The following is a 230127-nucleotide window of genomic DNA, read 5'->3' as shown; positions in this document are numbered from 1 at the left end:
CGCTGGCTCCAGCTGGTTGATGCAACGCAGCAAGGTGCTCTTACCCGAGCCACTGGGGCCGATAATCGCCACCACCTCGCCTTGGGCCATTTCGAAACACACGTCGTGCAACACCGGGTAAGGACCGAACTGCTTGTGAATCGCCTCCAGGCGCAGAAAGGGTTCGGCGCCAGATGGCGGGCGCGGCGCCAGGGCGGCGGCGCTGTCGATCACGGTCATGCTGCTCATGGTTTTTCTCCGGACAGGGTAGATGCCATGCCTGCAAGAATCAGGCAACAACCGCTGTTATCGATCGTCGTCGACTAACGGGGTACGGGAAAGCTTGAGCGCTCCAGTGGCGCTGACCAGCACCTGCTCTTCGAGCTTCACGCCTTCATGGCCGCCCTGCTCGCCGATGTAACTCTCCACCGAGAGCACCATGTTTTCCTCGAAGTGACCGTCATAGCCCCACTCGGCAAAGTCCACCGCGTAGGCCACGCTGGGGTACTCGTCCACCAAGCCGACGCCATGCAGCATCATCATGTAGCGGTTGTGCTCGAACTGTTTGGGCACCGGCCAGCAGCGCTCGGCAAACTCGCGGAACGACAGCCCCGGGCGCAGCAGGTCGAGGTTGAAGCTGATTTGCTGCGAGGCGATCTCCAGCAGGTCGCGCTGGGCCGCCGTCGGCGCCTTGCCGGGGCAGATGAAGCTGCGGGAAATGTCCGAGAGATAGCCCCCCGGCCCGACCATGTCGGTGTCGAAGCAGACCATCTCGCCGGCCTCGATGACCTTGTCCGAAGCGTCCTGGAACCAGGGGTTGGTGCGCGGGCCGGAGTTGAGCAACCGGCTCTCGGCCCACTCCCCGCCCTGGGCCACGTTGGTCCCGTGCAGGATGCTCCACAGCTGGTTCTCGGTGATGCCCGGCACCAGGCTGGCGCGCATGCGGGCAATCGCCAGGTCGCACACATCCATCGACACCCGGTGGCTGGCGACCTCCTCTGGCGACTTGATCAGCCGCGCCTGCTCCATCAGCGGCTGGGCGTCGAACAGCTGGATGCCCTGGGCCTTGAGCTTTTCCGCGCCCCAGGGGTCGCAGCGGTCCACCGCCAGGCGTCGATTGCCGGCGCCATGGCGGGTCATCAGGTCGGCCACTTCCAGGGCCCAGCGCTGGGCTTTTTCCTCGACCCGCGGGCCGGCGAGGAAGTACAGCCAGGGGATCGCCGGACGAATTTCGTCGATGGTTTCGATGTGCTCGCTGTTGTGCCGGCTGCTGGTGAATTCGAACAGCACCACCGGGCCATCGGTGGCCACGAATACGTAGCGGCTGGGGGAATGCATCACCCACAGGCCGAGGTTGTTGGTATCGGTGGCGTAACGAATATTGATCGGGTCGACCAGCAGCACGCCAGCGTAATCCTGCGCCCGCAGTTGCTGGCGGATACGCTCCAGGCGGTACTGGCGCAGCGCCGGCCGGTCAATCGCGGCGTAGGCCGCCAGCAGGCCGTGATCGACCGGGGCCAGGGCATGCCCGGTGACGCTGGCATCACTGCGATAACGCAGCGGGCTTGGAGGGACGGCAGTGAACAGCTCGGTGAAATCGGTATCCGTGTGCATGCAACAACCTCCGTGGGGAAGAGTTTGACGTTAATCAAAACCAATCGGACCAACATTCGGGGCAGTGACTTAAAGACCTGGGAAACGGATGACGGCTGTCTTTCTTATGGTTCAGGGCACGGCAACGGGCAGTGGCTAGAGGTCCTTGACCAGGCGCAGGGCGTCGTAGATCGCCGCGTGGGTATTGCGCGATGACACCGCATCGCCGATTCGGAACAATTGGAACCGCCCTTGAGGGTTGGTCACCAGGTTTTGCGGGTGACCGGCAATCAGGTCCCGGTACTCCACGGCGCCTTGATTGCTGGCCTGGGGCTGGAGCTCGAAATACAGCTCGTCCAGCGGCCGGGTGCCATGGTTGACCACGATCTGGTCCACCCGCCGGGTTTTCTCAAGATCGCTGTAATCGCTGCCGATGGTCGCCAGCAGCTCTTCGCCCTGGCGTTCCACGGCCTTGAGCCGGTAGGTAACGGTAAAGGTGGTGTCCAGCCGTTGCAGCGAGCGCATGTAGGGCACCAGGTTCATGCCCATCACCTCCGGCGCGAACGAGCGGTCGGGGGTCATGATCTCGGTCCGGGCGCCGCTGCGGGCAATCACCTCGGCGGCCTGCAAACCTGCGTGATCGCCGGCATCGTCGTACACCAGCACATTGCGTCCCGGTTTGACGTCGCCGGAAATGATGTCCCAGCTCGACACCAGCCACTGGTTGCCGTGCTGCAGGACTTCGGTGTGGGGCAACCCGCCGGTGGCGACGATCACCACGTCGGGGTGTTCATCGAGGACCATCGCCGCATCGGCCCAGGTGTTGAAGCGAAACCTGACGCCCAGGCGCTCGCACTGCGCCATGCGCCAATCGATGATGCTGATCATCTCCTTGCGCCGCTCGGACTGCGCGGTCAGGCGAATCTGCCCGCCGGGCTGGTCGGCCACTTCCAGCACCAGCACCTCATGCCCGCGCTCGCCGGCCACCCGCGCCGCCTCCAGGCCGCCGGGACCGGCGCCGATGATCAGCACCTTGCGCTTGCGCGCAGCCTTGGGCACCTCATGCGGCATGCTGGTTTCACGGCCGGTGGCGGCGTTGTGAATACAGTAGGCGGCACCGGCGTTGTAGATCCGGTCCAGGCAATAGTTGGCGCCGACACAGGGGCGGATCTGGTCCTCACGACCTTCAATGATCTTGCGCACGATATGCGGGTCGGTCATGTGCGCGCGGGTCATGCCCACCATGTCCACCAGGCCCGAGGCAATCGCGTGGCGGGCGGTGGCGACGTCGGGAATCTTCGCCGCATGGAAGGTCGGGAAGCCGGTCAGGGCGCGGATCTCCCCGGCGAAGTCCAGGTGCGGCGCGTTGCGCATGCCCTGGATCGGAATGATGTAGGTCAGCCCGGCATCGGTGGCGATATTGCCGCGAATCACGTTGAGGAAGTCGACCATGCCGCTGTCTTTAAGCAGCTGCGAGATCTGCAGCCCCTCCTCCTTCTCCAGGCCGCCGGCCAGGACCTCGTCGCCGGTGTAGCGAATGCCGACGATGAACTCCGGGCCCACCCGCTGGCGGATGGCACTGAGCACCTCGAAGGTGAAACGCAGGCGGTTGTGCAGCGAACCGCCATAGGCGCCCTCCAGCTCGTTGGTCAGCGGCGACCAGAACTGGTCCATCAGGTGGCCGTAGGCTTGCAGCTCGATACCATCCAGGCCGGCGGCCTGCATGCGTTCGGCAGCGTCGGCGTAATCGCCGATGATGCGTTCGATGTCCCAGATTTCCAGCTTCTTGGGAAAGGCCCGGTGGGCCGGCTCCTGGTTGTGCGAAGGCGACACCACCGGCAGCCAGTCGCCCTTGTCCCAGCGGGTGCGGCGCCCCAGGTGGGTGAGCTGGATCATCACCGCCGCGCCATGTTCATGGCATTCGTCGGTGAGCTCCTTCATCCAGCCGACCACTTCGTCCTTGTACGCCAGGATGTTGTTGAACACCGGCGGGCTGTCACGGGAGATCGCCGCCGAGCCTGCGGTCATGGTCATGGCCACGCCGGCCTTGGCGCGCTCGACGTGATAGGCCCGATACAATTTCTTCGGCATGCCCTCTTCGGGGTACGCCGGCTCGTGGGAGGTGGTGATAATGCGGTTGCGAAGTGTCAGGTGCTTGAGGCGATAGGGCTGAAGAAGCGGATCGTTATTCATATCGGTCTCGCATACTGGTCATCAGGCAAGGCAGACGATAGACCTCAATGTACACCAGTGTCAATTACATGGACACTGGTGTACAGTCACCACCATACAGATCAAACGGACAAGGAAAAAACGCCCAATGAAAGCAACCAGCAACAGCGCGGAAGCCGCTGGCCGCGGCTCCCTGGAGAGCTGGCTCAACGCCGCCTACGAGAGCCTCAAGGAATCGGGGGTGGATGCCGTGCGAGTGATGCCGCTGGCGAAGAAACTCAACCTGTCGCGAACCAGCTTCTACTGGTATTTCCAGGACCGCGAAGCCCTGCTCGAAGCCCTGGTGAACCTGTGGAAGAACAAGAACACCTTGAGCCTGGTATCACAGTCCGAGGCTTATGCCGAATCCATCACCGAGGCGATTCTCAACGTCTTCGACTGCTGGCTGAACAGCGAATTGTTCGACTCGCAGTTCGAGTTCGCGATGCGCAGCTGGGCCCTGCAATCGCCCGAAGTGGCACAGGAAATCCGCCAGGCCGACGCTCAGCGCGTGCAGGCCCTGACACAGATGTTCGACCGTTTCGGTTTCGCCCACGACGCCGCGGTGACCCGTGCGCGCTCGATCTACCTGACGCAGATCGGCTACATCAGCATGAACACCCAGGAACCCATGGCGCAGCGCATGCGCTTCATTCCCGAGTACTTGAAGATCTTCACCGGCGTCGAGCCCCTGCCCCGGGAATTGGAGCGCTTCTTTCAGCGCAACGGTTTTTCAGCGGCCGAGCTTTAGGTCCGGGCCAGGCCGGAACACAGGGCTCCCGTTCGACATGTGCTGCAACTGCATCGCCTGGGGAGCCCTGGCCAATGGCCGTTTCGCGCACCACCGACAAGGCTTGCGGACCGCCCCGCAATCGGCGGCGTCGTTGATGCCAGCGTTCGCGGCTATCCAGCCTGCTGACGAGATCAGCCTTGCCGCTCCAGAGCCGGGCGGCTGATCAGCACCGTCTTGCTGCGGCGAAAGGCGTTCATCCCACACTGACTCAAATCGCCGCTGCCCCCCGCTATCGTCCATCCATCGAGCGCCCTCACCTCCCGGTCCATCAGCGGCTTGTTGACCCCGATCAGACCGGCTTCAAGCCGATCCACAGCCGCAATCGCTTCGTCCACATCATTGGAGAACAGCACCGCTGCTCGCATGCAGGGCGAGCCATTCGCCAGATCCAGGGCCTCCTCAAGGTGTCGAACACGACGCACGGCGGCCACGGGGCCAAAACACTGCTCATGGTGAATATCCATGTCGGTGCTGAGTCCGGTGAGCAGGGTTGGCTCATAAAACCAGCCGACGGGGTGATCGACGGGTATCCGTCCACCACAGACTCGGGTCGCGCCTTTGGTCAACGCATCCTCTACCAGACGCATCACTTGGTTGCGTGCTTCTTCACTCAGCAAAGGCCCAATCTCCGGGTAACCCCGACTGTAACCGACACGCAACGCACGAACGCCCGCCGCGAACCGCTCGACAAACTGATCGTGGATTTCATCCACAACATAAAATCGATTTGCCGAGATACCGATCTGTCCACTCAAACGAAACGCAGCTGCAACGGCATAGGCCGCTGCGACATCCAGTGAAGCGTGTCGTGAAACTATCGTTGCGGCCACGCCCCCGGTCTCGATCAAACAGGGTTTCATCAGCTCCGCGCAGGTCACTGCAACGGCGCTGCCAGCGGCGGCACCGCCGGTAAAGGCCACGACATGAGTCGCACAAGACTGCACCAGCCACTGCGCCGTTAAGCCATCGCCAGGAAGGCAGGCAACCAGCCCCGATGGCAACGCGCTGAAGTACTCCATGAACTTCAGAGTGCACAGCGTTGCCGTCTCAGCGGGCTTCACTATGCAGCTATTACCTGCTGCCAGTGCCGCCGCCACAGTGCGGCACATCAGCAGCAGGGGCTGGCTGCCACCGAGGATATGCACGCTGACGCCATAAGGCTCATAGTGCCTCCACGAACCGCAAACGCTGTCGCGGGCTTCCTCAGTAACCCGTTGGGCATAGTGTCGAAAAACTCGAGCACACGCGGCCAGTTCCTCCATAGCGTCTGAAAATGGCCTGCCGGTCTCCGCACTCATCAAGCGAGCGACCTGAAGGCTGTGCTCGGTCAACTGCCCGATCGTCTCGGCGACCTTATGTAGCCATTGGCCGCGTGCCTTGACGGTAGTCTTTCGCCAACCGCTGCACGCTGCCTGAGCTGCAGCGATTGCAGCATCGACGTCGGTTTTCTCGCACAAGGGGATGACCCCAACCCGCTCCAGTGTTGCTGGAGCGACGACTTCGAGGGTGCGACGACTAACGGAGGGCCAAAAGCCAGGATTGATGAAATACAGAACCGCATCACGGCAGGCAGAGTTCATCGAGACATCCTTGTTCAAGTCATTCGGGGCCTCTGCCAGCATTCAGAGGTGGCAGAGCCCTCCAGACATGTTTTCCATATGAACAGGCCGGCCAAAACCGGGCCCATCAGCAGGAACAGACGCTATCAAGCCGGAGGCAAGCATTCGATTTCACAGAGCTTACCTTCAGGTAACCAGACCATTGACCATGAACAAGAAGCTAGGTGGCAATGCTTGCCAAGGCTTGCAGGTAGTGCTCCAGCAACGGGTTCCCTGCTTGATCAGGACGCGTGATCACCGATAGCTGAGTGCAGTATCGATAGTGTTTCGGACACAACGCGCGCATGCGCTGAGCATCAACCCAGCGCTGAGCATAATGGCTGGGCAGATAGCCGATGTATTCACCGCTGAGGATCAGGAATGCGACGCCCTCTCGATCGCTGGAGGTCGCCATCACTTTAAGTTGCTTGGAGTACCTGATGACCTCCGGCTCCTGGGAGTGGGCGATGGTGACCGCGTCACACAAGGGCAAACGATCGAGGATCAGGCTCTCATCATCAATCTCGAACAGGGGGTGTTCGTGACTGCAATAGAGTTGCGACTCCTCGGCATACAAGGGTCGATAGTCCAGGCCATTCACTCTATGGGTGGTAGGTATCGCGCCAATGTGGAAATGACCATCGAAGACGCCTCGGGCCACGCTGCTTGGCGTCGTCATGTGCACATTGACCTGAATATCGGGCCCTTTGGCCCTGAGGATCTTCAGGGCCTTGGTCATGCGCATGTGAGGCGATGTCACCAGGTTATCGGTAATACCAATATTGAGCTCCCCCCGCAGTTGGGTGGTAGCGGCGTTCACCTGGGTGCGAAAATTGCCTATGGCCGCGAACAACTGGAGTGACGCGTCGTAGATGCTCTGCCCGGCAACCGTCAGGGCGAAACCACTGCGCCCGCGCTTGCAAAGACAAACACCCAGGCGGCTTTCCAGATTGGCCATGCTCAAACTGATAGCCGCACGACTGATATTCAGCTCGATCTCGGCAGCGGAAAATCCGCCGCATTCAACCACCGCGCGAAATACCCGCAGCAACCGAATATCGATGTCACTTACCTGACCCACTCTCACAAGAGACCTCCGCAGCCAAGCCACAAGGTTCAGAGCATCCAGCGAGCCGGCACTATAGAGGTGCCACCGCCCTTGTCGCCATGCTTGAGCAGCCAGATCAGAAACGGCTTAGATAGGTAAGCCTCTGGTTACCTGAAGGTAAGACGAGAGCCATTCTTTAATTCCACCGAGTTACGTAGCTTGATCCTCCTGATCCGGCCCATAAATGTCGGCTTGGATTGCGTATTGAATTCATACATCAAGCAAGGAGCATGACGATGAAATCGACGGCAGGAGCAACGGCTCTGGTAATGATCCTCAGTTCATCACTAGCGGCTTATGCCGATCAGGAGATCCGCATAGGTGTGGCCGGCCCCTTCACCGGCAGCTACTCCAGGCTGGGCGCGCAGGTCTGGAACGGCACCAACGCAGCGGCCAAACAGATAAACGCCGCAGGTGGCATTAACGGCAAATCGATTGTCCTGGTCAAAGGAGACGATGCCTGCGAGCCCAAGCAAGCGGTGGCGGTAGCCAACCGGATGATCGATACCGACCATGTGCAGGCCGTCATCGGCCACGTCTGTTCCTCCTCCACCCTCCCCGCCTCGCAGATCTATTCGGACGCCAACATCCTGATGATGACTCCGGCGTCTACTGCCAACGCCATCACTGAACGGGGCCTGGACACTGTGACCCGAATGGTCGGACGCGACAGCCAGCAAGGTGAGGTTGCTGCCAATTATCTACATGAACAACTCCAGGCCAAACGCATCGCCATCGTGCACGACAAGGACTCCTACGGCATGGGCGTAGCCCTGGCCGTACAGCAGCGCCTGGGAGAGATGGGGATCAAACCTGTCCTGTTCGAAGGCCTTACACGCGGCGAGAAGGATTTCAATGCCCTGGCCACCAAGATCAAGGGCTTGCACGCGGACGCGGTCTTTTATGGTGGTGTCGCCGTGGAGGCTGGCACCCTGGTCCGACAGATACGCGAGTCGGGGGTCGATGCTCCCTTTGTGGCTGGCGATGGCATCGCCTCCGATGACTTTCCGGTTGCGGCCGGCGGTGGGCAGTTCATCAAGGGGGTCTTGATGGTGTTCGGCCAAGACGCACGGCAAAACAGTGAAAGCCAGATGGCAGTAGCCGCGTTGCGCAAGGAAGGATTCGAACCTCTGGGATACACGCTGTATGCCTACGCGGCGCTTGAAGCCATTGCTCAGACCATGCAAGCCACCCAATCCCATGATGGCGCGGTACTGGGACGGTGGCTAAGGCACAACAGTGTAAAAACCGTTGCTGGCAATAAGCGCTGGGACGCCAAGGGAGACCTGGCGACGCCTGACTTCGTGATGTACCGCTGGGATGATCAGGGCGAGTACAGCGTCTTGCACTGAGCCCTTGTGTGGGGTGCCAAGACCAGGCACTCCACAATGAGGCAAGGACATTGCCCTGACGCAGAATACTGCGCAAACGATATCCATCAGACGGTTTCCCGGTGGCTGATCCGCAGTTCAGGCGCCAACGTGGACAAGCTGCTTGAGCCCTCCGGACCACAGAGCAGCGTATCGCCTGGCTTGATGCCGAAGTCCTGGTTATGCAGCGATGGATTTGGCTCGTTGGTGAACGACATGTTGGGCTTGAACACATGCTCGTCCATGGCGTTTTGAGTCGGAAAAGCCGTGCGCATGAAAATCCCCTCTGGAATTCAGTTCTCGGTCATGAGCGGTGCGCACCGTTTATGTTCGATGTGCGTATCCTCTGCCCGACACTTCAGCGCCGGGCAGCCTGCTTTAGCGCGCAGCCCAAGCGTTGAAGCGCTCTTCAAGCTCTGTCCCGTGATCAATCCAGAAGTCGCTATCAACCTTCAGGGCCTGCGCCATGTTCTGCTCAGAGGTCGGAAAACTGTTGCGCGTTTCGGCAGCGATCAGTTCCAGGGTCTGCTTATGAGTCGGACCGTTGAACATCTTTTCGGCGAATATCTTTTGCTGCTGCGGCAAGCTCGCAAACGCTATGAATTTCAGCGCTGCTTCCTGGTTCCGGCTGCCTTTGACTATGGCCCAGCTATCCATGTCATAGAGACTGCCATTCCACACCAACGGGAAGTCGTACCCCTCCTTTTGCGCACTGATTGCCCGGCTGATGTACACAGAGGTCATGCTGACATCTCCAGCCGCCAGCCATTGCATCGGCTGAGCGCCTGACTCCCACCACTGTATCTGTGTCTTGATCTGGTCCAGTTTGCGAAAGGCCCGGTCCACGCCACCAGGTTGTCGCAGCACCTGATAGACCTGATCGCGTGGCACGCCGTCGGCCATCAGGGCGATTTCCAGAGTCAGCTTCGCGCCTTTGCGCAGAGCCCGCTTGCCAGGAAAGCTCTCCAGATCCCAAAGGTCCGCCCATTCTTTTGGGGCTTTCGACAGCGCTTTAGGGTCATAAGCCAGAGCGGTAGACCAGATAAAAATACCGACCCCACATTCGCTTATCCCGTCTTCGACGAAGTCCTCCTTGCGCACTCCGGGAATCGCCGGCAAGCGCTCGAACAGCCCCTCCTCGCATCCGCGCTGCAACTCGGCATGGTCGACTTCAACCACATCCCAGGTAACGCTTCGGGTATCCACCTGAGCCTTGATCATGCCGATTTCGCCGTTGTATTGCGCTGCTCGCACGGCTACAGAATGCTGCATCTCAAAGGGGGTGTAGAACGCCTCCTGCTGAGATTGTTTATTTATTCCACCCACGGAAACGACCGTCAATGCATCGGCTTGGGCATAGGTGCAGAGGGTAGCCAAGGCCAAACTGGCTATCACGTTTTTAAACATGGCAGATCATCCTTTTTTCTTGTTTTAAAAGACCTCGAAGATGATGCTAACCAAGGTGACAAGCTGCTATCGGGAATAAAAGGCTCAAGCGGCGGGAATCTTTTTCCTCCGCTGCCGTGCGGGTAGAACGACTCAACTCACTCAGGGACCGTAAGACCGAAACCCGAACAGACCTTAAACAAGGCTGGAAAACCGAACCATCGTTCGAGCTCTGGTCGTCAGGAGGCCGTGAAGAATGAAGAGCTGCAACGACTATCGACTCCCTTCTCTCGATGCACTGCTGGCCTTTCAGACTGCCGCGCAGTTGAAGAGTTTTGAACGTGCAGCCCAAGCCCTGTCGCTGACCGCAAGCGCACTCCGAAAACGTATAGCGGGTCTTGAGCAACTGCTTGGTTTGGCGTTGTTTGATCGTCAAGGCGGCACCCTCGCGCTGACGGCCCAGGGGCAAATGTACCTGGAGCAACTCACCCCCGTACTGACTCAACTGGTCGCCATACCGGTGCATCAACGCCCGGCACAACGCAAGCAGCGCCTGACACTCAGTTGTCCACCGACGTTTGCTCGTCAGATCCTCATCCCCCGCCTTGAAGAACATAGCCAACAGTACCCGGACATCGATCTGGAAATTCAACTCAGCGCTCCCATGTCGGGTACAGAAACACCGCTGCGAGACATCCAGGTATCTGGAGACAGCGCCACCGTGGAGCCTCAACACAGGCTACTCGACGAGCTTTTGCAGCCCTTGGCTGCACCAGGACTGCTGAGCCGTTACCCAGGCATACGGCTACCGCAGGAGCTCGCCTGCCTGCCGCTGATGCGCTCACCGCTAGAGCCCTGGCAACCCTGGTTCCAACAAGCGCACCTGGCCTTGAGCGAGCCAGACCAGGGACCGTCCTTACTGGATCTGGGGATGATGCTAGAGGCTGCGGCCAACGCTCAGGGGGTCGTCCTCGCGCGCCCCTCGCTGGCTCGTGATTGGCTGGAAAGTGGGCGACTGGTCGCGGTCGGCAATGTTCGCAGTGCTCCTTCCTACCACTACCAACTGCACATGCATCAGCGATCGGAGGCCGCACAAGCCTTCAGTCACTGGTTGACACAGATATGCCATGAAGCCGTGGAGCAGGGGCAGCGTTACTTGAGTGATCCGCATCAGGGAAAATCCGGCTCGCCAGATGGGAAAAACTTTCCCCGCTGATGATGTATCAGGCGGTTAGGCTGACCCTGCATATCACTCAGGAGCCGTTCCATTGCCTATCGTTACTTGCATCGAAGACCTGCGCAAAATGGCGCAGCAGCGCGTCCCACGAATGTTTTATGACTACGTCGATGGGGGGTCCTGGACCGAAAGTACCTACCACGCCAACCAGGACGATTTCGCAAAGATCAAACTGCGTCAGCGCGTTGCTAGAAATCTCGAAAATCGCTCGCTTAAAGCCAATCGACTGGGCATCGATATGGCTATGCCATTGGCCATCGCACCTACCGGATTGGCCGGGATGATCCATGCAGATGGTGAAATCCTGGCGGCGCGTGCCGCGACGGCGGCGGGTATTCGCTACACGCTGTCAACGGTCAGCATCTGCTCGCTGGAAGACGTCGCCGACGCAATCGAAGCGCCGTTCTGGTTTCAACTCTATGTGATGCGCGATCGAGCGTTTGTGGGCCGCCTGATTGACCGGGCTAAAGCCGCAGGCTGCGACGCCCTGGTGTTGACTCTGGACCTGCAATTGAGCGGTCAACGGCATAAAGACCTGAAAAACGGACTGAGCACCCCACCACGCCTGACTCCCGCCAACCTCTTGAACATCCTGACCAAACCACGCTGGATCAAAGGCATGCTCAGCACTCGCCGCCACTACTTCGGCAACATCATGGGACACGTTGCCGGCGTGGATGACTTGCGTCAGCTGGCCGATTGGACCTACGAACAGTTCGACCCAACGCTGTGCTGGGACGATATCAAGTGGATCAAGGATCGCTGGGGCGGAACACTGATTCTCAAAGGCATTCTCGATGTTGAGGACGCACACCTGGCCGTTGCCAGCGGCGCCGATGCGCTGATCGTCAGCAACCACGGTGGGCGTCAGCTCGATGGCGCCCCTTCCAGCATCAACATGCTGCCGGCCATCGCTCAAGCCGTCGGCGGGCAGATTGACGTCTGGCTCGACAGTGGCATTCGCAGTGGCCAGGACGTGATCAAGTCAATGGCTTTGGGGGCTCAAGGCGTCATGCTTGGGCGTGCCCATCTCTATGGTCTGGGAGCAATGGGCGAAGCCGGAGTGGCGAAAGCGTTGGAAATCATTGCGACAGAAATGGACCTGACCCTCGCGCTTTGCGGATACACCGATGTGCAGCAAATTGATCACAACATCCTGTTACCAGCGAGCTATCCGAAGCCCTGACAAATCTGACCGGCACCGCACTTTATTTAAGCCATAGAGGCGTCTACAAAACACAGTTGCTGATGCCCCCCAGTGGTTTACGTCTAAGCGGAGCAACAACTCCAGGAGCTGCTGCGCGTTCGGATACCTCCACCCGGTCCTGAAAGACGTTGCTGCACATGCCAGAGCCTGTGGTTCCCGACCACTGCAACCAAGCCGGGAAGATCTCGCAGGACCGATGATTGAGGCCGCAATTGTCGCCCCCCATTGATCGCTTAGGTGCTTGCCGGCATCGGAGGCTCACTTACCGGAGGCCGATTGCCGCTTGTGAGTATGCTGAGGAAGCTGGCCAGGCCTATCTGCAAGTCCACTCCTTGCCGAGTAATGCAATGAAACGCGGAAGTGTAGGCGAGCCGATCCGGAAGTATGGCCCGCAGCCGCCCTTCTTCGACCCAGTTTTTTGCATAGTGGGAGGGTAAGTAGCCGATGTATGTCCCTGAGAAAACCAGCAGCGCGATGGCCTCCATCGAGAAGGCGCTGATCATGTTGTTGAAGCGCAGTTCATAAGGCCGGCGGTTTTCTGCGACGTAGCCGCGATCCACGTAGTCCGAAGCACTGATTTCTTCGATGGACAGTGTTTCATCTGCTCGATCAAAGAACGGATGATCACTGCTGCAGTAGAGGTTCTGCTCCTCGTTGAACAGCGACCTGTAGTCCAGACCTGAGAGCCGATGGTGAAAGGCTCCGATCGCCAGATGCAGGCGTTCTTCCAGGACTGCTTGCTCCAACTCATCGGGACGCATCACATGCAGTTGCAGGCGAATCCTTGGGTGTTCTTTGCGAAAGCGAGCAAGTGCAGGCGGCAGGGGGCTCTGCGGCATCGTAGCCAGGCTGTCTACGGTACCCAGTTGAAGGTGTTCCTGGCTTCGGCCGTTCATCTCCACTGTTTTTTGTCGAAAGCGTTCGATGTCGGCAAAGAGTTCCTGGGCAGCGCTGTAGGTGGCCAAACCTTCTTCTGTGAGCTGAAAGCCGGACTTGCCTCGCTTGCACAACGAATAGCCCACACGAATCTCTAGGTCGCGGATCACGACACTCAGCCGCGGCAGACTCATGTTCAAACGGGTCTGGGCTGCAGTGAACCCCCCAGCCTCAACAATCGTGCAGAACGTGCGGAGCATCCGCAGATCCACGTCATTCAGATTTCCAAGCATGAGCACCTCGAGTCGCGTGGGCTTTCTGAAGCCCTGCTACCGAGATAGCAGGGCTGAAGGGCTGGCCTTACCCGTTCATCACGCCGCCACCGTTCACGCCCAGCACCTGGCCTGTCGTGAAACTGGCTTTCTCGGAGCAAAGGAACACCACAGTATGAGCGATCTCGTCTGCCGTCCCGAGGCGCTGGAGTGGATACCGAGCCGCTTCTTCTTTCACGTAAGCCGGCCCAAGTCGCTCGACCATTGGCGTCAGTGTGCCACCTGGTGCCACCGCGTTTACCCTCACCGCATGAGGCGCGAGTTCTCTGGCCAGCGATTTGGTGAAAGCGATAATCCCACCTTTGGCGGCGGAGTAGTGACACAGATTGGCGCAGCCCAACTGACCAAGGTCAGAGGCAATGTTGATGATCGAGCCGCTGCCTTGTCGGGTCATGAGTCGAGCTGCTTCCTGGGCAAACAGGAAGGTGCCGTACAGATGCACGCGTATCATCAGATCCCATTGCTCGAATGCCATCCGAGTGATCGGCGCTTCGTTCAGGATGCCAGCATTGTTCACCAGCACATCCAGCCGTTCCAATCCGCTGAAGGCATGCCTCACCGTCTCCGGTGAGGCAACGTCACCCAGCGCAATACGAGCTGTGACACCTTTGGATTCCAGTTCCTGGACCAGAGATTCAAGCTCATGGCTGAAGTTCAAGTCATTCAGCACTGCCGTGTCGCCAGTTTCGCCCAAAGCGAGGGCAATAGCGCGGCCAATGCCATTGGCGGCGCCTGTCACAAGATAGGTTTTCATAGGGCGACTCCAGATCAGTAGGGATGATTTTCGAGCCAGCGTGCGTAGGTCACCAAACCATCAGTTAACAGAAACTCTGGGTGATAACCGAGTTGTTCACGTGCTGCGCAGATGTCGAATCGTGCGTTCTCATCGAGGACCTCAATCGTGCCTGGGCCGATGCTAATGTCCGCGGCCGGATACAGAGAACGCACGCGCTCGGCAACCGAGGAGTAGCTCTCTTGCTCGCCGGCGGTGACGTTGAACACACGCTGAGTTAATCGCCCATCCTCTACGGTTGCTGCCAGTAGGCAGGCCGCTGCGACGTCCGAAACGTGCACGTATTGCAGGCGGTAATCGCCACCAGCGGCTTCATCGAGCGGCTTTGCGTCGATGGCTGCACGCAGTAAGTCCTTGAGATAGCACTGCATGAATTGGCCTGGCCCGTAAATCCAGCCCGGGCGCAGTGAAACTGCGCTGACCTGGTAGAGGTCGGTGTAGACCTGGCCAAGCTTTTCGGTGAACACCTTGGTGCAGCCGTAGGGGGTGGTCGGTTGCAACGACGCCGACTCGTCGATCACGCCGAGTGCTTGGTTATTGCCGTAGGCACACTCAGAGCTGAGGTTCACCACTCGAGGTGTTCCGTTCAGGCGTGCTGCTTCCAGCACGTGAGTAGTGCCCAGCGCGTTGGTCAAAACGGTTTGAAGTGGAATGCGACGCGAATCAACGGGGTGGGAGATTGCTGCCGTGTGGATGACAGCATCAAACTTCTGGGTCTGAAAGGTTTCCAGCAGGCTGGCCAGGTCGATCAGATCGCCTTGTCGATACTGGTAGTCAGCAGCTTCGATGGCACAGGTCAGGCTGCGATCATAGCCAGTCACGCGGTGACCTTGCTTTAGAAGCTGACTCACGACTTCTTGTCCAAGAAATCCATTGGAGCCTGTCACGAGAACATTCATGGAGAACCCTCTCAGTAGGGATGAATGGGCAAATCCAGCGCGCCCTTGCGCACCTGTTCATACACGTCGTCAGGCGTGCACCACCAGGCATCGTCATTCTGTTGAATACGTTGAATCAGGCGCTCCAGCATCAGGAGCCTTGAGGGTCTGCCAATCAGCTGTGGATGCATGGTTAGAATGAAATGACCTCCATACTCGCGCATGCCTTCCATTTCTGCGGTCCACAGACTCAAGACCTTGTCAGGCGCCTCGATCACCCCCCCCATGGCAGGCTCCGCGGAGTAGGCAAATTGCTCCCAGTCATCCAGTGCCCAACTGACCGGCAACTCCAGAAGTTGCCCTGGTTCACCGCCTACCAGGTAAGGACGGTCATCCCCCATCAGACTGCTGTCAGATCTGAACCCGAGCTCGATCAGTGAACTGATGACATCCGGCGTGATCTCCCAAACCGGAGCACGATAGTGGTTGACTTCGCGCCCAATGGTCCGCTCTAGCACTGCTTTGCTGTCGCGCAGGATGCGCAGGTTCTGTTCCGGTGTGTGTTCGTCGACGCGTTCGTGGAAATAGCCATGACAGCCAATGCCATGACCGGCTTCTGCGATCCCGCGAACGACGTTCGGGTCCCTCTCGGCGATCAAGGCCGGGATGTAGAACTGCGCGCGGACGTCGTACTTCGCAAGTAGCTCAAGAATGCGGGGCACACCTACACGACGGCCATAGGCGCCCATCGAGAGCAAAGTCAGTCGGCGACCGTCCAGGCTGGACGATTCCCACGCAGTTTCAGCATCCAGGTCAAAGCTCAGGGTGACAGCGAAACGCTTTCGATCAGGCCACATAGTCATGGGGAAACAATCCTTTGCGTAGGCGCCTTGCGGCGCAGTCGGTTGTAAGTGAGCACGACTGCACCACTGGCGATGATGACGATGCCGCAGTACCAGACGTGATAGAGATAGGCAGGGTCCGCAGGTTGGGCACCTGCGGTGTAGGCAATGTAGGCGAGCGTCAGAAGCGCCAAGGCAGGCAAGCCAGACATTGCGAAGGCTTTATGAAGCGGCTGTTCGCGCAAGACCGCGAAAATGAAGCAGAGGATCATCGTGCTGTAGGAGATCATCATGGTGATCGACACAACATCGTAGTACCACTGCAAGTCACTCACTGGCTTAGCCCAGATCATCGCCAGTCCACAGACAGTGCCAATCACGGTCAGTCGAGCAGGAACTCGCCTGTGGTTCAGTTTCTCCAGCGCCGCTGGCAACTCGCCTTCGCGACTCATCCGATAGCCTGCACGAACCCCAGCATTCAGCGAGATGTTCAAGCAGTTGCAAGCTGACGTGATGATTACCAGGGGCGGTAACCAGAGCAGCCAGGAAGGCAGGTAAAGCTGTGCAATGCTGCCGATTGCTTGTGCACTGTCTGAGAACATGCCAGCGAGCGTGCTGGTAGGGACTGCCATTTTCCAGCCGATGGCTGCGATCGAGTAGATCACCAGCATTGCAGTCAGGGTCAGTAGGAATGACCGCTGGATGGTTCTTACGGGGGTTCTGGCCTCTTCAATGAAATTGATCGAAGAGTCGAACTGCGCGAGCATCCACATCCCAAACAACATGCCTGGACCAATGGCCGTCCAGAAACTGTCCAGTGACGAGGGCAGGTAGGAGCTCAGGACACCTGCACTGGGTACTTGTGGATCGATGATGCCTGCCAAGCCCAGGCCCAAGAGCACCGCGAGTTCGAGAGCCAGCAGGCAGATGGCGACTTTGGCAGTAGCCTCAACCCCCCTCAGGTTCAGCACCATGAATACGAGGAGCATCGTGCTGGCCACGACCTGCCCGGTATGAGTTGAGCCATCAAGGCCGAGGAGGCTTTGTGCGTATTGCGCCCCGACCAGCGCGCACATTGCGGTCACGCTGAAGCACATGATCACGTACGTCCAGCCAAGAATGGTGGCCGCTGCTGGTGTCAGATAACGCTTACTGAACACAAAAACGCCACCGGCCGCAGGAGCCCTGCGGACCAGGTACACAAGGCTGAAGGCAATCACCATCATTGGGAAGAAATACGCAGCGAGAATCGATAGCGGTGCGAGTTCTCCAGACAGGGTATAGAGCAGGGGCATCGACGATACCCCGACCCACGCGGGGCCATTGAAGGCCAGTGTATTGGCACAGACGTTGAGCGTACTCAGCCGTCCCTTGGAGAGGGTGGTGTTGATCTCTCGAACTTCACCCTTTCGGTCGTACCCGATGAAGTCACTGAAGCTCATGATGGCTTCTCCTCGACCTAGGCCTGTTCAGCCAGAGCATCCGCGAGGATGCAGAGCAGTTCGAACATCATCGTTGCGCCGACAAGCGCTGTGGCGCCTCCCAGGTCAAACGGGGGCGAAACCTCAACGACATCGGCACCGAGCAAGTTCAAACCGCGCAGGCCGCGGATCATTTGTTGGGCCTGCAGCGTGGTCATCCCGCCAATTTCTGGTGTGCCAGTTCCAGGAGCGAAAGCCGGGTCCAGCACATCGACGTCGAAGCTGATGTAGGTAGGGTCGTCGCCAATCACTCGGCGAATCTCTGCCAGGGTGCCTTCCACGCCAAGATCGCAGAACTCCTCCATGTGGATCACTCTGATCCCACACGCTTCGGCGAAGGCTTCATCTTCGGCTGAGTAGATGGAGCCGCGAATGCCGATCTGCACGGTGCGCCGCGGGTCCAGCAGACCTTCTTCAATCGCGCGACGGAAGGGCGTGCCATGGGTGTAGGGGTTGTTGCCGAAGTAGCGATCATTGGTGTCGGAGTGAGCATCGAAATGCACCATACCGATTGGGCGATGCCTGGCGAGAGCGCGAAAGATCGGCAGGGTGACCAGATGGTCGCCGCCTACAGACAAGGGGACGACGCCCGCCTGATGCAGTTTGCTGAAGAATCCTTCGATCTGCTTCAGCGAGTCCAGAAGGTCGATCGGATTGACCGGGGCATCACCTAGGTCGCCGACGCGGACCAGGTCATAGGGCGCAATGCGGCTCACGTGATGAACCTTGCGCATGAGGCTGGACATGTTCCGTACTTCACGCGGTCCGTGGCGTGCACCGGCGCGGTTGGTAGTGCCGCCATCCCAAGGTACACCTACCAAGCCAATGCGAACCTGAGACGGGTCTTCGAAGGCGGGCAGCCGCATGAACGTGGGGATGCCTGCGAAGCGTGGCACCAGGGCCGCGTCAATAGGCTGTGGATTCTTGTTAGCCATGAAGGTCTCCATGTCGACGTATATTGGTCGACTTTTTATATTTGTCATTAAGGAGCGAGTTACAGGTGAAACCGTTTGAGTAATAACAGCAGGCAAGGCAACAGCCCGGGAGGATGGGGCAATGAAGCATGCTTTTTTGTTGTTACTCTTTACCCAGGTCAGAGTATGAACAGCTTGCGTTCAAATAAATCGCCAATTACGAAAGCTGGCTTATTCAAAAGTGAAACTGTTCCATGCGGGCATAGTTATGTCGTTGACGGACTGAGTAATGCGCCAACAGGTACTAGCGGCCCGCTTTGGCATGCTGTTAATTGGTGGGGTGTGTTTGGACAGGCATGAACGAAGCGTTTCGTTTCGCAAAGATGTAATACAAAACGCCGGGAATGATAAGCCCAATGATCCAGGAGATATCTACTCCTCCCATTTTCTCGACAAAGGGGCCGGTGTACAGGCTGGTCGAAATAAAGGGCATCTGGATTAAAACGCCGAAGATGTAAGTGCCAATACCCACGCTGTTCCAGCGGCCATACTGTCCGTTGGGGTCGAATAAGGCGTTGAGATTATATTGCTCCTTGTTGATGAAGTAGAAGTCAACAAGGTTAATCGCGCTCCATGGGGTGAAGAAGGCAAGCAGGAACAAAATGAATGATTTGAAGGTTCCGATAAACGAATCCTCTCCGAGCAGTGCAACCGTCGTGGACGCGCCGACGATGCACAACACAAAGCAAATTCTTTGCGCCGCACTGATTGCCACATCGCCACGCAAACCACTGATGACCGTCGCGGCGCACATGAAGCTGCCGTAGGCGTTGAGTGTCGAGATCGTGAGTTTGCCGAATGCAATGCTGAAGTAGATCAGCGCTGCTGTCAGGCCCGTGCTACCGAGCCCCACAATGACGGATACCTCATGGCCGGCGAAGCTGGCTCCGGCCAGAGCGGCTGCGAACACTCCAAGTACCATAGAAACCTGCGCGCCAATCACCGAGCCCAGTCCAACAGCCAGGATGGTTTTGAGAGGTGAAGTTTTGCTCGGAAGGTAGCGAGAGTAGTCCGCGACGTATGGGCCATACGCGATTTGCCATGAAGCTGAAAGCGACACAGCGAGCAGGAAGCTAGCCCAGTCAAAGTGACGAATTGCCAAGAGCTGGCCGATATCTTTGGTCATCGTCAAGCGGACAAACAGATAGCAGAACGCGATGACACCCACCACGCTCGCTATGCGACCTGCGATGTGAATGAAGCGGTAGCCCATGATCGTCATGAGCATTGTCAGCCCGGCAAAAATCAGAATACCGCCACTGTTGCTGACCCCAGCCAATTGCGCCACGGCCTGGCCGGAGAGAATAGCGCCTGTGGCGTTGAAGCCCAGGTACATGAGGGCGACCAGGACGATAGGAATCGTTGCCCCGTACACGCCAAACTGGACACGACTTGAGATCATCTGGGGCAAGCCGAGCTTCGGCCCTTGAGCGGCATGCAGCGCCATGACGGTGCCGCCAAATATCTGGCCGACCAACAGTCCGATCAGTGACCAGAACACGTCACCACCCAGAACTGCGGCAAGGGAGCCGGTCAACAGTGCAGTAATTTGCAGGTTGCAGCCGAGCCATAGCGTGAACTGGCTATAGAGGCTGCCATGCCGTTCTGATTCTGGAATATGGTCGATAGAGCGTTTTTCGAGCAAGGCGGGTTGACGCAGTTCAACCGAAGAGCTGGGCATTTGCTATCTCCATGGGACATTTAATTGTCCTCGTAATTGTTGTTGGCGTAAGAGATGGGCAGTAGCAGACTTAGCGGAAAATACGTTGTACTTGTTTTTTGTGGATACCAGTCAAGACTACCTTCGTAAAAGACAGCGGTATACGCTCAGTTGGTTAAGTCAGCTTTATGGTTCCGTTAACTGAAGGGACAAATCGGAGGAAGACCGGCTACGCCATAGTTGGCCAGATTTTGTAGTTATCGCAAGGAGCTTGTGGTATTTGAGTTGCCGTGGACTTCGCTGACTTTGAAAACGGCGACTGGACTACGACCCGGCTATCCATGTCATATAGACTGCAACTCCACACTTGCGGGACTTTGTACTTTCTTCGACATTCAGCGACGGACTTGGCGATTGAGAGTTTGAGCATTAACCCAGCTTGCGTGGTCATCGATGATGTGCAGAGCACAGCCTGACTCAACCGCAGATCAACAAACTCCACGCGACCCTGGAGATCATCTTCAATAACAACCTGCCGGAAGACTGACGACCACTGAGAGCACAGACTTGCGGTGAAGGGCTATAAATCCGCGCGGAGCGGCTCAGTTTGGAAAGCCTCATGCTCGTCTCGTGCCTGGTTTGCTAGATAGATCCATCAAGCTGTGACGGTGTCCCCCCGACCGCCAGGAGCAGCTCAGGCAATACCTCACCAGCACTTCCTTTCAGCATTATCTCGTCCGCGCCAACCAAGCCAACCTCTTCAAGGTTGACATGGATCACCGCGGCCCCGGCTGCGAGCGCCATTTCCGGAATGCCAGCTGCCGGCATGACTACGCCGGAAGTCCCCACTGAAATCAGCACATCACAATCTCTCACGAGCCGTACTGCGGACCGCCAGGCGTCCTCGGGCAGCTTCTCCCTGAACCAGACCACCCCCGGCCGAAGCCTTTCGTTGCAATGCTCACACCGAGGAGGCTCGATCCACTGTCCTTCCTCAGAAACCCTCAGTTGGTCAGGTGTTAATTCGCCTGGCCGGTGACATGCAATGCATTTCGCCCCCATCAAGCTGCCGTGAACGTGAACCACGTCCAATGAACCTGCCCGCTCATGCAGGTCATCGATATTTTGGGTAATGACGGACACCTCCCAGCCGGCATGTTGAAACCGGGGAATGCACAGGTGGGCTGGGTTTGGCTTTGCCCCGCTGACCTGGTGCCGCCGCCACAAGTACCAGCCCCATACGAGAGCCGGGTTCTCCCGAAAGGCGTCCGCTGTTTCCAGGCGTTGAGGGTCGTGCTTGGCCCATAACCCGGTTAGTTTGTCGCGAAACGTCGGTATTCCGCTCTCGGCCGAGATGCCAGCGCCCGAGAAAAAAACGATTTTCTTGGACCTGCGTAGAACATCGGCAGCTCTTTGCATTTGGCTCACGAGACACCCCCCTCGGCTCTGCAGCGACGAATACTGTTCAGTAAACACGGGAAAGACCTATGACCCTAGCTTAGGCACTCGCGGCTGAGCGGAACATGAAACGATACGATCATCCTGGCGCAGCACAACCCTCTGGGTCGCTGCGCCCAGGCGATCGGGCCTGCGTGACGATGGCCGGATTCCCACGAATACGGCCACGGGCGGCATCAGGTTACGGACGAATCCAGGCGGGAGCTGCCGCTGGCGCCAGGCCGGTACGTGCGGTCTCGGCACAGGTCGCCAGCCCGGCATAGTGAATGCCCAAGCCGGAAATTCCCGGACCGTAATGCGCGTACTTGCCGGAGTTGGTCATCAGTGAACGGGCGTTGGGTTTGAGCAGCGGCTTTTCGATCATGCACCAGCAAGTGTCAGTGATGAACTCCACGCCGAAGGCTGTCAGGACATCGATCGCTCCCGCCGCCTCGGCCTGCTCGAATACCGTCCTGCCGCTGGTGACCATGATCGAAACCTGCGGGTGCTTGCGCTGGCCCGCGCACAGTTGTGCCAGGCGCTTGAATTCGTCGAGAGAAAAATGCGGATTGCCCAGGGAGATGATATCCACCTGTCGATCATCGGCCGTGTTCAGCTCCTGCCAACTGCGGTACAGGTCCTCGAGGCGGATCTTGACGACTTCCAAGGGCCTGGCAAGCCCTTCGAGTGCCGCCAGGGACTGCGCTTCCGGGGTGACCCCGGCAATGTGGAACATTGGCGCCGCAGAGGTGGTTGCAAAGGCCGCACCGAAGCCTTTCAGATCGTCCGCCGTGACACTGTGTCCGTCCAACCCCATCACCAGTGGTATGCGCTGCCCCGCGATCAGGCCCACATGGTAGCCGAGCAGCGGATACAGCGACTCGTCGAAATCCGCCAGCTGCGGCACCTCGATCACCACCGCCGCCTGGCGATTCTTGTCGATATGGCAGCCGCTCAAGGGCGCGCGCCCGGTCAGTGCAATGCAGATATCCAGGTAGTCCGGATACTTCATGGTGCGGGCACCCAATACGCTGTTGGCGTAAACCACGGCATTGGATTCAGCCCAGACAATCTGCTCGCCCAAGCTCGGCGCGGTGTCGAGCAAGTACGGCGCACAGGTGAAGGTCGGTCGACAACCCATGTTGACGTAGGCGTCCGCCAACGCACTGGCCGGCTCGCCCAGTTCGGACCTGACGCCCTGGCTGCGCCAGCGTCGCTGGTCCACCGATACCGAGTTGAGGCTGGTGGGCACCACGACCCTGGCGCCCCATTCACACAGCTGCCGGGCAAAACGCAGGCTGGCTGGACCGGTGTAGATGCAGCCATCGATATGCGCCTGGGTCACGTCGATGAGTTCACTCGCGCCTTGAATCCTGGCCATTTGCAGGATGATCTGCATGGCCACTTGGCAGGCCTTGCCGGACTGGCCATCGAGCATCGCCCGATCACTGGCAGAGAGCTGCACAACCCCGACCGCCGCCAGCGAGGCGTCGACGGGCTGCTCATCGCCGCCTCCATCAATCTCCACCAACGTGCCTGTTATTCGCACCGTCCGGGCATTGGCAAACCGCCCAAAGCCCTCCTCTGCGACGCTTACGACAGGAATCGACACCTGGAAGATTTCCTGGGCGACCAGGGCCCCCAAGGTGAGAATTTCTTCGTCTTCGGCAAACACCAAGGCCGCTGGCGCCTTGCCGTTCAACAACAGCTCCATGATCACCGCGCTGCCGGAACACGAACCACGCCCGCAGGGAATCACCAGCACCTTGCCGGCAAGATGCTCACCAGACAGCGGATGGTGCCGATCAATCACCTCACTGGTGTAAGGATCGACCCCTCCCCACAGGCTCAGGGGAACGCTGGAAAACAGCACCTCTCCCTGGGCAACCCCATGCACCAACGACTTTGCCTGCAGACGCGAACCGCTCATCTCATCTGACCCTCAAAAAATAAACCTGGAAACGGCTACTCAGTTGAGCGCGCGTTGCAAAAACTGCTGGGTTCGCTCTTGTTGCGGATAATTGATCACCTGCCTGGCCTCCCCGACTTCACAGATGTTGCCATCGTCAAAAAAGGCCACTCGATCAGCCGACTCTCGAGCGAAGGCAATGTCGTGAGTCACCATGACCAACGTCATGCCCGTTTCCTTGAGCTTGCGAATGGTGTCCAGCACCTCGCCCACCAATTCGGGATCGAGCGCCGAGGTGACTTCGTCGAACAGCATGTAACTGGGCTCCATGGCCAATGCCCGGGCGATGGCCAGGCGTTGCTGCTGACCACCCGACAGATTGCTGGGACGCCTACCAATCCAACCCGGCAAAGGGTTCTGAACGCCAAAGGCCCTGAGATATGAAACAGCTCCTGCCAATACGTCAAGCCCAGAGATCGACTGGCCTTGCGCAACTGCGGCCGAACCTATTGCAAACCGGACCGAACCTGCTCGGATGTCAGCACGCCCATGTAGATACTCAGTACCACCGCACCGACTGCCAGCGGCGGCATGGGATATCCGGCCATGGCAAAGAAGCTGTTCACCAGAATGAACTGAATGATCAGCGGTCTGCTTCTGACCACGTCCACCAATGGCCAGAACAGCGCCTTGGCGAACCGGGAGTTCTCCCTGGCCCAGCCGATCAGAACACCCAACAGTGTGCCGAACACCACGGTGATCAGGGTCAGCAGCAGGGTGTGGTAGATGCCCGTGAACAGGAACGGAACATCGCTCCACTGCAAACCCGAATAAGGAAGCTGGAATTGAGACTGGCAGATCTGATCATTTCCTTCGGCGATATACATCTGGAAGGACAACGCTTTGCCGCACTGAGCGACATCCATTATTTCCCGGTAGGTAGCCCTCGCCTGCTCAATGCCAAGGAGCACCTGCGCAAGCCACGAGATCTAATGCATCAGGTTCTACTGCATGAGGATGATGGCTCCGACTGGAGCCGCTACTTCTTGGCGGCTGGCATTCAGGGGCTACAGGTACGCCAGGATGGATTATTCGCATCAGGCGGTTTCGGCCATGCGACAACATCAAGATCCAAGGCTGGGTTCTGCTCGAGCCCCTGAACCTTAACCAATGCATATCGGAACAGCTGGCTAAACCAGGTACGACATTTTTCGGCAGTGGTCAGCGCCTTACGTCGCTCAATTCTGCCCAGCGCATCCAACAGATCATGACGGTTGATGTCGAAGATCGAGCACAACACGTCGTCGTTGCTTACGGTCTTCAAGGGGATTGACGCCATGGGCAACCAACGCACGTACCTCATCCGAGAGTGCCATCGTGAGCCCCTGAACAGAGTCAGGGGCCGGATGCTGATCGCGATGCTCGCACCGCTCCAGTAACAAACCGATTCAGCGCTTGCTCGGATTCAAGCCTTTTTAGAAGGACTCAATACTGGACTTAAAAGCACTGGAGGGTGCTGGATTCGAGTTGAAACCGCAGAAACGCAAAAAGGACCCGAAGGTCCTTTTTGCGACCGCTGCAGAATTCGTGGAACTCTACAGCGCTATGTTTGGAGCGGGAAACGAGACTCGAACTCGCGACCCCGACCTTGGCAAGGTCGTGCTCTACCAACTGAGCTATTCCCGCAACGTCTTGGTGTTGCGCATTCTATAGAAATCCGAATGCGCGTCAAGCCTTTGATTCAAAAAAACTTATTTTTTCTCGTTGTCCGTTTTCAGGTGCGGCCAGGCGGCCCGCAGGTACTGCAGCATGGACCACAAGGTCAGGCCCGCCGCCGCCAGCAGCAAGGCGTAGCCCACCAGCACCCAGAAGCTGAAATCCGAAGGGTTGGCCAGGAGAATCACCAACGCCAGCATCTGCGCCGCGGTTTTCCATTTGCCCATGTTAGATACCGCCACCTGCGCGCGGGCGCCGAGCTCGGCCATCCACTCGCGCAGCGCCGAGATGACGATTTCACGACCGATGATCACCGCGGCGGGCAAGGTCAGCCACAGGTTGTGATGCTCTTGCACCAGCAGCACCAGGGCCACCGCCACCATCAGCTTGTCGGCCACAGGGTCGAGGAACGCGCCAAACGGCGTGCTCTGCTGCAGGCGTCGCGCCAGGTACCCGTCCAGCCAGTCCGTGGCGGCCGCGAAGGCAAACACTGAACTGGCTGCCATGTAGCTCCAGCTATAGGGCAAATAGAACAGCAATATGAAAATCGGGATGAGCAGGACGCGTAGAACGGTGATCAGATTCGGGATATTCATCGGCACAACTGGCTACGAGGTGATTGGGCATTCTACTCGCTGTGCAGGTTTGCATAAATCAACTCTGCGAGCTTTTTACTGATTCCCGGTGCCTTGGCAATCTCGTCGATGCTGGCACGGGACAGTTCCTGCAATCCACCAAAATGTTTAAGGAGATCACGTCGACGCTTCGGCCCGACGCCCGCCACCCCTTCCAGGGTCGAGGTGCGTCGGGTCTTGCCGCGTCGGGCACGGTGACCGGTGATCGCGAAGCGGTGAGCCTCATCGCGGATTTGCTGGATCAGATGCAGAGCCGGGGAATCGCCCTTGAGGGTGAACTCGTGGGCCGCATCATTGAGGTACAAGGTTTCGAAACCGGCCTTGCGCGTGGTGCCCTTGGCGACGCCAAGGAGGATCAGGTCCGGCACCGCCAGTTCGTTGAGCACGTCACGGGCCATGGACAACTGGCCCTTGCCGCCATCCACCAGGAGGATGTCCGGCAGCTTGCCCTCGCCTTCCTTGAGCTTGCTGAAGCGTCGGGTCAGGGCCTGATGCATGGCCGCATAATCATCGCCAGCCGTGACACCTTCGATGTTGTAGCGCCGGTAATCGGATTTCAGCGGCCCTTCCGGACCGAACACCACGCAGGAGGCCACGGTGGCCTCGCCGCTGGAGTGACTGATGTCGTAGCACTCCAGGCGCTGCGGTGGCTCGTCCAGGTTCAGCACTTCGGCCAGGGCTTCGAATCGCGCCGCGACATGCTGACGGTTGGCCAGGCGGGCACTCAGGGCCTGTTCGGCATTGGTCACCGCCAGTTGCTGCCAGCGCGCCCGGGTGCCGCGGACCCGGTGACTGATGGTCAGCTCGCGACCGCGCAATTCATCAATGGCGGCGATCAGACTCGGGAAGTCTTCATGCACCACGTTGACGATCAGCTCGGAGGGCAGGTCGCGCTCCGGGCTGCTGACAAAATACTGGCCGAGGAAGGCCGACATGACTTGCGCCACGTCTTCCTCGATACCCACCTGGGGGAAGAAGTTCTTGCTGCCCAGCACCCGCCCGCCCCGCACGCTGATCAGGTGCACACAGGCGCCGCCCGGGTTGACGAACGCGGCCACCACATCCACATCGCCGGTGCCGCCTTCCATGCTCTGCTGGTCCTGGACCCGGCGCAGCAGGGAGATCTGGTCCCGCAGTTCGGCGGCCTTTTCAAAATCCAGGGTGCCGGCGGCCGCTTCCATGGCGCTGGAGAGTTCATCGGTCAGGGCATTGCTGCGCCCTTCCAGGAACATCACCGAGTGGCGCACATCCTCGGCATACACTTCAGGCTCCACGAGGCCGACACAAGGCCCCTTGCAACGCTTGATCTGGTACTGCAGGCAAGGCCGCGTGCGGTTCTTGTAGTAGCTGTCCTCGCACTGGCGAACCATGAAGGTCTTCTGCAACAGGCTGAGGCTTTCGCGGATGGCGCCGGCGCTGGGGTAAGGCCCGAAGTACTTGCCCTTCTGCTTCTTCGCCCCGCGATGGATGCTGAATCGCGGAAAATCACCGTCCGAAAGGAACACATAGGGATAGGACTTATCGTCGCGCAGCAGAATGTTGTAGGGCGGCCGCCATTCCTTGATCAGCGTCTGCTCCAGCAACAGCGCTTCTGTCTCGTTGGCGGTGATGGTGGTTTCGATCTGGGCGATACGCGCCACCAGGGCGGCGGTCTTCGGTGCCTGGCCGGTCTTGCGGAAGTAGCTGGACAGGCGGTTTTTCAGGTTCTTGGCTTTACCGACGTACAGCAAGCGTGCATCGCTGTCGAACATGCGATACACGCCAGGACGGCCACTGCAGGTAGAAAGAAAAGCGCTGGGATCAAACAGGTCGGTCATTTCAGAGGCTGGCATCGACCATGCCATGACGAACCGCCAGCAACGTCAGCTCGACATCGCTGCTGATCGAGAGCTTCTCGAAAATACGATAGCGATAGGTGTTCACGGTTTTCGGCGACAGACACAGCTTGTCGGAGATGATCTGCACTTTCTGGCAGCCGACAATCATCAACGCAATCTGAATCTCACGCTCGGACAGAGCGTCGAACGGCGAGTCGCTGGAAGGTTGAAACGATTTGAAGACCAGTTGCTGGGCAATCTGCGGGCTGATGTAACGCTGACCGGCAAATACCAGGCGAATCGCCTGGACCATTTCGTTGAGGCCCGCGCCCTTGGTGAGGTAGCCCGCTGCGCCGGCTTGCAGCAAGCGAGTCGGAAACGGGTCTTCCTCGCAGACAGTCACCGCCACGACCTTGATGTCCGGATGGCTGCGCAGCAGTTTGCGCGTGGCTTCAAGACCTCCGATCCCGGGCATCTTGACGTCCATCAGGACGACATCGGGCTTCAGCTCCCGCGCCTTGAGCAGGGATTCTTCCCCTGACTCCGCCTGCCCGACTACTTGCAGGCCATCGATGTCAGCCAACATTCGTGTAATGCCCGTACGAACGAGATCATGGTCATCGACTACTAGCACCCTAATCAAGCAGACACCTCGCGATTTGGTCTTTAAAGGTTGCCGGACACCTTAGCAAAAAAGCGCCGTACAAACCTAATCACAAGCGCTATATAAAATTCATCAGCGAGCGATAAAGCGCCGCCGCCTGCCACACAGCACACGGCGTTGCGGCTCAAGGCCCCGGCCGCCCGGGGTCATCTACCCAGGTCCGGGGCCTGCGACAGTTGGACGCTCCATACGCCAGAAACATTCCTCCTCCCCCACCACCGTCAATCCCATCCGTTCATAAAGACGCTGCGCCGGGTTGCCCTTGAACACGGTCAGGCGCAACAGACCAAGGTGCTCCTGGCGCGCCCGTTCCAGCAGCCGCGCCAGGGTCCAGGCGCCAGCCCCGCGCCCGCGCCAGGCCTGCAGCACGTGCAATTCACGAATATAAAGGGCCCGCAGGTCCCGACTCAGGCTGACATAGCCCAGCACCTCGCCTGCCTGGCAGATCAGCAGGTTCTCGCGACCGGCCCAGGCCACATCGAACGCCTCATCGAGCCACAGCAGGTCATTGCGAATGTAATAGCCGAGCATGGTCGAGCGGGTCAGGTCCCGGGCGAAGGTCAGGTCGGCCGCTGACGCCGGACGCAATTGCAGTGCATTCATCAGCCGGCCACCGGCAAAACCTGGGCCTGCCATTGCCCGGCAACGCAGCGGGCAATCAGCAGCGCTTCGCCAACCCCCTCCACGGCGCCCAGCAACTGGCCGTCACGGCCCCAGATCGCGCTACGCCCGGCACAGGCCCAGCCTCCGCTGGGACCGCCATGATTGGCCATCAGCAGCACAATGCCGTAGTCCCGGGCATAGCCTTGCAACAAGGCGCTGTCGGCGGCATAACCGCCCTCGCTGATCAGCACCCCGGCGGCATAGATGCCGGCACCGGCAGCCACCGCGGCCTGCACATGACTGGCCTGACAAAAATCCGCACACACCGCCAGAGCCAGCTTTTCCTCCCCCAGTTGCAGCGGCGCCCCGCCGCTGCCCGGGGCAAAAAAGCGCTCCTCCCCGGCATGCAGATGCTGCTTGCTGTACAGCGCCAACGAGCCATCGGCGGCCAATACCAGCGCCCCGATCATCACCGGCCCGTCCTCGACCAGGCGAATCGGCAAGCCCACCACCGCCGTCAGCTGCAGCTCCCGGGCCAGATCCCGCAACGGCTGCAGTTGCGGGGCATCCGGGGCCAGCGCCAGTTGCGCGGCCAACTGTGGCTCATAACCGGTCAGGGACAGCTCGGGAAACACCAGAACCTGCACTCCCTGCTGCGCCGCCAGCCGCATCAGATGCTGATGCCGGGCCAGATTCCCCAGCCAGTCACCAGCAATGGACACCGATTGGGCGGCAGCGAGGGTCAGCACGGTCATGGAGATTCCTGGGCGGGGCAACGAGGGGGAGCGGCGAGTGTGGCATAAATCCTGGCTGGGCTTAATCCATCGCCCGAGACAACAGCGTCCATAGAAATTACTGATTGAATCGCGGCCCTGGCCTCTAGTAAGCTCGCCCCACTTCACGGAGAAACCCCATGCTGTCCCAGACCCTTTTCCTGCATCGCCACACCGCCAGCGCACTGCGTTCGGTTGCGGCGGCCTGGGTCAACGGCACCCTGGCTCCGGTCAACTTTTATTTTGGGTATTGGTTTAGCCACTGGCGCGCCTGATACCCAACCGGCGCCCACTTTAACGGGTCGCCTACCAGAGAAATCTCAACCCCCGGTCGGCCTCCCGACCGGGGGTTTTGTTTTTTCAGGCTCGACGTTTTTTAACCACGACTTTTACGCAACACACCGAACTTACCGAGGATTGCCCCATGAACTACGCCACCTATTACCGCTACGACATGTTTTCCGCCTGGCGATTTAGCAGCCTCCGCTCGGGACAGCCTGCCGCCTCCGATCGGTCACCTACCGGTGGCAATTGCACACTGATGGCCAGTACGGCCAATTGTCGAACACCCCAGTAGGGCCGCGCGCGGGGCATATCCCGCCGCCCGCCCAGGAAGACCGCACATGAACTCGTCCGTATCCGCTCTGCCCCTGTCCGCCCAAGTCAGCGCCAATGAACCCCTGACCCGGCGCCTGCCCAGCTCCCTGGAGCTCAAGCAGCAACTGCCGTTGTCCCAGGCCTTGAGCCAGCAAGTTGCCAACCACCGCCTGGTGGTGCGCGCCATTCTCGAAGGTCGCGACCCACGCCTGCTGGTGGTCGTCGGTCCCTGCTCCATCCACGACCCGCAATCGGCCCTGGAATACGCCGCTAACCTGGCCCGCCTGGCCGAAGAGGTCAGCGAGCAGATGCTCCTGGTGATGCGCGCCTACGTGGAAAAGCCCCGCACCACCGTCGGCTGGAAAGGCCTGGCCTACGACCCGGACCTGGACGGCAGCGACGACATGGCCGGCGGCCTGACCCTGTCCCGGGAACTGATGCGCGAAATGCTGCGCCTGGGCCTGCCGATCGCCACCGAACTGCTGCAACCCATGGCCGCCGGCTACTTCGACGACCTGCTGAGCTGGGTCGCGATTGGCGCCCGCACCACCGAATCGCAGATCCACCGCGAAATGGCCAGCGGCCTGGAAATGCCCGTGGGCTTCAAGAACGGCACCGACGGCGGCGTCGCCATCGCCTGTGACGCCATGCGTTCGGCGGCGCACCCGCACCGTCACTTCGGCGTCGACAGCCAGGGCCACCCGGCGATCATCCAGACCTCGGGCAATCCCGACACCCACCTGGTGCTGCGCGGCGGCCACAGCGGCCCGAACTACGATCGCCAGAGCGTGGCCCAGGTCCAGCGCGACCTGCACAAGCTGAAGATCCCGGCGCGGATCATGGTCGATTGCAGCCACGCCAACAGCGGCAAGGACCCATTACGCCAGCCGGCAGTGTTCAACGACGTACTGGAGCAACGCCTGCAAGGCGATCGCTCGCTGATGGGGGTGATGCTGGAAAGCCACCTGTTCGAAGGCTGCCAACCCCTGAGCGGCCAGCTGCGCTACGGCGTGTCCGTGACCGACGGCTGCCTGGGCTGGGCCGCCACCGAGCAATTGCTGCGCACTGCCGCGCAACAACTGCAGCAGGCAGGCAAGGTCGCTGCCGTCCCCGCCTGAGCACCGCCCCACACCCGCCGCCCGCGCAAGCGCCGGGCGGCAACGCTTTGCAGGAACTTTGACAAGAAATAGCCACCTGAATCCGGTAGGCTCTCAACTTTCTTGAAAGGAGCAACATCCATGGCCAAAGCCACTGCCCGTCACATCCTGGTTGCCAGCGAAGCCAAGTGCAACGAACTCAAAGCCGAGATCGAAGCCGGCGCCGACTTCGCCGAAGTCGCGAAAAAGAACTCCACCTGCCCATCCAGCCGCGACGGCGGCAACCTGGGCTCCTTCGGCCCGGGCCAGATGGTCAAGGAATTCGACACCGTGGTGTTCAGCGCTCCGGTCAACGTCGTGCAAGGCCCGGTGAAGACCCAGTTCGGCTACCACCTGCTGGAAGTCACCAGCCGCCAGGACTGATCCCCTCGCGCTTGCGTCTGCTCAACGGCCCGCCTCCTGGTGGGCCGTTGCGCTTGTAAAAGCGGCTGGCCAGTCACAGGCCGCTAGCGTACAAATCGTGGTCATCGATCACCCGGCTCGTAAGGCTGACAATGCGACTGCTTTTCCCCACCGTACTTTTTACCGCCCTGTTGCTCGGCGCCGCGGGCGCCCAGGCAGCAGCGCAACACGCCATGACCGTCTACGGCGAACCGGCCAAGTACCCCCAGGGCTTCAGCCACTTCGACTACGTCAATCCCCAGGCCCCCAAGGGCGGAACCCTGCGCCGCTCGGCCATCGAGATCGGCCGTTTCGACCATGTGCTGCCTTATATAGACAAGGGCATCGGCGTGTCCCAGCTCGACGGCCTGGTCTATTCACCCCTGGCCCTGCGCTCCCTGGACGAGCCCTACACCGTCTACGGCCTGGTGGCCGAAAAGATGGAGCGCGCGGAAGACGGCCTGTGGCTGCGCTTCTACCTCAACCCCAAGGCACGCTTCGCCGATAACACGCCGATCACCGCCGAAGACGTGCGCTACAGCTACGACCTGCTGATGACCCAGGGCAGCATGCGCTACCGCACCCAGTTCGAGGACGTCAAAGGCGTCACCGTGGAATCGCCGCGGGTGGTGCGTTTCGACTTCAAGAGCAACGAAAACCGCACCCTGCCCCTGGATATCGCGACCCTGCCGGTGTTCCCCGAACACTGGTGGAAGAGTCGCGACTTCGCCAATGGCGGCGGCTATGAAGCGCCCCTGGGCAGCGGCCCCTACCGGGTGGCCAAGGTCGACTCGGGCAACAGCATCACCTTCGCCCGCAACCCCGACTGGTGGGGCAAGGACCTGCCGGTGAGCCGCGGCCTGTACAACTTCGATCATTTCAGCGTCGAGTACTTCGGCGACATCGACGTCGCCCGCCAGGTGCTGCGCGGCGGCGCCTACGACTACAACCGGGAATTCTCCGCCACCGGCTATTCCATCGGCTACGACAGCCCGGCCCTGAGCGACGGCCGCCTGCAAAAGGCCCACCTGGCCCAGTCGGCGCCGCAACCGGCCCAGGGCTACGTGTTCAACCTCGACCGGCCGATATTCCAGGACCGCCGGGTGCGCCAGGCCCTGGCCATGCTCTGGGATTTCGAGTGGAGCAACCGGCAGATGATGCGCAACCTGTACATCCGCCAGCAGAGCTTCTTCTCCAACACCCCGCTGGCGGCCCGCAGCCTGCCGGACGCCGAGGAGCTGAAGATCCTCGAACCGCTGCGCGGGCAGATCCCCGACGAAGTCTTCACCCAGGTCTTCGAAGCACCGAAAACCGACGGCAGCGGCGTGATCCGCGACAAGCAACTGCAAGCCCTGGCCCTGCTGGAACAGGCCGGCTGGAAAGCCGAGGGCGACAAGCTGGTGAATGCCGAAGGCGAGCCCTTGAGCTTTACCTTCCTCATCACCCAAGGCTCCATCGAACGCCTGCTGCTGCCCTACAAGCGCAACCTGGCGCAGATCGGCATCAGCCTGAACATCCGCCGCATCGACCCCTCGCAATACGTCAACCGCCTGATGGCCCGGGACTACGACATGATCGTCACCGGCTACCCGGTGACCACCTCGCCGGGCATGGAGCTGTACAACTACTTCGGCTCGGCGGCGGCCAACGATCCGGGCTCCAACAACTACATGGTGCTGAAGAACCCGGCGGTGGACAGCCTGCTCCGCGGCCTGGTGAAGGCCACCAGCCAGCCGGAGATGCTGCGCTACGCCCACGCCCTGGACCGGGTACTGCAGTGGAACTACTACTGGATCGCCAACTACTACCCGCCCGGCACCTCCACGGTGTGGTGGAACCGCTTCGGCATGCCCAAGGTGCCGGCAAGCAACGACGAAGCCATCGAAAGCTGGTGGGAAGTCAGCAGCACCGCGCTGACCAATGAACAAATGGCCGCCGAGCGGATCCGCCGCGGCCAACCCGGAGGGCGCCACTGATGCCGGCCTACATTCTGCGGCGCCTGCTGCTGATCATCCCGACTTTGCTGATCATCCTCCTGGTGAACTTCGTCATCGTCCAGGCCGCCCCCGGCGGCCCGGTGGAACAGGCCATCGCCCGCCTGCAAGGGATCGGCGGCGGTGCGGTCGGCGGCTCCGCCGATGCCATGAGCAGCAGCGGCTCGCGGGCCAGCCGCGGCCTGGACCCCAAACTGATCCAGGACATCGAGAAACAGTACGGCTTCGACAAGCCGGCCCATGAACGCCTGTGGCTGATGCTCACAAGCTACGCCCGGCTGGACTTCGGCAAGAGCTTCTTCCGTGGCGCCACGGTCACCGACCTGATCCTGGAAAAAATGCCGGTAACCATCTCCCTCGGCCTGTGGGCGACCCTGATCACCTACCTGGTGTCGATCCCCCTGGGGATTCGCAAGGCGGTGCACCACGGCAGCCATTTCGACATCTGGAGCAGCACCGCGATCATCATCGGCTACGCCATGCCGGCCTTTCTGTTCGCCATGTTCCTGATCGTGCTGTTCGCCGGCGGCACCTCGCTGAACTGGTTCCCTGTGCGCGGTCTGGTGTCGGACAACTTCGAACAGTTGAGCACCCTAGGCAAGATCGCCGACTACTTCTGGCACCTGGTGCTGCCGGTCAGCTCGCTGGTGATCGGCGGCTTCGCCACCCTGACCATCCTCACCAAGAACTCCTTCCTCAACGAGATCACCCGCCAGTACGTGGTCACCGCCCGGGCCAAGGGCCTGAGCGAACGCCGCGTGCTCTATGGCCACGTGTTCCGCAACGCCATGCTGCTGGTGGTGTCGGGGATTCCCCAGGCCTTTATCAGCGTGTTCTTCGCCGGTTCCTTGCTGATCGAGGTGATCTTCTCCCTCGACGGCCTGGGGCGCATGAGCTACGAGGCCGCGGTATCCCGGGACTACCCGGTGGTGTTCGGCTCGCTGTTCATCTTCACCCTGTTCGGCCTGTTGATAAAACTCATCGGCGACCTGTGCTACACCCTGGTCGACCCGCGCATCGACTTCGCCGCGAGGAACGCCTGATGCTCAAGCTTTCTCCCGTGGCCCGCCGACGCCTGGACCGCTTCAAGCAAAACCGCCGTGGCTGGTGGTCGTTGTGGCTGTTCATCGGCCTGTTCATCCTGACCCTGGGCGGCGAGCTGATCGCCAACGACAAACCGCTGGTGGTCAGCTACCAGGGCTCTTTGTACTTCCCGGTGTTCAAGCGCTACACCGAGCAGGAATTCGGCGGCCAGCTGCCGTTCCAGGCCGACTACCGCAGCGACTACGTGCAGCAACTGATCCGCAAGGACGGCGGCTGGCTGCTGTTCCCGCCGATCCCCTTCAGCGAAGACACGCCCAACTACGACCTGACCCAGCCGGCCCCCAGCCCGCCAAGCCAGGTCAACTGGCTGGGCACCGACGACCAGGCCCGGGACGTGGCCGCACGGGTGATCTACGGCGCCCGGGTGTCGATCCTGTTCGCCCTGGCCCTGACCGCCATCAGCGCCCTGATCGGCATCACCGCCGGCGCCCTGCAGGGCTACTACGGCGGCTGGGTCGACCTTTTGGGCCAGCGCCTGCTGGAAGTCTGGTCCGGGCTGCCGGTGCTCTACCTGCTGATCATTCTTTCGGGCTTTGTCGAGCCGAACTTCTGGTGGCTGCTGGGGATCATGGCGCTGTTCTCCTGGCTGGCCCTGGTGGACGTGGTGCGCGCCGAGTTCCTCCGTGGACGCAACCTGGAATACGTCAAGGCCGCCCGGGCCCTGGGCCTGAGCGACCGCAAGGTGATCCTGCGGCACATCCTGCCCAACGCGATGAACGCCACCCTGAGCTACCTACCGTTCATCCTCACCGGCGCCATCTCGACCCTCACCGCCCTGGACTTCCTCGGCTTCGGCATGCCCGCCGGCAGCGCTTCCCTGGGCGAGTTGATCGGCCAGGGCAAGCAGAATCTGCAGGCGCCGTGGCTGGGGCTGACGGCGTTTTTCACCCTGGCGCTGATCCTGTCGCTGCTGGTGTTTATCGGCGAGGCGCTGCGCGATGCCTTTGATCCACGATCTTGAAGCGGACTGTAGAAATGACTGACAACCTCATCGAAATCCGCCAGCTAAACGTCGCCTTCGGCGCCCAGACCGTGGTCCGCGACCTGAGCCTGGACATCCGCCCCGGCGAATGCCTGGCCCTGGTGGGCGAGTCCGGCTCGGGCAAATCGGTGACCGCCCACTCGATCCTGCAACTGCTGCCACAGACCGGCTGCAGCAGCTCCGGCAGCGTGCGCTACCGCGGCCAGGAACTGATGGGCTGCGATCCGGCGACCCTGCAAAAACTGCGCGGCAACCGCATCGCCATGATCTTCCAGGAGCCCATGACCTCCCTCAACCCGCTGCACAGCGTGGAGAAGCAGATTGGCGAAACCCTGCTCCTGCACCGGGGACTGGGGGGCAAGGAAGCCCAGGCGCGGATCCTCGAACTGCTGGAACTGGTGGGCATCCAGAAACCCCGGGAGCGACTCAAGGCCTACCCGCACCAACTCTCCGGCGGCCAGCGCCAGCGGGTGATGATCGCCATGGCCCTGGCCTGCGAGCCGGAGCTGCTGATTGCCGACGAACCCACCACCGCCCTGGACGTGACCGTGCAGCGCAAGATCCTGCTGCTGCTCAAATCCTTGCAACAGCGCCTGGGCATGTCCCTGCTGCTGATCAGCCACGACCTCAACCTGGTGCGGCGCATTGCCCAGCGGGTGTGCGTGATGAAGGCCGGGGAAATCGTCGAACAGGCCGACTGCGACACCCTGTTCAACGCCCCACAACATCCCTACAGCTGCGAACTGCTGCACGCCGAGCCCGAAGGCCGGCCACTGTGCCGCGACAGCCGCGAAACCGTGCTGGAGGTGAACCATCTCAGCGTCGATTTCCAGATAGCCGGCGGTCTGTTCCGGCGCAAGCAATACCTGCGCGCGGTGGACGACATCAGCCTCAGCGTGGAGCAAGGCAAGACCCTGGGCATCGTCGGCGAGTCCGGCTCGGGCAAGTCCACCCTGGGCCAGGCGATCCTGCGCCTGCTGGACTCCCAAGGCAGCATCCGCTTCCAGGGCCAGGCCCTGGACGGCCTCAACCAGAAGCAACTGCGGCCCTGGCGCAAGCAGATGCAGGTGGTGTTCCAGGACCCTTTCGGCAGCCTCAGCCCGCGCATGTCGGTGGCGCAGATCATCAGCGAAGGCCTGGAAGTGCACAGCCAGTACGACGCCCGCCAATGCGACGAACAAGTGATCCGTGCCCTGGAAGAAGTCGGCCTCGACCCCGACAGCCGCCACCGCTACCCCCACGAATTCTCCGGCGGCCAACGCCAGCGCATCGCCATTGCCCGGGCCCTGGTGCTGAAACCGGCGCTGATCCTGCTGGACGAACCGACTTCGGCCCTGGACCGCACCGTGCAAAAACAAGTGGTGGCCCTGCTGCGCCAACTGCAGGAAAAGTACGGCCTGACCTACCTGTTCATCAGCCATGACCTGGCGGTGATACGGGCCCTGGCCCACGACATGATCGTGATCAAGGACGGCCAGGTGGTGGAGCGCGGCGCCAGCCACGAAGTGTTCGCCAACCCGCAACACCCCTACACCCAGGAACTGCTGGCCGCCGCCCACCCCGGTTGACCTGTCGCCGCCGCCCTTTTTCGCAGCCTCGCCAAGGCTCGACAGCAGCCAGTTCCGCAACCTTCTGTAGCCGCTGCCGCAGGCTGCGAACGGCTGCGCAGCAGGCGCCGACCTTGAGACCGCCGAAGGTCCTGCGGCCCTTTGCGCAGCCTCGCAGGCTCGGCGGCGGCTACAACGCAACAACCGGGGCAGACTGCGGCATAATCGGCGCGCCCATTTTCAGGATGCCGCCATGAACGACAGCGAAAGCCTCAAGGATTACCAGCGTGTGCGCCAACTGGCGATCCGCTCGCTGTTCGAGATCATCGAGCAGTCCAGCGAAGGCACGGTAATCGTCGACCGCGACGCCAATATCGTCTGGATGAACGAGCGCTACGCCCGGCGCTTCGGCCTTGAATCGGCCGCCTTCGCCATCGGCAAGCCCTGCGAAAGCGTGATCCCCGGCAGCCTGCTGCGGGAAGTGGTACGCAGCGGTCGCCCCATCCTGCTGGACATGCAGGACACCCCCAAGGAGCCGCTGGTGGTGATGCGCCTGCCGATCCACGACGACGCCGGCACGGTGATCGGCGCCATCGGCTTTGCCCTGTTCGATGAGCTGCGCAGCCTGTCTCCCATGCTCAAGCGCTACCTGAGCATGCAGGAGGAACTGGCCTCCACCCGCTCCCTGCTGCGGGCCCGGCAGACCAAGTACAACTTCGCCCATTTCATCGGCACCAGCGCCGCCAGCCTGGAGGTCAAGCGCCGCGCCCGACGCGGGGCCAGCGCCGAATCGCCGATCCTGCTGCAAGGCGAAACCGGCACCGGCAAGGAATTGCTGGCCCAGGCCATCCACGCCGCCTCGCCGCGGGCGCACAAGCCCTTTGTCAGCATCAACAGCGCGGCGATTCCCGAGGCGCTGCTGGAGGCGGAGTTCTTCGGCACCGCCCCCGGCGCCTTTACCGGCGCCGACCGCAAGGGCCGCGCCGGTAAGTTGCAGATCGCCCAGGGCGGCAGCCTGTTCCTCGATGAAATCGGTGACATGCCCCTGCCCCTGCAAAGCAAGTTGCTGCGGGTGCTGCAAGAGAAGGAATTCGAACCGGTGGGCTCCAACGAAGTGATCCACAGCGATGTGCGGATCATCGCCGCCACCTCCACCGACCTTGAAGCGGCAATCAAGCGCGGCGAGTTCCGCGCCGACCTGTACTACCGGCTCAACGTGCTGCCGATCCAGGTGCCGGCCCTGCGCGAACGCCTGGACGACCTGCCGGCCCTGAGCGAGGGGATTCTCGAAGAGCTGCGCAGCCAGCATGAACTGGACAGCGAAGCCCTGGCCCTGCTGGCGCAACATGCCTGGCCGGGGAATATCCGCGAACTGCGCAACGTGCTGGAACGGGCGGCGCTGCTCAGCGACGACCTGATGCTGGGTGCCGCGGACATTCGCGCGGCGATTGGCAGCTTCAGCCCGCTGCAACGCAATGCGGCCCCGCTGCTGGCCGAGGCGCCGAGCCAGGAAACCTACGCCGCAGCCCGGGAACGCTTCGACCGGCAATTGATCAGCGCCACCCTGGCCCAATGCGCCGGCAAAGTGGAAGAAGCAGCCCGGCGCCTGGGGCTGGGGCGCTCCACGCTGTACAAGAAGATGGCGGCCCTGGGGATTGCCGAGTCTCAATAACAAGACATAAATCCACTTTTAGAGACAGCCGCTTTTGTGGCGAGGGAGCTTGCTCCCGCTGGGCCGCGTAGCGGCCCTAAACCCAGTGATTGCGGTCTTTCTGACACAACCCGGTGGCCGACATGAGGAGTGCTGCGCACTCCAGCGGGAGCAAGCTCCCTCGCCACACTGTCTCAAATCAGAGAAAATCCGGATAAATCACATCTGAAATATCTAAAAAACACTTATATTTCAACAAGTTAACCACCTGGCACAGTTCTCGCTATAACGCTCTCCACACGCAACACCCGACAACAATAACAATCCTGGAGAGACACACCATGAGTGTGATCATTGCCTTGGCAGCCCTGGCGCTGCTGATGCTCGCGGCCTACCGTGGCTACAGCGTCATCCTCTTTGCCCCCATCGCCGCCCTCGGCGCGGTGCTGCTCACCGATCCGTCCGCCGTGGCGCCCGCCTTCACCGGGGTGTTCATGGAGAAGATGGTCGGCTTCATCAAGTTGTATTTCCCAGTGTTCCTGCTGGGCGCGGTGTTCGGCAAGCTGATCGAGCTGTCGGGCTTCTCCCGCTCCATCGTTGCGGCCGCGATCCGCCTGCTCGGCACGCGCCAGGCGATGCTGGTGATCGTTTTGGTCTGCGCCTTGCTGACCTACGGCGGCGTCTCGCTGTTCGTGGTGGTGTTCGCGGTCTACCCGTTCGCCGCCGAGATGTTCCGCCAGAGCAACATCCCCAAGCGGCTGATTCCGGCGACCATCGCCCTGGGCGCGTTCTCCTTCACCATGGACGCCCTGCCCGGCACCCCGCAGATCCAGAACATCATCCCCAGCACCTTCTTCAACACCACCGCCTGGGCCGCGCCCTGGCTGGGGGTGATCGGCACCATCTTCGTGTTCTGCGCCGGCATGCTGTTCCTCCAGCGCCAGCGCAACAAGGCGCAGAAGGCCGGCGAAGGCTACGGCACCGAACTGCGCAACGAACCGGAAACCGCCGAAGACCTGAAGCTGCCCAACCCCTGGCTGGCGCTGTCGCCGCTGCTGCTGGTGGGCATCATGAACCTGCTGTTCACCCACTGGATTCCCCAGTGGTACGGCAAGACCCACAGCCTCAGCCTGCCGGGCATGGCAACACCGGTGACCAGCGAAATCGCCAAGCTGACCGCCATCTGGGCGGTGCAGGCGGCGTTGCTGGTGGGCATCCTGATGGTGCTGATATGTGGCTTCTCGGCGATTCGCAGCAAACTCGCCGAAGGCAGCAAAAGCGCGGTCAGCGGCGCCTTGCTGGCGGCGATGAACACCGCTTCGGAATACGGTTTCGGCGCGGTGATCGCCTCCCTGCCGGGCTTCCTGGTGCTGGCCGACTGGCTGAAAAGCATCCCCAACCCACTGGTCAACGAAGCCATTACCGTAACCCTGCTGGCGGGCATCACCGGCTCGGCTTCCGGCGGCATGAGCATCGCCCTGGCGGCCATGTCCGAGAGTTTCATCAGCGCCGCCCACGCCGCCAACATTCCCCTGGAAGTGCTGCACCGGGTGGCGTCCATGGCCAGCGGCGGCATGGACACCCTGCCGCACAACGGCGCGGTGATCACCCTGCTGGCGGTCACCGGCCTGACCCACCGCGAAGCCTACAAGGACATTTTCTGCATCACCCTGATCAAGACCCTGGCGGTCTTCGTGGTGATCGCCACTTTCTACGCCACCGGCATCGTGTGAGGTATTCATGAACACTCTTTCTGGCAAGACCGCCCTGGTCACCGGCTCCACCAGCGGCATCGGCCTGGGCATCGCCCTGGTCCTGGCCAAGGCCGGGGCCAAGCTGATTCTCAACGGCTTTGGCGACGCCTCGAAGGCCATCGCCGAGGTCGGGCAATTCGGCGGCCAGGTTGGCCATCACCCGGCGGACGTCAGCGACCCGGCGCAGATCGCCGAGCTGTTCGCCTACGCCGAACGGGAATTCGGCGGCGTCGACATCCTGGTCAACAACGCCGGCATCCAGCACGTGGCGGCGGTGGAGGAATTCCCCGTGGAGCGCTGGGATTCGATCATCGCCATCAACCTGTCCTCGGTGTTCCACAGCACCCGCCTGGGGCTGCCGGGGATGCGCGCCAAAGGCTGGGGACGGATCGTCAACATCGCCTCGGTGCACGGCCAGGTCGGCTCGGTGGGCAAGGCCGCCTACGTCGCCGCCAAGCACGGGGTGATCGGCCTGACCAAGGTGGTGGGCCTGGAAACCGCCACCAGCAACGTCACCTGCAACGCCATCTGCCCCGGCTGGGTACTGACCCCGCTGGTGCAGAAGCAGATCGACGATCGTGTCGCCGCGGGCATTGATCCGCAACAGGCCCAGCATGACCTGCTGGCGGAAAAGCAGCCGTCCCTGGCGTTCGTCACCCCATCGCAACTGGGCGAGCTGGTGCTATTTTTGTGCAGCGAAGCCGGCGCCCAGGTGCGCGGCGCGGCCTGGAACATCGACGGCGGCTGGCTGGCGCAGTAAACCTGTCCATGCGCCCTTTTTGTGTGGCGAGGGAGCTTGCTCCCGCTGGGGCGCGCAGCGGCCCTAAAACCAGGCAACCGAGATTCAGCCAAAAAACACGGTCGCCTGGTTTGCGACCGCTGCGCCGCCGAACGGGAGCAAGCTCCCTCGCCACAAACAGCGGCAGAGCACCACCCAACATAAGAAGAAATAGAGGCCTTGCATGTCCGACATTCTCTGGCAACCCAGCGCCGAGCGCATCGACAAGACGCGCATCGACGCCTTTCGCCGCTTCATCAATCAGCGCCACGGCCTGGATATCAGCGACTACCCCAGCCTGCACCAGTGGAGCATCGACCAGCGCGAAAGCTTCTGGCAGGCGATCGTCGACTTCTTCGCGGTCAGCTTCCACCAGCCGGCTGAATGCGTGCTCCGCGAAGGCCCGCAGATGCCCAGCGCGCAGTGGTTTCCAGGGGCCAGGCTGAACTTCGCCGAGCACCTGCTCAAGCGCCGGGACGACGCGGTGGCGGTGGTGGCGATCAACGAAAACGGCCAGCGCGAACAGCTGACCTACGCCGAACTGGCGGCCCAGGTCGCCGGCCTGCAATGCAGCCTGCGGGCGGCCGGGGTCGGCCTCGGCGACCGGGTCGCCGCCTGCATGCCCAACACCTGGCAGACTCTGGTGGCGATGCTCGCCAGCACCAGCCTCGGCGCGGTGTGGTCCAGCTGTTCGCCGGATTTCGGCACCCAGGGGGTGATCGACCGCTTCGGCCAGATCGAGCCCAAGGTGCTGCTCACCTGCGCCGGCTATCGCTACGCCGACAAGGACATCGACCAGACCGCCAAGGTCAATGAAATCCTCGAACGCCTGCCGTCCCTGGAGCAGTTGCTCATCGTGCCCTACGCCCGTCCGCAGACGCGGGTCGAGGACTACCGTACCCAGGCCCGGATCAGCCTCTGGGACGACTTCTATCAGCCCGGCGGCGAACCCGAATTCGTCCCGGTGCCCTTCGCCCACCCGCTGTACATCCTCTATTCCAGCGGCACCACCGGGGTGCCCAAGTGCATCGTCCACGGCACCGGCGGCGTACTGCTGCAACACCTCAAGGAACACGGCCTGCACACCGACCTGGGCCCCGGCGAGCGGCTGTTCTACTACACCACCTGCGGCTGGATGATGTGGAACTGGCTGGTGTCGGCCCTGGCCACCGGCGCCAGCCTGGTGCTCTACGACGGCTCGCCCTTCCACCCGAGCAACGAGCACCTGCTCGACCTGATCGACCGCGAAGCCATCAACGTCTTCGGCACCAGCCCCAAGTACCTGGCGGCCCTGGAAAAAGCCGGCAGCCGGCCGCGCCACAGCCACCGCCTGGACAGCCTGAAGACCCTGCTGTGCACCGGCTCGCCGCTGTCGCCACAGAGCTACGACTACGTGTACCGCGAGATCAAGAGCGAGCTGTGCCTGGCCTCGATGTCCGGCGGCACCGACATCGTCGCCTGCTTCGTCGCCGGCAACCCGATCCAGCCGGTGCGCCGGGGCGAGATGCAGGGCAAGGGCCTGGGCATGGCCATCGAAGTGTGGAACGACCAGGGCCAGCCGGTGCTCGGCGAAAAAGGCGAATTGGTGTGCACCCGGCACTTCCCCAGCATTCCGGTGGGCCTGTGGCGCGACCCGGACCAGAGCAAGCTCAAGGCCTCGTACTTCAGCCTGTTCCCCGAGGTCTGGGCCCAGGGCGACTACGCCGAGCAGTTGGCCGATGGCGGCTGGCTGATTCACGGCCGCTCCGATGCGGTGCTCAACCCCGGTGGCGTGCGCATCGGCACCGCGGAAATCTACCGCCAGGTGGAGAAACTGGAACAGGTCCTGGAAAGCCTGGCCATCGGCCAGAGCTGGGAGCACGACGTGCGGGTGGTGCTGTTCGTGCGCCTGCAGGACGGCGTGGTGCTGGATGAAGCATTGCAGCAACGGATCCGCCAGGTGATCCGCGACAACACCACGGCGCGCCATGTACCGGCGAAGATCCTCGCGGTGACCGACATCCCGCGCACCATCAGCGGCAAGATCGTCGAACTGGCGGTGCGCAACGTGGTGCATGGCATCCCCGTGAAAAACACCGACGCCCTGGCCAACCCCGAGGCCCTGGAGCAGTTCCGCGACCGCGAGGAATTGCGCCACTGACGACGGCCAACCACCGCCGACGCAGCCCTTCGCGGCGCAGGACCTGTAGCCGCTGCCGAGCCCGCGAGGCTGCGCAAAGGGCCGCAGGGCCTTCAGCGATCTCAAGAGCTGCGCTTCCTGCGACGCAGTGCCGCCCAAAGCGTTCGCAGCCGGCGGCAGCGGCTACAGGGACCGTTCAGCCCCTCTAGACTGGTCATCTGCCGCAAAAGCAGGTGAAAATAACCCCGCCAGAAGCGCCTACAATCCATCCGTTTGAATATGCACGGCATGTCCATGCGACTTTTCCAGTACGCGAGCCATGACCTTGCCGCGTAACACCGCAGCGCCCAGGACACACCCGACATGAATGCCCCCCATTCCGCCAGCGAAGCCGCCACCCTGATTGCCCGCCTGGACTGGTCGGCCACGGCCCTCGGTCACTCCGGCCAATGGCCCCAGAGCCTGCGCACCGCGGTGGACATCGTGATTCATTCGCCGATGCCGATGTTGCTGCTGTGGGGCGGCGAGCTGACCCAGATCTACAACGACGGCTTCGCCCTGCTGGCGGGCAACAAGCACCCCCAGGCCTTCGGCCAGCCGGCGCACCTGATCTGGCCGGAGCTGATGGACTTCACCGACCCGGTCTACCGCGCGGTGCTCAACGGCCAGGTGCGCAGCTTCAGCGAGCAGCGCTTCAGCCTGCAACGCAGCGACGGCACCGCGCACGACCTGTGGCTGGACCTGACCTACAGCCCGATCCGCAACGAGCGCGGCGACGTCGCCGGGATCCTGGTGACCGCCATCGAAACCAACGAGCGCCGGCGCATCGCCCTGGAGCTGCAACAGCGTTCCGAGGCCAGCCTGCGGGCCCAGCACGAAACCGAAGAGCGCCTGCAACTGGCCCTGGCGGCCACCGACGCGGTGGGCACCTGGGACTGGGACATCGGCGAAGACCGCTTCATCGCCGACGCCCACTTTGCCCAGTTGCACAGCGTCGACCCGCAGCGGTCCCGGCAACTGCCCATCAGTGAATACCTCAAGGGCGTGCACCCGGAAGACCGGGCCACGGTGGCCCGCAGCATCAAGCACTGCATCACCCAGGGCAGCGAATACGCCGAGGAATACCGCCTGCAACTGGCCGACGGCCAGGTGCGCTGGGTGTTCGCCCGGGGCCGCTGCTACAAGGATCACCATGGCCGTCCCACGCGCTTTCTCGGCGCCGCCCTGGACCTGACCGAACGCAAGCAGATGGAACAGGCCCTGCGCCAGAGCCAGACCGAGCTGCAACTGATCATCAACGCCATGCCGGTCCTGATCGGCTACGTCGACCACGAGGAGCGCTTTCGCCTGAACAACAGCGCCTACCTGGACTGGTACGGCCTGACCCCGCAGGAGCTGTACGGCAAGACCATTCGCGAAGTGGTGGGGGACGAGATCTACGCCACCCGCGTCGAGAACATCCAGGCGGCCCTGGCCGGCACGCCGTGCAGCTTCGAGGCCAATTCGCCGCACCGCGACGGCCGTCCGCGCCATGCGCTGATGAAGTACCTGCCACGCTACGGCGCCGACGGCGCAGTCAATGGTTTCTACATCTTTGTCATCGATGAGACTGAACGCCGGCAGACCGAAGAAGCCCTGCGCAACCTCAACGAAACCCTGGAAGAGCGAGTCAACCAGCGCACCGAGGCCCTGGCCACCGCCAACCAGCGCCTGCAGAACGAGATGTTCGAGCGCGAGCGCGCCGAAGACGCCCTGCGCCATGCGCAGAAGATGGAAGCCGTGGGCCAGCTCACCGGCGGCATCGCCCACGACTTCAACAACATGCTCACCGGCATCATCGGCAGCCTGGATCTGATGCAGCGCTACATCGACAACGGTCGCAGCGACGAAATCGGTCGTTTTACCGAAGCCGCCATGTCCTCGGCCAAGCGCGCCGCCTCGCTGACCCATCGCCTGCTGGCCTTTTCCCGTCGCCAGTCCCTGGACCGCCGGCCCCTGGACCCGAACCAGCTGGTGCGCTCGCTGCACGAGCTGTTCAACCACACCAAGGGCGAGCACATCCAGTTGCAGATGCAACTGGCGGACGATGTTTGGCCGGTCAACACCGACGCCAGCCAGCTGGAGAACGCCCTGCTCAACCTGGTGATCAACGCCCGCGACGCCATGCCCCACGGCGGCTTGCTGTTGATCGAAACCGCCAACAGCTACCTCGACGGCAGCGACATCAGCACCCTGGAGCCGGTCAAGGCCGGCGACTACGTGATGCTGGGGGTCAGCGACAACGGCGCCGGCATGAGCCCGCGCATTCTGGCCAAGGCCTTCGATCCGTTCTTCACCACCAAGCCCATCGGCCAGGGCACGGGCCTCGGGCTGTCGATGATCTACGGTTTCGCCCAGCAGTCCGGCGGCCACGTGACCATCAGCAGCGAACCGGACCAGGGCACCTGCGTGCGCCTGTACCTGCCGCGCCTGCACAGCGCGCCCCTGGAAACGCCGGAGCCGGTCGGCAGCCAGCCAGCGCCCCAGGCCCTGGCCGGGGAAAGCGTGGTGGTGGTGGAAGACGACCCGGCGGTGCGCATGCTGGTGCTCAATGTGCTCAACGAACTGGGCTACCGCACCTTCGAGGCCGAGGACGCGCGCAGCGCCCTGCCCTTGCTGGAGTCGCCAATGCGCGTTGATCTGCTGGTGACCGATGTCGGCCTGCCGGGCATGAACGGCCGGCAACTGGCGGAGATCGCCCGCCAGCAGCGCCCGGGGCTCAAGGTGCTGTTCATGACCGGCTACGCGGAAAAGGCCGCCGAGCGCCAGGGCTTCCTGGAGCCGGGGATGGACCTGCTGGCCAAGCCGTTTTCCATTGAAGAACTGGCGCAGAAGATTCGCCAGATGATCGGTTGCGAGGCCTGAATTCAGGCATAATCCGCGGCCGCCGATTTCCCGCTACAGGTCACGCATCATGAAAGCCCAAGCCCGCCACATCCTGGTGAAAACCGCCGAAGAAGCCGAACAGCTCAAGCAGCGCATCGCCAAGGGCGAAGCCTTCGACGTGCTGGCCAAGAAGTATTCCACCTGCCCATCCGGCAAGCGCGGCGGCGATTTGGGGGAAGTGCGTCCGGGGCAGATGGTCGGCGCCATCGACCAGGTGATCTTCAAGAAACCCCTGCGCACCGTGCATGGCCCGATCAAGAGCAAGTTCGGCTATCACCTGGTGCAGGTGTTCTTCCGCGACTGACGCCCCAGCCCCAGCCCGTACCTCCCCGCCGTAGGAGCTGGCTTGCCAGCGAACGCGCCGGCATGACCGGCACCCGACTCAGCGGCCTCTTCGCCGGCAAGCCGGCTCTACAAACCGGCCTCCCGGGGAATCAAGGCCCCCGGATGCTGAATCACCCGGCTCGCCAACCGATGTCCGGCCTCTGCCGCCGCCACCGGGCTGCCACCGCGCAAGCGACAGGCCAGATACGCGGCGCTGAAGGAATCCCCCGCCGCCGTGGTATCCACCACCCGCGCCACCGGCAGCGCCGGTATCTCGTAGTGCTCACCGCCGCAACGCACCAGGCACGAATCCGCCCCGCGCTTGATCACCACCTCGGCCATGTTCGGGTAAGCGGCAAACACGCCATGGGCATGGTCATGGCCGAACAGCGCCTGCTCGTCCTCCAGGGTCAACAGCGCCAGGTCCACCTGCTCCAGCACCTGCAGATAGGCGTTTCGCGCCTGCTCCACCGAGGCCCAGAGCCGGGGACGGTAGTTGTTGTCAAAGACGATCTGCGCCCCGCGATTGCGCGCCTCAAGCAGCAGGCCGATCAGCTTCTTGCGCCCCGACTCCCCCAGCACCGCCAGGGTGATGCCGCTGAAATACAGCACATCGTAATCGCGCAAATCGGCCAGGATCGGCCCGGCTGCCGCAGTGTTGAAGCAATCGCGCACCGCCGCCTCATTGCGCCAGTACAAGAAGCGCCGCTCGCCCCGGGCATCGGTCTGGATGCAATACAAGCCCGGCAACCGCCCGGGCAGGCGCTGGACCTTTCCCAGGCCGATCCCTTCCTCGGCCCAGCTCTGGCACATGGCATCGCTGAAGCTGTCGTAACCCAGGGCGGTGACGTAATCCACCTGGGCCTGCGGCCCCAGCTCGCGGCACAGGTACACCGCCGCATTCAAGGTATCGCCACCAAAGCCCTGTTGCAGGCTGCCGTCATGGCCCTGTTGCAGCTCGATCATGCATTCACCGATGGCCGCGATGCGTTTCTTGTTATTCATGTTCATCTCCCCCTGCAGGAGCTGGCTTGCCAGCGAAGGCCATGCGCAAGACCTGCGCCCCATCCAAGGGCCGCTTCGCCGGCAAGCCGGCTCCTACAACATCCTGTATTGCACCCACCGTGCAGGCGCTGGATCGCCAGCGAAGGCGTCAGAAGCAGGTTTCCAGGTTTTCGATCACTCGCAGATGCTCATCCACCAGCAGCCCGATGCGCCACTTGTCGAAGGTCAGGCAGGGGTGCGATGTGCCGAAGGAAATGATGTCGCCAATCCGCAGCTCCACGCCCGGCGCCACCGTGAGAAACGCATGCTGGTCCATCACCGCGGTGACCTTGCACGCCGTCACATCATCCCCGGCGCCCGCCTCGGCCCCGGCGCGATAACGCCGCAGCGGCACCGGCAGGCCGGCGTCGTAGGCCACATCGCGCTTGCCCAGGGCCACCACGGCAAAACCCGGCTCCGGCAGCGACTGCACATGGGCCCAGACTTCCATGGCCGGGCGCAGGCCCTCGTGCAGATCACTGCGTCGCTCCAGCACGCAGCACTGGGCCTCCTTGTAGATGCCGTGGTCATGGGCGATGTAGCTGCCCGGACGCAGCACGCTAAGGAAGCGGCCCTTGGCGTTGTGGGTCTCGAACGACTCGGCGATCAGGTCGTACCAGGCCGAACCCGAAGCGGTGATGATCGGCCGCTCGATGGCAAACAGCCCGTCGTTATGCAGATCCACCGCCAGACGCACCAGGGAGTCGGCAAACTGGCGAATGCCGCTGATGGCCTGATCACCATGGATCACCCCTTCGTAGCCTTCGATACCGCACAGGGCCAAAGCCGGCTGCGCCTGGATCGCCTTGGCCAGGGCCAGCACCTCCTGCTCGCTGCGGCAGCCGCAACGACCGCCGACCACGCCGTACTCGATCATCACCTTGAGGGTGACCCCGCGCTGGGCGAAAAACGCCCCCAGGTCGGCGACGTTGTCCGGGTGATCGACCATGCAATAGAAATCGAAATCAGCGTCCGCCAGCAGCTCGGCGATCAGCGCCATGTTCGGCGCCCCCACCAGCTGATTGGCCATCAACACCCGGCGCGCGCCATGGGCGTAGGCGGCGCGGGTCTGTACTGCGGTGGCCAGGGTGATGCCCCAGGCACCGGCGTCCAGCTGCCGCTGGAACAGCGCGGGCATCATGCTGGTCTTGCCGTGGGGCGCCAGCTCCGCGCCGCTGTCACTGACGAACTTCTGCATCCAGCGGATGTTGTGTTCCAGCGCCTCGCGGTGCAGCACCAGGGCCGGCAGGCTGACGTCGCTGAGCAAGCTCGCAGCGTGGGCCGCGGCGCCCTTTTCCACCAGGGGCAGATTCAAAGCAGAAGACATGTTGGCACTCCTTATCAAGGCGGCTGCGCACAGCCGCGACACAGTCATCAATCGTTGATACGCCGGGCCAGCCGGTTGGCGCTGTCGATCAGCACCCGGCGATAGGCCTGGTAATTGCTCTGCGCATCGGCCCTCGGCGCGACGATGCACAGGGTGCAGATGCACACCCCGCGCTCATCGCGCACCGGCGCGGCAAAACAATGGGTAAAGGTGTCGGCGACACTGTCGAAGGAAAAGAACCCCTCCTCGGTGGCCAGACGGATTTCCTCCAGGAAGGTCGCCAGCGGTAAGCGCTGGCCATCGGGGAGGATGAAGTCGCGCTCATCGATCAACTCGGCAATCTGCGCATCGCTCATGTGCCCCAGCAGCAAACGCCCGGAAGCGGTCCAGGGGATCGGCGCGTTCTCGCCGATGTCCGAGGAAATGCGAAAATGCCGCTCGCCTTCCTTCATCAGCGCCACGGTGTATTTGCGCCCGTTGAGCAGGCACATCTGCGCGGTTTCCCCGGTCTGGCTGACGATCTCCTGCAAAGCCTGATCGGCCTCGCGGCTCAGATCGAAATGACGCAAGTGCGCCTGCCCGAGAAAATACAACTGACGGCCCAGGTACACCTGCCCGTCCTTGCCCACCGGCTCCAGCACCCGCCGCTCCAGCAAGGACGCCACCAGCTCGTAGACCGTGGACTTGGGGCTGCCGATGCCCTTGGCGATATCGTTGGGCCGCAACGGCTGGCCGATCTCCTTGAGGAAATCGAGAATATCGAACGCCCGATCCAGGCCCTTGGCCCGGCGCTTGATGCTGTCTTCGCTCATCTACCTGCGCTCCCTCTATCGACCCGTAGGAGCCGGCTTGCCGGCGAAGAGGCCCTCAAGCCTCGTGCCGCCCTCACGGGCGCCTTCGCTGGCAAGCCAGCTCCTAGAGGCCGCGGCCATCAGGCCTTCTTCTTGTACGCCACACAGTCGATCTCGACCTTGCAGTCGACCATCATGCTGGCTTGCACACAGGCCCGGGCCGGTGCGTGTTCGGGCTTGAAGTACTCGCCGAACACCTTGTTGAAACTCCAGAAATCCCGCGGGTCCTCCAGCCACACGCCAACCCGCACCACATCCTCCAGGCCGTACCCGGCCTCTTCGAGAATGGCCAGCAGATTGCGCATCGTCTGATGCGTCTGCTCGACGATCCCACCGTGAATGATCTCGCCATCCAAAGCCGGCACCTGGCCGGACACATACAGCCAGCCATCGGCTTCGACGGCGCGAGCGAAAGGACGCGGCTGGCCACCGCCTGCGGTGCTGCCGGTGCCGTAACGGGTGATGCTCATAAGAAATCCTCCTGGTTGAAGGTTGGCCATCTGGCGGCTCCATCTGGCCGCCCTGCGCGAGCGCACTACGCGGCTCGCTGGCGGTTTCTGCGGGATATCGGCCGCAGCAACCCGCGATGGTCTGGAAACGCACAGGCGTTGCACAAATAAATTCCACTATAACGGAACAAAATATCAAATAGCGGAACAGGCGCCAGAGTGTGCCATGGAGAACAAAGGAGATAACAGGGGGGAGGGAAAAACTTTCCAGAACCAGGAATGGAGAAGCGAGAAAAGGCCATCGGCCAATGTCAGGCATTTCTGTATTTGCTGCAGGCACGCCCAAACGGCTTGTGACGCCACTCGCCCCCCTCTACATTCCGTTGCGTCGCAGTGGTCCGCGACCGGATTTGGCCGTCCGAATCTCCATGAGCACACCTCAATATTCCTGCATGGAGCGTCACTGCCATGGATCTGCAACCTTTCACCTCTTCCACCTCCGACCACCCCGTCGCCTTCATCAACCCACAAGCGCCGCTGCTCGACCTGCTGACCTACGCCGGCCTGCGTATCCGCGCCGCCCGGGACATGCTGGACAGCCTTGCCGACATGACCAGCCGCCACGCCGATCACCTCGACCTGCAGCGCTTCTCCAGCGTGGCGACCCTGTTGTTGCAGGACGGCTGCGATGTGTTGCAGGTAGCGGAACAACAAGCGCTGCAACTGCCGGAGCAGTAACCCAAAGCACCGCCAAGGCTCCTGCTTTGCTCGGCTCAGATTTGCTTTGGCTTTTGATCTTGATCTGTTTGCCCCATTAACCACGATGGCCGAACGCAGGCATTGAGCCGTGGGTAACCCGGCAGGGATGCCGGGTTAGCCGCCACCCGGCCATGGATGGCCGGTGGCGGCGGCCCACGGATCAATGCCGGAGAGAGGGAATGCCGAGCCTCGGCGAGGCACCGAGTGGAAGGGCAAGACTTTTTGGTTCCTTTTGTGTGGTTTGACAAAAGGGACTCGCCGTAAGGGCGAAACCGCCAGTGGCCACACCCAAAGCAACGGATATGTACACCTGCCAAATCGGGGACTCAGGTTCACGCGAGCCGAAACGCCAGCCGCTCGACCGAGAGCAAGCTCCCTCGCCACAGCGCTTGTGTGGCCATGGCTGACGACTGGATGACAGCGCAGCAACCGCTACCTACAACACCCAATCCAGCGGCGTCCGCGATGCCGCCTTCGCTGGCAAGCCAGCTCCTACACAAGAACCCCCATCGTGCGTGTCACCCCTGTACCTGAACCAAACTGTTACCCATGTGGGTGAACGACTTCTCCTATGGAAAGCCTGGCGCCCACAAGGCCTCAATCAAAATCAGCAACACACAGCACCCACCACAGATTCCGCGCCCCCTGACACACCACATAGGCAGAAGAAATAGTCGAATCCCTGGTCAACTCACTCCAATCGGAACTATCGAGCCGATACACCACCAGCTCGGAAAACGGAGCCGGAAACACCGCCTCCAGCGCCTCATCCACCAACTTCCGAGCGCTGGCCAGGCTCAACCCACGGGGCGCGTGATGACACCCGCCCCGCAGCAGCACCGCCAGCAACGAGCCCTCGAACTCATATCGATTCAACATGGAAAAGGACCCGAACCCAGGCTCGATCTGCCCAATAGCCGTCGACCTGGCGAGGTTGCTGAAACGCTCCAGAAACTCGCCCAGTCGCGTTCTCTCATCCAACGCCTTGATTGAGGGATCTGGCTTGAAGAAGCTGGACACCACCTCGCCACTCTCGGCAAGCACGGCAAGCAGTTCGACAAGGGGTTGCTTGTCGACGACGAACTCGCTGGCACCGGTAAATGGCGCTACAGCATCGCGCTTCAGACTTTCATCTTGATTCATGATCGAGCACCCGACTTTGGCCGCAAACGGGCAATCACCAGAGCGACTACCGTGCCCTGGGCTTTTGCGGCCGCAGATAAAAACCAGAAATAAGCGCAATCAGCACCAGCATCAATGCCAGGCTGGGATCACCTTTAGGCAGCATGAATTGATAAAGGCCAGCGCCCATCGAGAGCATCGACCCCATGCACAACACAAACCAAACAGCTTTTTTAACCCGCTTCACGATCTGATGACATCCCTTCCACAGATAACTTCAACGGCACCACTCAGAACGACCAGGCCGGGGGGACGACAATGTATCGGCCGCACAGGTGCACGGCAAACCCGAAAACCATCCCCGCCCCACAGCGCCTTCGTGCTTACGCCTTGAAGGTCAAGATCGGCGAAAACCGCGCCATCACCGACACCGTCCCCTCCTCCACCTGGGACTGGATCACCTGGCCAATTTCCTTGTAGGCCCCCGGTGCTTCTTCGATCATCCGTTCTTCCTTGGTGGTGATGCACTCCACGCCCTGCAAGCCGAGGAAGGCCTTGTCCTTCTTGGCCTTGAACACGATCTCGCTGCGCGACATCGAGCGCCCGGCGCCGTGGCTGGCCGAGCGCAGCCAGCGTTCGTTGCCCAGCCCGGTGAGCAGATAGGAGTCATGCCCCATGCTCCCCGGGATCAGCAGCGGTTGCCCGGCATAGGCCGGTGTCGCGCCCTTGCGGTGCACGTTGCCGCCTTCTTCACGCAGCACGATGTTGTGCGGCACATCGACAATCAGCGGCGCTTCGATGCCCGCGCCGAACACCTGCCGGGTGCGCTGGCGGACCATTTCCGCGATCAGTGCGCGGTTGGCGTCGGCGTAGTGGGCGGCGCTGTGCATGGCCAGCAGGTACTCGTCGGCCATCTCGCCAAACAGGGCGAAGATCTTCGAATCGGGGTGCTTGATCCCCGCCGGCCACAGGGCCTTGGCCTTGTCCATCCAGCGCCGTCCGACATAGAAGCCCACGTCGCGAGAGCCGGTGTGGATCATCATCACCACTTGCCCCACCGACAGGCCCTGAGCGAAGCAGGCCTGACGATCCACCAACTCGGTGACCACCTGGATCTCGACAAAGTGATTGCCGCCGCCCAGGGAACCCAGGCCCGGGTCGCGGAGAATTTTCCGCGAGCGGTCCTGCAAGGCTTCCGGCGCGTAGTCGGCGCTGCCACGGGCGAAGGACGACTCATGCAGGCCCGACAGCTCACGCTGCAACTGGGCGAAATCCGCCCCGGCAAACAGCCCGATCGGGTCCTGTTGCTGTACCTGGGCCCAGAAATCCCCGAGCCCCGAAGCAAACAGTGCGCTCATGGCCGTGGGGCTGGTGGGAATATTGCGCGTGCCTTCCAGCAGATCGCCACGTACCAGGGCAGTCCACTTGGCTTTCTGCGCCATGAACTGCTCGTAGTTCAGCCCCAGCTTGTGCAGGCGCATGCCGCAATTGATGTCGGTGCCGATGGCTTGCGGCACCACCATGTCGTGGCTGGTGACAATCACGCTGCCCACCGGAATCGGGCTGCCGGTGTGGAAGTCCGGCGTGGCGCAGGCGCACTTCACTTCGCCGCCATGGGGGTGAGCCACCTTGGCGAAATCCATCAGCTGCAGGACGGCTTTTTCCTCGATGGCAAAGCTGTCGGGCAGCAGCAGATCCACCTTGAGCCCGGCGGCATTGGTGGACGAGATAGAGAGGGAATTGGAATTCAGGCGTTCGATGGCCACCCCGGAACGGGCGAGCTTGTGCTGAATTCTTTTCAGAGGAGTCTTGGTCATTTTCAACTGCTTTTCTTGGACGCAACAAAACAACCACCCTGTTGGTGGCTGGAATTGTCTGGTCAGCAGCGAAACTTAGACGGCGCGGATAATGGGGAATGACGCCGTGGATGTAAATAGCTAGCGGAAATTATTTGCCCAGGCGCCTGGGGAGGCGCCTGCCGGGCCGCGTGGCGTCAATGTGGCTTTGGCCCGCCTTTCCACGGTGTGTAAAACACGCTGGCATGGATCGGCGGCACCTGGCCCTGCTCCAGCGCAAAACCCGGCATCTGCCGCAGGTCCAATTGCTCACACAGCTGCGTGGCGCGATTGCGCAATTGATTATCGGGCTTGAATGACTCGGGTCGGTAGCGCACCGCCCGCAGGTTCACCCAGCACTCCTGCACCCGGCCCTGGGGATCGGCCTTGACCTCAAAACTGGCCACCCCAACGCTGTCCACCGACAAAGGGGCCAGGGTGTGCGTCCAGAAGAAATGGCCTTTGGCGTATTCTCCGGCATTGAACTCAAACTCCTTCAATTGCTCGTCTTCCAGGGTCAAGCGAGGGAACATCAACGTCCCTTTGACCTCCAGCACACCGTCAGGCTCAAAGGCGGCGGCGGGCGCCACAGGGAACACCGTGTTCCAGCAGATGCTCTTGAGCATCTCGCCGAGTTTCGGGTGGTAGGGATAGGCCCTCGCGTCAGGCAAGGGGCTGCTCTGCGCTGCACAATCGATGACCTGATTCTGCCGATTGAACCGCATGACCAACTCCACGCTGCCCGTCAGTTGCTCGGCGTTGGCCCTGAGGCTCTCGCGGTACAGCACTTGCTGCACAGCGTTGGCATAGAACTGCGTCTCCAGCTGTCGTTGCTGCTCGTCCTGGGACAGCGGGGGGCCAGGCAAGTCCGATTGGCAACCGCACAACGCCAGAAGAAGGCCGGCCAACAACCCGCACTGCGCCGGGGTTGCGTTGAGAAAGTTGTACATGCTCAGTTCCTTTGATGGGTTCACTGACGAACCGTCCTGCACTGCGTTCAACGAGGTCAAGGTGCTGGATCCTAAGGCAGCCCGCTGGTTAAAAGCCAACGACCATTGCCGGCAACCACCGTCGCTCCTGTCAGCTGGCGATTGTCGCCGGCGCCACAAAAGCGTCTCCAGGCGCCCGGCAAAAACGGGTTACCCTGGCGCTCCCCACCCATTCATCGCTCCAAGGAAGGACCGCCCCATGACCCGCGCCATCACCCTGCTCAGTGACAACTTCGCCGACTGGGAAACTGCCCTGATCAACGCCACCGGCCGTGGCTTCTACGGTTTCGACTGCCGCTACGCGTCTCCCAAGGGCGCCATCGTCACCTCCATGGGCGGCCTGCGGGTGACCCCGGACCTGGCGCTGGAAGACATTCATCTGGATGAAGTCGACCTGCTGATGGTGTGCGGCGGCAGCATTTGGCAAAGCGCCAACGCACCGGACATCGGCGACCTGCTGCGCGCCGCCCAGGCACGCCACATCGTGATCGCCGCCATCTGTGACGGCACCCGCGAGCTGGCACGCGCCGGGGTGCTGGACGCGCTGAAACACACCTCCAACTCGGCGGCCAACCTGCTGGCGGTGGACTATGGCGGCGGCGCCTTCTATCAGGATGTGCCCCATGCCGTGGCGGACCAGCGCGTGATCACCGCCCCGGGCAGCGCACCGGTGAGCTTCATGGCGCAGATTCTCAGCACCCTGGGGATCAGCGACGCCAACCTGACCGCCTACCTCGCAATGCACGCTGCAGAACACCGCGCGTCGCACTGAATATTGCGCGCCAAGGCGCTGACGGGAGCGCCTTGGCCGGCAAGCCTACTGCGACGTCTGGGAGTTCAAGATCGACTCATACCGACCGCTCTCATAGGGAAAATCGCCGATCCGGCCATGGCTTCACTTCCCTCCGAAGCGCTGTCGCCTGCCGATATTTCGCACCTTGCTCAAGGCCGCTTCGGCCCACCCCTCCAGGGGCTGTATTGCAGCTCGACGAGGAATCGATCGCCCACCGTCTCCGAGGCGAAAAAGCCCGGCATCTGCCGGATATCCAGGGCCGCGCAACGCTCTTGCAGGCGCTGCCCCCGTTCAGGGTCCGGCTTGAAGTCGGAGGCTCTGGCGGCAATCGCGGACAGTCGCACCTGACAAGCTTGCACCTGTCCCTGCGCGTTGGCGTGGCCCTCGATCCGGGCGCTGCCCAGGCTGTCGAGGGTCTCTGCGGCGAACAGCTGCCGCCAGAAATACTGCTCTTGCGCCTTGTACTCGCGCACCGTTTCCCGAATCTTCTGTTCCTCCGCGGGCAAGCGACCGGGACGTGTGACCACCACCGGCAACACCACCTCAAGATTGGCTGCGGGCTGGCCTGAAAACAGCTCTGGTTCGGCCCTGGGGAACACCGAGTCCCAACAGATCCGCTCCACCGCCGCGGCCAGCGGGCGGTTATCCGGATAACGCGGCAACGGGTATTCGGGGAGTGCCTCGGTGCTGCAGGCCACCATCCGATTCAGCGGATCGATCACCGCTCGCAGCGACACGCCGCCGGACCAGCCATCGAGATCGGCGTTGCGCACGCCCGGTTCCAGCACCTGGCGAAAGTCGTCGACAAAGCGCTGGTAGCGACGCTGCTGCTGTTGCTCCGGCGTCTCTGGGGCGGCGGTCTTGCAAGCGGCCAGCGCCAGCAGGCCGGTCAGCATCAGCGCCGCCAGAACGGCGCGGGTCAGGTCAGTCGTGAAGGGGGCGTGCACGGTTCACTCCATGAAAAAGGGCCTCGGCCCCTGGACCTGAAACAGGCTCTAGCGTCACAGGGGCGTTGAGCATAAAGGCCGGCGCGGGGCCTCACAAAATTTTCTGCGCAGGAAAACGCCAGCATGCACCCAGGCATAGACCTGATGGGCCCAACTGGTCCAACGCCTGGGGTATGCGCCAGGGAACCACCCCCGGGGCTGTGCCAGAGGCCACATGACTGGGCATTTTTCGCGTCGTTTTCCGACCTGCTCCCATCTCCCTTGCCAGCCGCGCACCAGCAGCCCTCTGGTGCTTGGCTCTCGTGCTTGAGCGCGACGCTCTCGGTTTGCTGGTTGGACAAGAACGGTTCCCACTGCTTTCATTCACAGCCTGGTCCGGCTGCAGTGCGCTCAGGGAGTGAGTCAATGCCTTTTAAGATCATGATGGTTTTTGGAACGCGCCCGGAGGCAATCAAAATGGCGCCGCTGGCCCGGGTGCTGCGGCACTGGCCCGGTCTGCACCTGCATATATGCTCCACCGGGCAGCACCGGGAAATGCTCAAGCAGGTCCTGGACGCCTTCGAACTGCAAGTCGACCAAGACCTGGAAGTGATGACCCACGACCAATCCCTCAATGGCCTGTCGCAACAATTGCTGAAGCACCTGGACATCACCCTCGAACGCCTGCAACCGGATATCGTCCTGGTTCATGGCGACACCACCACCAGCTTCATCACCGCCCTCGCCGCCTTCAACCGCCAGTTGCCCATCGGTCATGTCGAGGCCGGACTGCGCACGGGCGACCTCAGGACACCCTGGCCCGAGGAGGCCAACCGGCGCCTGACCGGGGTCATCGCCGACCTGCACTTCGCTCCGACCGCCGAAGCCAAGGCCAACCTGCTGCGGGAAAACGTGCCCGCGGACAGCATCGAGGTCACCGGCAACACGGTGATCGATGCGCTGCGGTGGATGCGGCAGCACCAGCAACAGAGCCAATGGCGCCCCGCCATCGATTCGCCCCTGGCGGTGCTGGAACACAACCGGCGCATGGTGCTGATCACCTGCCACCGCCGGGAAAACTTCGGCCAGGGTGTCCGCCATATCTGCCAGGCCGTGGCAATCCTGGCCCAGCGCTATCCGGATGTGCAGTTCGTCTACCCGGTACACCTCAACCCACAGGTACAGAGCGTGGTCGGTGACCTGCTCTCGGACACCCCCAACATCTACCTGATAGCGCCTCAGGACTATCAGCATTTTGTCTGGCTGATGGCGCGCTCGTACTTGATCCTCAGCGACTCCGGCGGCATTCAGGAGGAAGCCCCCGCCATCGGCAAGCCGCTGCTGGTGCTGCGGGAGGTCACCGAGCGGCCGTCGGCGCTGAAAGGAGGCACGGTGCTGCTGGTGGGTACCGACCGCGAGCGCATTGTGCGCCATGCCGCAGAACTGCTGGACAATGCACAACTCCATGTACGCATGAGCCGGGTGCACAGCCCCTACGGCGACGGCCACGCCAGCGAACGCATTGCCCGCCGCCTGTACGACTGGCTCAAGGCCAAAGCCCGGCCCGACAGGGCAGGCGCCTTGCCTGCACAGGCAGGGAACGGCCCGCTCAAGCAGGCCAACGAAGCCTAGCCACACGACAGCGGCGACGATAGGTGCCAGCACATCGCCGCCGACATCCCATCACGGACATGGCCAGGGCTCGCGCCCTCGCCATTCGCTCAGTCCGCGGTCTGGCGCGACAGCAGCACCTGGGTCACCCGGCGCTCTTCCACCGCCCTGACCTGAAGGCTCCAGCCATCCCACTCGACCCGGTCGCCCTTGACCGGCAAACGGTCCAGCAGGCTCATCACCAGCCCGGCCAGGGTCTGGTAGTCCTCGGTGGGCTCGGCGCCAAAGCCGGTGCGCTGGCGCACCTGCGGCAGATTCAGCGCGCCATTGACCAGAAAGCCGCCCTCTTGCTCCACCACGTCCGGCCCCTCGATCTCACTGGCATCCGGCAGCTCGCCGGCGATGGATTCGAGAATGTCGGTCATGGTCAGAATGCCCATGAAATCGCCGAACTCGTTGATCACGAAGGCAATGTGGGTCGACGCCTTGCGCATCTGCTCCAGCGCGTTGAGGATCGAAAAGCTCTCCAGCAGGTTGATGGTCTTGCGCGCCAGATGCTCGAGGTTCGGCTCGCTGCCGGCCAGGTATTCCTTGAGCAACTCCTTCTTGTGCACAAAGCCCAAAGGCTCATCCACCGCGCCGTCGCGAATCAGCGGCAGGCGCGAGTAGGACGAATGCATCAGCTTGGTCCGAATAGTCTCAGGACTGTCCGTCAGGTCGATGTAATCAACCTCAGCGCGCACCGTCATCAGGCTGCGGATCGGTCGCTCCGCCAGTTGCAGCACGCCGCTGATCATCACCCGCTCGCGGCGGTCGAACAGCTCGCTGCTGGGGGCCTCGCCATCTTCCAGCAGATCGGCGATCTCCTCGCCCACCTCTTCCACCGCCAGCTTGCGTCCACCCAGCAGGCGCATCACCGCATAGGCCGTGCGTTCGCGCATCGGCCGCAGGCCCTGCATGGACTTCTTGCGCCGGGCCCGGGCGATCTGGTTGAACAGCTCGATGAGGATCGAGAAACCGATGGCCGCGTACAGGTAGCCCTTGGGAATATGGAAGCCCAGGCCTTCGGCGGTCAGGCTGAAGCCGATCATCATCAAGAAGCCCAGGCACAGCATGATCACCGTCGGGTGGGCGTTGACGAAGCGGGTCAGCGGCTTGCTGGCGACGATCATCACACCGATGGACACCACCACCGCGATCATCATCACCGCCAGGTGCTCGACCATGCCCACCGCGGTGATCACCGCGTCCAGGGAGAACACCGCATCAAGCACCACGATCTGCGCCACGATCGGCCAGAACAGGGCGTAGGTGGTGCTGCCCGCGCGCTGGCTGACATGGCCTTCCAGGCGTTCGTGCAACTCCATGGTGGCCTTGAACAACAGGAACACACCACCGAACAGCATGATCAGGTCACGACCCGAGAAGCTGTGCTCGAACACCTCGAACAACGGCTGGGTCAGGGTCACCATCCACGAGATGCTGGCCAGCAGGCCCAGGCGCATCAGCAGCGCCAGGGACAGGCCGATCAGCCGCGCGCGGTCACGCTGCTCCGGCGGCAGCTTGTCCGCGAGGATGGCGATAAACACCAGGTTGTCGATGCCCAGCACCAGCTCCAGGACGATCAGGGTCAACAGGCCAAGCCAGGCCGTGGGGTCTGCAATCCATTCCATAACGACGACTCAAGTTCTCCGGAAAATTCAAACGGCCAGACGCGAGCGAGCGCCAAGATGCAGGAACTGCGAGATCTTGGGAGCGGGCTGGTCAGAAAAGGAAGCGGCAAATGCCAGAAAAGTGCGGCCGGGAGAATGGCTGCCTGAAGAGCAAGGCCTCAGTGCGAGCGAATGGCGCGATAGGTCATGGGGCGAAACAAGGAAAGAGCGCCGACTGGGGGGCTCCGAGAGCGTGTTCATGCAAGTCCTGAGTGAAAAAACGGATTTGGAGATTACAGGCAGGACGAGCCGATTCCCCAGCGGGAAATCATTACAAGATTTTATCCGGCGTCCCCTTGGCCGGCGCTAGAGCGGCTCGGAAATCTCGATCAGGTTCAGGTCCGGATCCCGCAGGTACACCGAGCGGATCGGCCCCGTGGCACCGGTGCGCGACACTGGCCCTTCGATGATCGGCCAGTTGACCTGCTGCAGGTGAGCAATCACCTGCTCCAGGGGCACGCTGGCGATAAAGCACAGGTCCAGTGCACCCGGCACCGGCAGGTGGGCCTTGGGTTCGAACTCCTGGCCGCGCACATGCAGGTTGATCTTCTGGTTGCCGTACCTGAAGGCCTTGCGCCCGCCGGCAAAGGTTTCCAGGCGCATGCCCAGTACGCGGACGTAGAAGTCCTCGGCGGCCAAAGGATCGATGGTGGTCAGTACCAGATGGTCCAGATGATCAAGCATCAACGGCATAACTCCCGAGGGGTGCGAAACGGCCCGGGGATTATGCGCGCCGGGCGTGCCCTTGAACACTCGGTTTCAAGCCTTGCGCCGATACTCGCGACGCACCTGCTCGATGTAGCGCACCACGGCCGGTGCCTGTTCGAAACGCCGGTGAATCAGCGACAGCCAGGAGGTTGCCGCGCTACCGCCTATGGGCCGGTACACGACATGGGGCAGGTTCACATGCCCCACCACCGATTCGGGCACCACCGCCACGCCCTGCCCCAGGGACACCAGGGCCAGCACCGCTACCAGGCCACCGGGCTGAGCACCCAGTTTGGGGGCATAGGCCCCCTGGGCCGCCACCTGCAAGGTGCCGCTGATCTGCTCCGGAAGGATGAAGGTTTCATTGAGCAGGTGCTCGGAGGCGATCTGCGGCAGGCGGCACAGCCAGGACTCGGCAGACAGCGCCAGGACGAACCCTTCGGCATCCAGGGCAATGGCCTCCACGCCCTCGGGCAGGGTCATGGGCGAGCGGATGTAGCCGACATCCAGGCGCCCGTCGGCGACCCGCGCCGGCAGGGTCGCCATCGGGCACTCCCGCACATTCAGGCTGACGTCCGGACAATCGCGGCTGAAACCCTGCACCTGCTTCTGCAGCAACCCGCCGTACACCGCCGACGCCACATAGCCCAGCTCGATATGACCGATCTCGCCCCGTCCGGCGCGCTGGGCATTGCGCTGGGCGAACTCGAACTGGCGCACCGTGGCTTCGGCCTCCATGAGCAAGGCGGCACCGGCTTCGGTGAGGCTGACCTCGCGCTGCTGACGCAGGAACAGGCGGGTGCCAAGGGCTTTTTCCATGTCCTGGATCTGCCGGCTCAAGGTCGGCGGGGCGATCCCCAGCTGCTCGGCGGCACGGGTGAAATTGCGTTGCCGGGCCACGGCGAGGAAGTAGCGAAAGTGGCGAATTTCCATAAACGGCATTAGCTCAAAGGTAATGAACTGGCGGTCAGCGGCTAACAAAAGCTCGCAAAGCCCGGGATAAGCTGGGCCGACCTTCACAGTAGAGAGCCTCTGCCATGCCCGTCAAACCTCTATTTTCGGCAATGACCGTCTGCTGCGGCCCACATAACGCGGTGGCCGGGCGCACTCAAGTCGGCATTGCCTACAAAGCAATCTCCACCCTGGCCACTCACCAGAACCTGCTCGATACCCTCCTCAACCGACGGACCGCGCCATGAACCGCCCCATCAACCCGCGCGCAACCCTGCTGACCGCCTCCGGGGTCTGCTCGCTGATCGTCCTCGACACCAACATCGTCGCCGTCGCCCTGCCAAGCATCGCCCGCGACCTGGGGGCCAACTTCGCCGATATCGAGTGGGTGGTCAGTGCCTACATGCTGGCCTTTGCCGCCCTGCTGCTGCCGGCGGGCAGCCTGGCCGACCGCTTCGGGCGCAAGAAGACCCTGCTCTGCGGCCTCGGCCTGTTCATCCTCGCCTCCCTGGGCTGTGGCGCCGCGCCCAATGCGCTACTGCTGGACATCGCCCGAGCCTTCAAGGGCGTGGGCGCGGCGCTGCTGCTGACCTCGGCCCTGGCCTCCATCGGCCACACCTTTCATGACGAGGTGGAGCGGGCCAAGGCCTGGGCCTTCTGGGGCGCCTGCATGGGCATGGCGATGACCGCCGCGCCCACCGTCGGCGGGCTGATCACCGAATACTGCGGCTGGCGCTGGATCTTCTACTTCAACCTGCCGGTGGGCGCCCTGCTGTTGTGGAGCGTGCTGCGCAACGTGCCCGAATCCCGGGATACCCAGGCCGCGCGCCTCGACCCCTGGGGCAGCCTGGCCTTCAGCGCCAGCCTGCTGTGCCTGATCTGGGGCCTGATCGAAGCCAACCGCATCGGCTGGAGCCACCCGGCCACAACGACCCGGCTGCTGGCCGGCGTCGCCCTGCTGGGGTTGTTCGTGCTGATCGAGCGCCTGCAAAGTCGGCCCATGGTGGATCTGCAGCTGTTTCGCCATCCGCGGTTCATCGGCGCCCTGCTGGGCATGTTCGCCTACGCCGGCTGCGCCCAGGTGATGATGACCCTGCTGCCCTTCTACCTGCAGAACGGCCTGGGCTTCTCGGCCATCGCCTCGGGCCTGGGCATGCTGCCCTTCGCCCTGACCATGCTGATCTGCCCACGGATCGGCGCGCGCCTGGCCGGGCGTTACGCCCCGGCGACGCTGATGGCCGCCGGGCTGACCCTGGTGGGCAGCGGCAACCTGCTCAGTGCCTGGGCGGTGCACAGCGGTGGCTACCTGAGCTTCGCCCTGGCGATTGCCGTGACCGGCGCCGGGGCCGGCCTGCTCAACGGCGACACGCAGAAAAACATCATGGCCTGCGTCCCCCGGGAACGCACCGGCATGGCATCGGGCATGAGCACCACCATGCGCTTCAGCGCCATCATGCTGGCCATCGGCGTGTTCGGAGCGCTGCTGGCCAGCCATACCCAGCAACTGTTGCAAGGCAGCCTGCGCCAACTGCCCGGGAACGGGGCACTACACGCGCCGGACATCGCCTCCCGCGTGGTGGCCGGAGACATGCAAGGCGCCCTGGCCAGCCTGCCGCCGGAAGTTCGGGACCTGGTTGAGCCCCTGGCGCAGCAGGCGTTTGTCGGCGGCTTCGGGCTGGTGCTGGCCGTGGCCGGCCTGCTCGCCCTGCTCGGCGCGCTGGTGGTCGGACGCCTGATGCGCAATCCCCTGCCCCAGGCGCAAGGACTGGCCCTGAAGCTGGAGTAACCGCCCGCTACCCGCTGCCGCACGTTCGGCAGCGGGCACAGGGGCAAGACGGCGCCGAACCCGGCGACGGCGGCCCGGCGCGCTCTTGCTGAAGCATGCAGGAACGGGCTGCAGATGACGGAACGATGCCCCGGCCGTCGGTTCAAACGCGGCGACTTCAAGGCCCGGCCCCCACCTAAAGAGTTCGTAAAGAATGCGCGCACGCGCCCCGTTGTGCCCGACAAATGCGCTTCAATAACGCTCACGCCAAGCCTGAAACTCCCGGAGAGCCCCATGAGCAAGCTTGCCCGCTACCTGCAGGTCGAAGACATTCTCCTGGCCGTCAACGTCTCGAACAAACAGCGGCTGTTCGAGCAGGTGGGCCGTCATCTTCAGGAAACGCGACAGTTGCCGGGCGATGCGGTCACCGCCAGTCTGTGGCGCCGGGAGCTGGCCGCCAGTACCGCGATCGGCGATGGCGTGGCGCTGCCCCATGCCCGGCTCGCCGAACTGGACGGCATCCACGCGCTGTACCTGCGGCCGCAGAGCGCCATCGCCTTTGCCGCTCCCGACCAGCAGCCGGTGAGCGATGTTCTCGTGCTGCTGGTGCCCGCCCCCGCCGATCAGCAGCACCTGGACTTGCTGGCGGACACCGCCCGGCTGTTTTCCAACCCGCGCTTTCGCCAGGCCTTGCTGCGCTGCAAGGATGGGGTTCAGGTCAAGCAGCTGTTCGATCACTGGTAGTGTCAGCGTCGCCGAGCGGGCGCGGCGGGCGACGGACACAGGGCATCGTCAGAGATAGCCCCAAGCCACCGACTGCCGCGCCGCGCAAGATTTCCTCTATTGGCGGTTAGTCCACTCATCCATTAACGTTCATGGCACCTCTGGCAGCTTGCTGCTGGAGGGGGTGCCTGTCCTGCGCCTGGCCCGGTACCCAGATGGCCGTTGAAACCACTCACCGTTCGAGCCATTCGAGTGATTATGAAAGAGCGACAGCTGCCGCCCGCATCCCCCGGTGGCCGGCGACCGGGCAACGGCCGCTCCGGTCGAGAACCTGCCCGATCCCCTTCCCTGTTCGCCTTTGCCCTGCCGCCCTTGAGCCTGTTCTGCTGCGCATGGCTGGCCGGCTGCGCGGTCGGGCCGGACTTCACTCGCCCCGAACTCGCCGCAGACGCCGGCTACAGCGCCACGCCCCTGCCCGCCAGCACCGCCTCGGCGCAGATCGCCAACGCTGGCGCGGCGCAGCGTTGGGTGGCCGGCATGGACATCCCCGGGCAATGGTGGACGCTGTTCCGCTCCCGGGAGCTCAATGACCTGGTGGAGGAAGCGCTGCGGGCCAACCCGGACCTGGACGCCGCCCAGGCCGCCTTGCGTCAGGCCCATGAGCAGCTGTACGCCGAGCAGGCTTCGCTGTTTCCGTCCCTCAGCGCCTCGGCGTCGAAAACCCGGGAAAAAGCCTCCGCCGCCAGCGCCCTGGGCACGAGCGGCGCAGCGGCGGCCGGTGGCTCCTCCGGGCAGATCTTTACCCTCAACTCGGCGTCGCTGAGCGTGTCCTACGCGCCGGACGTATTTGGTGGCAACCGTCGGCAGATCGAAGCCAGCGGTGCGCAGGTCGACTACCAGCGCTACCAGCTCGAAGCGGCATACCTGACCCTGAGCGCCAACCTGGTGAACACCGTCATCAGCCTGGCCTCGGTGCGCGACCAGATCGCCGCCACCGAAAGCGTGATCGCCCTGCAGAGCGATCAGCTCGACCTGCTGCGGGCGCAACGCCGGCTCGGGGCCATCGGCGACAGCGACCTGCTGACCCAGGAAGCGACACTGGCCCAGACCCGCGCCACCCTGCCGCCGTTGCAGAAGCAATTGGCGCAAACCCGCAACCAGTTGCAGGCCTACCTCGGGCGCCTGCCCAGCCAGGACCGCGACGAGCAGTTCCAGCTGGCATCCCTGCACCTGCCCCAGGAGCTGCCCCTGAGCCTGCCCTCGGCCCTGGTCGAGCAGCGCCCCGACGTGCGTTCCGCCGAGGCCCAGTTGCATCAGGCCAGCGCCAGTATCGGCGTGGCCATCGCCAATCAGTTGCCGCAGTTCAGCATCAGCGCTTCCCTGGGCTCCACGGCGCTGGCCGGCACCCGGCTGTTTTCCTCGGGCACCGGGGTCTGGAGCCTGGCCGGCTCGATCGCCCAGCCAATCTTCGACGCCGGGGCCCTGGAGCATCGCAAGCGCGCCGCAGTGGCCGCCTACGATGAAGCCGCCGCGCGCTATCGCAGCACGGTGATCGCCGCCTTCGAGGATGTGGCCAACGCCCTGCGCGCCCTGGAAGCCGACGCCGCGGCCCTCGAGCAGCAAGTGGCCGCCGAGCGCGCCGCGCGCCAGAGCCTGGATCTGGCCCAGGCCCAGTACCGCCTGGGCGCCGTGGGTTACCTGAACCTGCTCACCGCCCAGCAGACCTACCAGAACGCCATTGTCAGCCGGGTCCGGGCCCAGGCCGCCCGCTACAGCGACACCACCGCGCTGTTCCAGGCCCTGGGGGGCGGCTGGTGGCAGCGTCGCGATGTCGACCCCGCCAGCCTCGGCAGCCCCGATCGTTTCGGCTGGCCGTCGCTCAAGGAGATGTATCCGCCGCCCGCTGCGCATGACCGCGACCAGGCTCACGTCGGGCCCGCTGCGGCCGCCGTCCACAGCTCGGCGCCCGCGCCGGCTGCCCCCACCCGACCTGCACCCTTGCCTTAAGTGAGATCCGCCATGGCCGACGTCAATTCCAGCCCCTCCACCGCGCACCCCGCCGCGGCCCCGCAGACGCCGCGCAAGCGCCGCCTGCTGTGGCCCATGCTGATCATGCTGGGCGTGGTGCTGCTGATTGTCGCGGTGATCGGCGGGGTCAAGTTCGCGCAGATTTCCAAGCTGATCGCCCAGGCCAAGGTGCCGCTGCCTCCCGCCGTGGTGACCGCGCTCAAGGCGCAATACGAAGACTGGCAACCGAGCCTCTCGGCCGTCGGTTCGATGAAGACCGTGCGCGGGGTGGACGTCACCACCGAGGTCGGCGGCATCATTCGCAGCATCGGCTTCAAGCCCGGCCAGCAGGTGGCGGCGGGCGACCTGCTGGTGCAATTGAACGCCGATGCCGACATCGCCCAGCTGCGCGCGCTGGAGGCCACGGCCAATCTGGCCGGCACTGTGCTCAAGCGCGACAGGGCCCAGTTGGCGGTGAGCGCGGTGTCCCAGGCCCAGGTCGAAGCCGACGAGGCGGACCTCAAGGCCAAGCTCGCGGCCGCCGAGCAGCAGCGGGCGCTGGTGGCGAAAAAGAGCATCCGCGCGCCCTTCGCCGGGCGCATCGGGATCACCGGGATCAACCTCGGGCAGTACCTCAATCCCGGCGACAAGATCGCCAACCTGCAGACCTTCGACCCCATCTACATCGACTTCAACGTACCCCAGACCCAGGTGCAGCAGATTGCCCTCGGCCAGAGCGTCACGGTCAGCGCCGACGGCCTGCCCAAGCAGCGCTTCAGCGGTCGGGTCAGCTCCATCGACACCCAGTTCGATGCCAATACCCGCAACGTCACGGTCGAGGCCACCGTCGACAATCCCCAGCACAGCCTGGTGCCGGGCATGTTCGCCCGGGCCGTGGTCGCCTCTGGCGGCACTCAGCGCTACCTGACCCTGCCGCAGACCTCGGTCACCTACAACCCTTATGGCACCACGGTGTTCGTCGCCACCCAGAAGAACAACGAGCAAGGCGAGGCGCTGTTCACCGCGCAGCAGACCTTTATCGAAACCGGCCCGACCCGGGGCGACCAGGTGGCCGTGCTGTCCGGCGTCAAGGAAGGCGACCTGGTGATCACCAGCGGCCAGATGAAGCTCAAGAACGGATCGCCGGTGAAGATCGTCGACCGCGACGCGCCCTTGAACGATCCCTCCCCGACGCCACAAGAACACTAGGGCCCGGCCATGAATTTCACCGACACCTTCATCAAGCGCCCGGTCTGGGCCGTGGTGGTTTCGCTGTTCATCCTGATCCTCGGCCTGCGCTCGATCTTCGAGTTGCCGGTCAACCAGTGGCCGCGCACGGAAAACACCGTGGTGACCATCAGCACCTACTACTACGGCGCGGATGCGGCGACGGTGGCCGGCTTCATCACCCAACCCCTGGAAGCGGCCATCGCCCAGGCCCAGGGCATCGACTACCTGTCCTCCAGCAGCATCACCGGGCTGTCCACCATCACCGCGACCCTGCGCCTGAACTATGACTCCAGCAAGGCCCTGACCGAGATCAACACCCAGGTCAACTCGGTGAAGAACCAACTGCCGGCCCAGGCCCAGGAGCCGGTGCTGACGGTGGCGGTGGGCCAGACCACCGACGCCATGTACCTGGGGTTCTACAGCGACACCCTGGCCACCAACAACATCACCGATTACCTGGTGCGGGTGGTCAAGCCCAAGCTCGACTCCCTGGAAGGCGTACAGACCGCGGAGATCCTCGGCGGCCGCCAGTTCGCCCTGCGCGCCTGGCTCGATCCCGACAAGCTGGCGGCCCACAACGTCACCGCCCAGGACGTGGCCAGCGCCCTGGCCAACAACAACTACCTGTCCGCCGTGGGCTCGACCAAGGGCCAGATGATCACCGTGGACCTCACCGCCGGCACCGACCTGCACACGGTGGACGAGTTCAAGCGCCTGGTGGTCAAGCACAACGGCGACGCCCTGGTGTACCTGGAAGACCTGGGCAACGTCACCCTGGGCGCGGAAAGCTACGACAGCAGCGTGGCCTTCTCCGGCAAGCGTTCGGTGTTCATCGGCATCAAGGCGGCGCCGACCGCCAACATCCTCAATGTCGCCGAGAACGTGCGCAAGGCCTTCCCCGACCTGCAATCGCAATTGCCCGCCGGGGTGCGCGGCGAGATCGTCTACGACTCCACGGCCTTCATCAACACCTCGATCTATGAGGTGGTGAAGACCCTGGTGGAAGCCATGGTCATCGTCTCGGTGGTGATCTACCTGTTCCTCGGCTCGTTCCGCGCGGTGATCGTGCCCCTGGTGGCGATCCCGCTGTCGCTGGTGGGCACCTTTTTCGTCATGTACCTGCTGGGCTACTCCATCAACCTGCTGACCCTGCTGGCCCTGGTGCTGGCCATCGGCCTGGTGGTCGACGACGCGATCATCGTGGTGGAGAACGTCGACCGGCACATCAAGGAGGAAGGCAAGGGCGCGCTGGAGGCCGCGCTGCTGGCGGCCCGGGAGCTGGGCGGACCGATTGTCGCCATGACCGTGGTGCTGATTGCCGCCTACGTGCCCATCGGCCTGCGCAGCGGCCTGACCGGCGCGCTGTTCAAGGAGTTCTGTTTCTCCCTGGCCGGTGCGGTGACGGTGTCGGCGGTGATCGCCCTGACCCTGTCGCCGATGATGACCTCGCGATTGTTCAAGAACGGCCAGGAAGAAGGCCGGTTCGCCCAGCGCCTGGACCGCTACTTCGACTGGTTGCGAGGGCGCTATCACCGGGTGCTGGCCGCCGGGCTGAATATCTGGCCGGTGCTGGTGACCTTCGGCTTCCTGCTGTTCCTGCTGGTGGCCGCCAGCGGCATGACCGCCAAGAGCGAGCTGTCGCCCACCGAGGACCAGGGCCTGGTGTTCATGCAGATCAAGGGCGCGCCCACCGCTTCGCCGCAGCAGATGGAGCGGATTGCCGACCAGGCGTTCCAGATCGCCAACAAGGAGCCCGAGTACCTGCAGATGTTCCAGCTCACCGGACTGCCGTCGCTGAACCAGGGGCTGGGCGGGGTGCTGCTCAAGTCCTGGGAAGACCGCAGCCGCACCCAGGCGCAGTTGATTCTCGACCTGCAGCAGAAATGGAACCAGGTGCCCGGCGCCGCCATCGCCGCCTTCCCCCTGCCCTCACTGCCGGGGGCCCAGGGCCTGCCGGTGCAGTTCGTGATCACCACCACCGAGTCGGTGGCGAACCTCAACGAAGTGGCCCAGGCGGTGCTCGCCGAAGCCACCAAGCAGCAGCTGTTCTGGTTCTCCGACCTCGACCTCAAGCTCGACAAGCCCCAGGCCAAACTGGTGGTGGACCGGGAAAAAATCGCCGCCCTGGGCATGACCCAGGCCGACGTCGGCGCGGCGCTGTCGGCGGCCCTGGGGGGCAACTACGTGAACTACTTCTCCACCGCCGGGCGCTCCTACCGGGTGATCCCCCAAGTGCTGCAGGTGGACCGCCTGAACCCGCAGCAGATCCTCGACTACTACATCCGCACCCCGTCGGGGAGCATGATCCCGGCCAGCACCGTGGCGCATATCGAGACGTCCACGGAACCGGAGTCGATCAACCATTTCCAGCAACTCAACTCGGCCACCCTGTCCGGGGTCAGTGGCCTGTCCCAGGGCGAGCTGCTGGCCAAGCTCAAGGGCATCCTGGAACAGGTGGCGCCGTCGGGCTATTCCACCGACTACGCCGGCGAATCGCGGCAGTTCATCCAGGAATCCGGAGGCTTCGTCGGCCTGCTGCTGTTCTCGATCCTGATCGTCTACCTGGCCCTGGCGTTCCAGTTCGAGAGCTACCGCGACCCGGTGGTGATCCTGTTCTCGGTGCCGCCGGCGCTGTTCGGCGCCCTGGCCTTCATCACCATGGGCTTTGCCTCGATCAACGTGTACACCCAGGTCGGCCTGGTGACCCTGCTGGGGCTGATCACCAAGCACGGGATCCTCATCGTGCAGTTCGCCAACCAGTTGCAACTGGCCGGCTACAGCAAGCGCGAGGCCATCGAAGAGGCGGCGGCGGTGCGCCTGCGGCCGATCCTGATGACCACCGCGGCCATGGTCCTGGGGGTGGTGCCGCTGGTCTGGGCCTCCGGCGCCGGGGCGGCGGGCCGCCACGACATGGGCCTGGTGATCTTCGCCGGGCTGTCCATCGGCACCCTGCTGACCCTGTTCATGGTGCCGGCCATGTACCTGTTCATCGGCGCCACCCACGCTGCGGCCACCACCACGGCACCAGGCCCGATGGCCGGCGAGGACATCGCACACCGGGCCTGAGGCGGCCCGGATCAGTGCATTCGTTCCTCCCAGCTGTTGCAACATCCGAGACAAAGCCCGGCGCCAACGGCCGGGCTTTGCCCGATGACGCGGCAACATAAGTTGTGCAGTCAGCGGATCGACACCCCATGGCGCTTGGACAGTGAAAAACTTCAACTCTTGATAACGCAAAAACTTCCTTTCACGGCCTTGCCATCCATAGCCAATACACTTTTAGCGGACACTAACAACAGCCTCCGTAACATCCAGATATTGCACTTGCGTTAAATGAATAAAATAAAAAGTTAACTTTCGCTGACGATTGTAGCCCGTAAAAAACCATGTTAAACAACTCGAAAATCGGCACAACGGACAACTTGGATGTTCAATTCAAACTTGCATCGGAAGATGGTCTTCGTCGGTTTTCTGTTGATCTCCAGCCACCTCAACGCCGACTCATTCTCTGGCGGCACTGGCTGGGGCAAACTTGCTCAGGTCCTGCTTTCAGTGAGCACCTGCCAGAACCGCCTGCTGCAGACGGAACGCGCCGCATGCTTCAAGCGCAATGCCCGGCAGGCCTGCCAATATGCCCCCGAAGGCATTGAGAAAGACAACTGTATAAAAGAATATTCGGGCTATTCGAACCCGGCGGACAGCGCTTCATCAAAAGAATCTTCTCGCACTTCAGGTTCTGACATGGCCAATCAGCCGCCGAAGTTCCTGGCGCCTGTTACAGCGACAGCGGCCAAATCGCAAACGGCCCACACGGATGAGTTGGACTCAAGAATAAAAGGACTTTTGTACGCTCCAGCACCTGGGCCACTTTAATCGATGCATGAGCACTTCATGCCCAGGGGCAGAATGGTGCTACAGCGGCGGCTGACTCGCTCGACGATACTCGACCGCAGCAGAAGGCAACCTCAGCCAGGCAATGGTCGACGCAGCGCTTGGCCGCGATGCCCGACACGGCCCGATAAACGCCACTCAGCGCAGCAAGCGCCGCAGCCCCGCCTCGAATACTCCGTCCAGCTCCGCCCCGGCCTCCCCGGCCAGGGCCAGCGCCAGGGCATGGCCGTGGCTGTAGTCCACCAGCAGGTCGAACAGCACCGGGTCGGCGTCGAAGGCGCGCACTTCCTCGCGCAGGCGCTGGCTGAAGGCCGCCAGGGAACCGGCGAACAACCGCGAATCGCCGAGGATGCACAAGGTCAGCGCCGGGTGGCGCCGGACCCGCGCCATGTACCCGCCCAACAGCGCCTGGATCCGTTGAGCCGGCGGCAACGACGCAGCCGGCTCAGGCAAGGGCTCGGCGTGCACCCGCTCCACCAGCAGGCGCATCAGGTTGTGCTGGTCGCCAACGTGGTAGGCCACCGACATCGGCGTGATCCCCAATTGCCGCGCCAGGGCCCGGCCACCAAAGCCCTGGGGACCCAGCTCCTCCAGCAACGCCAGGCCGACGTCGAGAACCTGCTCCAGGCTCAGCTCGCGACCCGCCGCGGGGCGGCCGCTGCGCTTGCGGCGCTCAGGCATGGGCAGCCTCGTGTTCGACCCGATAGCGAGTGCTGACCAGCCCGTCGGGATAGCGCCGGGAGTCGATGCAGCTCAGGCGCAGGTCCTGCGCCAGGGCGCCGAACAATGGCCGGCCAGTGCCGATCAGCACCGGCACCCGGGTCAGGGTCATTTCATCGATCAGGCCGGCCTGGAGAAAGGCCTGGATCAGCGTGCCGCCGTCGATATAGGCGCTCTTCCAACCCTCGGCCTGCAACTGCGCAACCAGTTCCACAGGCGGCGCGGCGCTGATGCGCACCCGGCCTTCCAGGCGCTGTGGCACGTCCTGCTGGCCCAGGGTGCGGCTGAGCACCACCACCGGCTTGGCGAACGGCCAGGGCGTGAAACCCAGCACGCTGTCGTAGGTGGCGCGGCCCATGACGATCCCGTCCACCCTGTCCATGAACGCTGCGTAGCCATAGTCCTCGCCGGATGCGCCGCTGGGCAGCCAGTCGATGGAGCCATCGTCGCGAGCGATGAAACCGTCCACCGAAGTGGCGATGAATACCTTGCCGAATGCCATGGGCATTGCCTCCTGAGGGCTTAAACATACGGCGTATGATAAACCGCTGCCGGGGCCGCCTGACAGCGCTTCTCAAGTTCCCGGCCGTCAAGCGCCCTCGGCGTAGGCCGCCAACCCCTGCGCCAGCGCGGCAAAGGTCACCGCGCAACGGGGGCTGTCGCGCAGGTCTTCGTGCATGGCCACCCAGGTTTCCAGGCGCGGTGCGAACTCCGCGGCCAGGACCCGCACCAGCCGTGGGTCGGCGCTGGCCAGCCGGACCTGGCAGGCGCCAATGCCGAACCCGGCGCGCAGCGCCGCCAGTTGCGCCAGGTCGCTGTCGCTGCGCAGGGCAAAACGACCGCGAGAGAGCAGCGGGTACTGCTGTTGCATGCGGCGGATAAAGGCGCTTTCCCGGTCGAAGCCGATCAGCGCATGGCCCTCCAACTGTTCCTGCGTCTGCGGCGTGCCCTCACGCGCCAGATAATCGCGATGGGCATGCAGACCCAGTTCGATATCGCCGACACGGCGCGCCAGCAACGCTTCCTGGGTCGGGCGAAACATCCGCACCGCGATGTCCGCCTCGCGCTGCAGCAAGTCGTCGGCACGATTGGACAGCACCAGTTCGATCACCAGTTGGGGATGCTGCTGACGCAAGCGGGCGAGCATCGGCGGCAAGACCTCGACCCCGATGACTTCGCTGGCCGAGAGCCGTACACAGCCCTGCACGCCGGGTCCGTGGCTGCTGGCCACCCGGCGCAAGGCCGCCTCCCCCGCCGCCACCTGCAGCAGGTAGGGCTTGAGTTCCAGCGCCGCTTCAGTGGCGGCGTAACCGTCGAAGGAGCGGATGAACAGCTTCAGCCCCAGGGCCGCTTCAAGCTGGTCGATGTGCCGGCCGACCGTGGGCTGGGTCAGGCCCATGGCGCGGCCGGCGGCGGAAAGCGAACCGGTTTCCAGCACCGCGAGAAAGCTGCGGTACCAATCCCAATGAGGGCTGATGTCAGTCTGGGTATGCATTTTTTTATAGAGACCATCGAAGAACAGGCAATTTTCATTTAGCCGAGGATTTTGCACCCTGCAAGCACTCGTCAAGCAAAAGGAACCTCGTCATGCCAAACATCGCCTTGTGGGGTGCCGTCGGCGCCATCGGTCAAAGTATCGCCAGCAGCCTGCGCAGCCAGGGGCAGGCCTATAGGGTGGTGGGCCGCGATGCGGCCAGCCTGCAACAGGTCTTCGGCGCCGACCCGCTGGCCGAATGCGTGACCTGGAACCCCGACCAGAGCGCCAGCATCGAAGCCGCGGCCGCCGGCATCGACACCCTGATCTATCTGGTGGGGGTCAACTACTGGCAGTTCGAACTGCACCCGCACCTGATGCGCAAGACCCTGGACGGGGCGATCGCCGCCGGAGTGCGCAAGATCCTGCTGATCGGCACCGTCTACCCCTACGGCCCGGCCCAGGGCAACCCGGTGAGCGAAGATCACCCGCGCCAGCCCAACAGCTACAAGGGGCGCATGCGCCTGGCCCAAGAACAGGTGCTGTGGCAGGCCCATGCCGCGGGAAAGATCCAGGCCACGGTGCTGCGCCTGCCGGACTTCTACGGGCCCGGGGTCGACAAGAGCCTGCTGCACGGCGCGTTCCAGGCGGCGCTCCAGGGCGGCACGGCGAACCTGGTGGGCCCCCTTGATCGGCCCCACGAATTCGTCTTCGTGCCCGATGTCGGCCCGGTGGTCTGCCGCTTGATCGAACAGCCCGGCGCCTTCGGCCAGACCTGGCACCTGGGCGGCGCCGGGGTCACCAGCCAGCGCCAACTGCTGGAGCTGATCCGCCAGCACGGCGCCGTGCCCTTCAAGCAGCGGGTGATCGGCAAACCCCTGCTGCGCCTGCTGGGGCTGTTCGACCCGTTGCTGCGGGAGATGGTGGAGATGCACTACCTGATCAGCTCGCCGTTGATCCTCGACGATTCGGCCCTGCAACGCCTGATAGGCCCGCTGCACAAGACCGCCTATGCCGAGGGAGTACGCCGCACATTGGCCCAGGCGCGTATCTCGCAGCGGCCCTGAACGCGAGCCAAACCCCATCGGCTCCGCACTGGCGGCCCCACTGCTCAGCGCGCCGCCGGCGCCGGGATCGCCAGGCGGCTGGTGGCCTTGACCTCGCGCAGCGCCAGGCTCGACTGGATCGAGGCAATGCCCGGCTGGCGCCTGAGCACGTGCTCGACAAAGTCGCTGTAGCTGTCTAGGTCCTGGGCCAGCACTTGCAGCAGGTAGTCGGCGTCGCCGGTGATCTTGTGGCAGGCCTGGACCTCGGGCAGACGCATGATCACCGTCTCGAAATCGTCCGGGGTCTGGTCGGAGTGGGTGGCGAACCGCACATGGACAAACGCCATGATGTCCAGGCCCAGCAGGCGCCGGTCGAGGTTGGCCTGATAGTCCTTGATCACCCCCTCTTCTTCCATGCGCTTGCGCCGGCGCCAGCAGGGGGTAAGGCTCAGGGACAGGCGCTCGCTGAGCTCGGCATTGGAGATGCTCGCGTCCTGCTGCAAGAGGGCGAGGATCGCCAGGTCAGTGTCGTCGAGGGCGACGCGCTTAGTCATTTTTTTCACAATCAGCCACTCAAAGGAAAAATATTACCCAAAATTCTAGATTCATCCGAAGACAAAGCAAAGAAATCGCCGCCATGCCGGAACAAACTATTTGCACCGGACAATAACAATGGATGCCTTCAGCATGCTTACCGTCTTCAGCGAATCCCACCGCCTGCACCACGGCACCGAATTGAAGGACGGGGTGCTCAAGCCCTCGTTCGAGCAACCCAGCCGCGCCGACACGGTGCGTGACCGGGTCAGGCACGTGGGGCTTGGCGAGATCATCGGGCCTCGCGCCTTCGACCGCGCCTGCTACGTCGCCGCCCACAGCGAACGCTACGTGGCCTTTCTGGAAAACGCCTGGAACCAGTGGACTGCCACCGGCCGCCGTCACGACGCCCTGCCCCTGGTGTGGCCGGTGCGCGACCTGGCCAACCAGCAGGTGCCGGAGTTCATCGACGGCCAGCTGGGCTTCTTCGCCATGGACGCCGGCTCGCCGATCACCGCCAGTACCTGGGACGCGGCGCGCACCAGCGCCGATATCGCCCTCACCGGCCTGGCGCTGATCGACGAAGGCCAGGACAGCGCCTTTGCCCTGTGCCGCCCGCCGGGCCATCACGCCGCGCGGGAATACATGGGCGGCTACTGCTACCTGAACAACGCCGCGATTGCCGCGCAGCAGGCCATCACCCGGGGCGCCAAGCGGGTGGCGGTGCTGGACGTGGACTTTCACCACGGCAACGGCACCCAGAACATTTTCTACGACCGCGGCGACGTGCTGTTCGTCTCGCTGCACGGCGACCCGGCGGTGTCCTATCCCTACTTTTCCGGATTCGCCTCGGAGCGCGGCAGCGGCGCCGGCGAAGGCTGCAACCTGAACCTGCCCCTGCCCCGGGGCACCACCTGGGAGCGCTACCGCGAGGCCCTGGTGCAGGCCTGCCAGCAACTGCGGGCGTTCGCGCCGGAGCTGCTGGTGGTGTCCCTCGGGGTGGACACCTTCAAGGACGATCCCATCAGCCACTTCCTCCTCGAAAGCCAGGACTTCCTCGGCATGGGCCAGCTCATCGCCACGGTGGGCGTGCCCACGCTGTTCGTGATGGAAGGCGGCTACATGGTCGATGAGATCGGCATCAACGCGGTCAATGTGCTGCACGGCCATGGCAACCGCTAACGCGCGACCGACGCGCTCCCCAGCAGTGTTCAACGTTCCGACCGAGAGGAAAATCAACATGACCTTGTTTATCGATGTGGAGCAGGCCGCCGCCCTGTACTCGCGCCTGGGCATCGCCCGGGCGATCCGTGAAATGGCCGGCTATATCCAGGCCGACTACCGACGCTGGCAGGCGTTCGAAAAGTCCCCGCGCACCGCCAACCATTCGCCCACCGGGGTCATCGAACTGATGCCCGCCGACGACGGCCAGCAATACGCCTTCAAGTACGTCAACGGCCACCCCGGCAACCCCGCCAGGCAGTTGCTGACGGTGATGGCCTTCGGCGTGCTGGCCGACGTCGACAGCGGCTACCCGGTGCTGCTCAGCGAACTGACCCTGACCACCGCGGTGCGCACCGCCGCTACCTCGGCCCTGGTGGCGCAGTCCCTGGCCCGTGCAGACAGCAAGGTCATGGCGCTGATCGGCAACGGCGCCCAGAGCGAGTTCCAGGCCATCGCCTTCCACGACATGCTCGGCATCGACGAGCTGCGGATCTTCGACCTCGACCCGGCCGCCTCGCGCAAGCTGCAGCACAACCTTGAGGCCTGGCCCGGCCTCAAGGTACAGATCGCAGGTTCCGTGGCCGAGGCGGTCAAGGGCGCCGATATCGTCACCACGGTGACCGCGGACAAGGCCTACGCCACCATCCTCACCCCCGAGCTGATCGAGCCCGGCATGCACCTCAACGCCGTGGGCGGCGACTGCCCGGGCAAGACCGAGCTGCACCCGCAGATCCTGCGCAACGCCCGGGTGATCGTCGAATTCGAGCCGCAGACCCGCATCGAGGGCGACATCCAGCAACTGCCGGCGGACTTTGCGGTCACCGAATACTTTCGCATCGCCCAGGGCCTGGAACCGGGCCGCGAGCACGCCGCCCAGGTCACGGTGTTCGACTCGGTGGGCTTCGCCCTGGAGGACTTCTCGTCGCTGCGCTACCTGCACGACCTGGCGCGCGAGCACGGGATCGGCGAGCAGATCCACCTGGTGCCGACCCCGGCCAACATCAAGGACCTGTTCCAACTGATCGGCCCGGCCTCCGAAGCCGCCGCCAGCGCCCTGCGCCGGCTGGCCAGCGGCTGAGGCCCGGCCCGACGAGCGCTGGACAGGGCAACCGCGCGTGCCCCTGTTCAGCGCCCTGAACCGAACCGGCTGCGCCGCCCGACCTACAACCACAGGGCGCAGTCCCCAGCACCTTTCACTGCCAAAACTCGACAACTATAAAATCAAGAGGTTTTGTGATGACTCCAGATACCCTCGGGGCCGCTGCGCGCCCTGCACTGCAACGCACCCTGCATAACCGTCATATCCAGCTCATGGCCATGGGTGGCGCCATCGGCACCGGGCTGTTCATGGGCTCGGGCAAGATCATCGCCATGTCCGGCACTTCGATCATCCTGATCTACATGATCATCGGCCTGTTCGTGTACCTGGTGATGCGCGCCATGGGCGAGCTGCTGCTGTCGAACCTGCAATTCAAGAGCTTCGCCGACTTTGCCGGCGCCTACCTGGGGCCGCGCGCGGCGTTCTTTCTCGGCTGGTCCTACTGGTTGAGCTGGAGCGTGGCGGTGGTCGGCGACGCGGTGGTGGTCGGCGGCTTCTTCCAGTACTGGTTCCCCGGGGTGCCGGCCTGGATGCCGGCAATCGGCATGATGCTGACCCTGTTCGCCCTCAACGTGCTCACAGTGAGGCTGTTCGGCGAAGTGGAGTTCTGGTTCGCCATCATCAAGATCATTGCCGTGCTCACCCTGATCGGCGTGAGCCTGGTGCTGATTGCCAGCGCGTTCGTCTCGCCCTCCGGCGTGACCGCCTCGCTGGGCCACCTGCTGGACCGGCAAGCGGCCTTTCCCAATGGCCTGCTGGGCTTCTTCGCCGGCTTCCAGATGGCGATCTTCTCCTTCGCCGGCACCGAACTGATCGGCACCGCCGCCGCGGAAACCCGTGACCCGCACAGCACCCTGCCCAAGGCGATCAACGCCATTCCGCTGCGAATCATCCTGTTCTACGTGCTGGCCCTGGCCTGCATCATTGCCGTGACTTCCTGGCAGCAGGTGTCGCCGAGCAAGAGCCCGTTCGTCGAGCTGTTCCTGATTGCCGGCTTCCCGGCGGCGGCGGGCATCGTCAACTTCGTGGTTCTGACGTCCGCCGCGTCCTCGGCCAACAGCGGGGTGTTTTCCGCCAGCCGCATGCTCTTCGGCCTGGCCGACCAGGGCAATGCCCCTGGCCTGTTCAAGCGCCTGTCGAGCCACAGCGTGCCGGTCATCAGCCTGAGCTTCACCACCTTGCTGATGCTGCTGGGGGTCCTGCTGCTGTACATCGTTCCCGAGGTGATGACCGCCTTCACCATCGTGTCCACGGTGTCGGCGATCCTGGTGATCTTCACCTGGTCGACCATCCTCGCCTCCTACATCGCCTACCGCAAAAAGCACCCGCAACTGCACGCCCGCTCGCTCTACAAAATGCCTGGTGGCGTCCCCATGGCCTGGTTCGCCCTGGCCTTCCTGCTGTTCGTGCTGTGCCTGCTGGCCCTGCGCCCGGACACCCGCCTGGCGCTGTGCGTGATGCCGGCGTGGTTTATCTGGCTGGGCATTGCCTACCAGCTGGGCTGGCGCGGCAAGCGCCGGTGGGTAGCGGCGCGCTCATAACCTCAACCAGCGTCCTGTAGCACCAAGGAACGGTGCTACCTGCTGCCCCCCGCCAGGATCGAGCGTCATCCCCACCTGCAAAGGCGTATTTTCGGCGCCAAATGAATGACACAAATAAGTCACCATTCAAGCCCTCCTCGCGCCCCTCATCACGCTGCAAAAATAGATTTAAATCCATATAAAACAACAGCTTAAGATCAACAAGATTGAGTACAAGAATTAACCGTTGACTTAGTAAGGCGCCAAGATAAACTGCGCCTTATGAATATTTTAGAGAACAAACATCACATCATGCTGCAGGCACTGGAGAACATTTCTCCCGACGCTCGCGAGAGCGTCAGACTGTGCTTCGAACTGCTATCGGCCGCAGCGGCAATCAACCGCGTCTGTGCTGTGCGGCTTGCCCGCTACAGCCTTTCGGAGGGGCGCTTCGTGATCATGCTGACCCTCAAGAGTGCGGGCGGAAAACTCTCGCCACTGGAACTCGCGACGCGCTTGTCCATCACCACCGGCACCGTGACCGGACTGCTCGATGGCCTGCAAGGCGATGGCTTCATCAGGCGCAAGCCCGACCCGACGGATCGACGCAAGCTGATCATCAGCCTGACCCCGGAAGGCAGGCAGGTAGTGGACGAAGTCTTTGCCGATCATACGGATTGGATCTGCAGCATTATCGAAGGCCTGAGCGCGGAACAACGCCAGGCACTGACCGAAGCGATCTATTGCATTTCTGCAAGCCCCGCTCTGGCACTGCAACCTCCTGACGGGGATTAGCACCGGGCGTCAACGGTAGTAGCAACACATGGAGGTGACTGATGTTGCAGAGTCAAAAGGTAATGACCAATTTCGGCAGGAAGCCGCGTCTTCACAGTGGCGTCGACACGCTCAGGCATGGCCTGGCCTCATTGGAGCGTTACATTCCTCCCCCCCTCTACCGCCATCTGTTTCTCACCCGCATAGCCCGCGCCCCGCTGGCCATCGAAGGCTTCGAATTTCGCCCGGTACAAAGCCTCTTCGAGCTGGAAGAGGCCCTGCGGCTGGTCAATGAAAGCTATGCGCGTCGGGGAATCTCCACGGTCTGCCGTGCCGGCATGCGCTTTTCTGCCTTTCACCTGCTGCCCGGCACCACGACCTTCGTCGCGATCAAGGAACAGCAGATCATCGGCACGGTGTCATTGATCGAAGATTCGATGCTGGGCTTGCCGATGGAGGACGTTCACGGCAACGAAGTCCTGCTGCAGCGTCTGTCCGGCCAGCGCCTGGCCGAGGTCGGGACCCTGGCGGTGTCCACGCACTATCGTGGCAAGGGCGTGCCGCTGATGCTCTACAACGCGATGTTCCGTTGGGCAATGCACTACCGTGGGATTGAAAAGCTGCTGATCGCCGTACACCCCAGGGCCAGCTCCTTTTATCGCAAGGTGCTGTTCTTCTCGCCGATGGGTCGCGTGGAGCGCTACACCAAACTCAACGGCGCCCTTTCGCAGCCCTTGTCACTGGGACTGGCAGACGCCCAGGACACCTTCAGAAGTGTTTACCAGTCCTCCAGCGTCAAATTTGCGGTGGCGGGACAGCACACCAACTTCTTCGATTTTTTCTGCCAGCGCGACTTCGACGCGATTCGCCTGCCGGCCGATGCGCGCGTGCATCGCTGGCAGGAGCAGGACGTGCTGATCCACATGGCTCGCTGCGGGGTGCATGACAGGCACTTGGGCAAGCGCGTCAAACGGGCGCTGGCCCTGGCGTAAACACGCCCTTCCCCTGCCGATTTTCACACATCATTTCATGGAGGATGAGTCATGGATACGGGATTGCTGCGGGCGATTTACAGAGAAATAACCACTAAACAGCCGTTCACTCGCACACCGGAACCGGAGTTGGTCATGGAGGCCCAGCCCAGCGTGGAGTCCTATGCCAGCAGTGCCGGACAGGGTCAGGCACTGTCGGGAACCTACCTGTACCACGCGGCGCAGATGTGCGCGCTGATCAAGCCCGGGGACGTTGTCCTGGATATCGGCTGCGGGCCCGCCAGCCTGTTGCTGCAGGTGGCGCGACTCAACCCGCGGGCCGAATTCGTGGGGGTCGACTTGTCGAAGAACATGCTCGACATCGCCCGGGATTCGATCCGGCAACAAGGTATCGACAACGTCGAGCTGATCGAGGATGACATGACTCGCCTGGGCAGGATCGGCGATCGCAGTGTCGATGTGGTGATTTCCTCCATGGCCCTGCACCACCTGGAGAGCCTGGAACAGCTGGAGTCGACCTTCAGGAACATTGCCCGGGTGCTGCGTAACGATCGCGCCATTTACCTGAATGACTTCGGACGCCTGAAATCGACCGAATCGGTGGATTACTTCGTCCAGCGCGCCAGCGACGGCGCCGATCAGGAAACCCTGCTGGACTACCGCAACTCGCTGTTGGCGGCCTTCTCCCTGGAAGAGTTCCAGACGCTGGCGGCCAGCTACCTGGGGCCTTGCGCCCGGGTCTACAGCACCGCACTGAGCCCGCTGATGATGGTGATCCGCACGCCCAAGCGGCGCTGCGTCAAGACCATGAAGCCGGAGTTCAAGCGCCGTTATGCCGCGCTGCCAGCCAGCCGCAAGGCCGATGTACAGCAACTGCGCCTGTTCCTGCGGTTGGGAGGGTTGGCCAGTGCTTTCTGAAAGCCCCCGCCTGCAAGCTGCCCTGGAGCAGTGGCGCAACGTGCTGGGGGCGTCGCAGGTTCGCCTCGATCACGCCGGCATCGCCCACGTCCAGCACGACACCATGCATTCACCGGCCTATGCCCAGGCGGTGATCGCGCCCCTCTCCAGCGAGCAAGTGGCGGCCTGTGTGGTCATTGCCCGGCAGCACGGCATCGCCCTGCACCCCATCAGCACCGGTCACAACTGGGGTTACGGTTGCGCCGCTACCGGTCGGGAGCACTGCGTGGTGATGGACTTGTCGGGCATGGCGCGGATCCTGTCGTTCGACGAAGAACTGTCAGTGGTCACCCTTGAGCCGGGCGTTACCCAAGGCGCATTGGCGCAGTATCTGCAAGAACACGACCTGCCCTACCTGACACCGGTGACCGGTGCCGGCCCCTCTTGCAGCCTGCTGGGCAACGCTCTGGAACGGGGTTACGGGATTACTCCGCAGACCGACCACTTCCAGGCCGTGCTGGCCCTGGAAGCGGTGCTGCCCGACGGCCAGATCTACCGCTCGCCGCTGACGCTGGGGGCTGCCAGTCCTTGCTTCAAATGGGGAGTGGGCCCCTATCTGGACGGTCTGTTCAGCCAGAGCGGGCTGGGCATCGTGACCCAGATGAGCCTCGCCCTGGTGAGAAAACCCCAGGTCATCCAGCCGTTCTACTTCTGGATCGAGGACCCGGCCCGGCTGGGCGCGGCGCTGGAGGGTGTGCGGCGCATCATCGACCAGGCCCAGGGTCAGGTGGGCGGAATCAACCTCATGAACCGCACTCGCCTGCTGACCATGGCCAGTGAAGGCCAGGGCATCGCCGGACTGCCCCGCGAACAGCTGCGCCAGAGCGCCGACAGCCTCGGGCTGCCGGCCTGGATGGGGGTCGGCTCGATCTATTGCCACGCGGACCAGTTGCCCTCGCTCAAGCGCATGATCCGGCGCGAACTCAAGGGGTTTGCCAGTCGCTCGATGTTCAAGACCCGGCGCCAGTTGAGCCTGGCCCACGGCCTGTTGCAGCGGCTGCCGGGGAGTTGGGCGCGGCGCTGGCAGCGGACCCTGGAAAAGATGTTGCTCGGCGTTGAACTGATGGAAGGGCGCCCCAACGAAGTCGCCCTGCCGCTGGCCTACAGCGCAGGGGCCAAGCCGCCTCCCGGGCCAGGATTGAACCCCGCGCGCGACCACTGCGGGCTGATCTGGTACGCCCCGGTACTGCCGTTCAAGAAGCAGTTGATCGAAGACTTCCTACACGCCATGAGCGAGCAGTGCCAGGCGCAGGACATGCTGTGTCCGATCACCCTGACCACGCTTTCGACCCGGGCCATCGACTGCACCGTGCCACTGCTGTTTGCACGCAACGACCCTCTGGCATCCGCTCGGGCCCATGACTGCTATCGGCAACTGTTCCAGCTGGGCAAGGCTCAGGGGATCTTGCCCTATCGCGTGCCGGTGGCGTTCATGCCGTTGCTGGCCGACCAGGAACACCCCGCCTGGCAACTGGGGGCACGCCTCAAGCACGCCCTGGATCCCCATCACCTGCTCTCGCCAGGCCGCTACTGCCTGCCTGTCGACACCCGAGCGCCCCTTGCCACCCCCGAGCCGGTAGCCTGCCATGAGTGAAGACACCACCCAGCTGATCAATCAGGGATTGATCGAGACCCGCAACCTGGCGCAGTGCCTGGCCGTTGACCAGACCGCGCTGGCCACGGCCATTGCCGGCCAGCTCGACGAGAGCCTGGGGCAAGCCCTGGTCGCCGCCGCCCAGGCAACCGAGAAACAAGGCATTTCGAAAAGAATCGCCGCCCTGGGGCTGGCTCTCGGGCAATGGCTGGAACTCGCCGCGCCGCCCGCGCGCCAAAGGGCCTGGAGCCTGTTGCAGGCCCATCCATCGGACACCGTGCGCAGTTGGGCCGCCTTCGCCAATGCCTACCGCGAACGTAACCAGTCCCTGGCCAACGCGATCCACAGCCAGTTGCACTTTGCCTGTGACAGCCACTTCGGCGTGCGCGAGTGGGCCTGGATCGCCTTGCGGCCCTTACTCAGCCAGGACCTGGCGACAGCCCTGTCCCTGCTGCGCCAATACACGCTCAGCGAAGACCCGCTGATCCGCCGTTTCAGCATTGAGATCCTGCGCCCCCGAGGCGTCTGGTGCGAGCACATCGGCGCCCTCAAGAGCACCCCGGAATTAGCCGAACCGCTGCTGATCCCGCTGCTTGCTGAAAGCCAGAAATACCCCCAGGACTCTGTCGCCAACTGGCTCAACGATGCCAGCAAAACGCGCCCGGACTGGGTGCGCCAGCTGTTTCAACGCTACCCGCCCAGTTGTAAGGCCTCCCACAGGATTCACACCCGGGCTACCCGAAGCCTGTCTCACTAGAAAAAGGAGTTACTCATGTCTCTCAAGGAAAAACTGCAAGCTGCCAAACAGCAGATGGCCGAACAACTGCCGGGCGAGATCCTGCACAAATTCGGCGCATCACTGCAGTCGCTGGTCGACAGTGGCCTGGCCGCGAAAGCCCTGAAAGCCCAGGACAAGGCGCCTCTGGCGGTACTCAAGGACCCGGATGGCCAGGATGTCGACCTGCGCCGCTTGCTCGACAAGGGCCCCCTGGTGCTGGTGTTCTACCGCGGCCTGTGGTGCCCGTTCTGCAACCTGGCCTTGAGCGCCTACCAGCAGATGGTCGGCGACCTGGCGGCCTCCGGCGCCACACTGGTCGCGGTATCGGCGCAGACACCGCAATCCTCGGCCAAGACCCGTGAAGCACTGGGCATTCGCTACTTGCTGCTCAGCGACGCGGAAAACCGCCTGGCCAAGCAGTACGGCATTGTCTTCAAGCTTGAGGATGAACTGGACGCGGTCTACCGCTCCCTGGGCGCCGACTTGAAGGTCTTCAACGGCTCGGATGCCTTGACACTGCCAATGGCCAGCGCCTTTGTGATTGGCCAGGACGGGGTGATTCGCCACGCCTTTGTCAATGTCGACTACTCAGAGCGCGTCGAACCGCAAACCCTGCTCGAGGCCGTTGGCCGCTAAACCGATCAACCTCCGCCGAAGGCCGTCGCGCCTTCGGCCCTGCCTATTTGTTCACGGACTGAGCCAATGAAACGTATCGCTATCATGGGGGCCGGCGTCGCCGGTCACCTGGCTGCCCTGTACTTCAAGAAACGCCTCCCCGGAGTCGAGGTCATCCTGATCGGTCGCCCGGATCGAAAGCGCCCGGTGGTGGGCGAGTCGACGGTGGAATTGACCACGCACTTCTTCAAGGGCCTGGGGCTGGGCAGCCTGCTGGAGGAAAAGCACTACCACAAGTACGGCCTGACCTATTACCTGAAGCTGCGCAACAACCCGGAGTGCCGCAACTATGTCGTGCATGAGGCGCCGGGGGTGATTCGCATGCCGGCCTACAACCTCAACCGGTTCAGTTTTGACCGCGACCTGCGGCGGATCGTCGACGCGCATCAAGTGCAGCTGATCGAGGCCGACGTCAGCGCGGTGGACCTGCACCAGGGCGAGCATGCCACTCACCTGCTGACCTTGCGCAGCGACACCGACGCGCCCCAGCAATTGACCGCGGACTGGATCATCGATGCCACCGGACGCAACCGCTTCATGGCCAAGAAGCTCAAGCTGCACAAGGAGCCGACCTACCAGCGCAGCACCTTCTGGTTCCGCCTCAAGGACTTCGACCGCACCCTGCTGTCCAACATCAACATCCACAAGGTCAAGCACCACTGCTACGACCCCTATTACGTCACCCATCACTTCTACGGAAAGGGCTACTGGATCTGGATGATCCCGATGCGCAGCGACGATGGCAAAGACATGATCAGCATCGGCATCACCTACCGCCCGGACATGATCGAGCAGAAGATCAGCACCCTCGAACAGTTCAACGACAAGGTCATGGCCGACCATCCGGTGATCACCGAACTCATCGCCAGCGGCCAGGTGATCGATGCCCACGCCATGTACAACTACATGTATGAAGCCCAGCAGTACTACTCCACCGATGGCTGGTTCCTGCTCGGCGACGCCGCGTTCACCTTCGATCCGGCCAACAGCGCCGGGCTGGCGTATGTCGCACAGCAGATTCCGCAGATCGCGGCCATGATCGAAAAGGACATCCATGCCAGCCTGACCCCGGCCTATGTCAACTGCCTGGAGTCTCACATTCAGGCGCAACTGGCACTGCAGGACACCTGGAGCAAATGGTACGAGGTCATGGACGACCCGTTCATGATGGGCTGGACCCTGCTATTCGCCAACATGGCCTACTTCCACGTCGTGCTGCCGATGTACATGACCGGCGACTTCCTCGATGGGCACCAGGCCCAGCAGTTTGCCGACCTGCTGCCGCGCTACCCCCGGGAGTTGCAGCCTTCGCCCCTGCCCTTTGCCTGCCTGCTGCAGGAAGTCCGCCGCTCCAACCCGGGCCTGAGCCCGGAGATGATGCCGAACCTGTACTCGCGCACCATCAACTTCGACCTGTACAAAGCCGAGAATCGTGCCCGGCCGCTGTATGCCGCGCATTACTACCTGCGTTCGGCGGCGCTGCGGGTCCGCCTGATGAAGATGGTCAAGTGGTCGCCGACGCCACGGCACTTGAAGCTGTTGCTGCGCCACAGCTGCGGCGTGGTGCAGGATCTGGCGCGGTCCCTGAGCCTGAGGCTCAAACCCTCGCTGTTCTACAAATATGGCGAGTCGCCGGAACTGCTGAAGTCGCCGTTTGGCAATGACGGCGGCTTTCTCGACCTGGCCCGCCGTTGATGTCCGCGCTGACGCCAACGGCCTCCGGCTGCCGCGCGTCCGGGTTGCTGGAGCTGAGCGCCGTGCAACTGGCGCGCCTGATCAAGCGCAAGGAAATCTCGCCGGTCGAACTGGTGGAGCAGTCCATCGAGCGCTGCCAAGAGGTCCAGGCCCTGTGCAACCCGATCGCCGTCGAACTGTACCGCGGCGCCCGCAGTGCTGCGCGTCGGGCAGAGGCCGATGTGTTGCGCGGCCAGCCCTTGGGGCGCTTGCACGGCGTGCCCTTCTCGATCAAGGAAGGCCTGGGGCTGGCGGGCTGGCCACAAACCTGCGGCTCGACCTTGCGTCGGCAGGTCACGGCGTCCTCGACGGCGACGGTCGCCCAGCGCCTGATAACCGCGGGGGGCATTCCCGTGGCCCTGGGCAACCAGGCAGAGATGGCCCTGTGGCCGGAAACCGACAACCTGCTCTATGGCCGCACGCTCAATCCGTATCGCGCCTCGCGCACCGCCGGGGGCAGCAGCGGCGGCGATGCGGTCCTGGTGGCCAGCGCCTGCGTGCCATTTGCCCTTGGCACCGATGGCGCAGGCTCAGTGCGCATTCCCGCCGCGTTCAATGGGGTCTTTGGGCTCAAGCCGTCGCGCGGCCTGGTGCCCTTGAGCGGTCATTTGCCCCTGGACGAGCGTGGCCGCGAGCAAGCCAACGCACAGGCGGTATCCGCTCATTTTGCGGCCGGCCCGCTGTGCCGACATGCCGAGGACTTGAGCGAAATCCTGCAGATCATCGCCGGCCCCGATGGCATCGACCGCAATATCCATTCGCGGTACGTGCCCGTTGCCGAGCCCGCGCGTCTCAAGCGGGTCCACCTGTACCTGCCCGACAAGATGAAATGGAGCAGCCCGGTGTCCGAGGCCGTCTCCCGGGCCTTGAACGACGCAGGGCAATGCCTGGCCAGCCAGGGCGCCACGCTGCAGGCCTGGCAGGAACCTGGCATGCACAACGCGTTTTTCATCTGGCTGGCGGTGCTGAAGCTGGAGGCGCAGGTCCGCCTGGCGGACTACCTGGGCGATGGGCAGCCGCTGAGCTATTGGCGGGCAGCCCGCGCCAGCCTCGCCGGACGTGCGCGACATGCGACGGGGCCGTTGCTGGCGACCTGGCTGGACAGTGTCGGCGACGCCCTGGGCAATCCGGGGCTGGGGCGTTTTCTTGCCCAGCGCGATCACTTGCAACAGGCCTTCGCCGAGCTCTTCGACGGCCACAGCGTGCTGCTGATGCCCGTCACGCCAGGCGTCGCGCCGGAACACGGGCATGCCCTCAAGCGCCCCTTTGACGTTGCTTACTGCGCCCTGTTCAACGCCTTGGGCCTGCCGGCCCTCAGTGTGCCGATGGGGCGCCTGGATCAAGGCTGCCCGGTGGCCGTGCAGCTGGTTGCCGGCCCCGGCCAGGACGCATTGCTGCTGGACGCCGCGGTATTTCTGGACACTCAGTTTGGTGGCTGGCTCAAGCCAGCGCTTTCACACTTCAAGGGATAGGAAGTCTCTATGCAAACCACCAGTGCGACAACCCAACAGCCCGCCAGTCCCCCCATGGGGCAATCGGCCGTGGGCTCCCAGGCCGAACACCTGACATTGCTGTTTCTGATCCAGCTGATCGTGATCTTTTCCGTCAGTCGGCTGATCTCCTGGCTCAGCACGCGCTGCCTGGGGCAAACCCCGGTGGCCGGTGAAATCCTTGCAGGCCTGGTGCTGGGCCCAAGCTTGCTGGGGTATTTCTTTCCGGAGCTGCTGCACAGCATCTTCGTGCCGCAGACCTCTACCGCCTTTATCGCGACGGCTCAGGTCGGGCTGATTCTGCTGATGTTCCAGGTGGGCCTGGAATTCGAATTTGGCGCGCACCTCAAAGGCCGCAAGCGCTCGATCATCTTCATCAGCCTGGGGGGCTTGCTGGTGCCCTTTGCCAGCGGCTTTTTCAGCGCCGAATTTTTCTGGCAGCAGATCACCGGTGAGCGACCTCCGCTGCTGGCCTTTCAGCTGTTCTTCGCCACCGCCCTGTCAATCACCGCCCTGCCGATTCTGGGGCGCATTTTCATGGAACTGGGCCTGTCGCGATCACGGGTCGCCACCCTGACCATCGGCGCCGCGGCAATCGACGATGTCTGCGGTTGGCTGATCCTGGGCGGCGTGACGTCGATCATTGCCTCGAACTTCAACGTCTGGACCTCGCTCCTGAGGATGCTGGCCCTGGCGCTGTTCATCATCGTGGTGCTGTGGCAGGTGCGGCCCTTGATCCTGCGCTGGATCATCGGCGACCTGGAACGTCGGCCCCTGTCGGCGCGCGGTATTTCACTGATGCTGATCGTGCTGTTTGCCAGCGCCGTCATCACCAACCTGATAGGGGTGTTCTCGATCATTGGCGGCTTCATCATGGGCGTGGCGCTGCATACCCACCGGCCCTTCGTCGCCCAGTGGAACGCCAAGGTCGGCGGCTTGGTCAATGCGTTCTTCCTGCCGGTGTTTTTCGCCTATACGGGCCTGCGAACCGACGTAGGTTCGTTGGAGGGCAGTCACGCCCTGCGCAACTGTTTCCTGGTGTGCCTGGTGGCCTTTGCCAGCAAGTTCCTCGGGGCCTACGGCTCCAGCCGCCTGCTGGGAGAAAGCCCAAGGAACTCGGCGCTGATCGGGGTCTGCATGAACACCCGCGCCTTGATGGAACTGGTGGTGCTCAATGTCGGCTATGACCTTGGCGTGCTGCCCAAAGAGTACTTCACCATCCTGGTGATCATGGCCATCATCAGCACCTTCATCGCCTCACCGCTGATCCGCCTGCTGACCGCCAGCGAGCGCCTGGGACAGGCCGCGCCGGCAGTTGCCAACCAGCCCGTGATCTAGCGCAAGCGCCAGCCTGGACGGACCTGGCGGCGCCCAGGTCCGCTCCGGCGTCAGGCCCCGCTCGGCAGGCTCACCGCCGCGTTTGGCTGCCTTGCCGGGTGCTCTGAGGCGCAGGCGACAAAGTCCTCCTTGCGCAGCACCACCAGGGCAATCAGCGACGCCACGCCGGTGGCCACGTAGAAGTACCAGGGCGCGGTGATGTCGCCGGTGAGCTTGATCAGCCAGGTGGAGATCAGCGGCGCGCTGCCGCCGAACACCGCCACCGGAATGTTGTAGGCCACGGCGATGCCGGTGGAGCGGATGCGCGTGGGCAGCAGTTCGCTCATCAGCGCGTAGGTCGACGACGCATAGAGCCCGAACAGGATCGCCACCGCCATCAACGGCCAGAACAGCGTGGCCGGGGTGGCGTTGGGCGCGGTCTTGAAGAACCAGTACATGGCCAGGGTGGCCAGGGTGCCGATCACCATCAGGAACGGCTTGCGTCCGTAGCGATCGGTAAAGGCCCCGCCCAGGGGCATGACCAGCGCCGCCGAGAGGCTGGCGACGAACACGTAGAGCAAGGTGGTGCCGCTGTCGAACTTGAGGGTGTTGGACATGTAGGTCGAGGCGAAGGTCAGCACCAGGTAAAAGATCGAGCTGTGCAGGGTGATGATGAAAAACACCAGGGCAATCGAGCGCTTCCACTGCCAGACTTCGCGCAGCGGTGCCTTGGAGGTCTGCCCGGCCTGCGCCAGGGCCAGGAACTCCGGGCTGTCTTCGAGCTTCAGGCGGATATACAGCGAGATGAAGCCCAAAGGACCGGCGAGCAGGAACGGCATGCGCCAGCCCCAGTCCTGCATCACTTCCGCGCCCAGGCCCCAGGTCATGCCATTGGCCACCGCGCCGCCCAGCAACAGGCCGAGCACCGCGGTGACCATCAGCCAGCAAGTGGCAAAGCCGCGGCGCCCGGGTCCGGCGTATTCGGCAATGAAGCTGGTGATGGTGCCGATCTCGCCACCGGCAGAGAACCCCTGCACACAGCGGATCAGCACCAGGAGGATCGGCGCGGCGATGCCGATGCTGGCGTAGGTTGGCAACAGGCCCAGGAGGAAGGTCGAGCCGGCCATCAGCACCAGCACGGTGATCAGGGTCTGGCGCCGGCCGATGCGGTCCGCCAACGGGCCGAAGAACAGGCCGCCCAGGGGGCGGATGAAAAAGCTCAGGGCAAAGGCCGCGAAACTCGCCAGCAGGCTGCTGGTGGGGTCATCGGAGACGAAGAACGCCTGGCCGATGTACACCGCCAGAAAGCCGTAGACGCCGTAGTCGTACCACTCGATCAAGTGGCCGGAAGTGGCGCCGATAAAGGCCCGGCGCCGCTGGCGCTGGGGGTTGCAAGAGGACACGTCCATGTTGGGAGACTCCTGTCGTACTGCGGTCCATGGGAAAGTGCGTCAGCGCTCGGCAATGGTCCCTGTCGGGTCCTGCAGCCACTGACGCAAGCGGGTCTTGAGAATCTTGCCGTAGCTGTTCTTCGGCAGCTCGGCGCAAAACAGGTATTTGCGCGGTTTCTTGAACGACGCCATGCGCGTCACGAACCACTGGTTGAGCACCTGCGGGTCGAGGCTGTCGGGGTCGCGCGCAACCACGAAGGCCACCACCGACTCGCCCCATTCGGCATCCGCCTCGCCCACCACGCACACCTCGAACACCCCGGGATGCTGCATCAGCACCTCCTCCACTTCCCGCGGGTAGATGTTGCTGCCGCCGGAAATGATCACATCCTTGGAGCGGTCGGTCAGGGTCAGCAAACCGCGGCTATCGAGAAAACCGATATCGCCGGTGAGCAACCAGCCGTCCACCAGGGTCGCTCGGGTGGCGGCCGGATTGTCCCAGTAGCCTTGCATCACCGGGGCGCCGCGCACGGCGATTTCCCCGGGCTCGCCGGCTGGCAGGGCTTGTCCCTGGGCATCGAGGATGCGCACCTCGACACAGGCCTGCGGGCGCCCGACTGACGCTGCCAGAGCCGGCCAGTCCGGGTCCTGGCGCTCGGCGATCAGTTCCCGGGACAACGCGCTGATGCTCATCGGGCACTCGCCCTGGCCGTAGATTTGCACCAGCCGCGGGCCGAAGGTGTCCAGGGCCTGGGCCAGGTCCGCCTGGTACATCGGTGCCCCGCCGTAGACGATGGTCTTGATGCCCGTGCCGTCATAGCCTTGCTGCCGGGCCTGCTCGACCATGCGCTTGACCATGGTCGGCGCGGCAAACAGGCTGACCTGCCCCAGTTGCTGCGCCAGCCCGAACAGCTCGGGCGCATCGAACCCCCGGGACTCAGGCACCACGTGCCGGGCACCACAGCGCACGTGAATGAAGTTGTACAGCCCGGCGCCGTGGGACATCGGCGCGGCATACACCAGCGCATCGCCGGCCTGCACCGGGTCGACATCCAGCGGGTAGCACAGCGACATGGCGATCAGGTTGCCGTGGGACAGCATCACGCCCTTGGAACGGCCGGTGGTGCCCGAGGTGTAGAACAGCCAGGCCAGCTCGTGGTCGGCGCACGGCCAGGGCTCGCGCAGTTCGGTGTCCGCGACGCCCGCCGGCGCCGGCATGACTGCGGCGGGCAGCTCGCGGCAATCGGCGGGCAAGTCCGGCAGCTCGAAGGTCCGGCCACCGTCGGTGAAGATCAGCCGGGCCCCGGAGTTACCGACGATCCAGGCCGCTTCCCGCGGATGCAGCTTGCTGTTGACCGGCACCGCCACCGCCCCGCTCCACCAGATGGCGTAGAGCAGTTCCAGGTAGGCGCAGCTGTTCTTCAGCAGCAAGGCCACCCGGTCCCCGGCGGCGATGCCGTGCTCATGCCGCAGGTGCAGGGCACGGGCCCGGACCCGCGCGGCGAAGCCCTGGTAGTCGGCCACCTGGCGGCAGCCCTCGAACAGCGCCGGGCGCTGCGGCCAGCGTTGGGCCGCGTCCAGCAACCAGTGGGCAATGTTCATGTTCAGGCCCTGAGCGCTTGCAGGACCGAGGCGTAGTTGGCCACGGCCATGCCGCCCATGTTGAACAGCAAGCCGAACTCGGCCCGGGGCACGCCCAGGCCAATCGGCTCGCCGATCAATTGGCGAAAACCCAGGGCATGCATCGACACGCCGGTGGCGCCCACCGGGTGGCCCTTGGCCTTGAGCCCGCCGGAGAGGTTGACCGGCAAACGCCCGCCGGGGCGCACGATGCCCTCGTCAAGGGCCCGATGGCCTTCGCCCTTGGGCGCCAGGCCCATGGCTTCATAGATCAGCAACTCGGCGATGGTGAAACAGTCGTGGACCTCGGCAAAGCTCATGTCGCCCAGGCTCACCCCGGCCTCGCGCAAGGCGCCGTGGATGGCCCGCTGCGGGCCGTCAAAGGCCAGGATGTCGCGGCTGGCCATCGGCAGCAGGTCATTGACCTGGCTCAGGGCGCGGATCGCCACTTCGCGGCGGAACGAACGCGCGCGCTGCGGCGAAGCCAGGACAATCGCCGCCGCGCCGTCACTGATCAGCGAACAGTCGGTGAGGCGCAGCGACGGCGCGATCAGCGGATTGCTCTGGGACACCTGGTTGCAATGCTCGAAGTCCATCGGCCGGTGCATCTGCGCCAGGGGGTTGGCCATGGCATTGGCATGGTTCTTCACCGCAATCGCCGCCATCGAGGCCAGCGGGCTGTGATAGCGCTCGGTGTACTGCTGGGCGACCCGGGCAAACAGCTGGGCAAAGCTCAGGCCGGCCTCCTGCGGATCGTTCTGGTAACCGGCACCGGCCAGGGCCTGGGTCACTTCGGCGGTGGAGTTGCCGGTCATCTTTTCCGCGCCCACCACCAGCACCAGTTCCGCGGCGCCACTGCGGATCGCATTGACCCCCGCGAGGATCGCCGCCGAGCCCGAGGCGCAGGCGTTTTCGCAACGGGTGGCCGGTTTGAAACGCAATTGCGGGTCGGCCTGGAGCATCAGCGAGGCGGGAAAACCGTCTGGCACCAGGCCCGAGTTGAAGTGCCCGAGAAACAGCGCGTCGATCTCGGCGGCATCGATCGCGGCATCCGCCAGGGCCTCGCGGGTGACCTGGACAATCAGGTCCTCCAGGGTCACACCCTGGAGGCGACCGAAGGATGTGTGGGCGGCAGCGACAATGGATACGGAAGCATGATTCATGGTGATTTTCTTCTGTGCTTGAAGCGGACGTTCCCTACAATGGCGAGCGCCACAATCAGACGCTAGTTAGGGCAACTACGTACACCAGTAAGTAGTGCCCGGCTTGCCAGAGCGGCGCAACGACTTCCACGAGGCAGGATGCCCCATGACCGTATATGCCCAGCAGCTCCAGGACCTAGAGCGCCTGGCCTTCCAGGTTTCCCCCGCACCGCAGTTGATCACCGGGCATCGGCGCATGCTCGACTGCAACCAGGCCTTCCTGCGCCTGTTCGGCTATGAGCGCGAGCAACTGCTGGATCACCTGACCCTGTTGCTGTACCCGTCCCAGGCCGATTACCAGAGCATTGGCGAACGCAGCGAACACTGGCTGCGCAACGGCCAGGGCGCGTCCTACACCGACGAGCGCTTTATGCAGCACCGCAACGGCGAGGTGTTCTGGGCCCGGGCCCACGGCTTCTCGCTGACCCCGGACGACCCGTTCGGGCTGATGATCTGGCACTTCGAACGCCTGGACCGGCAATTGGCGCCGACGGTGCGCCTGACCCCACGCGAGCGCGAGATCTCGCTGCACATCGTCAACGGCCTGACCTGCAAGGAAGTGGCGCGCAAGCTGGCGATCTCCCACCGCACGGTGGAGGTGCACCGCGCGCGCCTGATGAAGAAGCTGCAGGCCAAGAACAGCGCCGAGCTGGTGTCGAAGATCATCTACATCAGCTAGACGCTTGCCCCAGCACCTCGCTGGCGCTCAGCCGCAGCAACTGCAGGGGCCCGATCGTCCCACCTTCCAGGCTGCCACCCTGGTTCAGCAGCTTATTCGCGGCGTTCATCTCGGCGCTGTGTTGCGTCACGCTGACAAAGGTGCTGTGGGGCAACTCCTCGCTCCAACCGTCTTCGAGCGTGTTGTAGGCCAGCATCAAGGCGGCGGTGAAATAGTGCTGGCTGGAAACCGGGATCTGCACCTCCTGGTCATTGTCGTCGTAGGCGATGAAGTGCCCGACGAAGGTCTCCACTCCCAGGCGCTTGAGCAGCGGCCAGCTCAGGGCCGAGGGCACGAAGGCGTTGAGCTTCTCGGCGACGATGGCCGAGTAGCCTCGCGCCTGGAGCATCTGCACGATCTCGTCTTCGCTGGCCTCGGGATGGGCGCCCATCACTTGCAGGGCTTCGACCACAGCCTGGTGGGCGCTCTGGTGGTCGGGGTATTCGGCGCAGTGCGCGCAGTTGGGCGGGCAGGTATCGGTCACGGGAGGCGAAGGTCCATATCGGTCTCGAAAAAAGAGCCGCAGGGTAACCCCATGACCTGCGGCCCGCCAGTGCCGCGGCATGCCGGTCGGCATGACCCGGCGACGGTTACTTGATGACGATGGGGTTCACCGGCGCCCCGCTGCCACCGACGATCTTCAACGGCGCGGCGGTGTAGAGGAAGGTCCACTGGCCGTCGGCGGCGCAATCCTCGGCCAGGTCTTCGAGCAGCACGATCTCGGTGAAGGCGATCCCCAGGTTGCGCATCAGCGCGCAGTGCAGCGGGATCTGCACCCCGGACACCGGGTCGGTGATCACTTCGTTGGCGATGGTGTCGGTGACCAGGTTGGGGATTTCCATCTGGTTGAACCAGTCCACCAGTTCGCGGCTGTAGGTCAGCCCGGGCTCCACCAGGTCCTTGAAGAACTCGGTCTTGCCGTACTCGTAGAAGGCGCCCATGGAGCCGGTGCGGATGATCAGGATGTCGCGCTTCTCGATGGCCACGCCCTGGGCCTTGGCCGCGGCCAGCAGGTCCAGGTGGTTGAAGGTCTCGCCGCGACCCAGGTATTTCTTGCCGCGATGGCGGGCCATGTCGATCAGCACCGCGCGGCCCACCACGCCGCGCTCGGCAATCGGCAGCACGCTGGCCTTGGCCATGCCGCCCACCGTGCTGCTGGCGTCGTAGCCGTTCCATAGCTGGTTGTCGTACCAGGCATGGCCCAGGGCGTCGTACTGGGTCGAGCCCTGCAACTGCATGAAGATCACGTCGTCGCAGTACTCGGCGCCGCCGGTCATCGAAGGTTGCTTGCCGGCCTGATAGTGGCTGCGGTCCAGGGTGTTGAAGCGCATCGAAGGGTTGCGCGCCGGCCACATCGGGTCGCCGCCGGGGTGGCCGATCTGCACCTGCAGGGTGAAGGTCTTGCCCTGGCGCACCGCGGCGACGCCACGCAGCACCTCGGCCTGTTGCAGATAATTGAGGGCGCCGACCTCGTCGTCCGGACCCCATTTGCCCCAGTTCTTCGGCAGGCCTTCAAGAAGCTGCTGGGTATTGGGGTGATTCTTGTCGTTATCGATCCCACACATGTCGACTGCACTCCGTAGCTGGTTCAGATCTGGCCAACAGGTTTCTACAGGTCATCACACGCAACGTCCACCATCCACTTCCAGGCAGGTGCCGGTGATAAAGGCCGCCTCATCGGAGGCCAGGTACAGGCAGGCGTTGGCTACATCCTGCGGGGTGGAGAAGCGCCCCAGGGGAATGGTGGCCATGAATTTCTGGCGGTTTTCCGGGGTGTCCGGCACGCCCATGAACTCGCTGAGCAGCGCCGTGGCACCGACCACCGGGTTGACGCAGTTGACGCGGATATTGTCCGGCCCCAGCTCGGCGGCCATGGTCTTGCTCATCACCACCACCGCGCCCTTGCTGCCGTTGTACCAGACCAACCCCGGACGCGGACGGATCGCCGCCGTGGAGGCGATGTTGATGAACACCCCGCCACCCTGGCCACGGAAATGCGGCACGAAGTGCTTGGCGCTGAGGAAGATGCTTTTGACGTTGACCGCGAACACCCGGTCGAACTCGGCCTCGTCGACTTCCAGCATCGGTCGGTTGCGGTGGGTGGTGCCGGCGTTGTTGACCACGATGTCGAGGCCGCCGTACTGCTCCAGGGTGTCACGCAGCAAGGCGCCGACGCTGGCGTCCTGGGCCACGTTGACCTCGACGAAGTGGGCCTGCCCGCCGGCGGCGCGGATCTCCTCCACCACCCGCTGGCCGCCCGTGGTGTTGATGTCGGCGACGATGACGTTGGCGCCCTGCTGGGCGAAGGTCTTGGCGATACCCTCGCCAAAGCCGGAACCGGCGCCGGTGACGATGGCAGTCTTGTTGGCTAGACGCATGGAAGTGACTCCTGTTTTTGTTGTTATGGACCGCCGCAGCGGCCGTCAGTCGTGACGAATGGCTATGGTCTTCAAGGTGGTGAAACCCAGCAGGGCCTCGAAGCCCTTCTCGCGGCCATAACCACTGGCCTTGACCCCGCCGAAGGGCAGTTCGACGCCGCCGCCGGCGCCGTAGTTGTTGATGAACACCTGGCCGCAGCGCAGCTTGTGGGCCATGCGCAGCTGGCGCGCACCGTCCCGGGTCCAGACCCCGGCCACCAGGCCGAAGGCGCTGTCGTTGGCCAGGCGGATGGCCTCGGCTTCGTCCTCGAAGGGCAGCACCGCCAGCACCGGGCCGAACACCTCCTCCCGGGCCAGACGGCTGTCTGGCGGCACATCGCGAAACAGCACCGCCTCCTGGAAATAGCCGCCACTGCCGGCCTCGGCCACCACCTGCCCGCGGGCCGCCACCGGGATGCCGGCGGCCTCGGCTTCGCGGACAAACTCGCGCACCTGACGCAGCTGCTTCTGGTTGATCAGCGGGCCCATGTCCAGGTCCAGCTCCGAGGGCCCGGCGCGCAGTTGGCCGAAGCACTGGGCCAGGCGCTCAAGCAGCGGTTCGTAGAGGCTGCGCTGCACCAGCAGGCGGCTGCCGGCGGAACAGGTCTGCCCGCAGTTCTGCACGATGGCGTTGATCAGCACCGGCAGCGCGCGCTCCACATCGGCGTCGGCAAACACGATCTGCGGCGACTTGCCCCCCAGTTCCAGGGTCACCGGGCAATGCCGTTCGGCGGCGGCCTTGGCCACCAGGGCGCCGGTGCCAGTGGAGCCGGTGAAGGAGATATGCGCGACGCCAGGATGGGCGCACAGCGCCGCGCCGGCTTCGTGGCCGTAGCCGCTGACCACGTTGATCGTGCCCGCCGGAAAACCCACCTGGGCCGCCAGTTCCGCCAGGCGCAGCAGCGACAGGCTGGCGTCCTCGGCGGGCTTGACCACACAGGCATTGCCCGCCGCCAAAGCGGCGCCGACGCTGCGGCCGAAGATCTGCATCGGGTAGTTCCAGGGAATGATGTGCCCGGTGACGCCATGGGGCTCGCGCACCGTGAGCACGGTATAGCCGGCCTGATAGGGCAAGGTCTCGCCATGCAGCTTGTCGGCGGCCCCGGCGTAGTACTCGAAATAGCGCGCCAGGGCCGTGGCATCGGCGCGGGCCACCTTCAGCGCCTTGCCGGTGTCCCGGGCCTCGATCTGCGCCAGCTCTTCGTGGTGCTCCAGCACCGCCTGGCCCAGGCGCGCCAGCAGGCGCCCGCGCTCCAGGGCCGACAGGCCGCCCCAGGGCCCGTCGAAGTTGTCGCCCAGGGCGCGCTGCGCGGCCTGCACCGCCAGGTCGATGTCCTCGGCGGTGCCGCGGGCGATCCGCGCGTAGGCGATGCCGGTGCTGGGGTCGAGTACCGGAATGTCCTCGGCCCAGGACGAGGCTTGCCATTGGTTGTCGATGTAGTGTTCGAGGCTCATTTTCATCAGCTCCTGTTGCCTGCCAGACACTCGGCAATCGCCCGCCCGACGTCCACGGTGCTGGCATTGCCGCCCATTTCCCGGGTGCGCGGGCCTTCGGCGAGCACCGTCTCGATGCTCTCGACAATCGCCGCCGCGGCCCGCTGGTAAAGCTCATCGCCCTGCCCCAGGTGCTCGATCATCAGCGCCGCCGACCAGATCTGGCCGATGGGGTTGGCCACGCCCAGCCCGGCAATGTCCGGCGCCGAACCGTGCACCGGTTCAAACAATGACGGATACAGGCGCTCGGGATTGAGGTTGGCCGAGGGCGCGATGCCGATGGTCCCGGTACAGGCCGGGCCCAGGTCGGAAAGGATGTCGCCGAACAGATTGGAGGCCACCACCACATCGAACCAGTCCGGGTGCTGGACGAAGTGCGCGCAGAGAATGTCGATGTGGAACTTGCGCGTGTCGACCTGGGGATAGGCCTTGGCGATCTGCTCCACCCGCTCGTCCCAGAACGGCATGGTGATGGCGATGCCGTTGGACTTGGTGGCCGCCACCAGATTGCGCCGGGGCCGGCGGCTGGCCAGCTCGAAGGCGTACTTCACCACCCGGTCGACACCGTGACGGGAAAATACCGACTCCTGCAGGGCGATCTCCCGCGGGGTGCCCTCCCACATGCGCCCGCCGACGCTGGAATACTCGCCCTCGGTGTTTTCCCGGACCACGATGAAATCGATGTCGCCGGGCATCCGCCCGGCCAGCGGGCACGGCACACCGGGCATCAGCCGCACCGGACGGATGTTCACGTACTGGTCGAACTGGCGGCGGATCTTCAGCAGCGAATCCCACACCGCAATATGGTCGGGCACGATGTCCGGCGCGCCCACGGCGCCGAAGAAGATCGCCTCGTGGTCGCCGATCTGCTCGGACCAGTCGGCGGGCATCATGCTGCCGTGGGCCTGGTAGTGCTCGCTGCACCAGTTGAAATGATCGAACTGCAAGGCGATGCCGAAGCGCCGGCTGACGGCTTCCAGCACGCGCAAGCCTTCGGGAACCACCTCGCGGCCGATGCCGTCACCGGCGATCACCGCGATGCGATGGGGAGCTTTTACAGCGGGATTGGTCCTGGACAAGCCGTCTCTCCTGGTCTGACGTGTTGTTCTTATGGAGGCAGGTCAAGCGCACGGGCGAGCCCATTCTGGGCACGGGGAAGCGCCCAGGGGAATTGCTCATTGTGGAAACCGCCTTCGCAAAATTCGAAGACGCGTCAGAGGGGGCCTGCCTAGAGCAGCGACTAGCCAGCCTGCGCCCCGGCCTGCCCGCAGCCGGCCAGGTAGTCGAACAGCTCGCGACTGGCCAGGGACGGTTGCTCGCGGCGCCTGCAGAGGAACATCTGGCGGTCGGCCCAGGGGTCGTCGATTTCGATAAAACGCAAGGCCATCTCCTTGCGAAAGATCTGCACCGCGCCCTGGGGCAGCACCCCCACGCCCTGCCCGGCGGCGATCAGCCGGCACACCGCCTCGAAGCTGCGCACCTGCACCCGCAGGCGCAAGGGCATGCTCACCGCGGCCGCGGCCTCGGTGATCAGCGGGGTGATGGCGGCGTTGTCTTCCAGGCCGACGAAGTCGTAGCCGAGCAAGTCCTGGAAGCGCGCATGGCTCATCTTGAACGGGTGCTCCTGGGGCACGATCAGGCACAGGCGGTCGCGGCAATAAGGGATGTAGTGCAGGTCCTGGCCCCGCGGCCGGGTGGTGACGATGCCCACATCGGCCACACCGTCACGCACCGCGAGGATGATCTCGCGGCTGCGCTCTTCGCGGATGTCCACGCGAATCCCCGGATGCAGGTCGCTCCACTGGGTCAGTTGCCGGGGCAGCTCCTGGCTCATGGCCGAGCTGTTGGCATACAGGCTGACCCGGCCGGTGGCGCCCTTGGCGAAGTCGGCCAGGTCGGCGTGCATCACATCCACCGCCCGCAGCAGGCTTCGCGCGTGTTCGGCCAGGGCCAGCCCCGCCGCCGTGGGCTGCACCCCGGTGGAAGTACGGATCAGCAACGTCACCTTGAAGTGCTGCTCCAAGAGCGACAGGCGCCGGCTGGCGGCCGACAGCGACAGGTGCGACTGCTCCGCCGCGCGGGACAGGTTGCCCAGGGTCAGGGCCTTGAGAAACAGCTCGATGGAAGTCAGGTCCGGGGCCATGCCAGGTTCCTTGTGCGCGGTGCATGGAAACTACCCACTCGGGTCGCCCCTGTCCAACCTTGTGGCGCCGTTGCCGGGCACCTGCGCAGAGCGCCCGCAGTGCCTCCCAGACATGCCTCGAGGAGCCCGACATATTGTCCGACAATCCATGCAAAACCCCCGCCCACACGGGACCAAAACGCCAATGATGGCAAACTGGAATTCCGCCAAAACTCGACAATACTAGGTCGCGGCAGGACGCCGGTGTCCGCCTTCAACCGAAAGGGAATTTCCGCATGCAAGCTCAAGAACTCGAACTCGATGTAGCGGTTGTCGGCGGGGGGGCTTCAGGCACCTACAGCGCCTGGCGCCTGCAACATGAACAAGGTGAACAGCAACGGATCGGCCTGTTCGAATACAGCGACCGCATCGGCGGCCGGCTGTTCAGCATCAACCTGCCGGGCCTGCCCAACGTGGTCGCGGAAGTCGGCGGCATGCGCTACATCCCCGGCCCCACGGGCCATGTGCTGGTGGACAACCTGGTCAAGCAGTTGCGCCTGCCGAGCAAGGCCTTCCCCATGGGCGCGCCACCACCGGTGGGCTCGCTGAACAACCTGTTCTACCTGCGCGGCAAACGCTTTCGCTATCGCGACTTCAAGGAAGCGCCGCACAAGATCCCCTATGACCTGGCCTGGTCCGAGCGCGGCTTCGGCCCCGAGGACCTGCAGGTCAAGGTAATGAACTACGTGTACCCGGGCTTCGACCAGCTCAGCCTGTGCCAGCAGATGCAGGTCAAGGTGTTCGGCAAGGAGATCTGGAAATACGGCTTCTGGGATTTGCTGTACCGGGTCATGAGCAACGAGGGCTACCAGTTCATGAAGGACGCCGGCGGCTACGACGCCAACGTGGCCAACGCCAGCGCCGTGACTCAGTTGCCGGCCACCGAATACAGCGACGACACCACCTTCCTGACCCTGACCAAGGGCTTCCAGAGCCTGCCCCTGACCCTCGCCGCCAAGTTCGCCAAGCTGCCGGGGCTGCTGCCCGCCAAGCAGCGGGTGCAGATGAACCAGCGCCTGGTGAAAATCAGCTACGCCAAGGACCGCGACTTCCCCTATCGCCTGCATTTCCAGAGCACCGTCACCGAGGATGGCAGTACCCGCGACGCCGAGGGCAGCCAGGTGGTGAAGGCCAAGAAGATCATTCTGGCCATGCCGCGCCGGGCCCTGGAGCTGATCGACGCGCCGCTGTTCGACGATCCCTGGCTCAAGGAAAACCTCGGTTCGGTGCTGATGCAATCCGCGTTCAAGCTGTTTCTGGCCTACGAACAGCCCTGGTGGCGCAGCCTCGGGCTGGTGGCCGGGCGCTCGGTCACCGACCTGCCGGTGCGCCAGGTCTACTACATGGGCACCGAATGCGAGCAACCGGACGGCGAGCCGACCCTCAACTCGTTGCTCATGGCCTCCTACAACGACATCGGCACCGTGCCGTTCTGGAAGGGCCTGGAAGACGGCGCGCCCTTTGTCGGCCATGTGCCGTCCAGCCTCGCCGGGCAGTTGCAAGCCACCGAGGTGGTGCCGCGCAGCGAGTTCCAGGTCAGCGATGAAATGGTCCGGGTGGCGCAGATGCAAGTCACCCAGGTCCACGATCAGGTGGAGTTGCCACGGCCCTATTCGGCGGTCTACCACGCCTGGGACGCCGACCCTTACGGCGGCGGCTGGCACGAATGGAAGGCCAACTACCGCATCGACCAGATCCTCTGCCGCATGCGCCACCCGGTGCCGGACCAGCAGATCCATATCGTCGGCGAGGCCTATTCCATGGGCCAGGGCTGGGTCGAGGGCGCGCTGACCGTGGCCGAGTCGACCCTGCAGGACTTCTTTGGCCTGAAACGCCCCAGCTGGCTGCCCAAGAGCTACGACCTGCTGCCGGTGCCGACCCCGGATGGCTGCGCCCTGCCCGGCAGCGAGCCGCTGCCCTGCCAGGACTGCGGCAAGACCCTGAACGCGGTCACCACCTTTGCCTACGAGGGGATCGAGCATGGCCAGCACTGACAACTTCAGCGTCGCCGACTACCTGCTGACCCGCCTGCAGCAACTGGGCCTGCGCAAGGTGTTTCAGGTACCGGGGGACTACGTCTCGCATTTCATGTCGGCCCTGGACGACTTCGACGGCATCGACGCGGTGGGCGAAATCAATGAAATGGCCGCGGCCTACGCGGCCGACGGTTATGCCCGCTACGCCGGGATCGGCGCGGTCTCGCTGCAATACAGCGTCGGCACCTTCAGTGGCCTGAACGCCATCGCCGGCGCCTACGTCGAACGCAACCCGGTGGTGCTGATCAGCGCCAGCCCCACGGCGCAGAACCGCGAACTGATCTGGTCCCAGGATGTGCTGTTCCACCATTCCACCGGTGATCTGGAGGTGGGCCGCAAGGTCTTCGAGCCGGTGACCGTGGCCAGCCTGATCCTCGACGACAGCCTGCGTGCCCCGGCGCTGATCGACGAGGCGCTGGTCAAGGCCATCAGCGAGCGTCGGCCGATCTACCTGGAGGCCTGGCAGAACGTCTGGGGCGAGCCCTGCCCACCACCGCAGGGTGAACTGCGAGCGCTGCCAGCGCGTTGCGACACGCTGTCGATGAACGCCGCCATCGAGGCCAGCCTGCTGCGCCTGGACGGCGCTCGTTCGCCGCTGATCATGCTGGGCATCGAAATCGCCCGTTATGGCCTGCAGGAGCAGGCGATGCGCCTGATCGAGGCCAGCGGCCTGCCCTTCACCACCACCCTGGAAGCCAAGACCGTGGTCGACGAAAGTCACCCACAGTTCATCGGCACCTACGCCGGCCCCGCCTCGCGGCCCTGGACCCAGGCGTACATGCAGGATGTGGACTGCATCCTGGCCCTGGGGGTGATCTTCACCGACGACTACCTGCAACTGCTGCACGAGGATTTCAGCCGGATCATCCTGGTCAACAGCCAGCTGGCCCGCACCGGCCTGCAGTACTACCCCCACGTGCCGCTGCCGCAGTACCTGCAAAGGCTGCTGGGGGCCATGGGCCTGGACAGCGACTACCCATTGCGCAACCACGTCCCTGAACCGGTGCGCCCGCCCCTGTTGCAACAGGGCCTGGCCGACGATGCCCTGGGCTATGAACTGTTCCTGGAGATTCTCGATGGCTTTGCCCGGCAACAGAACCTGTGGGCCGACAGCAGCCTGATCCTCGGCGAAAGCTCGGCGCTGTATGCCGCCAGCAACATCAACGGCCTGCCCCGGGACAGCTTTGTCGCCGATGCCATCTGGGGCTCCCTGGGCCACGAGACCGGTTGTGCCCTGGGGGTCTACCTGGCCAGCGGTCGACGCCCCATCGTGGTGGCCGGCGACGGCGGCTTCATGATGATCTGCCAGTCGCTGTCGACCCTGGCGCGCAACCGGGTCAACGCCCTGGTGTTCGTCATGAGCAACGAGGTGTATGCCATCGAACAGGCCTTCGTCGACATCAGCGCCTTCGAGCCGGGCGGCCAGTTCGCCCCGTTCGACATCTTGCCCAGCTGGGATTACCCGGCCCTGGCCAAGGGCTTTGGCGCCGAGGGTTTCAAGGTCTCGACCCGCTCCGGGCTGGAACAGTTGCTGCCGCAGTTGCTCAAGCTCAAGGATCGCCCGGCCCTGATCCAGGTGGTGATTCCCCAGCAGGACCTGGCGCCACAGATCAGGCGCCTGGCCAAGCCGGACGGCGAGCTGTTCGTCGCCCGCCACAGCCACGACAACGACTGAACCCCGGCGGTTGCCATTGCACCTTCCGCGGCAGGAGCCGGCTTGCCGGCTCCTGCCGAGCCCGTCCTCAAAGGAGCAACACAGCATGGACGTCCCCTTCCTGCGTTCGACCCTGGCCGCCGGCCTGCTGCTGGCCAGCACCGGCGCCCTGGCCCACACCATGAACCACGGCGCCGATGAGCACGGCGGCGGCTTCACCCCGGTGCCGCCGGACACGCCCTACCTGCAAGTGCTGCACAAATGCGTCAGCCCCCAGGACACCGAAGCCGACCAATTGCTCTCGGGCCTGGGCGGCACCCGTTACCCCCTGGTCAGCCTCAAGCAGCCGGAACAGGTCCAGGCCTTCTACAGCCAGGGCATGGCCCTGCAATACGGCTTCAACTTCTCCGCGGCGATCCGCGCCTTCTACCAGGCCAGCCGTTTCGACGAGGGCTCGGCGATGCCGTATTGGGGCATCGCGCTGTCGGCCAACTCGAACATCAACAGCGTCGCCACCACCGGTTGCAACCAACTGGCCTACCGCTCGGCGCAGATCGCCCTGGAGCACGCCAGCGCCCGGCTCAAGGACAGCGCCGCACAAGCCGCCTTCAGTCAGCGGCAGCTGCAGCGCGAGGTGGACTACGCCAAGGCGCTGCTGAGCCTCTACAGCGAAAAGGACGGCCAGGTCAGCCTCAACGATGAAGGCAACAAGCGCTACGCCGCCGCCATGAAGGCCCTGTCGGAGAACTACTTCGACGACCTCGACGCCGCGACCCTGTACGCCGACGCCCTGCTCAGCCGCGACCCGTGGAAATGGTGGAACGGCACCGAGGCCGTATCCAATGAGGTCAAGCCGACCGACGCCGCCTACGAGGCCCTGCAAGTACTCAATCGGGTACTGGTGCAGGACCAGCAGCACACCGGGGCCAATCACTTCTACATCCATGCCATCGAGGAGTCGCCGTTCCCCGACAGCGGCCTGCCCATGGCCGAGCGCTTTCGCCAGCAGAACCCGGCCATCGGCCATCTGGTGCACATGGCGTCGCACATCTACCAGCGCACCGGTAACAACAACCTGGCCAGCGTGGCCAACTACACCGCGGTCTCGGTGGACCGCGCCTACGCCCACCAGGTACAGCCGCAAAGTCCCTATGCCCTGCACTACCTGGGGCACAACATCCACTTCCTGACCTGGACCCTGTCCATCGAAGGGCGGCAGAACGAATCCTTGAACATGGCCGAGCAACTGGTGGAAAACACTACCCAGTACTCGGCCGTGCCCTTCCTCTGCCAGCAATACCGCGACGAGTTGAAGACCAAGACCGACTATTTCTACGCCGTGCCCTACTACTTCGCCGTGCGCTTCGAGGCCTGGGACGCCCTGGCGCGGATCGAGCCGAAGATCGACGCCGGCCTGGCGAACGTCAACCAGACGTGCAAGGCGGCAAACCCGGATTGGCAGGAGCTGAGCAGGCCCTACAGCCAACTGATGAAGGCCTATGCCCTGGCCTACCGCCAACTGGGGGCCCAGGACCTGACCCGGGACGCGGCCCGCGACGCCCTCAAGGGGTTCTGGCAGGCCGTCGCCAGCTCGCCCCAGCCCCTGACCGGCCAGGGCGCCCTGCAATACGGCAACAACCCGGCGCTGCAATTGCTGCGCATCGCCAACCTGACCCTGTTCAACCGCGCCCAGGCCAGCGCCGCCGGCCCACTGGACCTGGCCGCCCTCAAGAGCCTGGGCAACCAGGTGTTCAACAACGATCAGGGGGGCCTCAACGCCGACCTGCAAGCCCTGACGGGCGATGCCGGGCAGCAACAGATCGCCGCCTGGCGCAAGGCGGTGCAAGTGCAGGACGCCCTGGCCTACAACGAGCCGCCGGACTGGTACTACACCCTGCGCGAGTCCCTGGGTTATGCCTTGCTGGCGCAGAAACGCTACGCCGAGGCGGAACAGGTGTTCCGCGAAGACCTGGCGGGCAATCGCCTCAGCGGCCGCTCCCTCAACGGCCTCAAGCTGAGCCTGGAAAACCAGCCCGACAAGCAGGTGCCGGCGTTGCTCAACGAGCAGTTGCAGACCGCCTGGCGCAACGCCACGGTAAGCCCGGTGCCGAAGCTTTAGGCCTCAGGCAAAAGCAGCCAGGGTCTGGGTCGCAATCACGGACGACCCAGTCCCTGGTCACCTCAGACAACGACTAGGACAGTCCCCGTGGATGCCGCGGCCAGGGCCAGTACCAGCGCACGACCCGAGGCCGCAACAGGCGTTCATAGAGCATCCACAGCATGCCCAGCAACATCAGCGCCACATGCCCCTGCTCCAGCAGCACCGGCAACAGCATCAGCGGCCAGCAAGAGCCTACGCACCACCCCCCGGCGGACAGGCCAAAACCCAGGCAGTCCCTCAAATACCCCAGGCCAAAGGCACAGATCCGCGGCTGCCGGTGGCACTGGTTCAAGCAATGTTGCTTGAACGGCGAGGCCTGCCAGACCAGACACAGCAGCAACACGGCGAAAAACCCCTGCCACACACTCAGGCCAAACCACACCCGGACCGCCACCACCAGCGCCATCAGCATCACCCCCGCCAGGCTCCAGATCGCGCCGAAGCCCAGCACGAACAGGGCAACACCCTGCCAACGCTTGCGCCGCAAGCTACGGTGCCAGACGTAAAGCAAGGGTTGCACCAACAGCAGCGGCAACATGGCAAGCAGCATCAGCCACCAGCCCTGCAACAACTGCTGCGGTGGATTGAACAGCAATGCCTGCTCGATGCCCTGCCAGCCAAGGGCATAACCAGCCAACGGCAGGCTGCCGCAAAACGCCGGAATCGACAGCATCGCCGTCGATCCCAGCAACCACCCCCACCCCACCAGGCTGGTCAGCAGCAACCAGGGCCGCGGGTTTTGCCCCAGTGGTCGCAGCCCGCGTAGCACGCCCCTCAACCGCCCAACCGGGTGAGGCTGACCCGCGCCACCGTGATCTGGTCCTCGGCCAGCACTGCCGCTCTGGAGACCAGGCGGATATTCAGTTGATCCGCCGAAGTGATGCCACCCAGGTGCAAGGCATCGATGATATCGGTGATCTCGAACACCTCGGTGATGCCGTGCCCGCCATGCTCGTGGTCGGTACGACTGGCATCGCTTACCCCGAACAACGACAAGACCCCGGCCCGCAGCTCTGGATGCTGGGCCGGATCGGCATCGGCCGGCAGGTTGACATAGACCTCCAACAACACTGCATCGCTGTTGCCGCGAATGTTTTCCAGGTTGAGGAACACCCGGTCCGGCGGCGTAAGGCTGACTGCGAGCAGGTTCGACTTCAGGCTGTTGAACACCTGTTGCGTGCCCTGCTTGTCCAGTTGCACCGAGGTCTGCACCGAGTGCCCGACTATTTCCAGCGGCGCCCGGTTGGCCCCTATCACCTCTGTTTCCGGCTCCTTGGCCATCAATGCTCCGCTGTGGCTAAAGTTCTGCAATTGATCGGCTGCCAGCCCCAGGCGCTGCAAGCGCTGGTGCAGGCGGTTGCCGCGGCTCTTGGCGGGAGCCGTGGTGTCGTATCGATAGTTGAGCCTGGGCGCCAGGGTATCGAGTACCTCCGCCACCTTGAACTGCCATGGTTCACCATCGACCTGAGGCACGATAAAAGGCCGGCTCAATTTGTCGGGGCCGTTATACCAGTGGGACTTGTCGGGGTTGCTGTGCTCCTCGGGGCTGTCCAGCCAGACCTGCCACAAGCGGTCGATATTGGCATGGTGTAGCCAGAAGATCGGGTCCAGCGCCGCCGTATTGGGGTAGCTCATCAGGCCGCGAACAGTCTGCCGACTGCCATCGGGGGCTATTCGCACCTGATCGAGGCCACCGACTTCGGTATGCACGACGTTGTGCGGGCACGACTCCAGGCCGCCCGTGACACCGCTTCTAAGCAGGGATTTCGCGGTGCCGCCAAAGCCGGGTGGAGTGCCTTCTCTACCGCCCTCGAACTTCGGGTCATCCAGACAGCCGAGGCCTATCAGGTCAGCGTTGAGCACCACGTTGCCATCACCCGAAATGCCAAAACGGTTTTCCACATACAGTGGATTGGGCCCCTCGTTATTGGGAAGGGTCTTGGCAGCAAAGCAGGGAGGCAAATTCAGGGACTGCTGCCCCTCGTTGTAATTCCAATAAGGCAAGGCCCAATCCTTGGGACCGCCCAGTTGGACGACCGCGTCGCGGACAATCTGTTCGAAGGACGCCAGGTAACCGCGATGCCAGGGCAGAAAGAACCAGTTGGAGTGCTGGCATTGGTTCCAGTACAGCAACTGCTCCGATTCCTTCGGTAGCCCCTCACCGACCTTGAGATAGCCGTCCATCGTCCACCACGACTTGGAGAAGCCGTGAATCGCCGCGAGGAATCGCCAACTGGTGCGATCAGTGATCGAGCGCTGACGCAGGACCCCCACCGCTCTGGCATACCACAACAGGGTCGGGTCCCAATCGCCACTCAATTTCCATACATCACGCCGTACATAAACCATGATTTATCTCCCTGAAATGGCTCCGTTGCGGAGGGAGTGCTCGCTCCGCCGGCAACGCTAGATCAGGTGATATCAATCTGCCTGTTTTGCCTTCATAAAAGCAGACCGACGGCAGGCTTTTCAACGCCCGGAAAAACGCAGCCGCGACAGCTGGCGCAGATCCCCTTCCAGGTAGTAGGGGTTGCTCCAACTGTCGTCCACCGCCAGCGGCTGGACCTGCTTGAGGGCCAGCTGCTTGGCGAAGTAGCGGAACCGGTAGTGCTCGTAGAAGCGCAGCAGCTCCAGGCCGTAGCGGTCCGCCAGGTCGGTGTCGCCCCGGATGATCAGGAAGTTCTCGTCGTTGCTCTGGCTGGCGCCGACGCTGAGGTTGTGGCTGCCGCTGATGATCACCGGCGCCTCGCTGGTGAAGTCGGTGACGATGGCCTTGGTGTGCACCAGCAGGTTGCCCTTCTGGCCCTTGAGCCCTTCCTTGAGCCAGCCTTCCAGGCCGTTGTTGAGCAGCGCGGTGGCGGCGAACTCGGCGCTGCGGTCGGCGTGGAAACCAGTGATGCGGCTGGCGGTGTTCTGCAGGCCGTAGCGCAGCACATCGTCGTGGGGCTGGCCGAGCAAGGCATCGAGAATGCTGTCGGGCAAGGCGAAGGCGGTGACGAACAGCAGGTCGCGGCGGGCGCCGTTGATGATGTCGACGAATTCGCTGAGATCGCCCTGACCGCTGCGCGGGGAAAACCCGGCGAACAGCGGCGCCTGCGGCTGCATGGGATTGTTCTGGGTCAGCCATTGACGGGTGGCGCCCACGTCCGCCGGGGTCGCCCAGACCTGTTCGAACACCTCCAGGTAGCGCGCGGCCAGGTCGGCGCGGTCGAGGCTGTGCAGCACATTGGCCTGGCGGTAGACGCCGTTGGCGGTGAAGTTGGTGCTGCCGCAGAGCACCGATTGCGGCTGGCGCTGGCCCGTGGCGTCGAGGCGGCTGAGGACGATGAACTTGTCGTGGAAGATGGCGTGGGTCACCCGCCCGCGTTTACAGTCCTGCGGCAGGTGTTGCAGGCTGGCCTGGTTCAGCGTGGTGTCGGCATCGCCGGGGGCGGCGTGGTACAGCACCCGCACCTGCACGCCACGGTCGAAGGCGGCGTTGACGGCCTCGATGATCGCCTGCAACTGGTACTCGTAGATGGCGATGTCCAGGCTCCAGCTGGCGTCGGTGGCGCGCTGGATAAAGCCCAGCAATTCCTCCAACAGGCCGTTTTCCAGCCACTGCCGGGGCGCGTCCGGCCAGTCCTCGATGGCCAGATTCTTGTTGGCGCTGAGCAGCGCATCGAGCTCGGGAAACTTGCGCGAGAACGCCTGGCTGGCGGCCACTGCACGGTTGAAGATCACCCGCTGCCCCGGAGGCTGGCCGTTGTCGGCGCTGATGCTCAACTCCAGGGCTTCGCCCAGTTGCGGCGCCTCCGGGCTGCCATACACCAGGTGCACCCGGTAGTTGAGGGTGGTGCCGGGGTTGACCGCGTAGTCGGCCCAACGGAATTTCTGCAGCGGTGCCTGATCGCTGGGGGTGGCGTTGTATTGGGGAAAGGTGTGGGCCTTGCCGGGAAAGGTCAGGCTGTTGAACAGAAACAGCCAGGGCTTGCTGCCAGTCTGCTTCTCGATGGCGAACCCCAGCAGGCCCTGGCGCCGCGAAGCGTCCAGGTCCATGGCCAGCAGCACCCCGTTGGTCCCGGCGTAGGCCTTGACCCGAAAATCGTCCTTATCGTTACGCACCAGTACCCGCATGAAGTCACTCCTGTGTTGGCGCAGGCAGTGTAGCCGCTGCCGCAGGCTGCGAACGGGCCCGAAGGGCTCGCCGGGACGGGCGCTGCGTTGTTTTTTGTAAAGGACGGGGGGAGCATTGCGCCGACTGCGTCGGCGATCGCAGCCTCGCGGGCTCGGCAGCGGCTACACAGATGCACCAACGCACAGATACAGAATTACAGGTCGAGGTGCTGGTAGGTGGCGTTGAGCCGCGCCGCCAGTTCCCGGGCCCGGCCCAGGCGGATCGGGCCGCGTTCGATGTCGAGCAGCAAGGTCGGGCAGTTCAGGGGCTGCAACAGCGGCAGGCTTTTCAGCCGGCCATCGGTGATCAGCAGTACACGCTGCTGCTCCGCCGGCAGGCGGCGCTGGCGCTGCTCCAGCCACTGGGTCGCTTCGCTCAGGGCTTGCGGCAAGGGCGTGCCGCCGCCGGCGCCGAGGCCGTCGAGCCAGTGCCACAGGTCCTTGGAGGCCTTCAGGCCCTGCACTTGCCAGTTCGGCGCGCGGCCGCTGGCGGTGAGCAGGGCCAGGCGCGCGCGCTGGCGGTAGGCGTCGTCGAACAGTTGCGCCAGCAGGCCCTTGGCGTCGCTCAGGGCACTGTGGCGACGGGTCGAGGCCGAGGCGTCGACGATCACCAGCCACAGCTCATGGGGCGAACGGCTGCGCAGGCGAAACAGCAGGTCCGCACGCAACCGTGGCCGGCCCTTGAGCAAGGTGCCGGGCCAGTTGATCGAACCGCTGCCGGCTGCGCGACTGGCGCCGTGCCGACCTTGATCCAGGTGCCCCGCCCGGGGCCTGACATCCGCCCCCCGGTCAGTACGGGGGCGGATGCCTAGGACTTTTTTGGCCAGCTCGGCACTTCACGGCGGGCGCCGGTGGGCAAGGCCCGGGCCGGCATTTCACCCCATTGACCCTGGCCTTCGCTGGGGTTGGCGTTGGCGGACGCCGGTGCCTGGGGGCTTGAGCCTGATGACGGCGCGCTGGGCGGCGTCTCCCGCCGCCGGTGGCGCAAGGCGAACTCGGCCACGGCGTCGATATCCTCCTCGGCAATCGCCGGGGCGCCGCGCCAGGCGGCATGGGCGCGGGCCGCGCGCAGCCAGACCAGGTCGGCGCGCAGGCCGTCCACGGCGGCGGCAAAGCAGCGCTCGGTGATCAGCGCCAGGGCCTGGTCGTCCAGCGGGATGTCGGCCAGGGCGGCCCGCGCCCGCTGGCAGCGCTCGCGCAACGCCGCCTGGGGTTCGGCCCACTGGGCGCAGAACCCCTGGGGATCGCTGTCGAAATCCAGCCGGCGGCGAATGATCTGCCCGCGCTGTTCGGGGGCGGGCTGGCCGCTGAGGGCGACGTTGAGGCCGAAGCGGTCCAGCAGTTGCGGACGCAGTTCGCCCTCTTCCGGGTTCATGGTGCCAATCAGCACGAACTTCGCCGAATGGCGATGGGAAATGCCGTCGCGCTCGATCAGGTTGGTGCCGCTGGCGGCCACGTCCAGCAGCAGGTCCACCAGGTGATCGGGCAGCAGGTTGACTTCATCGACGTAGAGCACGCCGCCGTCGGCCTTGGCCAGCACCCCCGGGGAAAACTGCGCACGGCCTTCACCCAGGGCGGCATCCAGGTCCAGGGTGCCCACCAGGCGTTCTTCGCTGGCGCCCAGGGGCAAGGTGACGAACTGCCCGCTGGCCAACAGGTCGGCCAGGCCCCGGGCCAGGGTCGACTTGGCCATGCCTCGTGGGCCTTCGATCAGCACGCCGCCGATCTTCGGGTCGATGGCGGTCAGGCACAGGGCCAGTTTCAGGCCTTCGGCGCCGACCACGGCGGACAGCGGGAAATGGGGGGTGTCGCTCATGTCAGGGTCTCGCTTGGGTCGGGTCGGGGGTGTCCGGGGGGACGCTTTCGCGAGCAAGCTCGCTCCTACAACGGCAATGCCAGCCCTGTAGGAGCGAGCTTGCTCGCGATCGAGTGCGCAGCACTCGCCGCGTCAGGAATCTTCTTCTATATCCAGCAGCAGGTGCTCCAGGGCTTCACGATAATCGCCGGGCTCTTGCCACAAGCCGCGCTGCTGGGCCTCCAGCAGGCGCTCGGTCATGTCGCGCAGGGCGTGGGGATTATGCTGGCGGACGAACTCGCGGGTCGAGTCGTCCAGCAGATAGGCATCGGCCAGCAAGGCGTACTGGTGATCGTCGATCAGCTCGGTGGTGGCGTCGAAGGCGAACAGGTTGTCCAGGGTCGCGGCCATTTCGAAGGCGCCCTTGTAGCCATGGCGCTTGACCCCTTCGATCCACTTCGGATTGGCCGCCCGGGAGCGGATCACCCGGTTCAGTTCTTCCTTGAGGGTGCGGATCTTCGGCAGGTCCGGCTGGCTGTGGTCGCCGTGGTAGCTGGCAGCCTTGGCCCCGCTGAGGCTTTCCACCGCCGCCAGCATGCCGCCCTGGAACTGGTAGTAGTCGTTGGAATCGAGCAGGTCGTGCTCGCGGTTGTCCTGATTCTGTAGCACCGCCTGCACCTGGCTCAGGCGGGTGGCGAACTGCTCGCGGGCGGCGGTGCCCTCATCGCTGCCGCCATAGGCGTAGCCGCCCCAGTTCAGGTAGACCTCGGCCAGGTCTTCGCGGCTCTGCCAAAGGCGACCGTCGATGGCGCCCTGGACCCCGGCGCCATAAGCCCCGGGTTTGGCACCGAAAATCCGCCAGCCGGCCTGACGCGCGGCCGCGTCCTGCTCCAGGCCCGAGGCGATCAAGGCCTCGCGCTCGGCGCGGACCCTGGCCGCCAGCGGATTCATGTCCTCGGGCTCATCGAGGGCCGCCACCGCTTGCACCGCCGCGTCGAACAGGCGGATCAGGTTGGCGAAGGCGTCGCGGAAGAACCCGGACACCCGCAGGGTCACGTCGACCCGTGGCCGGTCCAGCAGGCTCAAGGGCAGGATCTCAAAGTCATCGACCCGCTGGCTGCCGGTGGCCCACACCGGACGCACGCCCATCAGGGCCATGGCCTGGGCGATGTCGTCGCCGCCGGTGCGCATGGTCGCGGTGCCCCACACCGACAGGCCCAGTTGCAGCAGGTGATCGCCGTGGTCCTGCAGGTGGCGTTCGAGGATCAGGTTGGCCGACTGGAAACCGATGCGCCAGGCGGTGGTGGTGGGCAGGTTGCGCACATCCACCGAATAGAAGTTGCGCCCGGTGGGCAGCACGTCCAGACGGCCACGGCTGGGTGCGCCGCTGGGTCCGGCGGGGACAAAACGCCCGTTCAGTGCCTCCAGCAGGCCGTGCATTTCCGCCGGGCCGCAGGCGTCCAGGCGCGGCGCGACCACCTCGCGCAAGCCGTCGATAATGCTCTGCACCGGCTCCCAGCCGGGTTCATCCAACTGCGCCACCGGGCCCTGGAGCGCCGCCTCGATCAACTCGGCGGCATACAGCTCCAGGCGCTCGCGCACGTCGCCGGCGGTGCGCCACAGCGCCTCGCTGATCTGCCGCAACGGTTGCGGGCGGCGCCCGGTCCAGGGTTCGGCCAGGGCGCAATCCAGCGGATCGAAGCCCAGCTCGAAGGCCTTGGCCAAGGCCCGCAGCAGGCTGGCATGGGCGCCCTTGCCATCGCCCCGGGGAATGCGCAGCAGGGCCAGCAGGGTGTCGAGGCGCAGGCGGCCCTCGGGGGATTCGCCGAACACATGCAGACCATCGCGGATCTGCGACTCCTTGAGGTCGCACAGGTAGGTGTCCAGGCGCGGCAGCCAGATCGCCGCATCGGCGTCGCTGTCGAGCGCGCCTTCCAGTTGCAGCTCGCGGTCGATATGGGTTTCGCGCACCAGTTGCAGGATGTCCCGTTGCAGCTCGCGGGCGCGACGTGGGTCCAGCAGTTGGGCTTCGTAGTACTCGTCCGCCAGCAGCTCCAGGTTACGCAGCGGGCCGTAGGTTTCGGCACGGGTCAGCGGCGGCATCAGGTGGTCGATGATCACCGCCTGGGTGCGGCGCTTGGCCTGGGCGCCCTCCCCCGGGTCGTTGACGATGAACGGGTAGATGTTCGGCAGCGGCCCCAGCAGCGCATCCGGCCAGCAGTTTTCCGAGAGGCCGACGCCCTTGCCCGGCAGCCATTCCAGGTTGCCGTGCTTGCCGACGTGGATCAGCGCATGGGCGCCGTAGGCCTGGCGCAGCCAGAAGTAGAACGCCAGGTAGCCGTGGGGCGGCACCAGATCCGGGTCGTGGTAGACCGCGCTGGGGTCCACCTGATAACCCCGGGCCGGCTGGATGCCGACGAAGGTCAGGCCAAAGCGCAGGCCGGCGATCATCATCCGCCCATCGCGGCACATCGGGTCTTGCTGCGGTGCGCCCCAGCGCTGCAGCACCGCCTCGCGGTTGGCCTCGGGCAGGGCCTGGAACATCAGCGCGTAGTCATCCAGGGCCAGGCTTTGCTGGCACGGACGCAGGTCAATGCTGTCCAGGTCGTTGCTGACCCCGCCGAGCAACCGCTGGATCAACTCGGTGCCGCTGGCCGGCAGTTCGGCCGGCAGCGGATAGCCTTCGGCGTGCAGCGCCTTGAGGATGTTCAGCGCCGCCGCCGGGGTGTCCAGGCCGACGCCGTTGCCAATGCGCCCGTCGCGGGTCGGGTAGTTGGCCAACACCAGGGCAATGCGCTTGTGGCCGTTGTCCAGGCGCCCCAGCTCGACCCAGCGCCGGGCCAGTTCGGCGACGAAATCCATGCGCTCGGGCTGGCCGCGGTAGCACACCACGTCCGACTGGCTGCGCTCGCTGCGCCAGGCCAGGTCCTTGAAGCTGATGGGCCGGCTGATGATGCGCCCGTCCAGTTCCGGCAAGGCGATGTGCATGGCCAGGTCTCGCGGGCCCAGGCCCTGCTCGCTGTCGCGCCAGCCGGGCTCGTTGTCCTGGGCGCAGATCGCCTGGATCACCGGAATGTTGCGCCGGAACGGCCGCAGGTGCGGGGCCTCAGGGCTGGACTGGGCAAAGCCGGTGGTATTGAGGATCACCCCGGCCGCGGTTGCATCCAGCCAGTCTTCCACCTGGCTCAGGCAGCCGGGCTCCTTGAGGCTGGCCACGGCGATCGGCAACGGATTGAGCCCTGCCGCCTGCAAACGCTGGCAGAACAGGTCGATAAAGCCGGTGTTGGCCGCTTGCAGGTGGGAGCGGTAGAACAGCAGCGCGGCCACGGCTTGCCCCGGCTGCCAATCAGCCTGCCAGTCGCTGAGAGTGGCCTGGCTTTTGTGTGGGTGATAGATCGCCGTGCGTGGCAGGGTTTGCGGTTCGCTCCAGGGGTAGTCGCGCCCCAGCAGGCCGCTGGCCAGGCAGCGATAGAAATTCAGCGCGTTGTCGCGCCCGCCCTGGCGCAGGAACTGCCACAGGCGATCGCGCTCGACGGGGCCCACGGTGCTCAGGTCGCTGAGTTCCGGGTCCGGGCGGTCGTCCCCCGGCACCAGGATCAACTGCACCCCGCGCAGGGACAGCTCCACCAGCCGCTCGACGCCGTAACGCCAGTAGCCGATGCCGCCGTGCAGGGAAATCAGGATGACCTTGGCGTGGCGCAGCACCTGATCCACATACAGATCCACCGAGGCGTGGTTCTGCACCTGCATCGGGTTGGCCAGGCGAAAGCTCGGGTAATCCTCGGGCAACTGCTCGGCGGCATCGGCCAGCAGCGCCAGGCTGGAATCGCCGCTGCACAGGATCACCAGCTCGGCGGGGGTTTGTCCAAGGTCGGCAATGTTGTCATCCGAGACGAAACCGCCGGGCTGGGTCCTGAGCAGGTGCATGGCTTACACGCTGAGGGCGGCGCGCAGTTGCGCTTCGAGTTGGGCGGCGTCCAGTTCCTGGCCGATCAGCACCAGGCGCGTGGTGCGGGCTTCGTCAGCGCCCCACTTGCGGTCGAAGTGCTTGTCGAAGCGCGTGCCCACGCCCTGGATCAGCAGGCGCATCGGCTTGTTGGGGATCGCGGCAAAGCCCTTGACCCGCAGGATGCCGTGCTTGACCACCAGCTGGGTCAGGGCGTCCAGCAGCAGGCTTTCGTCGGCCTGGGGCAGCTCGATGGAGATGGAGTCGAAGGCGTCGTGATCGTGGTCGTCGTGATCGTCATCGCCGTCGTGGTGATGGTCGTGGTGGCTGTGGCGGCCGTCGATGTGTTCCTCGGAACCGGCGCCCAGGCCCAGCAGCACGTCCAGGGGCAGGCGGCCGCTGCTGGCTTCGATGACTTTCACCGCCGGCGGCAGCTCCTCGGCCACTTCCAGGCGCACCTTGGCCAGGTCTTCGGGGTTGATCAGGTCGGTCTTGTTGAGGATCACCAGGTCGGCGCTGGACAGCTGGTCGGCGAACAGCTCGTGCAGCGGCGATTCGTGGTCCAGGTTGGGGTCGAGCTTGCGCTGGGCGTCCACTTGCTCGGGGAACGCGGCGAAGGTGCCGGCGGCCACGGCCGGGCTGTCGACCACGGTGATCACCGCGTCGACGGTGCAGGCGCTGCGGATTTCCGGCCACTGGAAGGCCTGGACCAGGGGCTTGGGCAGGGCCAGGCCGGAAGTTTCGATAAGGATGTGGTCCAGGTCGCCGCGACGCGCCACCAGTTCGCGCATCACCGGGAAGAACTCTTCCTGCACGGTGCAGCACAGGCAACCGTTGGCCAGCTCGTAGACACGACCGCTGGCCTCTTCCTCGGTGCAGCCGATGGCGCATTGCTTGAGGATCTCGCCGTCGATGCCCAGCTCGCCGAACTCGTTGACGATCACCGCGATGCGCCGGCCCTGGGCGTTGTCCAGCATGTGCCGCAGCAAGGTGGTCTTACCCGAGCCAAGGAAGCCGGTGACGATGGTGACGGGAAGTTTGGCCAGTGTTTTCATCGGATGCCCCTTGGCAAAGGTGGCGGGCATACGGGACGAGAGCCGCAGCGCAGAGGCGCGCGGAGATTTCGCCACCGGATCACCCCGCCCGGTTGTAGTGAGAATCTGGGATCGAGGCAGGTCTCCTGGCTGAGGGCTTGCCAGTCATTGGACTGGCGGTTTCTGCGCCTTCCCGCAGGCGTTGTGGACGCCAATGCAGTGGCCTTGCAGAAATGAAACCCTTCACAGTTGCGGGGGCAGCCGCGGCATCGACCGCGTTCCCTTCTTAGCTTCGACCGCTGGCCGAAGAACCTCGAACGCGCAAGGCTACGCAGAGCGCGGGGGACGGTCAATCGGCAATGCGTCGGCGTCCGCAATTGACGGCCTCGCCCCGCCCGTGATTTGCTACGCGCCTTGTTACGGGTGCCCTTCACAGGGTGAAACGGGAAACCGGTGAATCACGTGCTTAACTAAAAAGCCGTGGCCAGTCCGGTGCTGCCCCCGCAACGGTAAGCGAGCGAAGTGTCAGATCCACTGTGCCACGGCATGGGAAGGTGACACTTTTCGGCACGGTACGACATGAGTCGGCCCCTGCCCCTCGCGAGCCCGGAGACCGGCCCGCAACACTTACATAACAAACCCGCGGTGGGCGGGCGCTGTTGCAAACCCTGCGTGCTCCTCACGCGGGGTTTTCCTGCGCTGCTCCCTGCCGATACTCCAAAAGGGAAGCGCCATGTCGATCATCAGCAGCACCAGCCATTCCGCCAGCAGCACCTCCACCCTGAGCCAACGCCTGGTGGCCGCCATCGGCGCTTCGATCCTCGGCGCCTGCCTGGTGTACTTCGCCGGTTTTTCCCATATCGAAGCGGTGCACAACGCGGCCCACGATACCCGCCACAGCGCTGCCTTCCCTTGCCACTGAGAACCGCCGACATGATCAAGCGTATCGCGCAAACCGCGGGGTTCACCGGGTTGCTGGCCGCCCTGTTGCTGACCCTGCTGCAAAGCTTCTGGGTCGCCCCGCTGATTCTGCAGGCGGAAACCTATGAAAAGGCCCCGGCGGCCGAAGTCCACGAACACGCCGAAGGCGCCATGGCCGGTCACAGCCATGATGCCGAGGCCTGGGAGCCGGAAGACGGCTGGCAGCGCACCCTGTCCACCACCGGCGGCAATCTGGTGGTGGCGGTCGGCTTCGCCCTGATGCTGGCCGGGCTCTATACCCTGCGCGCGCCCAATCGCGTCTCTCAGGGCCTGCTCTGGGGACTGGCCGGTTATGCGACCTTCTGCCTGGCGCCAACCCTGGGCCTGCCACCGGAGTTGCCGGGCACCGCTGCCGCCGACCTGGCGCAACGGCAGATCTGGTGGGTCGGCACCGCCGCTTCCACTGCGGTGGGTATTGCCCTGATCGTGTTCGCCCAGAACTGGCTGCTGAAGATCCTCGGCGCAGCCATCATCGCCGTGCCCCATGTGATCGGCGCGCCACAGCCGCTAGTGCATTCGATGCTGGCCCCGGAAGAGCTGGAAGCGCAGTTCAAGATCGCCTCGCAGTTGACCAATGCGGCGTTCTGGCTGGCCCTCGGGCTGATCAGCGCCTGGCTGTTCCGACGCAAGAACACGGACCTGTACCCGGCATGATCGAAAGGCGCGCAGCGCCGACCCTGGTGGTCGGCCTGGGCTGCCAGAAAGGCTGCTCGGTGACCACGCTGCGCGCCCTGCTTGAGCAGGTGCTGCAAGCCCACGGCCTGGAGAGCGGGCAATTGCTGGCCCTGGCCAGTATCGACCTCAAGCGCAACGAACCCGGACTGCTACAACTGGCAGAACAGCTGGCCCTGCCGCTGACGTGCTTCAGCAGCAGTCAACTGGCGCCTTATGCCCCGCGCCTGAGCCATCGTTCGCCCATCGCCTTCGAGCACAGTGGCTGCTATGGCGTCGCTGAAAGCGCCGCCCTGGCACTGGCTGAACTGCTGTCCGCTGGCCCGGCCGAACTGCTGGTTCCCAGGCAAAAATGCGCCCAGGCCACCCTGGCATTGGCCACTGCCCGGTAGAATCGCCGACAATTCCCTTCTTCGAACATGAGCGTTGTTCATCTGCCGCTCTGCTCCCGCCTTTTTTTTGCACAGGACACAGCCATGACTGTCTATTTCATCGGTGCCGGCCCCGGCGACCCGGAGCTGATCACCGTCAAGGGCCAGCGCCTGATCCATCGCTGCCCGGTGATCATCTATGCCGGCTCGCTGGTGCCCGAGGCCGTCCTCGAAGGTCACAGCGCGATACGAGTGATCAACAGCGCCGAGCTGCACCTGGAACAGATCATCGAGGCGATCAGGCACGCCCACGACCAGGGCCAGGATGTGGCCCGGGTGCATTCCGGCGACCCGAGCCTGTACGGCGCCATTGGCGAACAGATTCGCTGCCTGCGGGAGCTGGGCATTCCCTTCGAGATCATCCCTGGCGTCACCGCCACCGCCGCCTGCGCCGCATTGCTGGGGGCCGAACTGACCCTGCCGGATGTGTCCCAGAGCGTGATCCTGACCCGCTATGCGGACAAGACCGCCATGCCGGCCGGTGAAGAATTCGCCAGCCTCGCGGCCCACGGCGCCACCATGGCGATTCACCTGGGGGTCAACCACCTGGAGAAGATCGTCGCCGAACTGCTGCCCCATTACGGCGCCGACTGCCCGATTGCCGTGGTGCACCGGGCTACCTGGCCGGACCAGGACTGGGCCCTGGGCACCCTGGCGGACATTGCCGACAAAGTCGCGGCCAAGGGCTTCCGGCGCACGGCGCTGATCCTGGTAGGCCGGGTGCTGGCCACGGATGTTTTCAGCGAGTCATCGCTGTACCGCGCCGGGCACGCACACCTCTACCGCCCCTGACACACATCCTGCGTAGGAGCTGGCTTGCCAGCGAAAGCGATCTTGGCATCGTGCAAGGCTTGAGGGCCCTTTCGCCGGCAAGCCGGCTCCTACGGAGGCTTATTCGGGGTGCGGGCTGCGGGCATAAAAAAACGGCGCTCACGGGGCGCCGTTTTTTTGTTGGCAGCGAACGCCTTAGTAGTAGGCGTTTTCTTTCTGCGTGTGGTCGGTGACGTCGCGCACGCCCTTGAGCTCAGGGATGCGCTCAAGCAGGGTGCGTTCGATACCTTCCTTCAAGGTGACGTCGGCCTGGCCGCAGCCCTGGCAACCACCGCCGAATTGCAGCACGGCGATGCCGTCGTCAACGACGTCGATCAGACTGACCTGGCCGCCGTGGCTGGCCAGCCCGGGGTTGATCTCGGTTTGCAGGTAGTAGTTGATGCGCTCGTTGATCGGGCTGTCGGCATTGACCATCGGCACCTTGGCGTTGGGCGCCTTGATGGTCAGCTGGCCGCCCATGCGGTCGGTGGCGTAGTCGACCACCGCGTCATCGAGGAAAGCTTCGCTGAAGGCGTCGATGTAGGCGGTGAAGCTTTTCAGGCCCAGGGCCTTGTCTTCGGGTTTCTCTTCGCCCGGCTTGCAATAGGCGATGCAGGTCTCGGCGTACTGAGTCCCTGGCTGGGTGATGAAGATGCGGATGCCGATCCCCGGGGTGTTCTGCTTGGACAGCAGATCAGCCAGATAATCGTGGGCGGCGTCGGTAATGGTTATGGCGCTCATGGTGGTTCCTCGCAGACGTGGGCGCAGTTTACGCCAATCGACGCCGCTGACAAAGTCCTAGTATTTTTGTCGGGATAGACCTTGGTATAGGGCGCCCCGGGGGCCCGCCAGCGGGCGTCCCGAGGACCGATGACGGCTCTATCTCAGAGGTTTTCGTAACGGTTCATGTCCATGACCCCGGCTTCCAGCGGATCGACTTCCTGCAGGTAGCGGGTCTGATCGTGAAAGTACTGCCAGAACTGCGGATGGCTGCGGCGGATGCCCCAGCGCTCGACGACCTTCTCGAAACTTGCGCCATCGCTCACCGCCTGCAGCGCATCGACAAAGGCCGGCACCTGCTCGGCCGGAACGTTGAACATGAAGTTCGGGTAACTGCTGAGAATCCCCGGGAAAATCGTCAGGGTGTCCAGGCCCGGCTGGTAACGCAGCGACTCGCCGAGCATGAAGGCCACGTTACTGTGGGCGCGGTTGCGCAGCATGCTGTAGAACTCGCGCTTGCCGCTCGGGGCCTGGACCCGCAGCAGGGTCGCCTCCGGCAACTGCTCGATGACCTTGAGCCCCGCCGCCGGACGCGACGCCAGGCGGCTCAGGGCCTGTTCGGCATCCTGCAGCGCCGGGTCGATGTTCGGGCGCGAACAGTAGGCGCCGTCACAGCGGTTGATCGGGTCCGGCTTGGCGTTGAGCTCGCCGTAGCGGGCCAGCAACTGCTTGGCGAAGTCCTTTTTCGGGTCCTTGGGGTCGAGCTTCAGCGCGCTGCGCTTGCCGTCGTCGATGGACTCGTAATCCAGCCACATCTTGAACTTGCCGCTGTTCTGGTACCAATCGTCGAGGAAGTCCTCGCGGGTGCCGGCAGGCATCAGGCGCAGGAAGTTCTGCTCGGCGCCGTTGCGGATCAGGTCGAAGTACAACCGGGTCTGGGCCTGGTGGGAGACGTTGCCGAACACGTCGAAATTCACCGCCAGCTGATAGTAGGTGCGCTCCAGCAGCGGGTAGTCGAACAGCCACATCGTTTGCGGCACCTCGCCGATCAGGCCCTTGGTCACCGAGGCACTGTCGAAGTGGCGGAAGATGCTCAGCAACGCGTTGTCGTTGCCGGCCCACAGGCTCGACCAGCTCGGTGCCGGGGCATGGGCATAAAAGTCGCGGCGCAGGGCCTCGTATTCGTTGCGCTTGTCGCGGTAGGCCAGCCACAGGCTGAGCACGCTGCCGACGTCGTCGTTCTGCCCGGGCATGGCCAGCAGTGGCGTGGCCTGGCCGCGATAGGCCGGATCGGTGATGTACAGGTCGTGTTCCGGGGCCTGGAACAGCGCCCAGAAATTATCGCGAATCACATCGGTGGCGATCTGCCCGCGACACACCGGGCCACGAATAAAGGTGCGCACGAAGTACTCGGCGTTATCCAGCATGAACTGGTAGCGGGCCTTGGCCGGAATCGCTTCGAAGGTTTCGAACGGGTTGGCCCGGCGCGCCGGCCCGTAGCCCGGCAAGGCGGTGACCTGCCAGTCGCCGCTGTAGAACAGGGTCTTGACCCGGGCCATCTTCGCCGCGCTCAACGGGTAGGTGATGTGGGTCTTGTGCACGATCACCCCTTGCACCGGCCACAGGCGGTAATACACCTGGGTGCCCGGGTCGTCGTTGGGGCGGCGGGTGTTGATCAGGTCGATCGGCTGGCCGCTGGGGGTACGCGAGCGCACCCACTGGAAGAAGTGCCCCGGCTCGCCGCCTTCAAAATAGATATGGGCGAGGAACCAGTGCTCGTAGAGCCAGCGCGCCACCAGGCTTTCCCGGGCGCCGGGGGCGTTGAGCAGGTTCTCCCACTGCGCCACTTGCAGGCTTTCCCGGGCACTGGGGGCCAGGCCCTGTTCGTCGATCGGCGCGCCGGAAGCCAGCCAGCGCTGCAGGGTCTGGTATTGCTGGTCGGTGAGGCCGGTGACCGCCAGCGGCATGCCCTCTTTCGGGTGGGCGCCGGCATAGGCGTCGAACTCCGCCGGCTGCGGACACATGTTTTCCCGGCTCAGGCCCAGGGCGATGTCACTGGGTAGCTTGGCGTTGGGTTGCAGCGGGGTGCGATGACCGAGTTCGAGCATCCGCGCCATCAGCGCCGCCTGGCTGCCCTGGGCGTCGAGCACCGAATAAAAGCCCTGGCGCTGCCAGGCCGCCTTGCCGCTGGCGTCATAGAACAGCCGGGTTGGTGCCTGCGCCTGACTGCGCTCGCCGTCGTACACCGGAATCTTCGACGCGCCGCGCCCGGCCCCCTCGCCGCTGCCCAGGTTGAGCTGACAGGCAGAGTCGTAGCAGGCATGGCAGGCCACGCACTTCTCGGTAAAGATCGGCTGGATGTCGCGGGTGTAGGAAATGGCCGGTGCCGGACCTTGGGCCATGCACCATGAACTGAGCAGCAGCAAAGCGCTGGCAACGACAAAACGGTACGGCATGTCCCTGGTCCCGAAAGTAAAAAAACGCCGCGATTCTACCGATGTCGCCCGGCCACCAACATGAGCGATATTCATGCAAAACCCGCACATGCCGCAAAACCATGCAGGTTTGCTATGATCCACGCCCTTCGTAATGGCCCTACCAGGTAGTTCTCATGTCTGATCGCAGTGCTCGCCTCCACGCTCTTAAGCAAGCCCTCAAAGAGCGCATTCTGATTCTCGATGGCGGCATGGGCACCATGATCCAGAGCTACAAGCTCGAAGAGCAGGACTACCGTGGCAAGCGCTTCGCCGACTGGCCCAGCGACGTCAAGGGCAACAACGACCTGTTGGTGATCACCCGCCCGGACGTGATCGGCGGCATCGAAAAAGCCTATCTGGATGCCGGCGCCGACATCCTGGAAACCAACACTTTCAACGCCACGCGCATTTCCATGGCCGATTACGGCATGGAAGAACTGGCCTACGAATTAAACCTAGAGGGCGCACGACTGGCCCGCAAGGTGGCCGACGCCAAGACCCAGGAGAACCCGGACAAGCCGCGTTTCGTCGCCGGTGTCCTGGGCCCGACCAGCCGCACCTGCTCGCTGTCGCCGGACGTCAACAACCCCGGTTACCGCAACGTCACCTTCGATGAACTGGTGGAGAACTACACCGAGGCCACCAAGGGCCTGATCGAAGGCGGCGCCGACCTGATCCTGATCGAGACCATCTTCGACACCTTGAACGCCAAGGCAGCGATCTTCGCCGTGCAGGGCGTGTTCGAGGAGTTGGGCTTCGAACTGCCGATCATGATTTCCGGAACCATCACCGATGCCTCCGGGCGGACCCTGTCGGGCCAGACCACCGAGGCCTTCTGGAACTCCGTGGCCCACGCCAAGCCGATCTCGGTAGGCCTGAACTGCGCCCTGGGCGCCAGCGAACTACGCCCGTACCTGGAAGAGCTGTCGAACAAGGCCAGCACCCACGTCTCGGCGCACCCCAACGCCGGCCTGCCCAACGAATTCGGCGAATACGACGAGTTGCCGGAACAAACCGCCAAGGTCATCGAGGAGTTCGCCCAGAGCGGCTTCCTGAACATCGTCGGCGGCTGCTGCGGCACCACCCCGGGGCACATTGCCGCCATCGCCAAAGCGGTGGCCGGCTACGCCCCGCGACAGATCCCGGACATTCCCAAGGCCTGCCGCCTGTCGGGCCTGGAGCCCTTCACCATCGATCGCAACTCGCTGTTCGTGAACGTCGGTGAACGCACCAACATCACCGGCTCGGCGAAATTCGCCCGACTGATCCGCGAGGACAACTACACCGAGGCCCTGGAAGTCGCCCTGCAGCAGGTGGAAGCCGGCGCCCAGGTGATCGACATCAACATGGACGAAGGGATGCTGGATTCGAAGAAGGCTATGGTGACCTTCCTCAATCTGATCGCCGGCGAGCCGGACATCTCCCGCGTGCCGATCATGATCGACTCCTCCAAGTGGGAAGTGATCGAAGCCGGCCTCAAGTGCATCCAGGGCAAGGGCATCGTCAACTCCATCAGCATGAAGGAAGGCGTGGAGCAGTTCATTCACCACGCCAAACTGTGCAAGCGCTACGGCGCCGCGGTGGTGGTGATGGCCTTCGACGAGGTCGGCCAGGCCGACACCGAGGCGCGCAAGAAGGAAATCTGCAAGCGCTCCTACGACATCCTGGTCAATGAAGTGGGCTTCCCGCCGGAAGACATCATCTTCGACCCGAACATCTTCGCCGTGGCCACCGGTATCGAGGAACACAACAACTACGCGGTGGACTTCATCAACGCCTGCGCCTACATCCGCGACGAGCTGCCCTACGCCCTGAGCTCCGGCGGCGTGTCCAACGTGTCGTTCTCGTTCCGCGGCAACAACCCGGTGCGCGAGGCGATCCACTCGGTGTTCCTGCTGTATGCGATCCGCAACGGCCTGACCATGGGCATCGTCAACGCCGGCCAGCTGGAGATCTACGACCAGATCCCGCAGCAGCTGCGCGACGCCGTGGAAGACGTGGTGCTCAACCGCACGCCGAACGGCACCGACGCGCTGCTGGCGATCGCCGACCAGTTCAAGGGCGACGGCAGCGTCAAGGAAGCGGAAACCGAGGAATGGCGCAGCTGGGACGTCAACAAGCGCCTGGAACACGCCCTGGTCAAGGGCATCACCACCCATATCGTCGAAGACACCGAAGAGTCGCGCCTGAGTTTCAGCCGCCCGATCGAAGTCATCGAAGGCCCGCTGATGTCCGGCATGAACGTGGTCGGCGACCTGTTCGGCGCCGGCAAGATGTTCCTGCCCCAGGTGGTGAAGTCCGCCCGGGTAATGAAGCAGGCGGTGGCCCACCTGATTCCGTTTATCGAGCTGGAAAAAGGCGACAAGCCGGAAGCCAAGGGCAAGATCCTCATGGCCACGGTCAAGGGCGACGTGCACGACATCGGCAAGAACATCGTCGGCGTGGTCCTGGGCTGCAACGGCTACGACATCGTCGACCTCGGGGTGATGGTGCCGGCGGAGAAGATCCTCCAGGTGGCCAAGGAGCAGCAGTGCGACATCATCGGCCTGTCCGGGCTGATCACCCCGTCCCTGGACGAGATGGTCCACGTCGCCCGCGAGATGCAGCGCCAGGATTTCCACCTGCCGCTGATGATCGGTGGCGCCACCACCTCCAAGGCCCACACCGCGGTGAAGATCGAGCCCAAGTACAGCAATGACGCGGTGGTCTACGTCACCGACGCCTCCCGCGCGGTGGGCGTGGCCACCCAGTTGCTGTCCAAGGAGCTCAAGGCCGGCTTCGTGCAGAAGACCCGCGAGGAATACGTCGAAGTGCGCGAGCGCACCGCCAACCGCAGCGCCCGTACCGAGCGCCTGAGCTACGCCGCGGCCATCGCCAAGAAGCCGCAGTTCGACTGGAGCAGCTACCAGCCGGTCAAGCCGACCTTCACCGGCGCCCGGGTGCTGGACAACATCGACCTCAAGGTGCTGGCCGAATACATCGACTGGACGCCGTTCTTCATCTCCTGGGACCTGGCCGGCAAGTTCCCGCGCATCCTTGAGGACGAGGTGGTGGGTGAAGCCGCTACCGCCCTGTATAAGGACGCCCGGGAGATGCTCGACAAGCTGATCAACGAAAAACTGATCAGCGCCCGCGCCGTGTTCGGCTTCTGGCCGGCCAACCAGGTGCAGGACGACGACCTGGAAGTCTACGGTGACGACGGCCAGCCCCTGGCGCGCCTGCACCACCTGCGCCAGCAGATCATCAAGACCGACGGCAAGCCGAACTTCTCCCTGGCCGACTTCGTCGCGCCCAAGGACAGCGGCATCACCGATTACGTGGGCGGCTTCATCACCACCGCCGGGATCGGCGCCGAGGAAGTGGCCAAGGCCTACCAGGACGCCGGCGACGACTACAACTCGATCATGGTCAAGGCCCTGGCCGACCGCCTGGCCGAGGCCTGCGCCGAGTGGCTGCACCAGCAGGTGCGTAAGGACTACTGGGGCTATGCCAAGGACGAGCAACTGGACAACGAGGCACTGATCAAGGAGCAGTACAGCGGTATCCGCCCTGCCCCGGGCTACCCGGCCTGCCCGGATCACACCGAGAAGAGCACCCTGTTCGCCCTGCTCGACCCCGAGGCCAGCGAAGGCCATGCCGGCCGCAGTGGCGTGTTCCTCACTGAGCACTTCGCCATGTTCCCGGCGGCGGCGGTCAGCGGCTGGTACTTCGCCCACCCGCAGGCGCAGTACTTCGCCGTGGGCAAGGTCGATAAGGACCAGGTGCAGAGCTACACCGAGCGCAAAGGCCAGGACCTGGCCGTGAGCGAGCGCTGGCTGGCGCCGAACCTGGGCTACGACAACTGATCCAGAGGCGCTAGAAGCCGGCTTGTTGGCGCAGGCGGCCCCCGGGGCTGCTTCGCTGGCAAGCCGCTTGCCATACCCGTCCGCCCTCACAGGCCGCATTGTCTATGCTCTGTTGACACCCCACCGTGTCGAGGGATTTATGGACGATCCAAGCAACGACCAGCAACCGCCCACCTTCCTGCAGATGCTGCAAAGCGTGCTGGCGGCGGCCTTTGGCGTGCAAAGCGGAAAAAATCGCGCCCGGGACTTCAGCCACGGCAAGCCCAGTCACTTCATCGTGCTGGGCATTGTCTTCACCGCCCTGTTTGTCCTGGTGCTATTGGGCATCGCCAATCTGGCGATGCACCTGGCAGGGGCCTGAAACCGGGTCAGCGCAGCAACAGCTGCAAACCGAAGGGATAGCGATAGCTGTCTGGCTTGCCCTGGGCGGACAGCCCGTGAAAGTCGACACGGTCCCCGACCTGATCGCCAAAGCGCAAGAGCTGCTGGGCTTGAGCGCGGGTCAATGACTGGAACAGCGACAATTGCCAGTCGGGCCCGCCCAGGCGCCGGGGATCCAGCCCCAGCGCATCGTCATGCAGGGCCACCAGGGCCCAGCCACCGATCGTGAAATGCCCGGCCATCAGCACTGATAACTGCCCGTCGATCAAGGCCCGCAAGGCCTCGGGCGAACTGTTGAGCCCGCTGAACAGCAGGTCGCCCCCCGGCTTGCGGCCCAGCTCCCGGGCAGCCCGCATGGCCCCCAGGGCCATTTCGTCGTTGGCCGACCAGACCAGTTGCGTCTGCGGATAGCGCTGCAGCAATTGATGCGCCTGTTCGTAGGCTCGCTGCCGGTTCCACTCGCCATAGACCATCTGCCGCAGACGCACCTGAGGATGCTCCGCCAGGGCGCGACGCAGCCCTTGCTCGCGCAACTGCGCCGCCGGCGTGACTTTCACCCCGGAGAACGCCAGCAAGTCGATGGTCTGCCCTTCAGGCAAAGGGCCGTGCTTGCGCAACAGCTCGTTGAGCATCCGATAGCCGGCCTCTTCGTCGTTGCCCATCATGCTGCCAATCCAGTCGGAGTAACTGCTGCGGCTCTGGCTGATCAAGGCCCGCTGATCTTCGGTCAGCGGACTGTTGACAATGAACAGCTTGACCCCGGTGCCCTGAGACATGCGCAGGATCTGTGGCGCAACATACTGTTCGTTGACCAGCATCAGGTAATCGGGCTTGTGCGCCCGCTGAAACAGCTCCCGGGCCTGATCGAGCGAGTTCTGGGGATTGCGCTCGCCATAGAGAATCTGCAGATCCATGCCCAGATCCCGGGCGGCGGCCTGCATGAATTGCGAATAGCTGACCCAGAAGGTTTCCGTTGAATTGCCGGGATTGAGGAACACCACGGATGTCGCCTGAGCCACTGCCCAGAACGGCAGACTCAGAAACAGCAAGCACTTGAACAGAACCTTGAACATTGCGAGAAGAGCCCCAGAATTATCCCAGGCAGTATAACTGGCAACGTACTGGCCAACGGCGGCAAATTGTCATGATTGTCCGACAATTCGGGCTCTTGGATTGGACTCGACTACTGGTGACTGACCCAAAACACGGCCGTCCCCACGACCAGAATGATCAGAAAGAGAATGGCCCATGCATCAACGCTACTGTCACTTTTCCTTGTTTTGGTTGGATGGCTCATAGCATCGCCTCTAGTAGATTTTGTTGGTGACGGCTCAAAGACACGATCACAGTTAAGCTCAGGATTGCCCCTACCACAAATGGGGTTACTGGATCTCCCCTACCGTTAGTCGTTTTGGTTCTTTTCATATACTCAAACATCACTTTTGCGCATAACCACAAACTGGTATCGTTCGCCGGCTCTGAAGGGAGTGCGCGGCCGTGCGCGCAGATTTGCTTACATGGGTGGCGTTGAGCGTGTGCGCTGGTGTGCCACCTGTAGCCTGAGAACTGGACCTATATGTACGTATACGACGAGTACGATCAGCGGATCATCGAGGACCGCGTCAAGCAGTTCCGTGATCAGACCCGACGCTATCTGGCAGGCGAGCTGAGCGAAGAAGAATTCCGCCCCCTGCGTCTGCAGAATGGCCTCTATATCCAACGTTTTGCCCCGATGCTGCGGGTCGCCGTGCCCTACGGCCAACTGACCTCGCGCCAAGCGCGGATGATGGCCAAGATCGCCCGCGACTACGACAAAGGCTACGCGCACATCAGTACCCGGCAGAACGTGCAGTTCAACTGGCCGGCCCTGGAAGACGTGCCGGACATCCTCGCCGAGCTGGCCACCGTGCAGATGCACGCGATCCAGACCAGCGGCAACTGCCTGCGCAACGTCACCACCGACCAGTTCGCCGGGGTCGCGGCCGACGAGCTGATCGACCCGCGCCCCTGGTGCGAGATCGTCCGCCAGTGGACCACCTTCCACCCCGAATTCGCCTACCTGCCGCGCAAGTTCAAGATCGCCATCAATGGCTCGACGTCCGACCGCGCAGCCATCGAAGTCCACGACATCGGCCTGGAGCCGGTGTACAACGCCGCCGGCGAGCTGGGCTTCCGGGTCCTGGTGGGCGGTGGCCTGGGCCGCACTCCGGTGGTCGGCGCCTTCATCAACGAGTTCCTGCCATGGCAGGACCTGCTGAGCTACCTCGACGCCATCCTGCGGGTCTACAACCGCTATGGCCGCCGTGACAACAAGTACAAGGCGCGGATCAAGATCCTGGTCAAGGCCCTGACCCCTGAAGTGTTCGCCGAGAAGGTCGAGGCGGAAATGGTCCACCTGCGCGGCGGCCAGACCACCCTCACCGAAGCCGAAGTGCATCGCGTGGCCAAGCACTTCGTCGACCCCGACTACAAAGCCCTGAGCAACCAGGACGCCGAACTGGCGGCCCTGGACAAACAGCACCCGGGCTTCGCCCGCTGGCGCGCGCGCAATACCCTGGCCCACAAGAAGCCGGGCTACGTGGCCGTGACCCTGTCGCTCAAACCTACCGGCGTGGCGCCGGGGGATGTCACCGACAAGCAGTTCGATGCCATCGCCGACCTGGCCGACCGCTACAGCTTCGGCCAGTTGCGCACCTCCCATGAACAAAACGTGATTCTCGCGGACGTCGAGCAAAGCCAACTGTTCACCCTGTGGGGCGAGCTGCGTGAAAACGGCTTTGCTACACCGAACATTGGCCTGCTGACCGACATCATCTGCTGCCCGGGCGGCGACTTCTGCTCCCTGGCCAACGCCAAGTCGATCCCGATCGCCGAATCGATCCAGCGCCGTTTCGACGACCTGGACTACCTGTTCGACATCGGCGAGCTGGACCTGAACATCTCCGGCTGCATGAACGCCTGCGGTCACCACCACGTCGGCCACATCGGCATCCTCGGGGTGGACAAGAAAGGCGAGGAGTTCTACCAGGTGTCCCTGGGTGGCAGCGCCAGCCGCGACGCCAGCCTGGGCAAGATCCTCGGCCCGTCCTTCGCCCAGGACGACATGCCCGACGTGATCTCGAAGCTGATCGACGTGTACGTGGAACAACGTACCGAAGACGAACGCTTCATCGACACCTATCAACGTATTGGCATCGACCTCTTCAAGGAGCGCGTCTATGCAGCGAATCATTAAGAACAACGAGGTCATCGACGAAACCTGGCACTTGCTGCCCAAGGACGCGACCCTCGACGGCATCTCCAACTGCGACGACCTGATCGTGCCGTTGGCCCTGTGGCGCGATCATGCTCACGCCCTCAAGGCCCGCGACGGCGGTCTGGGTGTATGGCTGGATGCGGACGAAGAAGCCGAGGAAATCGGTGACGACGTCGAGCATTTCCAGGTGATTGCCCTGAACTTCCCGGCCTTCACCGATGGCCGCAACTACTCCAACGCCCGCCTGCTGCGTGACCGTTATGGCTACAAAGGCGAACTGCGAGCGATTGGCGACGTGTTGCGCGACCAGCTGTTCTACCTGCACCGCTGCGGCTTCGACGCCTATGCCCTGCGGGCCGACAAGGACCCCTACGAAGCCCTGGAAAGCCTCAAGGACTTCTCGGTGACCTACCAGGCCGCCACCGACGAACCGCTGCCGCTGTTCCGTCGCCGCTAAAGCCTGGCGCCAACAAAAAGCCCTGAACCGGTTTCCCGGTTCAGGGCTTTTTTTGTATCGGCTCTGCCAACCACTGTAGGAGCCGGCTTGCCGGCGAAGGGGCCCTTGAGCCTTGTACAAACCTTGCGGCCGCCTTCGCTGGCAAGCCAGCTCCTACAGAGCCGGCGCCCTCAATTCGAGGGTTACCAGAAGCGCTGTTGGGTCAGGCGGCTCCACCAGGTCAGCAGCACGCGGTCGATGGAACCGCTGGCGGCCAGGCCTACGCGTTCCTGCAGACTCTTGCGCTCGGCATAGTGCAGGTGGAACACCTCGGCATTCTTGGCTTTTTCCGCCAGGTACTCATCGCTGGTCTGCAGCTCGTCCACCAGCAACTTCTCTTGCGCTGCCACGCCCAGCCAGACTTCACCGGTGGCCACTTCATCAATGGCCAATTGCGGGCGATAGCGGGACACGAAGTTCTTGAACAACTGATGGGTCACGTCCAGGTCTTCCTGGAACTTCTCCCGGCCCTTCTCGGTGTTCTCGCCAAATACCGTCAGGGTGCGCTTGTACTCGCCGGCGGTGAGCACTTCAAAATCGATGTCGTGTTTTTTCAGCAGGCGGTTGACGTTGGGCAGCTGGGCCACCACGCCGATGGAACCGAGGATGGCGAACGGCGCGCTGATAATCTTCTCGCCGATGCAAGCCATCATGTAGCCGCCACTGGCCGCCACCTTGTCGATGCACACCGTCAGCGGCACCCCGGCCTGGCGGATACGCGCCAGCTGCGAGGAGGCCAGCCCGTAGCTGTGGACCATGCCGCCACCGCTTTCCAGGCGCAGCACCACCTCATCCTTGGGCGTGGCCAGGCTCAGCAAGGCGGTGATCTCGTGGCGCAGGCCTTCAGTGGCGGAGGCCTTGATATCGCCATTGAAGTCCAGCACGAAGACCCGGGGTTTGGCTTCGGCTGGCTGTTTCTTCTGCTTCTTCTGGCTCTTTTCAGTCTTGCTCTGGGCCTTGCGCAGGGCCTTGAGCTGATCCTTGTCCAGCAGGCTCTGCTCCAGGCGCTCGCGCAGGTCCTTGTAGAAATCATTCAGCTTGCTGACCTGCAACTGCCCCACCCCCTTGCGGCGGCCCTTGCTGCGCAGCGCAGCGGCAGTGATCAGCACCACCAGGATGGCAACCACCAGGGTCACGGTCTTGGCCAGGAAACTGGCGTATTCGGCGAAAAACTCCACAGGGACTCCTCAAACATGAACCGCTGCCAACCGGCAGCGCAATGGGCTAAAGCATACCGGCGCGACCGGTCGGCCACCAGTCGCGAAACCTCGTGTTACGAGGCTCCAACAAGCATTTCAAACAAGCGTATGTTTTTTCATTGACAGCTCACCGGCATCCTCATAACCTCGCAAAACTTTCAACGTACCGGGACGACACGGACGTGGGCAGCATCTATCTGATTCGACATGGCCAAGCCTCTTTCGGTGCAGACGACTACGACGTGTTGTCCGCCACCGGCGTGCGCCAGGCTGCAGTGCTCGGCGAGCATCTGGCGGCGCTGGGCATCCGCTTCGATCGCTGCCTGTCCGGCGACCTGCGTCGCCAGCAGCACACCGCACACACCGCCATGGAACAGATGAGCGCCGCCGGTGTTGGCCAACCGTCCCTGGAAATCGATTCCGCCTTTAACGAATTCGACGCCGATGCCATCATCCGCGCCCTGCTGCCCGATCTGCTGCCCCAGGAACCCGAAGCCCTGAATATCCTGCGCAATGCCGCGCAGAACCGCGCCGAGTTCCAGCGCATCTTCGCCCTGATCATCCAACGCTGGCTGGCCGGCACCTACGATCCGCCTGGACTGGAAAGCTGGCTGGGCTTCGTCGAGCGGGTCCAGGGCGGCCTGCAGCGGATTCTCGAAGCGGCCAACAATCAACAGAAGATCGCCGTGTTCACCTCCGGCGGCACCATCACCGCCCTGCTCCACCTGATCACCCGGATGCCCGCCCAGCAGGCGTTCGAACTGAATTGGCAAATCGTCAACACCTCGCTCAACCAGCTGAAGTTCCGCGGGCGCGAGGTGTCTTTGGCTTCCTTCAACGGTCATGCCCATCTGCAACTGTTGAAGGCCCCGGAGCTCATCACCTTCCGTTGAGCCCGGCTAACTGTGACCCTTGCTGTAACCACCCCATAAAAGGATCGAACCATGACCTCCGTAGCTGACGCCGTACAAGCCATGAAAGCCAAGTTCAACCCAGCTGCCGCTGCCGGCCTGGACCTGGTTTTCGGTTTCCGCATCGATGACTCCAAGCACTTCTCGCTGGTGGTCAAGGACAGCACCTGCGAACTCAAGGAAGGCGAGAACCCGGACGCCCAGGTCACCCTGGTCATGGACGGTGAAACCCTGAACGGCATCGTCACCGGCGAAACCGACGGCATGCAAGCCTTCATGGGCGGCAAACTGCGCGCCGAAGGCGACATGATGCTGGCCATGAAACTGAGCGAGCTGTTCCCAGCCTAAGACCCGCAAGGTCCGGCTGTAGACAAATCCCGCCCCTGTGGCGGGATTTGTCGTTTCTGGACCACGCAAAGCCTCTAGCCCGCGTGTTTGCCCTGGATCAATACCACTGGGCGGCTCAGCGTCCAGGCGGCACGCTTGATTGATCTCGGTCAGCTCTCGCGCAGCAGCCCCCCTCTACTCTTGCGCCTCCATCGCGGCCAGGGACGGCACAGCCGGAGCCCTTTGCCACACCGCTATCACTCACGGAAGAGTCTGCTTATGCGATCACTGAAGATCATCCTGCTGTCCACCGCCTTCAACGGCCTGACCCAACGCGCCTGGCTCGACCTGCGCCAGGCCGGGCATCGCCCCAGCGTGGTGCTGTTCACCGGTGAAGAAGAGGTCTGCCGGCAGATCGAAGAAGCCGAGGCCGACCTGGTGATCTGCCCGTTCCTCAAGGACCGGGTGCCGCAACAGCTGTGGAGCAACCCCAAGCGCCCGGTGGTGATCATCCACCCAGGGATAGTCGGCGACCGTGGCGCCAGCGCCCTGGACTGGGCCATCAGCAAGGAGCTCAAGCGCTGGGGCGTCACCGCGTTGCAGGCGGTGGAAGAAATGGACGCCGGGCCGATCTGGTCGACCCATGAATTCAACCTGCCCGCCGGCCTGCGCAAATCCGAGCTGTACAACGGCCTGGTCAGCGACGCCGCCATCCACTGCATCCGCGACGTGGTGGAAAAATTCCGCAACGGCTTTACCCCCGTGCCCCTGGATTACGACAACCCCGCGGTGCTCGGCCGCCTGCAGCCGAACATGAAGCAATGCGACCGCACATTCAGCTGGCACGACGGCGCACAATTCATCAAGCGCAGCATCGACGCCGCCGACGGCCAGCCCGGTGTCCTGGCCAGCCTCGCCGGCGGCCAGTACTACGTCTACGACGCCCACCTGGACTCACGCACCGGCATGCCCGGGCAACTGCTGGCGGTGCACGACGACGCCGTGCTGGTAGCCTGCGGCGATCACAGCCTGTGGATCGGCTCCCTGCGCCTCAAGCCGCAACCCGGCGAGGAAACCTTCAAGCGCCCCGCCCGCCACGTACTCGGCGAACGCCTGGCCGATGTGCCGGTACTGGACTGGTCGGTATCCAGCAGCCCGTTCAGCACCGAGTCCTACCAGCCGATCCGCTACCGCGAATCCGGCCGAGTCGGCGAGCTGACCTTCGAGTTCTACAACGGCGCCATGAGCACCGAACAATGCCAGCGCCTGGTCAGTGCCCTGCGCTGGGCCAAGGCCCGGGACACCCAGGTGCTGCTGGTACGCGGCGGCCGCGGCGCCTTCAGCAACGGCGTGCACCTGAACGTGATCCAGGCCGCCGAAGTGCCGGGCCTGGAAGCCTGGGCCAATATCCAGGCCATCGACGACGTCTGCCTGGAACTGCTCAGCGCCCGCCAACTGGTGGTCAGCGGCCTGACCGGCAATGCCGGCGCCGGCGGCCTGATGCTGGCCCTGGCCGCGGACGTGGTCCTGGCCCGCGCCGATACCGTCTACAACCCGCACTACAAGAGCATGGGCCTGTACGGCTCCGAATACTGGACCTACAGCCTGCCCCGCGCCGTCGGCCAGGCCATGGCCAAGCAGCTGACCGAAGCCTGCCTGCCCATCAGCGCCCTCCAGGCCCTGCAGATGGGCATGGTCCAGGAAATCGGCCCACGCTGCCCGGACGAATTCGGCCTGTGGCTGCTGCAACGAGCCAATGGCGTCCTCACCGACCCGCGCTACCAGCACCTGCGCCAGCGCAAGCTGGACGCCGACCCGCAGCTGATGCAGCACTGCCGCAACGCCGAGCTGGAAGAGATGCACATGGACATGGTGCAAAACCGCAAGGGCTTCGCCGAGAAGTGCAGCAACTTCGTCTACAAGCGCAAGACCTGCTGCACCCCGGAGCGGCTGATCGAAGCCTGGGCCAAGCCTCAGGACATCGCCCTGGTGGGCTGATCCACGATCGATGCACGCCCCGTCACCGCCCGGCTCAGCGCCGGACGGTTTCATTTTCCCGGCTGCAACAGCAACGCCACCAACGCCGTCCAGCCGGTCTGGTGACTGGCCCCCAGCCCGCGCCCGGTTTCGCCATGAAAGTATTCATGGAACAGCACCAGCTCGCGGTCCTCGGCTGCCACCTGCAACTGCGGGTAGCCGCTCATGGACGGCCTGCGCCCGTCCTCGTCCAGCAGGAACAAGCGCGCCAGACGCTGGCTCAAGCCATCGGCCACTTCCTCCAGGGACGCCAGATACCCGGAGCCTTGCGGGTACTCCACCGAAAAGTTGACGTCGTAGTAGCGATGAAACTCGCGCAGGGATTCGATCAGCATGTAATTGATCGGCATCCACAGCGGCCCGCGCCAGTTGGAGTTGCCGCCGTACAGCCGTGAATCAGACTCCGCCGGCACATAGCGGGCGCACAGCTGCTTGCCGTCCACCTGCATGACGAACGGCTGCTCGAAGGCCTTGGACAGGGAGCGGATCCCGAAATCCGAGAGGAACTCACTGTCGTCGAGCATGCGCTTGAGCAGGTCCTTGGTGCGCTCGCCGCGCAACAGCGCCAGGAGCATGCGGTTGCCCTTGCCCGGCTCGTACCAGCGCGACACCAGGCTCGCCAAGTCCGGACGATGATGCAAAAAGCCCAACAGGCGCTGGGCCAGCCCTGGCAGGTTCTCGTGCTCGTGCTGCTCCAGCACCTGCACCGCGAACAGCGGCATCAGGCCGACGATGGAGCGCAGGCGCAGGGGTTCGTTCTGCCCATCAGGGCGGTGCAGCACGTCGTAGAAGAACTGGTCCTGTTCGTCCCACAGCCCCTCGGCGCTTTCATCCACGCGGTTGATGGCCCCGGCGATATACAGGAAGTGCTCGAAGAACTTCACCGCGATGTCCACGTACACGCCGTTGCGCTTGGCCAGCTCCAGGGCGATGCGCATCAGATCCAGGGCGTAGGCCGCGACCCAGGCCGTGCCATCGGCCTGATCCAGGGTAAAACCTTCCGGCAACGGCGCGGAACGATCGAACAGGGCGATATTGTCCAGGCCGAGAAAACCGCCCTGGAACAGGTTGCGGCCCTCGGCGTCCTTGCGGTTGACCCACCAGGAAAAATTCAGCAGCAGCTTGTGGAAGATGCGTTCGAGAAAGTCCAGGTCACCGACGCCGGTCAGGGCCTTTTCCTGCTGATAGACCCGCCAGCAGGCCCAGGCGTGCACCGGTGGGTTGGCATCATCGAAGCGCCACTCGTAGGCCGGCAACTGACCGTTGGGGTGCATGAAGCGGTCTTTCACCAACAGCAATAACTGCTGCTTGGCAAAGCCGGGATCGATCAGGGCGAGGGCCACCGCCTGGAAGCCCAGGTCCCAGGAGGCGTACCAGGGGTATTCCCAGGTATCGGGCATGGAAACGATGTCGCAGTTGGACAGATGGCGCCAATGGGTGTTGCGCAGGTGCTCACGCTCGCTAGGGGGCGCCGGCTGCCCGGGGTCGCCGTCCAGCCACTGGTTGACGTCGAAGTAATACAGCTGCTTGGACCACAGCAGCCCGGCCAGGGCCTGACGCTGCACATTGCGCGCATCCGCGCTTTCGATGCCCTGCTGCAGCGCCGCGTAGAACTCATCGGCCTCGCGCCGACGCTGCTCGAACAGCTGGCGGGCGCTGACCGGTTCACTACCGGCCGGGGCAAAGCGCAGGAACAGGCGCTTGCTCTCGCCGCCCGCCAGCTCCAGGACGAAATGCGCCGCCACCCGGGTGCCGCCATCCAAGGCCACCGCACTGGCTTGTCCATCCACCAGATAGTCGTTGATGCCGTCCTTGAACGGCCCCGGCGCCGCCAGCCCGTCCAGCTTGGGGAAGTTGCTGTCGTTGTTGCAGAACAGCCACTGGCAAGGCTCTGCGCCCCAGGCGGTGATCTGCCGCTCGGGCAGTTGCCCGTGCCGCGCCAGCACCCGGTCGCCCTCCAGGCGCAGGCTCGGTCGCGGCGCGTCGCCACCCCAGCTCCAGGTGTTGCGCGCCCAGACCTGGGGCAGCACCCGCAGCCGCGCCGGCTGGTGAAAGCGGTTGCGCACGGTGACATGCATGAAAATGTCATCGGCCCTGTGCTTGGCATATTCCACCGTCACATCGAAGTAGCGGTTGTCCTCGAACACCCCGGTATCGAGGATCTCGTACTCGGCATCAGACAGACCACGCCGAGCGTTTTCCGCCACCAGATCGGCATAGGGAAAGGCCGCCTGGGGGTACTTGTAGAGCATGCGCATATAGGCATGGCTGGGCACGCCGTCGAGGTAGAAATACAGCTCCTTGACGTCCTCGCCGTGGTTGCCCTCGGCATTGTTCAGACCGAACAGGCGCTCCTTGAGAATGCTGTCGTGTTCATTCCACAGCGCCAGCCCCAGGCACCAGTGCTGGGCCTTGTCGGAAAACCCCGCCAGCCCGTCCTCGCCCCAGCGGTAGGCACGGCTGCGAGCGTGCTCGTGGGGGAAGTAGCTCCAGGCATCGCCGTCGGCGCTGTAGTCCTCGCGCACCGTGCCCCACTGCCGCTCGCTGAGGTACGGACCCCACTGGCGCCAGTGCTCGGCCTCGCTGCCCTGCAGGCGCCGGCCTTCAACCGTATCGAGGATGCTGCTGGTGGATTTTGCCGGCATGGGAAGTGTCCTTGGCCATGGAGGTGACTTGCAGTGTAGGAGCGGCCCGTCTTGCTGCCCCGTGACAAATGTTTCACGGTGCGAAAACCCAAGGCCGCGAAAACAGCGCGAAAAGCCTGTGCCAGAGCCCGTGCGGTTAAATTTTTCGCCCCTGGCTCGTTATAATCGGCAACCCTTTTATGGCCACGCGGATTCGATGATGTTCAGTTGCAAAGTGTTTTTCCCGGCCCTGTTACTGATGGCCACCTGTTCGGCCCAGGCCGCGGGCCTAGACCTGAGCTACCCACAACCGCCGTTGCCGGCCACCACCCAGGCCCCGGCGCCAGAAAGCGACACGCCGAAGCTCAAGTTGCCGTTCAAGCCGGCCATCAGCTACGAGTACCGTTGCAGCGGCCAATGCACCTACGAAACCAATATCGACCAGTTGCACGACCGCGAAACCCGCCACAGTTCAAGCATCGGCTTCGACTGAGCCCCGCCATTGAACCTGTGGCGCGCTTGATCCACACTCGCGCTCCTGAGTCCTACAGCAAACTCAGAAAGTCCTGTCCTGCCAGTGCCTTGTTCCGTTTTGGGGTACATGCCTATAGTCCCGGGTCGTCCTGATGACGAACGGGTTTGGCGACCCGATGAATGGAATGAAGCGAGCTCTGCCAGATTGGTCAGGGCCCGTGTTATCGCATGACCGCTTGATGGCGGCTGTGCGCGGGAGACCTTCGGGTCTGTCGGTTCTTCCATTCCCGGCTCGCCAACCCGCGTACAGCTGCCACCCTTTTGTTTGGCGACGAATGAGTAGCGGCGCTCACACCTGAATGGAGTTGGACTCATGAATCGCTACATGCCGATCACCGGCCACGACTGCACCATCCCTTCCCTGCTGATCGATACCCAAGCCCCTGCCGATGTGCTGTACGAAGCAGCCGCCTATCGCATCCGCGCCGTCACCCAACTGCTGGAAAACTTCGCCGCCCGCCCCGACATCCCCGGCGATGCCGTGGTGCTGCAAGAGCTGGCGCTGATCTGCGCCATTCCGCTGCGCGATGGCTGCGATGTCCTGGATGTGCTGGGTCGTCAGTTGCGCACCCAGGCCATAAGTTGAACCCCGTCAATGGCGAGGGCAATGCCGCCCTCGCCATTGGCAACTGCATGGACGTCATATGCCCAATAGAGGTTTTTACCTGAGCTTTCTCTATCCAGGCATATAGAGAAACTGAAGAGCACCGAACTACCAGATCAATCGCCACAAACAATAAGAGAATCCTCACAGACATAAGGCTGTTTGAAAGATCTAATCATCCGAGCTTTTTCGATTTTCTTGGAGGATAAACACTGCAACCCGGCTTAAAACCTCTCCTGCTAGTTTGCCAAGCAGTCTGACCACACAAACAAAAAACCTAATTGCGACGAGCATTGAAGCTCAACACCTCACCATTGATACGAATCATTAATCGATCGTTCAATAACAATCAGGAAGATTGTGCAATGGCCAATCCTTTATGGTCTCATACCGCTACAACGACCCCCTCTCGCGGCGCCTCCCAGAGAGTTACCGTTGATATAACTCGGTACGTCAATAAAATTCACAACGAAAGTGGCTGGCTGCTTGTTGGCATGGACAATGTCCCTCGCGAGAATTGGCCACAGCTTTTCAAGTATTGCAAGGTCACACTAATAACCACTAAAGATAATAAGACCTATTTCAACATCCTTGAAGGAGCTCACAAAGGAAAAGTTGCATTCCTATCAGAAACAAACGCAAAGGAATACCTTGGAAAAATCGCACCAAAACAGAAGCCTATCGAGCTTGTCATGAACTATGAACGCTTAGACCAAAACTGGAAATCAATAACTAGAAACGAACACTTCCCACAACAAATAGCAAATGGAAACACTAACAATCTCAACTTCAAAGCAACGATGAATACAGTATGGAACGGTATATACTTCCCTATTCCAGCTGGCACTTACAAGATATTGCTACCTGACTTCCCTCACTCGAAAAACTATACCCAACAATATAAAAAAGAGTTCCCCAACCTGTCTCACCATCAAGTATGGTTCCCAATCGATCATGGTGACAGGAGCAGATACGTTCACGTAGGTAATGTATCGGAAGGGTGCATCACTGTCATAAGCCTGGATAAATGGTCTGAAATTCAAGAAATGCTTATTAGTCATCGCTCCTCCGATGGAAAAAGCGTGGGCAACCTTATTGTAAAAGGCAAGCCAGGGAGAGCAAAGTAATGCGCAAAAAAAATTTATACGCATGGTCCATCCTCACTGCATTGCTCGCCACCTTGCCTCATATAAATGCGTGCGCATCAGATACTAACGAACGCTACATAACCGACTGGGAATTTTTCAACCAGATCATAAAAAGATATAAATCCGGAATAAAAAACAAAAAAGACATTGAAAACTCAAGCAAAGCTGAAGCAAGGGGAAAAGAGGCATTTCTAAACAATGATTATGTAAAAGCCGAATTCCATGGCTATGGCGACGCACTGGCCTGGATTCCCAGACCAGAGTACTACTTTATAATTGGCGACATACAACTACGCAGCAAGTTGCACCTTCATACCGACTCACCTTATTCCACCCCAGAATACAAAGCCTGCTGGGACAAATACCTGTTCGCCCTGGATGCACGCAGAAGTGTAATAGATCACTTTGAAAGAGGCTTCAGCTTAACTGCAGAGTTGAATTTATCTGCCACTAAAAACTCGAAAATCTACCAACAAGCCCTGACCAATGCAGCCTGCTTTGCCCGACTGACCAGCAAGTACTCCGAAGGCGTCGGCCCTCAGTGCGTGCCGGTCGAAGAAGTCAAAAGCTGCCTCGGTAGCCCTTTGCTGTTCTTGTATCACTAGAAAAATCTGAGGCCGGTATCCAACAGTCATCGTGCGCAGGGATCGGCTGGTCATGGGTAACTCTGAGGCCGCCTTCGCGGGCAAGCCCGCTCCTACAACGATCGGTTGGAGTAGTACCGATAGAGGTCTTCGTCCGGCCAAACCTCTTCGTAAGCACTGATAAGTCCCGCCAAGGCATGACCGCGAGGATTGATGGAGGGCTGGTAAAGCGCCAAGGCGAAGCACTTGACTTCCTCCCATTGCAGCTCCCGCATGCAGAACTCCACAACCTCCAAGGGCGTGACGCGAGAAGACAGCATGATCTTGAATTTCTCTACAAACAGATCCCGGGCCTGCGGATAAGACTTCACCAGGTTCAGGATATCCAGCAAACGCGACTCGAAGCGCGTGTCGCCCGTCTCGTCATAGGACAAAGCGGCCAGTGCACAGAGCTGGTCGAAGGTATCACTGATGCTAGTCATTGCTGTTCTGCCCCATCCCTGAATCCGCTTGAATACCTGTCACGATGAAGCGCACAACTTGAGATGAACCGCCGTGCCGGCTTGCTGGCGAAAAAGGTCCGCGAACCTTGTACAGAAAAGCCGTCTTCGCTGACAAGCCAGTACTTACATAAGTAAGCGCTGAGCGAGGATGTTTACTGCCTCGCCCTTGGCAACAGCACACAGGTTTTGCTGAAGCCGTTCCTCTCGTTCGGAGCACAATCTACCGGGCGACATGGATCGGCCGAAAAATAGCCTTCTAGCAGACCAGTCGCCACTGACAATAAGAAAACTCCCACATACATCCTGCCTTCTGAAAGCTTTACTTGATCGCACTTTCTCTGTTCGAGACAAAGCAATGCGATGATTTTTTTAAGCCAATAACAGATGCCAGCCAGCTATTAACTCAACCCGCGCACACCATGACTTTCAATTGCCAGCAGCATTGAGATTCAACCGTTCACGATCAGTCCAACCACCGATTAGCCCATCAAAAAACACTCAGGGAGACTAGGCAATGAACAACCCTTTATGGTCAGGCAGCGGCACAACCACGACCACTCCGGGACATATCCAGCGAGTACTTGCGGACGTCACGCGCTACATCAACAAAGTCCCCAACGAAAGTGGCTGGCTGCTTGTTGGCATGGACAACGTCCCTCGCGAGAACTGGCCATTTCTTTTCAAGTATTGCAAGGTCACATTAACGTTCACAAAAGATCAGAAGACATATTTCAAGATTCTTGAGGGCGCGCACAAAGGTAAAACCGCATTTCTATCTGAAGCCAATGCCAAGGAATACCTTGGCAAAATTGCGCCTAAAAAGAAGCCTGTCGAACTTGTCATGGTCTACGGGCGCTTCAATGACAAGTGGATGTCAATCACCAGAGATAGAGCATTACCGCAGCAGCTGGCCAATGGGACGCTCGATGGCATTCACTTCGAAGCTGCAATGAATACAGCCTGGGGTCTTACATATTCTCCCATACCGCCGGGTACTTACAGCATCCTTTTACCCGATGTGCCACACGCAAAAGACTATACCGAGCCATACAAGGCTGAGTACCCCAACCTGTCCCACCACCAAGTGTGGTTTCCAATTGACCATGGAGATAAGAGCCGGTACGTTCACGTCGGCAATGTCTCGGAAGGATGTGTCACCGTTGTCAGTTTGAATCGATGGTCTGCGATTCATGAAGCGCTTGTCAGTCATCGCAGTCCCGATGGCAACAGCGTGGGAACTCTTATTGTCAAAGGCAAACCAGCGAGAACACAATGATGAGAACTCTCACTCTTAACATCCTTTGTTTTTTTAGCATGTCCCTGGTTCCCCTCCACGATGCAACAGCATTCGCAATGGATGCTGACGACAGGTACATAACAAACTGGGAGACACTCAAGCGAGTTGTGAAGAATTATAAAAAAGGAATAAACAACAAGAAGAATATCAAATACGCAAAAGAAGCCGAGGCACGGGGCAAAGCGGCTTTTCTCAAAGGCGAATATGCAAAAGCGGACTACCGTGGCTACGGAGACGCAATAGCCTGGATTCCTCGGCCCGAGTATTACTTCATCGTGGGCGATCTCAATATGCGCAGCAAGTTATCCCTTCATACCGATTCACCTTATTCCACCCCGCAATACAAGGCCTGTTGGGACAAATACCTGTTCGCGCTGGATGTCGAAAAAAGTGTCGGAAGCCTCTTTGAAACAGGTTTTAGCCTGACCGCCGAGCTGGATTTATCTGCCACTAAAAACTCGAAAATCTACCAACAAGCCCTGACCAATGCAGCCTGCTTTGCCCGACTGACCAGCAAATACTCCGAAGGCGTTGGCCCTCAGTGCGTGCCGGTCGAAGAAGTCAAAAGCTGCCTCGGTACCCCCCTGCTGTTCTTGTATCACTAGGAAAATTTGAGGCCGCTTTCGCGGGCAAGCCCGCTCCTGCACAAGGTTCCGGTATTGCGTGGGATACGGGGGGCCGCAATCAATGATGCAGGGGGAGACAGCGCCGCAGTGCTCACAAAAACGCAACACCCGGCTGCGTCCTTTGTGATGGTTGGGCTAAGGTGCAAGCGCTACAGTCGGGTCATCAGCAACCCGACTGACGCCCGACACAAGGATGCGTTCGATGACTGATTTGCACGATCTATCCACCGCTCAATTGCTGGCGCAATTCGCCAGCCGTCAGCTCTCCCCCCTGGACTATTACGAACACCTGCTGGCCCATATCGGGCGCTGGGAGCCGCATATCCGTGCGCTCTACGCCTTCGATCCGGAGCAGGTGCGCCTGCAGGCCCGGGCCGCCACCGAGCGCTGGAACAAGGGCACGCCCAATGGCCCGCTGGACGGGGTGCCGGTGACGGTCAAGGAGTTGATCGCCACCCAGGGCACGCCGATTCCCCTGGGCAGCGCGGCCACTACGCTCAAGCCGGCGTTGCAGGATGCGCCACCCGCCGCGCGGATGCGTGAGGCCGGGGCGATCCTCCTGGCCAAGACCACGGTGCCGGATTTCGGCATGTTGTCCTCGGGGCTGTCGAGCTTCCACGGTATTACCCGCAATCCCTGGAACACTGCCTGCAATACCGGTGGCTCCAGTTCCGGCGCCGCTGCGGCCGCCGCGGCCGGTTACGGGCCGCTGCACATCGGCACCGACATCGGCGGCTCGGTGCGCCTGCCGGCCGCCTGGTGTGGGCTGGTGGGGTTCAAGCCGACCCTGGGGCGGATTCCCATCGACCCGTATTACACCGGGCGCTGCGCCGGGCCCATGACCCGCAGCGTCGATGACGCAGTGCTGATGATGCGCTACCTGGCCAAGCCCGATGCCCGGGACGCCACCAGCCTGCCGCCCTTGACCGGCGACTGGAGTGATGCGCCGGTGTCGGTCAACGGCTTGAAGATCGGCCTGATGCTGGAGCCCGGCGCCGGGCTGCAGCCGGAAGGCTTTGTCTGTGAGGCGGTGGAGCGCGCCGCGAAATGGTTCGAAAGCCACGGCGCCCAGGTGCGCCCCCTGGCGCCGATCATGGACCGCGCGCAACTGGACGGCCTGGACCGTTTCTGGCGCGCCCGGCAATGGGCGGAGCTCTCGGCCCTGGGCGCCGAGCAGTTCGCCAAGGTGTTGCCGTACATCCGCGACTGGGCGGCGCCGGGGGCCGAGTTGTCCGGGGTCGAGGCGGTGCAGGGTTTCAACCAGACCTTCGAGATGCGCCGCCGCGCCGCCCAGGTGTTCAGCGAGTTCGACCTGGTGCTGTCGCCCACCAACCAGGTCAACCGTTTTCCCGCGCAGTGGCCGTCGCCCAGCAACGACCCGCAACAGCCGTTCGAGCACATCGTCTTCACCCTGCCCTGGAACATGGGCGAACAACCGGCGCTGTCGATCAACTGCGGTTTCGCCGCCGATGGCCAGCCCATCGGCCTGCAGATGATCGCCCCGCGCTTTGCCGATCAATGGCTGCTGCAAGTGGCCAAGACCTATGAGAGCTGGCGCGGAGCAATCCACAGCTGGCCGAATCCGCCGTCTCACTGACACACCGAAACTGCCACCTTCACCCCAGCTCCGGGCCTTGCCGCCCGGGGCCTGGGCAACCTATGAATAAAAATTCGAGGGGCCAGTATGCACAGTCACGATTCCACCCACTCCCAGCACCACGACCCTGAAGCACCGAATGTCCCCGGGGGCAAGCGCAGCGTGTTCGCGGTGATCCTCGGCAATGCCGTGGAGTTCTTCGATTTCGGGGTCTACGCCACCTTCGCGGTGATGATCGGCCATACCTTCTTTCCCTCCGACAGCGCCTTCGTCAGCCTGATGCTGTCGGTCACCGCGTTTGGCGTTGGTTTTATCGTGCGGCCCCTGGGGGCGGTGCTGATCGGTGCCTATGCCGACCGCGTCGGGCGCAAGCCGGCGATGCTCCTGACCCTGGTGATGATGGCCGTGGGCACCGGTAGCATCGCCATCCTGCCCAGCTACGAGAGCATCGGCATCGCCGCGCCGATCCTGCTGGTAATCACCCGGCTGATCCAGGGCCTGGCCTGGGGCGGTGAGGCCGGCCCCGCCACCACCTACATCCTCGAAGCGGCGCCGCCGCACAAGCGCGGCACCTATGCCTGCTGGCAGGTGGTGGCCCAGGGCGTGGCCGCCATGGCCGCCGGCACCGTGGGCTACACCCTGACCCAGGTGCTGTCGCCTGAGGACCTCAACACCTGGGGCTGGCGCGTGCCCTTCGTGTTCGGCCTCTTGGTGCTGCCGATCGGCATCTACATCCGCCGCAACCTGGCGGAAACCTTCCATGGCCAGGGCGAATCAGCCAGCACCGGCAGCCTGGTGCGCCAGGTGTTCGGCGAACATCGCCGGGCCCTGGTGCTGGGGCTGCTGATTCTGTCCGGCAGCACCATCACCCAGTACTTCATCAACTACATGACCACCTTCGCCCTCACCGAACTGAAACTGCCCACCAGCATCTCCATGCTCTCGACCCTGGTGGCCGGCGCGGCGATGGCGGTGTGCGCGATTGCCGGCGGCATGCTCTGCGACCGCTTCGGCCGCCGCACCATCCTCATGGCGCCACGGGTGGTGCTGTTGCTGGTGCTGTTCCCGGCCTTGCAACTGATGACCGAACACCCCAGCCCGACGACCTTCCTGCTGACCCTGGCGGTGCTCTCCGGCCTGCATGGCATGAGCGGCGCGGCGCTGATCGTGCTGCTGGTGGAGAGCTTTCCCAAGGCGGTGCGCTCCACTGGTTTCTCCATCGTCTACGCCTTTGGCGTGGCGGCCTTCGGCGGTACGGCGCAGATCATCATCACCTGGCTGATCGGCACCACCGGCAACCCGATGTCACCGGTGGGCTACCTGCTGGTGGCCAACCTGGTATGCCTGACCGCGGCCTGGTTCGCCAAGGAAACCCGCCCGCAAACACCCGGGCGCAGCCACCCCGGCCAACGGCTCGCAGAAGCCCGCGCCCGCTGAGCATTCGCCTCACTGCCCAATACCCTTTTTCGGCACCGCGTTTTTCTCTACCCTGCCGGCCGCGCATGATCGCGGCCAGGCGGTGGAACGACGCCTTTGATTTGTGGGGAAGCACCATGCAACAGCCTGTACTCTTCACCCTGGCACTGGCTGCCAGTACCGCCGTCATCGCCCAGGACAACTCGCGCCCGAGCCAGCAGGAGCAAGCGCCGGGTTTCATCGAGGGCAGCCACCTGGACCTCAACCTGCGTCACTACTATTCCAACCAGCACACCCAACGCGACACCTACCTGACGATCAAGAAACCCGACGGCAACCAGCGCACCCGGGTGCGGGAAACCTGGGTACAGACCGGCATGCTCAAGTACAGCTCGGGCTATACCCAGGGGCTGATCGGCATTGGCGTGGATGCGGCGCTGTTCAGCGCAGTCAATCTGGAGCGCGGCCACGGCCGGGTGGCCAACGGCGGCGACCGGGTGCTGGTGGACAGCGACGGCGACGCCTTGCCCACCTGGAGCCGCCTGGGCATCGGCGATGTGCGCCTGCGCCTGTCCAACACCGAGCTCAAGGCCGGGCGCCTGATGACCGACAACCCGGTGCTGCGCTACAAGGACAACCGCGCCCTGCCCTCAAGCTTCCAGGGCGTAGGCCTGTACAGCAATGAAACCGACTGGCTGTCGGTCCAGGCCGGCCGCTTCGACCGGGCCATCCCGCGCACCGGCACCGGCAGCGAGCGCCTGACCACCACCTTCGGCAACCGCGCCTACAGCGGCGAGCACATCAGCTACCTGGGAGCAACGGTCAAGCCCGGCCTGGGCCTGGAAGGCAGCCTCTACGCTTCGCGCTTCGAGAACATGTGGGACCAGTACTACCTGGGCCTGACCCACCGCGCCGGGGACAAAAGCCAGCTGGCGCTGAAGACCGCGTTCAACTACTACCACACCCGGGACCAGGGCCAGCAGCGCCTGGGCTACATCGACAACGACGCCTTGAGCCTGGCGCTGACTGGCAGCCATCAGGCCCACAGCCTGACCCTGGCCTGGCAGCAAGTGTTCGGCAACGAGTACTTCGACTATGTCTGGGAGTCCACCGGCAACTACATGGCCAACTCGCTGTACTCGGACTACAACGGCCCCAATGAAAAGTCCTGGCAACTGCGCTACGACCTGGACTTTGCCGGCTACGGCGTGCCGGGGTTGAGCGCCAGCCTGTGGCACGCCAAGGGCTGGGGCATCGACGGCACGCACTACGACGGCGATCGCGACGGCCGCAACCGCGGCTACAACGTGCGTGGCCTGAACGGCGCCCAGCACGACGAGAACGGCCTGATGCTGGCGTATGTGGTGCAGTCCGGGCGGCTCAAGGATGCCGTGCTGCGCACCATCGTCTACAACCACCGCGCCAGTGGCGGGCAGATCGACGGCAGCTATGACGAGTTCCGCCTGGTGGGGAATTTCCCGTTCAACCTGTTCTGATCACCGCCCCTCCTCCGTAGGAGCCGGCTTGCCGGCGAAGAGGCCCGTCAGCCTTGCATCGCCCTGGCGGACGCCTTCGCGGGCAAGCCCGCTCCTACGCCAGGCTATGGCGTTGCATCGCCCGGGCCAGCATTTCCTGGCATTTCAGGGTCGCCACCGACAAGGGCCGGTTGCGTACCACGCACAGGTCGACGCGGATCCGCTCCAGGTGTTCGTCATCGATCGGCACCGCCACCAGGCCATCCCCCAGGTCCCGGGCCTCGGCATCCACCTGGGGCAGGATCAGCACCGCCGCGCGCTGGCGGGCCAGGCTTTTCTGCACCTCCAGGGAACTGGTGGTAAACACCGGCAGAATGCTCACCCCGCGCTTCTTCGCCGCCCCTTCCAGGGCCTGGCGCACGCCGTAGGCCGAGTCGGGAATGGCCAGGGGCTGGCCCTCAAGGTCCGCCAGGCGAATGCTCGGGCACTGGGCAAAGGGGTGCTCGGCGCTCACCAGCACCCGGTGCCACAGTTGGCAATGGGCGGTCACTTCCACCTCGGCCCGTTCCGGCAGGTAGAAGGCCAGCCCCAGGTCGGCCTCGCCGCTGCACAGGGCATCCAGGGTGGCGCCGGCACTGGCGATGACGATATTGAAGGTGACTTTCGGATGGGCCCGGTTGAACGCCGCAAGCACCGGCGCCAGCACGCTGGAAACGATACTTTCCGACACATGGATGCTGACGCTGCCCGCCACCTGGCTCTGGCGGCTGGCAATCACATCGCGCACCTGATCAAAGCCGCGCAAGGTCGAGGTGACTTGCTCGGCCAGGCACTCGCCTTCCACCGTCAGGCGGATGCCCCGCGGGCCGCGCTCGATCAGCGCGGTGCCGAAGAAGTGCTCCAACTGCTCGATCTGCCGGCTCACGGCGGTCGGAGTCACGTACAGGCGTTCCGCCGCCTGACGCAGGGAGGCGCAACGGGCCACCTCGTGGAAGTAACGCAACGCTCGTAACTGCATGGCCACCGGCCCCCTCGCTGAACGGATCCAGCAAGCACGCAATTACTGCGCCAGCCCTTCGCCCATCGGTGCTGGCCGGGCGGATGTCACACAAAAGATTGATCTGCACGGTGCCGCTGCCTAACCTGCTAGAGCGCCGACGCCTCACTCGGCACGCACCATTTCCCGGGCCCTGGCCGGCCCGTTTGCAAGGAATTTCCATGAACATTCTGCCCCGCACCGCATCCCTAGCCTCACTTCTCGCCGCTCTGGCGCTGCTCAGCGCCTGTTCCAGCATGACCCGGGAAATCCGGCAGGAACCCACCATCACCTCCGCCGGCATCCTGGCCTTTCGCGATGTCTGCCTGAAGTCCGCGCCGTCCTTCGCCGGTGCCGAAACCGCCGCCCGGGCCCACGGCATTCTTCAACTCACCGATGCCGGCTTCGCCAAGATGGGCATGAACGAGGACCAGACCCTGGGGGTCCAGGTCCAGGCCGGCAAGGAGTGTGCGATCACCACCCCGAGCCAGAACGACAGCTCCCTGACCCAGCAGTTTCTGAGCATGGCCGGCAAGTTCTCCAGCACTGCGCTGGCACAGAGCGTGCCGACCAAGATCACCCTCGACGGGCAAACCTTCATCCTCATGCACGATCGCCGTGGCGGCGAAGCCTATGTGCTGTTGAAAGCGCCGTAACCAGTTGCCAGCCCTCGCAGACAGACCTCCGATCTGCCGCCAGTGACCTGCCCTCAGTCCTTGAGCGGCAGGTGCAACAGCGCAAACTTCCCACTTGAGAACGACCCTCAAGGACAGCGTGAAGGCCCTGGCAAGAAGCTTCTTGGAAACCGACAAGGCGTTTCTTGCACGAATCCATAGCCCGTTTTTCTGAACTAACATGCTGGCGCCGCTGGCAACGCCTTCGCGCCCCCGGGCTCATGCCGGCGCTCCTCGGCCAGGCAAACAATCCTTGATCCCCTGCAACGGGTCATCAGGCCCGGAGCCCTACAACAAAGACAGTGACCGTCGAGTGACCCATTTTTCGCAACGAAAACCACCTGCTCTCCCTTGCGTGTCTTCCGAGGGCCTCATGAACAACAAACGTGTACTGATCGTCGACGACCATCCGATCATCTGTGCCGCCGTGACCGAGCTGCTTGAAGAACATGGCTACAAGCCGATCGGCGAATCCTCCGACGGCTTCGACGCGCTGGAGAAGATTCGCAAACTGCGCCCGGACTACATGCTGCTGGACATCAGCCTGGACAATCTGGACGGGCTCTCGGTCCTGCAACGCATTGCCATGGACAACCTGGAGGTCAAGACCCTGGTATTCACCGCCAATCGCGCCAGCACCTACGGCGTGCGCTGCATGCAGGCCGGGGCCATGGGCTTCATCAGCAAGAGCGCCGGCCTGCAGGAACTGGTCAAGGGCCTCAATGCCCTGGCCGACGGCTATCTGTATTTCCCCAGGGAGGTACTGGAGATGTACCGGGGAATCGGCCACGCCGCCAATGACGCACTGAGCAACCTGACCAACAAGGAACTGGTGATCCTGCAATTGCTGGCCAGCGGCTACAGCAACCTGGAAATCGCCAGCAAGCTCAACCTGAGCAACAAGACCATCAGCGGACACAAGATCAACGTGCTGAAGAAACTCGGGGTGCGCACCACCATCGAACTGGCCACCATCGCCAAAGAGATGGACCTGCTGTGACCAACGCCGGCCCGGCGCAGTTACTGATAAGGCACCATAGGTTTTTTCGGCAGAAACAGCCGCGCCGTCGACCAGCAGGTGACGAGGGCGGCCAGGAACACCAGGAACAGCCCCAGCCAGTAGTCGTCATAGCGGGCCCTTTCGCTGTGCTTGACCACCTCACGGATAAACAGCGACACCCAGCCGGTTGCGAGCACGGCGCCGAGCAGCGCCAAGGCGTTGCAGCTGCGCGCCGAGCGCCTGACCTTGAGCAGGGACACCCCCAGCGCCAGGCCGAACAACGGCAGGAAAAACACCAGGACCGCCACCAGCGGCGCCAGCAACGGCATCAGCAGGATCTCGGCGCCATGCACCTCGCCGATCAGCCGTGGATGAGTGGCGATATGCGCCACCAGCAGCACGCTATTGATCAGCCCCGCGACAAACCCTGGCACCAGAGGGCACAGGATAAAGATCATGAACACTTTGAAACGCGGGTAACGAACCTCAGTCATCGAGCAATCCCTGGCGAGCGTAAAAGGGCTGGATTGTGCACGGCAATGGCTCTTTTTGCCCTATGAATCTTGCCCATGCCCCCCCCGCCGATTGGCTGGATAACGGGTCGACGGCTACGCTGCTGGCGACAAAAACAACAACAGGAACAGCCTCGTGCGAGACACCATCGAACACTTTCGCGAGCAGTATCGCGCCGCGGTCAGTCCGCGCTACAACCCTTGGCTGCATGGCGGTTTTGTCCTGGGCTATGGCCTGCTGTGCATCGCCCTGCTGTGCAGCACCCTGCGTCAGGTGCAGCCTCTGGAATGGCTGGCGGTGCCGCTGGCGCTGCTGTTCTTCAACCTGTGCATCTACCTGGTGCACCGCTGGCTGGGGCATCACAAGCAGCGCTTTGCGCGGCTGTTCTATGCCCGCCATAGCGGCGATCACCACAGTTTCTTCGCCCCCGGGCAAATGACCTACGAAGGCCGCAAGGACTGGCGGGTGATCCTGTTTCCGGCCTGGCTGATCGTGGTCCACAGCCTGCTCTTCGCCCTGCCGCTGTGGGCCTTGCTGCGTCTGTGGAACGGCAACGTGGCGGCACTGTTCGCCAGTTGCACCCTGATCGGCTACCTGGCCTATGAAGTCTTCCATGCCTGCGAGCACTTGCCCGCCCGCCACCCCCTGGCGCGCCTGCCCTGGGTGCGGCAGATGCGCCGCCTGCACGAACTGCATCACCGCCGCGAGCTGATGCAGGAGCGCAATTTCAATATCGTCCTGCCGCTGATGGACTGGCTGTTCGGCACCTTGTACTGGCAGCCCGAAGAGGCGCCACCCTGCGCCGCCACCTTCGACCCGGGCAAACCCATGACCCGCCTGCGGCATCAGGTCGATATCCCGCGCAGCGCCGCGGCCACCCTGGCCTATGCCGCCAGCCCAGGCTGCTGGCCGCAATGGCATCCGTCCTCGTTGCGGGTGCTGGGCGCCGAGGGCCCGCTCGGCGCCGGGCAGGGTTTCGAGGAAGACATTCATGCCGGCGGGCGCAGCGGTCACTTGAGCTGGCGGGTCGAGGAATACCTGCCGGGGCAGCGCTGGCGCGCCACGGCCCGAGGCGAGCCTGGCCTGGCGCTGCGCCTGACCTATGAGTGCCAGGCGCTGGCGGCCGAACACACGCGTTTTGTGCGGACCCTGGAATACCGCTTCGACAACCCGCTGATGCGCCTGGGCAATCAGCTGTTATTCAAGCGGCGGATTGAGCGAGAATCCGCCGCCTCATTGCTGGCATTGTGCGCAATGGCCCAGCACGCCATCCCGCTGCCGCCCGCCCCCGCGCCAGGCCACCCGGCCTGATGCCGCCCCCGACAGGAGTCATTGCATGAATCACATAGCCCCTCGACGTTTCAGCGCTGCGCGAATTGTCCTGCTGGTGCTGCTGGCGATCCTGGCCTTCCTGTTGCTGTGGCCGACCCGGGTCCAGCCGGTGGCCTGGAACCCGGCCCCCGCGCCCTCCCTGAGCCAGGGCCCCTATGCCCAGAACCACAAGCTCAAGGCCGTGCAGCCGGTGGGCGCCCGGGATATCGACGGCCCCGAAGCCCTGCTGCTGGAACAGGACCAGCTGATCAGCGGCCTGCATGACGGCCGGGTGATCCAGACCGGCCTCGACGGCAGCACCCTCAAGGTCCTGGTCAACACCGGCGGCCGCCCCCTGGGGCTGGCCCGGCACCCGGACGGACGGCTGATCATCGCCGACGCCATCAAGGGCCTGCTGGCCCTGGACAGCCAAGGCCAGTTGCAGAGCCTGAGCACCGAGGCCAACGGCCTGAAGTTCGGCTTTACCGACGATGTGGCGGTGGACGCCGCCGGGCGCTACGCCTATTTCAGCGACGCCACCAGCCGCTGGGGCTATGGCCATGACGGTGAGGCGGTGATCGAGCACGGCGCCGATGGCCGTCTGCTGCGCTACGACTTCCAGAGCGGCAAGACCGAGGTCCTGCTGGAGCGCCTGGAGTTCGCCAACGGCGTCGCCCTGGGGCCGGACGAGGCCTATGTGCTGGTCAATGAAACCGGCGCCTACCGCATCAGCCGCTACTGGCTCAAGGGCGACCAGGCCGGCCAGCATGACCTGTTCATCGACAACCTGCCGGGGCTGCCGGACAACTTGAGCTTCAATGGCGCCGGGCGTTTCTGGGTGGCCCTGTATGCGCCACGCAACCCGTTGCTAGACGGCACGGCGCCTTACCCGCTGGTGCGCAAGATGCTGGTGCGGGCGATGACGGTATTGCCCAAGCCGGTGGAGAAACGCGGCTTTGTGCTGGGCCTGGATACCCAGGGCCGGGTGATCGCCAACCTGCAGGACGCCAGCAGTGGCAACTACTCGCCGATCACCACGGTGCGCGAGTATGGTGATGCCTTGTACCTGGGGTCGCTGACGGCCAGGCACATGGCGCGGCTGTCGTTGCAGGAGGCGCTGGCGCCTTGAGGGTTCGGGGAGTTGATGCGCCGCGCATTGTTGGAGGTGTGTGGCGGGTGTTTTAGGGCGGCTACGCCGCCCAGCGGGAGCAAGCTCCCTCGCCACAAGCAAGCTCCCTCGTCACAACAAGCGCCCTGGCCACTAGCGGGTTCCCTCGCTACAACAGGCTTCCTTGCTACAACAAGCGTCTTTGCCGCAGCAAGCCTTCTTGCTGCAGCAAGCGCCCTTGTCACAGGAGGAGGGTCAGGAACCGGCGGTGAGTTTCTCGGAAATCTCGTCCTTGATCAGCAGGCGCTTTTCCTTGAGTTTCTTCAGTTCGTCGTCGGCAGCAGCCGCCGCTTCGGCCTTGAGCACCTGATCGTCGATGATGTTGTATTTGTCGAACAGAGCATTCAGGTGGGGGTCACTGGCGCGACGCTTCTGAATGTCTTCCTTACTGCAGCTCAGGTCCTGGTAAAGGTCGTGGGTCACCGGCATGGAACACCTCCGTGGTTGATGGCAGCAAGGGCGTGGTGACGCCCCTGCCGTTAATCAGAATGGCCTTGGCGCCCCGGGTCTGTCGACCGCCAATCAGACCAGCGGTAACCGTTCGTCGCCAGCCCTGTCCTGGATCAATGCCCGGCCAGGGCCTGGGCCAGAAACGCCGCGGTACGGCTGTCGCGCTGCCCGGCCACGTGCTCCGGGGTGCCACAGGCCACCAGGGTGCCGCCCTGGTCCCCCGCGCCCGGGCCGATGTCCATGACCCAGTCGGCCTGGGCCACCAGGCGCATGTCATGCTCGACCACCACCACGCTGTGGCCCGCCTCCACCAGTTTGTCCAACTGGGCAAGCAACCGGTCCACGTCCTGCGGATGCAGGCCGGTGGTGGGTTCGTCGAGCACGTACAGGGTCGCGCCCCGGGCATTGCGCTGCAGTTCGGTGGCCAGCTTGATGCGCTGGGCCTCGCCGCCGGACAGCTCGGTGGCCGGCTGCCCCAGGCGCAGGTAGTCCAGGCCGATGTCGCGCAGCACTTGCAAGGCACGCCGGATGCCGGGCTGTTGCGCGAACACCGGCAAGGCCTGCTCGACACTCAGCTGCAGCACCTGGGCGATGTTCAGGCCCTGCCAGGTCACGGCCAGAGTCTCGGGGTGGTAACGGGCGCCATGACAAGTGGGGCATGGGGCAAAGACGCTGGGCATGAACAGCAGCTCGACGCTGACAAAACCTTCGCCCTCGCAGGCCGGGCAACGGCCCTTGGCCACGTTGAAGGAAAACTGCCCGGCGTCAAAGCCGCGCTCCCGGGCCTCGGGGGTGGCGGCAAACAGCTTGCGCACCTGATCGAACAACCCGGTGTAGGTCGCGAGATTGGAACGCGGGGTACGGCCGATGGGCTTCTGGTCCACCTGCACCAGGCGCTGGATCTGCTCCAGGCCGGCACTGACCCGGCCGCTGCTGCTCTGCGGTTCATCGTCTTCCAGGTCCAGCTGCGGCGCCTCCTCGCCGCCGGCCACCTTGCCCAGGTGGGCCCCCACCAGCTCCAGCAGGGCCTGACTCACCAGGCTGGACTTGCCGGAGCCGGACACCCCGGTCACCGCGGTGAAGCAGCCCAGGGGGAACGCCGCGTCCAGGTCCTTGAGGTTGTTGCGGCTGACCCCCTCCAGGCGCAGCCAGCCCCGGGGCTGGCGCGGGGTGCGCCGGACCGGGGCCCGTTCGGCAAACAGATAGGCCCGGGTCGGGGAGGCCTCGATCGCCGCCAACCCTGCCGGCGGCCCGCTGTACAGCACCTGACCGCCGCGCTCCCCGGCCGCCGGCCCCACGTCCACCAGCCAGTCGGCCCGGCGCAGGGTCTGCAGGTCATGCTCCACCACGAACAGCGAGTTGCCGGCGGCCTTGAGCCGTTGCAAGGCCTGGAACAGCGCTTCGGCATCCGCCGGGTGCAGGCCCGCCGAAGGCTCGTCCAGCACGTAGATCACCCCGAACAACTGCGAGCCCAGCTGGGTCGCCAGACGCAGGCGCTGCAACTCGCCAGAAGACAGGCTCGGCGTGCTGCGCTCCAGGGCCAGGTAGCCCAGCCCCAGATCGGTCAGGGTGCTGACCCGCTCCAGCAGGTCCTGGGCGATGCGTTGCGCGGCCAGGCGTTTCTCCGGGGACAGGTTGGGCGTGTGCCGCACATCCGGCGCGCCGCGATGCTCCGGGGCGCCCTGGGCATGGCGCTGCTGGCGCGCGGCGCGGGTCTGGGCGTGGCTCAGCACCTGATCATCGGCGGCCGCCTGCTCCAGGTAAGTCGCGGCGGCCACCGGCCTGAGCACCTCGGCCAGTTGCAGCAACGGCAGGCGCGCCAGCTCGCCGATATCCAGCCCGGCAAAGGTCACCGCCAGGGCCTCGCGCTTGAGGCGTTTGCCCTCGCACAGCGGGCACGGGCTGCCGCGCATGAACTGCGCCACGCGCTTTTTCATCAGCGCGCTCATGGTGTGGGTGAAGGTGTGCAGTACATAGCGCCGGGCGCCGCTGAAGGTGCCCATGTAGCTGGGCTCCTGCTTGCGCTTGAGGGCCTCGCGGGTCTGCTCCGGAGTCAGCCCGGCGTACACCGGCACCGTGGGGGTTTCTTCGGTGAAGAGAATCCACTCGCGCTGCTTTTTCGGCAGGTCGCGCCAGGGAATGTCCACGTCGTAGCCCAGGGTCACCAGGATGTCCCGCAGGTTCTGCCCCTGCCAGGCCAGGGGCCAGGCGGCCACGGCGCGCTGGCGGATGGTCAGCGACGGATCGGGGACCATGCTCGCTTCATCGACGGCATACACCCGGCCCAGGCCGTGGCACTCCGGGCAGGCGCCCTGGGGGGTGTTCGGCGAAAAGTCCTCGGCGTAGAGCATCGGCTGCCCCGGCGGGTAGCTGCCGGCCCGGGAATAGAGCATGCGCACCAGGCTGGACAAGGTGGTCACGCTGCCCACCGAGGAACGCGTGCTCGGCGTGCCGCGCTGCTGTTGCAGGGCCACCGCCGGCGGCAGGCCGTCGATGCGATCGACATCCGGCACCCCGACCTGATCGATCAGGCGCCGGGCATAGGGCGCCACCGACTCGAAATAGCGCCGCTGGGCCTCGGCATACAGGGTGGAAAACGCCAGGGACGACTTGCCCGAGCCGGACACCCCGCAGAACACCACCAGGGCATCCCGGGGAATGTCCACGTCGACATTTTTCAGGTTGTGCTCGCGGGCGCCGCGCACCCGGACAAAACCGCCGCTGTGAGAAGGTGGCGTGCCCGCCAGGGCATCACGGGGAGCATGGGACGAAGAAGTCATGAAGCGGCCTGCAGTTGGACATCGAAAGGGACGCAAACCCACCTGGCGCGAGCCGCCATCGGCAGCCGGGCCGGCGGTGCCGGGGCATGCCCCGGTGCGCCGGTCTGAAGGCTCAGCCCCCCAGCAACGAGCGCACCATGGCGCTCAGGTCCTCGGGGGCATAAGGCTTGCTCAACAGGTGGGTATCCGGGCTGAGCTGATGATTGCGCGAGATCATGTCCCGGGTATGCCCCGAGGTGAACAGCACCGCGACCGGCGGCGCCTGGGTCCTGGCCCAGGTGGCCAGGTCGGTGCTCTTGATCTGCCCCGGCATCACCACGTCGGTGAAGATCAGGTCCACCGCAAGCCCCTGCGCCAGCAGTTGCATGGCGGCATCGCCGCTGGCCGCGGAGCACACCTGATAACCCTCGTGCCTGAGCATCTCCACCGCGGCGCTGCGCACATCGCTGTCGTCCTCCACCACCAGGATCCGTTCCTGGCCGGCGCTCGCCCGGGGCCCGGGGCCGACGGCCGGCGAGACGGGCGCAGCGATGCTGCGGGCAAAGTACATCTGCACCCTGGTGCCCTGCCCCGGGTGGCTGAGAATCTCGATATGTCCACCGCTCTGCTTGACGAAACCGAACACCATGCTCAGTCCCAGGCCAGTGCCCTGGCCGTCGGTCTTGGTGGTGAAGAACGGCTCGAAGGCCTGCTTGAGCACCTCGGCGGACATGCCGCCACCGCTGTCGGCCACCGTCAGCCGCAGGTACTGGCCGGGGCTCAGGTCCTTGCCGGCGCAGAACGTCTGATCCAGCAGCAGATGCTCGACGCTGATGCCGATGGTGCCCTCGCCGGCCATGGCATCCCGGGCGTTGATCGCCAGGTTGAGCACGGCATTTTCCAGCTGGTGGCGATCCACATGGATGCACCAGGGCTCGGCGGGCAGTTGTACCTGCAGGCGAATGGTTTCCCCCAGGGCCCGCTGCAACAGGTCAGCCAGCCCCCGATCCAGCTCCCGGGGATCGTACAGCGCCGGTGACAGCGGCTGGCGCCGGGCGAAGGCCAGCAACTGGGCCGACAGCTTGGCCCCCCGCTCCACCGCCGTCAGCGCGGCACGGGTGCGGCGCTGCACATTGCCGTTGTCCGGCTCGTGCCGGGCCAGCAGGTGCAGGTTGCCGGCGATCACCTGCAACAGGTTGTTGAAGTCATGGGCCACACCGCCGGTAAGGCCGCCGATGGCTTCGAGCTTCTGCGACTGGCGCAACTGCTCTTCGGCGGCCAGACGGGCGTTGACCTCCTCCAGTACCCGCTGTTCGAGACTGCGCGCCATCTGCCGCAGGTTGTCCTCGGCGGCCTGCCGGCGCTGTTCGGAAATCACATGGGCGGTGGTTTCCACGACGATGGCGATCACCCCGGCCGGCGCCTGGTTGTCGCCGGCCACCGGGCTGTAATAGAGGTCCAGCCAGACGTTTTCCGGCTCGCCGTTGCGCAGCAGCACCAGCTCCTTGTTGCGATAGGACAAGGTGCCGCCACTGAGGCAGGTGCTCATCACCCCGCGATTGAATTCGGCCACTTCCGGCCACCCCAGCTCCACCGCACAGCCCAGCAGATAGGGGTGGCGGCCGCCGGCAAACACCGCGTAGGCATCGTTGTAGATCATGTAGCCCAGAGGGCCCCAGAGCATCACCATCGGCACCGGCGAGCCGAGCATCAGCTGCACCGTGCTGCGCAGGCTGTGGCTCCAGTTGCGCAATGAACCCAGGCTGGTGACGGACCAGTCGAAGGCCCGGATGCGTTCGGCCATCTCGCCTTTCCACCCTTGGCACCCGTGATGATCTGATAAGAACGGCATGAACGGACTCTGCGAAAAACGTGATACAGCATGGATTTTCAAGAGGTTGCAGCACAGCCTCCAGAGCCTTTGAGCACAGCCGCTGCCGATGGTTTCACGGAAATGGCCGCCGCCTCGTTCAGCCGCCCCGGGGCGGACCGCAAAGCACAGGATAGGCGATGCCGTCCGGTCCGGGAGGACGCCCGCAGGCGCCCTCCGAGCACAGGCGGATTGCCCGCCCGCCAGGACCTCAGTCGGTGCCGTACTTCGGTGAGCGCGGACCGTACAGCAAGCCGGTGCGTTGCCCGGCCGACAGCAGGCGCTGGCTGGTGATGCCGGCGATCGGGTGTCCGGCGTCGGTGCTGGTGTTGATGATCTGCTTTACCGCGGCGGTGATCAGCATGCCCACCAGGCCACCGTTGTTGCCATTGTTGCCCTCCTCGCTGGAAGCCCGGGCGCTGCCGGTCCACAGGGTGGTGCCGGTCTTGAGATCGACCAGGGTGGCGCTGGCGGTGACCACCGTCTCGCTGCTGATCAGCATGTAGCTGGTGCCGTATTCCTTGACCGTGATGTACAGCCCGGCGTCGGCGCCGAAGATCTGGTTGAGCTTGGCCGGCGACAGGCCGTGGATGTCCGCCGGGTTGGTCAGGCCGTTGTGGCGGAAGGTTTCATCCACCACGGCAATCGGCATCACGTAGTAACCGGCTTCGGCCAGGGGAAAGGTCACCTGGGACAGCATGCTGTAGGTGGCCTTGACGTCCGGCGACTCATTGAGCGGCGGCAACACCAGGATCGACTTCGGCCGGGCCTGCTTGTAGGCCGAGTAGTCCACGGTCTTGGGCGCGGCGCAGCCCACCAGCAGGCTGACGCTCAACAGGCCCAGGAGGTTGCGCAAGGTGGTGAAGTTCATTTAGCGGCTCCCTGCTTGGCGTTCTTCAACAGAAAGTCCATGTACGAGGCGGACTCGGGGAACAGCGCCTTCTCGGTATTGAACTGCTGCACCATCTGGTCATCCTTGCCCAGGCCCGCATAGAGCATGCCCAGGTGGGCGTGGTAACCCGGCGGCACCGCCTTGCCGGTGGACTTGATCTTCTGCAGGTCGCGCTCCAGCGCCTCGACCTGGGCCTCGCGGGCTTCCTCGCCCTTGAAGTATTCGTAGGTCTGGGCCTGGTAGGTTTCCCACTGGTACAGCGTCTTCGGCCCGCTGCAACCGGCCAGCAACACGCAGCCCAGCAAAGCGCCGGCCAGCAGTGGCCGCGCGGTGATTGTCTTGAACATGCTTACTTCTCCCTGTCAGCAGTGTTGATCAGCGGCCGGGTTTCCAGGCCCCGGTATCGATGGCTTCGACCATGCGGTTGACCGCCTCGCGCATGGCCAGGTCCAGGACCTTGCCGTTGAGGGTCGAATCGTAGGAAGCGGTGCCGCCAAAGCCGATCACTTCACGGTTGGACAGCGCGTACTCGCCGGCGCCCTGGGTCGAATAGACCACTTCGGAAGTGCTGATATTGACGATGTTCAGCGCCACCTTGGCGTAGGCCACCTGGGTCTTGCCGCGGCCGAGAATGCCGAACAGCTGATGGTCGCCGGTTTCCTTGCGACCGAACTCGGTGACGTCGCCGGTGACCACGAAATCCGCGCCCTTGAGCTTCTGTGCCTGGCCCTTGAGCGCCGCTTCCTGCTGGATCTCGCCCATGTTGTCGCGGTCCAGCACGTTGAAACGGTTGGTCTGCTGCAGGTGGGTGATGAGGATGGTCTTGGCCTGGCCGCCGAGGCGGTCGACGCCGTCGGAGAAGATCCCGCGCATGTAGCTGGACCGGTTATCGAACTTGCCCACCGCCATCGGCACCCGGGCCCCGGTCCACGCCTGACTGGCGCTCTGGACCTTTTCCACCGGCAAGGCGCGGGAGCTTTCGGTGGCACAACCGCTCATGCCCGCCAGCACGGCCAGTGCTGCAGCGGACAACATCAACTTCGAGATCACTCTCACTCTAGGTTCCTTTTTGAGTATCCATTCGGGTGCACCGTGTAGATGCACTTTCGCCCTGCCGTAAGTCTCTGGCCCCAGTCTGTGCGGGCTCGAAAAGCATCGGTGGGACGTTCTGAAACTTGATGCAGGGGGCATCATCGGCGGCGATTATGCCAAAGCGCCATCATGCCGAAAAGGAATAAAAAACCTTGGCGCCAGCGCATTGACTGCTTGATTCCCCGGCCCGCCCGAGCACGTCGGGCAAGTGCCTGATCCCTCAGCGAAAATCCCGGCTGCGCACGCTGATGCCATCCAGCAACGGGCTCAGATCCGTCAGGCGCCCGGCAATCAGGTGGCGCACTTCGCCCTCGGCTTCCAGGGTGCCGTCGACCTTGAGCAACTGCGACCCCACCAGCACCCGGCGCTGGCGTTCGGCCAGGTCGCGCCAGACCACCACATTGACGTTGCCGAACTCGTCTTCCAGGGTGACAAAGGTCACCCCACTGGCAGTGCCCGGACGCTGGCGTCCGGTGACCAGCCCGGCCACGCTCACCGAACGCCCGTGCTCCACCGCCAGCAACTCGCGGGAACTGCGGCAGCGCCGGGCCTTGAGCTGCGCCCGCAGCAGCGCCAGGGGATGGGGCCCCAGGGTGGTGCCGAGGCTGTGGTAATCGGCCTGCAGGTCTTCGCCGACGCTGGGCCGGGGCAGGTTCACCGGGGCCTCTTGCTGGCGTGGCAGATCGGCGAACAGCCCCAGTTGCTTCTCCACCCCGGCCACTTCCCAGCGCGCCCGGTAGCGATCCCCGGCCAGCGCCCGCAGAGCGCCGGCATCCGCCAGCAGCTCCTGGGCCCGGAGATCCAGCCGGGCGCGCTCGCCCAGGTCGGCGATATCGACAAAGGCCCGTTGCCGGCGGGCACGCTCGATGCGCCGGGCATCGTCCTCGCGAAAGCCCTTGATCATGCGCAGCCCCAGGCGCAAGGCCGGCTGCCCGCACAGGCCCCGTTCAGGGTCCAGGCTGCAGTCCCAGTCACTGGCGCTCACATCCACCGGCAAAATCTGCAAACCGTGGCGCCGAGCGTCCTGGAGGATCTGGTCCGGACTGTAGAAACCCATCGGCCAGCTGTTGATCAGGGCGCAGGCGAAGGCCGCCGGTTCGTGGCACTTGAGCCAGCAACTGGCGTAGGTCAGCAAGGCAAAACTGGCGGCATGGGATTCGGGAAAGCCGTAGCTGCCAAAGCCCTTGATCTGCTCGAAGATCTGCGCCGCGAACTCGTCGCTGTAGCCGTTCTTGCGCATGCCTTTGCGCAGCCGTTCGCGGTGCGGCTCCAGGCCGCCATGGCGCTTCCAGGCGGCCATGGAACGGCGCAACTGGTCGGCCTCGCCCGGGGTGTAGTCGGCAGCGACAATGGCGATCTGCATCACCTGCTCCTGAAACAGCGGCACGCCCAGAGTTCGCTTGAGCACCGCTTCCAACTTCGGCGACGGATAAGTCTCCGGCTCTTCACGGTTACGCCGACGCAGGTAGGGATGCACCATGCCGCCCTGGATCGGCCCGGGGCGGACGATGGCCACCTCGATCACCAGGTCATAGAAGTTCTGCGGCTTGAGCCGGGGCAGCATCGACATCTGCGCCCGGGACTCGATCTGGAACACGCCGATGGTGTCGGCGCGGCCGATCATTTCGTAGGTGGCGGGATCTTCGGGCGGAATGCTGGCGAGGCTGTAGCGCTGGCCGCGGTAACCGTGGATCAGGTCGAAGCAACGACGGATGGCGCTGAGCATGCCCAGGGCGAGGATGTCCACCTTGAGCAGGCCGACCATGTCCAGGTCGTCCTTGTCCCACTGGATCACCGTGCGCTCGGCCATGGTCGCGTTCTCCACCGGCACCAGGTGGTCCAGGGGCTGCTCGGAAATCACGAAGCCGCCGGGGTGCTGGGACAGGTGCCGGGGAAAGCCGATCAACTGCCCGGTCAGGCTCAAGACCCGGCGCAGCACCGGGCTCTCGGGGTCGAAGCCAGCCTCCTGCAGGCGCTCGACGCTGGGTGGCGTATCGCTCCAACGACCGCAGCAGTCGGCCAGGGCGTTGACCTGATCCGGCGGCAGGCCCAGGGCCTTGGCCACATCGCGCACCGCCCCGGCGCCGTGGTAGGTGCTGACCACCGCGGTCAGCGCCGCGCGGTGTCGGCCGTAACGCTGGAACACGTACTGCAGCACCTCTTCGCGGCGCTCGTGTTCGAAGTCGACGTCGATGTCCGGCGGCTCGTTGCGTTCGCGCGACAAAAAGCGCTCGAACAGCAGGGTCGAGCGGTCCGGGTCGATCTCGGTGATGCCGAGGGCAAAACACACCACCGAGTTGGCCGCCGAACCCCGGCCCTGGCAGAGGATGTGCTGGCGCCGGGCAAAATCGACGATGTCGTGCACGGTGAGGAAGTAACTCTCGTAGCCCAGGTCGCTGATCAACGTCAGCTCATGCTCGATCTGTTGCAGCACCTCGGCCCGGGCCCCGTTCGGCCAGCGCCGCAGAATGCCGCGCTGGGTCAGCACCCGCAGCCAGGACCCGGCGTCATGGCCCTCGGGCACCAGCTCCCGGGGGTATTGGTAGCGCAACTGGCCGAGATCGAAAGCGCAGCGCCCGGCGATGGCCAGCGACTCCTCGAGCAGGGCTGGCGGGTACAGGCCTTGCAGCACCGCGATCGGCCGCAGGTGACGCTCGCCGTTGGCGAACAGGCGCTGCCCGGCCTCGGCCACCGGCAGGTGATGGCGGATCGCGGTCATGGTGTCCTGCAGCGCCCGGCGCCCGCGCACATGCATGTGCACATCACCACAGGCCACGGCTGGCAGCCCCAGTTGCCGGGCCAGGGCCTGTTGCTGTTGCAGGCGCCGGGCATCGTCCTGGCCGCAATGCAGCTCCAGCGCCAGCCACAGGCGCTCGGGGAATATCTGGCGCAGCCAGTGGCCGTGCTCCGGCGCCAGGCCATCGTCCGCCAGCCACAGGGCCAGCAGCCCCGGCAAGGGTTCGGCGAAGTCCTCGCGCAGCAGGCGATAGCTGCCCTTCTCGGCCCGGCGCCGGGCCCGGGTGATCAACCGGCACAGGCCCTGGTAACCCGCCAGGTCTTCCACCAGCAGCACCAGGCGCGGGCCGTCCTCGACCTGCATTTCACTGCCGACGATCAGCTTCAGGCCGCTGTCGCGAGAGGCCTGCCAGGCGCGGACGATGCCCGCCAGGGTGCATTCGTCGGTGATCGCCAGGGCCTGGTAGCCCAGGGCCGCAGCGCGCTGGAACAATTCGGCGGCACTGGAGGCGCCGCGCTGGAAACTGAAGTTGGACAGGCAGTGCAGCTCGGCGTAGGCGCTCATGCGAACCAGCCTTGCAGGAGCAAGGGCCCGGGCTCGCCGACCTGACGATAGGCCCAGCCCTGCTGGCCGGCCGCAGTTTCGATCAGGTAGTAGTCGCGGCGCACATCGGCGCCGTCCCACCAGCCGGACTCGATGCGCTCCGGGCCCATGAGAACCCGCACGCTGCCTTCGTTCAGGGCCTGGGGTTCAGTGAACAGCCAGCAGGGACGACGCAAGCCAGGGTTGGCCGGACACGGTTGCGAATCGCTCTGCGCCTGCCAACTGCGCTCCGGGCGATGATCGGCGCGATGCCCCAGGCCCTGCACGGCGTCATCCCCCAGGCGTGCCCGCAGGCGTTCGCGCAACTGTTCCCAGGGCAGGTTCTGCTGCGGGCGCTCGTCGAACAGTTCCGTGTGCCGGGGCACGAACAGCGGCAGGTCCTCGGCCACCAGCCGCAGGTTGCGCACCGGCGCCGGCACCTGGATCTGCTCCAGGCGCCCGCGGGCCAGTTCGAACAGCATCGCCGGGTCGCGCTCGGCGCTGAGCAGCCCCACCGGGATCAGGGTGTCGGCGCCTTCGGCATGCTCCAGGTGCAGGGCGAAACGCTGCACCCCGCTGTCGCGGCCACAGAGAAAGGCCGCCAGGTCGGCGGTCAGGCGGCGCAGGGGAAACAGCAGCGCCTGATGGGACAGCACATCGAAATTCAGCTCGATGCGCAGGTCGAAGCGGTCTGGCGGCTGGTAAAAGGCCAGCCCCAGCGGGCGCTCGCCGAGCAGAGTGTCCAGGTGCTTGAGCAAGCGGCCGTCAAAACGCCGGGCCAGACTGGACCGGGGCAGCTCGCGCAGTTGCTGGAAGCTGCGCACCCCCATGCGCGACAGGGCCGTGGCCTGCTCCGGGGCCAGCCCCAGGCGTTCGATGGGCATGGCCCCCAGGGCCTGGACCAGGGCCGCGCAGTCGGCCACCGCCAAGCCGTCATAGGCATTGGCCAGGACCCGGGCCGCCGCCGGATTGGGCGCGGCGACGATCCGATGGCGAAAGCCCAGGGCCTGCAACTCCCGGCGCAGGCGCGCTTCCAACTGCGGCCAGGGGCCGAACAGGCCCAGGCTGGATTCGATCTCCAGCACCAGGGTACGGGGGTAGGCGACGCTGACCTGGGAGCTGAAACCGTAGGCCCAGGCGGCGAGAAACTGCTGCCAGTGCTCGATCTGCCGGGGGTCATATTCGGCGCTGGCAAAGGCCTTGGTCAGGGCCTGGGCGGCGGTCAGCGATTGCCCCGGGCGCAGGCCCAGCTCGCGGGCGGCGCCGTTCACCGCCTGGATCACCCGGCGCTGCGGGCTGCCACTGAGCAGCGCCAGCGGCGCCTCGGGTTCGGCGCGCTGACGCAGCACGGCGTCCAGCGCCAATTGCGGGAACAGAATGCACACCCAACGCATGCCAACCTCAGTGCCCGGCGGGCCAGGCAATAGGCGCCGGATGGGCCAGCCCGCCCCGGCACTTGAGCACCCGCAACTGCACGGGGCGGCCCTGCACGCTGATCCTCAGGGCCGCCGGCGACGGGTTGTGCGCGGCGTCCAGGGGCCGGTAGGCGAAGGCCAGGGTCTGGCCGCTTTCCGCCGCCACCTGCAGGCGCCGCAAGGCGCGGTCGTCGACCTGCCGCGGCCAGCACAGCACCGCGCCGCAACTGCCGGAACGCAGGCACTGCTCGGCGGCCCACAGGGCATCGCGCTCGCCGGCCTGGATGATCGACAACTGGCGCACATCCACCCCGGCGTTCTGCCAGGCCTGGGGATAGGGCACGAACGGTGGCGCCACCAGCACGATGCGCTCCCCCGCCGCGCTCAGCCGCGCCAGGCTCGGCCACAGCAACTGCAGCTCGCCCAGGCCCTGGGCGGCGATGAGGATTTCCGTCAGCGCCGCCTCCGGCCAGCCGCCGGTGGGCAGCACCGCATCCAGGGCGGCATGCCCCGTCGGCTGCAAGCTGGCCGGCGCCGCCGCGGGGCGGCCTTTCCATACCCGTCCGCCATTGAACAGGGTATCCAGTGCGACCACGGCGCCCATCAGCCTGGCCTCACCAGACCGCAGAACACACCTTCGATAAACAGTTCGTGGTCGTCCGTAACCTCGATCGGCTGGTAGGCCGGGTTGCGCGGCAACAGGCGAATGCCCTGCCCCTTGCGCTCGAAACGCTTGATGGTCACCTCGCCGTCGAGGCGGGCGATCACCGTCTGGCCGTTGCGCACCTCGCTGCTGCGGCGCACCGCCACCAGATCGCCGTCGAGAATGCCGTCATCGATCATCGAGTCACCCTGGACCCGCAGCAGGTAATCCGGAGTGCGGGAGAACATCCCCGGGTCCAGCCACAACTGGCCGTGGATTTCTGCATCGACGCCAATCGGCGCACCGGCGGCCACCCGCCCCAGCACCGGGATCTCCAGCAGCTCCGGGCGCCGCGGCTGATTGAGCAGGCGAATGCCCCGGGCCTGATGCGGGTTGACCTCGATAAACCCGGCCTCGGTCAACGCCAGCACATGCTTGCGCGCCACGCTGCGCGAGGCGAAACCAAAAGCCTCGCTGATTTCAGCGAGGCTCGGGGGCTGGCCGTGATCGGCGATGCGTTCGCGGATAAAGGTCAGGATGGCACTGCGGCGGGGGGATAAAGTCGTCATGGAGTACATTTGTACTCCTCTCGGATTTATCTGACAAGAACCGCCAATCAGTCCTGCCAGGAAACCAGCGTAGAAGTCGATGAACGCCCTCAGCCACCGGTCGTCAAGCGCCCTTCAAGGCTGAATCCGGCCGCCAACTGGCATAATATGCCAACGCCCTTCCTCACACGCCCAGCCCAGGAGCACGGCATGCCAACGCGAAACGTTGTCCTCACCGCCCACCAAGAGCAGCTCATCAACAACCTGGTCAAATCCGGTCGCTATCAGAACGCCAGCGAGGTCATGCGCGAAGGTTTGCGCCTGCTGGAACAACGGGTTGCCGAGGACGCGGCGAAAGTCGAGGCATTGCGCCAAGCCACTGCGATCGGTATCGCGGACCTGCAACAAGGACGCTTCAGCCAGGTGCGGGAAGAAAACCTGCAGCAATACCTGGATGAGCTGGGACTGGAAGCGGTCGCCACGGTTCAAGAGAAACACTGAGATGGTCCAGTACCGGATCTCCAATGCAGCCCGAACCGACATCGTCGACGCACTGCGGTTTTCCCAAAGGCACTTTGGCGAAGCGGCCCGGGTCCGCTATCAGGCCTTGATCCTGCGAGCCCTGCACGATCTCGCCAGCAACCCACAGCACGTTGGCAGCCACGAGCGTGACGACATCGCACCGGGCCTTCGCAGCTACCACCTGTTCCATTCCCGCCAACACTCCCGGCCCCCTCAAGCCCAGGTTAAGAAACCACGACATGTCCTGTTTTATCGAGTGATCGATGAGAGCCTGATCGAAGTGGTCAGGTTGCTGCATGACGCCATGGACGTTCAGTTGCACCTGCCTGCCCAATGATCGCCCCCCCGCAGGAGCCGGCTTGCCGGCGAAGCAGCCCGAAAGGCAAGCGCCCCGGGATCAGCCGCGCCGCAGGATCCGGTCCATCACCCAGTCGGTCTTCAGGGCTTCGCTGGCCAGGGCCGGGTGCCGGGCCTGGCCGCGGATATGGGCGTTCATGCCCTGCACGTGATGCCACTGGATGTGCTCGGGGTGTTCGATGAACAGGCTCAGGGGCTCTTGGGCTTCAAGTTGCAGCGGATGCTCGTCGAACACGGAAAAGCCGATGCGCCCCTGGCTGCCGATGATTTCCACTCGGTCCACCCGGCGGTCGGCGACGAAGTTCCAGGCGCCGCTGCCCAGGGCCCCGCAGGCGAAGCGCCAGCTGGCGCTGACCGCGTCCTCGGCGGCATACAGCCCGGCCTGGCGGGTGCTGATGCCGGCCACTTCGACGATATCGCCCAGCAGGTACTGGAACAGGTCCAGGCCATGGCTGGCCAGGTCGGCGAAATAACCGCCACCGGCAATCCGTGGGTCGGTCCGCCAGTTGGCCGCGCCGCTGCGGTCGGCCTCGGAGGCGGCCTTGCTCAAGCTCCAGTGCAGGTGCCGGACCTCGCCGATGCGCCCGTCCGCCAGCCATTGCCGCACCTTGGCAAAGCGCGGCAGGGAACGCCGGTAGTAGGCCACGAACAGGTGCAGCCCGGCCCGCTCGAAGGCCTGCTGCATGGCCAGGCTTTGCCCGGCATGCAGGGCCATGGGCTTTTCCACGCAGCAATGCTTGCCGGCAGCGGCCACTTGCAGGCTGTAGGCGTAATGGCTGTCGGGGGGCGTGGCGATGTACACCGCGTCCACCTCGGGATCGTCGATCAGGGCCTGGGCATCGGTGTAGCTGCGGACAATGCCGTGGCGCTGCGCGTAATCGCGCACCGCCTCGGCGCGGCGGCCCATCACCGCCACCAGCGCCGACCCCGGAACCTTGTAGAAGGCCGGGCCGCTCTTGCGCTCGGTAACGCTGCCGCACCCGATCATGCCCCAGCGCACGGTGCGCAGCGGCGCGGCCCCGGTGTTCATTTCGCCGCTTGCAGCGCGCGCAGGTCGAGCTGGCCGTTGTGCAGCGGCGGGCACCAGTAGTAGCCACCGGTAATTGGCCGGCTCATGCGGTACAGGCCGTCGACGATGCCGTCTTCCAGGCCGCTCATGCGCCGCAGTTGGACTTCGAAGGCGTTCAGGCTGTGACCGAAGGCGAGGAACATCAGGCCGCCGTTCTCACCTTCGATCCACGGCATCGAGCGACGCACCATGAAGGCCTCCGGGGTGAAGCTTTCCTGGGCGGTACGCTTGACGTGGGCCGACTCCGGGGCATCGTCCAGTTCTTCGTTGTCGCTCAGGCGCCGGCCGATGATGTGGTCGCGCTCTTGCTGGTGCATCGCGGCAAAGCCCTTGAAGTCGTGCTGCCACTGCTGGATCGCGGCAAAGCTGCCACCGCGCAGGCCGTCTTCACCCTCGGCCAGTGCGGCGGCCGCGGCGGCTTCATCCTGGGGGTTTTCGGTGCCGTCTTCGTAACCGGTCAGGTCGTGGCCGGTCTTGTGGCGGAAGGTTTCGTTCATGCCGACCAGGCGCAAGGCCGGGGCCAGGGCCGCTGCCAGTTCGTTGCCGCGGTGCAGCAGTTCGCCGCGATCATCACCGTGCAGCCAGACCCACAGCGCGTGCTGGGTCGACGGGTTGTCGACGCCGACGCCGGTCAGCGCCGGGAACGCCTTGAGCCCTTGCACCCGGGCGCCCAGGGCCTTGACCAGGGAAGCGCCAAAGCCTGCCACCGCCGTTGCGCCATCCACCCGTGCCAGCAACTGGTCGAGGGCCTGGGGCAACGCCTCGATGGATTCGAGGGCAAAGAACAGGTGACGGGCCTGGGACGGAACGGGTGCAGCGAGGATGCCGGGCTGGTAGTAACTCATGGGAACTCCTGAATAAAGGCGGGGAGTTTACCGCTGTGCGAGGCAGGCGTCAGTGCCGTTGCGCAACGCAGCGGCAGCGGACGCGAACAGCGCAGGTCCTGCCTGCGCCAAGGGACCACCCGGCCCGCCTGGGAAGCGCGCCCCGGCGCTGGCGGGCAACGCCGGAGCGCCCCTACTGGATCCGATAGTGAAAGGTGTTGCGCACCGCCGGCACCGTCACCGCCCGGCCGTCGATCAGCCGTGGCTGATAGCGGAAGGTCGCCACCGCCGCCAGGGACGGGCGCATGAACAGCGGATGGCAACCGTCGATGACCTTGGGGTTCTCCACCCGGCCCTGGGGGTTGACGCTGTATTCCACGGTGCAGTCGCCTTCCAGGTGCTTGTCCAGGGCCCGCTGCGGGTAGTCCGGAGCCTCCTTGCTCAAGGGCTGGTACTGGCGGCTGTCGGCGGCGGCCTGGGCCGCCTGCTGGCGCCCGCGCTCGGCGGCCAGCCGCGCCTGTTCGGCGCGCTGGGCCTGGGCTTGCTCCTGGGCCAGGCGTTGCTCGGTATCGCGCTGGCGCTGCTCGGCGTCCAGGCGCTCGCGCTGCTGGCGCTGCAGCTCTTGCAGCTGCTCACGTTTCTTGTCTTCCACCCGCTTGCGCGCCAGGGCCGCCTGTTCCAGCTTCTGCGCCTGCGCCTGGGGATCCACCCGGGGCTTGGGAGGCTCCAGCGCAGCCGCGGGCGGTGCTGCGGGCGCTGGTGGCGCCGCTGGTGCCACTTCGGCCAGTGCTGGCAGCGGTTCCGCGGGGGCGGCAGGCGGCGCCAGCATCACCAGTTGAGTGGTCAGTACCGCCGGCGTCTCGACCTGCGGCTTGTCCACCGACCAGCCCAGCACCAGCGTCGCCAGCACCCCGGCGTGCAGGGCCAGGGCCAGGGTCGCCGCCAGGCTGTTGCGCCAGAAGCCGGATGCCTCGGGCCGCAGGGGCATCGCGGTGGATTTGTGCATGATCATCGCCGTCATTGCGGGGCCTCGGTCACCAACCCCAGGTTGTGCACCCCGCCCTGCTGCAACGCGGCCATGGCCGCCACCACGCTGGAATAGGCGGCGTCCTGGTCGGCGCGGATGTACACCTGGGTGTCGCCGCGCTGGGCAATCACCTGGGCCACCTTGGCGCGCATCTGCTCCAGGTCCACGGCGCTGTCGGTGTGGTTTCGGGTGTCCAGTTCGCTGCCCAGGTTCCAGTAATAGCCGCCGCCGGCCTGCACCGACAGGGTGAGGATCTGCTGGCGGCTGTCGGTGGCCAGGGCTTCGCTGGCGACCTTGGGCAATTCGATCTTCACCCCCTGGGTGAGCATCGGCGCGGTGACCATGAAGATCACCAGCAGCACCAGCATCACGTCGATGTAGGGCACCACGTTCATTTCCGCCTTGGGTCCGTGCTTGCGTTGCGGCCGGGTCAACATCGGCTTGCTCCTTCTCTCAGGCGGCCACGGCCAGGTGGCTCGGGGTGCCCTGCAAGGTGCGATGCAGGCGTACTTGCAGTTCATTGCCAAAGGCGTAGTAGCGGGTCAGCAGGGTCTGGCTGCGGGCCGAAAAACGGTTGTAGGCAATCACCGCGGGAATGGCCGCGAACAGGCCGATGGCGGTGGCGATCAGCGCCTCGGCAATGCCCGGGGCTACGGTGGAAAGGGTCGCCTGCTGCACCTGGGACAGGCCGAGGAAGGAATTCATGATCCCCCACACGGTGCCGAACAGGCCGATATAGGGGCTTACCGAACCCACCGTGGCGAGAAACTGCAGGCCCTGTTCCAGACGGGTTTCCTGCTCGCTGATGGCCACGTACAAGGCCCGTTCCACGCCCTCCAGCACGCCCTCGCCGGCACTGCCGGGCTGGCCGCGCAGGTGGCTGAACTCCTGGTAGCCGGCGACAAAGATCGGCTCCACGCCGCCTTCGCCATCGGTCTGCGGGGCCACTTCGCGGTACAGCGGCAGCAGTTCGGGCGCGGCGCGAAAGCGCTGGATGAAAGCATTGCAGCGGCGCTCACAGCCGCGCAGCACGGCGCCACGCTGGATGATCAGGTACCAGCTGAGCAAGGACGCCAGGAGCAAGGTCAGCATCACCGCCTTGACCAATAGGCTGGCATCGCTGATCAGCCCCCAGATGCTCATGTGTTCGAGTGTGGCCTGCATGGTGGAACTCCTTCTCGGGTGCCCGCCTGGGCTGGCGGGGCTATTCGATGACATTCAAATGACCGGGTGATGACCGCCGGCTCAGGGCAGCTTCAGAGCCTGGGTGACCTCGGCCCAGGGCACGAACTTGAAGTTCTGGGTCTGCTCGGGCATGCGCTTGCGCCCGTCCTGGACCACCAGCAGGCCCTGGCTCCAGGGCCCGCCGAGGTTGGCCGAGGTGACTTCCAGGCCGTCGGTTTCCGAGGCGCCGTCGATCCCCGCCCGGGCATTCAGGCTGACCCGGAAGGCGCCGTGGGAAGCGAACGGCGGCTCGGCATCCAGCACCAGGTAGCTGTCGTTGCCCTGGCTGGAAATCACCAGGTAGTCGCGGGCGTTGCTCTGGTATAGGGCCAGGCCCTCGACATCGGCCTGCAACAGGCCGCCGACCTTGATCACGCTGTGCAGGGTCGCCGGCTGCTCGGGGCGGGCGTCCAGGGCCCAGACGCCAACGTCCTCTTCCCCGAGGAACAGGCGCTGGCGCTGGTCATCGGCGACGCAACCTTCGGGCTGGCTGGCCACCTTGAACTGGCGCACCAGCTCGCCCTGGGCGCTGCCGGACGGCGCGCTCAGGCGGTACTGGACGAAGGTGCCGTCCTTGTCGTTGGCAATCGCATAGATCTCGCCGCTGGCCGGCTGGAACAGGCACAGGCCGTAGATGGCCTTGAGCGGCGTGGGGATCTCCCCGGCCTCGCGCAGCTCGCCGCTGGTGCGGTCGATGGCGAACAGGCTGAGGCTGTTGCGGTCGCGGTTGCTGGCCACGGCCAGGTCCACGGTCTGCTGGCCCAGCTTGAAGTTGGGGCGCACGTCGACGTTGTTCAGCCGACCCACCGCCAGCTCCTGCAACAGCTTGCCCTGCAGGTCGTAGGCCAGCAGGCCCTGCTTCTTGTTGGTGCCCAGCACCCGGCTCAGGGACGGCTGCTGCGGATGCACCCAGATCGCCGGGTCATCGGCGGCATCGCCCTGGCGCCCCACCGGTTCGCTCTGCACCGCCGCCTGCACCGTGGGCAATACCGGCGGCAGGGCCAGCGGGGTGGCCTGCCAGTTCAACTGGCCCTGGTACAGGCGCCCGTCTTCATCGTCACGCAGCAGCACTTGCAGGCCCTTGGCGCTGGCACGCAGGGCGATGTTTTCCGGTTCCTTGAGGCCGGCCAGGGGCAGCGTGGCCTGGGCCAGCCAGCCTTGTTCCTGCTGCTGATAGAGGTGCAGTTGCGCGGCTTTCGGATCCAGGCCCAGCACCCCACCCGGCACCAGGGCCATGGCCCCGGCGCTCTTCTTGATGTCGCCGAAGGGCGCGCGCAGGGCCACCGGCTGGCGCGCGGTGTCGGCTTCGGCATGGGCCGGGTAGGCCCACCAGCCAACATTCTGCTCATTGACCAGCAGTTGCTGGGCGGCGTCGTCGACCTGGCAGAACTTGGCCTCCGGCGGCAGCGGCAGGCCGCGCACCCGCTGCGGCTCGGCGCTCAGTTGCGCGCCGTGGCCCACCAGCCACTGCTCGCCCTTGCCCTCCTCGCCCACCAGGAACAGGAACAGGTTGCTGGCCTCGTCGCGGTACAGGCACAGGCCGTTGACCGGGTAGTCCCGAGTGGGCAGGTACAGCGGCTGGCCCCAGGTGCGGCTGGCCGGGTCGAGGCTCAGCAGCAGCGCCTGCTGGCGCTGGTTGTCGAGGCTGGCCACCAGCAGTTGCTGGCCAGCGGCGCGGCTGTCCAGGCCGTTGAACGAGCCCTTGAAGCGGGCCAGCTGGCGGCCCTGATCATCCACCAGCAACAGGCCTTCGCGCTCGCTGGCCAGCAGCCGGTCGGCGCCTGTGCCGACGGGCACAAAACCCAGGCCGGTAACGCCCGGGGTCTGCTCGGCCCAGGGCTTGAGGGTCAGGCCCGGCACGCTGGGGGCCGCCAGGGCGGCGCCACAGGTCAAGCCAATGCACAGGGCCAGCAGGCGGTTTCTTGCGGTCGATACAGTGCTCATCACAATCCTTGGAGGTGCAGTCGGGCAAGGGCCCGGGACTTAAAAATGGGTGAAGGTCAGGCCGAGCTTGTAGGTCGGGCCGTATTCCTCGTACTGGGCGTTGTAGGAGCGGTTGCCGGTGTAGACGAAGTACGGCTGGTCGGTGAGGTTCTGCGCCTCGAAGCTCAGTTGCAGGTTTTTGCTCAGGGAATACTTGGCGCTGAAGTCGACGAAGGTCTGGGCATCCACGTGCAGGTCGTGGGCCTTGTCGCTGATGGAGGCCAGCTCATAGAGGTAGGCCGACTTGTAGTTGGCCGACAGGCGCAGGCTGAGCTTGTCGTTCTCCCAGCCGAGCATCAGGTTGCCCACGGTGTCCGACTGGTTGGGCAGGTCGATGTCGCGCTTGCGGTTGACCCCGGCCTTCTGGTCGAAGCCCTCGATGCTCGCGCTGGAGCGGCTGAAGGTGCTGTTGGCGCCCAGCAGCAGGCCGTTCCACGGCGCCGGCAGCCAATCGAATTTCTGCGAATAGGCCAGCTCCAGGCCATACAGCTTGGCGCTGTCGCCGTTGGCGAAGGTGTGCGCCTCGGAGAACCCGCTCCAGGCGCCGGTGCCGGCCAGGTCGGTGTTGTAGACGAAGTTCTGGATGTCCTTGTAGAACACGAAGGCCGAGACCGTGCCGGCGCGGCCCATGTAGTGCTCGATGCCCAGGTCCAGGTTGCTCGACTCCAGGGGCTTGAGGTCGGGGTTGCCGAAGGTCGCCTCGTCGCCGTCGATGACAAAGCCCGGGGCCAGCTGGCCGAAGGTCGGGCGCACCACGCTCTTGGTCCAGGCCGCGCGGACCTGGGTGTTCTTGTCCAGCTGGTAGCGCGCGTGCAGCCCCGGCAGCCAGTGCTGGTAGCGGCGTTGGGTGTCGGTGGCGGTGAAGGCGCCGTCGGTGACCCCGGTGCCCTTGGCCTCGAACTCGGTGCCCTCGTAGCGCAGGCCGGCGATGAAGCGCCAGTCGTCGATGTCCAGGGTGTTCATGAAGTAGCCGGCGTTGATGTCTTCGCGGATCTTGAAGTCGTTGACCCGGGATTCTTCCTCGTCGTAGAAGGCCGCCGGATTCAGGCCGCCGATCAACTGCTTGATGGCGCTGCCGCTGATGCCCGGGCCGAAGCGGCCGAGGGAATAGTCCACGCTGCCCTTCTGGAACTGCCCGAGGTTGAGCTGCTGGTCGGTAAAGCCCAGGGTGTCGAAGTCCTTGTAGACCCAAGCTTCCAGGTCGTTGTCCTTGTTGCGCCGGCTGACTTTGCCGCCGAACTTGAACTGCGCGGCGTAGCCACTCAGGTCATAGTCCCGGGCCAGGTCCAGGCGCAGGTTCTTCTCGGTGTCGGTGGTCTTCTGCTGTTCCCAGTCGACCTTGTCCAGGGTGAAGTTGGCCGGGTCATAGAAACCGGCGCCGATCACCGGGCGCGGCTTGCCGTTGTCGTAGAAGCCGCTGTCGGAAAAATCGCTGTTGCCCTTGAAGGTGGCCCCGGCGATATGCGCCGGGCTGTCTTCGCTGGAGCGGCTGTAGCCGGTCTGGCCGCTGAGGGTCCACAGGCCCAGCTGGCGCTCGCCGCCGAACACGTAGGACTGGATCTCCTGGGTTTCCTCGCGCTGCTTGAGCTTGCGCTTGGCCTCGGCGTCGCCGCGCTCGCCGGCGGCCAGGGGGTCGGCGAACTCGATGCTGGTGGAGTTGCGCGTCTCGCTGTCCTTGTAGCGGCTGTACAGGGTGCGCAGGTAGTAGCTGCTGCTGTCGTCGGGCTTGTAGTCGAAGTTCAGGCCGCCGCCGGCACGCTCGCGGCTGATGGCGTAGTCGCGCTGCTCGAATTCCTGCAGCTTGGCGCCTTGTTCGAAGTCCCAGGCGCCGCCGGTCTCGACGTTGTCGGAGCCGAAATCGCGCTTCTGCCAGCTCAGGGCCGCGGCCACGCCGAAGTTGTCGATGCCGTCGCCGAGGCTGAAGCGGTTGCTCGCCGCGCCGGAGAATTTCGGGCTGGTCTGGCGAGTGTTCTGGTCGTAGCTGGCCTCGCTGCTGCCGCTGTAGAACAGGCCCTTGTGGTCGAAGGCCGAGAGGCTTTTCACATCCACGGTGCCGCCCAGGGAGTTGGCGTCCATGTCCGGGGTCAGGGTCTTGATCACCGACAGCGACTGCACCAGCTCCGAGGGCAGCACATCCAGGGCCACGGCGCGGCGCGCGCTTTCCGGCGAGGGCACCAGGGTGCCGTTGATGGTCACGCTGTTGAGGTCCGGGCCCAGGCCGCGGACGCTGACAAAGCGCCCTTCGCCCTGGTCGCGCTCGATGCTGATGCCCGGCAGGCGCTGCGCCGCTTCGGCGGCGTTCTGGTCCGGCAACTGGGCCACGCCGTCGGCGTGCACCACGCTCTGGATACTGTCCGAACGCCGCTGCTCCTTGAGCGCCTGATCGATGCTGGCCGCCTGCCCCACCACTTGCACGTGCTCGGTGGCGGCCGTTTCGGCGGCGCTCAAGCGTTCACTGGCGATGGCCATGGCCAGCGCGGTCAAGGTAAAGCTGACAAGCCCGGGACTGCTGCGCTTGTACATGAGGTTCCTCCCCAAGAGTCCGCCAACGCCGGGCAAGGGGCCCGGCAACTGGGAGGGCACGCTAGGGTTGGCGAATGACGGTTCTGTGACAGGCCTGGGCGACCACAGGCGAAAACGCCCCATTCCCCGGGTAGCGCCCCGACAAATGAGCTGAATTGACCCCCGCAGGAGCGGGCCGGCCCGCGAAAGCCATCCCCCGCCGGGTGCAGGTCTTGCGGGCCCCTTCGCCGGCAAGCCGGCTCCTACACATCCGTGGCGCCCCCGCCGCACCGTAGGAGCGGGCTTGCCCGCGAAGAGGCCCTCGAGGCGGCCCCATCCAGCAAAAAAAAACGCCTGAACCCTGAGCTGATTCGACCCCTCGACGGTTTTTTCCGCTGTCACCCCACCGTCACAAACATCTGCTGTGCTGGCGCCCTCTCACACTTGGCAAAAGGATCGCGGCCATGTTCTGCGTGCTCAAACCCCACCGCTGGAAACTCGCCGCGCTGTTGCTGGCGGCCAATGCCGGGCTGTTGCTGCACCTGGCCTGCGGCAGCCTGAAATCGGTCAGCGAGTGGCAATGGCTGGACATCATCGGCGAGGGCGGTTCGGCGCTGCTGGCCCTGGTCTGGTTGGGGCTGGTGCTCAAGAGCCGCCCCGCCGGCCGGGTCACCAACTACCTGGCCCTGGGCCTGAGCTGCATTTTCTTTTCCTGGTGGATCGACAGCCTCGACGAGTTCATTCGCCTGCCCGCCAGCATCACCTGGGACCATTGGCTGGAGTCCGGGCCGATGCCCATCGGCATGATCCTGCTGACCATCGGCATCTACCACTGGCACCGCGAACAGCTGGCCATCAGCGCGCAGATGGAAAAGAAGGAACGGCTGTTTCGCGAGCACCGGCAGTTCGACAAGCTCACGCCGCTGGCCGGCGCCGACTACCTCAAGCGCGAGCTGGCCGCCAGCCTGGAAGACAGTCGCCGCCAACAACAGCCGCTGTCGTTGCTGGCCCTGGACCTGGACCATTTCGCCGCGATCAACCAGAACTACGGCCACGCCGAAGGCGATGCGGTGCTGCAGGCCCTGAGCCATGTGCTGCTGCTCAACCTGCGGCGCCAGGACCTGCTGTGCCGGCTGGCCGGCGACCGCTTCGTGGTGCTGTTGCCCAACACCGGCGAGAGCCAGGCCCGGCTGCTGGCCCTGGAGCTGCAACAGGCGGTGCAGGGCCTGGCACACAAGACCCGGCAACACGGCGAGCGCCTGTACCTGGCGGCCAGCACCGCAGTGGTGATGGCCCTGGAGGAAACCCCCGAGGGCCTGCTCAAGCGCCTCAATCTGGCCCTGGCCCGGGCCAAGCAGCCCCTGGCGAAAACCGCCTGAGGCGCCGTCATGACCGTCAAGACCCATTGGTACGAAGCCGATACGCGGTTTATCCCCGGGCACTATCAACCGGCATCTCTGATCGACCTGGCGTTGTCCCGGGACATCGACAGCCACCGCCTGCTGCGCGGCACCGGGCTGTTCCACGAGGACATCCTGGCCGGGCAGACCCGCCTCAGCCCACAGCAGTTCCTGGCGCTGATCGGCAACAGCCGGCGCCTGCTGGACGCCGACGACAGCAGCTTCCTGTTCGGCCAGCGCCTGCTGCCCGGGCATTACGGCGCCGCCAGCCACGCCCTGCGGCACGCGCAGAACCTGCAGCAGGCCCTGGACGTCCTGGTGCAGCAGCAGGCCCTGCTCAGCCCCTTGCTCAGCCCGCGCCTGGTGCTGGACGAGCAGCACGCCTACTGCTACTGGCTGGACAGCTGCGGCGCCGGCGAGCACGGGCGCTTCCTGCTGGAGGCCAGCATGACCGCCCTGGTGGCCATGAGTCAGTGGCTGGCCGGCCAGCGCCTGCCCTGGGAATGCAGCTTCAGCCATGCCGAACCACGCTATGTCGAGCAGTACTGGGTGCACCTGGGGGAACAGACCCAGTTCCGGCGGCCCCTGGACCTGATGCGCATCCCAAGGCAATACCTGACCCGGCCCTGGCCCGGGGCCTCGGCCACCGCCGGCCAGGTGGCGCGCCTGGAGGCCGGCGAACACCTGCGCCAGCTGGGCTTTTCCTGCAGCTTTCTCGATGCCCTGGAGCGCTATCTGCAAGCCAACGTGCGACAGGCGCCGAGCCTGGAACAGACCGCCCAGGCCTTCGCCATGAGCCCGGCGACCCTCAAGCGCAAGTTGAGCAAGCACCACAGCGGCTACCAGCAACAGGTGGACCGGGTGCGCAAGCAGGTGGCGCTGTACCTGTACCAGATCAGGGGCTGGAGCAACGAGGCGGTCGCCGAGTACCTGAACTTCAATGATCCGGCCAATTTCCGCCGTTCCTTCAAGCGCTGGACCGGCAGCACCCCAAGCCTGATCCGGCAGTTGCTGGGCAGCAGCTGAAACGTTTAATCTCGATCCGTGACCGCCTGCGCGCCGACCGCAGAAACTGCTGAAGGCGCGGCCCATTCAGGCGTATAAACCTGGGAGCGATGGCGCCACTGTCATCCGCGCCGGAGCCATTTCCAACACGGGGTAGAGTCATGACCACAGCCAATGTCCTCACCAACCTGTTTCCCGCTGCCGCCGACATCCCCGAAGCCTATCGCCTGCCCGAACCGGTGGAGCAGCGCGACTACCTGGTGGACGGTGAACTGCGCACCTGGAACGGCCCCCTGGCCCAGGTCCGCAGCCCGATCTACCTGAGCGGCGCCGACGGCGACCGGCAAGTGATCCTCGGCAGCACGCCGCTGCTGGACGCCGACACCGCCCTCAGCGCCCTGGACGCCGCGGTGCGCGCCTACGACCGTGGCCAGGGCGCCTGGCCAACGATGCGCGTGGCCGAGCGCATCCAGCACGTGGAAGCCTTCCTGGCGCGCATGCGCGAGCAGCGCACGGCGGTGGTCAGGCTGCTGATGTGGGAAATCGGCAAGAACCTCAAGGACTCGGAAAAAGAGTTCGACCGCACCTGCGACTACATCGTCGACACCATCGGCGCGCTCAAGGAACTGGACCGGCGCTCCAGCCGCTTCGAACTGGAGCAGGACACCCTCGGCCAGATCCGCCGCGTGCCCCTGGGCGTGGCCCTGTGCATGGGCCCCTACAACTACCCGCTGAACGAGACCTTCACCACCCTGATCCCGGCGCTGATCATGGGCAACACCGTGGTGTTCAAGCCGGCCAAGCTCGGCGTGCTGCTGATCCGGCCATTGCTGGAAGCCTTCCGCGACAGCTTCCCGGCCGGGGTGATCAACGTCATCTACGGCAGCGGCCGCGAGACCGTCAGCGCGCTGATGGCCAGCGGCAAGATCGACATCTTCGCCTTCATCGGCACCAACAAGGCCGCCAGCGACCTGAAGAAACTCCACCCCAAGCCCCACCGCCTGCGCGCGGCCCTGGGCCTGGACGCGAAGAACCCGGGGATCGTGCTGCCCGATGCCGACCTGGACAACGCGGTCAGCGAGGCCGTCACCGGCGCGCTGTCGTTCAACGGCCAGCGCTGCACCGCGCTGAAGATCCTGTTCGTCCACGAAGCCGTGGTCGAGCGCTTCATCGAGCAGTTCAACGCCAAGCTGCAAACCCTCAAGCCGGGCATGCCCTGGGAGCCGGGGGTGGCCCTGACGCCGCTGCCGGAAAACACCAAGGTCGATTACCTGCACGCCCTGGTGGCCGATGCCCAGGCCCACGACGCCCAGGTGGTGAACCCCCATGGCGGCGAGTCGCGGGCGTCGTTCTTCTACCCGGCGCTGCTGTACCCGGTGACCCCGCAGATGCGCGTCTACCACGAGGAGCAGTTCGGCCCGGTGGTGCCGATCGTGCCCTACCGCGACCTGGACACGGTGATCGACTACGTCCTGGAATCGGACTTCGGCCAGCAACTGAGCCTGTTCGGCAGCGACCCGGCGGTGATCGGCCGGCTGGTGGACACCTTCGCCAACCAGGTCGGGCGGATCAACATCAACGCCCAGTGCCAGCGCGGCCCGGACACCTTCCCCTTCAACGGTCGCAAGAACTCCGCCGAGGGCACGCTGTCGGTGCATGATGCGTTGCGCACTTTCTCGATCCGCACCCTGGTGGCGACCAAGTTCCAGGAGCGCAACAAACAGCTGATCAGTGACATCATCCGCAACCGTGACTCCAGCTTCCTGACCACCGACTACATTTTCTGAAGCGCCTGGCCGGGGCTCGCCACGCGGCGCGTCCCGGCCACTGATTCAGCCACTCAATCCGCGATTGGAGAAACCGGTCTGGGCCCGTTCAATTTCCTGCCAAGCCTCACCCTGCCGCCCTTGCTGCGGCGCCTGCTGCGTCCCGTGCTGGACCCGTACCGGCGCTACCGTCACGCCCGGCTGATCCACGCGGTGCGGGTCGCCCTCGGCCTGATCGCCACCATCCTCCTGACCACCGGCCTCAACCTGCCCCACGGCGAGTGGGCCTCGGTGACCATGCTGGTGGTGATCGGCGGCCTGCAGCACCACGGCAACATCGGCAAGAAAGCCGCCGAGCGGGCCATCGGCACCCTGGTGGGCGCCGGGGTCGGCCTGGTGCTGGTGGTGCAGCAGGCGTACTTCGGCCAGCCCTGGCTGACCTACCTGGGGATGTCGGCGGTGTGCGGCTACTTTTCCTATCACGCCATCGGCAAGGGCGGCTACACCGCGCTGCTGGCGGCGATCACCGTGTTCATCGTCGCCGGCCACGGCGACAACCAGGTCAGCGACGGCCTGTGGCGCGCGGTGGACATCCTCATCGGGATTGCCCTGGCCCTGGCGTTTTCCTTCGCCATTCCGCTGTACGCGGTGTACTCCTGGCGCTACACCCTGGCCAGCGCCCTGCGCGACTGCGCCCAGCTCTACGGGCGGATCGTCCAGGGTCAGTCGGTGACCGACGACGAACACCTCAAGCTCCTGGGCCGGGTCAACGCCGCCATGCTGCAACTGCGCTCGCTGATGCCGTCGGTGTCCAAGGAAGTGCGCATCTCCATGACCGAACTGGACGCCATCCAGCGCAACCTGCGGATGTGCATCAGCACCCTGGAGATCCTCGGCAACACCCGCCCCGACGCCAGCGACCCGCAGGCCATGGCGCAGATGCAACGGCTGCTCAAGGCCGAGCACCGGCAGATCCGCGTGCAACTGATCGGCATGGCCCGGGCCCTGCAATCGGGGGTCACCCAGCGCCTGGAAAAAGCCCTGGAAGGCCGCGCCGAAAACGCCCTGGAAGCGCCGGTGTATTCGGCCCTGGACGGTTACCGGCTGCTGACCCGGCAACTGGCCGCGACCCTGGGCGAGATGCGCCAGCGCCTGGGCAAGAGCGCCCGGCACTGGAAGATCTAGGCGGCGCACGCAACACTGACCAGCCCCTGGTGCCAATAAGCCGGGTCAATCAGCCTTTCAACACTTGCGATTGGACGCGTTCGAAAGACCATGCGATGGTTCGCGCCACTCACCGGATAGCCCCTCGACCATGACCCCGACCCACCCAGCCCCGCCCCTCTCACCGCCCTGCTCGATCCTGCTGCTGGCGGGGGGGCGCGGCGCGCGCATGGGCGGGCGTGACAAGGGGCTGGTAGCGTGGCAGGGCCGCCCCTTGATTGCCCATGTGCAGGCAGTGGTTCGGCCCTTCAGCGACGACCTGATCATTTCCTGCAACCGCAACGCCGAGCAGTACCGGCCTTATGCCGATCGCTTAGTGGCCGATCAGCAGGCGGACTTTCCCGGTCCCATGGCCGGCGTCCTGGCCGGCCTCGCGGCGGCCCGGCATCCCTGGCTGCTGGTGCTGGCCTGCGATGCACCGCGGATCGACGCGGCGCTGATCCAGGCCCTGCTGGATGCCCGCGACAACGACGCAAGGCCGGTGATGGTGCAGCAGGCCGGGCAATGGCAGCCGATGTTCAGCCTGATGCCCACGGCGCTGCTGGGTGATCTGCGCCAGGCCTGGGACCACGGCGAGCGCAGCCTGCTGCGGGCCCTCGCCACCCACGGCCTGAAGCCTTTGCCCTGCGCCGCCGACGATCCGCGGCTGAGCAACTTCAACACCCCTGAACTACTGTCTGAAACAGGCCCCAAGCCCTTGGCCTGAACAGCGCGGCGCTGGCCAGGGAGGCAGCCCGGCCAGGCTGCAAGCCTTTCCATGGGCGCAACACCTGCGTTATTACTGACGCCGTTTTTTCCCACTACAGGTGCCATCTTGGACATCAAGCAACTCAAGTTTCTGATCGCCCTGGAGCAGACCCGGCACTTCGGCCAGGCCGCCGCGCGCTGCCACATCACCCAGCCGACCCTGTCCATGCGCCTGCGCAACCTGGAGGACGAACTGGACCTGATCCTGGTGACCCGCGGCCAGCGTTTCGAAGGTTTCACCGAGGCCGGCGAGCGGGTCCTGGCCTGGGCCAAGACCCTGCTGGCGGCCCATGACGGGCTGTTCGCCGAGGCCGCCGCCTGCCGTGGGCAACTGGTGGGCAACCTGCGCCTGGGCCTGGTGCCGCTGAGCGGCTTCAACCCCATCAGCTATGTGCAGAAGCTCTCGGCGAGCTTTCCCGAGCTCAAGTTCAGCCTGTCGTCCGCCAGCTCCGACCGGATCATCGAGGACATCGGCAACAACCAGCTGGACCTCGGGGTCTGCTACCTGGACCACGTCAACCCCCACTACCTGGACTTCTTCGAGATCGGCGAGACCCGGGTCGGCCTGCTCTACGACACCCGGCACTTTCATTTCAAAGGCACTGAGATGAGCTGGGAAGACGCCGCCGAGCTGCCCCTGGGCATGCTCAGCACCGGCATGCACTATCGCAAGTCCATCGACCTGAGCTTTCGCAGCCGTGGCCTGAACCCGACGCCGATCCTGGAAAGCGATTCCACCTACCAGCTGTTCCAGGCCATTCACGAAGGCTTCTGCTGCTCGATCATGCCCCTGGACAGCGGCCTGGATTCGCCGATCGACAACCTGGCCTTTATCCAGTTGCCGGATGCCAGCGTGCTGGCGCCCCTGGGGCTGGTGATGCGCAAGACCGAGCCACGCTCGGCGATTGCCGAAAAGTGCTTTGCCGAGGCCAGGAAACTCTTTGCCATCAAGGGCGAATGAACGCCCCCGGAGCCAGCGTGCCCCGGAGTGAATCGACTGTATTGAGGTGTCGTCATGGTTTGCCGTATCGAACAATCGGAGCAACAGCCCGAGGCCAATGCACCGGCCCCCGCGCCGCAGCGCGTGACCTATCGCGAATACAGCCCCGAGGGCGGGGTGGCCGAGGCGCCGCTGGCCGCCGAGATCGCCCTGGCGATCACCTACAACGGCCTGAGCCAGGCGGTGATGATGGTGTCCCCCGGCAACCTGGAGGATTTCATTCGCGGCTTCAGCATCACCAACGACATCGTCAGCGACCTCAGCGAAATCTACGACATCCGCCTGAGCCACTTTCCCCAGGCCTGCCAGGCCGACGTGCAGATTTCCAGCCGGGCCTTCTGGGCCCTCAAGGACCATCGCCGGCAGATGGCCGGGACCAGCGGCTGCGGGTTATGCGGCGTGGAAGCCCTGGAGCAGGCGCTGCCGCAACTGCAGATCCTCGACCCTTCGCCGCTGCCCCCCGCCGAACACCTGCAAGGCCTGCGCGAGCGTATCGAACAGGCCCAGCACATGGCCCGCAGCAGCGGCGCCCTGCACGCCGCGCTGTACTTCGACGAACTGGGCGAGGTGCGCCTGTGCCAGGAAGACATCGGCCGCCACAACGCCCTGGACAAGCTGATCGGCGCCCTGCTGAACGCCGGGATCGACGGCCACCAGGGCTTCACCGTGGTCACCAGCCGCTGCAGCCTGGAGTTGATCCACAAGGCCGTGCGCGCCCGCCTCGGCACCCTGGTCAGCCTCTCGGCACCCACCGCACTGACCGTGCAATGGGCCAACAAGCACCACCTGAACCTGATCCACGTGCCGCACCGCAACGCGCCACGGATCTATAGCCCGGTGTCAGCCGGCTGACCGAGCGTTTGGTGGCGCGCGAGCCTGCTGCGGTTACTGCAAAACGCTGCGCCGGCGCTTGAGGGTCCAACCCTGCTGCATGCCGGCGGCGGCCAGCAGGATCGCGCCGACGCCCAGCCACTGCAGCAGTCCCAGGCGATGCCCGAAGGCCAGCCAGTCGACGAAGATCGCCGCGATCGGATAGATGAAGGACAAGGCCCCGGTCAGCGCCGTCGGCAGCTTCTGGATCGCCCCGTACAACAGCACATACATCACCCCGGTATGCACGATGCCCAGGGTCAGCAGGCTGGCCCAGGCCGTGGCCTGCTGGGGTGGTTCGGCGAGGTTGGCCCAGGGCGCCAGCAGCAACACCCCGGTGCAGACCTGGATCAGCGCGATCAAATGCGGCGGCGTGCCGCTCAGGCGCTTGATCAGCAACGCGGCGAAGGCGTACAGCAACGCCGCGCCCAGGGCTAAAGCGATGCCCAGCAGGTAGTCATTGCCGGTTTCGCCCTCGCCGCCATGGGCGCTGACGATGGCCAGCATCCCGGCGAAGGACAGGCACAGCCAGAACAGTTTCTGCGGGGTGATCTTCTCCCCCAGAAACAGCGCGCCCAGGGCCACCAGAATGAACGGCTGGACGTTGTACACCGCGGTGCCGATCGCGATCGAGGCCCGGGAATAAGAGCCGAACAGCAGCACCCAGTTGCCGACAATCGCCACGCCACTGAGCACGGCCAGAAACAGGCTGCGCCGGGTCAGAATATTCCTGCGTAAAAAACCGAAAGCGCCGCAAATCAGCAGCAAGGCGCCGGCACCGAACAGGCACCGCCAGAACACCACGTCCAGCACCGGTTGCCCGGACACTAGAACGAACCAGCCAATGGTTCCGGAAATCAGCATCGCGGCGGTCATTTCCAGTGATCCGCGACGGGTCAGTGCATCCATCATCAATCTCCTCTCACAGTGGCCAGATTATGCCCAGCGGCCTGCGGCCATCGCCAGTTGAAAACATGGGCTAGTCTGTATTCAGGCCTTTTTTATCAAGGCATAAACGCCCATTCACCTAACGAGGTTGCCATGCTCGATGCCATTGACCAGGCCCTGATCAGTACCCTGATGCAGGACTCCCGCCGCTCCCTCAAGGCCCTGGCGCAGATCAGCGGGCTGTCCGCCCCCAGCGTGGCCGAACGCCTGAAGAAACTCGAAGAACGCGGGGTGATCACCGCCTATACCCTGGAAATCGACCCAAAGTCCCTGGGCTATCAATTGCAGGCCATTGTCCGGATTCGTCCGTTGCCGGGCCGCTTGCAGGAGGTCGAACGGCAGATCCTGGCGATTGCCGAGTTCACCGAATGCGACAAGGTCACCGGGGACGACTGCTTTATCGCGCGCCTGCAGGTGCGCTCCATGGAGCAGCTGGACCGCTTGCTCGACCGCCTCAACCATGACGCCGAAACCAACACCGCGATCATCAAGAAATCGCCGATCAAGCGGCGTTTGCCACCCATGAATTGACCCCGTGAAAGAGGCTTTTTCAGCGCGAAAAAGCCCCGAAAACAGGCCTGGAACCGTGCTGTGGAAAGGCCGTCCTAGAGGCGTTTCTGACAGAAAACCAGCTGACTTCTCGGCCAATTTTCAGAAAGTTTCCCATCAGACATAAGACGATTCTTAAAATCCCTTGGACGTCTTTTTGGCGTCAATTTCAGTGATACCCTGCGAATCCTCTGACGAACCCACTAGCAAAATGCCTGCTCCTTTGCGGAAGCTGCGCATTGTCGTGGGCTCATGCCTGTCGAAAAGCCGAGTACAAGAACCCATGCCGATCCGCGTGCAGATAGCCGATGACCATCCCTTGACCCTGATTGGGATTCATACCCTGCTGGAAAACCGCGCCGAACTGGAGATCGTTGCCCAGGCCCACAGCGTGGAAAACCTATTGGAGAACCTGCAGCGCCAGCCCTGCGACTTGCTGCTGACCGACCTGATGATGCCCGGTGGCGATCAGGTGGACGGGATTCGTCTGATCAGACGATTGCGTTCACGCTACCCGGAACTGGCCATCGTGGTGATCACCATGCTCGACAACCCGGCGCTGATCAGCAGCCTGCTCAAGCTCGGAATCCAGGGCCTGGTGAGCAAGCGCGGCCTGCTCAACGACCTGCCCAAGGCGATTGCCGCCCACCCGCGTGCGCCCTTCGTCTCGCCGTCGATCCAGCACCTGCTGGACACCAGCACCGCCCTGCATGGCAAGCCGCTGCTGCAACCCGAGCAGTTGTCGGCCAGAGAGATCGAGGTGCTGCGTCTGTACGGCACCGGCATGAGCATCGGCGCCATCGCCCAGCACCTGTGCCGCAGCAAGCAGACCATCAGCACGCAAAAGAGCAGCGCCATGCGCAAGCTAGGCCTGGACACCTCGGCCAGTCTGTTTCTGTACATCCAGGAACACGGCCTGAGCTGAGCTGTCCTGAAAAATTCCGGAGCTTCCCCCCTATGCCCCTGATTTCCCGTCCCCCCCAGTTCTGGAGGCTGATCCGTGTCTGCCTGCTGTTCAGCTTCATGGTGCTGGTCAGCCTGTTTTTCAGCCTCCCCGCTCACTGCGCCGAGCCGCAGGAGCCGGGCAATCCGTCGTTGGCCCGACTGCTGGACATGCGCAGCGCGCTGCCCCACAAGGTGCTGCGGGTGGCGACCATCGTGCCCCCTGAGCGGCCCCTGGAAAGCGCCGGCAACCAGGTGCTCAAAGTCATCTCCGACGAGTACCTCAAGCTCATCGGCAAGCAGCTGGGCCTGCGCTTCGAGTACGTCGAACTGGCCTCGCCCCAGGAGGCGATCCGGGCCCTGCTCGAACACCGCATCGACCTGCTGCCCCGGGCCGCCGCGCTGGAAGCGCAGAGCCCCGGCCTGTCCCTCAGCCGCCCGTACCTGAACAACCAGCCGATCATTGTCGGGCGCATCAACGACAAGAGCCTGCCACCGGACCTGGAAGACAAGCGGGTGCTGGTGCTGGACAACTACCTGGACCTCAAGACCGTCCGCAAGACCTATCCCCGGGCCGACGTCAGCGGCGTGCACACCACCGCCCTGGCCCTGGAGCAACTGGCCGGCAAACAGGCCGACGCCTTTATCAGCGACCGTTTCCGCACCACCCTGTACATGCAGGCCCGCCCGGATCTGCGGCTGCACAGCAAATTCTATCCGCAGTTGCCCGACGCCGGCTTCGCCTTTGCCGTGCGGCGCGAGGATGCCACCCTGCGGGCACTGATCGACTACGTGCTCAACGCCATTCCCGAGGAGCACAAGCGCCAGATCCAGAACCAGTCGAGCCAGGAGCCCTTTCCCTTCGCCCCGACCGAGTCGTTTTCCCTGACCCCCGGCGAACTCAACTGGCTCACCGCGCACCGGCAGATCAATCTGCTGGCCGAGGAAGCGCCGCCCTACATCTACCGCAATGCCGAAGGCCAATGGGCCGGGCTGAGCATCGATATCCTGCGCACCCTGGCCAACTCGTTCCGCCTGCAACTGAACATCCTGCCCAGTCGCTCCAGGGCCGATGACCTGGAACAGCTGGCCACCGGCAGCGCCGACCTGACCACCCGCGACCTGGGCCTGCCCGACAATGCCCGGGGCATTGGCCTGAGCCAGAGCTACGGCACTCGCAACTGGGCCTTTGTGGTGCGCCATGGCGACAGTTCTCCCAGTTCCCTGGACGCCATGCTGGGTCGACACCTGGCGCTGCCGCGCAACCACCCGCTGCTCGAACACCTGAAACAGCGCTACCCGGATATTCATCTGGTGCTCACCGAGGATCATCGCCAGGCCCTGAACCTGGTGCTGCAACGCCAGGTCGACGCCACCCTGGACACTCCGGTGGGCACCGAGGCGCTGTCCGGCTCCGGGCTGCAGTTCGGCCTGGCCTTCGACGCCCTGCCCACGCCCCACCGCTTTGCCGCGGCCCCGGGTTCCAGAGAGCTGCTGAGCGTGCTCGACAAGCTGCTCGACTCCATGGCCAGGAACCCGCAAAGCGATATCCAGCTGATCGCCGAACAGCAGTCCAGCACCGCGCTCTGGAGCTGGGTCGTCGAGCAGGCCTGGCATGTGGGCGTGGTGATCCTGATCATCTTTGTGCTGTCGCTGATCTGGAACTGGCGCCTGAAGATCCAGGTCCGGGAAACCATCTGTGTGCAGACCCGCCTGCAGGACAAGCTGGCCTTCCAGTTCTCCCTACTCAACGGCCTGCCGACGCCGCTGTATGTGTGTGACCTGGACGGCCGGTTGAGCACCTGCAACCGCGCCTATGAAGAGTTCTTCGCCACCTCCCAGGAACAGGTCGAGGGCCGCCTGCCCACCGAGCAGCCGAACATGCCGCGCGAGTTCGCCGAGGTGCTGCAAGAGGAGCATCAACTGCTGCTGGCCAATCACCGGCCACGCTTTCTCGACACCAGCCTGTGGATCAAGGAGCAGCAGTACTGCCTCTATCAGTGGCTGGTGCCGTTCTACAACGCCCGCGGGGTCCTGCAGGGGCTGCTGGGGGGCTGGCTGGACATTTCCGAACGCAAGAACCTGGAACTCAAGCTGCGCGAGGCCAAGCAGATCGCGCAGAAGGCCAGCGCCGCCAAGAGCGAGTTCCTCGCCTCCATGAGCCATGAGTTGCGCACCCCGCTCAATGCCCTGGTGGGCCTGCTGGAGCTGGAAACCAGCGCCAGCCAGACGCCCTCGCACAACCTGCGGGTGGCCCAGCAATCGGCGACCTCGATGATCGACCTGATCGGCAACATCCTGGACCTGGACAAAATAGAGAGTGGCCTGATGCAACTGGCGCCCCACCCCACCGCCCTGGAACCCCTGCTCGCCAACGGCCTGGGACTGTTTGCCGTCCAGGCCCGGGAGAAACGCCTGCAGTTGAATTTCGACTATCAGGCCAGCCGCAACCGGCTGTACTGGGTCGACTCGCTGCGCCTGCAGCAGATCCTGCACAACCTGTTGAGCAACGCCTTGAAGTTCACCGATCGCGGCCACATCCAGGTCACCCTGCGCGAAACCCATGTACGGGACGACAGCAGCCTGCTGACCCTAAGCGTACGCGATACCGGCATCGGCATTCCCCTGGCCAACCAGGCGGGGATCTTCGAGCCCTATCGCCAGGCCACCGCGCGCACCGCCCACCTGTACGGCGGCTCGGGCCTGGGCCTGAGCATTTGCCATCAGCTGGTGCAACTGATGGGCGGCCGCATCTGGCTGGAAAGCGAGCCCGGCCAAGGCTGCTGCATCCACGTCGAACTGCCGGTGAGCTGGCAGACAGCGAACGTGGAAGTGGCGGAACAACCGGAGGTGCCACCGATCACCGGCAAAGCCTTGCGGGTACTGGTGGTGGACGATGTCTCCACCAACGGCCTGGTGCTGACCCTGCAACTGGAGCGCATCGGCCACGTTGCCGAACACGTCAGCAGTGGCGAAGAAGCCCTGCAGCTACTGCGCCACCGCCACTACGACGTGTTGATCAGCGACTGCAACATGCCGGGCATGGACGGCTACAGCCTGGCCCGGGCGGTGCGTGAAGCCGAACAACAGAGCGGGGCCAAGCCGCGCCTGATCGTCGGCTACACCGCCAGCGCCCTGAGCAACGAAGCGACCCAGTGCTCCAACGCCGGGATGAACGACCTGATGATCAAGCCGGTGACCCTGGCCCGGCTGCAGGAAGTGCTGGGCAGTCACACCGGGGCTGGCGAAGAGCGGGGGCGCGCCTTCGACATCGACCACCTCAAGGACCTGGGGGAAAACAGTCCGACCCTGCATCGGCGCATCCTCAACGAACTGACCAAGAACCTGCAGCAGGAAATCGCCGAACTGCGCACCTGCGTCCTGGCCAATACCCCGCACCTGATCAACGACCTGACCCATCGCCTGAGCGGCGTGGCCTGCCTGATCAACGCGCAGGACATGGCCAGAACCTGCGAGGCCCTGAGAAAGGTCGACACCGGCCATGCGGCGTCGGTGCGCAGTTGCCAGCAGGCGCTGCTCAATGCCATGGAACAGGTGTACGCCGAGGCCCGACAGCAGCTGGCCAGCTTGCGCGAAGCATCCGACACCGACAGCGGCCCCCAGCCCCAGACGCCCCAGGCCCAGAATTCACCTCCCTGAAGCGCACGCCGGTGCCGGGCTGCTCGCCCCGGCCCTGGCGCCACTCTCGTACTTGTCTCATTCAACCGCCGCCCTCTGCTGCCTAACCTTGCGCCGGCTTTCGAGCACAGACAGTCAATGGCGCCAGACTCCCGGTGAGTCGCTACGCCAGCTCTCGATTGCTTGTTGAATCCAATAACGTCCAATCAGGGAACAATCGATGATCACGCGGCATACCTTGCATTCCTTCCTCAAACTTCCGCTGGCGATGGCCATCGGCCTGGCGGCGCTCAGCGCGCAACAGGCGGCGGCGCACGGCTATATCGAAAACCCCAAGTCCCGCTCGTACATGTGCAGCGCCAAAGGCGGCAACCTGAACGCCAACTGCGGCTCGGTGGCCTACGAGCCGCAGAGCGTCGAATACCTGGCCAACGGCAGCCGCGACGGCTACCCGTCCACCGCCCAGGCCTGCCACGGCGAGTTCACCAAGTGCGGCCCTGCGGACGGCACCATTGCCGCCGGCGGCCTGCGCAACTTCGCCGGCCTCAACGAGCAGACCGCCAACCGCTGGACCAAGGTCAATATCAAGCCCGGGCTGAATACCTTCGACTGGCGCTACACCGCGGTGCACGCCACCCGCAACTGGCAGTTCTACATCACCAAGAAAGACTGGAACCCCAACCAGCCGCTGACCCGCGACTCGTTCGAGCCGGTGCCGCTGCTGACCGACAACTGGAACAACACCCTGCCGACCAAGACCGGCGGCATCACCAGCCACAAGGTCAACATTCCGGCCGACCGCAGCGGCTACCACATCGTCCTTGGCACCTGGATGGTGGGCGACAACACCAACACCTTCTATCAGGTGGTGGACGTGAACATCGAGAACAGCGCGGTAGTGCCTTCGAACTGGAAGAACATCGGCGCCGTCCAACCCAAGACCCTGAGCATCGGCGACAAGGTCATGACCCGGGTGTTCAATGACCAGGGCGAACTGTCGGCCAAGCAGGTCACCCTGAACATCGACAGCGCCGAACTGGCCAAGGACAGCATCTGGCCCAAAGCCCTGGCCGAGAAGGTCAACCGGGCCAAGCTCGGCTATCAGATCGGTGAGCTCAACGACAAGGACCAGGTGGTGCCGCAGTTCGGCAAGAACAGCATCTTTGTCGACAAGCACAGCGACATCAACAGCGTGCTGATCGCCGAGGAACAAGCCGCCAAGCCGGGTGAACTGAAGATCACCGGCATGCAGTCCGAGTACAGCCTCAAGGACGGCAAGGTCGACCTGCACTTCAACGCCATCGCCCTGAACGGCGACTTCACCATCACCGCCAGCGTGGTCAATGCCAAGGGTGAAACCGTTGCTCACCAGCAGGCCGACAGTGGCAACAATGCGCCGCACTTCAGCCTCGCGCTCAAAGGCGTGACGGCGGGCCAGTACGATCTGGTGGTGGTGGCCAAGTCGAAGAAAGGCGAGCTGCTGCAACAGACCATCCGCTTCAACCTCAAGGCCGAGCCAGAAGTTGAGGAAACCCCGGGCGGCGGTGGCAACGAGGGCGGCACCACTCCCGAGACGCCGGCCAAGTACGACCACGTGTTCCCTGAAGGCTTGAAGGCCTACAAGGCCGGCACCCTGGTGCTGCAGCCCAAGGACGGCAAGACCTATCAGTGCAAGCCGTTCCCTTACAGCGGCTACTGCACGCAATGGAAGGCCGGCGCGACCCAGTACGAACCGGGCACCGGCTCTCACTGGCAGATGGCCTGGATCCTCAAGTAATCCAGCAACTCCCCAGTTGCTCCTTGGGGCGTGACGCGCAAGCGTCACGCTCATTTTTTTTCCCGAGCGGCCCGCTTGCGCAAGCCTGAAGTGACTCGCCCAAAGGGTCGTACAGATCCTCGAAAAATCCGGCAAACGCTTGTTCTAGAGCCTTTTGACTCTCGTACTCGTCCCATGTGAACACCCCGGAGCAGCACGTAGCCTGTGCTCGCTGGCAAGGCTGCCGGAGCAGCGGACATCACGGGTGTCCCACTGCCCCATCACCGGCCCCTCGCAGCGCTTCAACACTCTTTTTTAATTGCTCAAGGCATACACCATGATCAACTCCAACCGGACTCGCTCCTTCCTCAAACTGCCGATCGTCATCGCCATGGCGACGGCGGGACTGGCCGCCCAGCAAGCCTCGGCCCACGGTTATATCGAGAGCCCCAAGTCCCGCGCCTTCATGTGCCATTCCGATGGCGGCGCATTGAACAAGAACTGCGGCGACGCGGCCTACGAACCGCAAAGCACCGAATACATCGGCCGCCCCAACGAGTCGGGCTTCTCCCACTTCCCGAGCAATGCTCAAGCCTGTACCGGTGACTTCCTGCAATGCGGCCCGGCCAACGGCACCATCCCGGCCGGTGGCCTGTTGCGTTTCTCCGGCCTCAACGAGCAGACCGCCAGCCGCTGGACCAAGGTCAAGATCAAGCCGGGCCCGCAGAACTTCACCTGGCACTACACCGCCGGCCATGCCACCCGTTACTGGCAGTTCTACATCACCAAGAAAGACTGGAACCCGAACCAGCCACTGACCCGCGACTCCTTCGAAAAAACCCCGCTGCTCGACCAGCCATGGCCTTCGCTCAACACCCCGGCACCGGCCCAGGGCAAGACCCATCACACCGTGACCATTCCGTCCGACCGTAGCGGCTACCACGTCCTGCTGGCGACCTGGAAGGTCCACGACACCGACGCCACCTTCTATCAGGTGGTCGACATGGACATCGACAACGACACCGGCATCCCCTCGAACTGGGTCACCGTCGGCTCGGTGCAGCCTGAAGCGCTGACCATCGGCGACAAGGTCAAGACCCGCGTGTTCAACGCCAAGGGCGAGCTGAATGCCAAGCAAGTGGTACTGGACATCAACTCCGCCGAGCTGGCCAAGGCCGACGTCTGGCCGCACGAGCTGGCGAAAAAGGTCAACGCCGCCAAGCTGGGCTACCAGATAGGCATGCTCAACGACAAAGATGAAGTGGTGCCCAGCTACGGCCAGAACAACATCCTGGTCAACAAGGGCAGCGAGATCGTCAACGTGATGATCGCCAAGGAACAGGCAGCCAAGCCGGGCGAGCTGTCCATCACCGGCATGCAGTCCGAGTACACCCTGAAGGACGGCAAGGTCGAGCTGCATTTCAACGCCATTGCCAAGAACGGCGAATACACCGTGAAAGCCACCGTGTTCAACGCCAAGGGCGAAAGCGTGGCCTTCCAGCAAGCGCCGGCCGGCAACACCCCGCACTTCTCCCTGCCGCTGAACAATGTCAGCGCCGGCGACTACGACCTGGTGGTCGTGGCCACCTCGAAGAAAGGCGAAGTGCTGCAACAATCCGCCCGCTTCACCCTCAAGGCCGAAGCCGGCGGTGGTGAAGGTGGCAACGAAGGCGGCAACGGCGGTAACGAAGGCGCCCAGTACGACTACGTGTTCCCCAATGGCCTGAAATCCTACAAGGCCGGCACCGTGGTCCTGCAACCCAAGGACGGCAAGACCTATGAGTGCAAGCCAGGCCCAGTCGCCGGCTGGTGCACCCAGTGGACCAGCAGCGCCAACGCCTACGAGCCGGGCGTAGGTTTCGCCTGGCAGTCGGCCTGGAACGTCAAGTAACTCAATCGCGTCAACCACCCGAGCGTGGCGCCACGGCGCCACGCTCCTTGTTAGCGGTCAAGCCCCCCATGAGCTCAACCCCCTATTCAAGAACCCATGTGCTGCCGCACGGGCGAGGTGAAAACCTGCCGAGGCGGCTGTGCTTATGAACGCCCTTCTTCCCTCGCTTCGCGCTGGCCTGCTGGTCGGCGCCTTGTCGTTTCTGGCGGCCTGGCTGACTTGGCTGGCCTACAGCAGCTGGCAGTTCCGGCAAGGCCTGAACCCGGCGAGCCTAGAGGCGCCCTCCGTTGCGCCGCCAACACCCCCGGCCCAGCCCGACCCGCAAGCCATCGCCCGGCTGTTCGGCGTGCAGTTGCCGGAGCACTCCAGCGACCTGCCCCGGGTGCCGCTGAGCCTGGTGGCCAGCCTGGTGGCCGGGCAACCGGAACACTCCCGGGCCCTGATCGAATCGCCCGAAGGTCGCCGCTTCTATGGCATCGGCGAGCCCCTGCCGGGCGGTGGCAGCCTGCGCCAGATCGGCACCGACCAAGTGCGGATGCAACGCTTTGGCGAGGAACTGATCCTGAGCCTGCCCCAGCACGAAACGCCATTGCTGACCCCGCAGGACCAGGACGCCGCCGCGGCCCAACCTCATCCACAGCCAGGCAGCGGGAGCCTGCTGCAACCGTCTCTGCAACCCCCTGGAGCATCATGAATCGAGCATTTATCGCCGGGTCCCTGCTGACCCTGGGCACCCTGATCAACCCCGTGTACGCCACGGAAAAAACCGCCGCGGCCCAGCAATGGACCCTGAACATGAAGGACGCCGAGCTGCGCGACCTGGTCAACGAAGTGGGCCAGATCACCGGCAAGACGATGATTCTGGACCCGCGCCTGAACGGCAAGGTCACGGTGCAGTCCAGCACCGCCATGGATCAGCAGGGCATCTACTCGCTGTTTCTCACCGCCCTGCGCAGCCAGGGCTTTGTCGCCATGGACCAGGGCGACCGGGTGCTGATCCTGCCGGTGGCCGAAGCCAAGACCAAGGCCCACGCCGAGCCCAGCGGCGCCAGCGAAGAGTTCGTGACCCAGGTCATCGAGCTGAACAACGCCAACGCCAGCGAAGTGGCCAGCGCGGTGCGCCCGCTGGTGGCCGCGGACGCCTACATGGCGCCCTCCACCACCTCCAACGCCCTGGTGATTTCCGACAGCGCCAACAACGTCGAGCGGGTGCGCCTGGTGATCAACGAGCTGGATAACGCCGGTGGCCGGCAGTTCAGCATCGTGCAGCTCAAGCACGCCTGGGCCACCGAAGTGGCCAAGACCCTGACCGACAGCCTGGCCGACAGCAACAGTGCGATGACCAGCGCCAAGGCCATTGGCGACTCGCGCAGCAACCGCCTGATCCTGGTCGGCCCGGCGCCGATCCGCCAGCAGATGCAGCGTCTGGCGCAAAGCCTGGATGTGCCGACCAATGTCGGCGATACCGCGCGGGTACGCCGGCTCAACCACAGCGATGCGAAGAAGCTCGAAGAACTGCTCAGCGGCATTGGCAAGCGCATGGAATCCAGCAACCGTGGCAGCGACAGCCAGAAGCCCGACAGCCCGGTGCTGGTCAGCGCCGACACCAGCCAGAACGCCCTGGTGCTGATGGCCTCGCCGGCCCAGCTGGCGACCTTCGAAAACATCATCAACGAGCTGGACCGGCCCCGGGCCCAGGTGCTGGTAGAGGCGGCGATCGTCGAAGTCAGCGGCGACATCAACCAGGCCCTGGGCGTGCAATGGGCCGGCAACCGCGGCAAGCTGTCCGCCGCCAGCAACTTCAACAGCGCCGGCCTGTCCATTGGCACCCTACTCAACAACTTGCAGGACGATAAGCGCCCGAACCTGCCCGATGGCGCGATCATCGGCATCGGCGGCAGCAACTTCGGCGCGCTGATCACCGCGCTGTCCAGCGACTCCAACAACAACCTGCTGTCCACCCCGAGCCTGCTGACCCTGGACAACGAAGCGGCGGAAATCCTCGTCGGCCAGAACGTGCCGTTCCAGACCGGCTCCTACACCACCGACACCGCCGGTGCCAGCAACCCCTTCACCACGGTGGAGCGCAAGGATGTGGGGATCACCCTCAAGGTCACGCCGCATATCAATGAGGGCAACTTCCTGCGCCTGAACGTCGAGCAGGAAAGCTCCGAACTGGCCGCCGCGCCGCCGGGCATCAACACCAGCGACGTGATCACCAACAAGCGCTCGGTCAAGAGCACCATCCTGGCCAACGACGGGCAGATCATCGTCCTCGGCGGGTTGATCAAGGACAACGTCAAGGTCCAGGTCAGCAAAGTGCCGCTGCTGGGGGACATTCCCTGGGTCGGCCGCCTGTTCAGCAGCAGCAAGGAAGTCAACGAGAAGACCAACCTGATGGTGTTCCTGCGTCCGACCCTGCTGCGCAGCGCCGCCAGCACCGAGCAGATGAGCCAGCACAAGTACAACAACATGCGCTCCCTGCGCAGCCCGGATGGCAAGAGCGGCGGCCAGTTGCCTGCCGACGCCAACCGCCTGTTCGACGCCAACCGCCAGGGCGATGCGGGCCTGATCGATGTGCGCGCCCCCGGCGCCCAGCGGCAACCATGATCGCCACCGCCGAAGACGCGCGTCTGGCCTTTGCCTACGCGCGCCGCCACGGTGTGGTGCTGGACCATCAGCCGGACGGCGCGGTGCTCTATTGCCGCGCCAGTACGCCGTTGTCGGTGGTGGCCGAGGTCCGGCGCTGCAACGGCTCGTTGCTGCGCAGCGAGGTGCTGGACGACGAAGCCTTCGCCCAGCGCCTGGCCGCTCACTACCGCGACGGCCAGAACGGCGCCAAGCAGGTGGCCGACGGCCTGGGCGAGCAGTTCGACGAAGAGTTCGATCTCAACAGCCTGGCCGAGCAACTGCCCAAGACCACCGACCTGCTGGAGCAGGAAGATGACGCGCCGATCATCCGCCTGATCAACGCGATCCTCAGTGAGGCGGTCAAGAGCAAGGCCTCCGACGTGCACCTGGAAGCCTTCGAGGAACACCTGTCGGTGCGCCTGCGGGTCGACGGTCTGCTGCGTGAAGTGCTGCGCCCGCGCCGCGAGCTGGCGACCCTGCTGGTGTCGCGAATCAAGGTCATGGCCAAGCTGGACATCGCCGAGAAGCGCATTCCCCAGGACGGCCGGATCGCCTTGCGCATCGCCGGCCACGAGGTGGATGTGCGGGTTTCTACCCTGCCCTCCAGTCATGGCGAACGGGTGGTGATGCGCCTCCTGGACAAGCAGGCCGGGCGCCTCGACCTGAGCCACCTGGGGATCAACGACAACGTGCGCCAGCGCCTGGAAATCGCCCTGCACAAACCCCACGGCATTCTCCTGGTCACCGGCCCCACCGGTTCCGGCAAGACCACCACGCTGTATGCCGGGCTGGCCAGCCTCAACAGCCTGGAGCGCAACATCCTGACCATCGAGGACCCGGTGGAGTATCACCTCACCGGGATCGGCCAGACCCAGGTCAACGCCAAGGTCGACATGACTTTCGCCCGGGGCTTGCGGGCCATCCTGCGCCAGGACCCGGACGTGGTGATGGTGGGCGAAATCCGTGACCGCGAAACCGCGGAAATTGCCGTGCAGGCGTCCCTCACCGGGCACCTGGTGCTCTCGACCCTGCACACCAACAGCGCCATCGGCGCGGTGACCCGTTTGGTGGACATGGGTATCGAGCCCTTCCTGCTCTGCACTTCGCTGCTGGGGGTGTTGTCCCAGCGCCTGGTGCGCCTGCTGTGCCCGGAGTGCAAGGAGCCCCACAGCGCCGATGCCGCCGCCTGCGAACGCCTGGGCCTGAGCGCCGACGCCGCGCCGCGGCTGTACCGGCCCAAGGGCTGCAGCGCCTGCCAGCACTCGGGGTATCGCGGGCGCCGGGGCATCTATGAACTGGTGCTGTTCGACGACACCCTGCGCCAGCTGATCCACACCGGCGCCGGCGAGTACGAACTGCTGGAGCATGCGCGCAAGCACAGCGCCAGCCTGTTCGATGACGGTCAGGCCATGGTGTTGCAAGGGCAGACCAGCCTTGAAGAACTGCTACGCGTGACCCAGAGGGACTGATCATGGCCGCCTATGAATACCTGGCCATGTGCGCCGCCGGCAAAAAATCCACCGGGGTGGTGGAAGCCGACAGCCCGCGTCATGCCCGGCAACTGTTGCGCGAGCGCCAGCTGGTGGTCCTCAAGCTCAGCGCCGCGCAGAACAAACGTGTACGCGGCACAGGCCTGTTGCAGGTGTCCGGCGGCGGCTTGAGCAGCGCCGAACTGGCCCTGCTCACCCGCCAGCTGTCGACCCTGGTCCAGGCCGCCCTGCCCCTGGAAGAAGTGCTGGCCGCGGTCGCCGCGCAGTGCGAGAAACAGCGGATCAAGAGCATGCTCCTGGCCATCCGCTCCCGGGTCCTGGAGGGCTACAGCCTGGCGGTGGCCCTGGCCGCCTACCCCAAAGCCTTCCCCGATCTGTACCGGGCCACGGTGGCCGCCGGCGAACGTTCCGGACACCTGGGCCAGGTGCTGCTGAACCTGGCGGACTACACCGAAGCCCGGCAAGCGGCCCGCCAGCAGATCCAGCTGGCCATGCTCTACCCAAGCATCCTGATGCTGGCGGCCGTCAGCATCGTCGGCTTCCTGCTGGGCTTCGTGGTGCCGGATGTGGTCAAGGTGTTCATCGACAGTGGCCAGGAACTGCCGCTGCTGACCCGGGGCCTGATCGCCAGCAGCGCCTTCCTGCAGGACTATGGCCTGCTCCTGCTGTTGCTGGTGGCAGCCCTGGTCCTGACCGCCCGCGCCGCCATCCGCAACCCCGCCACCCGCGAGCGCTGGCATGCCCTGGTGCTGCAACTGCCGCTGCTGGGCCGGCTGATCCGGGCCAGCAACTGCACGCGTTTTGTCAGCACCCTGGCGATTCTCGGGCGCAGTGGCGTGCCGCTGCTGGACGCCCTGTCCATCGCCAGCGAGGTGGTGGCCAATCAGAAGATTCGTACTGGTCTGAAAGACATCGTCCGGGGGGTACGCGAAGGTATCAGCCTGACCCGGGCCCTGGAACTCAACGGCAGTTTCCCACCGATGATGCTCTACATGATCGCCAGCGGTGAACGCTCCGGCGAGCTGGACAGCATGCTCGAACGCGCCGCCAAGCAGCAGGAAGAACAACTGGCCAACCGCATCGCCTTGCTGGTGGGCCTGTTCGAGCCGGCCATGCTGGTGTTCATGGGCGCCTCGGTGCTGATCATCGTGCTGGCGATCCTGATGCCGATCCTCAGCCTGAACCAATTGATTACCTGAATGCGGAACCCCCTACGTGCAGACTCAGAACAAACAACGCGGCTTTACCCTGATTGAAATCATGGTGGTGGTGGTCATCCTCGGGGTCCTCGCGGCCCTGGTGGTGCCGCAGATCATGAGCCGTCCCGATCAGGCCAAGGCCGCCGCCGCCCAGAGCGATATCAAGGCCATCGCCATGGCCCTGGACATCTACAAGCTCGACAACCACCAGTACCCCAGCAGCCAGCAAGGGCTCGAAGCCCTGGTCAGCAAGCCCAGCGGCAACCCGCCGGCACGCAACTGGAACCCCGACGGTTACCTCAAGCGCCTGCCCATCGATCCCTGGGGCAATGCCTATCAATACCGCGTGCCGGGCGCCCGCGGCACGGGCTATGACCTGTTCTCCTTTGGCGCCGACGGCAAGCTCGGTGGTGAAGGCCTGAACGCCGAGATCGGCAACTGGGACCGCTGATCGGTGCAACGCTCCCACTCCAAGGGCTTCACCCTGGTCGAAGTGCTGGTGGTGGTACTGATCATCGCCCTGTCCGCGGGCATGATCGGCCTGATCAACCCCGACTCCGCCAGCCGGCAGGCGCGCCGCGAGGGCGATCGCCTGCTGGCGCTGCTGCAACTGCTGCGCCAGCAGGCGGTGTTGAGCAACAGCGACTACGGCCTGCGCATCGAACCCGACGCCTACTCCGTGCTGCGCCTGGATGAACAGGGGCAATGGCTGGCCGACCACGACTGGCGGGCCCAGCGCCTGCCCGACAACCTGCGCCTGCGCCTTGAGGTGCCCGAAGCCGGCCCGACCCTGGGCCAGGCCGGCCGTCGCAGCACCACGCCGCAGCTGCTGGTGCTGTCCAGTGACGAAACCAGCGCCTTCACCCTGTGGATCGAGCACCGCAACACTCCGTTGCTGAGCCTGTCCAGCGACGGCCTACAGGAGCCCCGACTTGAAACCGCGAACTGAACGGGGCTTCACCCTGCTGGAAGTGATGGTGGCGCTGGCGATTTTCGCCACGCTGTCGATTGCGCTGTTCAGTGCGATCCAGCATGTGGCCATCAACAGCGGCAACCTGGCCGAACGCACCCAGGCCACTTGGATCGCCGACAACTACCTCAATGAACTGCGCTGCGGCATGCAGCCGCGCACCAGCGGCCGCCAGCAACGGCAGGTGGAGTTTGGCGGGCGTAACTGGTGGCTGTTCAGCGAGATCGAAGCGGCCCCGGACTCGCGGCTGCTCAAGGTCAACCTGCGAGTCTCGGCCGAGCAGGACCCGCAACGGGCCCGGCAGTACAGCCGCGCGCAGCTGCTGGGCTACATCGAGGCCACCCCATGAACCAGCGCGGCTTCACCTTGCTGGAAGTGGTGGTGGCCATCGCCATCTTCAGCCTCCTGGGCCTGGCAACCTATCAGTTGCTGGACCGGGTGATGCGCAGCGACCAGCGCATCCAGACCCAGGAACTGCAATTGCGTCACCTGCAACGGGCCCTGAGTCTGCTGGAACGCGACCTGGTGCAGGTGCGGCGTCACGCCCTCAAGGACGACCACAGCCATAGCCAGGCGCTGATCAGCCAGCACCAGGGGCTGCGCCTGCTGCGCGGCGGCTGGCGCAACCCCCTGGACTATCCGCGCAGCGATCTGTTGCAGGTCAGCCACCGCTTCAGCGATGGCCAGTGGCTGCGCGAAACCCAGGGCCTGGAACAAGGTAGCGTCAGCCAGGTACAGCCCTTGCTCAGTGGCGTCGAGCTGATGCATTTGCGCTTCATCGACGCCCTGGGCCAGCCCCATGACAGCTGGCCCATCGGCAGCGAGGCCTTGAGCCTGCCGGCGGCCGTGGACATCGAGCTGAGCGCGCCCGGCTTCCCGCATATCCGCCGGCTGATTCTGCTGCCCGGCGGCGCCGAAGTGGACGAGGACGCACCCGGTGAGTAGGCCCCGCGCCCAACGCGGCGTCGCCTTGCTCAGCGTGTTGCTGATCACCGCACTGGTGACCCTGATCGTCAGCAATATGCTCGCCCGCCAGCGGCTCAGCCTGGCCAGCAGCAGCCATCTGGTGCAGCACCAGCAGCTCTGGCAACTGGCCCTGAGCGGCGAGAGCTGGGCCCGCGGCCAGTTGCTGGAAGACGCCCGCAGCGAAGGCGGCCTGCTGGTGACCCATCTGGGCCAGCACTGGGCCAGGCCGGCACCGGCGTTCCCGATCGAAGGTGGCAGGATTGCGATCCAGATCGTCGATCTGGGCGCCCGGCTCAACCTCAACAGCACACTGGTGCAGGACGATGTCATCCCCCGCGCCCGCTACCAGCGGCTGCTGGCCCTGGCCGAGATCAAGCCCCACGACCCAGCGGCGCTGCTGCGCCCCCGGGATCGCCTGGGCCGCCCTTTGCCCCTGAGCGATATCAGTGAGCTGCGGCCCCTGCCAGAGGTGGGCGCCGACACCCTGCAACGCCTGGCGCCGCTGGTGGCGACCTACGAGCAGGGACACATCAACCTCAACACCGCCAGCGCCCTGGTACTGGCCAGCATCGAAGGCATCGATCTGCCGACCGCCCGGACCCTGGCCCAGACACGCCCGGCCAAGGGCTACCCGACGGTCGCCGCGTTTCTCGCCAATCCCATGCTGCAGGGCCGGGACATTACCGCGCGCGGGCTGAGCGTCAACAGCCGCCAGTTCCGCGCCACCATCGACGTTGAACTGCATGGCCGACGCTTGCGCCTGGTCAGCGACCTGCGGGTCATGAGTGCCGACCAGGTCCGCGTGCAACAGCGCACCTTGCTGCCCGCGCCGCTCAACGACCATTCGCTTACCGAGTAACCATTGATGAGCCATTGGCTTTACCTTTCACCCCATACCCCGGGCGACCGCCCCTGGCATTGCCACTGGTGGTCAACCGACAGCGCCCCCCGGGAAGGCGATCTGGAGCAGGCCGCCGAACACCTGCGCGGACAGGCCTTCGCCCTGCTGCTGCCCATGGAAATGGCCAGCTTTCACCAGGTCAGCGTCCCGGCGCGCAGCGGTCGCTGGCTGCGCCAGGCCCTGCACAGTGCCCTGGAAGAACAACTGATCGAGGACGTCGAGCATCTGCACCTGGCCCACGGCCCGTTGCGCGAGCGACGTCACTGCGCAGTGCTGGTCATCAACCGCGAGCGCCTGCAGCGTTGCCTCAAGCGTCTGGCCGAACATGGGCTGCAACCGTCACGCATGCACATCGACGCCGACTGCCTGCCCCAGGACCGGCCAAGGACCCTGGCCTGGGACGGCCGCTGGCTGCTGGGCGGCAGCGCCGCGATGCGCCTGAGTCTCGACCCGCGGGAGCTTGGCGAACTCGGCCAGCTGTTGCCGGACGGGCTGCTGTGGCAAGGCGCCGAGGCCCCAGGCATCGACGACCTGGAGCCGGAGAACTGGCAAGCCGAGGAGCAGCCCTGGCAAGTGCTCAGCCAGGGCAGCGTGCAGGCGATTGACCTGTGCCAGGGCCCGTTCCAGCGCCGCACCCGCAAAGCGACGCCCTGGCGCCTGGCGCTGCTGGTGCTGGCGATCGCCGGCGGCGCGCAACTGCTGCAGAACGTCGGGCACCGGCTGTATCTGGAGCAGCGCAGTGACCAGTTGCACGCGGCCAGCCAGAGTCTGTGGCAAGAGCGCTTTGCCGATGAACCGGTGACCAGCGACCTGGCGCATCAGGTGCGGCTCAAGCAACGCCAACAGGTGCAGGAAACACCCGGCGTGGCCCTGCGCCTGTCGCAACTGGCGGAGCAATGGGCCGCCAGCGGCGGTGCCCTGTCACAGATCCAGCGCCTGGATTACCAGGCCGAGGAAGGCTGGAGCCTGCAGGTCAGCGCCCCGGCCTTTGCCGATCTGCAACTGCTGCGCGAGGGCCTGATCAACCAGGGCCTGAATGTCAGCACCGATTCATCCGTGCGTGACGCACAAGGCGTCTCCGCGCGTTTTCAAATCAAGGAGTAAGACGTGAATCCATCCAGCGCCACGACTCCGGCCAAGACCGCCCTGGTGACCCCACTCCGGCAACGCTGGCAGCGTCTGGCAACACGCGAACAACGGGCGTTACAAGCCCTGACCGTCTTTGCTGGCCTGACCGGCCTCTACCTGCTCTGGCAACCGCAACAACAGGCTCTGGCCCAGGCCGAGCAACGCTATACCGAGGAAACGCAATTGCTTCACGATCTACAACAACTGCCCGCCAGCACCTCTTCCCTTCGCGGCCCGGCCATTTCCGGCGATGCCCTGCCCGGCATGCTGGCACGCTCCAGCAGCCAGGCCGGACTCAACCTCGAACGCATGGATCAGGAGGATGAAGGGCGGGTCAACCTCAGCCTGGAAGGTCCGCTCAACGGCCTGATCACCTGGATCGACCAGCTGGAGCAGCAGCACGTCTCGGTCCTGTCCTTCTCCATCGAAGTCAACAAGGACGCCATGGCCAACGCACGCTTGCAGCTGCACAGCCCTTGAAACCTTGTCGCTGCTGAAACCCGGACAACAAAAAGCCCGCCGAAGCGGGCTTTTTCTATGGGTTCAACAACCGGGATCAGTCGTCGCGACCCATGATGCCGAACAGCTGCAGCAGGCTGACGAACAGGTTGTAGATCGATACATACAGGCTGATGGTGGCCATGATGTAGTTGCGTTCGCCGCCGTGGATGATGGCGCTGGTCTGGAACAGGATGCACACCGAGGAGAACAGCACGAAACCGGCGCTGATCGCCAACTGCAGACCGCTGATCTGGAAGAACAGGCTGGCCAGCACGGCGCCCATCAGGACAAAGAAACCGGCGGTGATGAAACCACCGAGGAAGCTCATGTCCTTGCGGGTGATCAGCACGTAGGCCGACAGACCGCCAAACACCAGGGCCGTCATGGCGAAGGCCGAGCTGACCACTTCAGCGCCGCCCTGCATGCCCAGGTAACGGTTGAGGATCGGGCCGAGCAAAAAGCCCATGAAACCAGTCAGGGCGAAAGCCGACACCAGGCCCCAGGCCGAGTCACGGAGTTTGTTGGTGAGGAAGAACAGACCGTAGAAGCCGATCAGCACCACGAAAATATTCGGGTAGCCGACACGCATCTGCTGCGCCACATAGGCCATGACACCGCTGAACGCGAGGGTCAGGGCCAGCAGGCCGTAAGTGTTGCGCAGGACGCGGCTAACCTCTAGCTGCTCGGCCTGCACGCCGTTGTTAACTGCGTAATCCTGTTCGCGCATGGCGACACTCCTGTTGGGGGAAACATTTAGTGGCAAGGATGATAACAGAGGCTCTGTAACTCGCGACGCAGAGAGTTTGACAGTGTGTTTCATTCGGGTATTATGGCGCCCGCAATGCGATCTGGAGGTGTGGCCGAGTGGTTTAAGGCAGCGGTCTTGAAAACCGCCGACTGTAACAGGTCCTAGAGTTCGAATCTCTACGCCTCCGCCAAATCTCAACGAGAAAGCCCTGATTTATCAGGGCTTTTTTGTGTCTGGCGTTCACGGGCGCTTACCGTCACCACCTGACCGTTTCCGCATCATTTCTTGAGTTTCCGCAACCACCCTCATACGGCAGCATGCCGACAGAACGCCAGAACCTATGGCCCGACCTGGGTGCTATCCTGTATTTTCCTAACCTCAAGATGGTCGATTCTTGCCACACACCATGGCCTGCAGTTACTGGACGGGAGTAATTGCTGCATCGCCCCGATAATGGATTGGACCTAGCCCTCCCCCTAGCCCCTAGCCCTGCGGGCTAGTTCGCTACCATCCCTCGGCGCTGTAGCAAATTCTAAGCAAGTTGAAAATACTGCCTGACAAAGGTACTACCAGTATTGCGTTTGTACTTATATTCGGAATGAGCCGGCGCCATGCCAGATGTTTTTTTGCTGTCCGATGTTCGCTCGTTTGTTTGCTGGATATAATGCAACCTTCTCACAACGCATATGGACATCATCAAACCCATGAAGCGCGTATCTGACCCAGCCTCTCTAACTAGAGAGCATTTTGATTCTGAGACCTTATTAGCACTCAGGGAAAGCTCTAGAGTCTACCAGAAGCTAGATCTGGCTTACCTAACAGCGGCCGGAACATTTGTCACAGCGCTAAATCTAAGTAACAACGCCATAATTGAATTAGGTGCAGGACTCACGTACGCGGGTTTCGCCGTCATTATCCTTCTTGCATTCGACACTCTCACTGAACAATTGATTTATAAAGACTGGATAGAAAGCAAGAAAATCTCGAACAAACGAACTAACATCAAATTAATTCAGAGTTGTTTATCAGCACAACCTTTGGGTCATTTCATATTTATCTCCATGTTGCTTACCTATCATTTGGGGCTAGCCAATGGAATCACAAATTTTCAGAAAACCATGTCGATTCGCGCATCCATACAAACTTCGACATCATTATTTTTCTACAAAAATTCTAGAGCTCCTCAATCGATTGAAGAGCTGATAGCTTTCGATTCCAAAGTAGGAGATTTATACGAAAAAATTGGTAGAGAGCCTATAAGCTTCAAAACTAACAAAGAAAAAAAATACGATATTATTTTTGCGGGCTCCGACAAATTACTAGGAACCACTGACGATATTAAAGCAGATGGGGATTTCCTGATTCAAAAAATTCTGGATGGGTTAAAAAAGGACTGAGTTTGTATAAGCCTTCGCCCCAGCGTCAGCCCCTCTAGGGGGCAGTTCACACCGAAGTTGCGGAATACTTCTCGAACTTAAAGCAATAGAAAACCCGTAGACGTTAATCTACGGGCTTTTCAAGAGTGGAGGTCGAGGCCAGAATCGAACCAGAGTAGGCGGATTTGCAATCCGGATAAAATTTCACTTTTTTCAATTAGTTAGTGAAAAATCCGTTCCACAAGTGCCATCTCATAGAAAGGCTGCGACCCACGCCCTGCGCGGATCGTGAATTTGATTGCGGAACTGATTTCGCAAGTACTCCGAGCGACCCGAAGTTGATAACTATCCCCTGAGGATATCCCTAACGGCTAGGTGCTTTCTCGCTACCCGGCCGCTGAGAACGTTTTTTATCTTTCCACTGTCGTTTTTTAGGCTTCCTGGGCTCCATAGGAGCCTCAGTGCGATTGAACCTCTTACCAATATCTAGCGCCTTAGCAATTCCGGGGTTAATCATCAGATCATCAACCGGCTTCACCTTCGGCGCTATATTATTGAGAGAGCGCTCCCGATATGACCAATGGTAGTAAGTGCCTGACTCATCGTCGGTTTCCTCCCTATAACCTATAACATTCACATCATAAAAAAACTGCAACAACGACTCTGCATCTCGCAAATACTGCCGATTATGAATAGACTCTCCACTTGCCCATCGAGAAAAGCTATTAAAGTATTTAGAGAACTCCGCAAAAGTAAACTTAGACTTACCATCAAGAAACTGAAAAAATTTTAAGTAACAGCCAAAATCTTCAGGAGTCATATAGAAGGCCGCATAATTGCGAACCTCCCCCAAAAGATAATCAGATGAATTATTAGTAAATCCTGGATCACTTAGTAATCGCGGGGAGAACTGGGTTTGACTACCCAGGCCTTTACTTAAATGTAACGCCCTAAGAATTTTTATAAACGTTAAAAAATCTCTAGGCTTTTGAAATGAGCCTCGCAGAAATTTTTTGAACACTTCAAGAGAGCCCGCATGATCCATAAAATAATTACACCATGCATCACTCGGAGATACTTGGGATCCGTTTTGGCTTGCTAAAAACTTACCAACCACCTCAAATAGTGCAGATGAGGATGCATTAGCCTCAGACGTGTGCCAAGTAAGAAAAACTGTATTATCTTGAATTCTAGAATTAGAATTATAAATATTTAAAGAATGAAAAACATCTGGACGTACCAGCAAAACTATTTTATACGCCCTTTGGAGTCACGAATACCATTGAAAAACTCCGTATTCAGTTGCCACGCAGCCTCACCAAGACCTCTGATGCAATCCATATACTCACGATAAGAAACCGAGGAAGGTCTAAAGTCAATACCATCAATAAAAACAATGTGATTATGGCTCAAAGAAAGCGAACCAATAGCCTCTTTTAGATTTGTCTCGTTTTCCAATAGATGATGCTTAATTTCTTCAGTTTTTGATGTCCATTCAAGCTTACCCGACGTAGAAACCTTCAAAGGCTCAACACCGAGTTCGCCATCAGCCGTTAAACTTTTTAATGATTCCAGGGCGCTATCTATTTCAGGATTCAGTGAGCTTTTATTCCATTTCCTTAGTGCCTCCTCCACCTCCTTAAACTTACCACTCAACAGCTGAAATATCCCTCTTGACTTATCAATTATAACCTGAGATGTAGCAGACAAAAGTATAGACCGCCAGATATTAGCATAATCACTGTAGTGAAGCTTCCCATTCTTCTTAAGAGCTATAAATCTTTTATATTGCGTATCTGTAAGAGTGATCGTTTTGCAATAGTTCTTATCATACTTATTATTTTCCAAATACGTAGCATATGCTGTTTTACCAGCACCTTTCTCTCCCATCAGATAATAAATAGATGGTGCAAGCAACCGATCTAATTCATCAGTTCGCAAGAACAACTTATTGAAAAATTCCTTTTCTATTCTACTCCGATAATTTACCGCATCGTTGAATGGGTCCCTTAGTTCATTAATTTTTTTCCACATTCTCTTTCCTTTTTACCTGACTTTCTCAGGTTTATTCTGGTTGTCCTCCAAGAAAAGTAGCACAGGGCCACCAAAGGGTATAGCTGTCAAGAAAGAAGGCCCATAGCGGAGAACATAAGAGCCCTGCAACCTCAAAACACAAGGGCTGTAGAGTTTCATTGGCAAAGTTGGAATTGGAACCGCTTAGCATTAAATGGCATTGATTGGCGTACAGATTGCCCCATTTTTGCCCCACGGTTTCCTCAGTTGCAGGACACCTTCCAAAGCTGATCAAGCTTCGTCGTGAAACTCTGGCTCATCATCTCCCGCCGCATACCCCAATCGGGATTGGTAGGGACGCTGGCAGCGCGGAGTGTGCCCCTCCACCAGCGACTGTTGATCTGGTCCAGGACCTTCATCACCTTGTCGGTTTCCGATGGTTGCGCCACGGCGAAGAGATCGCCGGTGTACTCGCCTGGCTGGCACAGATTCAACAACAGGACCTCGGCCTTACTGTATTTGAAACCCGGCCTGAAAACGCGGTCCAGCGCTTCCACAGCCATTTTCGTCATGAGCCTGACATCATTGGTTGGATACGGCAGTTCTACCAGGACACCGTTTGCATACTTGGCTTCCTCGGGGTTAAACATGCCCGTGCGAATGCTGACGCGGATTTTCTTACACAATGAGTTCTGAGCCCGTAGCTTTTCCGAGGCTCTCATCATGCAAGTGGCAACCGCCTCCCTGATAGGAGCCAACTCGGTTACTCGACGCGGCACCACCCGACTGCTTATATCGGGCCCCGTCGACCTCCTCAGTGCCATTGATGTTCAAGCCAAGGCGCCATGCCACAGCTCTGCAAAAGCGAGCGCGCTGATCAATAGAAGTCCCCAGGCGAAGCTATGCTTACGCTCCTAGCGTGAGGGCACAGCAATGTGCGGAAGACTCTCTCAGTATCGCGGTATCCACGACTTCGTCGCTGCCCTGGGCATGCCAGGGGCACTGGTCAACAGCATTGGCGACCAGCCCTTGGGGCACTACAACGCAGCACCGACGATGCAGCTTGCCCTCTTCCATGTTGTCGGCGAGGCGTTGCATGCCGACGCCGTGCGCTGGGGCTGGCGGCCGCACTGGGCGGATGATCGCGCAGCCCCGATCAATGCCCGGGTCGAAAAAGTGGCCCACGGCCCGTTCTTCCGCCAGATCTGGCCGCACCGGGCCATATGCCCAATCGACAACTGGTTCGAGTGGGTGGACGAAGGCGGCCCGAAGAAGCAGCCCTACCTGATCCGGCACTGCGACGGCTCTCCTATCCTCTGCGCCTCGATCGGACAGCTTCCGGCCCCGGACCACGGCGAGCACGACGGCTTTGTGATCATCACTGCCGACGCCCAAGGTGGCATGGTCGATATTCACAACCGCCGGCCGGTAGTCCTGGCGCCGGACCTGGCCCGAGAATGGCTCGACTCTGGCACGCCCAAGGAGCGTGCAGAACAGATGGCCTTGCTCCAGGGTGAGCCTGTCGGCGCCTTCGAGTGGTTCAGAGTCAGCGCGGCCATTGGCAACGTCAGGAACCACGGGCCACAGCTGATAAAGCCCTCAACCAAGCCCGCCGACGGCGATGCGCTGAACAACGGCTGATCATTGACAGGCCTCCCCCTCGAACCCGGCCCAGCACCGGAATGCTTCTATCTCTACAGCGACCTACCTTGGTATCGTTGCGCCACTATTCGGCAGACAGCAAGGAAGCGGTGAGGAATGCATAAATGGAAAACTCTAGTGTTCGTCATCCTGGCATTGACCGGCGTTCAAGCCGCGGCGGAAAACAAGGGTACCTATCAAAACTCGATGATGATGATAACGCTGGCTCCAACCTTGCTTCTTTCAGGAACAACCGGACTATCTGAGCTGGCGGTGAAGCAATTCCAGCCTGCCAAGGCTGATGCACTGGCATTCGTAGGCTCAAATGGCGAGATTCGCGGCGCTCAATTCGAGCAAGCCGTTCGCTACTACCACTCGGCCTATGGCCAGCCGTACATGACCGACGAACAACTGGCCCTGGCAATCGCTACTACGCTCTGAAGTCTGTTCTGCTGGCATCACGTGCAGCGGCACAGGACTTCATCAACGTCATGCCTGAAATAAAATCAGCCTCCCCCACAGCACTTTCCTCAAGTTCCAACGGGCGGTCAGCAAAGCCGCGCTTAATCACATGACCCGCTTGCTCGCGTTATCGCTGGGGCCGGACATTCGCGTAAACGCTGTGGCGCCAGGCCTGGTCGACACGCCCATGACCGCAGAGTGGACCGATGCCCAGGAGTTGCGGCGAACTCGCGCCCCTATGCGCAGGGCCGCCAGCCCAGACAACGTTCCTGATCTACACTCCCCCGGGCCGGCAGTAGGCTCGTATCGGTGTTTTCCCAAGCACCCGGATTCACAGTAAATAGGAGTAGGGATGCTCGGAAAACCATTCAGGAAATGGATTCCGGAAACCATTCAATAGACGGGGCGAAATCCGAAAAGCCAGACGAGTAGGAATTTAAATATGGAGATTTAATTCATGACTGCTCAAGAACATCTTGTTGGTGGATGGACCGCTTACCACAAACTGACCCCAAAGGATCAGGAAGTCTTCAAAGAGGCCTTGGCCGGGTTCGTAGGTGTTAACTACACGCCCGAACTGGTGTCGACCCAGGTAGTCAATGGCACCAACTATCGCTACCAGACGAAAGCGACGCTACCGGGCTCGTCCAGCAGCTGGCAGGCGATAGTTGAAATCTACGCGCCAATTAACGGTAAGCCGCACATCACTCAGATTCACCGCATCTAAGTAAGCTACAAGCCCTTCGGGTCCGCAGCAGTTGCGAGACCCGAAGACTATCCGCAGCGCCCTCTTCCAAACCTTGTCCTCGCGGCCTTCGCCACTGCGCGAGTGCGCTTCCCGCCCCCCTCCAGTCATCGACGCTCCGCCACGCCCGCAGACCTCCACGGGTAACGCGGTCAATGCCGAGCTGCGCCTGCTATCCGTTGCGCCGGCTCATCAGGAACCTTTTCCCGGAACAGGGATCAGTGCTGCACAGGTTCCTATCCCCCCTACAGCGGGCACCAGCATGATCTTGAGAAAATCGATTCTATACACGGCCTTGGTAATGGCAGGCTTCCTCGCCGGGTACAGCGCGAAACCCAGCAATGGGCTCCAGGTCACCGCGGGGCAACTCATCAGCTGCGGCAAGAGCACCATGCCGACCATCGAGATGTGATGGCGCTGCAACCAGGCTCGCTCTTGCATTGCTGCCGGCTTCAAAAAGCCCGCAACGATCCTGGACGTGAAGGGGATCGAGCAAGGGAACGATGTGGCCTGTTGCAGCGCTGAATATTCCCGGCGGGCGCAGCCCGCAGAAAAAAGAAAACCGGCGAATGGTCGCCGGTTCCCGTGGTTGGCCATCCAGCCATGCAGAGGCCTTGAGCGCCCCTGCCCTGCTGTTGGATCAATGCGGTGCGTTGAGGGTCAGGCGCATCTGGCGGTTCACATCCTTGTACAGCAGGTAGCGGAAGCGACCCGGGCCACCCGAGTAGCAGGCCTGCGGGCAGAACGCGCGCAGCCACATGAAGTCGCCGGCCTCGACCTCGACCCAGTCCTGGTTCAGGCGATACACCGCCTTGCCTTCCAGAACATAGAGGCCGTGCTCCATGACGTGGGTTTCGGCGAACGGAATCACGCCGCCCGGCTCGAAGTTGACGATGTTGACGTGCATGTCATGGCGCATGTCGCTCATGTCGACAAAGCGCGTGGTGCTCCAGCGACCTTCGGTGTCCGGCATCACCCGCGGCTCGATGTCCTGCTCGTTGGTGACGAACGCATCCGGGTACGGCACGCCGTCGACTTTCTGGTAGTGCTTGCGGATCCAGTGGAAACGCGCCTCGGTGCCGCTGGTGTTGCGCAGCTTCCAGTCGGCCGCCGGCGGGATAAAGGCATAGCCACCGGGCTTGAGGACATGCTCCTGGCCCTGCAGGGTCAGGTTGACTTCGCCTTCGACGACGAACAGCACCGCTTCGGCGTTGGGATCCTGCTCGGGCTTGTCGCTGCCGCCATTGGCGCCCACTTCAACGATGTACTGGGAAAAGGTTTCGGCAAAACCCGACAGCGGGCGGGCAATCACCCACATGCGCATGTTGTCCCAGTGCGGCAGGTGGCTGGTGACGATGTCACGCATCACGCCCTTGGGGATCACGGCATAGGCTTCGGTGAACATGGCACGGTCGGTGAGCATTTCGGTCTGCGCCGGGTGCCCGCCGTGGGGTGCGTAATAAGTGGTTTTGGACATCGAGACTCTCCTCATTGTTGTTTTGCTGCCCCGTGCAGCAGCGCCGCCGGGGTGAACAAAGCTGCGGGTCGACGCGCCACGGGGCGACGCGGACCACTGCTGGGCACCACGATATCCAGCGCCGCCTTCATGCACAAATTAAATACCGGAATCCGGCATATTCATTTATCAAATACCAAACAGGCTCAGCTCCGAGTGTCCTGAGCCAGCACCCGCGACAATACCCGGGCCAGCTCCTTGACCATGGGATCCGCCGCCGGACGGTGCAGCAACGCCACCTCGAACACATCCACCGACGGCAGCCCGGTGCTGCGGGCCAGAACCTGATGCCCCGCCGTCACCGCGCGCATCGGCAGCAGGCCGATGCCCATGCCATCGGCAATCGCCGACTGCAGGCCGCTGAGGCTGGAACTGGTGAAACTGATGTGCCAGCGCCGGCCGATGGATTCCAGGGCATTGATCATTTCATCGCGGTACACCCCCCGCGGTGGAAAGGTGACGATGGGCAGCGGATCGAGGTCGATGCAGGGGTTGTTCGCGCTGTCCACCCAGCAGGTCTTCTCCGGCCAGCAGCCCAGGGCCTCGCGGCTGTTGCGCAGTTGCTTGAGCACCACCAGGTCCAGTTCGCCGCGGTCATAGCTGGCGCTCAGGTCGCGACTCAGGCCGCTGGTGACTTCCAGCTTGACCTGGGGATAGCGGCGGTTGAAGGCGGCCAACTGCTCAGTGGTGCGCCCGGCGGCAAAGTCATCCGGCACCCCGATGCGCACCGTCAGCGCCACCGTGGCGCCGGACAGCGCCTCCAGCATCTCGTCATTCAGCGCCAGCAAGCGCCGGGCATACCCCAACAGCGTGGCGCCGGCATCGGTGGGCAGCACGTCGCGATTGCCGCGCTCCAGCAGGCGGTGCCCGGCCATTTCCTCCAGGCGGCGGATCTTCTGGCTGACGGTGGACTGGGTCGAATGCAGGCGACTGGCGGCCGTGGTGAAACTGCCGCAATCGGCCACCGTGACAATGGCCCGCAGCAAGTCGAGGTCGAACAGGCGGCTATTGGGTTTCTCGATGTTGCTCATGCAGGTATCTGTTTTCTGAATGCGAGGGCTCTTTCTACCGGTTCTTGTCCCGAGAGACAAATCCATGCGACAGCAGTGGATATGCCATCATGCGCCAGCACCGCTCACCCATCCGAGAAGGACATCAGGATGCAGTTCATCCCCCTGGTCGATGCCGACCCCGCCACCCAGGCCCATGTACGCACGCTGCGCAATCAGAAAGAGGTGCGCCAGTACATGTACACCTCCCACGAAATCAGCGAGCAGGAACACCAGCGCTGGCTGGAGTCCCTGCGGGGCAATCCGGCCCAGGCGGTATTTGTGGTCATGGAGCAAGGCCGGGCCCTGGGCATCGTCTCACTCAATGCCATCAATGCCCGCCAGAAAACCGCCGACTGGGCGTTCTACCTGGACGCCGAGGAGCAAGGCAAAGGCCTGGGCAGCCGGATCGAGTTCTGGATGCTGGACTACGCCTTCAATGAAGTCGGCGTTGAAAAGCTCAACTGCGAGGTGCTGGTCAGTAACCCTGCCGTCATCAACATGCACTTGAAATTCGGTTTCCAACAGGAGGGGCTGCGGCGCCAGAACATCCTCAAGGATGGCCAGCGCATCGACGTGGTCCTGCTGGGCATCACCAAGGCGGAGTGGCAGAGCAAACGCCCCACGCTCGAACCCCTGATCGCCCGCCTGGGCCGATAGGCCACCAGGGCGCCTGGCGGTACTTGCAGCGTATCGGGGCGTCCTGTGCAGGACAGCAGCCGGCGCTGGATCAACCCTTGTTGCGGTTTTTCGCCCCGCCCCGGCGCGCCTTGAAGCGTGGGTTGAACTTGCAGACCACCTGGATCGGCCCGCGAGCGGCGATCTAGAGCATAGGCTCTAAAGATCAGTGCAAAGCGGTCGTTATCTTTTATTCACCCCCCACTCAAGGATGCAGTGACATGGAAATAAACAACCGTCCCCTCCCCCCACTGACCGCCGGCGGCTCCCAGCCTGGCATCAAGCTGCCTGACTCGGGCAAGGTGCTGACCCCACCGCCCCTGACGGCGGAACAAAAAGACGCGCTGGAAAAACTCAGGGACAAGGCCAAGGAACAGCCTCAGCCACCGGTCACGGTCACGGCGCCAAAAACCTCGTTGATCGACGAAGTGGTCTGATCCACGAACCCGGACGGACACGGCAGTGCCCGGGTCCGTCCGCCACGGCAAAGGCAAACAGGCGCATCACCAACTGCCCGACGCCCCACCGCCACCACTGGAACCGCCGCCTCCGGAGAACCCGCCTCCCGAGCTCGAACTGCCACCACTGCCACCGCCGCTGGACCAACGAAAACTGCCGACGCTGGCAAACAGCATGAAACCGAGGAAGTAGGCGAACGGCAACACCGTCAGCCACTGCCGGGCCGTGCTCCAGGCATCGACACCCCAGGCCATTAGCAGGATCAGCACCAGCAGCGTCACAAATCGCCAGGCAAAGCCCTTGGGGCTCATGCGCCAACGGTTGCGCATCATGCGGTAGAGCAGCCAATGCCCTCCCAGCACCAGCAGCATGCCGACCGGCCAGGCCAACCCGTAAAGGAAGGTCGCAGGGCCCAGATACCGGCTGACCAGGGTCAGCAGCGCGATATACAGCAACAGCCCCAGCACCCCATAGAACACCCGGCGCGCCTGCCACAATCCGGCGAAGGTCGCGCCGCCCACCAGCATGCACAGCGGCACCAGGAACAATTGCACCAGCCACTCGCGACCGCCCACCACGCCCACCAGCAACGCCACCAGCAGCACCAGAGCGGCCAGGACCCGGCGCCACTTCCAGCCCGCGGCCAGCATCACCCCGGCCACCGAGCCGATAATGAACGCCAGCAGCAAGGCATAGGCTTCGAGCGGTACGCTCAAGGGCGCCGGCTCCGGCAGCTCGCCGCCGTCCACCAGCACGATCAGGTCATCCAGGGCCTGTTCGATGCCCCCGGCAAAATCCCCCTGGCGAAACGCAGGAGTCAGGTCCCGGGCAATGATCTGCCCGGCCAGCAGGTCGGTGACCACCGGTTCCAGGCCATAACCCACCTCGATGCGCACCTGGCGATCGTTCTTCGCCACCAGCAGCAGGATGCCGTCATCGACCCCCTTGCGCCCCAGCTTCCAGGCGCGAAACAGCTGGTTGCTCAGGGCCTCGATACTTTGCTGGCCGAGGCTGGGCACCAGCATCACCGCGATCTGCGCACCGCGGCGCTGTTCCAGGGCTGCGAGTTTCTCGGTCATTCGCTGCTGCTGCGCCGCGTCCAGCGTGCCGCTCAGATCGATGATCCGCCGGTCCAGGTCGATCCTCGCCACCCCCGGCGGCGCCGGCTCGGCGAACCCCGGCGTCGGCAGCAGCAGTCCGAGAAACAGCGCCAGCCACAGGCCGCGCCCTTGTTGCCACAACAGTTTGATCATTCGTGCTTCCCGCATCCTTCATCCTGAGTGGGCGGACTCTACCACCGCCGCTGTCCGGGTCGATTCGCTCCGCTGGCGCCCAGACAAAAAAACACCGGGCAGGTGACCAAACCTGCCCGGTGCCCGACGACCTGTCGTGTTGCTGCATTCGGCCTCAGCTCAGGCGGTTGAGGCACACCACCTTGGGCTGGGTCATTTCCTCATAGGCGAACCGCACCCCTTCGCGGCCCAGGCTGCCGTACTTGAAGCCGCCAAACGGCATGGCATCGAAACGGTAGTCGGACGAATCGTTGATCATCACCCCACCCGCCTCGATCCGCCGTGCAGCGTCCATGGCGGTGCGCAGATCGTTGGTGAAGATCCCCGCATGCAGGCTGTATTCGGGCTGGTTGGCCAGGGCGATGGCCTGATCCAGATCGTCGAACGGCTGCAAGACCACCACGGGCGCAAAGACCTCGTCCTGCCACAGCCGACTGCCATGGTCGACATCCTCCAGCACCGTGGCGGCGTAGCAGGAACCCCGGCGCTGATGCCCACAGAGCAGCCGCGCGCCCTGCTGCAGCGCTTCATCCACGACCTTCTGCGCGTTCTGCGCCGCCTGCAGGCTGATCATCGGCCCGATATCCGTGCTGTCGGCCAACGGATCGCCACTGACCTGCTCCCGGGCCAGGCGCACAAAGGCCTCGCGAAACGCCTCATAGATCGAGGCCTGGACCAGCAGGCGCTGGGTGCCGATGCAGTTCTGCCCCGCCGCCCAGAACGCCCCGGACACGCAGCTTTCCACCGTCGCCGCCAGGTCGCAGTCGGCCATGACGATCACCGGCGCGTTGCCCCCCAGGTCCATGGCCAGCTTCTTCAGGCCGGCACTGCGGGCGATCTGCTCGCCGGTGACAAAGCCGCCGGTGAAGGAAATCATCCGCACTTCGCGGGCCGCCACCAGGGCCTTGCCCAGCTCCGCGCCGCCGGTGGCCAGGGTCACCACCGAAGCCGGCAGCCCGGCATCGCGCAAGTAGTCCACCAGCTTGATCGCCGACAGCGGCGCCAGCTCCGACGGTTTGAGAATCACCCCGTTGCCCCCGGCGATGGCCGGACCCAGCTTGTGCGCCACCAGGTTCAGCGGATCGTTGTAGGGGGTGATCGCCAGGATCAACCCCAAAGGCTCGCGGGAGAACCAGCCCTGGCGGTTTTCCGAGCCTTCATAGGCATCGAATGGCAGCACCTCGCCGGCATTGCGCTTGGCCTCCTCGGCCGACAGCTTGAGGGTGTTGATGCAACGCTTGACCTCCTTCTGCGCCTGTTTCAGGGTCTTGCCCGCTTCATCGACGATCAGCCGGGCGAAGTGCTCGGCATCGCGCTCGATATTCAAGGCCGCCCGCTCCAGAATCCGTGCCCGCTGATAACGCGGCAACGCCGCGCAGTCGCTGACGCCCTGGCGGGCTTGCTGCAACAGGTAGGGCACGGCACCGACCTCAAGGCGTGGCACGGTCCCGATCAGCCGACCATCGAAGGGGCTGCAGACGTCAATCGAATCGGCGACCGGCGCCAGACGTGACAGGCTCATGGGCAGGCTCCTAGCGGCGTGTGCGCGACTGGTGGATGTGGATGATGTCCGAGAGCAAGGCAAAGGCCGTCTCGATGCGCCCGGCGCCCGGCCCGGACACCGTCACCGCGCCCAGCAGTTCAGTGTTGAACGACACCGCGTTGATCGCCCCGGAAATACCCGCCAACGGATGGGCCAAGGGCAACAACCGCGGCTCGACACTGGCCTGCAGCGAGCCATCGGCCAGACGCTGGGCCGAACCGATCAGCTTCCAGCGCGCGCCCTCGGCCCGGGCCTGCTCCAGGTCCGCCGCCGTCAGGCCGGAGATGCCCCGACAACTGACGTCGCTGACGGTCAGCTGTGCACCGAGCAGCTCATTGGCCAGGATCACCACCTTCAAGCGCACGTCAAAACCTTCGACATCCGCCGTCGGATCGGCCTCGGCATAGCCCAGGGCCTGGGCCTCGGCCACCGCCTCGGCAAAGCCCAGGCCGGCTTCCATGCGGGTCAGCACAAAGTTGGAGGTGCCATTGAGAATGCCCTCGAAGCCCAGCAGCTCGCTGCCCGCCAGGGATTGCTGGGCCATGCGGATCACCGGGGTGCCGCTCATCACCGCGCCTTCGTACTCGAACGCCGCCTGATTGCGCTGGGCCAGGGCCTTGAGCTCGGCACCGTGCAGGGCAATCGGCCCCTTGTTGGTAGTCACCACGTGCTTGCCCTGCTCCAGGGCCCAGCGGCAGAAAGTGCTGGCCGGCTCGCCGTCCACCGGATTGGTGAAAGTGGCCTCGGCAATGATGTCGGCGCCGGAGTCCTTGATCACCTGCTCGTTGAGCGCCTCCACCTGGCCGCCGGGCAGTTGCGCCAGGGCGCCCTTGGTTGCCGGCAGCTTGCTCAGCAGACCGGCATCCAGCCCCTGGGGAGCGACGATGGAACCAAGGAACAGATCGCTGACACCGACGATTTTCAAACTGAAACCCAGCTGTTTTTTCCAGGCCTGATTGCGCTCGGCAATCAATTGCGCCAGGGCCCGATTGACCCCGCCGAAGCCCACCAGGGCAATGTTGTATTCAGTCATTTTTGTTGTGTTCCATCCGGGTTGAAAAGCTGATGGACACAAGGTTAGGGGCCGGGGCCGGGCAGTGAAATATGCCGTTTTGCTGTATTTGCTGAGCATTTTGCTCAAGCCTGGAGCCAGGTGAGTGGGCATAGAAATATGGAGGGTTGCGCAGGGACGCCTTCGGGAGTGCCAGGTCCTGTATCCCTGGTCCGCCAACCTTGTGCAATCCGTCACCTTTACGCTGCTTGACGGCAGAAGGTGATGGCTGTGATTGGTATAGGAGCAAGATCCATGACTACTCGGAATCGATACATGCCGATTACCGGCCACAACGGCAACATTCCCTCGCTTCTGATCGATACCCAAGCCTGCACGATGCAGCGGCGTATCGCATACGTGCTGTGACTCAACCGCTGGAGAACTTCGCGGTTTTTGATGACGCGCCCAAAGGTGCAATGGTGCTGCAGGAGCTGGCGCTGGTGTGCAGCACTTTGCTGCACGATGGGTGTGATTTGATGGATGTCACGACGAAGCGGATGCAGGAGCAGGTGCTCCAGTAAGCAAAAAGGGCAGCTTAATCAGGCTGTGTGAAAATGCAGACTGTTGAAAATCACATTTTTCCTCTCGCGATTGATCGGATACCTATAGCTCAAAAACTGACCTACTCTCTTGGTAAGAGTGCTCAATGATGCTTCCTTGACGCAGATAACGGCCAACAACATCCATTTCTACCTCGGGTTTGGATAATCTAAACATCGACCTTGAGCCTATGTATTTTTCAAAACTCTCTAATATCTCAAATTTCCTATCCCTCGCCAGCTCATCAAACTTCAGGAAAATCAAGTTGAGAACGCTTTCCAGATCAAAACAATTCATAAAAAAGCCACAAAACCCAGCCCACTCTTATCCCGTTAGCCACTTAATATTCTTGATACAAAGATAGTCGCTCAGTCTCATCTAAAGCCATTACACCATCTTGTAATCGAAACCCAAAGATCGATAGCTGCAGCAAATAATAGCTCGACCATCTTTTCTGAATAAACACCCCCTCACCACCAACAACGATCTATAAATCGCCCTTAAAAGCCATACTCAAACCTTAGAAACAGCCAGCATATAAGCATCTTGAGCCGAGTACCTCCCCTCTAAACTCACAGCCATTAACGCTTCAATAAATTCATCCGGCGGCTTATATCCATGCACTTCTATATAGTGAACTATCATCGTAGGGGAGGCAAAATACCCATCAGCACAAGTATACGGCACCCAAATCTCAGAGCTACCAATATACATACTTTTACCACCTACAGAGACCTCAATATTTCGCTCACCGCATAAATTACATGGGTGAACACCTCGTATCCTATTTACATGAGCATCAAATACAGTAGAGCCAGCTATCAGCCGACACAGCTTATCAACAACCACCTTTGGAACATCACCTCGTTCAAAATAATGCCTTGAATCTATCCAGCCGACATTCTTTACATTGGGTAGCTCACCACGTAAATAGTAGGAATAATCACTCAAATCCTCAAAATACATAAATCACCTCACGAATTCTGTACATGCGGCCCATTGTACACACCCTGAGTACGACTTTAGCAACTCAGAAAGCGATGTGCGCTGTTCCACAGTTGATGAGTTTTTCAAAATCACCAGATTTGTAGGCGCACTAAGAGAGTAATTAAGAACTTTAGTACCGGGCAGCCAAGTTGCCATACCTTCAATATCGTTAGCAATGCGAGGGTTTTTTAACCCTGCTGCAAACAATCCCTCCCAATCACCACGCTCGATAAATTGCCCAGTTGCGTCTGTGATACGAATGTCTTCTCGGGGCAAAGTTATAGCTGTTCCTTCAGGGACAATAGTTTCCCCGACTCCATATCTGTACTGACCATGACCAGCATATGCGGTACCAGTTCCTCCCTCAAGAAGCCCACCAGCATAGTCGTGTCCCGCAGCGCTCCCGAGAGACCTCTCCTTCCCAAGTAGGTTACCCGTGACTTTCAGGCCTGCCGCTTCCCCTCCAACAATTACACTTCGACCAAATAATGCACCCAACAGCTTCCCTAACCAAGTAGCCGGTACGGGAGCTAAACTTCCCATAGTGGTTACATCGCTAACAGCCTTGCGATTTAATGCATCATTCCAGCGAATAGTCTCTAGATCGGACGTATCAGCATTTCCGCCTAGGGATACACATGAAGCATCTCCACATGAAAAAAAACGGGGAGTAAAAGCTTCGTCTCCTACCATAACAGGTAAACGATAGCCACCTTCAGCATCTAATACATGCCCAGAAAGCCGATCACGCCTCTCATCACTAATACTAGGAGATTTGCTCCAATCTGTATTTGGACTCGAAGGAAAACTCGCCCAATTGTATGCGTTTGTTTGCTCATTTATATAAGCAACGATATTCAGATCAAGTTTGGCAAAATCCTGAAAATACTGACCATTCCCCAATGGCAACCACTTACCCGACTCATCATACCGTCCTTCCTTAGTCGAAACAGTATCGGTTCCAGGGCCGATATCAGTACCATTTACACTAGACAGGCGCAGTTGATCTTCTATCTGTTCAGCTGAATACTTACCGCCACTCCGAGCCGCCAAACGCTTCGCTAACTCTTTTTCATCTGGATGTAGTTGGCGGTTATATGCGGTGGCATTTTTAGCTATCCATCCTCCTTTTTCTATAGATTTTGCATCTGCGTCCTTCTGGCTAGCAGCAGCCAAAACTCCTACAATTTGCGAGCTCATACCCAATAGTACTTTGTCATCTTGGACAAGAAGATTGAGATGTTCGATCAGGGCCTCATTGGCCCCAGCTGCTAATGCCCCGGTCTTGAAGTCACCACCAGTCGCTTGCGAGAGCAGTCCTCCCACCATCGCGTGTATAGCGATTTTCGGCAGGGTGCCATCATCGATTCCCCATTTTTTGGTGTAGTCCCCGACGGCGTTAAAACTCGCCGCTGCCAAAGTGTTGAACAAGGCACTTTTCAGAGCATCACTTGCACTTCCTCCCTGCCCCAACGCCTTGCTCAGCAACATCGAGGTGCCACCTTGCAAGGTCTGGTTGGCCGCGAACTTGCCAACACCCGCCCAAGTGTTTAATTGCAGATCAACTTTGCCGGTCAATACATTGGTTTTACCTCCAACCCACTTGTCGAAGTAACCAGTAGTCAAGCCAGCCGTCACACCTGAAATCACATACCCCTTCATTGCATCCGAAGAGGTCACATCCTTGAATACGGCACCCAGGTTGCCGCCGTTATTGATAAAACTGACGGTCGCGTTGGTATATGTCCCCGACGCAATTGCCCCCACTACAGCTCCCGTAGTACCACCACCCGCCAGCCCGGCAGCCATAGGCCCAACCACCGCCGCCATCACAATCGCAATAATGATCTGCGAAGCCGGTCCCAGCCCGGAGTTGCTGTACTTGTAGGAGTCATGAATCTCCTTCACCAGCCGCCAATCAACATCGCCGCGTTTCTCGGCCTCCTTGAGCCACGCCAGTTGCGGGTCGGCCTTGACCATCGCGTCGATGCTCTGGCTGACGGTTTGCTGGTTGACCTGCCTCACATCGATCTTCAGGCCATCAACGGCTTTGATCACGATGTTGCCGGCCGCCACCATCTGGCTCTGGCGCAAGGTTTCGTCGGTATTGCCTTTGCCTTTGGAGGACACCCAGAAGGAGTTGTTATTGGTCTTCTCGTGGCTCTCCTGGTGCAGGTCCTTCACCCCTTCAAAGGTGATGGCACCACCGCTATCCAGGGTGATGTCCTTGCCGCTTTGCAACTTGGCGACCTGATACCTCTGGTCACCGTCGCTCTTGAGCGTCAGGTTGCCACCGGCGCTGATTTCGCTGCCGATATGTGTGGTGCGGGTGACTTCGTCACGCTGGGTCTTGAGGTTGCCAAAGCCCCCCTTCTTCTTCATGTCATACAGCGAGTGCTCACTGTCCTGCTCCGCCAGCAGGTTCAACTGACCACCGGCCACCAGATAGGCTTCATCCCCGGCTTTGACCCGGCTGGAAATCAGGGTCATGTCCTGGCCAGCCTTGAGCGTCACGTCCCCGCCCGCCGTCACCGTGGTGGCTTGTTGGTGGACGCGATCTTCTTCGCTCTTGGTGGTACCGGTCTTGCTGGCCCAGTGTTGTTCATTGGCGGCCGAGGCCAGGGTCAGGTGGTCCTTGGCCGTCATCGAGACGTCGCCCTTGGCGTCGATCTGGCTGGCGACGGCGGTGACGTTGCCTCCGGCCTCAATACTCAGGTTCCCACCGCTCTCCAGGGTGGCGCCGTGCTGGGTTTTGCTCTGGTCGAGGTTGCCGATGCCGCGGTCGTTGCTGACCACTTGTTCGACGGCGTTGAGGCTGACGTTGCGACCGGCCTTGATGCGGGTGTCGCCACCGCTGTGCAGGACGCTGCCGTTGCTGTCGAAGTCCCGTTCGGCATCGATGCTCAGGCTGTTGCTGGCTTCGATGCGGGCGGCGCTGTCGAGGAAGTCGCGGCGCTGCTCGCGGACGTAGTCTTCGCTGCTGCTCTGGTGGGTGGTCAGGGTGCGGTCGTTGATCACGTCGCCCTGGGTGGTGGTCAGGGTTACGTCACGCCCGGCGATGATGCCGCCGGCGCGGTTGACCAGATGGTTGCCCGCCAGCAGGTCCTGGCGATTGCCCGCCTCCACCAGCCCACTATTGACCAGGTTCTCCCCCGCCACCGCTGACAGGTCATTGGCTGCGCGCAGGGTGCCGACGTTGTTCAAGTCCTTGCCGGCAATCAGGTTCACATCCTTGCCGGCGATCAGGGCGCCGTTGGGCGCCAGGCGGTTGTTAGCCTGGGCCAGGTACAGCACCGGCACCAGCACCTGTTCGCCGTTCACTTCATGGCTTTCCAGCCAGACGATGTCGTGGGTCAGGGCGGCGACTTGTTCGGAGGTCAGGGTTACGCCCACCGCCAGGTCAAGCTGCTGCTTGCTCTGGATGGCGTTGTCCATCAGGTGCTTGAAGAGCTTTTCGTTGCTGTCCTGGCCGTCGATAAAGCGCTGTCCGGTGCGGGCCACCATGGCTTGCTGGATGAGTTTCTGTTCATAAAAACCGTCCCCCAGGCGTTTGGCGCTTTCATCGGGGCTGTAGCCGAGGTTGGACAGCAGGTAGTCCGAGCTCATGAACTGCTTGAGGTTGGTCAGCGCCGGGTTGGTTTCGATCAGGTACTTGTGCGGCCGGGACAGGCTCGCGGCGTCCGGCAGGCCGGCGATCTGCGCGGGCGTCGGCGCCTGGGCCAAGGTGCTGCCCTGGCCGCTGAGGCGGAACAGGCCGTTGCCGCTGGTGGGCAGGGTGAAGCCCGGCAGTACCAGGGGGTTGACCTGTTGCTGGGCCAGTTCCGGGGGCAGTTGCGGGTTGATCCGGATCGGCGTCGAATAGCCGTTGCCAACGCCGGTGTCGGTCAGGGTCTTGCCGGCGCCAACGTACTCGTAGAAGGAGCGGATCACGCTGTTGTCGAGGGTCTTGTCAGCCTTGAGGTTGACCTTGCCGCCAGCCTGGATGGTAGCGGCGAAGGATTGGTCACCGTCCACCACTTTGCTGCTGGAAGACAGCATTACCCCGGTCCAGGCGATAAAGGCGCTGAGGTCGGAGGCAAAGCTAGCAGACGGAGTCGGGTTGTTGCGGGCGTTGAACGCGGCGGCTAGGGCTGCGGCGTTGCCGGTTTCGTTGACGAAGCTCCAGTAGCGCCGCAGGGTGGTGATTTCCTGGGGTTGTAGGCCCTGGTTGCGGACAGTCTCAGCCTTGACGTTGATGTCGCCGGCCGCGGTGATCAGGCTGCTGGTGTTGGTCAGGGTCTGGGTGTCGATCTGCAGGTCGGCGCCGCTGTTGAGGCTGGCGGCGGCGCTGCTGTTGGTCACCCGCAGGCGGTCGGTCTCGGCCACTTCCCACAGGCCGTTGATGCGGCCACCGCCGCGGTCGTCGCAGCCGGCGCCGGGAATCAGGGTGCAGGACAGGCGAGTGATACTGGCCGCGCTCTTCTCATGCTCGGTGTACTCCAGCACGTCCATGACGTTGTTGACGGTGCTGGCGGCGATGCTCAGCTTGCCGAGGCTTTCGATATCCCCGGAACGGTTGTCCAGCAGGTCGGCGCGGGTTTGCTGGTCGTCCTTGGCGATCAGCGCGGTGCCCAGGCTGTACACCTGGGCGTAGCGGTTGCTGAAGCTCGTAGTCAGCAGCTGCATATTGCCGCCGCTGGAGATCAGGCCGTGGTCGTTGACCAGGGTGGCGGCGGTGAGGTTCAGGTCTTCGCCGCTGCCCAGGGTGCCAAGGTTGTGGATGCTGGCGGCGTTCAACAGCAGTTTCTGGGTGGCGGTGATGCGCCCGGCGCTGTTCAGCGCGCCATCGATCTTCAGGGTGCTGTTGGCGCCGCCGGCGATGCTGGCGCTGTCCGCCAGGTCCAGTTGCGCGGCGTGCAGGTCCAGTTGACCAATGCTGCTCAGGCGCCCCTTGCCGCTGTAGTTGCCGCTCAGGTCGAGGTTAAGCGCGGCGTCGCTGCCGATCAGGCCGTCGTTGTTCCAGTGGGTGCCGCTGCCAGTCAGGCCGTTGCCCGTCAGGAGCTGGCCATCGGCGGTCTGGGTCAGGTGGTCGACCTTGACCAGCAACTGGTCGGCCTGGATTGCACTGCTGTTGGTCCAGCGCTCGGCCTCCAGGGTCAGTTGCCCGGCGGTCTTCAGGCGGCCGCCGACGTCTTCGAGGTTGGCCATGGAGATGCCGAACACCCCGCTGCCGTTATGCAGCAGGCTGCCGCCGCGGTTGTTGAAGCCGCCGGCGTGGAAGGCCAGGTCGTGGTTGGCGGTTTCCAGAACGCCGTCGCGATTGTCGAAGGTGCCGCCGATATCGAAGCGGGTTTTGCTCGCCAGGCCCAGGGCCCGCAGTTGCCCGCGCTGGTTGTCCAGGCTGGCGGCGGCGGTGCTCAGGGTGCTGCGGCTTTCGATCAGGCCCTGGCGATTGTCCAGGGCACCAGAGAGCTCCAGCTCGATCTGCCGGGCGCTGATCTGGCCGGCGCTGTTGTCCAGGTCCTTGGCGCTGATATGTAGCGCCTGCTGGGCGAAGAACGCGCCGTCGCGGTTGTCGAGGCGGCCACCGGCAGCGGTTTCCAGGGTGGCGCCGCCGTTGAGGGCGGACACCTTGCCGGCCCTGTTGTCGAGGTGGCCGGCCTTGAGCGTCAGGTCGCCCTGCTGGGCAATGATCTGCCCGCCCTGGTTGCCGGCAGCGGCGGCAACCTCAAGGCCCAGGGTGGTCTTGGCCTGCAGCTGGCCCTTGGCGTTATCCAAGTGATCGGCATTGAGTTGCAGGTCGGCTTCGCGGCTGAGGATCTCGCCGCCATCGCTGTTCTGCACCTCGCCACTGGCGCTGATCAACACTGAATCATTGGCCGCGACCCGACCCTTCTGCCGGTTGTCCAAGTGTTCGGTGAACAGCCGCAGCCACTGCTGGCTGGAGAGTTCGCCGCCCAGGTTCTCAACCGTCGTGCTGCGTTTGAGCAGCAAGGAGCCAGTGGCAGACAGCGTGCCCTGATTGTTGATCAAGTGCCCCAGCAGGTCGAGGGTGACGCCCTGCTTGCCGCTGAAGGTGCCGTGGCTGTTGTCCAGGTCACTGCCGATGAATTCCAGGTCGCCGGTGGCGTTGACTGTGCCGCCCTGGTTGCCCAGGGCCATGGCCTGCAGGGTCAGGGTGGCGGCGCTGTCGATGGAGCCGTCCTGACTGTTGTCCAGCCGCTCGCTGAGTTTGAGGCTCTGTGCACCCGCGCTGGAGATCACGCCCTTGAGGCTGTTGTCGAGGCTCGCGGCCTTGACGTCCAAGGCCTGCTGGCTGACCAGTCCACCGCCCTGGCTGTTGTTCAAGGCGTTGCTGAGGGTGATGTCGATACCGCCCTTGAGACTGGAGACGGTGCCTTTGTTGCTGTTGTTCAGGCCGGTGCCCTTGAGGGTCAAGCCCTGCCAGCCCGACAGCAGCCCGCCCTGATTGTCCAGTTCCGCAGTACCGGTAATCTCCAGGGTCTGTTGCGCCAGCACCACGCCGGTGAGGTTGTCCATGCCGGCCAGCACCAGCGTGCTGCTGCCCTGGCTCGACAGCTCGCCGCCGCTGTTGCCCAAGTGGCCCAGGGTGGCATTGAGGGACTGCTGGCTCTTGATCAGGCCGCCCTGGCCGTTGCGCACCTGATCGGCATTGAGTTGCAGGCGCTCCGCGCTCAGCAGCTTGCCCTGATGGCTGTTATCCAGAGTGGCGGCGCTGACCGTTACTTGGCGCTGCCCACTCAGGGTGCCGCCCTGGTTGTTCAGGGTCTGCTTGGTCGTGACCGTCAGATCACGGCTGGCCACCACGCTCCTGCCGCTGTTGTTCAGGCTCTGCGCCGTCAGGGTGACATCGCCGTTCGGGTTGCGGCTGTTATCGAGGTTGACCCCGGCTTCGATGATGCCGTGGTTGTTCAGTTGCCCGCCGCTGCCCAGATTGATGCTGTTGGCCGCCGCCAGGGTGCTGTGGTTGTTCAGGTCGTCTTGAGTTTGCACCTTGAGATCGCTGCCGGCGTAGACCGCGCCCTGAGCATCGAGGCTTTGCGCCTTGATCGCCACCGCGCCCTTCTCGGCAGTGACGTCGGCCATGCGCAACTGGCCATTGGCATCCAGCTGGATATCGCCACCACTGGCGATCAGCTTGCCGTCGAGCTTCACCCCGACCCCAGCCTCAGTGCCCACCAGCTTGATCGCCCCGGCGTACATGCCGCCCAGGGCACTGCTGTCGATCGCCAGTTGCGGCGCATCCGCCGGGTTGGCGGTGCGTGTCGTGGCGTTCAAGGTCTTGGCGTCGACATCGTTGGCCCCGGCGATCACGGCCAGGTGCTTGGCCTGAATCTCGGCGTTGATCTTGGCGCTGCGGGTGATGATTTCGAACCGGTCGATATTGCTCGCGTTGAGCCCTGCGCCTTCGATGGCGACGCTGCCCTGGTCCACCTGGTAACGCTGGATCTGGCCATTCTCGATCACCGGTTTGCCGGTGGTCAGGGTGGCCTTTGGGGTGTTGATAAAGCCGCAGCCGTTGCAGGTCACGCCATAGGGGTTGGCGACGATCACATGGGCCGATTGCCCGGCCACTTCGGTGTAACCCTTGAGCTGGCTGGGGCTGCCGCCATTGACCTCGTTGAGGATCACATTGGCCGCGCGACCACCCAGGTTGGGGTTGCCGAGGATGATCCCGCCGAGTTGGGTTTCCTGGGTGCGGTTGGTGGCGTTATTGAGGATCACGCCCTGCTGGCCGACGTTGTAGTCGCTGAACTGGTTGTGGGACAGCCCACTGCTATTGGGGGTTGCGATGTTGACGATGGGCACGCCATTGCCGGCCTGGCCGAGATTCGTGCCGCTGCCGTTGACCACGATTCCATCGGCCATTGCCACCAGCGGCTGCCAGAACATCACGTTGGCCAGGATGAACGCCAGTCCGCGCTTTGGCAGCCCCCAGAAGGAGTCGCGCGACTGCAGGGCAGCCGAAGGTTGACGAACCAGAAAGGCAAACTGACGAACGTCCATGTCAAATATCTCAGGCAAAAAGCGGAATTAAAGAAACAGGTCCAAACGCAAATAGATCGGTGCTTCCCGTTCACTCAAGGCATCTGGCCGTTCGAGGAAATAGGCGAAGGTCACGCTGGCGGCGAGGTGCTGGCCGCGGACAGGTCCTAGAGTTCTTAGAGACGCCGCTGCTGCTCTTTCAGCAAGCGATTCCGCCGGTCGCGGATCAGATCCTGGTCACCTGGGTTGGAGGTCGGTGCGGTCAAGGAGGCGGCAATTGCCATGTGCAAAGAGCCGGGCAGCTGCAGGCAGCACAACCTCATCCCGAGGATGGAGATGGACATATTCGATCCTTCGAAAGGGCAGCAAGGGTCACGACAAGGCAGGCGATATTAATGTGCCACTATCTTGACGTCAAATAAGCACTCAGCACCCCGACAAACTGCACACCACCCTGAATCCGGTCCCTGTAGCGGGTGTGGATACTAGGTTTCCCCCGGTAACCGACACATCAGGCGCTTCTGAATTTTCAGGAAGGGTTTCAAGGCAAAAAAAGCCAACACTGGGTGGCTTTTTCAAGCAGCCGGACGCCCCCTAGCTCACCGACGACAAAACAAAGGAAGTCACGGTGTTTTCAACCCCGGGCAAGGCGGCGATGTCATTCCACACCCGGTGCACCCGTTCCGCGCTGGCGGCGCTGACTCGCACCAGCACGTCGAACTCGCCGCTGAGCACTTCGCACTGGACGATCTCCGGCATGGCCCGCAAGGCCTGCAGCACTTCGGCGCCGCGCATGCGGTCGTAGCGGTAGACGAAGATCAGCGCATTGATCCGGGTATCCGCCCCGCGCCCTTCGCCCAGGCGAATGGTGTAGCCCTGGATCGCGCCGTCGCGTTCCAGGCGTTCGATGCGTTGGCGCACGGCGTTGCGCGACAGGTTGACCTTGGCCGCCAGCTCGGCGTGGGCCGCCCGGGCATTGACGCTCAGCTCGGCCAGGATGCGCTCGTCCAGAGGATCGAGAATCCGCTTCATACCGCCCCCTTGAACCGGTCCATCACAGTGCCTTGAGGTGATGCAGCAGCGCGGCAAAATCATCCGCCGCCAGGGTCTGCCACTGCTGCGTCGAGGGCGCGGCCACCGGTGGCGGGACCACCCCGGGAATGCCCAGCGAACCCAGGAGCCGCGCCGACTTGGCCGGGGCGATTTCTCCCAGGGTGACCATCGGCGCCACCAGACTGCGGCGGTACAGGCGCGCCGCCAGGACCCCGGTGGCGGCATGGGGATCGATGACGTAGCCGGTGTCCCGATACAGGCTGACGATCTCCTTGCCGGTCTCTTCGTCGCTGACCGAATAGGAGTCGATGATCATCCGCGCCTGCAGCCAGGCCTCGTTATTCAGGCTCATCTCGCCGCTGTCCTCGAACCCGCGCATCAGCGCCGCCACCGCCTGCGGGTCCTGGCCATACAGCTCCCAGACCAGGCGTTCGAGATTGGCGAACAGCGACAGGTCCATGGCCGGCGACAGGCTCTGGCGGGCCTGCCCGCGGGAGTAGCGGTTCTTCAGGAACAGCTGATGCAGCGCGTCGTTGCTATTGGTGGCGACAATCATCTGGGTGATCGGCAAGCCCATCTTCTGCACGATGTAGCCGGCATAGACTTCGGCGAAACTCGCCGCCGGCACGCTGAAGCCGATGGGCCGCTGGCCGCCGCCCAGTTGCAGCACGGCGTGGAAATACAGCACCAGCTGGGCCATGA

Annotated in this window: 193 protein-coding genes, 2 tRNA genes, 6 pseudogenes and 2 riboswitches (2 of these 203 only partly in view); of the genes and pseudogenes, 102 read left to right on the top strand and 99 right to left on the bottom strand. The window is 63.4% G+C overall.

Annotation, left to right across the window (positions count from 1 at the left end; translation table 11 throughout):
* From GGI48_RS27765 to GGI48_RS27755, 3 genes are all read right to left on the bottom strand, one after another.
* On the bottom strand, positions 1 to 228 hold the 5' end (the start) of the coding sequence (locus GGI48_RS27765) for an amino acid ABC transporter ATP-binding protein (RefSeq protein WP_179601079.1). Its footprint begins 582 nt before the window's first position; only the first 228 of its 810 coding nucleotides appear in the window; it begins with the start codon at positions 226 to 228; the stop codon falls past the left edge of the window.
* A gap of 57 nt (positions 229 to 285) precedes the next feature.
* Positions 286 to 1593, bottom strand: a complete 1308-nt coding sequence (locus GGI48_RS27760; protein ID WP_179601077.1) for a Xaa-Pro peptidase family protein — start codon at positions 1591 to 1593, stop codon at positions 286 to 288.
* A 135-nt stretch (positions 1594 to 1728) separates the two neighbouring features.
* The gene (locus GGI48_RS27755; RefSeq protein WP_179601075.1) at positions 1729 to 3765 is read right to left on the bottom strand and encodes an NADH:flavin oxidoreductase; all 2037 of its coding nucleotides are present in this window, start codon (positions 3763 to 3765) and stop codon (positions 1729 to 1731) included.
* 127 nt (positions 3766 to 3892) lie between these two features.
* Here GGI48_RS27755 and GGI48_RS27750 point away from each other — a divergent pair, with 127 nt between their 5' ends.
* Entirely contained in the window at positions 3893 to 4534 is a 642-nt protein-coding gene (locus GGI48_RS27750; RefSeq protein WP_047304955.1) for a TetR/AcrR family transcriptional regulator, read from the top strand.
* A gap of 173 nt (positions 4535 to 4707) precedes the next feature.
* Here the strand turns inward: GGI48_RS27750 and GGI48_RS27745 are convergent, their stop codons facing one another.
* Both GGI48_RS27745 and GGI48_RS27740 read right to left on the bottom strand, forming a co-directional pair.
* Positions 4708 to 6156, bottom strand: a complete 1449-nt coding sequence (locus tag GGI48_RS27745; RefSeq protein WP_179601073.1) for an aldehyde dehydrogenase family protein — start codon at positions 6154 to 6156, stop codon at positions 4708 to 4710.
* Positions 6157 to 6355: 199 nt separating this feature from the next.
* Entirely contained in the window at positions 6356 to 7261 is a 906-nt protein-coding gene (locus tag GGI48_RS27740; protein WP_260620547.1) for a LysR family transcriptional regulator, read from the bottom strand.
* 257 nt (positions 7262 to 7518) lie between these two features.
* Here GGI48_RS27740 and GGI48_RS27735 point away from each other — a divergent pair, with 257 nt between their 5' ends.
* The gene (locus GGI48_RS27735) at positions 7519 to 8634 is read left to right on the top strand and encodes a branched-chain amino acid ABC transporter substrate-binding protein (protein WP_260620546.1); all 1116 of its coding nucleotides are present in this window, start codon (positions 7519 to 7521) and stop codon (positions 8632 to 8634) included.
* A gap of 86 nt (positions 8635 to 8720) precedes the next feature.
* Here GGI48_RS27735 and GGI48_RS27730 read toward each other — a convergent pair whose 3' ends face one another.
* A complete protein-coding gene (locus GGI48_RS27730; protein ID WP_179601069.1) occupies positions 8721 to 8927 on the bottom strand; it encodes a hypothetical protein in 207 nt (68 codons plus the stop codon).
* Positions 8928 to 9030: 103 nt separating this feature from the next.
* Positions 9031 to 10059, bottom strand: coding sequence for an ABC transporter substrate-binding protein (locus GGI48_RS27725; RefSeq protein WP_047304958.1), 1029 nt, complete (start codon positions 10057 to 10059; stop codon positions 9031 to 9033).
* A 235-nt stretch (positions 10060 to 10294) separates the two neighbouring features.
* On the opposite strand from GGI48_RS27725, the gene GGI48_RS27720 reads away from it, so the two are divergent.
* Together GGI48_RS27720 and GGI48_RS27715 are read left to right on the top strand one after the other, a co-directional pair.
* Positions 10295 to 11254 (top strand): LysR substrate-binding domain-containing protein, encoded by a 960-nt coding sequence (locus tag GGI48_RS27720; RefSeq protein WP_047304959.1) that lies wholly within the window; start codon positions 10295 to 10297, stop codon positions 11252 to 11254.
* 52 nt (positions 11255 to 11306) lie between these two features.
* The gene (locus GGI48_RS27715; protein WP_179601067.1) at positions 11307 to 12461 is read left to right on the top strand and encodes an alpha-hydroxy acid oxidase; all 1155 of its coding nucleotides are present in this window, start codon (positions 11307 to 11309) and stop codon (positions 12459 to 12461) included.
* 254 nt (positions 12462 to 12715) lie between these two features.
* Here GGI48_RS27715 and GGI48_RS27710 read toward each other — a convergent pair whose 3' ends face one another.
* From GGI48_RS27710 to GGI48_RS27625, 18 genes and pseudogenes are all read right to left on the bottom strand, one after another.
* The gene (locus GGI48_RS27710; RefSeq protein ID WP_179601065.1) at positions 12716 to 13651 is read right to left on the bottom strand and encodes a LysR family transcriptional regulator; all 936 of its coding nucleotides are present in this window, start codon (positions 13649 to 13651) and stop codon (positions 12716 to 12718) included.
* Positions 13652 to 13718: 67 nt separating this feature from the next.
* Positions 13719 to 14444 carry an SDR family NAD(P)-dependent oxidoreductase gene (locus GGI48_RS27705; protein ID WP_179601063.1) on the bottom strand — a complete coding sequence of 242 codons (726 nt, stop codon included), beginning with the start codon at positions 14442 to 14444 and terminating at the stop codon, positions 13719 to 13721.
* 14 nt (positions 14445 to 14458) lie between these two features.
* Entirely contained in the window at positions 14459 to 15382 is a 924-nt protein-coding gene (locus GGI48_RS27700) for an NAD-dependent epimerase/dehydratase family protein (protein ID WP_179601062.1), read from the bottom strand.
* Positions 15383 to 15393: 11 nt separating this feature from the next.
* On the bottom strand, positions 15394 to 16224 hold the full coding sequence (locus GGI48_RS27695) for a polysaccharide deacetylase family protein (RefSeq protein ID WP_103739844.1): 831 nt from the start codon (positions 16222 to 16224) through the stop codon (positions 15394 to 15396).
* Positions 16221 to 17645 (bottom strand): APC family permease, encoded by a 1425-nt coding sequence (locus tag GGI48_RS27690; RefSeq protein WP_179601060.1) that lies wholly within the window; start codon positions 17643 to 17645, stop codon positions 16221 to 16223. The genes GGI48_RS27695 and GGI48_RS27690 overlap by 4 nt, the downstream gene beginning before the upstream one ends.
* Positions 17646 to 17662: 17 nt before the next feature.
* Complete coding sequence (gene speB / locus GGI48_RS27685; protein WP_179601058.1) at positions 17663 to 18619, bottom strand: agmatinase; 957 nt, start codon at positions 18617 to 18619, stop codon at positions 17663 to 17665.
* Between the two features lie 307 nt (positions 18620 to 18926).
* Positions 18927 to 20339, bottom strand: coding sequence for a cytosine permease (locus tag GGI48_RS27680; protein WP_179601056.1), 1413 nt, complete (start codon positions 20337 to 20339; stop codon positions 18927 to 18929).
* A gap of 621 nt (positions 20340 to 20960) precedes the next feature.
* Entirely contained in the window at positions 20961 to 21746 is a 786-nt protein-coding gene (locus GGI48_RS27675; RefSeq protein ID WP_409565328.1) for an SIR2 family NAD-dependent protein deacylase, read from the bottom strand.
* Positions 21747 to 21957: 211 nt separating this feature from the next.
* Positions 21958 to 23685, bottom strand: a complete 1728-nt coding sequence (locus GGI48_RS27670) for an aconitase X (protein ID WP_179601054.1) — start codon at positions 23683 to 23685, stop codon at positions 21958 to 21960.
* A 39-nt stretch (positions 23686 to 23724) separates the two neighbouring features.
* Positions 23725 to 24051, bottom strand: a pseudogene (locus GGI48_RS27665) (ATP-binding cassette domain-containing protein); the annotation flags it as partial.
* Between the two features lie 119 nt (positions 24052 to 24170).
* Complete coding sequence (locus GGI48_RS27660) at positions 24171 to 24590, bottom strand: ABC transporter permease subunit (protein ID WP_179601052.1); 420 nt, start codon at positions 24588 to 24590, stop codon at positions 24171 to 24173.
* A gap of 149 nt (positions 24591 to 24739) precedes the next feature.
* Positions 24740 to 24955: pseudogene (locus GGI48_RS27655) on the bottom strand (phage integrase central domain-containing protein); the annotation flags it as partial.
* A 319-nt stretch (positions 24956 to 25274) separates the two neighbouring features.
* Positions 25275 to 25350: transfer RNA gene (locus GGI48_RS27650), tRNA-Gly, on the bottom strand.
* A 65-nt stretch (positions 25351 to 25415) separates the two neighbouring features.
* A complete protein-coding gene (gene pgsA / locus GGI48_RS27645) occupies positions 25416 to 25976 on the bottom strand; it encodes a CDP-diacylglycerol--glycerol-3-phosphate 3-phosphatidyltransferase (RefSeq protein WP_011061839.1) in 561 nt (186 codons plus the stop codon).
* A gap of 32 nt (positions 25977 to 26008) precedes the next feature.
* Complete coding sequence (gene uvrC, locus GGI48_RS27640) at positions 26009 to 27832, bottom strand: excinuclease ABC subunit UvrC (RefSeq protein WP_103742164.1); 1824 nt, start codon at positions 27830 to 27832, stop codon at positions 26009 to 26011.
* Between the two features lies 1 nt (position 27833).
* Positions 27834 to 28475, bottom strand: coding sequence for a UvrY/SirA/GacA family response regulator transcription factor (gene uvrY, locus GGI48_RS27635; protein ID WP_011061841.1), 642 nt, complete (start codon positions 28473 to 28475; stop codon positions 27834 to 27836).
* A 171-nt stretch (positions 28476 to 28646) separates the two neighbouring features.
* Positions 28647 to 29099, bottom strand: coding sequence for a GNAT family N-acetyltransferase (locus GGI48_RS27630; protein WP_103742165.1), 453 nt, complete (start codon positions 29097 to 29099; stop codon positions 28647 to 28649).
* Positions 29099 to 29854 carry a carbon-nitrogen hydrolase family protein gene (locus GGI48_RS27625; protein ID WP_179601050.1) on the bottom strand — a complete coding sequence of 252 codons (756 nt, stop codon included), beginning with the start codon at positions 29852 to 29854 and terminating at the stop codon, positions 29099 to 29101. The genes GGI48_RS27630 and GGI48_RS27625 overlap by 1 nt, the downstream gene beginning before the upstream one ends.
* 158 nt (positions 29855 to 30012) lie before the next feature.
* On the opposite strand from GGI48_RS27625, the gene GGI48_RS31250 reads away from it, so the two are divergent.
* The 13 genes from GGI48_RS31250 (at position 30013) to GGI48_RS27565 (ending at position 47165) form a co-directional block, all read left to right on the top strand.
* On the top strand, positions 30013 to 30147 hold the full coding sequence (locus GGI48_RS31250) for a hypothetical protein (RefSeq protein ID WP_260620545.1): 135 nt from the start codon (positions 30013 to 30015) through the stop codon (positions 30145 to 30147).
* Positions 30148 to 30495: 348 nt separating this feature from the next.
* The gene (locus GGI48_RS27620) at positions 30496 to 31587 is read left to right on the top strand and encodes a 3-deoxy-7-phosphoheptulonate synthase (protein ID WP_260620544.1); all 1092 of its coding nucleotides are present in this window, start codon (positions 30496 to 30498) and stop codon (positions 31585 to 31587) included.
* Between the two features lie 120 nt (positions 31588 to 31707).
* Positions 31708 to 31989, top strand: coding sequence for a peptidylprolyl isomerase (locus GGI48_RS27615; RefSeq protein ID WP_007924449.1), 282 nt, complete (start codon positions 31708 to 31710; stop codon positions 31987 to 31989).
* A 131-nt stretch (positions 31990 to 32120) separates the two neighbouring features.
* Entirely contained in the window at positions 32121 to 33983 is a 1863-nt protein-coding gene (locus GGI48_RS27610) for an extracellular solute-binding protein (RefSeq protein ID WP_179601048.1), read from the top strand.
* The gene (locus tag GGI48_RS27605) at positions 33983 to 35044 is read left to right on the top strand and encodes a microcin C ABC transporter permease YejB (RefSeq protein WP_047304966.1); all 1062 of its coding nucleotides are present in this window, start codon (positions 33983 to 33985) and stop codon (positions 35042 to 35044) included. The genes GGI48_RS27610 and GGI48_RS27605 overlap by 1 nt, the downstream gene beginning before the upstream one ends.
* Positions 35044 to 36066 carry an ABC transporter permease gene (locus GGI48_RS27600; protein ID WP_179601046.1) on the top strand — a complete coding sequence of 341 codons (1023 nt, stop codon included), beginning with the start codon at positions 35044 to 35046 and terminating at the stop codon, positions 36064 to 36066. Before GGI48_RS27605 ends, GGI48_RS27600 begins: the two co-directional genes overlap by 1 nt.
* A 14-nt stretch (positions 36067 to 36080) precedes the next feature.
* Entirely contained in the window at positions 36081 to 37655 is a 1575-nt protein-coding gene (locus tag GGI48_RS27595; protein WP_179601044.1) for an ABC transporter ATP-binding protein, read from the top strand.
* Between the two features lie 232 nt (positions 37656 to 37887).
* Positions 37888 to 39306 carry a sigma-54-dependent Fis family transcriptional regulator gene (locus GGI48_RS27590; RefSeq protein WP_179601042.1) on the top strand — a complete coding sequence of 473 codons (1419 nt, stop codon included), beginning with the start codon at positions 37888 to 37890 and terminating at the stop codon, positions 39304 to 39306.
* Positions 39307 to 39626: 320 nt separating this feature from the next.
* Positions 39627 to 41018: a GntP family permease gene (locus tag GGI48_RS27585; protein ID WP_179601040.1), complete on the top strand. Its 1392-nt coding sequence runs from the start codon at positions 39627 to 39629 to the stop codon at positions 41016 to 41018.
* A gap of 7 nt (positions 41019 to 41025) precedes the next feature.
* Positions 41026 to 41799 (top strand): 3-hydroxybutyrate dehydrogenase, encoded by a 774-nt coding sequence (gene hbdH / locus GGI48_RS27580; protein WP_103742170.1) that lies wholly within the window; start codon positions 41026 to 41028, stop codon positions 41797 to 41799.
* Positions 41800 to 42001: 202 nt separating this feature from the next.
* Positions 42002 to 43957: an acetoacetate--CoA ligase gene (locus tag GGI48_RS27575; RefSeq protein ID WP_179601038.1), complete on the top strand. Its 1956-nt coding sequence runs from the start codon at positions 42002 to 42004 to the stop codon at positions 43955 to 43957.
* A gap of 342 nt (positions 43958 to 44299) precedes the next feature.
* Entirely contained in the window at positions 44300 to 46840 is a 2541-nt protein-coding gene (locus GGI48_RS27570; protein WP_179601036.1) for a PAS domain-containing sensor histidine kinase, read from the top strand.
* Between the two features lie 49 nt (positions 46841 to 46889).
* A complete protein-coding gene (locus tag GGI48_RS27565; RefSeq protein WP_011061856.1) occupies positions 46890 to 47165 on the top strand; it encodes a peptidylprolyl isomerase in 276 nt (91 codons plus the stop codon).
* Positions 47166 to 47272: 107 nt separating this feature from the next.
* Here the strand turns inward: GGI48_RS27565 and GGI48_RS27560 are convergent, their stop codons facing one another.
* From GGI48_RS27560 to GGI48_RS27545, 4 genes are all read right to left on the bottom strand, one after another.
* Entirely contained in the window at positions 47273 to 48190 is a 918-nt protein-coding gene (locus tag GGI48_RS27560; RefSeq protein ID WP_179601034.1) for a sugar kinase, read from the bottom strand.
* 148 nt (positions 48191 to 48338) lie between these two features.
* Positions 48339 to 49556 carry an amino acid deaminase gene (locus GGI48_RS27555; protein WP_179601032.1) on the bottom strand — a complete coding sequence of 406 codons (1218 nt, stop codon included), beginning with the start codon at positions 49554 to 49556 and terminating at the stop codon, positions 48339 to 48341.
* 47 nt (positions 49557 to 49603) lie between these two features.
* Complete coding sequence (locus GGI48_RS27550) at positions 49604 to 50368, bottom strand: IclR family transcriptional regulator (protein WP_179601030.1); 765 nt, start codon at positions 50366 to 50368, stop codon at positions 49604 to 49606.
* A 119-nt stretch (positions 50369 to 50487) separates the two neighbouring features.
* On the bottom strand, positions 50488 to 50877 hold the full coding sequence (locus GGI48_RS27545; RefSeq protein WP_016968574.1) for a RidA family protein: 390 nt from the start codon (positions 50875 to 50877) through the stop codon (positions 50488 to 50490).
* Positions 50878 to 51324: 447 nt separating this feature from the next.
* On the opposite strand from GGI48_RS27545, the gene GGI48_RS27540 reads away from it, so the two are divergent.
* Positions 51325 to 51594: a hypothetical protein gene (locus GGI48_RS27540; protein WP_103742177.1), complete on the top strand. Its 270-nt coding sequence runs from the start codon at positions 51325 to 51327 to the stop codon at positions 51592 to 51594.
* Between the two features lie 618 nt (positions 51595 to 52212).
* Here the strand turns inward: GGI48_RS27540 and GGI48_RS27535 are convergent.
* The 4 genes from GGI48_RS27535 to GGI48_RS27520 all read right to left on the bottom strand — a co-directional run bounded on the left by GGI48_RS27535 (position 52213) and on the right by GGI48_RS27520 (position 55522).
* Positions 52213 to 52758, bottom strand: a complete 546-nt coding sequence (locus GGI48_RS27535; protein ID WP_179601028.1) for a hypothetical protein — start codon at positions 52756 to 52758, stop codon at positions 52213 to 52215.
* A 46-nt stretch (positions 52759 to 52804) separates the two neighbouring features.
* Positions 52805 to 52984, bottom strand: a complete 180-nt coding sequence (locus GGI48_RS27530; RefSeq protein ID WP_134928841.1) for a hypothetical protein — start codon at positions 52982 to 52984, stop codon at positions 52805 to 52807.
* A gap of 136 nt (positions 52985 to 53120) precedes the next feature.
* Positions 53121 to 54554, bottom strand: a complete 1434-nt coding sequence (locus tag GGI48_RS27525; RefSeq protein ID WP_179601026.1) for an RtcB family protein — start codon at positions 54552 to 54554, stop codon at positions 53121 to 53123.
* Between the two features lie 176 nt (positions 54555 to 54730).
* Entirely contained in the window at positions 54731 to 55522 is a 792-nt protein-coding gene (locus GGI48_RS27520; protein WP_103739613.1) for a hypothetical protein, read from the bottom strand.
* 238 nt (positions 55523 to 55760) lie between these two features.
* Here GGI48_RS27520 and GGI48_RS27515 point away from each other — a divergent pair, with 238 nt between their 5' ends.
* Positions 55761 to 56333: a type 1 glutamine amidotransferase family protein gene (locus GGI48_RS27515; protein WP_047304979.1), complete on the top strand. Its 573-nt coding sequence runs from the start codon at positions 55761 to 55763 to the stop codon at positions 56331 to 56333.
* Between the two features lie 170 nt (positions 56334 to 56503).
* On the opposite strand, the gene GGI48_RS27510 is transcribed toward GGI48_RS27515, so the two are convergent.
* The gene (locus GGI48_RS27510) at positions 56504 to 57301 is read right to left on the bottom strand and encodes a hypothetical protein (protein ID WP_179601024.1); all 798 of its coding nucleotides are present in this window, start codon (positions 57299 to 57301) and stop codon (positions 56504 to 56506) included.
* 405 nt (positions 57302 to 57706) lie between these two features.
* Between GGI48_RS27510 and wecB the strand changes: the two genes are divergently transcribed.
* Positions 57707 to 58912 carry a non-hydrolyzing UDP-N-acetylglucosamine 2-epimerase gene (gene wecB, locus GGI48_RS27505; RefSeq protein WP_179601022.1) on the top strand — a complete coding sequence of 402 codons (1206 nt, stop codon included), beginning with the start codon at positions 57707 to 57709 and terminating at the stop codon, positions 58910 to 58912.
* 89 nt (positions 58913 to 59001) lie between these two features.
* On the opposite strand, the gene GGI48_RS27500 is transcribed toward wecB, so the two are convergent.
* The 3 genes from GGI48_RS27500 to GGI48_RS27490 form a co-directional block, all read right to left on the bottom strand.
* Positions 59002 to 60564, bottom strand: a complete 1563-nt coding sequence (locus GGI48_RS27500) for a TerC family protein (RefSeq protein WP_179601020.1) — start codon at positions 60562 to 60564, stop codon at positions 59002 to 59004.
* A gap of 345 nt (positions 60565 to 60909) precedes the next feature.
* Complete coding sequence (locus GGI48_RS27495; RefSeq protein WP_016968581.1) at positions 60910 to 61287, bottom strand: VOC family protein; 378 nt, start codon at positions 61285 to 61287, stop codon at positions 60910 to 60912.
* 75 nt (positions 61288 to 61362) lie between these two features.
* Positions 61363 to 62244, bottom strand: coding sequence for a LysR family transcriptional regulator (locus tag GGI48_RS27490; RefSeq protein WP_177435132.1), 882 nt, complete (start codon positions 62242 to 62244; stop codon positions 61363 to 61365).
* A 104-nt stretch (positions 62245 to 62348) separates the two neighbouring features.
* Between GGI48_RS27490 and GGI48_RS27485 the strand changes: the two genes are divergently transcribed.
* The 7 genes from GGI48_RS27485 (at position 62349) to GGI48_RS27455 (ending at position 71860) form a co-directional block, all read left to right on the top strand.
* Positions 62349 to 62510 (top strand): hypothetical protein, encoded by a 162-nt coding sequence (locus GGI48_RS27485; protein WP_179601018.1) that lies wholly within the window; start codon positions 62349 to 62351, stop codon positions 62508 to 62510.
* A complete protein-coding gene (locus GGI48_RS27480) occupies positions 62507 to 64048 on the top strand; it encodes an MFS transporter (RefSeq protein WP_179601016.1) in 1542 nt (513 codons plus the stop codon). Before GGI48_RS27485 ends, GGI48_RS27480 begins: the two co-directional genes overlap by 4 nt.
* Positions 64049 to 64321: 273 nt before the next feature.
* Positions 64322 to 64771, top strand: a complete 450-nt coding sequence (locus GGI48_RS27475; protein ID WP_179601014.1) for a PTS sugar transporter subunit IIA — start codon at positions 64322 to 64324, stop codon at positions 64769 to 64771.
* Positions 64772 to 65008: 237 nt separating this feature from the next.
* Positions 65009 to 66757 carry an efflux transporter outer membrane subunit gene (locus tag GGI48_RS27470; protein WP_179601012.1) on the top strand — a complete coding sequence of 583 codons (1749 nt, stop codon included), beginning with the start codon at positions 65009 to 65011 and terminating at the stop codon, positions 66755 to 66757.
* Positions 66758 to 66769: 12 nt separating this feature from the next.
* On the top strand, positions 66770 to 67966 hold the full coding sequence (locus GGI48_RS27465) for an efflux RND transporter periplasmic adaptor subunit (RefSeq protein ID WP_103739622.1): 1197 nt from the start codon (positions 66770 to 66772) through the stop codon (positions 67964 to 67966).
* A gap of 9 nt (positions 67967 to 67975) precedes the next feature.
* Complete coding sequence (locus tag GGI48_RS27460; protein ID WP_179601010.1) at positions 67976 to 71053, top strand: efflux RND transporter permease subunit; 3078 nt, start codon at positions 67976 to 67978, stop codon at positions 71051 to 71053.
* Positions 71054 to 71413: 360 nt separating this feature from the next.
* A complete protein-coding gene (locus tag GGI48_RS27455) occupies positions 71414 to 71860 on the top strand; it encodes a hypothetical protein (RefSeq protein WP_146777173.1) in 447 nt (148 codons plus the stop codon).
* 156 nt (positions 71861 to 72016) lie between these two features.
* Here GGI48_RS27455 and GGI48_RS27450 read toward each other — a convergent pair whose 3' ends face one another.
* The 3 genes from GGI48_RS27450 to GGI48_RS27440 all read right to left on the bottom strand — a co-directional run bounded on the left by GGI48_RS27450 (position 72017) and on the right by GGI48_RS27440 (position 74093).
* On the bottom strand, positions 72017 to 72559 hold the full coding sequence (locus tag GGI48_RS27450) for a TetR/AcrR family transcriptional regulator (RefSeq protein ID WP_179601008.1): 543 nt from the start codon (positions 72557 to 72559) through the stop codon (positions 72017 to 72019).
* Complete coding sequence (locus tag GGI48_RS27445; protein ID WP_103739625.1) at positions 72552 to 73100, bottom strand: dihydrofolate reductase family protein; 549 nt, start codon at positions 73098 to 73100, stop codon at positions 72552 to 72554. Before GGI48_RS27445 ends, GGI48_RS27450 begins: the two co-directional genes overlap by 8 nt.
* A gap of 87 nt (positions 73101 to 73187) precedes the next feature.
* On the bottom strand, positions 73188 to 74093 hold the full coding sequence (locus GGI48_RS27440) for a LysR family transcriptional regulator (protein WP_179601006.1): 906 nt from the start codon (positions 74091 to 74093) through the stop codon (positions 73188 to 73190).
* A gap of 92 nt (positions 74094 to 74185) precedes the next feature.
* Between GGI48_RS27440 and GGI48_RS27435 the strand changes: the two genes are divergently transcribed.
* Entirely contained in the window at positions 74186 to 75139 is a 954-nt protein-coding gene (locus GGI48_RS27435; RefSeq protein WP_179601004.1) for an SDR family oxidoreductase, read from the top strand.
* 44 nt (positions 75140 to 75183) lie between these two features.
* Here the strand turns inward: GGI48_RS27435 and GGI48_RS27430 are convergent, their stop codons facing one another.
* Positions 75184 to 75672: an Lrp/AsnC family transcriptional regulator gene (locus GGI48_RS27430; RefSeq protein ID WP_181957009.1), complete on the bottom strand. Its 489-nt coding sequence runs from the start codon at positions 75670 to 75672 to the stop codon at positions 75184 to 75186.
* Between the two features lie 133 nt (positions 75673 to 75805).
* On the opposite strand from GGI48_RS27430, the gene GGI48_RS27425 reads away from it, so the two are divergent.
* From GGI48_RS27425 to GGI48_RS27370, 12 genes are all read left to right on the top strand, one after another.
* The gene (locus GGI48_RS27425; RefSeq protein WP_177435133.1) at positions 75806 to 76834 is read left to right on the top strand and encodes a histone deacetylase family protein; all 1029 of its coding nucleotides are present in this window, start codon (positions 75806 to 75808) and stop codon (positions 76832 to 76834) included.
* A gap of 58 nt (positions 76835 to 76892) precedes the next feature.
* On the top strand, positions 76893 to 77954 hold the full coding sequence (locus GGI48_RS27420; protein WP_179601002.1) for an ornithine cyclodeaminase: 1062 nt from the start codon (positions 76893 to 76895) through the stop codon (positions 77952 to 77954).
* A 158-nt stretch (positions 77955 to 78112) separates the two neighbouring features.
* Positions 78113 to 79516, top strand: coding sequence for an amino acid permease (locus tag GGI48_RS27415; RefSeq protein ID WP_179601000.1), 1404 nt, complete (start codon positions 78113 to 78115; stop codon positions 79514 to 79516).
* 261 nt (positions 79517 to 79777) lie between these two features.
* Positions 79778 to 80290: a MarR family winged helix-turn-helix transcriptional regulator gene (locus tag GGI48_RS27410; RefSeq protein ID WP_042941230.1), complete on the top strand. Its 513-nt coding sequence runs from the start codon at positions 79778 to 79780 to the stop codon at positions 80288 to 80290.
* Between the two features lie 41 nt (positions 80291 to 80331).
* Positions 80332 to 81261 carry a GNAT family N-acetyltransferase gene (locus GGI48_RS27405; protein WP_179600998.1) on the top strand — a complete coding sequence of 310 codons (930 nt, stop codon included), beginning with the start codon at positions 80332 to 80334 and terminating at the stop codon, positions 81259 to 81261.
* A 135-nt stretch (positions 81262 to 81396) separates the two neighbouring features.
* The gene (locus GGI48_RS27400) at positions 81397 to 82179 is read left to right on the top strand and encodes a class I SAM-dependent methyltransferase (protein ID WP_016965572.1); all 783 of its coding nucleotides are present in this window, start codon (positions 81397 to 81399) and stop codon (positions 82177 to 82179) included.
* On the top strand, positions 82169 to 83812 hold the full coding sequence (locus GGI48_RS27395; RefSeq protein ID WP_179600996.1) for an FAD-binding oxidoreductase: 1644 nt from the start codon (positions 82169 to 82171) through the stop codon (positions 83810 to 83812). The genes GGI48_RS27400 and GGI48_RS27395 overlap by 11 nt, the downstream gene beginning before the upstream one ends.
* Positions 83805 to 84569 (top strand): DNA alkylation repair protein, encoded by a 765-nt coding sequence (locus tag GGI48_RS27390; protein WP_179600994.1) that lies wholly within the window; start codon positions 83805 to 83807, stop codon positions 84567 to 84569. Before GGI48_RS27395 ends, GGI48_RS27390 begins: the two co-directional genes overlap by 8 nt.
* Before the next feature lie 15 nt (positions 84570 to 84584).
* On the top strand, positions 84585 to 85226 hold the full coding sequence (locus tag GGI48_RS27385) for a peroxiredoxin-like family protein (protein WP_016965410.1): 642 nt from the start codon (positions 84585 to 84587) through the stop codon (positions 85224 to 85226).
* Between the two features lie 66 nt (positions 85227 to 85292).
* Positions 85293 to 86960 (top strand): NAD(P)/FAD-dependent oxidoreductase, encoded by a 1668-nt coding sequence (locus GGI48_RS27380; RefSeq protein ID WP_042941194.1) that lies wholly within the window; start codon positions 85293 to 85295, stop codon positions 86958 to 86960.
* A complete protein-coding gene (locus tag GGI48_RS27375; protein WP_179600992.1) occupies positions 86960 to 88471 on the top strand; it encodes an amidase in 1512 nt (503 codons plus the stop codon). The genes GGI48_RS27380 and GGI48_RS27375 overlap by 1 nt, the downstream gene beginning before the upstream one ends.
* A gap of 9 nt (positions 88472 to 88480) precedes the next feature.
* Positions 88481 to 89827, top strand: a complete 1347-nt coding sequence (locus GGI48_RS27370) for a cation:proton antiporter (protein WP_179600990.1) — start codon at positions 88481 to 88483, stop codon at positions 89825 to 89827.
* 50 nt (positions 89828 to 89877) lie between these two features.
* Here GGI48_RS27370 and GGI48_RS27365 read toward each other — a convergent pair whose 3' ends face one another.
* Genes GGI48_RS27365 through GGI48_RS27355 form a run of 3 tightly spaced genes read right to left on the bottom strand, consistent with a single transcriptional unit; the run spans position 89878 to position 93980 of the window.
* Complete coding sequence (locus GGI48_RS27365) at positions 89878 to 91215, bottom strand: MFS transporter (protein ID WP_179600988.1); 1338 nt, start codon at positions 91213 to 91215, stop codon at positions 89878 to 89880.
* Positions 91216 to 91257: 42 nt separating this feature from the next.
* Positions 91258 to 92799 (bottom strand): class I adenylate-forming enzyme family protein, encoded by a 1542-nt coding sequence (locus GGI48_RS27360; RefSeq protein ID WP_179600986.1) that lies wholly within the window; start codon positions 92797 to 92799, stop codon positions 91258 to 91260.
* A gap of 2 nt (positions 92800 to 92801) precedes the next feature.
* On the bottom strand, positions 92802 to 93980 hold the full coding sequence (locus tag GGI48_RS27355) for an acetyl-CoA acetyltransferase (protein WP_047305016.1): 1179 nt from the start codon (positions 93978 to 93980) through the stop codon (positions 92802 to 92804).
* A 145-nt stretch (positions 93981 to 94125) separates the two neighbouring features.
* Here GGI48_RS27355 and GGI48_RS27350 point away from each other — a divergent pair, with 145 nt between their 5' ends.
* On the top strand, positions 94126 to 94698 hold the full coding sequence (locus GGI48_RS27350) for a LuxR C-terminal-related transcriptional regulator (RefSeq protein ID WP_016967597.1): 573 nt from the start codon (positions 94126 to 94128) through the stop codon (positions 94696 to 94698).
* Here GGI48_RS27350 and GGI48_RS27345 read toward each other — a convergent pair.
* From GGI48_RS27345 to GGI48_RS27320, 6 genes are all read right to left on the bottom strand, one after another.
* Positions 94691 to 95221 carry a hypothetical protein gene (locus GGI48_RS27345; RefSeq protein WP_016967596.1) on the bottom strand — a complete coding sequence of 177 codons (531 nt, stop codon included), beginning with the start codon at positions 95219 to 95221 and terminating at the stop codon, positions 94691 to 94693. The genes GGI48_RS27350 and GGI48_RS27345 overlap by 8 nt on opposite strands.
* Positions 95222 to 95327: 106 nt before the next feature.
* Entirely contained in the window at positions 95328 to 96302 is a 975-nt protein-coding gene (locus tag GGI48_RS27340) for a cyclase family protein (RefSeq protein ID WP_016967595.1), read from the bottom strand.
* 54 nt (positions 96303 to 96356) lie between these two features.
* Positions 96357 to 97115, bottom strand: coding sequence for an SDR family oxidoreductase (locus GGI48_RS27335; RefSeq protein WP_179600984.1), 759 nt, complete (start codon positions 97113 to 97115; stop codon positions 96357 to 96359).
* 45 nt (positions 97116 to 97160) lie between these two features.
* On the bottom strand, positions 97161 to 98609 hold the full coding sequence (locus tag GGI48_RS27330; RefSeq protein ID WP_179600982.1) for an aldehyde dehydrogenase family protein: 1449 nt from the start codon (positions 98607 to 98609) through the stop codon (positions 97161 to 97163).
* Between the two features lie 5 nt (positions 98610 to 98614).
* Positions 98615 to 99727 carry a tartrate dehydrogenase gene (locus tag GGI48_RS27325; RefSeq protein ID WP_179600980.1) on the bottom strand — a complete coding sequence of 371 codons (1113 nt, stop codon included), beginning with the start codon at positions 99725 to 99727 and terminating at the stop codon, positions 98615 to 98617.
* A 161-nt stretch (positions 99728 to 99888) separates the two neighbouring features.
* Positions 99889 to 100791, bottom strand: a complete 903-nt coding sequence (locus tag GGI48_RS27320; protein WP_047305020.1) for a LysR family transcriptional regulator — start codon at positions 100789 to 100791, stop codon at positions 99889 to 99891.
* 275 nt (positions 100792 to 101066) lie between these two features.
* On the opposite strand from GGI48_RS27320, the gene GGI48_RS27315 reads away from it, so the two are divergent.
* The 3 genes from GGI48_RS27315 (at position 101067) to GGI48_RS27305 (ending at position 106639) form a co-directional block, all read left to right on the top strand.
* Positions 101067 to 102824, top strand: coding sequence for an FAD-dependent oxidoreductase (locus GGI48_RS27315; RefSeq protein ID WP_179600977.1), 1758 nt, complete (start codon positions 101067 to 101069; stop codon positions 102822 to 102824).
* Entirely contained in the window at positions 102811 to 104541 is a 1731-nt protein-coding gene (locus GGI48_RS27310) for a thiamine pyrophosphate-binding protein (RefSeq protein WP_179600975.1), read from the top strand. The genes GGI48_RS27315 and GGI48_RS27310 overlap by 14 nt, the downstream gene beginning before the upstream one ends.
* A gap of 85 nt (positions 104542 to 104626) precedes the next feature.
* Positions 104627 to 106639, top strand: a complete 2013-nt coding sequence (locus GGI48_RS27305) for a hypothetical protein (protein WP_179600973.1) — start codon at positions 104627 to 104629, stop codon at positions 106637 to 106639.
* A 73-nt stretch (positions 106640 to 106712) separates the two neighbouring features.
* On the opposite strand, the gene GGI48_RS27300 is transcribed toward GGI48_RS27305, so the two are convergent.
* From GGI48_RS27300 to cobW, 7 genes are all read right to left on the bottom strand, one after another.
* Complete coding sequence (locus GGI48_RS27300) at positions 106713 to 107450, bottom strand: DUF2182 domain-containing protein (protein WP_179600971.1); 738 nt, start codon at positions 107448 to 107450, stop codon at positions 106713 to 106715.
* Between the two features lie 5 nt (positions 107451 to 107455).
* On the bottom strand, positions 107456 to 109030 hold the full coding sequence (locus tag GGI48_RS27295; protein ID WP_179600969.1) for a tyrosinase family protein: 1575 nt from the start codon (positions 109028 to 109030) through the stop codon (positions 107456 to 107458).
* 120 nt (positions 109031 to 109150) lie between these two features.
* Positions 109151 to 110797, bottom strand: coding sequence for a phospholipase D-like domain-containing protein (locus GGI48_RS27290; RefSeq protein ID WP_179600967.1), 1647 nt, complete (start codon positions 110795 to 110797; stop codon positions 109151 to 109153).
* 194 nt (positions 110798 to 110991) lie between these two features.
* Positions 110992 to 111591 carry a VWA domain-containing protein gene (locus GGI48_RS27285; RefSeq protein ID WP_179602148.1) on the bottom strand — a complete coding sequence of 200 codons (600 nt, stop codon included), beginning with the start codon at positions 111589 to 111591 and terminating at the stop codon, positions 110992 to 110994.
* A 53-nt stretch (positions 111592 to 111644) separates the two neighbouring features.
* Positions 111645 to 112652, bottom strand: coding sequence for an ATP-binding protein (locus GGI48_RS27280; protein ID WP_179600965.1), 1008 nt, complete (start codon positions 112650 to 112652; stop codon positions 111645 to 111647).
* Positions 112653 to 112784: 132 nt separating this feature from the next.
* Positions 112785 to 116558 carry a cobaltochelatase subunit CobN gene (gene cobN, locus GGI48_RS27275; protein WP_179600963.1) on the bottom strand — a complete coding sequence of 1258 codons (3774 nt, stop codon included), beginning with the start codon at positions 116556 to 116558 and terminating at the stop codon, positions 112785 to 112787.
* Positions 116559 to 116561: 3 nt separating this feature from the next.
* The gene (cobW, locus tag GGI48_RS27270; RefSeq protein WP_179600961.1) at positions 116562 to 117632 is read right to left on the bottom strand and encodes a cobalamin biosynthesis protein CobW; all 1071 of its coding nucleotides are present in this window, start codon (positions 117630 to 117632) and stop codon (positions 116562 to 116564) included.
* 97 nt (positions 117633 to 117729) lie between these two features.
* A riboswitch (cobalamin riboswitch) is annotated at positions 117730 to 117942 on the bottom strand.
* A gap of 73 nt (positions 117943 to 118015) precedes the next feature.
* Positions 118016 to 118248: riboswitch (cobalamin riboswitch) on the top strand.
* A 96-nt stretch (positions 118249 to 118344) separates the two neighbouring features.
* Between cobW and GGI48_RS27265 the strand changes: the two genes are divergently transcribed.
* From GGI48_RS27265 to cobM, 4 genes are all read left to right on the top strand, one after another.
* On the top strand, positions 118345 to 118533 hold the full coding sequence (locus GGI48_RS27265; RefSeq protein WP_179600959.1) for a CbtB-domain containing protein: 189 nt from the start codon (positions 118345 to 118347) through the stop codon (positions 118531 to 118533).
* Between the two features lie 11 nt (positions 118534 to 118544).
* Positions 118545 to 119246, top strand: coding sequence for a CbtA family protein (locus GGI48_RS27260; RefSeq protein WP_179600957.1), 702 nt, complete (start codon positions 118545 to 118547; stop codon positions 119244 to 119246).
* A complete protein-coding gene (locus GGI48_RS27255; protein ID WP_179600954.1) occupies positions 119243 to 119656 on the top strand; it encodes a cobalamin biosynthesis protein in 414 nt (137 codons plus the stop codon). Before GGI48_RS27260 ends, GGI48_RS27255 begins: the two co-directional genes overlap by 4 nt.
* Positions 119657 to 119740: 84 nt before the next feature.
* Positions 119741 to 120487 carry a precorrin-4 C(11)-methyltransferase gene (gene cobM / locus GGI48_RS27250; protein ID WP_179600952.1) on the top strand — a complete coding sequence of 249 codons (747 nt, stop codon included), beginning with the start codon at positions 119741 to 119743 and terminating at the stop codon, positions 120485 to 120487.
* A gap of 174 nt (positions 120488 to 120661) precedes the next feature.
* On the opposite strand, the gene nfuA is transcribed toward cobM, so the two are convergent.
* On the bottom strand, positions 120662 to 121246 hold the full coding sequence (gene nfuA, locus GGI48_RS27245) for a Fe-S biogenesis protein NfuA (protein ID WP_016966415.1): 585 nt from the start codon (positions 121244 to 121246) through the stop codon (positions 120662 to 120664).
* Positions 121247 to 121389: 143 nt separating this feature from the next.
* Positions 121390 to 123681, bottom strand: coding sequence for a fatty acid cis/trans isomerase (locus GGI48_RS27240; protein WP_016966416.1), 2292 nt, complete (start codon positions 123679 to 123681; stop codon positions 121390 to 121392).
* A 155-nt stretch (positions 123682 to 123836) separates the two neighbouring features.
* Here GGI48_RS27240 and metH point away from each other — a divergent pair, with 155 nt between their 5' ends.
* Positions 123837 to 127547, top strand: coding sequence for a methionine synthase (gene metH, locus GGI48_RS27235; RefSeq protein WP_179600950.1), 3711 nt, complete (start codon positions 123837 to 123839; stop codon positions 127545 to 127547).
* Positions 127548 to 127686: 139 nt separating this feature from the next.
* Complete coding sequence (locus GGI48_RS27230; protein WP_047305031.1) at positions 127687 to 127908, top strand: DUF2970 domain-containing protein; 222 nt, start codon at positions 127687 to 127689, stop codon at positions 127906 to 127908.
* A 7-nt stretch (positions 127909 to 127915) separates the two neighbouring features.
* On the opposite strand, the gene GGI48_RS27225 is transcribed toward GGI48_RS27230, so the two are convergent.
* On the bottom strand, positions 127916 to 129001 hold the full coding sequence (locus GGI48_RS27225; RefSeq protein WP_179600948.1) for an ABC transporter substrate-binding protein: 1086 nt from the start codon (positions 128999 to 129001) through the stop codon (positions 127916 to 127918).
* A 503-nt stretch (positions 129002 to 129504) separates the two neighbouring features.
* Here GGI48_RS27225 and GGI48_RS27220 point away from each other — a divergent pair.
* Both GGI48_RS27220 and GGI48_RS27215 read left to right on the top strand, forming a co-directional pair.
* Positions 129505 to 131163, top strand: a complete 1659-nt coding sequence (locus GGI48_RS27220) for a nitrite/sulfite reductase (protein ID WP_016966420.1) — start codon at positions 129505 to 129507, stop codon at positions 131161 to 131163.
* Complete coding sequence (locus GGI48_RS27215; protein ID WP_016966421.1) at positions 131147 to 131641, top strand: DUF934 domain-containing protein; 495 nt, start codon at positions 131147 to 131149, stop codon at positions 131639 to 131641. The genes GGI48_RS27220 and GGI48_RS27215 overlap by 17 nt, the downstream gene beginning before the upstream one ends.
* A gap of 182 nt (positions 131642 to 131823) precedes the next feature.
* On the opposite strand, the gene sohB is transcribed toward GGI48_RS27215, so the two are convergent.
* Positions 131824 to 132858: a protease SohB gene (gene sohB, locus GGI48_RS27210; RefSeq protein WP_179600946.1), complete on the bottom strand. Its 1035-nt coding sequence runs from the start codon at positions 132856 to 132858 to the stop codon at positions 131824 to 131826.
* A gap of 203 nt (positions 132859 to 133061) precedes the next feature.
* On the opposite strand from sohB, the gene GGI48_RS27205 reads away from it, so the two are divergent.
* The 3 genes from GGI48_RS27205 (at position 133062) to GGI48_RS27195 (ending at position 136115) form a co-directional block, all read left to right on the top strand.
* The gene (locus GGI48_RS27205; protein WP_016966423.1) at positions 133062 to 133772 is read left to right on the top strand and encodes a histidine phosphatase family protein; all 711 of its coding nucleotides are present in this window, start codon (positions 133062 to 133064) and stop codon (positions 133770 to 133772) included.
* A 51-nt stretch (positions 133773 to 133823) separates the two neighbouring features.
* Positions 133824 to 134138, top strand: a complete 315-nt coding sequence (locus GGI48_RS27200) for an SCP2 sterol-binding domain-containing protein (protein ID WP_016966424.1) — start codon at positions 133824 to 133826, stop codon at positions 134136 to 134138.
* 258 nt (positions 134139 to 134396) lie between these two features.
* The gene (locus GGI48_RS27195; RefSeq protein WP_179600944.1) at positions 134397 to 136115 is read left to right on the top strand and encodes a hydrogenase maturation protein; all 1719 of its coding nucleotides are present in this window, start codon (positions 134397 to 134399) and stop codon (positions 136113 to 136115) included.
* Positions 136116 to 136165: 50 nt separating this feature from the next.
* Here GGI48_RS27195 and GGI48_RS27190 read toward each other — a convergent pair whose 3' ends face one another.
* Complete coding sequence (locus GGI48_RS27190; protein WP_179600942.1) at positions 136166 to 138799, bottom strand: MGH1-like glycoside hydrolase domain-containing protein; 2634 nt, start codon at positions 138797 to 138799, stop codon at positions 136166 to 136168.
* A gap of 199 nt (positions 138800 to 138998) precedes the next feature.
* Here GGI48_RS27190 and GGI48_RS27185 point away from each other — a divergent pair, with 199 nt between their 5' ends.
* The 4 genes from GGI48_RS27185 (at position 138999) to GGI48_RS27170 (ending at position 141669) form a co-directional block, all read left to right on the top strand.
* Positions 138999 to 139271 carry a hypothetical protein gene (locus tag GGI48_RS27185; protein ID WP_016966427.1) on the top strand — a complete coding sequence of 91 codons (273 nt, stop codon included), beginning with the start codon at positions 138999 to 139001 and terminating at the stop codon, positions 139269 to 139271.
* A 354-nt stretch (positions 139272 to 139625) separates the two neighbouring features.
* Positions 139626 to 139898, top strand: coding sequence for a hypothetical protein (locus GGI48_RS27180; protein WP_047305039.1), 273 nt, complete (start codon positions 139626 to 139628; stop codon positions 139896 to 139898).
* A gap of 383 nt (positions 139899 to 140281) precedes the next feature.
* Positions 140282 to 141043, top strand: coding sequence for a hypothetical protein (locus GGI48_RS27175; protein ID WP_179600940.1), 762 nt, complete (start codon positions 140282 to 140284; stop codon positions 141041 to 141043).
* The gene (locus GGI48_RS27170; protein WP_179600939.1) at positions 141043 to 141669 is read left to right on the top strand and encodes a hypothetical protein; all 627 of its coding nucleotides are present in this window, start codon (positions 141043 to 141045) and stop codon (positions 141667 to 141669) included. The genes GGI48_RS27175 and GGI48_RS27170 overlap by 1 nt, the downstream gene beginning before the upstream one ends.
* 92 nt (positions 141670 to 141761) lie before the next feature.
* Here GGI48_RS27170 and GGI48_RS27165 read toward each other — a convergent pair whose 3' ends face one another.
* Positions 141762 to 142130 carry a hypothetical protein gene (locus GGI48_RS27165; RefSeq protein ID WP_016963064.1) on the bottom strand — a complete coding sequence of 123 codons (369 nt, stop codon included), beginning with the start codon at positions 142128 to 142130 and terminating at the stop codon, positions 141762 to 141764.
* A 535-nt stretch (positions 142131 to 142665) separates the two neighbouring features.
* On the opposite strand from GGI48_RS27165, the gene GGI48_RS27160 reads away from it, so the two are divergent.
* From GGI48_RS27160 to GGI48_RS27140, 5 genes are all read left to right on the top strand, one after another.
* Positions 142666 to 143427 (top strand): hypothetical protein, encoded by a 762-nt coding sequence (locus GGI48_RS27160; RefSeq protein ID WP_179600937.1) that lies wholly within the window; start codon positions 142666 to 142668, stop codon positions 143425 to 143427.
* Between the two features lie 77 nt (positions 143428 to 143504).
* The gene (locus tag GGI48_RS27155) at positions 143505 to 144053 is read left to right on the top strand and encodes a hypothetical protein (protein WP_179600935.1); all 549 of its coding nucleotides are present in this window, start codon (positions 143505 to 143507) and stop codon (positions 144051 to 144053) included.
* Between the two features lie 223 nt (positions 144054 to 144276).
* The gene (locus tag GGI48_RS27150) at positions 144277 to 145671 is read left to right on the top strand and encodes an amidase (protein ID WP_179600933.1); all 1395 of its coding nucleotides are present in this window, start codon (positions 144277 to 144279) and stop codon (positions 145669 to 145671) included.
* An 87-nt stretch (positions 145672 to 145758) separates the two neighbouring features.
* Entirely contained in the window at positions 145759 to 147108 is a 1350-nt protein-coding gene (locus GGI48_RS27145; protein ID WP_179600931.1) for a citrate-proton symporter, read from the top strand.
* A 116-nt stretch (positions 147109 to 147224) separates the two neighbouring features.
* Positions 147225 to 148583, top strand: coding sequence for an OprD family outer membrane porin (locus tag GGI48_RS27140; RefSeq protein ID WP_179600929.1), 1359 nt, complete (start codon positions 147225 to 147227; stop codon positions 148581 to 148583).
* A 94-nt stretch (positions 148584 to 148677) separates the two neighbouring features.
* Here the strand turns inward: GGI48_RS27140 and GGI48_RS27135 are convergent, their stop codons facing one another.
* The gene (locus GGI48_RS27135) at positions 148678 to 149580 is read right to left on the bottom strand and encodes a LysR family transcriptional regulator (protein ID WP_042940577.1); all 903 of its coding nucleotides are present in this window, start codon (positions 149578 to 149580) and stop codon (positions 148678 to 148680) included.
* Positions 149581 to 149780: 200 nt separating this feature from the next.
* Here GGI48_RS27135 and GGI48_RS27130 point away from each other — a divergent pair, with 200 nt between their 5' ends.
* Together GGI48_RS27130 and GGI48_RS27125 are read left to right on the top strand one after the other, a co-directional pair.
* A complete protein-coding gene (locus GGI48_RS27130; RefSeq protein WP_179600927.1) occupies positions 149781 to 150254 on the top strand; it encodes a hypothetical protein in 474 nt (157 codons plus the stop codon).
* A 391-nt stretch (positions 150255 to 150645) separates the two neighbouring features.
* Entirely contained in the window at positions 150646 to 151272 is a 627-nt protein-coding gene (locus GGI48_RS27125; protein ID WP_179600925.1) for a response regulator transcription factor, read from the top strand.
* A 20-nt stretch (positions 151273 to 151292) separates the two neighbouring features.
* Here the strand turns inward: GGI48_RS27125 and GGI48_RS27120 are convergent, their stop codons facing one another.
* Entirely contained in the window at positions 151293 to 151766 is a 474-nt protein-coding gene (locus tag GGI48_RS27120) for a hypothetical protein (protein ID WP_179600923.1), read from the bottom strand.
* 154 nt (positions 151767 to 151920) lie between these two features.
* Between GGI48_RS27120 and GGI48_RS27115 the strand changes: the two genes are divergently transcribed.
* Both GGI48_RS27115 and GGI48_RS27110 read left to right on the top strand, forming a co-directional pair.
* Entirely contained in the window at positions 151921 to 153096 is a 1176-nt protein-coding gene (locus GGI48_RS27115; protein ID WP_179600921.1) for an SRPBCC family protein, read from the top strand.
* A gap of 25 nt (positions 153097 to 153121) precedes the next feature.
* On the top strand, positions 153122 to 154225 hold the full coding sequence (locus tag GGI48_RS27110) for an SMP-30/gluconolactonase/LRE family protein (RefSeq protein ID WP_179600919.1): 1104 nt from the start codon (positions 153122 to 153124) through the stop codon (positions 154223 to 154225).
* Positions 154226 to 154459: 234 nt separating this feature from the next.
* Here the strand turns inward: GGI48_RS27110 and GGI48_RS27105 are convergent, their stop codons facing one another.
* The 10 genes from GGI48_RS27105 to lexA all read right to left on the bottom strand — a co-directional run bounded on the left by GGI48_RS27105 (position 154460) and on the right by lexA (position 167282).
* On the bottom strand, positions 154460 to 154693 hold the full coding sequence (locus tag GGI48_RS27105; protein WP_016965577.1) for a DUF465 domain-containing protein: 234 nt from the start codon (positions 154691 to 154693) through the stop codon (positions 154460 to 154462).
* A gap of 134 nt (positions 154694 to 154827) precedes the next feature.
* The gene (locus GGI48_RS27100; RefSeq protein ID WP_179600917.1) at positions 154828 to 157494 is read right to left on the bottom strand and encodes an ATP-binding cassette domain-containing protein; all 2667 of its coding nucleotides are present in this window, start codon (positions 157492 to 157494) and stop codon (positions 154828 to 154830) included.
* A 112-nt stretch (positions 157495 to 157606) separates the two neighbouring features.
* Positions 157607 to 159325, bottom strand: coding sequence for an ATP-binding protein (locus tag GGI48_RS27095; protein ID WP_179600915.1), 1719 nt, complete (start codon positions 159323 to 159325; stop codon positions 157607 to 157609).
* 229 nt (positions 159326 to 159554) lie between these two features.
* Positions 159555 to 160214: a DUF799 domain-containing protein gene (locus tag GGI48_RS27090; protein WP_047305052.1), complete on the bottom strand. Its 660-nt coding sequence runs from the start codon at positions 160212 to 160214 to the stop codon at positions 159555 to 159557.
* A complete protein-coding gene (locus tag GGI48_RS27085) occupies positions 160211 to 160582 on the bottom strand; it encodes a DUF4810 domain-containing protein (RefSeq protein ID WP_179600913.1) in 372 nt (123 codons plus the stop codon). The genes GGI48_RS27090 and GGI48_RS27085 overlap by 4 nt, the downstream gene beginning before the upstream one ends.
* 28 nt (positions 160583 to 160610) lie before the next feature.
* On the bottom strand, positions 160611 to 161270 hold the full coding sequence (locus GGI48_RS27080; protein WP_179602146.1) for a CsgG/HfaB family protein: 660 nt from the start codon (positions 161268 to 161270) through the stop codon (positions 160611 to 160613).
* A gap of 277 nt (positions 161271 to 161547) precedes the next feature.
* Positions 161548 to 164628, bottom strand: coding sequence for an error-prone DNA polymerase (locus GGI48_RS27075; RefSeq protein ID WP_179600911.1), 3081 nt, complete (start codon positions 164626 to 164628; stop codon positions 161548 to 161550).
* Positions 164625 to 166040 (bottom strand): DNA polymerase Y family protein, encoded by a 1416-nt coding sequence (locus GGI48_RS27070; protein WP_179600909.1) that lies wholly within the window; start codon positions 166038 to 166040, stop codon positions 164625 to 164627. Before GGI48_RS27070 ends, GGI48_RS27075 begins: the two co-directional genes overlap by 4 nt.
* A 7-nt stretch (positions 166041 to 166047) precedes the next feature.
* Positions 166048 to 166665: a translesion DNA synthesis-associated protein ImuA gene (gene imuA / locus GGI48_RS27065; protein WP_179600907.1), complete on the bottom strand. Its 618-nt coding sequence runs from the start codon at positions 166663 to 166665 to the stop codon at positions 166048 to 166050.
* Entirely contained in the window at positions 166665 to 167282 is a 618-nt protein-coding gene (gene lexA / locus GGI48_RS27060; protein WP_102881589.1) for a transcriptional repressor LexA, read from the bottom strand. The genes imuA and lexA overlap by 1 nt, the downstream gene beginning before the upstream one ends.
* A gap of 180 nt (positions 167283 to 167462) precedes the next feature.
* On the opposite strand from lexA, the gene GGI48_RS27055 reads away from it, so the two are divergent.
* Together GGI48_RS27055 and GGI48_RS27050 are read left to right on the top strand one after the other, a co-directional pair.
* A complete protein-coding gene (locus GGI48_RS27055) occupies positions 167463 to 167753 on the top strand; it encodes a type II toxin-antitoxin system ParD family antitoxin (protein WP_179600905.1) in 291 nt (96 codons plus the stop codon).
* A gap of 1 nt (position 167754) precedes the next feature.
* Positions 167755 to 168111 (top strand): type II toxin-antitoxin system RelE/ParE family toxin, encoded by a 357-nt coding sequence (locus tag GGI48_RS27050; protein WP_047305058.1) that lies wholly within the window; start codon positions 167755 to 167757, stop codon positions 168109 to 168111.
* 60 nt (positions 168112 to 168171) lie between these two features.
* On the opposite strand, the gene GGI48_RS27045 is transcribed toward GGI48_RS27050, so the two are convergent.
* From GGI48_RS27045 to GGI48_RS27015, 7 genes are all read right to left on the bottom strand, one after another.
* Positions 168172 to 169140: a Gfo/Idh/MocA family protein gene (locus GGI48_RS27045; RefSeq protein ID WP_179602144.1), complete on the bottom strand. Its 969-nt coding sequence runs from the start codon at positions 169138 to 169140 to the stop codon at positions 168172 to 168174.
* 17 nt (positions 169141 to 169157) lie between these two features.
* Positions 169158 to 170045: a Dyp-type peroxidase gene (locus tag GGI48_RS27040; RefSeq protein ID WP_016965817.1), complete on the bottom strand. Its 888-nt coding sequence runs from the start codon at positions 170043 to 170045 to the stop codon at positions 169158 to 169160.
* A gap of 172 nt (positions 170046 to 170217) precedes the next feature.
* Positions 170218 to 171045, bottom strand: coding sequence for an energy transducer TonB (locus tag GGI48_RS27035; RefSeq protein WP_179600903.1), 828 nt, complete (start codon positions 171043 to 171045; stop codon positions 170218 to 170220).
* Positions 171042 to 171488, bottom strand: coding sequence for a protein TolR (tolR, locus tag GGI48_RS27030; RefSeq protein WP_047287795.1), 447 nt, complete (start codon positions 171486 to 171488; stop codon positions 171042 to 171044). The genes GGI48_RS27035 and tolR overlap by 4 nt, the downstream gene beginning before the upstream one ends.
* A 16-nt stretch (positions 171489 to 171504) precedes the next feature.
* Positions 171505 to 172215 (bottom strand): protein TolQ, encoded by a 711-nt coding sequence (tolQ, locus tag GGI48_RS27025; RefSeq protein WP_179600901.1) that lies wholly within the window; start codon positions 172213 to 172215, stop codon positions 171505 to 171507.
* An 81-nt stretch (positions 172216 to 172296) separates the two neighbouring features.
* A complete protein-coding gene (locus GGI48_RS27020; RefSeq protein WP_179600899.1) occupies positions 172297 to 174219 on the bottom strand; it encodes a phytase in 1923 nt (640 codons plus the stop codon).
* Positions 174220 to 174258: 39 nt separating this feature from the next.
* Positions 174259 to 176781 carry a TonB-dependent receptor gene (locus GGI48_RS27015; protein ID WP_016963363.1) on the bottom strand — a complete coding sequence of 841 codons (2523 nt, stop codon included), beginning with the start codon at positions 176779 to 176781 and terminating at the stop codon, positions 174259 to 174261.
* Between the two features lie 443 nt (positions 176782 to 177224).
* Here GGI48_RS27015 and GGI48_RS27010 point away from each other — a divergent pair, with 443 nt between their 5' ends.
* The 7 genes from GGI48_RS27010 to fdhD all read left to right on the top strand — a co-directional run bounded on the left by GGI48_RS27010 (position 177225) and on the right by fdhD (position 184754).
* The gene (locus GGI48_RS27010; protein WP_047305065.1) at positions 177225 to 178139 is read left to right on the top strand and encodes a GGDEF domain-containing protein; all 915 of its coding nucleotides are present in this window, start codon (positions 177225 to 177227) and stop codon (positions 178137 to 178139) included.
* Between the two features lie 9 nt (positions 178140 to 178148).
* Entirely contained in the window at positions 178149 to 179186 is a 1038-nt protein-coding gene (locus tag GGI48_RS27005) for an AraC family transcriptional regulator (RefSeq protein WP_016963361.1), read from the top strand.
* A 140-nt stretch (positions 179187 to 179326) separates the two neighbouring features.
* Positions 179327 to 180952, top strand: coding sequence for an NADP-dependent glyceraldehyde-3-phosphate dehydrogenase (locus GGI48_RS27000; protein ID WP_179600897.1), 1626 nt, complete (start codon positions 179327 to 179329; stop codon positions 180950 to 180952).
* Positions 180953 to 181072: 120 nt separating this feature from the next.
* Positions 181073 to 182116 (top strand): FUSC family protein, encoded by a 1044-nt coding sequence (locus GGI48_RS26995; protein WP_047305068.1) that lies wholly within the window; start codon positions 181073 to 181075, stop codon positions 182114 to 182116.
* A gap of 130 nt (positions 182117 to 182246) precedes the next feature.
* Complete coding sequence (mobA, locus tag GGI48_RS26990) at positions 182247 to 182861, top strand: molybdenum cofactor guanylyltransferase MobA (protein WP_179600895.1); 615 nt, start codon at positions 182247 to 182249, stop codon at positions 182859 to 182861.
* 108 nt (positions 182862 to 182969) lie between these two features.
* Positions 182970 to 183863 carry a LysR family transcriptional regulator gene (locus GGI48_RS26985; protein WP_179600893.1) on the top strand — a complete coding sequence of 298 codons (894 nt, stop codon included), beginning with the start codon at positions 182970 to 182972 and terminating at the stop codon, positions 183861 to 183863.
* Between the two features lie 54 nt (positions 183864 to 183917).
* Entirely contained in the window at positions 183918 to 184754 is an 837-nt protein-coding gene (gene fdhD / locus GGI48_RS26980) for a formate dehydrogenase accessory sulfurtransferase FdhD (protein WP_179600891.1), read from the top strand.
* A gap of 33 nt (positions 184755 to 184787) precedes the next feature.
* Here fdhD and GGI48_RS26975 read toward each other — a convergent pair whose 3' ends face one another.
* Positions 184788 to 185681, bottom strand: a complete 894-nt coding sequence (locus GGI48_RS26975) for a DMT family transporter (protein WP_179600889.1) — start codon at positions 185679 to 185681, stop codon at positions 184788 to 184790.
* A gap of 132 nt (positions 185682 to 185813) precedes the next feature.
* Between GGI48_RS26975 and GGI48_RS26970 the strand changes: the two genes are divergently transcribed.
* The 16 genes from GGI48_RS26970 to GGI48_RS26895 all read left to right on the top strand — a co-directional run bounded on the left by GGI48_RS26970 (position 185814) and on the right by GGI48_RS26895 (position 204262).
* A complete protein-coding gene (locus GGI48_RS26970; protein WP_179600887.1) occupies positions 185814 to 186251 on the top strand; it encodes an Lrp/AsnC family transcriptional regulator in 438 nt (145 codons plus the stop codon).
* 301 nt (positions 186252 to 186552) lie between these two features.
* Complete coding sequence (locus tag GGI48_RS26965; RefSeq protein WP_016963353.1) at positions 186553 to 187194, top strand: response regulator transcription factor; 642 nt, start codon at positions 186553 to 186555, stop codon at positions 187192 to 187194.
* A 32-nt stretch (positions 187195 to 187226) separates the two neighbouring features.
* Positions 187227 to 190871 (top strand): ATP-binding protein, encoded by a 3645-nt coding sequence (locus GGI48_RS26960; protein WP_179600885.1) that lies wholly within the window; start codon positions 187227 to 187229, stop codon positions 190869 to 190871.
* 199 nt (positions 190872 to 191070) lie between these two features.
* Positions 191071 to 192627: an N-acetylglucosamine-binding protein GbpA gene (gene gbpA / locus GGI48_RS26955; RefSeq protein ID WP_179600883.1), complete on the top strand. Its 1557-nt coding sequence runs from the start codon at positions 191071 to 191073 to the stop codon at positions 192625 to 192627.
* 316 nt (positions 192628 to 192943) lie between these two features.
* Complete coding sequence (gene gbpA / locus GGI48_RS26950) at positions 192944 to 194497, top strand: N-acetylglucosamine-binding protein GbpA (RefSeq protein WP_179600881.1); 1554 nt, start codon at positions 192944 to 192946, stop codon at positions 194495 to 194497.
* A 145-nt stretch (positions 194498 to 194642) separates the two neighbouring features.
* Positions 194643 to 195191 carry a type II secretion system protein N gene (locus tag GGI48_RS26945; RefSeq protein WP_179600879.1) on the top strand — a complete coding sequence of 183 codons (549 nt, stop codon included), beginning with the start codon at positions 194643 to 194645 and terminating at the stop codon, positions 195189 to 195191.
* Positions 195188 to 197107 carry a type II secretion system secretin GspD gene (gspD, locus tag GGI48_RS26940; protein ID WP_047305076.1) on the top strand — a complete coding sequence of 640 codons (1920 nt, stop codon included), beginning with the start codon at positions 195188 to 195190 and terminating at the stop codon, positions 197105 to 197107. Before GGI48_RS26945 ends, gspD begins: the two co-directional genes overlap by 4 nt.
* The gene (gene gspE, locus GGI48_RS26935; protein ID WP_179600877.1) at positions 197104 to 198597 is read left to right on the top strand and encodes a type II secretion system ATPase GspE; all 1494 of its coding nucleotides are present in this window, start codon (positions 197104 to 197106) and stop codon (positions 198595 to 198597) included. Before gspD ends, gspE begins: the two co-directional genes overlap by 4 nt.
* Before the next feature lie 2 nt (positions 198598 to 198599).
* On the top strand, positions 198600 to 199817 hold the full coding sequence (gene gspF, locus GGI48_RS26930; RefSeq protein ID WP_179600875.1) for a type II secretion system inner membrane protein GspF: 1218 nt from the start codon (positions 198600 to 198602) through the stop codon (positions 199815 to 199817).
* Positions 199818 to 199878: 61 nt separating this feature from the next.
* Complete coding sequence (gene gspG, locus GGI48_RS26925; RefSeq protein ID WP_181957261.1) at positions 199879 to 200268, top strand: type II secretion system major pseudopilin GspG; 390 nt, start codon at positions 199879 to 199881, stop codon at positions 200266 to 200268.
* Positions 200269 to 200271: 3 nt separating this feature from the next.
* The gene (gene gspH, locus GGI48_RS26920) at positions 200272 to 200766 is read left to right on the top strand and encodes a type II secretion system minor pseudopilin GspH (protein ID WP_158552874.1); all 495 of its coding nucleotides are present in this window, start codon (positions 200272 to 200274) and stop codon (positions 200764 to 200766) included.
* Positions 200750 to 201136: a type II secretion system minor pseudopilin GspI gene (gspI, locus tag GGI48_RS26915; RefSeq protein WP_313771301.1), complete on the top strand. Its 387-nt coding sequence runs from the start codon at positions 200750 to 200752 to the stop codon at positions 201134 to 201136. Before gspH ends, gspI begins: the two co-directional genes overlap by 17 nt.
* A complete protein-coding gene (gene gspJ, locus GGI48_RS26910) occupies positions 201133 to 201732 on the top strand; it encodes a type II secretion system minor pseudopilin GspJ (RefSeq protein ID WP_016963343.1) in 600 nt (199 codons plus the stop codon). Before gspI ends, gspJ begins: the two co-directional genes overlap by 4 nt.
* The gene (gspK, locus tag GGI48_RS26905; RefSeq protein WP_179600873.1) at positions 201725 to 202612 is read left to right on the top strand and encodes a type II secretion system minor pseudopilin GspK; all 888 of its coding nucleotides are present in this window, start codon (positions 201725 to 201727) and stop codon (positions 202610 to 202612) included. Before gspJ ends, gspK begins: the two co-directional genes overlap by 8 nt.
* Positions 202613 to 202618: 6 nt before the next feature.
* On the top strand, positions 202619 to 203758 hold the full coding sequence (gene gspL, locus GGI48_RS26900; protein WP_179600871.1) for a type II secretion system protein GspL: 1140 nt from the start codon (positions 202619 to 202621) through the stop codon (positions 203756 to 203758).
* Between the two features lie 3 nt (positions 203759 to 203761).
* The gene (locus GGI48_RS26895; RefSeq protein ID WP_260620542.1) at positions 203762 to 204262 is read left to right on the top strand and encodes a type II secretion system protein M; all 501 of its coding nucleotides are present in this window, start codon (positions 203762 to 203764) and stop codon (positions 204260 to 204262) included.
* Between the two features lie 76 nt (positions 204263 to 204338).
* On the opposite strand, the gene GGI48_RS26890 is transcribed toward GGI48_RS26895, so the two are convergent.
* Entirely contained in the window at positions 204339 to 205010 is a 672-nt protein-coding gene (locus GGI48_RS26890) for a Bax inhibitor-1/YccA family protein (protein ID WP_011062013.1), read from the bottom strand.
* A 123-nt stretch (positions 205011 to 205133) separates the two neighbouring features.
* On the opposite strand from GGI48_RS26890, the gene GGI48_RS26885 reads away from it, so the two are divergent.
* Together GGI48_RS26885 and GGI48_RS26880 are read left to right on the top strand one after the other, a co-directional pair.
* Positions 205134 to 205221: transfer RNA gene (locus GGI48_RS26885), tRNA-Ser, on the top strand.
* A gap of 514 nt (positions 205222 to 205735) precedes the next feature.
* On the top strand, positions 205736 to 206428 hold the full coding sequence (locus GGI48_RS26880; protein ID WP_179600869.1) for a hypothetical protein: 693 nt from the start codon (positions 205736 to 205738) through the stop codon (positions 206426 to 206428).
* Between the two features lie 343 nt (positions 206429 to 206771).
* Here the strand turns inward: GGI48_RS26880 and GGI48_RS26875 are convergent, their stop codons facing one another.
* From GGI48_RS26875 to GGI48_RS26865, 3 genes and pseudogenes are all read right to left on the bottom strand, one after another.
* The gene (locus GGI48_RS26875) at positions 206772 to 207653 is read right to left on the bottom strand and encodes a P-loop ATPase, Sll1717 family (RefSeq protein ID WP_179600867.1); all 882 of its coding nucleotides are present in this window, start codon (positions 207651 to 207653) and stop codon (positions 206772 to 206774) included.
* Positions 207654 to 207655: 2 nt separating this feature from the next.
* Entirely contained in the window at positions 207656 to 208441 is a 786-nt protein-coding gene (locus tag GGI48_RS26870) for a P-loop ATPase, Sll1717 family (protein WP_179600865.1), read from the bottom strand.
* A 242-nt stretch (positions 208442 to 208683) separates the two neighbouring features.
* Positions 208684 to 209190 (bottom strand): annotated as a pseudogene (locus GGI48_RS26865) (DUF4113 domain-containing protein); the annotation flags it as partial.
* A gap of 163 nt (positions 209191 to 209353) precedes the next feature.
* On the opposite strand from GGI48_RS26865, the gene GGI48_RS26860 reads away from it, so the two are divergent.
* From GGI48_RS26860 to GGI48_RS26845, 4 genes and pseudogenes are all read left to right on the top strand, one after another.
* Positions 209354 to 210061, top strand: a complete 708-nt coding sequence (locus GGI48_RS26860; RefSeq protein WP_179600863.1) for an SOS response-associated peptidase family protein — start codon at positions 209354 to 209356, stop codon at positions 210059 to 210061.
* Between the two features lie 117 nt (positions 210062 to 210178).
* Entirely contained in the window at positions 210179 to 210502 is a 324-nt protein-coding gene (locus GGI48_RS26855; RefSeq protein WP_179600861.1) for a DUF2388 domain-containing protein, read from the top strand.
* 103 nt (positions 210503 to 210605) lie between these two features.
* A pseudogene (locus tag GGI48_RS26850) lies at positions 210606 to 210791 on the top strand (SDR family oxidoreductase); the annotation flags it as partial.
* Positions 210792 to 210980: 189 nt separating this feature from the next.
* Positions 210981 to 211250 (top strand): hypothetical protein, encoded by a 270-nt coding sequence (locus tag GGI48_RS26845; protein WP_016963335.1) that lies wholly within the window; start codon positions 210981 to 210983, stop codon positions 211248 to 211250.
* A 210-nt stretch (positions 211251 to 211460) separates the two neighbouring features.
* Here the strand turns inward: GGI48_RS26845 and GGI48_RS26840 are convergent, their stop codons facing one another.
* The 3 genes from GGI48_RS26840 to GGI48_RS26830 form a co-directional block, all read right to left on the bottom strand.
* The gene (locus GGI48_RS26840; RefSeq protein WP_179600859.1) at positions 211461 to 211865 is read right to left on the bottom strand and encodes a hypothetical protein; all 405 of its coding nucleotides are present in this window, start codon (positions 211863 to 211865) and stop codon (positions 211461 to 211463) included.
* Positions 211866 to 211908: 43 nt separating this feature from the next.
* Positions 211909 to 212745, bottom strand: a complete 837-nt coding sequence (locus GGI48_RS26835) for a bifunctional allantoicase/(S)-ureidoglycine aminohydrolase (RefSeq protein ID WP_047305085.1) — start codon at positions 212743 to 212745, stop codon at positions 211909 to 211911.
* A 185-nt stretch (positions 212746 to 212930) separates the two neighbouring features.
* Positions 212931 to 213815: a LysR family transcriptional regulator gene (locus GGI48_RS26830; protein ID WP_179600857.1), complete on the bottom strand. Its 885-nt coding sequence runs from the start codon at positions 213813 to 213815 to the stop codon at positions 212931 to 212933.
* 129 nt (positions 213816 to 213944) lie between these two features.
* On the opposite strand from GGI48_RS26830, the gene pseH reads away from it, so the two are divergent.
* Entirely contained in the window at positions 213945 to 214493 is a 549-nt protein-coding gene (gene pseH, locus GGI48_RS26825) for a UDP-4-amino-4,6-dideoxy-N-acetyl-beta-L-altrosamine N-acetyltransferase (protein ID WP_179600855.1), read from the top strand.
* 70 nt (positions 214494 to 214563) lie between these two features.
* Here pseH and GGI48_RS26820 read toward each other — a convergent pair.
* Positions 214564 to 214656 (bottom strand): annotated as a pseudogene (locus GGI48_RS26820) (50S ribosomal protein L36); the annotation flags it as partial.
* A gap of 76 nt (positions 214657 to 214732) precedes the next feature.
* Here GGI48_RS26820 and GGI48_RS26815 point away from each other — a divergent pair.
* Positions 214733 to 214948: a hypothetical protein gene (locus GGI48_RS26815; RefSeq protein ID WP_016963330.1), complete on the top strand. Its 216-nt coding sequence runs from the start codon at positions 214733 to 214735 to the stop codon at positions 214946 to 214948.
* Positions 214949 to 215014: 66 nt separating this feature from the next.
* Here GGI48_RS26815 and GGI48_RS26810 read toward each other — a convergent pair whose 3' ends face one another.
* The 3 genes from GGI48_RS26810 to GGI48_RS26800 form a co-directional block, all read right to left on the bottom strand.
* Complete coding sequence (locus GGI48_RS26810) at positions 215015 to 216223, bottom strand: TPM domain-containing protein (protein WP_179600853.1); 1209 nt, start codon at positions 216221 to 216223, stop codon at positions 215015 to 215017.
* Between the two features lie 154 nt (positions 216224 to 216377).
* Positions 216378 to 217784: an aldehyde dehydrogenase family protein gene (locus GGI48_RS26805; protein ID WP_179600851.1), complete on the bottom strand. Its 1407-nt coding sequence runs from the start codon at positions 217782 to 217784 to the stop codon at positions 216378 to 216380.
* 10 nt (positions 217785 to 217794) lie between these two features.
* A complete protein-coding gene (locus GGI48_RS26800; RefSeq protein ID WP_179600849.1) occupies positions 217795 to 218838 on the bottom strand; it encodes a homoserine dehydrogenase in 1044 nt (347 codons plus the stop codon).
* A 273-nt stretch (positions 218839 to 219111) separates the two neighbouring features.
* On the opposite strand from GGI48_RS26800, the pseudogene GGI48_RS26795 reads away from it, so the two are divergent.
* Positions 219112 to 219380, top strand: a pseudogene (locus GGI48_RS26795) (hypothetical protein).
* 532 nt (positions 219381 to 219912) lie between these two features.
* Here the strand turns inward: GGI48_RS26795 and GGI48_RS26790 are convergent.
* The 5 genes from GGI48_RS26790 to thrC form a co-directional block, all read right to left on the bottom strand.
* The gene (locus GGI48_RS26790) at positions 219913 to 220365 is read right to left on the bottom strand and encodes a hypothetical protein (protein ID WP_179600847.1); all 453 of its coding nucleotides are present in this window, start codon (positions 220363 to 220365) and stop codon (positions 219913 to 219915) included.
* A gap of 3 nt (positions 220366 to 220368) precedes the next feature.
* Positions 220369 to 228393, bottom strand: a complete 8025-nt coding sequence (locus GGI48_RS26785) for a DUF637 domain-containing protein (RefSeq protein WP_260620541.1) — start codon at positions 228391 to 228393, stop codon at positions 220369 to 220371.
* 155 nt (positions 228394 to 228548) lie between these two features.
* The gene (locus tag GGI48_RS26780; RefSeq protein ID WP_177435122.1) at positions 228549 to 228716 is read right to left on the bottom strand and encodes a hypothetical protein; all 168 of its coding nucleotides are present in this window, start codon (positions 228714 to 228716) and stop codon (positions 228549 to 228551) included.
* A 250-nt stretch (positions 228717 to 228966) separates the two neighbouring features.
* Positions 228967 to 229404 carry an Lrp/AsnC family transcriptional regulator gene (locus GGI48_RS26775; RefSeq protein WP_016967788.1) on the bottom strand — a complete coding sequence of 146 codons (438 nt, stop codon included), beginning with the start codon at positions 229402 to 229404 and terminating at the stop codon, positions 228967 to 228969.
* Positions 229405 to 229426: 22 nt separating this feature from the next.
* A protein-coding gene (gene thrC / locus GGI48_RS26770) for a threonine synthase (protein ID WP_179600845.1) crosses the window boundary here: on the bottom strand, positions 229427 to 230127 show its 3' portion. 676 nt of this gene lie beyond the right edge of the window; 701 of the gene's 1377 nt are visible here — the last part of the coding sequence; its start codon lies beyond the right edge, outside the window — the gene reads right to left on this strand; it ends in the stop codon at positions 229427 to 229429.

This window comes from Pseudomonas protegens (assembly GCF_013407925.2).
GTDB classification, from domain to species: Bacteria; Pseudomonadota; Gammaproteobacteria; order Pseudomonadales; family Pseudomonadaceae; genus Aquipseudomonas; species Aquipseudomonas fluorescens_AP.
This window is presented reverse-complemented; position numbering and strand designations above follow the sequence as displayed.

What these genes read in the sequence shown, in the direction of transcription:
- GGI48_RS27760 (WP_179601077.1), bottom strand. Translation starts at nt 1,593, where the DNA reads ATGCACACGGATACCGATTTCACCGAGCTGTTCACTGCCGTCCCTCCA.
- GGI48_RS27755 (WP_179601075.1), bottom strand. Translation starts at nt 3,765, where the DNA reads ATGAATAACGATCCGCTTCTTCAGCCCTATCGCCTCAAGCACCTGACA.
- GGI48_RS27750 (WP_047304955.1), top strand. Translation starts at nt 3,893, where the DNA reads ATGAAAGCAACCAGCAACAGCGCGGAAGCCGCTGGCCGCGGCTCCCTG.
- GGI48_RS27745 (WP_179601073.1), bottom strand. Translation starts at nt 6,156, where the DNA reads ATGAACTCTGCCTGCCGTGATGCGGTTCTGTATTTCATCAATCCTGGC.
- GGI48_RS27735 (WP_260620546.1), top strand. Translation starts at nt 7,519, where the DNA reads ATGAAATCGACGGCAGGAGCAACGGCTCTGGTAATGATCCTCAGTTCA.
- GGI48_RS27730 (WP_179601069.1), bottom strand. Translation starts at nt 8,927, where the DNA reads ATGCGCACGGCTTTTCCGACTCAAAACGCCATGGACGAGCATGTGTTC.
- GGI48_RS27725 (WP_047304958.1), bottom strand. Translation starts at nt 10,059, where the DNA reads ATGTTTAAAAACGTGATAGCCAGTTTGGCCTTGGCTACCCTCTGCACC.
- GGI48_RS27720 (WP_047304959.1), top strand. Translation starts at nt 10,295, where the DNA reads ATGAAGAGCTGCAACGACTATCGACTCCCTTCTCTCGATGCACTGCTG.
- GGI48_RS27710 (WP_179601065.1), bottom strand. Translation starts at nt 13,651, where the DNA reads ATGCTTGGAAATCTGAATGACGTGGATCTGCGGATGCTCCGCACGTTC.
- GGI48_RS27705 (WP_179601063.1), bottom strand. Translation starts at nt 14,444, where the DNA reads ATGAAAACCTATCTTGTGACAGGCGCCGCCAATGGCATTGGCCGCGCT.
- GGI48_RS27700 (WP_179601062.1), bottom strand. Translation starts at nt 15,382, where the DNA reads ATGAATGTTCTCGTGACAGGCTCCAATGGATTTCTTGGACAAGAAGTC.
- GGI48_RS27695 (WP_103739844.1), bottom strand. Translation starts at nt 16,224, where the DNA reads ATGACTATGTGGCCTGATCGAAAGCGTTTCGCTGTCACCCTGAGCTTT.
- GGI48_RS27690 (WP_179601060.1), bottom strand. Translation starts at nt 17,645, where the DNA reads ATGAGCTTCAGTGACTTCATCGGGTACGACCGAAAGGGTGAAGTTCGA.
- speB (WP_179601058.1), bottom strand. Translation starts at nt 18,619, where the DNA reads ATGGCTAACAAGAATCCACAGCCTATTGACGCGGCCCTGGTGCCACGC.
- GGI48_RS27680 (WP_179601056.1), bottom strand. Translation starts at nt 20,339, where the DNA reads ATGCCCAGCTCTTCGGTTGAACTGCGTCAACCCGCCTTGCTCGAAAAA.
- GGI48_RS27670 (WP_179601054.1), bottom strand. Translation starts at nt 23,685, where the DNA reads ATGAGCGGTTCGCGTCTGCAGGCAAAGTCGTTGGTGCATGGGGTTGCC.
- GGI48_RS27660 (WP_179601052.1), bottom strand. Translation starts at nt 24,590, where the DNA reads ATGGATGTCGCTCAGTGCGGCAAAGCGTTGTCCTTCCAGATGTATATC.
- pgsA (WP_011061839.1), bottom strand. Translation starts at nt 25,976, where the DNA reads ATGAATATCCCGAATCTGATCACCGTTCTACGCGTCCTGCTCATCCCG.
- uvrC (WP_103742164.1), bottom strand. Translation starts at nt 27,832, where the DNA reads ATGACCGACCTGTTTGATCCCAGCGCTTTTCTTTCTACCTGCAGTGGC.
- GGI48_RS27630 (WP_103742165.1), bottom strand. Translation starts at nt 29,099, where the DNA reads ATGAATGCACTGCAATTGCGTCCGGCGTCAGCGGCCGACCTGACCTTC.
- GGI48_RS27625 (WP_179601050.1), bottom strand. Translation starts at nt 29,854, where the DNA reads ATGACCGTGCTGACCCTCGCTGCCGCCCAATCGGTGTCCATTGCTGGT.
- GGI48_RS31250 (WP_260620545.1), top strand. Translation starts at nt 30,013, where the DNA reads ATGCTGTCCCAGACCCTTTTCCTGCATCGCCACACCGCCAGCGCACTG.
- GGI48_RS27620 (WP_260620544.1), top strand. Translation starts at nt 30,496, where the DNA reads ATGAACTCGTCCGTATCCGCTCTGCCCCTGTCCGCCCAAGTCAGCGCC.
- GGI48_RS27615 (WP_007924449.1), top strand. Translation starts at nt 31,708, where the DNA reads ATGGCCAAAGCCACTGCCCGTCACATCCTGGTTGCCAGCGAAGCCAAG.
- GGI48_RS27610 (WP_179601048.1), top strand. Translation starts at nt 32,121, where the DNA reads ATGCGACTGCTTTTCCCCACCGTACTTTTTACCGCCCTGTTGCTCGGC.
- GGI48_RS27605 (WP_047304966.1), top strand. Translation starts at nt 33,983, where the DNA reads ATGCCGGCCTACATTCTGCGGCGCCTGCTGCTGATCATCCCGACTTTG.
- GGI48_RS27600 (WP_179601046.1), top strand. Translation starts at nt 35,044, where the DNA reads ATGCTCAAGCTTTCTCCCGTGGCCCGCCGACGCCTGGACCGCTTCAAG.
- GGI48_RS27595 (WP_179601044.1), top strand. Translation starts at nt 36,081, where the DNA reads ATGACTGACAACCTCATCGAAATCCGCCAGCTAAACGTCGCCTTCGGC.
- GGI48_RS27590 (WP_179601042.1), top strand. Translation starts at nt 37,888, where the DNA reads ATGAACGACAGCGAAAGCCTCAAGGATTACCAGCGTGTGCGCCAACTG.
- GGI48_RS27585 (WP_179601040.1), top strand. Translation starts at nt 39,627, where the DNA reads ATGAGTGTGATCATTGCCTTGGCAGCCCTGGCGCTGCTGATGCTCGCG.
- hbdH (WP_103742170.1), top strand. Translation starts at nt 41,026, where the DNA reads ATGAACACTCTTTCTGGCAAGACCGCCCTGGTCACCGGCTCCACCAGC.
- GGI48_RS27575 (WP_179601038.1), top strand. Translation starts at nt 42,002, where the DNA reads ATGTCCGACATTCTCTGGCAACCCAGCGCCGAGCGCATCGACAAGACG.
- GGI48_RS27570 (WP_179601036.1), top strand. Translation starts at nt 44,300, where the DNA reads ATGAATGCCCCCCATTCCGCCAGCGAAGCCGCCACCCTGATTGCCCGC.
- GGI48_RS27565 (WP_011061856.1), top strand. Translation starts at nt 46,890, where the DNA reads ATGAAAGCCCAAGCCCGCCACATCCTGGTGAAAACCGCCGAAGAAGCC.
- GGI48_RS27560 (WP_179601034.1), bottom strand. Translation starts at nt 48,190, where the DNA reads ATGAATAACAAGAAACGCATCGCGGCCATCGGTGAATGCATGATCGAG.
- GGI48_RS27555 (WP_179601032.1), bottom strand. Translation starts at nt 49,556, where the DNA reads ATGTCTTCTGCTTTGAATCTGCCCCTGGTGGAAAAGGGCGCCGCGGCC.
- GGI48_RS27550 (WP_179601030.1), bottom strand. Translation starts at nt 50,368, where the DNA reads ATGAGCGAAGACAGCATCAAGCGCCGGGCCAAGGGCCTGGATCGGGCG.
- GGI48_RS27545 (WP_016968574.1), bottom strand. Translation starts at nt 50,877, where the DNA reads ATGAGCATCACCCGTTACGGCACCGGCAGCACCGCAGGCGGTGGCCAG.
- GGI48_RS27540 (WP_103742177.1), top strand. Translation starts at nt 51,325, where the DNA reads ATGGATCTGCAACCTTTCACCTCTTCCACCTCCGACCACCCCGTCGCC.
- GGI48_RS27535 (WP_179601028.1), bottom strand. Translation starts at nt 52,758, where the DNA reads ATGAATCAAGATGAAAGTCTGAAGCGCGATGCTGTAGCGCCATTTACC.
- GGI48_RS27525 (WP_179601026.1), bottom strand. Translation starts at nt 54,554, where the DNA reads ATGACCAAGACTCCTCTGAAAAGAATTCAGCACAAGCTCGCCCGTTCC.
- GGI48_RS27520 (WP_103739613.1), bottom strand. Translation starts at nt 55,522, where the DNA reads ATGTACAACTTTCTCAACGCAACCCCGGCGCAGTGCGGGTTGTTGGCC.
- GGI48_RS27515 (WP_047304979.1), top strand. Translation starts at nt 55,761, where the DNA reads ATGACCCGCGCCATCACCCTGCTCAGTGACAACTTCGCCGACTGGGAA.
- wecB (WP_179601022.1), top strand. Translation starts at nt 57,707, where the DNA reads ATGCCTTTTAAGATCATGATGGTTTTTGGAACGCGCCCGGAGGCAATC.
- GGI48_RS27500 (WP_179601020.1), bottom strand. Translation starts at nt 60,564, where the DNA reads ATGGAATGGATTGCAGACCCCACGGCCTGGCTTGGCCTGTTGACCCTG.
- GGI48_RS27495 (WP_016968581.1), bottom strand. Translation starts at nt 61,287, where the DNA reads ATGCTTGATCATCTGGACCATCTGGTACTGACCACCATCGATCCTTTG.
- GGI48_RS27490 (WP_177435132.1), bottom strand. Translation starts at nt 62,244, where the DNA reads ATGGAAATTCGCCACTTTCGCTACTTCCTCGCCGTGGCCCGGCAACGC.
- GGI48_RS27485 (WP_179601018.1), top strand. Translation starts at nt 62,349, where the DNA reads ATGCCCGTCAAACCTCTATTTTCGGCAATGACCGTCTGCTGCGGCCCA.
- GGI48_RS27480 (WP_179601016.1), top strand. Translation starts at nt 62,507, where the DNA reads ATGAACCGCCCCATCAACCCGCGCGCAACCCTGCTGACCGCCTCCGGG.
- GGI48_RS27475 (WP_179601014.1), top strand. Translation starts at nt 64,322, where the DNA reads ATGAGCAAGCTTGCCCGCTACCTGCAGGTCGAAGACATTCTCCTGGCC.
- GGI48_RS27470 (WP_179601012.1), top strand. Translation starts at nt 65,009, where the DNA reads ATGAAAGAGCGACAGCTGCCGCCCGCATCCCCCGGTGGCCGGCGACCG.
- GGI48_RS27465 (WP_103739622.1), top strand. Translation starts at nt 66,770, where the DNA reads ATGGCCGACGTCAATTCCAGCCCCTCCACCGCGCACCCCGCCGCGGCC.
- GGI48_RS27460 (WP_179601010.1), top strand. Translation starts at nt 67,976, where the DNA reads ATGAATTTCACCGACACCTTCATCAAGCGCCCGGTCTGGGCCGTGGTG.
- GGI48_RS27455 (WP_146777173.1), top strand. Translation starts at nt 71,414, where the DNA reads ATGTTCAATTCAAACTTGCATCGGAAGATGGTCTTCGTCGGTTTTCTG.
- GGI48_RS27450 (WP_179601008.1), bottom strand. Translation starts at nt 72,559, where the DNA reads ATGCCTGAGCGCCGCAAGCGCAGCGGCCGCCCCGCGGCGGGTCGCGAG.
- GGI48_RS27445 (WP_103739625.1), bottom strand. Translation starts at nt 73,100, where the DNA reads ATGGCATTCGGCAAGGTATTCATCGCCACTTCGGTGGACGGTTTCATC.
- GGI48_RS27440 (WP_179601006.1), bottom strand. Translation starts at nt 74,093, where the DNA reads ATGCATACCCAGACTGACATCAGCCCTCATTGGGATTGGTACCGCAGC.
- GGI48_RS27435 (WP_179601004.1), top strand. Translation starts at nt 74,186, where the DNA reads ATGCCAAACATCGCCTTGTGGGGTGCCGTCGGCGCCATCGGTCAAAGT.
- GGI48_RS27430 (WP_181957009.1), bottom strand. Translation starts at nt 75,672, where the DNA reads ATGACTAAGCGCGTCGCCCTCGACGACACTGACCTGGCGATCCTCGCC.
- GGI48_RS27425 (WP_177435133.1), top strand. Translation starts at nt 75,806, where the DNA reads ATGCTTACCGTCTTCAGCGAATCCCACCGCCTGCACCACGGCACCGAA.
- GGI48_RS27420 (WP_179601002.1), top strand. Translation starts at nt 76,893, where the DNA reads ATGACCTTGTTTATCGATGTGGAGCAGGCCGCCGCCCTGTACTCGCGC.
- GGI48_RS27415 (WP_179601000.1), top strand. Translation starts at nt 78,113, where the DNA reads ATGACTCCAGATACCCTCGGGGCCGCTGCGCGCCCTGCACTGCAACGC.
- GGI48_RS27410 (WP_042941230.1), top strand. Translation starts at nt 79,778, where the DNA reads ATGAATATTTTAGAGAACAAACATCACATCATGCTGCAGGCACTGGAG.
- GGI48_RS27405 (WP_179600998.1), top strand. Translation starts at nt 80,332, where the DNA reads ATGTTGCAGAGTCAAAAGGTAATGACCAATTTCGGCAGGAAGCCGCGT.
- GGI48_RS27400 (WP_016965572.1), top strand. Translation starts at nt 81,397, where the DNA reads ATGGAGGCCCAGCCCAGCGTGGAGTCCTATGCCAGCAGTGCCGGACAG.
- GGI48_RS27390 (WP_179600994.1), top strand. Translation starts at nt 83,805, where the DNA reads ATGAGTGAAGACACCACCCAGCTGATCAATCAGGGATTGATCGAGACC.
- GGI48_RS27385 (WP_016965410.1), top strand. Translation starts at nt 84,585, where the DNA reads ATGTCTCTCAAGGAAAAACTGCAAGCTGCCAAACAGCAGATGGCCGAA.
- GGI48_RS27380 (WP_042941194.1), top strand. Translation starts at nt 85,293, where the DNA reads ATGAAACGTATCGCTATCATGGGGGCCGGCGTCGCCGGTCACCTGGCT.
- GGI48_RS27375 (WP_179600992.1), top strand. Translation starts at nt 86,960, where the DNA reads ATGTCCGCGCTGACGCCAACGGCCTCCGGCTGCCGCGCGTCCGGGTTG.
- GGI48_RS27370 (WP_179600990.1), top strand. Translation starts at nt 88,481, where the DNA reads ATGCAAACCACCAGTGCGACAACCCAACAGCCCGCCAGTCCCCCCATG.
- GGI48_RS27365 (WP_179600988.1), bottom strand. Translation starts at nt 91,215, where the DNA reads ATGGACGTGTCCTCTTGCAACCCCCAGCGCCAGCGGCGCCGGGCCTTT.
- GGI48_RS27360 (WP_179600986.1), bottom strand. Translation starts at nt 92,799, where the DNA reads ATGAACATTGCCCACTGGTTGCTGGACGCGGCCCAACGCTGGCCGCAG.
- GGI48_RS27355 (WP_047305016.1), bottom strand. Translation starts at nt 93,980, where the DNA reads ATGAATCATGCTTCCGTATCCATTGTCGCTGCCGCCCACACATCCTTC.
- GGI48_RS27350 (WP_016967597.1), top strand. Translation starts at nt 94,126, where the DNA reads ATGACCGTATATGCCCAGCAGCTCCAGGACCTAGAGCGCCTGGCCTTC.
- GGI48_RS27340 (WP_016967595.1), bottom strand. Translation starts at nt 96,302, where the DNA reads ATGTGTGGGATCGATAACGACAAGAATCACCCCAATACCCAGCAGCTT.
- GGI48_RS27335 (WP_179600984.1), bottom strand. Translation starts at nt 97,115, where the DNA reads ATGCGTCTAGCCAACAAGACTGCCATCGTCACCGGCGCCGGTTCCGGC.
- GGI48_RS27330 (WP_179600982.1), bottom strand. Translation starts at nt 98,609, where the DNA reads ATGAGCCTCGAACACTACATCGACAACCAATGGCAAGCCTCGTCCTGG.
- GGI48_RS27320 (WP_047305020.1), bottom strand. Translation starts at nt 100,791, where the DNA reads ATGGCCCCGGACCTGACTTCCATCGAGCTGTTTCTCAAGGCCCTGACC.
- GGI48_RS27315 (WP_179600977.1), top strand. Translation starts at nt 101,067, where the DNA reads ATGCAAGCTCAAGAACTCGAACTCGATGTAGCGGTTGTCGGCGGGGGG.
- GGI48_RS27310 (WP_179600975.1), top strand. Translation starts at nt 102,811, where the DNA reads ATGGCCAGCACTGACAACTTCAGCGTCGCCGACTACCTGCTGACCCGC.
- GGI48_RS27305 (WP_179600973.1), top strand. Translation starts at nt 104,627, where the DNA reads ATGGACGTCCCCTTCCTGCGTTCGACCCTGGCCGCCGGCCTGCTGCTG.
- GGI48_RS27295 (WP_179600969.1), bottom strand. Translation starts at nt 109,030, where the DNA reads ATGGTTTATGTACGGCGTGATGTATGGAAATTGAGTGGCGATTGGGAC.
- GGI48_RS27290 (WP_179600967.1), bottom strand. Translation starts at nt 110,797, where the DNA reads ATGCGGGTACTGGTGCGTAACGATAAGGACGATTTTCGGGTCAAGGCC.
- GGI48_RS27280 (WP_179600965.1), bottom strand. Translation starts at nt 112,652, where the DNA reads ATGAGCGACACCCCCCATTTCCCGCTGTCCGCCGTGGTCGGCGCCGAA.
- cobN (WP_179600963.1), bottom strand. Translation starts at nt 116,558, where the DNA reads ATGCACCTGCTCAGGACCCAGCCCGGCGGTTTCGTCTCGGATGACAAC.
- cobW (WP_179600961.1), bottom strand. Translation starts at nt 117,632, where the DNA reads ATGAAAACACTGGCCAAACTTCCCGTCACCATCGTCACCGGCTTCCTT.
- GGI48_RS27265 (WP_179600959.1), top strand. Translation starts at nt 118,345, where the DNA reads ATGTCGATCATCAGCAGCACCAGCCATTCCGCCAGCAGCACCTCCACC.
- GGI48_RS27260 (WP_179600957.1), top strand. Translation starts at nt 118,545, where the DNA reads ATGATCAAGCGTATCGCGCAAACCGCGGGGTTCACCGGGTTGCTGGCC.
- GGI48_RS27255 (WP_179600954.1), top strand. Translation starts at nt 119,243, where the DNA reads ATGATCGAAAGGCGCGCAGCGCCGACCCTGGTGGTCGGCCTGGGCTGC.
- cobM (WP_179600952.1), top strand. Translation starts at nt 119,741, where the DNA reads ATGACTGTCTATTTCATCGGTGCCGGCCCCGGCGACCCGGAGCTGATC.
- nfuA (WP_016966415.1), bottom strand. Translation starts at nt 121,246, where the DNA reads ATGAGCGCCATAACCATTACCGACGCCGCCCACGATTATCTGGCTGAT.
- GGI48_RS27240 (WP_016966416.1), bottom strand. Translation starts at nt 123,681, where the DNA reads ATGCCGTACCGTTTTGTCGTTGCCAGCGCTTTGCTGCTGCTCAGTTCA.
- metH (WP_179600950.1), top strand. Translation starts at nt 123,837, where the DNA reads ATGTCTGATCGCAGTGCTCGCCTCCACGCTCTTAAGCAAGCCCTCAAA.
- GGI48_RS27230 (WP_047305031.1), top strand. Translation starts at nt 127,687, where the DNA reads ATGGACGATCCAAGCAACGACCAGCAACCGCCCACCTTCCTGCAGATG.
- GGI48_RS27225 (WP_179600948.1), bottom strand. Translation starts at nt 129,001, where the DNA reads ATGTTCAAGGTTCTGTTCAAGTGCTTGCTGTTTCTGAGTCTGCCGTTC.
- GGI48_RS27220 (WP_016966420.1), top strand. Translation starts at nt 129,505, where the DNA reads ATGTACGTATACGACGAGTACGATCAGCGGATCATCGAGGACCGCGTC.
- GGI48_RS27215 (WP_016966421.1), top strand. Translation starts at nt 131,147, where the DNA reads ATGCAGCGAATCATTAAGAACAACGAGGTCATCGACGAAACCTGGCAC.
- GGI48_RS27200 (WP_016966424.1), top strand. Translation starts at nt 133,824, where the DNA reads ATGACCTCCGTAGCTGACGCCGTACAAGCCATGAAAGCCAAGTTCAAC.
- GGI48_RS27195 (WP_179600944.1), top strand. Translation starts at nt 134,397, where the DNA reads ATGCGATCACTGAAGATCATCCTGCTGTCCACCGCCTTCAACGGCCTG.
- GGI48_RS27190 (WP_179600942.1), bottom strand. Translation starts at nt 138,799, where the DNA reads ATGCCGGCAAAATCCACCAGCAGCATCCTCGATACGGTTGAAGGCCGG.
- GGI48_RS27185 (WP_016966427.1), top strand. Translation starts at nt 138,999, where the DNA reads ATGTTCAGTTGCAAAGTGTTTTTCCCGGCCCTGTTACTGATGGCCACC.
- GGI48_RS27180 (WP_047305039.1), top strand. Translation starts at nt 139,626, where the DNA reads ATGAATCGCTACATGCCGATCACCGGCCACGACTGCACCATCCCTTCC.
- GGI48_RS27175 (WP_179600940.1), top strand. Translation starts at nt 140,282, where the DNA reads ATGGCCAATCCTTTATGGTCTCATACCGCTACAACGACCCCCTCTCGC.
- GGI48_RS27170 (WP_179600939.1), top strand. Translation starts at nt 141,043, where the DNA reads ATGCGCAAAAAAAATTTATACGCATGGTCCATCCTCACTGCATTGCTC.
- GGI48_RS27165 (WP_016963064.1), bottom strand. Translation starts at nt 142,130, where the DNA reads ATGACTAGCATCAGTGATACCTTCGACCAGCTCTGTGCACTGGCCGCT.
- GGI48_RS27160 (WP_179600937.1), top strand. Translation starts at nt 142,666, where the DNA reads ATGAACAACCCTTTATGGTCAGGCAGCGGCACAACCACGACCACTCCG.
- GGI48_RS27155 (WP_179600935.1), top strand. Translation starts at nt 143,505, where the DNA reads ATGGATGCTGACGACAGGTACATAACAAACTGGGAGACACTCAAGCGA.
- GGI48_RS27150 (WP_179600933.1), top strand. Translation starts at nt 144,277, where the DNA reads ATGACTGATTTGCACGATCTATCCACCGCTCAATTGCTGGCGCAATTC.
- GGI48_RS27145 (WP_179600931.1), top strand. Translation starts at nt 145,759, where the DNA reads ATGCACAGTCACGATTCCACCCACTCCCAGCACCACGACCCTGAAGCA.
- GGI48_RS27140 (WP_179600929.1), top strand. Translation starts at nt 147,225, where the DNA reads ATGCAACAGCCTGTACTCTTCACCCTGGCACTGGCTGCCAGTACCGCC.
- GGI48_RS27135 (WP_042940577.1), bottom strand. Translation starts at nt 149,580, where the DNA reads ATGCAGTTACGAGCGTTGCGTTACTTCCACGAGGTGGCCCGTTGCGCC.
- GGI48_RS27130 (WP_179600927.1), top strand. Translation starts at nt 149,781, where the DNA reads ATGAACATTCTGCCCCGCACCGCATCCCTAGCCTCACTTCTCGCCGCT.
- GGI48_RS27125 (WP_179600925.1), top strand. Translation starts at nt 150,646, where the DNA reads ATGAACAACAAACGTGTACTGATCGTCGACGACCATCCGATCATCTGT.
- GGI48_RS27120 (WP_179600923.1), bottom strand. Translation starts at nt 151,766, where the DNA reads ATGACTGAGGTTCGTTACCCGCGTTTCAAAGTGTTCATGATCTTTATC.
- GGI48_RS27110 (WP_179600919.1), top strand. Translation starts at nt 153,122, where the DNA reads ATGAATCACATAGCCCCTCGACGTTTCAGCGCTGCGCGAATTGTCCTG.
- GGI48_RS27105 (WP_016965577.1), bottom strand. Translation starts at nt 154,693, where the DNA reads ATGCCGGTGACCCACGACCTTTACCAGGACCTGAGCTGCAGTAAGGAA.
- GGI48_RS27100 (WP_179600917.1), bottom strand. Translation starts at nt 157,494, where the DNA reads ATGACTTCTTCGTCCCATGCTCCCCGTGATGCCCTGGCGGGCACGCCA.
- GGI48_RS27095 (WP_179600915.1), bottom strand. Translation starts at nt 159,325, where the DNA reads ATGCCGTTCTTATCAGATCATCACGGGTGCCAAGGGTGGAAAGGCGAG.
- GGI48_RS27090 (WP_047305052.1), bottom strand. Translation starts at nt 160,214, where the DNA reads ATGAACTTCACCACCTTGCGCAACCTCCTGGGCCTGTTGAGCGTCAGC.
- GGI48_RS27085 (WP_179600913.1), bottom strand. Translation starts at nt 160,582, where the DNA reads ATGTTCAAGACAATCACCGCGCGGCCACTGCTGGCCGGCGCTTTGCTG.
- GGI48_RS27080 (WP_179602146.1), bottom strand. Translation starts at nt 161,270, where the DNA reads ATGTTGTCCGCTGCAGCACTGGCCGTGCTGGCGGGCATGAGCGGTTGT.
- GGI48_RS27075 (WP_179600911.1), bottom strand. Translation starts at nt 164,628, where the DNA reads ATGAGCGCCTACGCCGAGCTGCACTGCCTGTCCAACTTCAGTTTCCAG.
- GGI48_RS27070 (WP_179600909.1), bottom strand. Translation starts at nt 166,040, where the DNA reads ATGCGTTGGGTGTGCATTCTGTTCCCGCAATTGGCGCTGGACGCCGTG.
- imuA (WP_179600907.1), bottom strand. Translation starts at nt 166,665, where the DNA reads ATGGGCGCCGTGGTCGCACTGGATACCCTGTTCAATGGCGGACGGGTA.
- lexA (WP_102881589.1), bottom strand. Translation starts at nt 167,282, where the DNA reads ATGTACTCCATGACGACTTTATCCCCCCGCCGCAGTGCCATCCTGACC.
- GGI48_RS27055 (WP_179600905.1), top strand. Translation starts at nt 167,463, where the DNA reads ATGCCAACGCGAAACGTTGTCCTCACCGCCCACCAAGAGCAGCTCATC.
- GGI48_RS27050 (WP_047305058.1), top strand. Translation starts at nt 167,755, where the DNA reads ATGGTCCAGTACCGGATCTCCAATGCAGCCCGAACCGACATCGTCGAC.
- GGI48_RS27040 (WP_016965817.1), bottom strand. Translation starts at nt 170,045, where the DNA reads ATGAGTTACTACCAGCCCGGCATCCTCGCTGCACCCGTTCCGTCCCAG.
- GGI48_RS27035 (WP_179600903.1), bottom strand. Translation starts at nt 171,045, where the DNA reads ATGACGGCGATGATCATGCACAAATCCACCGCGATGCCCCTGCGGCCC.
- tolR (WP_047287795.1), bottom strand. Translation starts at nt 171,488, where the DNA reads ATGTTGACCCGGCCGCAACGCAAGCACGGACCCAAGGCGGAAATGAAC.
- tolQ (WP_179600901.1), bottom strand. Translation starts at nt 172,215, where the DNA reads ATGCAGGCCACACTCGAACACATGAGCATCTGGGGGCTGATCAGCGAT.
- GGI48_RS27020 (WP_179600899.1), bottom strand. Translation starts at nt 174,219, where the DNA reads ATGAGCACTGTATCGACCGCAAGAAACCGCCTGCTGGCCCTGTGCATT.
- GGI48_RS27015 (WP_016963363.1), bottom strand. Translation starts at nt 176,781, where the DNA reads ATGTACAAGCGCAGCAGTCCCGGGCTTGTCAGCTTTACCTTGACCGCG.
- GGI48_RS27010 (WP_047305065.1), top strand. Translation starts at nt 177,225, where the DNA reads ATGTTCTGCGTGCTCAAACCCCACCGCTGGAAACTCGCCGCGCTGTTG.
- GGI48_RS27005 (WP_016963361.1), top strand. Translation starts at nt 178,149, where the DNA reads ATGACCGTCAAGACCCATTGGTACGAAGCCGATACGCGGTTTATCCCC.
- GGI48_RS27000 (WP_179600897.1), top strand. Translation starts at nt 179,327, where the DNA reads ATGACCACAGCCAATGTCCTCACCAACCTGTTTCCCGCTGCCGCCGAC.
- mobA (WP_179600895.1), top strand. Translation starts at nt 182,247, where the DNA reads ATGACCCCGACCCACCCAGCCCCGCCCCTCTCACCGCCCTGCTCGATC.
- fdhD (WP_179600891.1), top strand. Translation starts at nt 183,918, where the DNA reads ATGGTTTGCCGTATCGAACAATCGGAGCAACAGCCCGAGGCCAATGCA.
- GGI48_RS26975 (WP_179600889.1), bottom strand. Translation starts at nt 185,681, where the DNA reads ATGGATGCACTGACCCGTCGCGGATCACTGGAAATGACCGCCGCGATG.
- GGI48_RS26970 (WP_179600887.1), top strand. Translation starts at nt 185,814, where the DNA reads ATGCTCGATGCCATTGACCAGGCCCTGATCAGTACCCTGATGCAGGAC.
- GGI48_RS26965 (WP_016963353.1), top strand. Translation starts at nt 186,553, where the DNA reads ATGCCGATCCGCGTGCAGATAGCCGATGACCATCCCTTGACCCTGATT.
- GGI48_RS26960 (WP_179600885.1), top strand. Translation starts at nt 187,227, where the DNA reads ATGCCCCTGATTTCCCGTCCCCCCCAGTTCTGGAGGCTGATCCGTGTC.
- gbpA (WP_179600883.1), top strand. Translation starts at nt 191,071, where the DNA reads ATGATCACGCGGCATACCTTGCATTCCTTCCTCAAACTTCCGCTGGCG.
- gbpA (WP_179600881.1), top strand. Translation starts at nt 192,944, where the DNA reads ATGATCAACTCCAACCGGACTCGCTCCTTCCTCAAACTGCCGATCGTC.
- GGI48_RS26945 (WP_179600879.1), top strand. Translation starts at nt 194,643, where the DNA reads ATGAACGCCCTTCTTCCCTCGCTTCGCGCTGGCCTGCTGGTCGGCGCC.
- gspD (WP_047305076.1), top strand. Translation starts at nt 195,188, where the DNA reads ATGAATCGAGCATTTATCGCCGGGTCCCTGCTGACCCTGGGCACCCTG.
- gspE (WP_179600877.1), top strand. Translation starts at nt 197,104, where the DNA reads ATGATCGCCACCGCCGAAGACGCGCGTCTGGCCTTTGCCTACGCGCGC.
- gspF (WP_179600875.1), top strand. Translation starts at nt 198,600, where the DNA reads ATGGCCGCCTATGAATACCTGGCCATGTGCGCCGCCGGCAAAAAATCC.
- gspG (WP_181957261.1), top strand. Translation starts at nt 199,879, where the DNA reads ATGGTGGTGGTGGTCATCCTCGGGGTCCTCGCGGCCCTGGTGGTGCCG.
- gspJ (WP_016963343.1), top strand. Translation starts at nt 201,133, where the DNA reads ATGAACCAGCGCGGCTTCACCTTGCTGGAAGTGGTGGTGGCCATCGCC.
- gspL (WP_179600871.1), top strand. Translation starts at nt 202,619, where the DNA reads ATGAGCCATTGGCTTTACCTTTCACCCCATACCCCGGGCGACCGCCCC.
- GGI48_RS26890 (WP_011062013.1), bottom strand. Translation starts at nt 205,010, where the DNA reads ATGCGCGAACAGGATTACGCAGTTAACAACGGCGTGCAGGCCGAGCAG.
- GGI48_RS26880 (WP_179600869.1), top strand. Translation starts at nt 205,736, where the DNA reads ATGAAGCGCGTATCTGACCCAGCCTCTCTAACTAGAGAGCATTTTGAT.
- GGI48_RS26870 (WP_179600865.1), bottom strand. Translation starts at nt 208,441, where the DNA reads ATGTGGAAAAAAATTAATGAACTAAGGGACCCATTCAACGATGCGGTA.
- GGI48_RS26860 (WP_179600863.1), top strand. Translation starts at nt 209,354, where the DNA reads ATGTGCGGAAGACTCTCTCAGTATCGCGGTATCCACGACTTCGTCGCT.
- GGI48_RS26855 (WP_179600861.1), top strand. Translation starts at nt 210,179, where the DNA reads ATGCATAAATGGAAAACTCTAGTGTTCGTCATCCTGGCATTGACCGGC.
- GGI48_RS26845 (WP_016963335.1), top strand. Translation starts at nt 210,981, where the DNA reads ATGACTGCTCAAGAACATCTTGTTGGTGGATGGACCGCTTACCACAAA.
- GGI48_RS26840 (WP_179600859.1), bottom strand. Translation starts at nt 211,865, where the DNA reads ATGGCCAACCACGGGAACCGGCGACCATTCGCCGGTTTTCTTTTTTCT.
- GGI48_RS26835 (WP_047305085.1), bottom strand. Translation starts at nt 212,745, where the DNA reads ATGTCCAAAACCACTTATTACGCACCCCACGGCGGGCACCCGGCGCAG.
- GGI48_RS26830 (WP_179600857.1), bottom strand. Translation starts at nt 213,815, where the DNA reads ATGAGCAACATCGAGAAACCCAATAGCCGCCTGTTCGACCTCGACTTG.
- pseH (WP_179600855.1), top strand. Translation starts at nt 213,945, where the DNA reads ATGCAGTTCATCCCCCTGGTCGATGCCGACCCCGCCACCCAGGCCCAT.
- GGI48_RS26815 (WP_016963330.1), top strand. Translation starts at nt 214,733, where the DNA reads ATGGAAATAAACAACCGTCCCCTCCCCCCACTGACCGCCGGCGGCTCC.
- GGI48_RS26810 (WP_179600853.1), bottom strand. Translation starts at nt 216,223, where the DNA reads ATGATCAAACTGTTGTGGCAACAAGGGCGCGGCCTGTGGCTGGCGCTG.
- GGI48_RS26805 (WP_179600851.1), bottom strand. Translation starts at nt 217,784, where the DNA reads ATGAGCCTGTCACGTCTGGCGCCGGTCGCCGATTCGATTGACGTCTGC.
- GGI48_RS26800 (WP_179600849.1), bottom strand. Translation starts at nt 218,838, where the DNA reads ATGACTGAATACAACATTGCCCTGGTGGGCTTCGGCGGGGTCAATCGG.
- GGI48_RS26790 (WP_179600847.1), bottom strand. Translation starts at nt 220,365, where the DNA reads ATGTATTTTGAGGATTTGAGTGATTATTCCTACTATTTACGTGGTGAG.
- GGI48_RS26785 (WP_260620541.1), bottom strand. Translation starts at nt 228,393, where the DNA reads ATGGACGTTCGTCAGTTTGCCTTTCTGGTTCGTCAACCTTCGGCTGCC.
- GGI48_RS26780 (WP_177435122.1), bottom strand. Translation starts at nt 228,716, where the DNA reads ATGTCCATCTCCATCCTCGGGATGAGGTTGTGCTGCCTGCAGCTGCCC.
- GGI48_RS26775 (WP_016967788.1), bottom strand. Translation starts at nt 229,404, where the DNA reads ATGAAGCGGATTCTCGATCCTCTGGACGAGCGCATCCTGGCCGAGCTG.